The sequence below is a fragment of the Streptomyces sp. DSM 41931 genome, from assembly GCF_050271085.1.
GTDB lineage: Bacteria > Actinomycetota > Actinomycetes > Streptomycetales > Streptomycetaceae > Streptomyces > Streptomyces albogriseolus.
On record NZ_CP189902.1, the window covers coordinates 1,380,001 to 1,604,110 of the forward strand.

Sequence of the window (224,110 nt, forward strand, 5' to 3'; positions counted from 1 at the left end):
CCTCGAGGACGGGCCGGTCGAAGAACTCTCTCGGCAGGGGCGTACGGTCGGGGCTCGCGATCATGCCGTCCGAGGGTACTGGAGGCGGGTGGACCACGGGCTGGTCACGCCGGCGCCGCGGTGGCCAGGGTGAGGGGCACACGGAACCGGCCGCGGCCGGATCGCGTTGTTAGGGATCGGAGTCCGGCGCACGAGGTGCTGCGGGCCGGTGGATCAGGTGTGGCCCGCTGGGGTCGCCTGGAGAGGGAGAGACATGGCGTTCAAGAAGCTGCTGGCGAGTCTGGGGGCCGGCGGGGCCTCGGTCGAGACGGTGCTGCACGAGGTCAACGTCGTTCCTGGGGGCGTGGTCCAGGGCGAGGTGCGGATCCAGGGCGGGTCCGTGAACCAGCAGATCGAGGGGCTGTCGGTCGGTCTTCAGGCCAAGGTCGAGGTCGAGAGCGGCGACCAGGAGTACAAGCAGAACATCGAGTTCACCAAGCAGCAGCTGGGGGGCGCCTTCGAACTGCAGGCGGGCGCGGTGCACGCCGTGCAGTTCGGGCTGGAGATCCCATGGGAGACGCCGATCACGATGATCGACGGTCAGCCGCTGCGCGGGATGGACATCGGTGTGACCACCGAGCTGGCGATCGCGCGGGCCGTGGACTCCGGTGACCTCGACCCGGTGAACGTGCACCCGCTGCCGGCGCAGAAGGCGATCCTGGACGCGTTCATCCAGCTCGGCTTCCGCTTCAAGAACGCGGACATGGAGCGGGGCCAGATCCGGGGTACGCGGCAGAGGCTGCCGTTCTACCAGGAGATCGAGTTCTTCCCGCCGTCTCAGTACCGCGGGCTGCACCAGGTGGAGCTGAGCTTCGTCGCCGACGCGCAGGCGATGGACGTCGTGCTGGAGATGGACAAGAAGCCGGGTCTGTTCAGCGAGGGCAGCGACACGTTCCGCTCCTTCCAGGTGGGGCTGAACGACTACCAGGGGACCGACTGGGCGGCGTACCTGAACCAGTGGCTGTCGGAGGTCGGCTCCAAGCGCAACTGGTTCTAGGCTCGTCCGCGACTGAACGTCATCGATCAGGAGGTACCGAGGTGACCGAGCACAAGCGGCGGCCGCTCCCCCATGACTTCCATCCGCCCGTTCCGTCGTTCACGGTGACGAGCGACGATGTGACGGAGGGGGCGGCGCTCAAGGACGCTCAGGTCCACGCGGCGGGCAACACGTCGCCGCATCTGCGGTGGGAGGGTTTCCCGCCGGAGACCAAGAGCTTCGCCGTGACCTGCTACGACCCGGACGCCCCGACGGGCAGCGGGTTCTGGCACTGGGTGGTGTTCGACATCCCGGCCTCGGTGACCGAGCTGCCGGCCGGCGCCGGCAGCGGCTCGTTCGAGGGGCTTCCGGCGGGCGCCGTCCACGCGCGGAACGACTACGGCACCAAGGAGTTCGGCGGTGCCGCGCCGCCGCCCGGGGACGGTCCGCACCGGTACGTGTTCACGGTGTACGCGGTGGACCAGGAGAAGCTGGGTCCGGACGCGGACGCCTCTCCCGCCGTGGTCGGTTTCAACCTGCGGTTCCACACGCTCGCGCGGGCGCAGCTGATCGGTGAGTACGAGGTGCCCGCGGAGTCCTGAGTCCTCCGCGTGACGCCGGACGTTCCCGGAACGTTTGCCCGCCCCTGGTCCTGGAATTGATCAGGGGCGGGCATTTTTTCCGCCGGGGTCCCCCGGGAGGCGTCTTCCGGGGGAGCAGCGGATATTGCGTTGTCCCTCCCGGCGCGCCCGGCCAGAGTTGTTCCAGCTCGCCGAGGGGCGGGCCGGTGCGCACGGGAGGTGGGCTGGTATGCGGGACACGCTGGTGCTGAACGCGAGCTTCGAGCCGTTGTCGACGGTGACGCTGAACCGAGCTGTCGTTCTGGTGCTGCAGGACAAGGCCGTCGTCGAGCAGGCCCATCCCGAACTGCGGATGCGGGGAGCCGCGGTCGACATACCGGCGCCCCGGGTGATCAGGCTCTGCCGGTATGTGCGGGTGCCGTTCCGCAGACGTGCGCCGTGGTCGAGGCGGGGTGTGCTGGTGAGAGACCGGCACCGGTGCGCGTACTGCGGCCGGAGGGCGACGACGGTCGACCATGTGGTGCCGCGGTCGCTCGGCGGGCAGGACACCTGGCTGAACACGGTGGCGTCGTGCGCCGAGGACAACCACCGCAAGGCCGACCGGACACCGGAGCAGGCGGGGATGCCGCTGCTGCGTGAGCCGTACGAGCCGACGCCGGCGGACGCGATGCTGTTGGCTCTCGCCCGGGATGACTTCGAGGCGCTGCCGGAGTGGCTGGCGTTGGACGCCGCGTGACGGCTCGCCGTAGGGGCTGAGTTGACCGCCCCCCTGCGGGTTGTTCGTGGTTGATCGCGCAGTTCCCCGCGCCCCTTCAGGGGGTGCGGGGAACGCGTGTTTTCTGGGCGCTCTCAGTCGATCGAGGGGTTCTCGCGGCGTTCCTGGGCGGGGACGTTCGCCGTGGTGCCGTTGCCACCCAGGCTGGAGCCGAAGTTGCCGACGGCGCCGGAGAGGCCCTTGAGGGCGTCGCCGATCTCGCTGGGGACGATCCACAGCTTGTTGGCGTCGCCCTCGGCGATCTTCGGGAGCATCTGGAGGTACTGGTAGGAGAGCAGCTTCTGGTCCGGGTCGCCGGCGTGGATGGCCTCGAAGACCGTGCGGACGGCCTGGGCCTCGCCCTCGGCGCGCAGCGCGGCGGCCTTGGCCTCACCTTCGGCGCGCAAGATCTGGGACTGCTTCTCGCCCTCGGCGCGCAGGATCTCGGACTGCCGGACGCCCTCGGCCTGGAGGATGGCGGCGCGCTTGTCGCGGTCGGCGCGCATCTGCTTCTCCATCGAGTCCTGGATGGAGGTGGGCGGTTCGATGGCCTTGAGCTCGACGCGGTTGACGCGGATGCCCCACTTGCCGGTGGCTTCGTCGAGGACGCCGCGCAGGGCCGCGTTGATCTCCTCGCGGGAGGTGAGGGTGCGCTCGAGGTCCATGCCGCCGATGATGTTGCGCAGGGTGGTGACGGTGAGCTGCTCGATGGCCTGGATGTAGCTGGCGACCTCGTAGGTCGCGGCCCGGGCGTCGGTCACCTGGTAGTAGATGACGGTGTCGATGTTGACGACCAGGTTGTCCTGGGTGATCACCGGCTGCGGCGGGAAGGGGACGACCTGCTCGCGGAGGTCGATGCGGTTGCGGATGGTGTCGATGAACGGGACGACGATGTTGAGGCCCGCGTTGAGCGTCCGCGTGTAGCGGCCGAAGCGCTCGACGATGGCGGCGCTGGCCTGTGGGATGACTTGGATCGTCTTGATCAGGGCGATGAAGACCAACACCACCAGGATGATCAGGACGATGATGACCGGTTCCATCGTCGGTTCCCCGAACCCTTCTTAGCCTCGGCGCCTACGGCAGGTCGTGTGTGCCTGTGCACGGTCGTGCGGTTGTAGATCTTGCTGGTCGAGTCTGTCAGACCGCGGGCCCAACCGGGGGCGTGTTCGCGCCGGTTGTTCGCACGGGAGGTGCGGGATCACATGATGATCGCGGTGGCCCCCTCGATGTCCACGACGTCGACCTCCTGGCCGGCCTCGTAGGAGCGGCCGGTGTCGAGGGCGCGGGCCGACCAGACCTCGCCCGCCAGTTTGATGCGGCCACCGCTGCCGTCGACGCGTTCGAGGACGACGGCCTGCTTCCCCTTCAGGGCGTCGACGCCGGTGGCGAGTTCGGGCCTCTGGGAGCGGTGTCTGCGGGCGATGGGGCGGACGACGGCGATCAGCGCGGTCGAGACGACGGCGAAGACCGCGACCTGGGCGACGGCTCCGCCGCCGAAGATGCCGGAGACCACTGCGGCGGCGACGGCGCCCACCGCGAGCATGCCGAGTTCGGGCATCGCGGTGATCACCAGCCCGATGCCGAGTGCCGTCGCCCCGATCAGCCACCACAGCCATGCGTCGATGTCCACACGGGTCATGGTAGAACCGCGCACCCGGTCACGGACAGGGCGCGGTCGGTCGAACGGGCCCCGTGGTGCCGGGTGTTGTGCGGGGGGGTGGTGCGGCGTCAGCTCATCGGGAGGCCCTGCGCGGTCCAGCGGTCGCCGACCTGCTCCACGACGAGCGGGAGGCCGAAGCACAGGGACAGGTTGCGGCTGGTGAGTTCGAGCTCGAGCGGGCCGGCGGCGAGGACCTTGCCCTGACGGATCATCAGGACGTGGGTGAAGCCGGGGGCGATCTCCTCCACGTGGTGGGTGACCATGATCATGGAGGGGGCGATCGGGTCGCGCGCGAGGCGGCCGAGGCGGCGCACCAGGTCCTCGCGGCCGCCGAGGTCGAGGCCGGCGGCGGGCTCGTCGAGGAGGAGCAGCTCGGGGTCGGTCATCAGGGCGCGGGCGATGAGGGTGCGCTTGCGCTCGCCCTCGGAGAGGGTGCCGAACTTGCGGTCCAGGTACTCGGACATGCCCAGACGGTCGAGGAAGGCACGGGCGCGCTGCTCGTCGATGTCCTCGTACTCCTCCTGCCAGCCGGCGGTCATGCCGTAGGCGGCGGTGAGCACGGTCTGCAGGACGGTCTGCTTCTTGGGCAGCTTGTCGGCGAGGGCGATGCCGGCCACGCCGATGCGGGGGCGCAGTTCGAAGACGTCGGTGCCGGGGCGGCCGAGCGTCTCGCCGAGGATGGTGGCGGTGCCCTTGCTCGGGTAGAGGTAGCTGGACGCGATGTTCAGCAGGGTGGTCTTGCCGGCGCCGTTGGGGCCGAGGATGACCCAGCGTTCGCCCTCCTTGACCGACCAGGAGACCTGCTCCACCAGAGCCCGGCCCTCGCGGACCACGGATACGTCCTGAAGTTCCAGAACATCGCTCATGAGCGCCTTGTCTCCCCTTGCAGTGTGGCCGGTCTCGGCTGTCGCGTACGCCTTGTGGGTCGGTCCGCCGCACCCGTGGGCGGGAGCCCCTCATGAAATCTACGCCACCGGCCGACCCGGACATTCCATCGGTCCGGCTTCCGGGCGCTGTCTAGGGTGTACGCATGCTTTCGGAACCACGCTCCGGTCGTCTCGCCGCTTGGGGCAATGCCCTTCTTGCCGGACTTGTCTCTCCCGACGAGGCGGTGCTCGCCGTGGTCGGGGAGGACGCGGTGCACCGTGTGGAGGGGGTGCCCGGGGAGTCCGCGCCGGTGGGGCTGACGCTGGCCCTGGGGCGGCTGCGGGGGCTCGGGGTGTCGGGGCTGCGGGTGGCGCTGCCGGCGCCGGGGCATCCGCTGGGGCTGAGCGGCCCGCCGGAGTTCAACGCGCGGGCGCTGGAGGCCGAGGAGGCCGTGGTGTGCCAGGGGGCGGCGCTGGGGCTGGTGCCGGAGGTGACGGAGGCCGGGCCCGAGGGCGATGTGCATGTGGAGGTCCTCTGGCACTGTCTGCCGGTGCGGGAGGCGCCGCCGGCGGACGTGCCGTCGCTGGGTGAGGCGGAGCGGGAGCTGGCGGAGGCGCTGCGGGAGGCGACGGAGGCGCTGACCCGGCTGGACGTGGCCGGGTCGGGTCCGGTCGCGGAGGCGGCGATCGACGCGTACCGGGCGCGGGCCACGGCGTCGCGCGGGCGGGACGTGCTGGCGCCGGGGTATCCGCCGCGTGCCGTGCGGGTGCTGGAGCTGGCGCAGCGGGTGGGCGCGCTGGTGTCGCTGGCGACGGCGCACGGGCACGGTGGCGCGGTGAGCGCGTCGGAGATGTCGGCGCGGGCGCTGGCGCTGCGGCCGGTGGAGCGGACGGCCCGGCGGGCGCAGGTGGCCGCGTACAACGCGTTCGTGGAGGAGCGCGGGGCGCGCTGAACACGGCCCCGGGCCTCAAAGGCAGGGACGAGCCCCGGCGCCGGGTGGGGGCGGGCGGCCGGGGCTTGTCGTCTGGTGCCGTCGGTCGTCAGTCGTTGACGGCGACGTTGCCGAAGGCGGGGTTCAGCACGCCGATGACGTTGATGCTGTTGCCCGACACGTTGACCGGGACGTCGACCGGGACCTGGACGAGGTTGCCGGAGACGACGCCCGGGGAGCCCACGGCCTCGCCGTGCGCGTGGCTGCCCTCGGTGGCGGAGGCCATGCCCGCACCGGCGGCGAGCAGACCGCCCGCCACCATCGTCACGGCGGCTGCCTTCTTCAGGTTCTTCACTTTCCGTTCCCCTCCTTGCGACGACCGCGGCGAGCGCCGCGGTCCGCACTGGGCAACGCACGGCACGGGCCGGGGATACGGAACCCGGGGGCCATTCCCCCTACGGTATGAATCTCGCACCGGAGGGGAACCTTCCGGGTGATGGCGCAGCGGCGGTCAGCCGCTGATCCCGTGCCGTACGGCCCACAGCGCGGCCTGGGTGCGGTCCGCCAGGTCGAGCTTCATCAGGATGTTCGACACGTGTGTCTTCACCGTCTTCTCGGAGAGCACCAGGGCGCGGGCGATCTCCCGGTTGGCGCGGCCGTCCGCGATCAGCCCGAGCACCTCGCGCTCCCGCTCGGTGAGGGAGCCCGCGCGTCCCGCGCCGGAACCGCTCTCCTCCTGGGACAGCAGCGCGCCCGCCACCTCCGGCTGCAGCAGCACGTGCCCGGCGTGCACGGAGCGGATGGCGCCGGCCAGCGCGTCGGGGTCGATGTCCTTGTACACGTAGCCGGCGGCGCCCGCGCGGAGGGCGGGGATCACCGTGCGCTGCTCGGTGAAGCTGGTGACGACCAGCACCCGGGCGCGGTGGTCCAGCTCGCGCAGCCGGCGCAGCGCCTCCACGCCGTCCATGCCGGGCATCTTGATGTCCATGAGGACGACGTCGGGCTGGAGCTCGCCGGCCAGGGCGACCCCCTCCGCGCCGTCCGCGGCCTCGCCGACGACCTCGATGTCGTCCTGCACCTCCAGGAAGGTGCGCAGACCACGCCGGACCACCTGGTGGTCGTCGACCAGCAGCACCTTGATCGCGTCAGCCACCGGGGACCTCCATCTCGATGGTGGTGCCCTTGCCGGGCGCCGATTCCACGGTCAGCCTGCCGCCGACCCCGCTCGCCCGGTCCCGCATGGAGACCAGGCCCAGATGGCGGCCCGCCCGGCGGACGGTGTGCGGGTCGAAGCCGCGTCCGTCGTCGCCCACCCGCAGCACCGCGCCGTTGCCGCGCCGCTCCAGGGACACGTCGACGTGTGTCCCGCCGGAGTGGCGCAGGGCGTTGTGCAGCGCCTCCTGGGCGACCCGCAGCACCGCCTCCTCCTGGGCCGCGGGCAGGGCCCGCACACCGTGGCCGGTGAAGGTGACGCGCGCGCTGTGGGCGCGGTCGAGCACCTGCACCTGGGTGCGCAGGGTGGCGGCCAGCCCGTCCTCGTCGAGGGCGGCGGGGCGCAGTTCGACGACCGCCGCGCGCAGTTCGTCGGCGGCCTCGGCGGCCAGCTCCGCCACCTGCTGAAGCTCGCCCTTGGCGCGGGCCGGGTCGCGGTCCACGAGACGGGCGGCGGCCTGGGCGGTGAGGCGCAGGGAGAACAGCTTCTGGCTGACGGCGTCGTGCAGTTCGTGGGCCAGGCGGGAGCGCTCCTCGGCGATGGTCAGCTCGCGGCTGCGTTCGTAGAGGCGGGCGTTGGTCAGGGCGATGGCGGCATGCTGGGCCAGGATGCCGAGCAGTTCCTCGTCGTCCTCGGTGAAGCCGCAGGCGCCGTCCGGCTTCGGGCAGTTCTTGTTCGCGAGGAACAGGGCGCCGAGCACCTCGTCGCCGTCGCGGATGGGCAGGCCCAGGAAGTCGACGAGGTCGGGGTGGGCGCTGGGCCAGCCCTCGAAGCGGGGGTCGCGGCGCACGTCGGCGAGGCGCTGCGGGGCGGCGTCGTCGAGCATCGCGGCGAGGATGCCGTGCCGGCGCGGCAGAGGGCCGATGGCCTTCCACTGCTCGTCGCTGACGCCGTCCACCACGAACTGGGCGAAGCCTCCGTGGTCGTCGGGCACGCCGAGGGCGGCGTACTGGGCGTCGAGGAGTTCGCGGGCGGAGACGACGATCGTCTTGAGGACGTCGCGCACCTCGAGATGCCTGCTCATGGCCAGCAACGCGGAACTCACCGCGGCGAGGCCGGACCGGGGGCCGTGGCTCATGCCGTCACGGTACCGGCGGGACGCGGGCCCGCGGATCGGACCGCTGTCCGCCCCTGTCCCCCGTCGCTGGTCCTAGGTCCCGGGCCCGGGTCCGGCCGTCGCGGCCTAGGGCGCGGGGCGGGGGCGTCCCGGCGTAGGCCGAAGGGACCCGGGCGGCTGCGTCCCGCGCCCGAGGCGGCGTCCCGGCCCGGCTTCCTACGTTGATCACACGCCGACAGGGCGGGACGACACGACGGACGAGGGGACGGTTGTCATGCCGGTTGCGATCATCACGGGAGCCTCGAAGGGGCTCGGACGGGCACTGGCCGTGGGGCTGGCGGAGCGGGGCTGGGATCTGGTGCTCGACGCGCGGGGCGCGGACCGCCTGGCCGAGACGGTGGTGCTGGCGTCGGCGCACGGCACGCGCGTGACGGCGGTGCCCGGGGACGTCACGAACCCCGCGCACCGGGCGGAGCTGGTGGCGGCGGCCTGGCGTCTTGGCGGGGTGGACCTGCTGGTGCACAACGCGAGCGCGCTGGGCTCCGAGCCGCTGGTGCGGCTGGCGGAGCTGCCGCTGGAGGGGCTGCGGCGGGCGCTGGAGGTGAACCTGGTGGCGGCGCTGGGTCTGGTGCAGGAGGCGCTGCCGCTGCTGCGGGCCGCCGAGGCGGGCGCGGTGCTGGTGGTGAGCTCGGACGCCGCCGCGGAGGCGTACCCGACGTGGGGCGGCTACGGCGCGTCCAAGGCGGGCCTCGACCGGCTGGCTGCGGTGCTGGCGGAGGAGGAGCCGGGGCTGCGGGTGTGGTCGGTCGACCCCGGGGACATGGCGACGGAGCTGTACGCGGCGGCCGTGCCGGACGACGACGATCCGCGGCCGGAGCCCGAGACGGTGGTGCCGGGGTTCCTGCGGCTGCTGGAGGAGCGGCCGGCCAGTGGCCGCTACGGCGCCCCGGCGCTGCTGGAGGGACGGCGGTGACGGTCACCTTCCAGGTGCCGGCGGAGCTGTCGGCGCGGGTGCCGGCGGAGCTGCGGGCGCCCGGCCGGGACCGGGACGCGGTACGGCTGCTGGTGTCGCGGGGCGCCGAGGTGTCCCACCACGCCTTCGCGGAGCTGCCGCTGCTGCTGCGCGCGGGCGACCTCCTGGTGGTGAACACCTCGCCCACGCTGGCGGCTGCCGTCGACGGCCGGATCGGCGACGCGCGCGTGGTGGTGCACTTCTCCACCCGCGGCGACGACGGCCGCTGGGCGGTCGAGCTGCGTGATCCGGACGGGCGCGGCACCACGCGCGTGCGCGCGGGCACGCGTGCGGGTACAGGGGTGCGGCTGTCCGGGGGTGCGCGGCTGAGGGTCGAGGAGCCGCTGAGCGCGGGGGCGTCACGACTGTGGTGGGCGCGGGTGTCGCGGGACGTGCCCGGGCTGCTGCGGGAGCACGGGCGGCCGATCCGGTACGCGTACACGGAGCGGGACCAGCCGCTGTCGGCGTACCAGACGGTGTTCGCGCTGCCGTCGCGGGACGGCTCGGGGAGCGCGGAGATGCCGAGCGCGGGGCGTCCGTTCACCGCGCGGACGGTGACGGAGCTGGTGAGCCGCGGGGTGCAGTTCGCGCCGGTGCGGCTGGACACGGGGGTGGCGTCGGCGGAGGCGCACGAGCCGCCGTACCCGGAGCGGTTCGCGGTGCCGGAGGCGTCGGCGCGGCTGATCGGCGCGGTGCGGGCGGGCGGCGGCCGGGTGATCGCGGTGGGGACGACGGCGGTACGGGCGCTGGAGTCGGCGGCCGGTCCCGACGGGGCGGTGCGGGCCCGTGCGGGGTGGACGGACCTGGTGGTGACCCCGGAGCGGGGGGTGCGGGTGGTGGACGGGCTGCTGACCGGGCTGCACGAGCCGGAGGCGTCGCACCTGCTGATGCTGGAGGCGGTCGCGGGGCGGGAGGCGGTCGCGCGGGGCTACGAGGAGGCGCTGCGCGGGCGTTACCTGTGGCACGAGTTCGGGGACGTGCACCTGCTGCTGCCGCCCTGACCGAGGACGCGGAACTCCTCACCCAGCGCGTTGCGCCAGCAACACGCGGTAAGGAGGGCGGGGGTCCGGTGTGAGGCCGGGCATAGGGCGCACATCACGTACGAAGCGGAGTAGGAGACACATAACCTCCCATACGAGCGGGGCGAACAGTCCGATCTGCCCGGTTTCCCACCCCCCTGATCCACTATCCGGCTTCGTAGGTCACATCTTTGCCGAGCGATTTTGCGGCCGCTAACAATGGCTGCGTCGCTCAGCGCCGTGGGCTTTCCGCCCGCGGCGTTCGCGTGCCGAAGAAGCACCGGTCCCCCCGGACATCGAGCGACCTCCGCGCTATTCGAAGAGGTCCGTTTCGCATGCCCAAGCACATCCTCACCCGTGGTCATGGTCGAGCCCTGAGTCGTCACCACAAGGTCGCCGCCGCGGGCGTCGCCGCTCTCGGCGCCGCCGCCATCGGCCTCTCGGCGGTCCCGAGCAACGCCTCGACGACGACCACGGCCGAGGCTCCCGCCGAGACGGCGAAGGTGGCCTACAGCACCCAGCAGATCCAGGGCGTCGAGCCCGACGTCAACAGCCAGTTCGCCGCCGCCGGCCTGAAGGTCGAGCAGATCGCGGCGAAGAAGCAGGCCGCCGCAGAGGCCGCCGCGAAGAAGCAGGCAGCCGCGGAGAAGAAGGCGGCCGCCGAGGCCAAGGCCGCGAAGGCCCGCCAGGCCGCTGAGTCGGCGAGCCGTTCCGCCGAGCGCGCCGAGGTGAAGAAGGCCGCTCCGAAGAAGTACGGCGACAACCTCGACGGCTGGATCCGCGAGGCCATGTCCATCATGAAGAAGCACGGGATCCCCGGCTCCTACGAGGGCATCCACCGCAACATCATGCGCGAGTCCTCCGGCAACCCGCAGGCGATCAACCTCTGGGACATCAACGCCCAGAACGGCATCCCCTCCAAGGGTCTGCTCCAGGTGATCCCGCCGACCTTCGAGGCGTACCACGTCAAGGGCACCCCGAAGGACATCTACGACCCGGTCGCCAACATCGTCGCCGCCTGCAACTACGCGGCCGACAAGTACGGCACCATGGACAACGTCGACAGCGCGTACTGAGAGGTCGGCGCGGACCTCTCCTGCCGCACACAGACGCCGAAGGGCGGCACCCTCCTGACGGGGTGCCGCCCTTCGGGATCGTACGGCGGTACTACTTGCGCATGACCTCGGGCTCGTGGCGGCGCAGGAAGCGTGCCACGAAGAAGCCGCAGACCACGCCGAGCGCGAGCAGCGCGCCCATGTCCGTCGCCCACGCGGCGGCCGTGTGCTCCCACAGCGGGTCGGCGCTGTCGCCCTTGGCCGGCGGGCTGATGTTGTTGAAGTCCAGCGTCGCGCCCGCGGCGGCGACCGCCCAGCGCGACGGCATCAGGTACGACAGCTCGTTCACGCCGACCGAGTTGGCCAGCGGGAACAGGCAGCCGGTGAAGACGACCTGGACGATCGCGAACATCACCAGCAGCGGCATCGTCTTCTCGGCGGTCTTCACCAGGGCCGAGATGATCAGGCCGAACATCATCGCGGTGAAGCCCAGCGCCATGATCGGGATGCACAGTTCCAGCAGGATCTGGCCGCCGAGGACGAGGCCCTCGTCGGGCACCGTGCGGCTGGAGAAGCCGATCACGCCGATCATCAGGCCCTGGATCATGGTGATCAGGCCGAGCACGAAGACCTTCGACATCAGGTACGCCGAGCGGGACAGGCCGGTGGCGCGCTCCCGCTCGTAGATCACGCGTTCCTTGATCAGCTCACGGACGGAGTTGGCGGCGCCGGCGAAGCACGCGCCCACCGCGAGGATGAGCAGCACCGTGAGCGCGGTGCCGTTGGCGACGGGCCGGCCCGTTCTCGGGTTGATCTCCGTGTTGACCAGCAGGTCCTTCCCCTGGTCGATGAGCAGGCTGACCGAGCCGAGGACCAGCGGCAGGATGATCGACAGGGCGAGGAAGCCCTTGTCGGAGGCGATCACCGACACGTACCGGCGCACCAGGGTGGAGAACTGCGACGCCCAGCCCTGCGGCTTCGGCGGCTTCATCGCCTGCATCGCGGGGACCTGGACGGACTGCGGGGCGACGGCGTCGATGTCCGCGGCGTACATCTGGTAGTGCTGCGAGCCCTTCCAGCGGCCCGCCCAGTCGTAGTCGCGGTAGTTCTCGAAGGCGGAGAAGACGTCGGCCCAGGTGTCGTAGCCGAAGAAGTTCAGCGCCTCCTCGGGCGGGCCGAAGTAGGCGACGGAACCGCCCGGCGCCATCACCAGCAGCTTGTCGCAGATCGCCAGCTCGGCCACCGAGTGGGTGACGACGAGGACGGTGCGGCCGTCGTCGGCGAGGCCGCGCAGCAGCTGCATGACGTCCCGGTCCATGCCCGGGTCGAGGCCGGAGGTCGGCTCGTCCAGGAAGATCAGCGACGGCTTGGTGAGCAGCTCCAGCGCCACCGACACGCGCTTGCGCTGGCCGCCGGACAGGGACGTGACCTTCTTGTCCTTGTGGATGTCCAGCTTCAGCTCGCGCAGCACCTCGTCGATGCGGGCCTCGCGCTCGGCCGCCGTGGTGTCGGCGGGGAAGCGCAGCTTGGCCGCGTACTTCAGGGCCCGCTTGACGGTCAGCTCCTTGTGCAGGATGTCGTCCTGCGGGACCAGACCGATGCGCTGGCGCAGCTCGGCGAACTGCTTGTACAGATTGCGGTTGTCGTACAGCACCTCGCCCTGGTTGGCGGGCCGGTAGCCGGTGAGCGCCTTGAGCAGCGTCGACTTGCCGGAGCCGGACGGGCCGATGACCGCGATCAGGGACTTCTCCGGGACGCCGAAGGAGACGTCCTTCAGGATCTGCTTGCCGCCGTCGACCGTGACGGTGAGGTGGCGGGCGGAGAAGGACACCTCACCGGTGTCGACGAACTCCTCGAGCCGGTCGCCGACGATCCGGAACGTCGAGTGACCGACGCCCACGATGTCGGTGGGGCCGAGCAGTTGCGAGCCGCCCTTGGGGATCGGCTGGCCGTTGACGTACGTGCCGTTGTGCGAACCCAGGTCGCGGATCTCCATGCGCCCGTCGGGCGTCGAGTGGAACTCCGCGTGGTTGCGGGACACCTGGAGGTCGGAGACCACCAGGTCGTTCTCCAGGGCACGGCCGATGCGCATCACGCGGCCGAGCGAGAACTGGTGGAACGTCGTGGGACTGCGGTCGCCGTAGACCGGCGGCGCCCCCGCGCCACCACCGGGTCCCTGCTGCTGGGGGATGTGCGGCGCGTTCTGCTGCGCGACGCCCTGCTGCTGCGGCTGCTGCCAGCCCTGCTGGGCGGGCGGCTGCTGCTGAGCGGGCGGCTGCTGCGCCCAGCCGGCGCCCGCGCCCTGGGCGGCGTACGGCTGCTGCGGCTGGGCCTGCGGCACGGCGGCGCCGACACCGGACAGCGTGACGCGCGGCCCGTCGTTCGCGTTGCCCAGGTTGAGCACCGTGTCGGCGGTGAACTCCAGGTGGTGGATCCGCTGCCCCTGCACGAAGGTGCCGTTGGTGCTGCCGTGGTCCTCGATCACCCAACCGCGGCCGTTGAAGCTGACCGTGGCGTGACGCCAGGACACCCTGGCGTCGTCGAGGACGACGTCGCCCTGCGGGTCACGTCCCAGGGTGTAGGACCTGGACGGATCGAGCGTCCAGGTACGTCCGTTTGATTCCAGTACGAGTTCCGGCACTCCATGCCCCACTGAGTTGTTCCCCCGAATTTCCCCCGTCGCAGGGAGTCTAGGGATGTCGAACATCGGGGGGAACTATTTCAGGCCCGGCCCTCCGACCGAAAGTCGGCCCTGTCACGACCCCGCGACAAGACGTCTACGGCTCTGCCCGGACGGGGGTTGAAATCCCCTCGGAGAGTGGTAAACCCCGCGAGGGGGACATGTGCGGCCTGCCGGGCCGCTCCGCGGATCGGGGGGTCTGCCATGAGTACTGCCACAGGCTCCGCAGGGCCGGGACGCGACGCCGGTGTGCCGTGGGCGGACGTGGTGATGTCCGCGGTCGCCGCGGTGAGCTGGGCGCTGATCGGGATGGCGGGGACGGCGGCGCTGGGACTGCATCTGCTGGACGCGGACACGGCGGGGTCGTTGGCGCCGATGACCGCCGCGGTGGTGGCGCTGGCGGTGGGCGGTTCGGTCACGCCGACGGGAGACGTGTCGGCGTTCGGGCTGTCCGGGGCCGAGGCGGATACGGCGGTCGGCGTGATGCCGCTCGGCGTGGGGCTGGTGGGGGCGCTGCTGCTCTCCCTCATCTTCCTGAAGTCCTCACGGGCGGCGGGAGTTGTGGTGTCCGGCCGTGAACTCGCCGCGCGGGCGGGCGCGGTGGTCGCGCTGTCCGTGGCGACGGCGGGCGGGCTGGTGTGGGCGGGCCACGACGTGATCACCGTCGACGTGGCCGCGCTCGATGTGGACGGTCTGCCCGGCTCGGACGGCGGCGGGGGGCTGGTCGTCCCGGGGCTGGGCGACATCGGGGAGCTGCTGCCGGACCGGGTGGGGGACCTGGCCGGCGCGGAGGTGACGGTGGGGTTCACCGTCGACACGGCGCCGACGCTGCTGGCCGGCCTCGGCTGGCCGGCGGGCGTGCTGCTGATCGCCCTGCTGGCGTCCCGCCGCACTCCCCTGCCGCGCGGCTGGGACGCCCTGCACCGGGTGGTGCGGCCGGCGGTCTCGTCGCTCGTCGCGGTGCTGCTGGTCGCGGTGGCGGCGGGGTTCGCCGCCGCGGGGTACGCGGCCATCGGCGACGACCACCCCCGGCGGATCGCCGGGGCCGCGCTGCTGGGAGCGCCGAACGGTGTGTGGCTGGGGGTGTCGGCCGGGCTGTTCGTCCCGTGGGACGCCCAGGGGAACGGGGCGCTCCTGGGGGCCTTGCCCCATCCCCTGGACGATCTGCTGCGGAGGGGGACGGAGGAGCCGGTCACTCTGGGTGCGCTGGCCGGGTTGGACGGGCGGGTGTGGCTGCTGGGGGTGGCCGCGGCGACGGCGATGCTGCTGGTGGGCGTGGAGACGGGGGTGCGGACGCCGGTGGTGGGGAGTACGCCGGGGGCGGGTGGTTTCGCGGGGCGGTGTGCGGTGCGGCTGAGCGCCGCCGCGGCGGTGACACTGCCGGTGCTGGTGTGGCTCACCGAGGTGTCCGTGGGCGGCTCGCTGTCCGTGCTGGGGTACGACGTCTTCGACGCGGGGCTGGACCTGCGCGGGCGCCTCGGCGCAGCGGCGCTGCTCGGCGCGGTGTGGGGCGCGGGGGCGGGCGCGGCGGGGGCTCTACTGGCGTGGGCGTGCGGGGTGGCGGGGACGCGGGTGGCGGTACTGGCACGGGGTGCCGAAGGCTTGCCGACGTCGGCGCCCTCGGGGCCCTACCGGCCGGGGACGCCGTACCGCCCGCCCCACCCGGAGACCAATCCGTACCTACGGCTGCCGGGGGCGCGGACGGAACGGGCCTCCCCCGAGGACGCGGTGCCGGGACGGGGCACGCCTGCGGGGTCCGCCCGCTCGCCGGCACCGGGGAACGGGGCGGACGACGTGGCCGCGGCCCCCACGGTCATCAGCCCCACCCCGCCACCACGCCCACCCCGCCCGGACCGCCGACGCCTGTGGCCGGACAAGGTCCCACCGCCTCCCCCGCCTCCTCCTCCCGCGCCCCGCCCCTCGGGTGTACGCGAGCCCGAGCGACGAGACCCGGACGGCAGGGAGCCGCGCGGGAGGAACGGGGAGGGGGACGGCCGGGGGCCGGTAGGACGGTAGGGGCGGGCCGAGCCCGGACCCGGCGGCGGCGCCGGGGCGGCGCCCAGAGCGGCCGGGCGGGCCGGGGCAGGCGCGCCGTCACCGGAGCCGGTGCGGGCGGCGCCGTGCAGCCGTGCGCAAACGGCGGGGTGGCACTCGGGCCGCAGGCCGGGAGCAGGCCGGCACGCCCGACGCCGGGTCGGGGGCCGGAGCATCGGGGATCCGCAGGGCTGGGGCCCGGTTCACGTGTCCTCGGCTGCGCCGGGGGATCCGCTGTGCGCCAAGCCGGCATCGGACCTGGCCGATGCCCGCCGGGTAGGCACGCAGGGTGCGTGGGCCGACCGGGCCGGTCGGATCCGGGCGCCCGACGCCGGGTCGGGGCCGGGGCCTCGGGGATCCGCGAGGCTGGGCCCCGTTCGCGTGTCCTCGGCTGCGCCGGGGAACCCGCTGTGCGCCAAGCCGGCATCGGACCTGGCCGGTGCCCGCTGGGTGGGCACGCAGGGTGCGTGGGCCGACCGGGCCGGTCGGATCCGGGCGCCCGTCGCCGGACCCGGGCACGGTCCGTGTGTTCACGGCTGGGGCGAGACGGGGGCGCGGCCCCGGACGGGGTGGTGGGGGTGTCCGGAGGGCGGACCGCGCGGGCGCGGGGCACTGGGTGCCGGATACGGTGGGAACACCATGAGCGCATCGCAGACCTCCGACGTTCCCACCCTCCTGGTCAAGATCTTCGGCAAGGACAGGCCGGGCATCACGGCCGGCCTCTTCGACACCCTCGCCGCCTACTCCGTCGACGTGGTCGACATCGAGCAGGTCGTCACCCGTGGTCGCATCGTGCTGTGCGCGCTCGTGACCCAGCCCCCGGCGGGGATGGAGGGCGACCTGCGGGCCACCGTCCACAGCTGGGCGGATTCGATCAAGCTGCAGGCGGAGATCATTTCGGGCAAGGGCGACAACCGCCCCCGCGGTCTCGGCAGGTCCCTGGTGACCGTGCTGGGCCACCCCCTCACCTCGGAGGCGACGGCGGCGGTCGCCGCGCGGATAACCAAGGCCGGCGGCAACATCGACCGTATCTTCCGGCTCGCCAAGTACCCGGTGACCGCCGTGGAGTTCGCGGTGTCCGGCGTGGAGACGGAGGTGCTGCGCACCGCGCTGGTGACGGACGCGGCCCGGTTCCGGGTCGACATCGCGGTGGTCGCGGCGGGGCTGTACCGCAGGGCGCAGCGCCTGGTGGTGATGGACGTGGACTCCACGCTCATCCAGGACGAGGTGATCGAGCTCTTCGCGGCACACGCCGGCTGTGAGGACCAGGTCGCCGAGGTGACGGCGGCGGCGATGCGCGGGGAGCTGGACTTCGAGCAGTCGCTGCACGCGCGGGTGGCGCTGCTGGAGGGGCTCGACGCCTCCGTGATCGACAAGGTGCGCAGCGAGGTGCGTCTGACGCCGGGCGCCCGCACCCTGATCCGTACGCTCAAGCGGCTCGGCTACCAGGTGGGCGTGGTGTCGGGCGGCTTCACCCAGGTCACCGACGATCTGAAGGAGCGCCTCGGTCTGGACTTCGCCCAGGCGAACACGCTGGAGATCGTCGACGGCAAGCTGACCGGCCGGGTGACCGGCGAGATCGTGGACCGGGCGGGCAAGGCCCGGCTGCTGCGCCGGTTCGCGGCCGAGGCGGGGGTGCCGCTGTCGCAGACGGTGGCGATCGGTGACGGCGCGAACGACCTGGACATGCTGAACGCGGCGGGTCTCGGTGTCGCCTTCAACGCCAAGCCGGTGGTGCGCGAGGCGGCCCACACGGCCGTGAACGTCCCCTTCCTGGACACCGTCCTCTACCTGTTGGGCATCACGCGGGAAGAGGTCGAGGCCGCGGACACGCTCGCGGGCGACTGAGCCGCGCGGACCGGCCGTGACGACGGACGGGCCCGGCGCCGACAGGGTCGGTGCCGGGCCCCTGGCGTGCCGGGCGGGTCAGTCAGCCGGGGGTCACTCGGTGGGCGCCCAGTAGTCGGCCAGGGTGGCGGTGCCGGGCTCCAGGGACTTCCAGGGGCCGCTGAAGGTCAGGACCGCGAAGGCGGCGGCCGGGAAGCCGCGCCGCGTCATACGCTCGCGGGCGTCGCCCTCGGACGCGCCGGCCAGGATGTCGGCCAGCCCCTGCACGCCCGGGTTGTGTCCGATCAGCAGGACGTTCTGCGCGTCGTCGGGGGTCTCGTTGAGCAGGGCGATCAGCTCGCCGGGCGAGGCCTCGTAGATCCGCTCCTCGTAGACGGTCTTCGGCCGCTTCGGGAACTCGTGGACCGCGAGCTTCCAGGTCTCGCGGGTGCGGACCGCCGTGGAGCACAGGGCCAGGCCGAAGGCGACGCCGGTGTCGGCCAGCTTGCGGCCGGCGGCCGCGGCGTCCAGGCGGCCTCGCTCGGCGAGGGGCCGCTCGTGGTCGGACACCGGAGGCCAGTCGGCTTTCGCATGCCGGAAAAGGACAATCCTGCGGGGTTCTGCGACGCTCATGGCACCCAGCTTCGCATGAAACAGGCCACAGGGCGCAGGGAGTTGACCGGCGCCTCGGACGCGTTCAGCGGGCTATGAGCTGCTGCGCCCGCTCGACGAGGAGGGTGAGCGCGGGCTCACCGGCGGTCGCGTGCGCGTCGGAGGGGTTGAGGACGAGGGCGAGCAGGGCCACGAAGGCGAGGGCGGGGAGGGCCAGGGCCCACCACGGCAGCCGGGTGGCGGCACCGCCCCGGGGGGCCGGGACGGGCCGGGAGTGCGTGCGCGCCGACATGGGGCCTCCGCTCTTCGAGTGCTCCGTGCCCGCCGCTCGCGGCCACATCTCGAAGGTACGGATCGGCGGGGCGCCAACCCATCCGGTGATCCACCCACTTGACCCTGAGCCTGGCCCCCTAGGGGACAGGGGTGCCAGCACCACCCTCAGGGCACGGAACCGGCCACCGCGCTCAGGGCGCGAGCACCGTCGCGATGACGCCGATGACGATGAAGATCGCGAAGAACGCGCCGAAGACGAGCAGCATCTTCTTCTGGCCGTTCTGCGGGTTCGGGTCGAGGACTGGCATGGGGAAAGTGTCGCACCCTTCCCGCCCGGCACCGGCCACGGGGTGCCCGGCGGGCGCGGCGTCACCCCGGACCGTACGCCTCAGCGCGCCGCCTCGTCCTCCACCGTGCGGTCCCGCCCGGCCACCACCCCGACGATCATCTGCGGGACCATCAGCCCCGCCATCAGCGCGATCGGCAGCCCCCAGCCCCCGCTGTGCTGGTACAGCACGCCCACCAGCAGAGGCCCGGGGATGGAGATCAGATAGCCGGTGCTCTGTGCGAACGCGGACAGCTGGGCCACGCCCGCGCCCGTCCGCGCCCGCATGCCGACCATGGTGAGCGCGAGCGGGAAGGCGCAGTTGGCGATGCCCACCAGCACCGCCCAGGCCCACGCGCCGGCGGCCGGGGCGAAGTAGAGGCCCGCGTATCCGAGCAGGCCGCTGACGCCCAGCACGAGCACGATCGGGCCCTGGCGGGGCAGCCGGGCGGCGAGGCGCGGGATGACGAACGCCAGGGGGACGCCCATCACCATGGTGACGGCGAGCAGCAGTCCGGCCCGGCCCGCGGGGACGCCCGCGTCACGGAAGATCTGCGCCATCCAGCCCATGCTGATGTAGGCGGCGGTGGCCTGGAGACCGAAGAACACGGCCAGCGCCCACGCCGTGCGACTGCGGGTGATGCGCAGCACCGGCGCCTGCCCGGCGGGCCGCTCCTCCGGCCGCCCGCCGCCCTGCCGCGACGCCGGCGCGCCCTCCCCCGGGGCCGAGGCGCCGCGGTCCCGTACGAAGGCGAGCCAGGGCAGGACGGCGGCCGCGGCGAGGGCCGCCCAGACGGCGAGCCCCGCCTGCCAGTCGCCGCCGAGCGCGTCGGTCACCGGGACGGTCACGGCCGCCGCCGAGGCGGTGCCCAGGGCCAGGGCCATCGAGTACAGGCCGGTCATGGAGCCGACCCGGTCGGGGAACCAGCGCTTGACGATGACGGGCATCAGCACGTTGCTGACGGCTATGCCGCCGAGCGCGAGGCCGCTGGCGAGGAGGAAGGCGGCCGTGCTGCCGACGAAGGGCCGGACGAGCAGGCCGGTGGCGATGGCGGCCATGCCGGCGCACACCACGGCGCCGGGGCCGAAGCGGCGGGCCAGGCGGGGCGCGGTGACGCCGAGGACGGCGAAACACAGCGCGGGCAGGGAGGTGAGCAGCCCGGCCACGCTGCCGCTCATGCCGAGCCCGTCGCGCACCTCTTCGAGCAGGGCGCCGAAGCTGGTGATGGCGGGGCGCAGGTTCAGGGCGGCCAGCACGATGCCGACGACGAGCAGCCGTGTCCGCCACGCGCGCGTGGAGGCACCGGGGCGTTCCGGGCGCGCGGTCGTGGCGGGCGTACGGGCGGCGGCGGACGCGGTCGTCCGGGTCTCGTCACCAGTCATACGAGTCATGTGACCCATCATAGAATCATGGGATGATTGGCTGTCCATGTTGTCCATGTCATTGGCGCTGGCGTTGGCGTCACCGGCGCCGTACGCGGCCTCTGCCGTGCGAAGGTGAAGCATGCCTCTGAGCCATCCGCGCCGATCCGCGCTGTCCGAACAGGTCATCGCCGCCCTGCGGGCCCAGATCGCCTCCGGCGAGTGGCCGGTCGGCTCACGCATCCCCACCGAGCCGGAGCTGGTGGAGCAGCTGGGGGTGGCGCGCAACACGGTCCGTGAGGCGGTGCGCGCGCTGGCGCACAACGGGCTGCTCGACATCCGCCAGGGCTCGGGCACCTATGTGGTCGCCACCAGCGAGCTGGCGGGCGTGATGCACCGCCGCTTCGCCGGCGCCGACCCCCGGCACATCGCCGAGCTGCGCTCCTCCCTGGAGTCCTGGGCGGCGCGGCTGGCGGCGCAGCGGCGTACGGAGAAGGACCTCAAGCAGCTCGACGCGCTGCTGCTGCGCCGCGAGGAGGCCTGGGAGTCGCGCGACGCGGAGGCGTTCGTGACGGCGGACGCGACGTTCCACATGGCGGTCGTGGCGGCCTCGCACAACGACGTGATGACCGCGCTGTACGCGGACCTGGGCGAGGTGCTGCGGGACTGGCTGCGCGACGACGTGGGCGGGGACATGTCGCCGGAGACGCACATGGACCACAGCCGGCTGGTGGACGCGATCCGCGCGGGCGACGAGGCGACGGCGGCCGAGGAGGCCGCCGCCTACCCCCTGGCGTGCAAGCCGGGGCGGTTCACGGCCTCCGCGGGCGACTGAGCGCCCTTCCGGATACGCGAGGGCCCGCGTCCCCTGGGGGACGCGGGCCCTCGTGAGGCGTACGGTCAGGCGCCGACGGCGTGCAGACCGCCGTCCACGTGGACGATCTCGCCCGTGGTCTTCGGGAACCAGTCGCTCAGCAGGGCGACGACACCGCGGCCGGCCGGCTCCGGGTCCTTCAGGTCCCACTCCAGCGGGGCGCGGTTGTCCCACACCGAGGCCAGCTCGGCGAAGCCGGGGATGGACTTGGCGGCCATCGAGCCGATGGGACCGGCCGAGATCAGGTTGCAGCGGATGTTCTGCTTGCCCAGGTCGCGCGCCATGTAGCGGCTGGTCGCCTCCAGGGCGGCCTTCGCCGGGCCCATCCAGTCGTACTGCGGCCAGGCGTACTGCGCGTCGAAGGTGAGTCCGACGACGGAGCCGCCGTTCTGCATCAGAGGCAGGCAGGCCATGGTCAGCGACTTCAGCGAGAACGCCGAGACGTGCATGGCCGTGGCGACCGACTCGAACGGCGTGTTGAGGAAGTTGCCGCCGAGGGCGTCCTGCGGCGCGAAGCCGATGGAGTGCACGACGCCGTCCAGGCCGCCGAGCTCCTCGCCGACGACGTCGGCCAGGCGGCCCAGGTGCTCGTCGTTGGTGACGTCGAGCTCGATGACCTTGGTGGGCTTGGGCAGCTTCTTGGCGATGCGCTCGGTCAGGGTGGGCCGCGGGAACGCGGTCAGGATGATCTCGGCACCCTGCTCCTGGGCCAGCTTCGCGGTGTGGAAGGCGATGGAGGACTCCATCAGCACACCGGTGATCAGGACGCGCTTGCCCTCGAGAATTCCGCTCATGTGTGTCAGTGACCCATTCCCAGTCCGCCGTCAACGGGAATGACGGCTCCAGTGATGTACGAGGCGTCGTCCGAGGCGAGGAAGCGCACCGCGGCGGCGATCTCCTCGGTCTTCGCGTACCGGGCGAGCGGCACCTGGGCGAGGATCTTCGCCTGCTGCTCCTCGGTGAGCTCCCGGGTCATGTCGGTGTCGACGAATCCGGGCGCGACGACGTTGAAGGTGATGTTGCGCGAGCCCAGCTCGCGGGCGAGGGACCGCGCGAAGCCCACCAGGCCGGCCTTGGAGGCGGCGTAGTTGGCCTGCCCCGCGGAGCCGAGCAGCCCGACGACCGAGGAGATCAGCACGACGCGTCCCTTGCGGGCGCGCAGCATGCCGCGGTTGGCGCGCTTGACGACGCGGAAGGTGCCGGTGAGGTTGGTCTCGAGGACGGACGTGAAGTCCTCCTCGGACATGCGCATCAGGAGCTGGTCCCGGGTGATCCCGGCGTTGGCCACGAGCACCTCGACGGGACCGTGCGCCTCCTCGATCTCCTTGTAGGCCTGCTCCACCTGCTCGGCGTCGGTGATGTCGCACCGGACGGCGAGGAAACCGGCCGGGGGCTCCCCCGAGCGGTACGTGATGGCGACCTTGTCGCCGGCGTCGGCGAACGCGCGGGCGATGGCGAGGCCGATGCCCCGGTTGCCTCCGGTGACGAGAACCGAGCGGCTCAACGGATCACCCCTTCGATAGCGGTCTGGTCCACCCGCCCGGACACCGTGACGACAGGCGGCTGCACCGAAAACCTATCGGTCCCGGTCCGCCTCGGGACATCGGGGCACCGACAGTGGCCGGGGAGCGGCTCTGTCGGGTCCCTACAGAAAGAACCCGGCCGGGCGACGGCGGTCACCTGCCCGGTGACGCGAATACGGCGAGGCTCGCCGCAAAGGTGTGGTCCCGGTCCGGCCCGGCGCGACATGATGCGCCGCAGCGCCGACTCGACGCAGCGACAACCGAACGATTCGAACCCGACAGGAAGAGACGTAGGTGTCTCATAGCATTGACGAAGCCTTCACAGCCCTGCCGCTACGCCCCCTCGCCGATGCCGCGCTCGCCCGGGCGCGGGCGCTCGGGGCGGAGCACGCGGACTTCCGTCTGGAGCGGGTGCGCAGCGCCTCCTGGCGGCTGAGGGACGCCAGGCCCGCCGGTTCGTCGGACACCACCGACCTGGGGTACGCGGTCCGGGTGGTGCACGGCGGCGCCTGGGGCTTCGCGTCCGGGGTGGACCTCACCCTCGACGCCGCCGCGAAGGTCGCCTCCCAGGCGGTGGCGATGGCGAAGCTGTCCGCGCAGGTGATCAAGGCGGCCGGCAGCCAGGAGCGTGTGGAGCTGGCCGACGAGCCGGTGCACGCCGAGAAGACCTGGGTGTCGTCGTACGGGATCGACCCGTTCACCGTGCCCGACGAGGAGAAGGCCGGGCTGCTGGCCGAGTGGAGCGGGCGGCTCCTCGCGGCGAACGGCGTGGACCACGTGGACGCCTCACTGCTCACCGTGCACGAGAACAAGTTCTACGCGGACACCGCCGGGACCGTGACCACGCAGCAGCGCGTCCGGCTGCACCCGGTGCTGACGGCGGTGTCCGTCGACGATTCCAGCGGCGAGTTCGACTCGATGCGCACCCTCGCACCGCCGGCCGGCCGCGGCTGGGAGTATCTGACGGGCACCGGCTGGGACTGGGACGACGAGCTGGCGCGGATCCCCGAGCTGCTTGCCGAGAAGATGCGCGCGCCGAGCGTCGAGCCGGGGCTGTACGACCTGGTGGTGGACCCGTCCAACCTGTGGCTCACCATCCACGAGTCGATCGGGCACGCCACCGAGCTGGACCGCGCCCTCGGCTACGAGGCCGCCTACGCGGGCACCTCGTTCGCCACCTTCGACCAGCTCGGCAAGCTGCGGTACGGCTCCGAGCTGATGAACGTCACCGGTGACCGCACCGCCGAGCACGGCCTCGCGACCGTCGGCTACGACGACGAGGGTGTCGAGGCGCAGTCCTGGGACCTGGTGAAGGACGGGACGCTGGTCGGCTACCAGCTGGACCGGCGGATCGCGAAGCTCACCGGGTTCGAGCGGTCCAACGGGTGCGCGTTCGCCGACTCCCCCGGGCATGTGCCGGTGCAGCGCATGGCCAACGTGTCGCTGCGGCCGGATCCGGCGGGGATGTCCACGGAGGACCTGATCGGGGGCGTCGACCGGGGCATCTACGTGGTCGGCGACCGTTCGTGGAGCATCGACATGCAGCGCTACAACTTCCAGTTCACCGGCCAGCGGTTCTACCGCATCGAGAACGGGCGGCTCGCCGGACAGCTCCGGGACGTCGCCTACCAGGCGACGACCACCGACTTCTGGGGCTCCATGGCCGCCGTAGGCGGTCCGCAGACGTACGTCCTGGGCGGCGCCTTCAACTGCGGCAAGGCCCAGCCGGGCCAGGTCGCGGCGGTCTCCCACGGCTGCCCGTCCGCCCTGTTCAAGGGAGTCAACATCCTCAACACCACGCAGGAGGCCGGGCGATGAGCGCGCGCACCACCAAGCCGCACGAGATCGTCGAGCGGGCGCTGGAGCTGTCCCGGTCCGACGGCTGTGTCGTGATCGCCGACGAGCACTCCTCCGCCAACCTCCGCTGGGCGGGCAACGCGCTCACCACGAACGGGGTCACCCGGGGGCGCACCCTCACCGTGATCGCCACGGTGGACGGCGCCCAGGGCACGGCGTCCGGGGTGGTGTCCCGGTCCGCGGTGACCCTGGACGAGCTGGAGCCGCTGGTGCGGGCCGCCGAGGCCGCCGCGCGCGGCGCCGGGCCGGCCGAGGACGCGCAGCCGCTGGTCACGGGGGTGGACCCGTCGCCCGAGTTCACCGAGGCGCCCGCCGAGACGACCTCCGCGGTGTTCGCCGACTTCGCCCCGGCGCTGGGCGAGGCGTTCGCCCGGGCACGGGCCGGCGGCCGGGAGCTGTACGGCTTCGCGAACCACGAGATGGTGTCCACGTACCTGGGCACGTCGACGGGGCTGCGGCTGCGGCACGACCAGCCCAACGGCACGCTGGAGATCAACGCCAAGTCCCCGGACCGCACCCGGTCGGCGTGGGCGGGCCGCTCGACCCGCGACTTCAAGGACGTCGACCCGGGCGCGCTGGACTCCGAGCTGGCGGTGCGGCTGGGCTGGGCGGAACGCCGCCTCGACCTGCCGGCGGGCCGCTACGAGACGCTGCTGCCGCCCACCGCGGTGGCGGACCTGCTGATCTACCAGCTCTGGTCGGCGTCCGGGCGGGACGCGGCGGAGGGCCGCACGGTGTTCTCCGAGCCGGGCGGCGGCACCCGCGTCGGCGAGCGGCTGACCGAGCTGCCGCTGACGCTGCGCAGCGACCCGAACGAGCCGGGTCTCGAGTCGGCGCCGTTCGTGATCGCGCACTCCTCCGGCGGCGACCAGTCGGTGTTCGACAACGGGCTGCCGCTGTCGGCGACGGACTGGGTGCGCGAGGGCGAGCTGCACCGGCTGACCACCAGCCGGCACAGCGCGGGCCTGACCGGCCTGCCGACCGCGCCCGCCGTCGACAACCTGATCCTGGACGGCGGCGAGGACCGCTCGCTGGAGGAGATGGTCGCGGCCACGGACCATCGCGGGCCCTGCCTGCTGCTGACCTGCCTGTGGTACATCCGCGAGGTGGACCCGGCGACGCTGCTGCTCACCGGGCTGACCCGGGACGGCGTCTACCTGGTGGAGAACGGCGAGGTGACGGGTGAGGTGAACAACTTCCGGTTCAACGAGTCGCCGGTGGACCTGCTGGGCCGGGCAACCGAGGCGGGCCGTACGGAGAAGACGCTGCCCCGGGAGTGGAGCGACTGGTTCACCCGGGCCGCGATGCCCGCGCTGCGCATCCCCGATTTCCATATGAGCTCGGTCAGCCGGGGCGTATAACCTCGTAGACGTTCGCAGCAGGCCGTCGCCCGTACGGCCGAGGATCACCGAGGAGACACGAGAACCGTGACGGACATCGTCGACGAGCTGAAGTGGCGCGGGCTGTTCGCCCAGTCCACTGACGAGGACGCTTTGCGCAAGGCGCTCGCGGACGGTCCCGTCACGTTCTATTGCGGCTTCGACCCGACAGCGCCGTCGCTGCACGTGGGGCATCTGGTGCAGGTGCTCACCGTGCGCCGGCTCCAGCAGGCCGGTCACCGGCCGCTGGCGCTGGTCGGCGGCGCGACCGGGCAGATCGGCGACCCCCGGCCGACGGCCGAGCGCACGCTGAACTCGCCGGAGACGGTCGCGGGCTGGGTGGAGCGGCTGCGCGGCCAGATCGAGCCGTTCCTGTCCTTCGAGGGCGAGAACGCGGCCGTCATGGTCAACAACCTCGACTGGACGGCGAACCTGTCCGCGATCGAGTTCCTGCGGGACATCGGCAAGCACTTCCGGGTCAACAAGATGCTGACGAAGGACTCCGTCGCCCGGCGTCTGGAGTCCTCCGAGGGCATCAGCTACACGGAGTTCAGCTACCAGCTGCTCCAGGCGATGGACTTCCTCCAGCTGTACCGCCGCTACGGCTGCGTCCTGCAGCAGGGCGGCAGCGACCAGTGGGGCAACCTCACGGCCGGACTCGACCTGATCCACCGGCTGGAGCCGGACGCCGAGGTCCACGCCTACGCGACGCCGCTGATGACGAAGGCGGACGGCACCAAGTTCGGCAAGACCGAGGGCGGGGCCGTCTGGCTGGACCCGGAGATGACCACGCCGTACGCGTTCTACCAGTTCTGGCTGAACGTGGACGACCGGGACATCTCGGGGTACATGCGGATCCTGTCCTTCAGGTCCCGTGAGGAGCTGGAGGAGCTGGAGCGGCAGACGGCGGAGCGTCCGCAGGCCCGGGCGGCGCAGCGGGCGCTGGCGGAGGAGCTGACGACGCTGGTGCACGGCGCCGGCCAGACGGCCGCCGTGATCGCCGCGTCGAAGGCCCTGTTCGGCCAGGGCGAGCTGGGTGAGCTGGACGAGCGCACGCTGGCGGCGGCGCTCTCCGAGGTGCCGCACGTGAAGGTGACCGAGCTCGGTCCGGTGGTGGACCTGTTCGCCGAGGTCGGCCTGGCGCCCAGCAAGTCGGCCGCACGGCGCACGGTGAAGGAGGGCGGCGCCTACGTGAACAACGTCAAGGTCGCCGCCGAGGACGCCGTCCCCGCGAAGGAGGACCTGCTGCACGGGCGCTGGCTGGTGCTGCGCCGCGGCAAGAAGAACCTGGCGGCCGTGGAGGTCGCGGCCGGCTGAGCCGGCGGCGTGTGAGGGGCGGGGCCCGGCCGCGGACCGGGAACCGCCCCTTCGCCGTCCCCGGGGCCGGGTCAGACCCGTCGGCGCTCGGACTTCCCGCGCTTCAAGGAGGTGTAGATCATCTCCCCGAGCAGGACGATGACGATGGCCGCGCCCAGCTGGAAGATGTGCCGCCCCCAGTCGAAACCCGGGGTTTCCTCGATCCCGAAACCCGCCGCCATGGCGTTGCCGATCACGGCGCCGATCATGCCGCAGATGGTGGCCAGCCAGAGCGGGAGGTGCTGCTTGCCGGGGATCAACGCCTTGGCGAGCAGGCCGAGCACGAATCCCACGATGATCGCCCACAACCAGCCCATGGCTGCCTCCTCGTACTACTTGGCGCGAGCATTACGGCAAGTGTCGGCCCGGCCGCGGTACGCCGCATGTCGGACATGCCGTACGCGGGGCGGCGCGGCCGGGCCGGCCCGGAGCGGGGTGACCTGCTCTCGTGACCGTGCGGGTCGCGGCGTACCGTTGGCGTTGTCCGGACCAGACGCCGCAGAGCGGGACACTGGTCGCCGGGTAAGGGAAAAGGTCCGATGCGGGCGGATGGTGGAATGTGATGCGGAAGCAGCGTGGCGGCGGCGCTCAGGTGTTCCGGATCACGGGCGCCCGGGCGAGCCTGCAGGATGACGTGCGGGGGCGGCAGCGCCGGTATGTGATCTCGATGACCGTTCGCACGATCTCGGTCATCCTGGCGGCCACCCTGTGGAACGTGGAGCGGCATGTCGCGATCGTGGCGCTGGTGCTCGGGGCGGTCCTGCCGTACATCGCCGTGGTGATCGCCAACGCGGGACGGGAGAACGCGCCGTCCTTGCCGTCGACCTTCGTCACGACCCCGATGAAACAGATGATCGCACCGCCGCGGACGAACGACGGTCCCGCGGAACCGGATGCGGAAGAAGTGCCGTCGCAGACGGCGCCGGGCGCACGATCCGAGGATCCGGGGCGCTCCTGAGCAGCGGAGGATGAGCGCGGGACGCCGGGAGGGGAAGTCACTTCCCGGCCAAGCTCAAAGAAACCTCAGATCAATCCTGTTCTTTCGGTGCCGGGGGCGGGGTGACCCGTGACATACTTCGTACGCGCTCCGCATCCCCCGTCGGAGCGACGGACCGACGCCGGGCAGCTCCCCCCGTGGCTGCTCGGCGTCGCCTTTTCCCGTGGCGGAACGGCCCTTCGGGGACGGGTTAGGGTCGGACGGTGATCAACCCTGACCCCGAGACGCCCATCTGCTCCGCGAAGGGCTGCCGCGCCCCCGCCGAGTGGGTGCTGGCCTGGAACAACCCCAAGATCCATACGCCGGAGCGGCGCAAGACATGGCTGGCCTGCGAGGAGCACCGGGAGCACCTGGCGCAGTTCCTCGGGGTGCGCGGCTTCCTGAAGGACGTGGTGCGCTTCGAGGAGTGGCAGGCCCCGGAGGGGGCCTGAGCCCGCGGCCGGAATCTCTCCCGGCCGGCCGTCCGCTCAGCCGCCGATGGCGGACATCGGGCGGTCCGGCTGGACGAAGGACGGGTCGTCCAGGCCCGCGCCCGCCTTCTTGCCCCACATGGCGAGCTTCCAGATGCGGGCGATCTCCTCGTCGTCCGCGCCGGAGCGCAGGGCCGCCCGCAGGTCGGTCTCCTCGGTGGCGAACAGACAGGTGCGGACCTGTCCGTCGGCGGTGAGGCGGGTGCGGTCGCAGGCGGCGCAGAAGGGCCGGGTGACGGAGGCGATGACGCCGACCCGGTGCGGGCCGCCGTCGACCAGCCAGCGCTCGGCGGGGGCGGAGCCGCGCTTCTCCTCGCCCTCGGGGGTCAGCTCGAACCGGGTGCGCAGGGAGGCGAGGATGTCCCCCGCGGTGATCATGCCGTCGCGCTTCCAGCCGTGCTGGGCGTCCAGCGGCATCTGCTCGATGAACCGCAGCTCGTAGTCGTGCTCCACGGCCCAGGCGAGCAGGTCGGGGGCCTCGTCGTCGTTGAGCCCCGGCATCAGGACCGAGTTGACCTTCACGGGCGTCAGGCCGGCCTCGTGGGCCGCGTCCAGGCCGTCCAGGACGTCCTGGTGGCGGTCGCGGCGGGTGAGGGTCTTGAAGACGTCGGGGCGGAGCGTGTCGAGGGAGACGTTGACCCGGTCCAGGCCGGCCGCCTTCAGGGCGCTCGCCGTACGGCGCAGCCCGATGCCGTTGGTGGTGAGGGACATCTGGGGGCGGGGCTCGAGGGCGGCGACCCGCTCGACGATGCCGACCAGTCCGGGGCGGAGCAGGGGCTCGCCGCCGGTGAAGCGCACCTCCTCGATGCCCAGGGAGGTGACCGCGATGCCGATGAGCCGGACGATCTCGTCGTCGGTGAGCAGATCGGGCTTGGCCAGCCACTGCAGCCCTTCCTCGGGCATGCAGTACGTGCAGCGCAGGTTGCACCGGTCGGTCAGCGAGACCCGCAGGTCGGTCGCCACCCGGCCGTAGGTGTCGATGAGCACGTAGGGCCCTCCCTGTACGCCGATCACTGTGTCCGGTACTTGCGAGCGTACGTGACGCCGCCGACATCACCCAGCGACGTGATGTGACGATATGCCGACGGCCGCGTCGTAGGGACCTACGAGGGTCCCCACGGCGCGGCCGTCGCGCGGGGGTCGCGTCAGTGGGCGCCGGTGCCGGTGAGGGACCGGACCTCCAGCTCCGCGTACTTCTTGGTGTCGGGCTCCTCCTTCGACAGGACGGTGCCCAGCCAGCCCATCAGGAAGCCGAACGGAATGGAGATGATGCCCGGGTTCTTCAGCGGGAACCAGGCGAAGTCGACGTCCGGGAACATCGCCTTCGGGTCGCCGGAGACGACCGGCGAGAACAGCACCAGGCCGACGGCGACGATCAGACCGCCGTAGATCGACCACAGCGCGCCCTGGGTGGTGAACCGCTTCCAGAACAGGCTGTAGAGGATGGTCGGCAGGTTGGCCGAGGCGGCGACCGCGAAGGCCAGGGCGACCAGGCCGGCCACGTTCAGGTCGCGGGCGAGGGCGCCGAGCGCGATGGAGACGATGCCGATGAGGACGGTCGCCCAGCGGGCCGCCTTCATCTCCTCCTTCTCGGTGGCGTTCCCCTTGCGGATGACGTTGGCGTAGATGTCGTGCGCGAAGGAGGACGACGAGGCCAGGGTGAGTCCGGCGACCACGGCGAGGATGGTGGCGAACGCGACCGCCGAGATGGTGGCGAGGAGGATCGCGCCCCAGGCCGAGTCGACGCCGCCGATGTGCAGGGCGAGCAGCGGCGCGGCCGTGTTGCCCGACGGGTTGGACGCGATGATCTCGTCCTGCGAGATGAGTGCCGCCGCGCCGAAGCCCAGCGCGATGGTCATCAGGTAGAAGCCGCCGATGATGCCGATGGCCCAGTTCACGGACTTACGGGCGGCCTTGGCGTTCGGCACCGTGTAGAAGCGGATCAGGATGTGCGGCAGGCCGGCGGTGCCGAGCACCAGGGCGATGCCCAGGGAGAGGAAGTCCAGCTTGGTGAGGTTGTCGGCGCCGTACTGGAGGCCGGGCTCCAGGAAGGCGTCGCCCTTGCCGCTGTTCTCGGCGGCCTTGCCCAGCAGGTCGGAGATGTTGAAGTTGAACTTCAGCAGCACCAGGAAGGTGATGAGGATCGTGCCGCCGATGAGCAGCACGGCCTTCACCATCTGGACCCAGGTGGTGCCCTTCATGCCGCCGATCGAGACGTACACGATCATCAGGAGGCCGACGAGGGCGACGATGAGGATCTTGCCGGCGTCGGAGGTGATGCCGAGCAGCAGCGACACCAGGACGCCCGCGCCGGCCATCTGGGCCAGCAGGTAGAAGATCGACACGACGATCGTGGAGGTGCCGGCGGCGGTGCGGACCGGGCGCTGGCGCATGCGGTAGGCGAGGACGTCGCCCATCGTGTAACGGCCGGAGTTGCGCAGCGGCTCGGCGACGAGCAGCAGGGCGACGAGCCAGGCGACCAGGAAGCCGATGGAGTAGAGGAAGCCGTCGTAACCGAAGAGGGCGATGGCGCCGGCGATGCCGAGGAAGGACGCGGCGGACATGTAGTCGCCGGAGACGGCGAGTCCGTTCTGGAAGGCGCTGAACTGCCGTCCGCCCGCGTAGAAGTCGGCGGCGTCCTTGGTCTGCCGGCCGGCCCAGACGGTGATGCCGAGGGTGGCGACCACGAACAGCGCGAACAGCGTGATGATCAGCGGCCGGTGTTCGCTGGCCTCGTTGGCGGCAAGGGTGATGTGAGTGATCGCGGGGCTCATGCGCCGCCCTCCATACGGGTCTTGATGGCCTCGGCCTTGGGGTCGAGCTTGGCGGCGGCGTGCTTGGAGTACCACCAGGCGATGAGGAAGGTGCTGACGAACTGCAGCACGCCGAAGACGAAGGCGACGTTGATGTTGCCGACCACCTTGGCGCCCATGAAGCCGCCCGCGTAGTTGGACAGCAGCACGTACAGCAGGTACCAGACGATGAAGCCGATGGTCAGCGGGAAGGCGAATGAGCGGTAGGAGCGGCGTAGTTCACCGAACTCAGCGCTCTCCTGAACCTCGGTGAACTCCTCCGGCGTGGGGAGTTGGGCTTTCTCTGTCGAGGGGGGCGGTGCTTCGGCGGCCACGGGGTCTCCTCGCGGTGCGGGTCGGTTCTTGCGTCGGCGAAAGGCGAGTGTCCTCGCGCTTCCTGCCCAAGGGCACGGCGCCACGCGAGGACCGGTTCAACTCGGCACGGTTCTTTTCCGTGGACGTTTTCCGAAGACGTTGCCCGCAAATCATTGCTGGCCAGCGGACGGGCGGGATAGCTTCACCCTGCACCACCCGTCATGTACCTGCCCGGGCAGCCACCCCTGTCTCGGGCCGGTTTCGTTTCCGGATGATGTGGAGACCCCATGGCTCATCTGCGTTCCAGACGCCGGCTCGCCCTCGCCGTGCCCGTCGTGCTGTCACTGACCGCCTCGCTCGGCTTCCTGCCCGCGGCGGCCTCGGCCGCGCCGGCCACGGCCACGGCCACGGCCACGGAGGAGCAGGCGGCGGACGCGCCCGTCCTCATGTACGTCGTCAACACCAAGGCGGACCACCGGACGATCGCCAAGGTGAAGCGGGCGATCGCCGCGGCGGACGGCGAGGTCGTCATCGCGTACGAGAAGATCGGCGTCATCGTCGTCCGCTCCGCGAACGGCGACTTCGCGAAGACCCTCCGCGAGGTGCCCGGCGTGCAGTCGGCCGGCGCCACCCGCACCGCCCCGCTGGCCCCGGCCGGGACGACGGACGCGGGCTCCGCCGAGTACCTGACGGCCGCCGACGCCGCGAAGCTGAAGGCCGCGTCGGCGGAGACGCCGGGCAGCGAGCCGCTCGAGGCCGACCAGTGGGACCTGCGCGCCATCGGCGCCGACAAGGCCGCGAAGATCAACCCGGGCAGCGGGAACGTCACGGTCGCCGTCATCGACACCGGCGTCGACGACACCCACCCGGACCTCGCCCCGAACTTCTCGGCGTCCCAGTCCGCCAACTGCTTCGGCGGCACCCCGGACACCACCCCGGGCGCCTGGCGGCCGTACACCGCGGGCGACTACCACGGCACGCACGTGGCCGGTGAGATCGCCGCCGCCCGCAACGGCGTCGGCGTCGCCGGCGTCGCGCCCGGTGTGAAGGTCTCGGCGATCAACGTCACCGACCCCGCCAGCGGGCTGTTCTACGCGGAGGCCGTCGTCTGCGCGTTCGTGTTCGCCGCCGACCACGGCGTGGAGATCACGAACAACAGCTACTACGTCGACCCGTGGATGTACAACTGCATGGACGACCCGGACCAGCGGGCCATCGTCGACGCGGTCAACCGGGCCCAGCTGTACGCCCAGCGCAAGGGCACCCTGCACCTCGCCTCGGCGGGCAACTCCAACCACGACCTGGCGTCCGACGCCATCGAGGACGCGTCCAGCCCGAACGACACCACTCCGGTGCCGCGCACCATCGACCCGAGCGAGTGCTTCGACCTGCCCACGCAGCTCCCCGGCGTCGTCACGGTCAGCGCGACGGGCTCCGAGAACCTCAAGTCGTACTACTCCTCGTACGGCCAGGGCGTCGTCGACGTGGCCGCGCCGGGCGGCGACCGCCGCTACCAGCTGCCGGACACCCCGTCGAAGGACGGCCGCATCCTGTCCACGATGCCCAACGGCGAGTACGCCTGGCTGCAGGGCACCTCGATGGCCTCGCCGCACGCGGCCGGCGTCGCGGCGCTGCTGAAGTCCAAGCACCCGTGGCTGCCCCCGGCGGCCCTGCAGGCGCTGCTCAAGGCGCAGGCGAACAACCCGGGCTGCCCCGCGTCGTACGACCAGAACGGTGACGGAACGCAGGACGCGACATGCGAGGGCGGCCGGCTGGTCAACGGCTTCTACGGTCACGGCATCGTCGACGCGCTGCGCGCCGTCAAGTGAGCCGGGGACCCGCACATCCGCCGTACCGTCCGCACGTCGAAGTGAACGAACTGGAGACTTCATGACAGCGTCTCACCCGCGCCACCGCCGGGCGCTGGTCGTCCCGGCCGGCATGGCCCTGGCGACCGCGCTCGCGTTCCTGCCGAACACGGCCGCCACGGCCGCCCCCGCCCACCAGGGGGCCGCCTCCGCGGACGCCGCCTCGCTGAGCTACGTGGTCAACGTGCAGGGCGGGCACGGCGCGCCGGCACATGTGAAGAAGGCGATCGCCACGGCCGGCGGGACGATCGTGACGTCGTACGAGAAGATCGGCGTGATCGTCGTCCACTCGTCGAACGCCGACTTCGCGCAGACGATCCGCACGGTGCCGGGGGTGCAGTCGGCCGGCGCCACCCGCAACGCGCCGCTGCCGTCGGCGGTCACGACGGACCTGGGCTCCCCGAAGGTGCTCAGCGCCGCCGAGGTCGCCGAGGCGGCGGAGGAGGCCGCCGCGGACCAGGACCCGCTGCAGAACCTCCAGTGGGACCTGCCCGCCATCAAGGCGGACAAGGCGCACGAGACGTCGCTGGGCAGCTCCGAGGTGACCGTCGCCGTCATCGACACGGGCGTCGACGACACCCACCCCGACATCGCGCCCAACTTCGACCGGGCCGCGTCGGTGAACTGCGTGGCGGGCAAGCCCGACACCAGCGAGGGCGCGTGGCGTCCGGGCGCGGCCGAGAGCCCGCACGGCACGCACGTCGCCGGTGAGATCGCCGCCGCGAAGAACGGCGTCGGCATGACCGGTGTCGCTCCCGGGGTGAAGGTCTCCGGCATCAAGGTGTCCAACCCGGACGGCTACTTCTACACCGAGGCCGTGGTGTGCGGCTTCATGTGGGCGGCCGAGCACGGGGTCGACGTCACCAACAACAGCTATTACACCGACCCCTGGTACTTCAACTGCACGGACGACCCGGACCAGAAGGCGCTCGTCGAGGCGGTCTCCCGGGCCACGCGGTACGCGGAGCGCAAGGGCGCGGTCAACGTGGCCGCGGCCGGCAACGAGAACTACGACCTCGCCGCCGACGAGATCACCGACCCGGTCTCCCCCAACGACGGCACCCCGTCGGACCGTGTGATCGACCCGGCCGAGTGCCTCGACATCCCGACCCAGCTGCCGGGTGTGGTGACGGTCGCGTCGACCGGCGCCAAGGGGCTGAAGTCGTCGTTCTCCAACTACGGCCGGGGCGTCATCGACATCGCCGCGCCCGGTGGGGACTCGACGGCCTATCAGACGCCCGCGCCGCCCGCCACCAGCGGTCTGATCCTGGGCACGCTGCCCGGCGGCCGCTGGGGCTACATGGCCGGTACGTCGATGGCGTCCCCGCACGTCGCGGGCGTCGCCGCGCTGATCAAGTCGCAGCACCCGTACGCGCCGCCGGCGCTGGTGAAGGCCCTGCTGTACACGCAGGCCGACGCCACCGCCTGCACCAAGCCGTACGACATCGACAACGACGGCAAGGCCGACGCGGTGTGCGAGGGCCCGAAGAACCGCAACGGCTTCTACGGCTGGGGCATGGCCGACGCGCTGGACGCGGTGACGCGGTAGTCGTCGTCGCTCCGTAGGGCGTTCCAAGGAGGGGCCGGGCGCATGCGCCCGGCCCCTCCCGTCTGTCCGGCCGGACGATGCCGCACAGTAGGGCCATGACTCCTCTCGCGTCCTTCTGGTCAGGTCTCGGCGGGGATCCCGCCCTTCTGTCGCGGGTGTCCGCCGTCGAGCGGCCCGGCGTGCTGCCGTCGCGGCTGCCGGTGCGGGAGTTCGCGGGGGCGTGCGTCGGCGTGTGCGCGCTGGCCGCCGCCGAGCTCGCGGCACGGCGCACGGGCGGCGGCGTGGTCCCGGCCGTGCGGGTGGACGACGGGGCGGTGGCCACCGCGTTCGTGAGCGAGCGTCACCTGCGGACCGACGGGCGGGCCGCCGAGAGCTTCGCCCCGCTGTCCCGGTTCTGGCGCACGGCGGACGGCTGGGTGCGCACCCACGCCAACTATCCGCACCACCGGGCGCGGCTCCTCACCGCGCTCGGCGCGCCGGAGGACCCGGACGCGGTGGCCGCGGTGCTCGCGCGGAGGTCCGCGCGGGAGGTGGAGGAGACGGTCACCGCGGCCGGCGGTCTGGCCGTCGCCCTGCGCACGCCCGAGGAGTGGGCGGCGCACGGGCAGGCGGCGGCGGCGCGGCTGCCGCTGGTGGAGCGGGTACGGCTGGACGCCGCGCCCGCGCGGGAGTTCACGGCGGCGGGCGGGGATCCGCTGCTGCCCGCCGCGGGGCTGCGGGTGCTGGACCTCACCCGGGTCATCGCCGGGCCGGTCGCCACCCGCACGCTCGCCCTGCTCGGCGCGGACGTGCTGCGGCTGGACCCGCCGGGCCTGCCCGAACTGCCCGACCAGCACACCGACACCGGCTTCGGGAAACGGTCGGCGCTGGTGGATCTGGCCTCCGGGCGGGAGGTGTTCGAGGAGCTGCTGGCGCGGGCGGACGTGGTCGTCACCGGGTACCGTCCCGGCTCTCTGGACCGCTTCGGGCTGAGCGCGGAGGCTCTGGCCGGGCGACGGCCGGGGGTCGTCGTGGCACAGCTGTCGGCGTGGGGCGCCGCCGGGCCGTGGGCGGCACGGCGCGGCTTCGACAGCCTGGTCCAGGTGGCGACGGGCATCGCCCACATCGAGGGAGACCACGGCCGCCCCGGCGCGCTGCCCGCCCAGGCCCTGGACCACGGCACGGGGTACCTGCTCGCGGCGGGGGTGCTGCGGGCCCTGTCGGACCAGGCGGACGCGGGTGGCGGCAGGCTCGTGCGGGTGGCTCTGGCCCGCACGGCGGCCGAGGTGCGGGCGGGGGCGAACGGTTCCGCCGCCCACGGCGGCGAGGTGCCCGCCACGCCGTGGCTCGCGGAACGGAACAGCCCACTGGGGCGGTTGCGGTACGCCCTGCCCCCGGTGGACTTCGAGGGCGGGCCACGTGACTGGGCGCGGCCACCGGGGGCGTGGGGGGCGGACGCGGCGCGGTGGGAGTGAGCGGCACGCCCGCCTCCGCGAAGAGGGAGGGGACAAAGTCCGCATACCGTCCCGCACTTGCCCCGCTCTGTGCGATCTTGTGAAGATCCTGGGGTGACTCTGACGAAATCCAGGGACCGGGCGCCCCGTACGCGCGGCGGCCGGCGGCGGGCCGTGGCCGTGCTCGTCCTGGTGGCCCTCGGTGCGCTGATACCCCTGCTCGGGCCGTCGCCCGCGCTGCACGGCACCGGGGAGGCGGACGCGCCCGGGACCGGGGGCATAGCCCTGCTGCGCACGGTGCTGTTCGCCGCGCTGGCCGTGCCCGTGGGCGAGCTGTTCGCCGTGCGGCTGGCGCGTGGACTCCCCGGCGCCCCGTCCGCCCTGCCGCGCAGTTGGTCGACCGTCGCCAACTCCGTCGGTTTCGTGGCCGCCCTCGGACTCGCCTCCGTGGTGGCGACCGGCAACCTCCTGCCCGCGAGCCCCGCCGACATGGACCTGGGCGGCCTCTACGAGACACGGGACGGCAAGCTCGCCCTGCTGGAGGTCAACGGCTTCCTCGCGGCGGCCCTCTGCTCCGCGTCCCGCCGTCCCGTCACCCAGGTGCTGCCGCTGGCGGCGGTCGTCGTCGCCGAGGCGCTGCGCGCGCACCCGACGACGGAGTACGGCCCGCTCGTCGGCTCGGGGCTGACGCTGGTGCACCTGACGTGCGCGTCGCTGTGGGTGGGCGGCCTGCCGCACGTCCTGCGCACGCTGCGGCTGTGGGGGCACGCCGAGGCGGGCGCGGCGCTGCTGGGCCGCTACGCGCGCGTGGCGCTCGTCCTGCTCGCCGCCATCACCGCGACGGGGGTGTGCAGTTCACTGCGCCGGATGCCGTCCGGGACGATCCTGACGCAGCTGACGGACACCGCGTACGGGAGGGTGCTGCTCGCCAAGGTGGTCCTCATGGCCGGTGCCTCCGCGCTCGCCCTGTGGGCGCGGGTGCGGCTGGCGCGCGCGGCCGACCCGCTGACCGCGCGTTCACCCGCGCGGGCGGAGGTGTGCCTACTCGCCCTGGTGGTCGCGGTGTCGGGACTGCTGACCGCGCTGCCGGTGCCGATCCGCTGGTGACCGCCCCGCGCGCCGTCACGCGCGCGTCGTGAACGGACGCGCCGCAGGGGGCACCTGACGGACAGGCCTGTCGGTAGCGGCCCGTATCCTCATGAACCATGCTCGAAGACCTCACCGCCGCAGCCGCCTCCCCCACCGCGTGGCCGGCCGCGTATCCGCAGGGATACGCGGTCGTCGACGTGGAGACGACGGGGCTGGCCCGGGACGACCGCATCATCTCCGCGGCCGTCTACCGGCTGGACGCGCGCGGCGAGGTCGAGGACCACTGGTACACGGTGGTCAATCCGGAGCGCGACCCGGGCCCGGTGTGGATACACGGGCTGACGAGCGAGATGCTCGAGGGCGCGCCCCTCTTCGCGGACGTCGCGGCGGAGTTCGCGGCGCGCCTGGAGGACCGCGTCCTGGTGGCGCACAACGCGGTGTTCGACTGGCAGATGATCGCCCGCGAGTACGCCCGCGCGCGCAGCGAGGCCCCGGTGAGGCAACGGCTGTGCACCATCGCCCTGTCCAAGGAGCTGGGGCTGCCGCTGCCCAACCACAAGCTGGAGTCGCTCGCGGCGCACTTCGGCGTGGTGCAGCGCCGGGCGCACCACGCGCTGGACGACGCGCGTGTGCTGGCGGAGGCGTTCCGGCCCAGTCTGCGGGCCGCGGCGGCGGGCGGCGTACGGCTGCCGCTGCACGAGTGCCGGCCGCTCACCGAGTGGTCGGACCGGCCGCGCATCGGGCAGCAGGCGTCCTACGGCGGGCGGACGCCCTCCAGTTGGCGCCCCTCCCGCAAAAGACCCGCATGCCCCTATCCCAACCCGGGCCGGTACGAACCGGGCAAACGTCTCAAGCAGGGCATGCGGGTGGCGTTCTCCGGGGACACGTCCACCGAGCGTGACCTCCTGGAGGACCGGGCGACCGAGGCGGGACTGCACGTGGCGACGAGCCTGTCCCGGCTCACCAGCCTCCTGGTGACCAACGACCCGGACTCGGGCACGTCGAAGACGGTCAAGGCCCGCCAGTACGGCACGCCGGTGGTCGACGAGGCCGCCTTCGGCCAGCTCCTCGCCGACGTGGAGCCCGCCTCGGAGGCCTGACCGCCCTCCCGGGCGCGGGAGGACGCGCGGGGACGTACCCGGCGCGGAGCACCTCGCGCCCGGGTTGTACCTTCATGGGGTGTACCGCTTCCTGCTGTCCCGGCAATGGGTGACCCTCACGCTGGTCGCCCTGCTTCTCGTCCCCACGATGATCGCGCTGGGCATCTGGCAGATGAACCGCTACGAGGAGCGCTCGGCGCGTAACCAGCTGGTGACCGACGCGCTGACCGCCGACCCGGTGCCGGTGGAGCGGCTCGCGGCTCCGGGCCACGCGGTGACCCGCGCCGAGCGGTACCGCACGGTGACCGCCACGGGCCGCTTCGACACGGACGCCGAGGTCGTGGTGCGCCGCCGCACCAACGCCGACGAGGAGATCGGCTTCCACGTCCTGACCCCCTTCGTCCTGGACGACGGCAAGGTGCTGCTGGTCAACCGCGGCTGGATCCCCGCCGACGGCCCGAGCCAGACCGAGTTCCCGAAGGTGCCCGCGCCGCCGCGCGGCGAGACCACGATCACCGGCCGGCTGATGCCGGACGAGACGACCGAGGCCAGCGGCATCAAGGACCTCGAAGGCCTGCCGGACCGGCAGATCATGCTGATCAACAGCGAGCGGGAGGCGGAGCGGCTGGACGCCGACGTGCTCGGCGGCTACGTGGCGCAGACCGCGCCCGAGCCCGCGAGCGGCCTCCCCCAGCAGCTCGGCAACCCGGGCAAGGAGAACGCGGCGCTGAACTACGCGTACGCGGTCCAGTGGTGGCTGTTCGCCGCCGCCGTCCCGGTCGGCTGGGCCGTGCTGGCCCGCCGCGAGGCGCGCGAGCGGGCGGCGAAGGCGGGCGAGGGCACGGACGCCGGGGCGCCCGGCGGCGCCCGCTCCGAGTCCGCGGCCGTCTGACCGCACTCCTCCGCCTCCCCCTTCTCCCCGTTCGCCGGCTTCTGTGCGAGAGTGGCGCACCGGTCGGGCGTGTTGCCGAGGTGTTCCGGACACGGAACTGGCCGGTTTCCGTCATCCGGACGGGCCGTCCGCGCAACTCTTCCCCGAGGGCACAGCACACCAAGGGCGGTGATCCATGGCCGGCGCAGCCATGACCACGACGTTCCTCGCCGTGATCGGCGGGGCGTCGCTGCTCGCCGTCACCGCGCGCCGGCTGCGCCCGAGCGACCGGCTGCCGTCCCTGGAGGGATGGGCGCTGGCCGACCGCAGCCTCGGCGCCGGCTGGACCTGGCTGCTGCTCGGCGGGACGATCTACACCGCGTACACCTTCACCGCCGTGCCGGGCCTGGCGTACGGCAACGGCGCGTCCGCCTTCTTCGCGGTGCCGTACACGGTGATCGTCTGCCCACTGGCGTTCGTGCTGCTCAGCCGGCTCTGGGACGTGGCCCGGCGGCACGGCTACGTCACGGCCGCCGACTTCGTGCGCGGCCGCTACGGCTCGGCCCCGCTGGCCCTGGTCGTCGCGCTGACCGGCATCCTCGCGACGATGCCGTACCTGGCGCTCCAGCTGCTCGGCATCCGCGCGGTGCTCACCGCGGGCGGGCTGTACCCGCCGGGCGCCGCCGGCGATCTGGCGATGGTCGCGGTGTTCGCGGGGCTGGCGGTGGCCACCTACCGGCACGGACTGCGCGCCCCCACGGTGATCGCCGCGCTGAAGGCGGTGGCGGTGTTCGTGTCGCTGACCGCGGTCTGCTGGCTGGTCCTGGACCGGTTCGGCGGGCCCGGCGGGGTCTTCGACGGGGCCGCCCGCGCCCTCGGCGGCACCGACCCGGCGCACTCGCCGCTGGTGCTCACGCCCGGGCAGCAGCCCGCGTACGCGACGCTCGCGCTCGGCTCCGCGCTGGCGCTGCTGATGTACCCGCACGTGCTGACCGCCGGCTTCGCCGCCGACGGGACGCGCACCCTGCGCAAGGTGTCGGCGGGGCTGCCCGCCTGGACGGCGCTGCTCGCGCTGTTCGGCTTCCTCGGCATCGCGGCCCTCGCAGCCGGGGTGCGGGCGCCCGCGGGCGGCGCGGAGTCGGCGGTGCCGATGCTGGTCGACCGGCTGATGCCGGGCCCGCTCGCCGGGCTGGTGTTCGGCTCGATCGTGGTCGGCGCGCTGGTCCCGGCGGCGGTGATGTCCATCGCCGCGGCCACCAGCTTCGTCCGCAACGTGTACGTGGAGTACGTCCATCCGACGGCCACGCCGAAACGGCAGGTACGGGTCGCCAAGGCGGTGTCGCTGACCGCGAAGCTCGGCGCGGTGGCGTTCGTGTTCGGGCTGCGCGACCAGGACGCGATCAACCTCCAGCTGCTCGGCGGGGTGTGGATCCTCCAGGTCTTCCCGGCGGTCGCCGTCGGGCTGTACACGCGGTGGCTGCACCCGCGGGCGCTGCTCGCCGGCTGGGCCGTGGGCATGGTCTCCGGGACGTACCTGGTGGTGCGCGAGGGCTTCTCCTCGATCGTGCCGCTCGTCGCCGGCTCGCCCGAGATCTACGCCGGGGTCGCCGCGCTGCTGCTGAACCTGGCCGTCGCGGTGGCCGTCACGCCCGTCCTCGCCCGCCTCGGCGTCCCGCGCGGCCCGGACGCCACCGACCTGCCGTCCCGCCCGCACGCCGGGCGACGTCCCCCGACGGGAGCGAACAACGCGTGAGACCCCGACACCGTCCTCCGGTCACCCTGCCCCCGGCCCCGGCGGCCCCGCCGCCCGAGCCGCCGGGCCCGCCCGCCCTTCTCGCCGCCCCGGTCGCCGGCCCCGCGGACCTGGAGCGGGAGGCCGGTGTGGCCCGCCTCTTCGAGCTGCACTACTCCTCGATGCTGCGGCTCGCCGTGCTGCTCGGCGCGGACGACCCGGAGAACGTGGTCGCCGAGGCGTACTACCAGATCTACCGCCGGTGGCGGCGGCTGAAGGACGTGGCCGCGGCGGAGGCCTATCTGCGCTCCACGGTCTGCAACCTGACCCGCATGCGGATACGCCACCTCCAGGTCGCCCGCCGGCACGAGGAGCAGCCGGCCTCCCCGCCCGAGCCCACCGTGGCGTCCGCCGAGAGCACCGCCTTGCTGCGGGAGGACCAGCGGGTGCTGATCGACGCGCTGCAGCAGCTCCCCGCCCGGCAGCGGGAGGCGCTGGTGCTGCGCCACTGGCTCGGGCTGAAGGAGGCCGAGATCGCCGCCGCGATGGGCATCTCCCGCGGCTCCGTCAAAACGCACACCTCACGCGGCATCGCCGCGCTGACCCAGGCCATGGAGGCCCGGCGATGAAGCATCACGATGCGACTCCGTCGCGTGGCACCAGCCAGGACCGCACCGGCCACGAGCGGTCCGAGCCGCCCCGGCCGCCCGACGCGGAGCGCACCGAACGGGAGCTGGCCGACGCCCTGCACGCCCTGGCCGGCGGGGTGCTGCCCGACCCGGACGCCTACCGCACCGCGCGCGGCGAGTGGCTGCGCCGGGAGCGCCGCCGCCGGCTGGTGCTCACCGTGCTGGTCGCCGTCGTCTTCGCGCTGGCCACGCTGATCGGGCTGTGGGTGCTCAACCAGGCGCCCGCCGAACCCGGCGTGATCTTCTCCGGCGACGGCGCCGCCGCGGCCGACGGACCGTCACTCCCCCGGCTTCGGGGCTGATTACGGCACCCGGCGGCCGGGAACCCGCACCCCGTGCTTCGTATCGAGGACTACGCGCTCATCGGCGACGAGCAGACCGCTGCCCTGGTGGGCACCGACGGTTCGGTCGACTGGCTCTGCCTGCCTCGCTTCGACTCGGCGGCCTGCTTCGCCCGGCTGCTCGGCGACGAGAGCAACGGGCACTGGCGCATCGCCCCGCCCGGCCAGGAGCGGTGCGCGCGCCGCGCCTACCGCGAGGACTCGCTGATCCTGGACACCGTGTGGGAGACGCCCGACGGCGCAGTGCAGGTCACCGATCTGATGCCGCAGCGGCACACGGCGCCGGACCTGGTGCGGATCGTGCAGGGGCTGAGCGGTGAGGTGACCGTGCGCAGCACGCTGCGGCTGCGCTTCGACTACGGCTCGGTCGTGCCGTGGGTGCGCAGGGAGGACGGGCACCGGGTGGCGGTGGCCGGGCCCGACTCGGCGTGGCTGCGCAGCGTGCCGGAGGTGCACACCTGGGGCGAGGACCTGGGCACGCACTCGGAGTTCACGGTGAAGAAGGGAGAGCGGGTCGCCTTCGTGCTCACCTGGCACCCCTCGCACGAGCCGCGGCCCGCGCTGATCGACCCGTACGCCTCGCTGCGGCACAGTCTGAAGGACTGGCAGGCATGGGCGTCCCGCTGCCGCTACCGGGGACCGCACCGGGACATGGTGATACGGTCCCTGATCACGCTGAAGGCCCTCACCTACCGTCCCACCGGCGGGATCGTCGCCGCCCCCACCACCTCCCTGCCGGAGGAGCCGGGCGGCGTACGGAACTGGGACTACCGCTTCTGCTGGCTGCGCGACTCCACGCTCACCCTGACGGCGCTGCTCGCCGCCGGTTACGTGGAGGAGGCCGAGGCCTGGCGCAACTGGCTGCTCCGCGCGGTCGCCGGCGACCCGGCCGACCTGCAGATCATGTACGGGCTCGCGGGCGAGCGGCGGCTGCCGGAGTTCGAACTGCCGTGGCTGGCGGGCTTCAACGGCGCCACCCCCGTCCGGGTCGGCAACGACGCCGTGAAGCAGCTCCAGCTCGACGTGTACGGGGAGGTCGTGGACTCCCTCGCGCTGGCCCGGCGCGCGGGGCTTTCGGCGCAGCCGGACGTGTGGGCGCTGCAGTCGGTGCTGCTGGACTTCCTGCGCACCGCGTGGCGGCAGCCGGACGAGGGCCTGTGGGAGGTGCGCGGCGGACGGCGCCACTTCGTGCACTCCAAGGTGATGGTGTGGGTGGCCGTCGACCGTCTGGTGCGCGCGCTGGAGGAGTACCCGGAGCTGGACGGCGACCTGGACGGGTGGCGGGAGCTGCGCGACGAGGTGCACCGGGAGGTGTGCGAGAAGGGCTACGACCCGGAGCGCAACACGTTCACGCAGTCCTACGGTTCGCGTGAGCTGGACGCGGCGCTGCTGCTGATCCCCCGGGTCGGTTTCCTGCCGCCGGACGACCCCCGGGTGCTCGGCACCATCGACGCGATCCGGACGGAACTGGGCCAGGACGGTCTCGTACGCCGCTACACCGCGGACGCCGCCGAGCTGGACGGGCTGCCCGGGCAGGAGGGCGCGTTCCTCGCGTGCGCGTTCTGGCTCGTGGACGCGCTGCACATGACGGGCCGGACCCAGGAGGCCCGCGAGCTGTTCGAACGGCTGCTGGGCCTGGCGAACGACGTGGGGCTGCTGGCGGAGGAGTACGACACGGTGAACGGCCGGCTGCTGGGCAACTTCCCGCAGGCGTTCAGCCACATCGGCCTGGTGAACAGCGCCCTCGCCCTGTTCGGCGACGAGGAGGCAGGATAGGGCCATGGATCTTGGACTGAAGGACCGGGTGTACGTCGTCACCGGAGCCACCCGCGGGCTGGGCCACGCCTCCGCGCGGGCGCTCGCCGCCGAGGGCGCGAAGGTGGTCGTCACGGGGCGGAAGGAGGACGCGGTCGCGGAGGCCGTGTCCGCGCTGGGGCCGGACGCGGCGGCCGGGGTGGCCGTGGACAACGCCGACCCCGCGGCCGCCGGGCGGCTGATCGCCACCGCGCGCGAGCGGTTCGGCCGCTTCGACGGTGTCCTCGTCAGCGTGGGCGGGCCTCCGCCGGGTTTCGTCGCCGACACCACCGACGAGCAGTGGCAGGCGGCGTTCGAGTCGGTGTTCCTCGGCGCGGTGCGGCTGGCCCGCGCGGCCGCCGCGGAGCTGGGCGAGGGAGGTGTCATCGGCTTCGTGCTGTCCGGCTCGGTGCACGAGCCGATCCCCGGCCTGACCATCTCCAACGGGCTGCGCCCGGGGCTGGCCGGCTTCGCCAAGTCCCTCGCCGACGAACTGGGCCCGCGCGGCATCCGCGTCGTGGGCCTGCTGCCCGGCCGCGTCGACACCGACCGGGTCCGCGAACTGGACTCCCTGTCCGCCGACCCGGAGGCCACCCGCCAGGCGGCCGAGTCCCGTATCCCCCTCCGCCGCTACGGCACCCCCGAGGAGTTCGGCCGCACGGCGGCGTTCCTCCTCTCCCCGGCGGCGTCGTACGTCACGGGCGTGATGCTGCCGGTGGACGGCGGGTCGCGGCACGGGTTCTGAACCCGGACTCCGTGGTCAGGTGACGCGTTCCGGGCGGTGTTTCACCGCCCGGAGACGGACCTCCGACGGGAGGGCCGGGAGGGCCGCGGCGTCGCGGGCGTGGCTCAGAGGGCCCGCGGTGAACGTGTCGAGGGCCGTGCCGGGGTCCACATGGGGCTCCAGGAGCAGCACGACGCGGGTCCGCGGCGTGCCGCGGCGGCCGGTGAGGAGGACGCGGGCATCGGCGACGCCGTCCTGGCGGTCCGCCTCCTCGGCGAGAGCGTGCTCCAGGGCGCGGCCCCGCAGCGCCGCCCCCTCCCCGTCGCCGGTGGGGACGAGGATCTCGGACATGCGCCGCCTGCGGAGCACGGAGACCAGCCACCACAGGCAGAGCAGGACCACCACGGCGAGCCCGGCGATCACCACCGGCCACCACCAGCCCTCGTCCCGCCACCGGGTCCGCTCGGCGTCGTCCAGCAGCACGTCGTTCCGGCCGTCGTGCAGCCACCAGGAGGGCGCGGGCGCGCCAAGGCCGATCGCCAGCACCGAGCCGCCCAGCACGAACAGCACCAGCCCGGCGAGGGCGAGCAGCACACGGTTGACGGTCGTGTTCACGGTCACCGTCCCTTCCGGCCGGGCCGCCGCACGTGCAGCGACAGCGGGGACGGCCGCGCCAGGCCCAGCCCCCGGATCGCCGCTTCCAGCACGGCGGTCAGGTCGTCCCGTACGTCGTCCAGGTCGCGGAAGTGCGACACCGCCCGCACGTCCGTCTTCTTCCGCTTCACCGCCACCCGCACCGACTGCACACCGGCCACCTCGAGCGCCCGGTCCCGCAGCACCGTGGCGGCCGCGTCCCGGTCGAGGCCGGCACGGACGTCGGGGTGGGCGCGGCGCATCGTCAGCACGGACCGCAGTCCCGGGGTGAGGGCCAGCACCAGCAGCCACAGGCCCAGCGCGGCGGCGACGGCCGCGCCGGTCAGCACCCACACGTCGTCGAGCTGCCGCTCGTCCAGTTGCCGGGCGAGGCCGTGCCGCCAGCTCATCCCCGGCCGGTGGGCGCGTACCGCCGCGATGTCGTACAGGAACAGGCCCGCGATCGCCAGGATCACCAGCGCCAGCAGGCCGGCCGGGACGCGGCGCGCCGACCAGAAGCGCCGGCGTCCGCCGCTCGCGCCGCCCATGGTCGCGCCGCCGTCCGCAGTCGGCACCGCCGGGCCGGCCGTCGTGTCCGGCGTCCCGCTCATGGCGTCCTCCCGCCCACCGTGTCGGGGTGGGCGGCCAGATGCAGCCGCTCCACCTGCACGACGACCTCCGGTACGGACATCCCCGCGAGGTCGCGCACCCGGTCGACGACCCGCTTCCGCACCCGCGCGCAGCGGCCGCCGATGTCGCCCGGGTAGTCGAGTTCCACGTGCACCCGCACGCGCGCGCTGCCGTGCCGGACGACGACGCTCGCGTGCGGCGGCTCGGCGTCCGGCGGCAGCGCGCCGAGGGCCTCACGGGCCGCCTGGGACGCGATCTTCGCGACCACACGGTCGGCGACCGTGGTCTCCCCGCGCTCCGCCGGAGGGACGGTCCGCGGGACTCCGCCGAGCTCCACGGCCCCCGTGCCCACCCCGTCACCGCCGCCGTTCGTCACGGGGGCGGAAGAAGTCGCCGAGGTCCAGGTCGCCCTCGACCAGCCGGCCGATCACGAAACCCACCGCGCCCAGGGCCGCCACCAGCAGGAAAGCCCCGAATCCGCCGAAGTATCCGGCGAAGCCCAACGCCATGCCGGCGATCATGCCGACGACGGCCATCCTCATGCCTCGCTCCTCCGCTCAGCGTGTCTCACTGCAGCCGGGTCTCGGTCTCGTCCTCCTCCTCGTCGGGCAGCTTCACGTCGCTGACCGCGATGTTGACCTCGACGACCTCGAGGCCGGTCATCCGCTCGACGGCCGCGATGACGTTCTCCCGCACGTCCCTGGCGACGTCGGCGATGGACACGCCGTAGTCGACGACGATCTCCAGGTCCAGCGCGGTCTGCACCTCGCCGACCTCGGCCTTCACCCCGCGCGTCGGCGACTTCGACCCGCCGGGCACCCGTTCGCGCATGGCGCCGAAGGTGCGGGAGATACCGCTGCCCATGGCGTGCACGCCCACCACGTCCCGCGTGGCCATACCGGCGATCTTCTCGACCACGCCGTCGGCGATGGTGGTCCGCCCCCGGTCGGCGGGGGCGCCGCCGCCGCGTCGCGTGCCCTGGCCCCGGCGGGCGCCGGAGTCGCCGAGCGTCTTGTCGGTGTCAGGAGCCCGTACCGAGCCGCCTTCGGTCATGTCGGTCATTGCCCTACGTCCCTTCGGTCGTCCTCCTTCGACCACCGTATGCGCGTTTGCCCCGATCCGCTCCGGTGATACGGCAGGCTGGAGGAATGATGGCGGACCGATGGACGCGGATGGTGCGGCAACAGGTGGGGCTGGGCAGATTCCTGCCGCTGGGCGGGCCGTACGACGGGGCGTGGATCGCGGAACGGGCGGCGAGCGGGGTGCTGCGCGGCGCGGCGGAACGGGAGGTGCCGGAGGTGCGCCTGGGCGGGGTCCGCATCGGGCTCGCCGACCCCGGCGAGGCCGCCGAGCCGGCGGTGCCGGCCCCGCCCAGCGCCCTGCCCCCGGGCCCCCTGCGGCTCACCGCGGAGTTCGCGGCCACGGCGGCGTGGCCCCTCCCGGAAACGGCCTCCCGCCTGCGCACGGCCCTGGCGGTCACCGCGACGGAACGGATCGGCCTGGACCTGACGGAGGTCGACCTCCGGGTCACGGAACTCCTGGACACCGAGCCGCCGGCGTCCCGGCCCGGTACGCCGGAGACACGCGGAGGTACGGACACGTCCGGGGGCGCGGGTATGCCCGGGGCGGCGGACACGTCCGGGGCGGGCACGCCCGGGGATGCGGACACGCCCCGAGCGGCACGGATGCCCGGGGTCGCGGACACGTCCGGGGCGGCAGATACGACCAGGGGTGCAGGCACACCCGAATCGGCGGGCACACCCGGGGGTGCGGGCGCGTCCGGGGATGCGGGCACGCCCGGGGATGCGGGCATGCCCAGGAGCGCGGGCGCCTACGGAGCGGTGGAGCCGGAAGCGGCGCGGGCACCCGGCTCGGCGGGTGGCTTCGGCGCGGCGGGGGTGGCGGGTGCCGTCGGGGGTGGCCCGGAGGCCGAGCGGGTCGCCGCCGTGGTGCTGCGGGTGCCCGGTGTGAGCCGGCTGACGGGCGTGTGGGGGCTGCCGGTGCGGCTCGGCGAGCAGGCGCCGGCATCCGGCGACGCCCTGCCGCGCCGCCACGCGCGCGTGGACCTGGCCGTCGCGGCGGGGTTCCGCCCGCTGGAGGTCGCACGGGCCGTGCGGGCCGCCGTGGCGGAGGCGTTGCCGGACCGGCCGACGGTGGCCGTCCTGGTCACCGACCTGGACTGAGCCGGCGCCGTCGGCCGGTCACGGCCGGCCGCCCCTACTCGCCGAGGCCTGCCAGATCGCGCAGGCGGCGAGCCTGAGCCGCCCGCTCGGCGCCGCGCTGCTCGTCGTAGGTGCGGCCCTGGGCGCCGCGCAGCAGCGCCTTGGTCTCGATCACGGCGTCGCGCGGCGCGGCCAGCAGCGCCGCGGCGAGGTCCTGGACCGCCCCGTCGAGCTCGGCGGCGGGCACGGCGAGGTTGGCCAGGCCGATGTTCACCGACTCCTCGGCCGTGACGAAGCGCCCGGTCGCGCAGATCTCCAGCGCGCGGGCGTAGCCGACGAGGCCGACGAGGGGGTGCGTGCCGGTCAGGTCGGGCACCAGGCCGAGGCTGGTCTCGCGCATGGCGAACTGCACGTCGTCCGCGACGACGCGCAGGTCACAGGCGAGGGCCAGCTGGAACCCGGCCCCGATGGCGTGTCCCTGCACGGCGGCGATGGACACGATGTCGTTGCGCCGCCACCAGGTGAACGCGTCCTGGTAGCCGGCGATGGCGGCGTCCAGCGCGGCGTCGTCACTGCGCGCGAGGTCGACGAACGACGGCTCGCCGGGGATTCCCTCGGGCGAGAGCATCTGCCGGTCGAGCCCGGCGGAGAAGGACTTGCCCTCCCCGCGCAGCACCACGACCCGGACGGATCCGGGCAGCAGCTGCCCCGCCTCGGTCAGCGCCCGCCACAGAGCGGGGCTCTGCGCGTTGCGCTTGGCCGGGTTGGTCAGCGTCACCGTGGCGATCGCGTCGTCGACGGTGAGCCGTACGCCGTCCTTGTCGAGAACCGGACCGAGGTCCTGGGGGGACGAAGCCATGGGGCGCCTCCGATGGGTGCGGTCGTCTAAGTGACTGCACAGTAACCACCCAGCCGGTCGGACGGCCGACCGGGTGGCCACCATCGGGTCTGCGGGGCTCCCGGGATCAGGCCGACGGAGACTTCTTGCCCCGTGTCGCCCCGCCACGCCCTCGGAGCGTGACGCCCGACTCACTCAGCATGCGGTGCACGAATCCGTAGGAGCGGCCGGTCTCCTCGGCCAACGCCCGGATGCTCGCACCGGCGTCGTACTTCTTCTTCAGGTCTGCCGCGAGCTTGTCGCGCGCGGCGCCGGTCACCCGGCTGCCCTTCTTCAGAGTCTCGGCCACCCGTGCCTCCTCATGGGAAGTGCGCTCTGGTCTCCTCATGATCACCCCTCCCGGGCCCGATGGCCACCCATTCGGCAAGGTCGATAAGACAACCTTGTGACGACGGGAGCGTGTCCCCACATCCGGAATGAGGAATTCCAAGCAGCTTCGGCGCGACCGCCGAACGGGTTTCTCCGGGAATCCGCAGGTCAGAAAGGAGCGACGGCCGGACCCTCGTTCCGGGAGGGTCCGGCCGCGAAATCCGTGTAGGACACACCTCGGGATGAGGAGATCTCACACGATTGATGGATCACCGATGGGCCGAATGATCCATACGCAGTGGATCACGTATTCGATCAAACACCGCTGACCCGCCGCAGGTCTGCGGAGGTCAGGCGAGCGCGACCAGATCCGCGTAGTCGGAGCCCCACAGGTCCTCGACGCCATCCGGCAGCAGGATGATCCGCTCCGGCTGGAGCGCCTCGACGGCGCCCTCGTCGTGGGTGACGAGGACGACCGCGCCCTTGTAGGTGCGCAGCGCGCCGAGGATCTCCTCACGGCTGGCCGGGTCGAGGTTGTTGGTGGGCTCGTCGAGCAGCAGGACGTTCGCCGAGGAGACGACGAGGGTCGCGAGCGCGAGACGGGTCTTCTCGCCGCCGGAGAGGACCCCGGCGGGCTTGTCGACGTCGTCGCCGGAGAACAGGAACGAGCCGAGCACCTTGCGGACCTCCACGAGGTCCATGTCGGGCGCGGCCGAGCGCATGTTCTCCAGGACCGTGCGGTCCGGGTCGAGGGTCTCGTGCTCCTGCGCGTAGTAGCCGAGCTTGAGGCCGTGGCCGGGGACGACGGCGCCCGTGTCGGGCTGCTCGACGCCGCCCAGGAGTCGCAGCAGGGTCGTCTTGCCGGCGCCGTTGAGACCGAGGATGACGACCCGGGAGCCCTTGTCGATGGCCAGGCTGACGTCGGTGAAGATCTCCAGGGAGCCGTACGACTTCGACAGGCCCTCCGCCATCAGCGGGGTCTTGCCGCAGGGCGCGGGCTCGGGGAAGCGCAGCTTGGCGACCTTGTCGGACTGGCGCACCTCCTCCAGGCCGGACAGCAGCTTCTCCGCGCGGCGGGCCATGTTCTGCGCGGCGACCGTCTTCGTCGCCTTGGCGCGCATCTTGTCGGCCTGGGCGTTGAGCGCGGCGGCCTTCTTCTCGGCGTTCTGCCGCTCGCGGCGGCGGCGCTTCTCGTCGGCCTCGCGCTGCTGCTGGTAGAGCTTCCAGCCCATGTTGTAGACGTCGATCGTGGCGCGGTTGGCGTCCAGGTAGAACACCTTGTTGACGACCGTCTCGACCAGGTCGACGTCGTGGGAGATCACGATGAAGCCGCCGCGGTAGGTCTTCAGGTAGTCCCGCAGCCAGACGATGGAGTCGGCGTCGAGGTGGTTCGTCGGCTCGTCGAGCAGGAGGGTGTCGGCGTCCGAGAACAGGATGCGGGCGAGCTCCACGCGGCGGCGCTGACCGCCGGAGAGGGTGTGCAGCGGCTGGCCGAGCACCCGGTCGGGGAGGTTCAGCGCGGCGGCGATCGTGGCGGCCTCGGCCTCGGCGGCGTACCCGCCCTTGGTGAGGAACTCGGTCTCCTGGCGCTCGTACTGCCTCAGTGCCTTCTCACGGGTGGCGCCCTGGCCGCTCGCGATGCGCTGCTCGTTCTCGCGCATCTTGCGGATCAGTACGTCGAGGCCGCGGGCGGAGAGGATGCGGTCGCGGGCGAGGACGTCGAGGTCGCCGGTGCGGGGGTCCTGGGGCAGGTAGCCGACCTCGCCGGAGCGGGTGACCGTGCCGGCGGCGGGCAGGCCCTGGCCGGCGAGGACCTTGGTGAGGGTGGTCTTCCCCGCGCCGTTACGGCCGACCAGGCCGATGCGGTCGCCCTTGGCGACGCGGAAGGTGGCGCTTTCGATGAGGACGCGGGCACCGGCGCGCAGCTCGATACCGGAGGCGGAGATCACGGACAGACTCCAGGGCAGTGGGAAGTGGCGGTGGGCGGCTGAGGGCGTTCCCGCCGTCTAATGCGCGAGGAGAATGGCCATGCGAGCCATTCTAACGGGGCGGGGCAAGCGCTTTTCCGCGTGCGGTTTCCTCCCGGCGGTTGTCGGTGGCCGGTGTCACACTGGCCTGTGACCAGACATCCCGGTGCACTCCGGACACGAGGAAGTGATCACCATGGCAGGCACGGGCAGTGGCAGCTCGCGGCCGGGCGTCGTCCCGGCGCTGTTGTACGCGGACGCGAAGGCGGCGATCCGTCAGCTGACGGAGGGCCTCGGCTTCACGGAGGTGTCGGTCTACGAGGGGGAGGACGGCACCGTGGAGCATGCCGAACTGGCCCAGGGCAACGGGGTGGTGATGCTGGGGTCCAAGGGGCGTGGAGGGGTCTTCGACACGGCGATGAAGGATGCGGGGCCGGCGGGGGTGTACGTCGTCGTGGACGACGTGGACGCGCATCACCGGCGGGCGGTGGAGCAGGGGGTGGAGGTGCTGATGCCTCCGACGGACCAGGACTACGGGTCGCGGGACTACATGGTGCGGGATGTCGAGGGCAACGTGTGGACCTTCGGCACGTACGCGCCGGAGGTCGGCGCCTGATCCGACGCGGCCGGTGCGGCGCCTGGGCACGGTGTCGGATCCGCCGCGTCCTGCGAGGCGCCGTCGCGCCCACCCGTGCCGCCCCTGCGGCACGACTGCCCGCGACGGCGGCGGGATCTCGCGCGACGGCGCCCCGCCCCGCGGGGCGCCGTGGTCAGCCGCCCGTGTGGACCTGGAAGGCCGCTCTTCGGACCGCCTTGGCGAAGGCCGGGTCCGGGTGGGCCGCCGCCAGGGCCACCAGGACCTGGACCGTGCGGGGGTGCCCCACCGCGCGGACCTCGTCCAGGAGGGCCGGCACCGTGGGCTGGACCGCCGTCTCGAGATGACGGAGGAGCAGCGGCGCCTCGCCGTGGTCCGCGACCGCCGCCGCCGTGTCCACCCACAGCCAGGTCGCCTCCTCCCGGGTGAGCACCTCGTGCGCGTCCTCGGGGTCCACCCCGTCGTGCTCGGCCAGCCACAGCAGGGCGTACGGCCGCAGCGTGGGCTCGTCGAGGGCGGCGCGCACCTCCGGCTCGGCGGGGCCGCCGACCACCCGCAGCGCCTCGAAGGCGAGGCCCCGCAGCAGGGCGTCCTCGCCGCGGGCGGCGGCGATCAGCTCGGTGACGGCGCTGCCGACCGGCCGGGCGGCGAGCCAGGCACGGTACTCGGCGCGGGCCGCGGCCGGACGGAGCCGCGCGCACCCGCGCAGCATGTCCTCCGCGCCCTGCTCGATGTTGCCCGCCGGGCTCTGCGCGGCGACGCAGATCTGCTCCAGCTTGACCCACACCGCCCAGCTGCCGAGCGGGGTGAGGGTGGCCTGGCCGTCGCCGTAGGTGAGCGCGCCGACGGAGGCGAGGGCGCGCAGCGCCCAGTCGAGAAGAGGCCGCAGCGGAGCGTCCACGGCGGGCGCGGGGCGCGGCTCCGGGGCGACGGCGGGCGTGTCGGGCCGCGGCCCGTAGTCCACCTCGCAGCGCTCCGTGCGCAGTTCGGTGACCCGCTGCTCGAGCAGGTCGAGCAGCTGGGGCACGGGCACCGGCCCGGCGGACAGCTGGAGGAAGGACAGCACCTGCGGCATGGCCGTCACGACCTCGGCCACGGCGGCGGGCTCGTAGTCCTCGGGTTCGGGGCAGGCGAGCGACCAGGCGTCGCAGAGGGCGACCCAGCCGCGCAGCACGGCGCTGTCGTCGCGGTCCCAGGCGCGCAGCCGCCAGCCGGGGCGGGCGCTGTCGCCGTGCACCTCGATGAGGCCGGCCAGCCGGGCGGTGTCCCAGTCGGCACAGACCTGATCGACGGTCAGGCCGAGGGCGTCGGCGGCCCTGCGGGCGGTCGCGTCGGACAGGGTGGCCTTGCCGTCGGCGGTGGCGCTGTCGCCGCCGGGGCCGAGGGCGCGGTCGGCCCAGCGGGCCACGCGGGCGGCCGCGGCCAGGACGGAGCGTGCCATTCCGGCCAGCTCGGCAGGTGCGGGCGTGCCCTCCGGGGGGCGTGGCGCGGGGCGGCGCACACGCCGCTGCTCGATCGCGGCGGGGGCGGCGGCCAGGGGTCGCGGGCGGACGAGTCGAAGCCTGGAGTCGCGCGGGATACGGGACGTCACGGGTGCAGTCTTCCGGTTGACGGTCCGAAAACCCAAACGGAATGCCGGGGGACGCCTCGGCGGCCGTCGCCGTCCCGGCCCGGACGGTGCCGGAGGGGCCTGATCAAGCCAGCGGTCCGACCGTAAACGGAATCCTCTGCACCGCCCGCCGCTCCCCTCCTCGGACGGGCCCGCCGACGTGGCCGGCGCGCGGCGCGCGCCCGCTCACATCAGCGGCACGAGGAACCGTCGCAGCGACTCCTCGTACCTGGCCGGGTCGGCGTTCCACATCGCGGCGTGCGGGGCGCCCCTGACGGTCTGCAGGGTGACCGTGTCGGGGTGGGCGGCGGCGAGGCGGCGGGAGAACCGCCAGGGGGCCACCGTGTCGTCGGGGCCGTGGAAGATCTGCGTCGGGATCGCGACGTTGTCGAGGCGCACCGCGCCGGGCCGGTGGTCGCCGTACAGGCCGGTGCGGCCCTGGGCGGCGCGGACGGCGAGCGGCAGGAGCACACCGGGGGTGCGGCGGGCGCCGGCGAGGGCGCGCAGGGTGGACTCCCAGTCGAGCACCGGGGAGTCCAGGAGCAGCCCGGCGACGCGTTCGCGCAGCTCCGAGCGGGCGGCGGCGCGCAGCGCCATGGTCGCGCCGGTGGACCAGCCGTAGAGCACCACCTTGCGGGCGCCGGAGTCGACGGCGTGCCGCAGCACGGCGTCGAGGTCGCGCCACTCGGTCTCGCCGAGGTGGTTGAGCCCGTCCGGGGACCGGGGCGCCTCCGGGTCGCCCCGGTAGGCGGGGACCAGGACCGGGAACTGGTTGCGGCGCAGGGCGTCGAGGACGTTGAGGACGTGTTCGCGGGTGGCGCCGAGGCCGTGCACGGCGATCACCCAGGTGTCCCGGGCGCCGGGCACGAACCAGGCGGGCAGCGGCCCGAGTTCGCCCGGTACGTCGAGGACGGTGTGGTCGACGCCGAGCGCGGTGCCCGGGTCGCCGACATGGACGTTCGGGGTGAAGCGGGCCCGGTCGCCGGGTTCGGGCGTCCCGTAGGTGACGCGTTCGAGGCGGCGTACGACGGTGTCGGCGGAGTGCGCCGTACCGGCCAGGACGGGTCCCACGACCGCGTGGAAGCGCTCGCCGACGAGGCCGTAGCGGCCGGGCCGCAGGGCGGCGAGGTCACGGGTGAGGGTGACCTGGCCGGCGGCGGTGGCGTGGACGGTGAGCCCGGGCTCGGTGGGCAGGGGCCGGCCCGGGGGGATCCTCAGGGCGGCGTCGCTGGCGAACCGGCCGACGGCCACCGCGGCGGCGCCGGCCCCGATCACGGCGGTGACGGCTGCTGCCGTCGCAGTCACAGTGCGCACGCCTCCCAGTGTCGGGTCCGGACGCGGACCCGGCCAGTGGACGCGTGGCCCGGGACCGTCCGGACGCGGTCGGCCTCACGGCCGCGTCAGCGGTGGGCCGGGCGCTTCACCCGGCCTCCGGAAGGGTTCCCCGTGAGCCGCTCATGACACCCGGCGGCCGGACTCGGCGGCCGCCGGGCCGATGAAGGGTCACCCCCGCTGCCCGTACCCCCGCAGCCGCTCCCCCGCCTCCGCGAGCTGGTCCGGGGTGAGCAGGGCCGGGGTCAGGCCCGGTACCGAGGAGGCCGTGAGCCAGACGCGGCACATCCACTCCAGCTGGGCCGTGCGGTCGTACGCCTGGGCGAGGGTGGCGCCGTGGGTGAGGGTGCCGTGGTTGCGCATCAGGCAGCCGGTGCGGCCGTCGAGGGCGTGCAGAGTGCTCTCGGCCAGTTCCGGCGTGCCGTAGGTGGCGTAGCGGGCCACGCGGACGGGGCCGCCCAGGGCCGCGGTCATGTAGTGGATCGCCGGGAGCTCGTCGACGAGCGTGGAGACCGCGGTGGCGTGCACGGCGTGCGTGTGGACGACGGCGCGCGCGCCGGTCGTGCGGTACACGGCCAGGTGGAGGGGCAGCTCGCTGGTCGGGACCAGCGTGCCGATCACCTGCCGGCCCGTGAGGTCCACCCCCGTCACGTCGGCCGGGGCGAGCCGGTCGTACGGGACGCCCGAGGGTGTCACGAGGACGGTGTCGCCGACCCGTACGGAGACGTTGCCGGAGGTGCCGACGACGAGGCCGTCGGCGACGGTGCGGCGGGCCGTCGCGACGAGCTCCGCCCAGGCGTCCGCCACCTCCTCGCCCGGCCCCGCGGAGCCCTCACCGCGCGTGCCCGGGACGCCACGCACAGCGCCCTCCGCTTCCTGTCCGGTCCGGTACTGGTCGGTCATGTGGAGATCCTGCCAGGAGCCCCGGCCGTGTGGGCTGGACGGCGGAGCGCACACCCCCTCTTCCGGTCACCGCGATGCCCGTTCCAGTTCATCTTCCGTTCACCCTGGTTACCTACGTTCGACCAGCCAATGACCTCGAACGATTGCCTGGGTAAATGGAAAGCTTCTCGCTGATCCTCGCGATTGTGGTGGTAACCGCACTCGCGTTCGATTTCACGAACGGTTTCCACGACACCGCGAACGCGATGGCAACGACCATTTCGACCGGTGCGCTGAGGCCCAAGGTCGCGGTGGCCATGTCCGCCGTGCTGAACCTTGTCGGCGCTTTTCTCTCGGTGGAGGTCGCCAACACGATCTCCAAAGGCCTCGTCGACGAGGCCGGTATCCGTCCCGAGGTCATCTTCGCCGCGTTGGTCGGCGCGATCCTCTGGAACCTCCTGACCTGGCTGGTCGGCCTGCCGTCCAGCTCCTCGCACGCCCTCATGGGCGGTCTGATCGGCGCCACGGTCGCCTCCGCCGGCTTCGGCGCGGTCCACGGCGACGTCCTGGTCACCAAGGTCCTGATCCCCGCGATCGCCGCCCCGCTGGTGGCCGGCCTCGCCGCGATGTTCGCGACCCGGCTCACCTACCGCATGGGCCGCAACGCCGACGCCAAGGCCTCCGAGAAGGGCTACCGCGCCGGGCAGATCGCCTCGGCCGGCCTGGTCTCCCTGGCGCACGGCACCAACGACGCCCAGAAGACGATGGGCATCATCACCCTCGCCCTGGTGGCCGGCGGCACCCTCGCTCCCGACTCGGACCCGCCCATGTGGGTCATCCTCTCGGCGGGCATCGCCATCGCGCTCGGCACCTACCTCGGCGGCTGGCGCATCATCCGCACCATGGGCAAGGGCCTGACCGACCTCCAGCCGCAGCAGGGCTTCGCCGCCCAGACCAGCGCCGCGACGGTCATCCTGGCCTCCTCCCACCTCGGCTTCTCCCTCTCCACGACGCACTCCGTCTCCGGTTCCGTCATGGGCGCCGGCCTCGGCCGCAAGGGCGGTGTCGTCCGCTGGTCGACCGCCACCCGGATGTTCGTCGCCTGGGGTCTGACCCTGCCGGCCGCCGCCCTGGTCGCGGCGATCGCCGAGTGGGTGTGCGGCTTCGGGAACTGGGGCACCGCCGTCGTGGCCGTCTTCCTGATCGCGTCCAGCGCGGCCATCTGGAAGATCTCCCGGCGCGAGGTCGTCGACCACACCAACGTCAACGACCACGAGGCCCCCGGCGCGGAGCCGGCCGGCGTGGTGACGCAGGCGATGGCCGCGGTGACCCCGCCCCCGGCGGGCACCGTGAGCGACGAACTCGCGGCCACGATCCCGGCCCCCAACGACCCGGCCTCACCGGCCAGGACCTCCGTCTGACCGCGACGGCCCGGAACGAAGGAAGAAGAGCACCATGAAGATCGACTGGGCGGCCCTCGGTTCCGTCTTCGGCGTCAGCCTCGTGGTCACCGTCGCCCTGGTGGCCCTGTTCACCCTCGGCATCACCGGCCTGTCCCGCCGCGAGAGGGCCGCGGCCCAGGGCCAGTCCGCGGCCCTGGCGGTCACCGGCGCCTACGCATGCTTCGCCGCGTGCGCGGCGGCGGTGGGCTACGGGATCTACCTGATCATGGCCTGACCGCAGATCGTCCCCGTCCGGCGGGCGGTGCGGGAGTCCCGGCTCCCGCACCGCCCGCCGACGTGTGCGCGCCGTCCACCGGCCGTTCACGGCGTTCACCCACGTGAGCCCCTCTGTGGGCCTCGGCACACTTCAGCCCCGCAGGTCAACGGCAAGTTGACGGCCCTTCCAGGGGCATGGTGGACTGCCTCCGCCAATACGGCGGCAGGAGAGGAAGCCGGTGCGAATCCGGCGCGGTCCCGCCACTGTCACCGGGGTGTCCACCCCGGGAGCCAGGAACTCTCGCCGCCGGTCTCGTCGAACCAGGGCGCGGACACCCTGAGTGAGGACATATCGCCATGCGCGGCAGCCTGCCGAGGTCGACCAGCGACACCCCACCCCCCTTCGGGGCCGTAACCTCCGGATCCGTCACCGGCTGAACCCATGGGTGCCGATCGCGTGTTCGCGTACGGCGCCGCCGCCGGCCTCCTCGGCGACCTGCTGCTCGGCGATCCCCGCCGTGGGCATCCGGTCGCCGCGTTCGGGCGGGCCGCGGCTGCCGTGGAGCGGGTGCTGTGGCGGGACGACCGGGGCCGCGGGGCCGTGCACACCGCCGTGTGCGTCGGCGGCGCCGTCGCCCTCGGAAGCCTGGCCGCCCGCGCCGTACGCCGTTCCCCCGCCGCTTCCGTCGCCCTGACCGGCGTCGCCACCTGGGCCGTCGTCGGCGGGACCTCGCTGGCCCGGGAGGCGCGTGCCATCGCCCAGGCCTTGGAGGCCGGTGACGTCCAGGCCGCCCGGGAGCGGTTGCCGCACCTGTGCGGACGTGACCCGCAGGCCCTGGACGCCGACGGCATCGCCCGCGCCGTCGTGGAGTCCGTCGCCGAGAACACCTCCGACGCCGTGGTGGGCGCCCTGGTGTGGGGCGCGGTCGCCGGGGTGCCGGGTCTGGTGGGCTTCCGGGCCGTCAACACCCTGGACGCGATGGTGGGGCACAAGTCGCCCCGTCACCGCCGCTACGGCTGGGCGTCCGCCCGTCTCGACGACGTCGCCGGCTGGCCGGGCGCGCGTCTGACGGCCGTCCTGGCCGCGCTCACCGGGCCGGACCCGCGCGGTGCGGTACGGGCCTGGCGCGCGGACGCGGGCAAGCACCCCAGCCCCAACGCCGGTCCCGTGGAGGCGTCCTTCGCGGGCGCGCTCGGCGTGCGGCTCGGCGGGACCCTCTCCTACGGCGGGCGGGTCGAGCACCGGCCCGTCCTCAACGGCGGCGGACGCCCCGTCGCCGTCACCGACATCGACCGGGCGGTGCGCCTGTCGCGGCGCGTCGGCTGGCTGGCGCTGGCGGCCGGTGTGGCCGCGCGGCGCGTGCTGAAGGGACGTGCCACGTGAGCGGTGGCGGACTGCTGGTCGCCGGGACCACCTCGGACGCCGGCAAGAGCGTGGTCACCGCCGGGATCTGCCGGTGGCTGGTGCGCCAGGGGGTGAAGGCCGCGCCGTTCAAGGCGCAGAACATGTCGCTGAACTCGTTCGTCACCCGCGAGGGCGCCGAGATCGGCCGCGCCCAGGCCATGCAGGCGCAGGCGTGCCGGGTGGAGCCGACGGCGCTGATGAACCCGGTGCTGCTGAAGCCGGGCGGCGAACGGTCCAGCCAGGTGGTGCTGATGGGCCGCCCGGTCGGCGAGATGAGCGCCCGCGGCTATCACGGGGGCCGTCAGGAACGGCTCCTCGGCACCGTCCTGGACTGCCTGGAGCAGCTGCGGAACCAGTACGACGCGGTGATCTGCGAGGGCGCCGGGAGCCCGGCGGAGATCAACCTGCGCCGCACCGACATCGTGAACATGGGCGTCGCCCGCAACGCCGGTCTGCCGGTGCTCGTCGTCGGCGACATCGACCGGGGCGGCGTCTTCGCCTCCTTCTTCGGCACGGTCGCCCTGCTCTCCCCCGAGGACCAGGAGCTGGTCGCCGGGTTCCTGGTGAACAAGTTCCGCGGGGACGTCTCGCTGCTGGAACCGGGCCTGGAGATGCTGCACGGACTGACCGGGCGGCGCACCTACGGCGTGCTGCCCTTCCAGCACGGGCTGGGCATCGACGAGGAGGACGGTCTCAGGGTGTCGCTGCGGGGCGCCGTGCGGGAGTCCGCGGTGGCCGCGCCGGCCGGCGAGGAGCTGCTGCGGGTCGCGGTGTGCGCGGTGCCGCTGATGTCCAACTTCACCGACGTGGACGCGCTGGCCGCCGAGCCGGGTGTCGTGGTGCGGTTCGTGGACCGGCCGGACGAACTCGCCGACGCCGACCTGGTGGTCGTGCCGGGCACCCGCGGGACCATACGCGCGCTGCGCTGGCTGCGCGAACGCGGACTGGCGGACGCGCTGGTGCGGCGGGCCGCCGAGGGCCGGCCGCTGCTGGGCGTCTGCGGCGGCTTCCAGCTCCTCGGCGAGCACATCGAGGACGACGTGGAGAGCCGCGCGGGCCGCGTGGACGGGCTCGGCGTGCTGCCCGTACGGGTGCGGTTCGCGCGTGAGAAGACCCTGGCCCGCCCGGCCGGCGAGGCCCTGGGTGAGCGCGTCGAGGGGTACGAGATCCATCACGGGGTCGCCGAAGTGCTCGGCGGGGAAGCCTTCCTGGACGGCTGCCGGGTCGGCTCCACCTGGGGCACGCACTGGCACGGCGCGCTGGAGTCGGACGGGTTCCGGCGGGCGTTCCTGCGCGCGGTCGCCGAACGCGCGGGACGCCGTTTCGTGCCGGCCCCCGACACCTCCTTCGCCGCGCTGCGCGAGGAGCAGCTCGACCGGCTCGGCGACCTGATCGAACAGCACGCGGACACGGACGCGCTGTGGCGGCTCATCGAGTCCGGCGCGCCACCAGGACTGCCCTTCATTCCACCGGGAGCGCCCGCATGAGCACTGTGTTGTTGTTGTCGACCGCCGACACGGACCTGCTGGCGGCCCGGGCCTCCGGCGCCGCCTACCGCATCGGCAATCCCACCCGCGTCGACGTCGCGGAGGAACTGCCCGCGCTGCTGGACGGCGCGGACCTGGCCGTGGTGCGGCTGCTGGGCGGCAGGCGCGCCTGGGAGGACGGACTGGCCGCGCTGAAGACCTCCGGCATCCCCACGGTGCTGCTCGGCGGGGAGAGCGTGCCGGACGCGGAGCTGATGGCCGAGTCGAGCGTCCCGGCGGGCGTGGTGGCCGAGGCGCTGCGCTATCTCGTCGAGGGCGGCCCGGAGAACCTCGCCGAGCTGGCGCGCTTCCTGTCGGACACGGTGCTGCTGACCGGCGAGGGCTTCGAACAGCCCCGCAGGATGCCGGAGTTCGGCGTGCACGGGGAGCGTCCCGTCGTACCGGGCCGTCCGACGGTCGGCGTGCTCTTCTACCGCGCCCACGAACTCAGCGGCAACACCGCGTTCGTGGACACCCTGTGCGACGCGATCGAGGCGCGCGGCGCCAACGCGCTCGCCGTGTACTGCGGTTCGCTGCGCGGCGCCGACCCGGAGCTGTACGAGCTGCTGGGGCGGGCCGACACGCTGGTCGCCACCGTGCTCGCGGCCGGCGGCAGCCACGCCTCGCAGGCGTCGGCGGGCGGCGAGGAGGAGGCCTGGGACGTCGGCGCGCTCGCCGAGCTGAACGTGCCGGTGCTGCAAGGTCTGTGCCTGACGACCTCGCGGGCGGCCTGGGAGGAGTCCGACGCGGCCCTCTCCCCCATGGACGCGGCCATGCAGGTCGCCATCCCCGAGTTCGACGGCCGGCTGATCACCGTCCCGTTCTCCTTCAAGGAGCAGGGACCGGACGGCGTGCCGGTGTACGTCGCCGACCCCGGGCGGGCGGCGCGGGTCGCCGGAATCGCCGTACGGCACGCGGCGCTGCGGCACAAGCCGAACGCCGAGAAGAAGCTGGCGCTGGTCTTCACCGCGTACCCGACGAAGCACTCGCGCGTCGGCAACGCGGTCGGGCTGGACACGCCCGCGTCGGCGGTGCGCGTGCTCGACGCGCTGCGGGACGCCGGGTACGCGGTCGACGGCCACCCGGCCGAGGGCGACGAGCTGATCCACCGGCTGATCGAGGCGGGCGGGCACGACGTCGAGTGGCTGACGGAGGACCAGCTGGCCGCCGCGCCCGCGCGGGTGCCGCTGGCCGACTACCGGGCCTGGTTCGCCACGCTGGACCCGGGGCTGAGGGAGGCGATGACCGAGGCGTGGGGCGAGCCGCCGGGCTCGCTGTACGTCGACGGGGACGACATCGTGCTGGCGTCCCTCCAGTTCGGGAACGTCGTCGTGATGATCCAGCCGCCGCGCGGCTTCGGGGAGAACCCCATCGCGATCTACCACGACCCGGACATGCCGCCCTCGCACCACTACCTGGCCGCCTACCGCTGGCTGGAGAACAGTTTCGGCGCCGACGCGATCGTCCACATGGGCAAGCACGGCACGATGGAGTGGCTGCCCGGCAAGGGCCTCGGCCTGAGCGCCGGATGCGCCCCGGACGCGGTGCTGGGCGACCTGCCGCTGGTCTACCCGTTCATCGTCAACGACCCCGGCGAGGGCACCCAGGCCAAGCGGCGCGGGCACGCCACGGTCGTCGACCACCTGGTGCCGCCGATGGCCCGCGCCGACACCTACGGCGACCTGGCCAAGCTGGAGCAGCTGCTCGACGAGTACGCGCTGGTCAGCGATCTGGACCCGGCGAAGGCGCCGGCGGTGCGGGCGCAGATCTGGACGCTGGTGAAGGCCGCCGAGCTGCATCACGACCTGCATGTGGACGACCAGCCGGACGACGACGCGTTCGACGAGTTCGTCATGCACATCGACGGCTACCTGTGCGAGATCAAGGACGTGCAGATCCGCGACGGTCTGCACATCCTCGGCGGCAGGCCGGCCGGCGAGCCGCGCGTCAACCTGGTGCTGGCGGTGCTGCGCGCCGCGCAGGTGTGGGGCGGGCGGGCGAACGCGCTGCCGGGGCTGCGGGCCTGCCTCGCCGCGCACTTCGGGCTGGTGGAGAAGGAGCTGCTGGCCGAGCCGGGCGCGCCGGTGAAGGCGCCGGTGGAGCTGACGGACCTGGTCGAGGGCCCGTCCCGTACCGCCGCCGACGCGATCGACCTTCTGGAGCAGCTGTGCCGGCGGCTCGCGGAGGGCATGGAGCAGCGCGGCTGGGCGACGGACGCGGTGACGGGTCTGGTGCGAGAGGTGCTGGGCACCGAACTCCCGGACGCCGTGGCCGTGTTGCGGTTCGCGTGCGAGGAGGTCGTGCCCCGGCTCGACCGGACGACGGACGAGATCGGGCACATCCTGCGGGCGCTGGACGGCGGGTACGTCCCGGCGGGCCCGTCCGGATCGCCGACGCGCGGACTGGTCAACGTGCTGCCGACCGGGCGGAACTTCTACTCGGTCGACCCCAAGGCGATTCCGTCACGGCTGAGCTGGGAGGTCGGGCAGTCGCTGGCGGACTCGCTGGTGCAGCGGTATCTGCGGGACACGGGAGCGTATCCGCAGTCCGTCGGCCTGACGGTGTGGGGCACGTCCGCGATGCGCACCCAGGGCGACGACATCGCCGAGATCCTCGCGCTGCTGGGCTGCCGTCCGGTGTGGGACGACGCGTCGCGGCGCGTGACCGGCTTCGAGGTGGTGCCCCTGGAGGAGCTGGGCCGGCCCCGCATCGACGTCACGGTGCGCATCTCCGGCTTCTTCCGGGACGCGTTCCCGCACGTGGTGGGGCTGATCGACGACGCGGTACGGGCGGTGGCCGAGCTGGACGAGCCCGCCGAGGCCAACTACGTACGGGCGCACGTGGAGGAGGACGCGGCCGGGCACGGCGACCGGCGGCGGGCCACCGCGCGCATCTTCGGCTCCAAGCCGGGGGCGTACGGGGCGGGGCTGCTGCCGCTGATCGACGCCCGGAACTGGCGCTCCGACGCGGACCTCGCCGAGGTGTACGCGGTGTGGGGCGGCTACGCCTACGGGCGCGGGCTCGACGGGCGCGCGGCGCGCGGCGACATGGAGACGGCGTTCCGGCGGATCGCGGTGGCGGCGAAGAACGTGGACACGAGAGAGCATGACATCGCGGATGCCGATGACTATTTCCAGTACCACGGCGGCATGGTCGCCATGGTCCGGCACCTGACGGGGGCCTCCCCCGAGGCGTACGTCGGCGACTCGGCGACACCGGACCAGGTGAAGACGCGCACGCTGGGCGAGGAGACGCACCGGGTGTTCCGGGCGCGGGTGGTGAACCCGCGCTGGATGGCGGCGATGCGCCGGCACGGCTACAAGGGCGCTTTCGAGATGGCGGCCACCGTGGACTACCTGTTCGGGTACGACGCCACGGCCGGGGTCGTGGACGACTGGATGTACGAGAAGCTCAGTGCGGAGTACGTGTTCGCGCCGGAGAACCGCGACTTCATGAAGAAGTCCAACCCCTGGGCGCTGCGCGGCATCACGGAACGGCTGCTGGAGGCGGCGGACCGGGGGCTGTGGGCGGAGCCGGACCAAGAGACCCTGGACCGGCTCCGGGCGACCTACCTCGAGCTTGAAGGAGATCTGGAGGGAGACGGGTGATCTTCCCCGATACCCCCGCCAGTGCGGGGAGCAGTCGACCAGCTCGTGATCCCGAGTGTCGACGTTCGGAACACCCCCGCGTCGGCGGGGAGCACGTGTCCACCATGCCGGACTTGCGGGTCGGACGCGCAGCGCGCCGCCTCACGTCAACTGAAGGAGTGATCGTCGCGTGAGCACGCCCTACCCGTTCACCGCCGTCGTGGGCCAGGACGACCTGCGGCTCGCGCTGCTGCTGAACGCGGTGTCACCGTCCGTCGGCGGTGTCCTGGTGCGCGGCGAGAAGGGCACCGCGAAGAGCACCGCCGTGCGTGCGCTGACCTCGCTGCTGCCCGAGGTCGCGGTGGTGCCGGGGTGCCGGTTCTCCTGCGACCCGGCCTCGCCCGCCCCGGGGTGCCCTGACGGACCGCACGAGGGCGGGGGCGGCGGTACGTCCCGTCCCGCGCGGATGGTGGAGCTGCCCGTAGGCGCCTCCGAGGACCGGCTGGTCGGCGCACTCGACATCGAACGGGCGCTGGCCGAGGGCGTGAAGGCGTTCGAGCCGGGACTGCTGGCCGCCGCGCACCGGGGAATCCTCTACGTCGACGAAGTCAACTTGTTGCACGACCACTTGGTCGACCTGTTGCTCGACGCTGCCGCCATGGGCGCCTCGTACGTCGAGCGCGAGGGTGTCTCCGTACGGCATGCCGCCCGCTTTCTGCTCGTCGGGACCATGAATCCCGAGGAAGGCGAACTGCGGCCCCAGTTGCTAGACCGGTTCGGGCTGACCGTCGAGGTGGCCGCCTCCCGCGAGCCCGACCAGCGGGTGGAGGTCGTCCGACGGCGTCTGGCGTACGACGACGATCCGGCTGCCTTCGCCGCCTCTTGGGGCGACGAGGAGACCGCCGTACGGCAACGGATCGTCGCCGCACGCACGTTGTTGCCGCGGGTGCGCCTCGGTGACTCTGCGCTGCGGCAGATCGCTACGGTGTGCAGTGCATTTGAGGTCGACGGGATGCGGGCCGACATCGTGATGGCGCGTACGGCGACCGCGCTGGCGGCCTGGGCGGGGCGGACGGACGTACTCGCCGAGGATGTGCGGCAGGCGGCGCTGCTGGCCCTCCCCCACCGGCGGCGGCGCAATCCCTTCGACGCGCCGGGGCTAGACGAGGACAAGCTGGACGAGATGCTGGAGGAGTCCGGAGGCGACGACGATCCCGGCACCGACCCGGACGGGCCGGACGGGGGCGGCGGGCAGCCGCCCGAGGGCGGTCCGGAGGGCGGTGGTGACGCGGGGGCGCCGGCCGAGGCCGAGGAGTCCGGGGAGCCGCAGCCCGCCGGGGCCGGCTCCGGCGAGCGGGCACCGGTGGGTGCCGCCGATCCGTTCCGGACGAGGGTGCTGAGCGTCCCCGGCATCGGTGAGGGGGCCGCCGGGCGGCGGTCGCGGGCCCGGACCGAGCACGGGCGGACGACGGGCGCGCGCCGCCCGGAGGGTGCGCTGACCAAGCTGCATCTCGCGGCGACCGTGCGGGCCGCGGCTCCGCATCAGCGGGCGCGAGGACGCTCGGGGCGTGGGCTCGTCGTGCGCCGGGACGATCTGCGGCAGGCGACCAGGGAGGGCCGCGAGGGCAACCTCGTGCTGTTCGTCGTGGACGCCTCCGGGTCCATGGCCGCGCGGCAGCGGATGAGCGCCGTGAAGGGCGCCGTGCTGTCGCTGCTGCTCGACGCCTACCAACGGCGGGACAAGGTGGGACTCGTGACCTTCCGGGGGTCGGCGGCCGAGGTCGCGCTGCCGCCCACCTCGTCGGTGGACGCGGCGGCGGCCCGGCTGGAGTCGCTGCCGACGGGCGGGCGGACGCCGCTGGCGGCGGGGCTGCTCAAGGCGCACGACGTCCTGCGCGTGGAGCGGCTGCGGGACCCCGCGCGGCGGGCGCTGGTCGTGGTGGTGACGGACGGGCGGGCCACGGGTGGTCCCGAGCCGGTCGCGCTGGCGTCGCGTGCGGCGCGGCTGTTCGCGGCGGAGGGGATCGCCTCGGTGGTCGTGGACTGCGAGTCGGGGCCGGTGCGGCTGGGGCTTGCCGGGCAGCTCGCCGGTGAGCTGGGCGGGACCGCCGTGACGCTGGACGAGCTGCGGGCCGACTCGATCGCCGGACTGGTGAAGGACGTGCAGAGGAGGGCCGCGTAATGCCGAAGGGACAGCCGAGTGTCGTGCCGGACGATGGCTTGACGACCCGTCAGCGTCGTAATCGGCCGCTGGTGGTGGTGCACACCGGGGTCGGCAAGGGCAAGTCGACGGCCGCGTTCGGGCTGGCGTTGCGCGCCTGGAACCAGGGGTGGCCGATCGGGGTGTTCCAGTTCGTCAAGTCGGCGAAGTGGAAGGTCGGCGAGGAGCGGGCGCTGCGCGTGCTCGGTGACTCCGGAGAGGGCGGGTCCGTCGCCTGGCACAAGATGGGCGAGGGCTGGTCCTGGGTGCAGCGCGAACTGCAGGGGGACAACCTCAGCAACGAGGAGAAGGCCCGTGAGGGCTGGGAGCAGGTCAAGCGGGACCTGGCCGCCGAGACGTACCGGCTGTACGTGCTGGACGAGTTCGCCTACCCGATGCACTGGGGGTGGGTGGACACCGCCGAGGTGGTGTCCGTGCTGCGGGACCGGCCGGGGACGCAGCATGTGGTGATCACGGGGCGTAACGCGCCCGCGGAGCTGGTGGACTTCGCCGATCTGGTCACCGACATGTCCAAGGTGAAGCATCCGATGGACGTCGGTCAGAAGGGCCAGAGGGGGATCGAGTGGTGACGGGGACCGCCGTCGGCTCCGTTCCCCGGCTGGTCATCGCCGCGCCCTCGTCGGGGAGCGGGAAGACCACCGTGGCCACGGGGTTGATGGCCGCGCTGTCCGCGCGCGGGATGGCCGTGTCGCCGCACAAGGTGGGGCCTGACTACATCGATCCCGGGTATCACGCGCTCGCCACGGGGCGGGTGGGGCGCAACCTCGACGCGTACCTGTGCGGGGCCGAGCTGGTGGCTCCGTTGTTCGCGCACGGCGCGCGGGGGTGTGACATCGCCGTGGTCGAGGGCGTGATGGGGCTGTTCGACGGGGCGGCCGGGGAGGGGGAGCTGGCGTCCACCGCGCAGGTGGCGAAGTTGCTGCGGGCGCCGGTGGTGCTGGTGGTCGACGCGTCGGCGCAGGCTCGGTCGGTGGCGGCGTTGGTGCATGGGTTTGTGAGCTTCGACCCTGAGGTCCGGGTCGGGGGGGTGATTCTCAACAAGGTGGGGTCGGAGCGGCATGAGGGGTTGCTGCGGGAGGCGTTGGAGGCGACCGGGGTTCCTGTGATGGGGGTGTTGCGGCGGGCCGCGCGGGTGGAGACTCCGTCTCGGCATCTGGGGTTGGTGCCTGTGGCTGAGCGGGCGGCTGACGCCGTTGCCGCCGTGGATGCGATGGGCGCGCAGGTCGCTGAGGGATGTGACCTCGGTGGTCTTGTCGCCCTCGCGTGCAGTGCGGGGCCCCTGGCGGGTGCGGCCTGGGATCCGGGGGACGCCCTCCTTTCTTCGCCCCCGCCGCCCCTTCCCTTCCCGTCCCTGGGGGCTGCGCCCCCAGACCCCCCTGTCGGCCCTGGCGGGCCTCGTCCTCAAGCGCCGGACGGGCCGGCCGTGCCGGTCGTCGCCCTTGCCGGTGGGGCCGCGTTCACCTTTTCCTATGCCGAGCATGCCGAACTGCTGACCGCTGCCGGCGCCGATGTCGTCACCTTCGATCCCCTCCGCGACGAGGAGTTGCCCGAGGGGGCTTCGGGGGTCGTCATCGGGGGTGGGTTCCCCGAGGTGTACGCCTCCGAACTGTCCGCCAACGAGGCTCTGCGGAAGCAGATCGCCGAACTCGCCGCGCGCGGGGCGCCCGTCGCCGCCGAGTGTGCCGGGCTGCTGTATCTGTGCCGGGAGCTGGACGGGATGCCCATGTGCGGCGTGCTGGACGCCTCCGCCCGGATGTCGGAGCGGCTGACGCTCGGGTACCGGGACGCCGTGGCCGTCGGCGACAGCGTGCTGGCCGCCGCCGGGACGCGGATGCGGGGGCACGAGTTCCATCGGACGGTCGTCGAGCCGGGGGCCGGGGCCTCTCCCGCGTGGGGGGTGCGCGTGCCCGAGCGGCGGGTCGAGGGGTTCGTCGAAGGCGGCGTGCACGCCAGTTATCTGCACACCCACTGGGCGTCGGCGCCCGGTGTCGCCCGTCGGTTCGTGGAGAGGTGCCGGACGTCATGAGCAGCAGGCTGGTCGGGGTGGGCGTCGGGCCCGGGGACCCTGAGCTGGTGACCGTCAAGGGGGTCAACGCGCTGCGGGCCGCCGATGTCGTCGTCGTGCCCGTGATGGACACGGGTGAGCGCGGGCGGGCCGAGGCGACCGTGCTGCACTACGTGGCCGCCGAGAAGGTGGTCCGGGTGGTGTTCGCGCTGAACGAGCGGACCGACCGGGCGCGGCGGGAAGCCGCCTGGGACGCGGCCGGTGAGCGGGTCGCCGGGATGCTGCGGGAGCGCCGCTCCGTGGCGTTCGCGACCATCGGGGATCCCAACGTCTATTCGACCTTCACCTATCTCGCGCAGACCGTCGGCGAGCTGGTGCCGGGCGTGGTCGTGGAGACCGTGCCCGGGATCACCGCCATGCAGGATCTCGCGGCCCGGTCGGGGGCCGTGCTGACCGAGGGGACCGAGCCGTTGACGCTGGTTCCGGTCACCGCGGGGAGTGCCGTGCTGAAGGAGGCGCTGGCCGGGCCGGGCACCGTCGTCGCGTACAAGTTCGGGCGGCAGGCCGGTGAGGTCGCCGAGGCGCTGCGGGAGACCGGGCGGCTCGACGACGCGGTGTGGGGGTCGGCGCTGGGGCTGCCGGAGGAGTCCGTGCGGTCGGCGGCGGAGATGGACGGGCGGCCGTTGCCGTATCTGTCGACGCTCATCGCGCCGCCCCGGCGCGGGGGCGGGCGGGGCGGGAAGCTGTGAGGCGGACCGGCGGGCGGTCAGTGGGCGGCGCCCACGACCAGCCAGATGAACAGCACCCCGGCGACCGTGCACACCAGGGTGGAGCGGGCCGGGTGGGCGTGATGGGCCTCGGGCAGGATCTCGGCCGCCGCGAGGTACAGCAGCGCGCCGCCGAACAGACCGAGGTAGCCGCCGAGCAGCGGCTCCGGGATCGTGAAGAACAGCGTGGAGGCGGCGCCCGCGACCGGCGCCACGGCGTCCGCCCACAGCATCGCGAGGGCGCGGCGGCGGGCGTTGCCGTAGGCGTGGGCGAGCGTGTACGTGTTGAAGCCGTCCGCGAAGTCGTGGGCGATCACGGCGACCGCGACGGCGGCGCCCATGCCGCCGCCGACCTGGAAGGCGGCGCCGATCGCCACGCCGTCCATCGCGCTGTGCCCGACCATCGCCGCCGCCGCGGTGAGACCCACCTCGGGGGTGCGGCCGTGGTTCTCGCCCGCGCCGTGCGCGGCCTGCCGGTGGGCGAGCAGGCGTTCCACCAGGTGGGCCAGCAGGAAGCCGGTGACGAAGAGGAGCAGCGCCACCGGCACGCCGTACAGCTCGGTGCCGACGGCCTCCAGGGACTCCGGGAGGAGTTCCAGGCCGACCGCGCCCAGCATCAGTCCGCCGGCCAGGCCCAGCACCAGGTGGCGGCGGTCGGTCACACGGTGCGCCGACCAGCCGCCGGCCAGCGTCATCAGGAACGCGCCCAGCGCGACGAGGACCGCCATGTGCTCTTCGTATCCGATCAGCGGTCGCTCGCGCACGCGTGACAGCCGCTCAGCCCTCTTCGACTTCCGATCGCATCCAGAAAAGGACCTGTTTCCATGGCCGACGCCTCCACCGGCAAGGTGACCTTCGTCGGGGCCGGTCCCGGCGCCGCCGATCTGCTGACGTTCCGCGGCGCGCGGGCCATCGCCGAGGCGGACGTGGTGATCTGGGCCGCCAGCCTGGTCCAGGCCGAGGTCCTGGAGCACGCGCGGGAGGACGCGGAGATCCTCGACTCGGCGACGATGTCGCTGGAGGACGTGGTGTCCGTCTACGCGAGGGCCCGTGACGAAGGGCTGAAGGTCGCGCGGATCCACTCGGGTGACCCCGCGCTGTGGGGCGGCACCCAGGAGCAGTTCGACCGGTGCACGGAGCTGGGCATCGCCACGGAAATCGTGCCGGGGGTGTCGTCCTTCTCGGCGGTGGCGGCGCTCGCGGGGCGGGAGCTGACGATCCCCGAGGTGGCGCAGTCGGTGATCCTCACCCGGCTGGGCGGCGGGAAGACGCCGATGCCGCCCGGTGAGGAGGTCCGGGAGTTCGCGCGGCACGGCACCACGATGGCGGTGTTCCTGTCGGCGGCGCGCAGCGGGCAGCTGGTGCGGGAGCTGCTGGAGGGCGGCTATCCGACGTCCACGCCGGTCGTGGTGGCGTACCAGGCGACCTGGCCGGAGGAGCTGGTGGTGCGGTGCACGATCGGCACGCTGGAGGAGACGGTCAAGGAGCACAAGCTGTGGAAGCACACGCTGTTCCTGGTCGGTCCCGCCCTCGACGCCCGGGGGACCCGCTCGCACCTGTACCACCCGGGGCACTTCCACGGCTTCCGCAAGGCCGACCCGCGGGCCCGCAGGGAGCTGCGGGAGCGGGGGGCCAGCACATGATCACCGTGGTCGGGACGGGCACGGGTGCGCCGGTCGACGCGCAGGTGGCCGAGGGGGCCGCGCTCGTGGTCGGGGGGCGGCGGCATCTGGACGCCGTGAAGCTGCCGGAGGGGGCCGAGCGGGTCGTGCTGGGGCCGCTGGCGCCCGCCCTCGACACCGTCGCCTCGTATGTGGCCGAGGAGCGGCCGGTGGTGGTGCTGGCGTCGGGCGATCCCGGGTTCTTCGGGATCGTGCGGGCGCTGGCCGAGCGGTTCGGCGCCGACCGGCTCGATGTGCGGCCGGGGGTGTCGTCCGTCGCCGCCGCGTTCGCGCGGGCCGGGCTGCCGTGGGACGACGCCGTGGTGGTCAGCGCGCACGGCCGGGACGCGCGCACGGCGGTGAACATGTGCCGGGCGCATCCGAAGGTCGCCGTGCTGACCGGGCCCGGCGCCGGGCCGGCCGAGCTGGGGGCGGCGCTGCGCGGTGAGCGGCGGGTGCTGGTCGTCGCGTCCGCACTGGGGGCGGCCGGGGAGTCGGTGGAGCGGGTGACGCCCGAGGAGGCGGCCGGCCGGGACTGGGGGCCTGCGGTGAGCGTGGTGCTGTGCCTGGACGAGGAGCGGGCGCTGGGGCCGGTGCGTACGGTCGCGGGGCTCGGGGAGCGCCCGGCCGGATGGGCGCTTCCGGAGGCGGAGTTCGCGCACCGGGACTCGATGATCACCAAGTTCGAGGTGCGGGCGCTGGCGCTGGCCCGGCTGGGTCCGCGCCCCGGCGACCTGGTGTGGGACGTCGGCGCGGGGTCCGGGTCGGTGGCCGTGGAGTGCGCGCGGCTCGGCGCGGCCGCCGTGGCCGTGGAGCGTGACGCGGACGGTGTGGAGCGGGTGCGCGCCAACGCCGCCGCGCACGGTGTCGGCGTACGGGTGGTGCACGGGGAGGCGCCGGGGGCGCTGGACGGGCTGGGCGACGATCCGGACGCCGTGTTCGTCGGCGGCGGGGGCCGGGAGCTGCCGGCGGTCGTCGGCGCGTGCGCGCGCCGGGCGCGGCGGACGGTCGTCGTCGCGATGGCCGCGCTCGACCGCGTTCCGGCCGCGCGGGCGGCGCTGACCGGCGCGGGCCTGGTCTGTGACGGTGTGCTGTTGCAGTCGTCGCGGCTGGCGCCGCTGCCGGGGGACGTGACCCGGCTCGCGGCCACCAATCCGGTTTTCCTGCTGTGGGGCGTCCGGCCCCCGGCGCACAGTGAAGGAGTCTGCGAGTGATCGGCCTCATCTCCGCCACGGCGGCGGGCGCGGCGGCGCGGGACCGGCTGGCCGCCGCCTGGCCGGACCGCACGCGCGTGTACGGCGGTCCGGTGGCGGACGCGGTACGGGCCGCGTTCGCCGAGTGCGACCGGCTGGTGTGTTTCCTCGCCACCGGGGCGGTGGTGCGGCTGGTGGCGCCGCTGCTCGCGGGCAAGACCGACGATCCGGGCGTGGTGTGCGTGGACGAGGCCGGCCGGTTCGCGGTGTCGCTGCTCGGCGGGCACGGCGGCGGCGCGAACGAGCTCGCCCGCGAGGTCGGCGAGGTGCTGGGCGCCGAGCCGGTGGTGACGACCGCGACGGACGCGGTGGGGCTGCCGGGGCTCGACACGCTGGGCCTGCCGGTGGAGGGCGATGTCGCGGCCGTGTCGCGGGCGCTGCTGGACGGGGAGGCGGTGGCGCTGCGCGCCGAGGTGGCCTGGCCGTTGCCGCCGCTGCCGGTCGCCGGCGAGGGCGCGTACACGGTCCGGGTGACGGACCGGCTGCTCGAACCGGCCGACGGGGAGGCGGTGTTGCGGCCGCCGACGCTCGTCGTCGGGGTGGGCGCGTCGAAGGGCGCCCCCGTCGAGGAGGTGCTCGGGCTCGTCGAGGACGCGCTGCGGGAGGCGGGGCTGTCGGTGGCGTCCGTGGCCGAGCTGGCCACCGTGGACGCCAAGGCCGGAGAGCCGGGGATCGTGGAGGCCGCCCGGCGGCTCGGCGTGCCGCTGGTGACGCACGCGGCCGAGGCGCTGGCGCGGGTCGCGGTGCCCAACCCGTCGGACGCTCCGCTCGCCGCCGTCGGCACGCCGTCCGTGGCGGAGGCGGCCGCGCTCGTCGGCGGGGGTGAACTCCTCGTGCCCAAGCGGAAGTCGGCGGGCTCCCCCGCCATGGCGACGTGCGCCGTCGTGCGGCGTCCGGGCCGGGGGCGGCTCGCGGTGGTCGGGCTCGGGCCCGGCGCGCGGGACCTGCTCACCGAGCGGGCGCGGGACGAACTGCGCCGCGCGTCCGTGCTGGTGGGTCTGGACCAGTACGTCGACCAGATCCGCGACCTGCTGCGGCCCGGCACCCGTGTGCTGGAGTCGGGGCTCGGCGCGGAGGAGGAACGGGCGCGTACGGCCGTCGCGGAGGCCCGGCGCGGGCAGGCGGTCGCGCTGATCGGCAGCGGTGACGCGGGGGTGTACGCGATGGCGTCCCCGGCGCTCGCGGAGGCGTCCGACGACATCGACGTGGTCGGCGTGCCGGGGGTGACGGCGGCGCTCGCCGCGGGCGCGCTGCTCGGGGCTCCGCTGGGCCACGACCACGTGTCGATCAGCCTGTCCGACCTGCACACGCCGTGGGAGGTCATCGAGCGGCGGGTGCGGGCGGCGGCCGAGGCGGACCTGGTGGTGACGTTCTACAACCCGCGCAGCCGGGGCCGCGACTGGCAGCTGCCGAAGGCGCTCGCCGTGCTCGCCGGGCACCGCGCGCCCGCCACCCCCGTCGGGGTCGTGCGGAACGCGTCCCGCGCGGACGAGTCGGTGCGGCTGACCACGCTGGCCGCGCTGGACCCGGCGACGGTCGACATGATGACGGTCGTGACCGTGGGCAACACGGCGACCCGGGAGATCGCGGGGCGCATGGTCACCCCGCGCGGCTACCGCTGGCAGGAGGAGACCCGGTGAACCGTGTGGTCCACCCCATCGAGCAGGAGTCGTTCCGGCGGCTGCGCGCCCGCCTCGACACGTCCCGTTTCCCGCCGCTGACCCGGGCGGTGGTGGAGCGCGTCGTGCACTCCTCCGCCGATCTGGAGTACGCCACGGACCTCGTCATGGACGAGGCCGAGCTGGGGCGGGCGCACGCCGCGCTGCACGCGGGCGCGCCCGTCGTCGCGGACGTGGAGATGGTCGCGGCCGGCATCACCCGCCGCGAGACCGTGTGCCGGCTGCGCGACGCGCGGTCCGGGCCGGGACTCACCCGGTCCGCGCACGCCGTGCGGCTCGCGTACGAGGAGGTCGGGCCCGGCGCCGTGTGGGTGATCGGGTGCGCGCCCACCGCGCTGGAGGAGCTGCTGACCCTGGACGCCTCCCCCGCGCTCGTGATCGGTTTGCCCGTCGGGTTCGTCGGCGCCGCCGAGTCCAAGGCGGCGCTGCGGGAGAGCGGACTGCCCGCTGTGAGCAACGTGTCCGAGAAGGGCGGGTCGGCGGTCGCCGCTGCCGCGCTCAACGCCCTGCTGTATCACCCCCTTTCGACCGAGGAGACCCTGTGACCACCCCGCCCGCCCTGCTCATCGCCGGCCACGGCACCCGGGACGACGCCGGAGCGGAGGCGTTCCGTGCCTTCGTGCGGGAGCTGGGCCGCCGCCGGCCCGACCTGCCCGTCGCGGGCGGCTTCATCGAGCTGTCCCCGCCGCCGCTGGGCGAGGCCGTCGCCGAGCTGGTGGAGCGGGGCGTGCGGCGGTTCGCGGCCGTGCCGCTGATGCTGGTGTCCGCCGGGCACGCCAAGGGCGACATCCCGGCCGCCCTGGCCCGCGAGAAGGAACGCCACCCCGGGGTCTCGTACACGTACGGCCGGCCGCTGGGCCCGCACCCCGCGCTGTTGCGGGTGCTGGAGCGGCGGCTCGCGGAGGCGGTGGACCCGTCCTGGGACCCCGCCGGGGTGACGGTGTTGCTGGTGGGGCGCGGGTCGACGGACCCGGACGCCAACGCCGAGGTGTTCAAGGCGGCCCGGCTGCTGTGGGAGGGGCGCGGATACGCGGGAGTGGAGACGGCGTTCGTGTCGCTGGCGAAGCCGGACGTGCCGGGCGGCCTCGACCGGTGCGCCCGGCTGGGGGCGCGGCGGATCGTCGTGCTGCCGTACTTCCTGTTCACGGGGATCCTGCCGGACCGGGTGCGGACGCAGACGGAGGAGTGGGCGGCGGCGCACCCGGACGCCGAGGTGCGGTCGGCGGACGTCATCGGCCCCGAGCCGGAGCTGCTGGACCTCGTCCTCGAGCGGTACGAGGAGGCCGTGAAGGGTGATCTGCGGATGAACTGCGACTCCTGCGTCTACCGGATCGCGCTGCCCGGTTTCGAGGACAAGGTGGGGCTGCCGCAGCAGCCGCATTTCCATCCGGACGACGACGGGCACCATCATCACGGGCATGGTCACGCGCATTCCCACAGTCATGCCCACTGAGCCGGGCTCCGGTCACGACCTGCGCCATCACGGCGACGCCGAGGTCCGCGACGACGGCGGCGCGCTCGTCGACCTCGCGGTGAACGTCCGCGCGGACACGCCCCCGGCGTGGCTGCGGGAGCGCGTCGCGGCGTCGCTGGCGGGGCTCGCCGCCTACCCGGACGGGCGGGCCGCGCGGGCCGCGGTGGCGGCGCGGCACGGGCTGCCCGTGGAGCGGGTGCTGCTGACAGCGGGCGCGGCGGAGGCGTTCGTGCTGCTGGCGCGGGCGCTGAAGGTGTCCCGGCCGGTGGTGGTGCACCCGCAGTTCACCGAGCCGGAGGCGGCGCTGCGGGACGCGGGGCACACGGTGGACCGGGTGCTGCTGCGGGAGGCCGACGGCTTCCGCCTCGACCCGGCGGCGGTCCCGGAGGACGCGGACCTGGTGGTGATCGGCAACCCGACCAACCCGACGTCGGTGCTGCACCCGGCGGAGGCACTGGCGCGGCTGGCCCGTCCGGGCCGCACGCTCGTGGTCGACGAGGCGTTCATGGACGCGGTGCCGGGCGAGCGGGAGGCCCTGGCCGGGCGGACGGACGTCCCGGGGCTCGTGGTGCTGCGCAGCCTGACCAAGACATGGGGCCTGGCGGGCCTGCGCATCGGGTACGTGCTGGCAGACTCGGAGACCGTCGCCCGGCTGGAGCGGGCGCAGCCGCTGTGGCCGGTGTCGACGCCGGCGCTGGCGGCGGCGGAGGCGTGCGTGTCGCCTGCGGCGCTCGCGGAGGCGGAGGAGGCGGCGCGCGGCATCGCGGCGGACCGCGCGTACGTGATCGCAGGCCTGCGGGGCTTCGCGTCCCACGGTCTGCGGGTGGTGGAACCGGCCGAGGCCCCCTTCGTCCTGGTCCGCGTCCCGGCCGCGGCGGACGTGCGGGAGCGGTTGCGCTCCCTCGGCTACGCAACCCGCCGAGGCGACACGTTCCCGGGCCTCGACGAGGAGTGGCTCCGCCTGGCGGTACGGGACAGGGCGACGACGCAGGGCTTCCTGCGGGCGCTGGGCCAGGCACTGGGCGCCTGACCACCGAACGGGCGCCCGCCGCCGCGCCGGGTACGGGCGGTCCGTGACCGGTCGCGCAGTTCCCCGCGCCCCTGAAGGGGCGCCCCGCCCCCGCCGCCTGCGGGCAGCCGCACTCAGCCTGCGGGCAGTCGTGCCGCTGGGGCGGCACGGGTGGGCGCAGGCGGCACCTTGCAGCCTGCCTCGATGGGACCCGCGCCGCCGCCTGCGGCCCGTCGCGGGCCGGTCGCGCAGTTCCCCGCGCCCCTGAAGGGGCGCCCCGCCCCCGCCGCCTGCGGGGGCCTCCCCCGTACCCCCGCTCAGGTCAGTTCCGGCGCCCCCGCCGCGACAGCAACACCGCTCCCCCACCAGCCGCCAGCAGCGCCACCGCGCCCGCCGCCACGTATGGCGTAGCCGAATCCCCGCCCGTTTCGGCGAGGTCGGCCTGTGCGGCGCGGGCGCCCTGGGGTTCGACGGCGGGTTCCGCCTTCTCGGGGGCCTCGGGGGCGGCGGCCTCCGACGGCTCCTCCTCGGCCGCCGCCGGCGTCTCGCACCGCGACGTCGCCAGCGTGAGGCGCCCCTCCACCTCGGCCACGTTCAGCTTCGCCGGGTTGACGGACACCTCCAGCGTCAGGGCGGTGGCGGCGGCCGTGGACGACGTCGTCCCGGTCGTGGACAGGTCGAGCCGGACCGAGCCCACCCCCGGCACCTCGACGTTCGTCGGGCCGCCGGCGCTCAGGGAGACCCGCTTGCCGAGGACGGTGACCGCGGCGGGCAGGGTGACCGAGGCATGCGGGGTCTCGCCGGCCTCGCAGACCGCCTTGGAACCGACCGCCTCGAGCTCGACGACCGACAGCAGCGGCAGTCCGGGGACGTGCAGGCGGACGTCGGCGAGGGTGGTGGACGCCTCCGCCCGCTCCCCCTCGACGGTCGCGACCGCGTCGGCCACCTCGGCGCGCAGCACGCTGAACGGCTTGCCCCCCTCGACGCCGTCGAGGGTGGCGGTGAGGGCCGTCTTCCGCGCGGTCCGCGGCGCCTCGACCTCGTTGAGGGAGACGGTGAGCGGGACCTGCACCGACTTGTTGAGCAGGGACACGTTGAGATCGGTGCGCAGCACGGAGGCGCTCGCGCTGCCGTGGCCCTCGGTGGCGTGCGCCGGCCCCGCGCCGGCGAGGGCGACGGGTCCCGCGGTGAGCGCACAGGCCACGGCGGCAGCGGACCAACGGCGGGCAGGCGTACGGACGTTGATGGTGTACAAGGTGGTGGGACCCCCATGAGACTTTACTGGGACCCGGAAAGAATGTCCGCGCCCGCGCCGCCCCGTCAGCGATCCGAAGACTCTTCACCCCTTCGGGGAAGACCGGAGAGCGTTTTCGATTTAAGGGGTACGGCTGTTCCCCTCCGTCACCCTCCGGGGTCCCACCGGCGGGCGCGTCCCTACGCGACGACGCGCCCGTCGAGCACCACCCGGCGCGGATCGGTGAGCACCCGGAGGTCCGCGCGCGGGTCGGCGTCGTAGACCACCAGATCGGCGGGGGCGCCCTCCTCCAGGCCGGGGCGGCCGAGCCACTCCCTGGCCTTCCAGGTGCCGGCGGCCAGGGCCTCGACGGGCGGAAGGCCGGCCTTGGCCAGTTCCGCCACCTCCTCGGCGGCGAGCCCGTGCGGGAGGGTGCCGCCGGCGTCGGTGCCGACGAAGACGGGGATGCCGGCGTCGTACGCGGAGCGGACGGTGTCGTAGCGGCGCTCGTGGAGCCGGCGCATATGGGCGGACCAGCGCGGGAACTTGCTCTCGCCGCCGTCCGCGAGCGCGGGGAAGGTGGCGATGTTGACCAGGGTGGGGACGATCGCGACGCCCCGCTCGGCGAACAGCGGGATGGTCTCGTCGGTGAGCCCGGTGGCGTGCTCGACGCAGTCGATGCCGGCTTCGACCAGGTCGCGCAGGGAGTCCTCGGCGAAGCAGTGGGCGGTGACGCGGGCGCCCAGCCGGTGCGCCTCGGCGATGGCCGCCTCCACCGCGCCGCGCGGCCAGCAGGCCGACAGATCGCCCAGGTCGCGGTCGATCCAGTCGCCGACGAGCTTCACCCAGCCGTCGCCGCGCCGGGCCTCCTGGGCGACGTACGCGACGAGGTCGTCCGGCTCGACCTCCCAGGCATAGTTGCGGATGTAGCGGCGGGTGCGGGCGATGTGCCGCCCGGCCCTGATGATCTTCGGGAGGTCCTCGCGGTCGTCGATCCAGCGGGTGTCCGAGGGCGAGCCGGCGTCCCGCAGCAGCAGCGCGCCGGCGTCCCGGTCGGTGAGCGCCTGCTTCTCCGCGACGTCCTCGGGGACGGCGCCGTGCCGGTCGAGACCCACATGGCAGTGGGCGTCGACCAGCCCGGGCAGCACCCAGCCCTCGACGGTCCGGACGTCACGGGCGGCGGACGGACGGTCGTACGAGATCCGCCCGCCGACCACCCACAGTTCGTCCCGGACCTCGTCCGGCCCGGCGAGGATCCGTCCCTTCACGTGCAGCACCGCGCGTTCGCTCATGCACCGCACCCTAGTTGTGCCTCAGCCGGACTTCCCCACCTGGTCCGACGTCTCCTCCTCGACCTCGGCCATGGCCGGGTCGAGGAGCCGCGACAGGAAGTGGCGGGTGCGTTCGTGCCGGGGCGCGCCGATGACCCGCTCGGGGGTGCCGTCCTCGACGACCACGCCGCCGTCCATGAAGACGACACGGTCGGCGACCTCACGGGCGAAGGTCATCTCGTGGGTGACGACCATCATCGTCATGCCCTCGTCGGCGAGCATCCGCATCACCGCGAGCACGTCGCCGACCAGTTCGGGGTCGAGCGCCGAGGTGGGCTCGTCGAACAGCATCACCTCGGGGCCCATGGCGAGCGCCCGGGCGATGGCGACGCGCTGCTGCTGGCCGCCGGAGAGGGAGGAGGGGTAGGCGTCCGCCTTCTCGGCGAGGCCGACCCGCTCCAGATTCCGCGCGGCGACCTCCGCGGCCTCCGCCTTGCCGCGCCGCAGCACGCGGCGCTGCGGCAGCGTGAGGTTCTCGGTGACGGTCAGGTGCGGGAACAGGTTGAACTGCTGGAACACCATGCCGATACGGCGACGTACGGCGTCGATGTCGACGTCCGGGTCGGTCAGCTCGGTGCCGCCGACGAAGACCTGGCCCTCGCTGGGCTCCTCCAGGAGGTTCACGCAGCGCAGGAGGGTGGACTTGCCGGACCCGGACGGGCCGATGACGCAGACCACCTCGCCCTGGCCGATCTCCAGGTCGATGCCGCGCAGCACGTGGTTGTCGCCGAACGACTTGTGCAGTCCGCTGACGCGGATCTCGGGGCGGCTCATCTGACGGCCTCCTGGGCCTTGGCCTCCATGCGGCGCACGACGAAGCCGAGCGGGACGGTGATCAGCAGGTAGCACAGGCCGGCCACCAGGATGGGCGTGGAGTTGGCGGTCTGGCTGGCCAGGTCGCGGCCGTACTTGGACAGCTCGCGCTCCTCCAGGGTGACGCCCAGGAACAGCACCAGCGAGGAGTCCTTGAACAGCAGGACCAGCTCGTTGGTGAGCGGCGGCAGGATGATCCGGAAGGCCTGCGGGATGATGATCGACACCATGGCGCGGCCGGGCGAGAAGCCCAGCGAGCGGGCCGCCTCCATCTGTCCCTTGGGCACGGCCTGGATGCCGGCCCGGATGGTCTCCGCCATGTAGGCGGCGGCCACCAGACCGAGCGCGAGGGCGACCTTGCCGTACGTCCCGCCGATGATCTCCGTGCCGGGGAAGGCGAGCGGGACGGCGACGCCGATGAAGATGAAGATCAGCAGGGCGGGCAGGCCGCGGAAGATCTCGATGTAGACGCCGGCCAGCCAGCGGTAGGGGCCGACGGACGACAGCCGCATCAGGGCGAGGACCATGCCGAGCGCCAGCCCGACGCCGAAGCCGGTCACCGTGTAGAGGACGGTGTTCTTCAGCGCGAGCGTGATGACCTCGGGGAACATCCGCTCGGCGATCTCGGCCTGCGCGAACTGGTTCTGCAGCCGTCCCCAGTCGGCCGTGACGCCGAAGGCGGTCACGGCCGCGACGAACACGGCGTACTGGATGCCGCGCGACAGGCTGCGCTTCTGCCGCCGGGTCATGCCCTTCCGCCTGGGCTGGAGGGGCGTCTTCTCCGTGTCGGCCATGAGGTCAGGAGGCGGCCGGCGAGGCGGCGGACTCGTCGTACGGGCCGATCCACTGCTCGTACAGCTTCTTGTACGTGCCGTCGGCCTTGGCGTCCGCGAGCGCCTTGTTCACGGCCTCGCGCAGGGCGGTGTTGCCCTTCTTGACCGTGAAGCCGTACTGCTCGCCCGTGTCGATCTGCTCGGCGACCTCGAAGGCGTCGGCGTTGGCCTTGTCCTTCAGCCAGCCCTGGACGACGGGGTAGTCGATGACGACGGCCTTGACCTGGCCGGTGCGCAGGCCGTTGAGGACGGCGTCGGAGGACTCGAAGGAGACCGGGTCGAAGCCCTCGCCCTTGACGTAGTCCTCGCCGGTGGTCTGCGCCTGGGCGCCCAGCTTGACGTTCTTCGCCTTCACGTCGGCGAGGGAGCCGACGCCGCTGTCCCTGTCGACGAGGACGGCCTGCGTGGCGTTGAAGTACGGGTCGGAGAAGTCGACGTTCTTCTTACGCTCCTCGGTGATGGTCATACCGGCCGCGGCCAGGTCGCACTCGCCGGAGTTGAGGAAGGCGCCGGTCTTGAAGTTCTCGAACGGCGTGTCGACGATCTGCTGCTTCACACCGAGGTCGTCGGCGACCAGGTCGATCAGGGCGACGTCGAAGCCCTGCACCTTGCCGTCGATCTCCGACTGGAACGGCGGGTAGGGCAGGTGGGTGCAGGTGGTGAGCTGCCCCGCCTTGACGAGTTCGACCCCGCCGGCGGTCGTGGACCCGCCGCCTCCGTCGTCGGTGGACGTGCAGGCGGCGAGGAGCGTCATCCCGGCCGTCGCGGTGGCGGCAACCAGGACCCGGGTCCTGCGGCCGAGAAACGTGTGCACGAGGGGCCTCCTGTGAGCGAACGAGAAGTTCCGATTATAAGGAGACGTTTGAGGACCTCAAACCAATCGGAGGAGGATTACGCCGTTCGGCCTCCGATCGTCCGCCCGCGCGCCGGCCGCTCCTCCGCCCGGACGCCGACGGCCCGGACCGCGGCAAGCGGTCCGGGCCGTCGGACGGCGGGGTGCGCGGAAGGCCGTGCGCCTACCTGTTGGCGAAGGCGTCCCGCAGCCGCATCTCGTTGAACTGGTTCCCGTCGTAGTCGTCCGAGTACGTGAGGGACAGCCGGCCGCCGGGCGCCAGGGTGACCGCGGGGCCACCCTGTCCGCCGCCCGAGACGACGTTCATCCGCAGCGCCGGGAGACGTCCGGTGGTGCTGCCGTCGGCGTTGTGGCCGCGGGCCCACACGTCGTCGAGGCCGTCGACGAAGGCCTCCTTCCACGCCACCACGAAGTCACCGGCGTCGGAGACGGCCACGTCCGGGTCGGTCTGGGGGCCGATCGGCCGGTCGCCCGGCACCTCCGTCGAGTCCGGCGTGGTGCGCGCCTCGGCGCCGCCGGGTGCGCCGGCCGCCGAGAAGGTCCGGTGGTACACCCGCTCCTGGCGGACCACCGTGCCGCTGCCGGTGGTGTACTCGTCCGCCCACGCGGCCACGATCCGGCCGTCGCCGGTCACCGCGACCGCGGGCCGGGTCTGCTGGCCGTCGGTGAGCGTGTTGGCGACCTTGCGGGCCACCGCGAAGCCGCCCGAGGTGTTCAGCGTGGCCAGGCCGATGTTGAGCCCGCCGTTGCCGTCGGCGTCCTCCTCCCACACGACCGTCGCCCGGCCGGAGTCGTCGACGGCCACGTCCGGGCGGCGGTTGGAGCCGGCGGCGCCGGCGTTGATGGTGCTGACCTGCACGTCCTGGTAGCGCAGGGCGCCGGTCCCGGACCAGCTCGCGGCGTGCACCTGGTTGAGGGTGGACCCGTCGGCCGTGGACTCCCACGCCACCGCGTAGGAGCCGTCCGGGGCGACGGCGACGGTCGGGCGGAGCTGGTCGCCGTCGCCCGAGGCGTGCGGACGCGGCAGCGTGGTCACGGTTCCGTCCGGGGCGACCTTGCGCACGGCGATGTCACCGTACTTGTTGCCGTCCTCGTCGGCGGTCCACACGACGACCGCGTTGCCGTTCGCGTCGACGCCCACGTCGGGCTTCTGGTGGGACCAGGTGGCGTTGGTGCCGCTGGTGCTGAGCTTCTTCTCGCTCCACAGCGGCACGCCGTCCTTGTACATGCGGAGGTACACGTCGGTGCCGAGCTCGGAGTCCGAGGAGTCGTGGCGGTCGCCCTCCTCGTAGACCACCGCGGTCCAGGTGGCCGAGGCGGTGCCGCCGGAGGCGACCGCGCTGTAGTGCTGGTCCCCCTCGGCCTTGGTGTTGACCCGCGAGTAGTGCTGGGCGGTGGAGCCGTAGACGGTGGCGTCGATGTCGTACGTGCCCTGGCGCACCGCGTTGAAGTTGTCGACGTACGCCTGGTAGATCCCCGGGTCGTCGATCCTCAGCAGCGTCTCGTCGTTGCGCTGGAGCGCGCCCTTGGTCCAGTTGTGCGAGCCGGTGAAGACATGCCGGACCTGGGTGCCGTCGGCCTTCTGCCACTCGGTGAGCAGGTACTTGGAGTGGGTGGTGCCGCGGTTGCAGGTGATGGCCGAGTAGCGGCAGCCGCCGGGGCGGTTGGCGTACACGGGGATGTCCAGGCCGGTGAGCTCGTTGACCCCGGCGTTGTCGCCGTCGCCGTTGGGGTCGCTCAGGTCCCGGCCGTTGATCTCGACGGCGCACCCGGCCGCCCTCTTGGCCGCCAGCGCGGTGTAGATCGCGGGCCGCGAGCTGCGCTCGTCGAGCTCGGCCGCGGAGATCCGGATGCGGCCGTCGCGGGCGCAGTCGACGTCGTCGATGAAGGAGGCGACGATGTCGGCGTTGCCGTAGTGCGAGGCGTCGGACGAGGTGTCGCGCGGGAAGAAGAACGCCTCCACCGGGGCGTCCGGGTCGCTCGTCGTGTGGTCGTACGTGGTGTGCAGGCTGTCGCCGGCGTGCTTGACCTGGTCCTGGAAGTGCGCGATGTACCGCGCGGCGAGCGTCGCGTTGCCGGAGACCACCAGCGCGTTGTTCAGTTCGCCGGACTGGGAGAGGGCGATGTTCTGCGAGCTCTGCCAGACCACGTTCTTCCGCCCGTCGTCCAGGGCGGTGAAGACGAAGTACTTGTCGTGGTTGATGGCGTTGACGTCGTCGGGGCCGTTGCCGAGACAGCTGTTGGTGCACCACGTCCAGGTGGAGCCGTTCTTCAGCTCGGCGGCGGTGAACGGGGTGCTGCTGGGCTCGTTGCGCTTCTCCGAGACCATGCGGAGGGTGACCCCGCGGTCCTGCGCCTCGAGCATCTTGGCCTTCAGCTCGGCGAGCCCGAACCAGTACATCCCCATGTAGACGGTGGAGCCCGGTGCCGCCCGGTCGACCAGACCGGCGAGGTCGTTGAGGATCGAGTGGTCGAGCGTGGTGCTGCCCGGCTTGGTGTAGTTGAACACCGCCTTGTAGTCGCCGGACGTGACGTCCGCGGCCTGGGCGGTGGTGGGGGCCAGCAGGGAGAGGCCCAGCAGGGCGGGCAGGGCGAGGGAGCCGGCGAGCCGTATTCGTCTTCGCACGTGAGCGCTTTCTCGAGATCGATGTCCTGGAGCTGGGGCGTCAGGCTAGTCATCCGGCGTCCAAGATCAAAGCGGTCCCTCGGACATCCTGCGGGGCGGTCCTCCCGGGCGGTCCCTCCCGTGCGGTCCGGAGGGAGGGGTTAGGCTCGCTGGCGCCGTACCGCGATCCTGAGCGAAAGAGCACCACCGTGACGAACCTCCTCCTGGACCTGCCCCCGCTGAGCGCCGCGCGCTTCGCCTCGATCGAGGACCGGGTGGCACGGCTGCTGGGCACCGGGCAGGACGTGGTGATCACCCAGGGCGAGGCGCTGCTGCCGCTGGAGGGCGCGATCCGTGCGACGGCCGGGCCCGGGACGACCGCGCTGAACGTCATCACCGGCCCCTACGGGCAGACCTTCGGCGACTGGCTGCGGGACTGCGGCGCCACCGTCGTCGACCTGACGGTGCCGTTCCACACGGCGGTGACCGCCGAGCAGGTGCGGGAGGCCTTCGCCGAGCACCCGGAGATCGACTTCGTGTCGCTGGTGCACGCCGAGGCGGCCACCGGCAACACCAACCCGGTCGCCGCGATCGGCGAGGTCGTGCGGGAGCACGGGGCGCTGTTCTACCTGGACGCGGTCGCCTCGGTGGGCGCGGAGCCCGTGCTGCCGGACGCCTGGGGTGTGGACCTGTGCGTGATCGGGGCGCAGAAGGCGATGGGCGGGCCCGCCGGGGTGTCGGCGGTCTCGGTGAGCGAGCGCGCCTGGGCCCGCATGGCGGCGAACCCGAACGCGCCGCGCCGCTCCTACCTCTCCCTTCTGGACTGGAAGGAGCGCTGGATCGACGGCGGCCGCACGACGCTGCTGCACGCCCCGGCGCAGCTGGAGATGCTCGCGCTGGAGGCCTGCGTGGAGCGGATCGAGACGGAGGGCCTGGAGTCGGTGATGGCGCGGCACGCCTCGGCGGCCGCCGCGACCCGGGCGGGTGCGTCGGCGCTCGGCGGCGGGATCGCGCCGTACGTGCACGACGCGGCGGACGCGGCGCCGGTCGCCACGACCCTGCGGGCGCCGTCCGGCACGAACGCCTCGGAGCTGGTCGCCCGCGCCCTGGCCGCCGACCCGGACCTCCCGCTCGCGGCGGGCGGCGGCGCCCTGGCCCGCGAGATGATCCGCGTCAACCACTACGGCCCTGACGCCACCCGCGGCACGGTCCGCGCCTGCCTGACGGCGCTGGCGACGGCCCTGAAGGACGCGGGCCTCTCCGTCGACCTCCCCGCGGCCCTGACGGCGGCGGAGCAGGCCTGGCGATAGTCAGGGACTCGCGCCCCGCACCCCCTGAGGGACGGCGGGCGGTTCGCCGGCCCTCAGGGGGTGCGGTCCGCCGGCCGGCCCCGGCTCCCGCGGGTCCGCGACACCCTGACGGCCCCCGAGGCCCGGGCCTGCGGGGTCCCGCGGCAGGCGCATCCGGGCGCGCGGCCCGCTGTCCGTCGGAGCCACGGCCGCCGTCTCGACGCGTTCCAGCTCCGCGTCGCCGGAACACGTTCGCCGCCCCGCGAAGGGCGCTCGTCGCCCGGGTCCGCCCGCTGACGGCCGCGACCGACCGGCAGGACCCCGCCGCGCGGCTCACCCCGGCCGGAACCGAGCGGTGGGCCCCGATACGGGGCCGGCCTCGTGTCATCCTGCCCCCATGCCCGCCGACGCCTCCTCGCCCCGGCCCGACACCGACACCCTTCGCCTCCCCGACGGGCGGCCCGTCCCCCTGTTCGCCGGGGACGAGCGGGCCATGCTCGAGAGCTGGCTGGACTACCACCGCGCCACGCTCGCGCTGAAGTGCGCGGGGCTGGACGACGCGCAGGTGCGCACCGCGGCGGCCGAGCCGTCGGCGCTGACCCTGCTGGGTCTTGTGCAGCACATGGCCGAGGTGGAGCGGAACTGGTTCCAGCGGATCGCCGCCGGCCTGGACGTGCCGCCGGTGTACGAGGACGGGACCGGGTTCGCGCTCGACCCGGCGCGCGGGATGGACGAGGCGCTCGCCGTGTGGCGGCGGGAGACCGCCCGGGGGCGGGAGCTGTGCGCCGGGCGCCCTCTGGACGGCGCCGGAAGGATCGCCGACGGTCCGCTGGCGGGCACGGAGGTCAGCCTGCGCTGGGTGCTGATCCATCTGATCGAGGAGTACGCCCGCCACAACGGTCACGCCGATCTCCTGCGGGAGCGCATCGACGGGGCGACCGGCGCGTAAATTCCGGGGGATTATCGAAATCCCTCGCACAGATACTCCCGCGACATTCTCCGGCTTATTTCCCTATTACTCTGCAGAGCAGCTTCCCGTCCTCTTCTGCCCGCTCTCCCGGACCCTAAACACCCCAATCCGAGAAGCGGTCACCGGGCGATTCCCGGCGCGGTCACGGGAGTTACACAGATGTGACCGGTTCCACATCACGCCCGATTCATCCCGTTCCGTCCCGCACGAAACGGAACATTCCGCCGACAGCTCGCGCGGACCTACCCGCACGCGCGATAACACATGACACGCTCGTACGTAACCCCGCAGGACGATGCAATTTTGAATTTACCTCGGTAAGTTCAATTCGCATGACTGCCGCACAAGCAGACCTGCAAATCGACCGCCCGACCGTGGCGGACGGAGCCGTGCTGTGGCGGATAGCCAGGGACTCGAAGGTCCTCGACCTGAACTCGTCGTACAGCTATCTGCTGTGGTGCCGTGACTTCGCCGCCACCTCGGCCGTCGCCCGCGACGAGCGCGGAGAGCCCGTCGGCTTCATCACCGGCTACCTCCGCCCGGACAGCCCGCGCACCCTGCTGGTCTGGCAGGTCGCCGTAGACGAGGCGTACCGCGGCCGGGGCCTGGCCGCCGCCATGCTCGACGGACTGGCCGCCCGGACCGCCGCGGAGCACGGCGTGGACACCGTGGAGACCACCGTCGCTCCCGGCAACACCGCCTCCGAGCGCCTGTTCACCGCGTTCGCGGAGCGCCACGGCGCCCTGCTGGAGCGCGAGGTGCTCTTCGGCACCGGAGACTTCCCCGACGGACCGCACGAGCCCGAGGTCCTCCACCGCATCGGGCCGCTCGCCCTCTGACGGGCCGGCCCGTCCCCCCGATCTTCCGACTCCCTCTGACTTCCCACGCCACCGAGGAGCGATTCGTCGTGACCATCACCCAGCCCGACCTCAGCGTCTTCGAGACCCTCGAGTCCGAGGTGCGCAGCTACTGCCGCGGCTGGCCCACCGTCTTCGACCGTGCGCACGGCAGCCGCATGTACGACGAGGACGGCCATGAGTACCTCGACTTCTTCGCCGGAGCCGGTTCACTCAACTACGGCCACAACAACCCCGTCCTGAAACGCGCCCTGATCGACTACCTGGAGCGGGACGGCGTCACCCACGGCCTCGACATGTCGACGACGGCCAAGCGCGCGTTCCTGGAGACCTTCCAGAACGCGATCCTGCGCCCCCGCGACCTGCCGTACAAGGTCATGTTCCCGGGCCCGACGGGCACCAACGCCGTGGAGTCCGCGCTGAAGCTGGCGCGGAAGGTGAAGGGCCGCGAGTCCGTGGTGTCGTTCACCAACGCCTTCCACGGCATGTCGCTGGGCTCGCTCGCCGTGACCGGCAACGCCTTCAAGCGGGCCGGCGCGGGCGTCCCGCTGGTGCACGGCACGCCGATGCCGTTCGACAACTACTTCGACGGCCAGGTCCCGGACTTCCTGTGGTTCGAGCGCATCCTGGAGGACCAGGGCTCGGGCCTCAACAAGCCGGCGGCCGTGATCGTCGAGACCGTGCAGGGCGAGGGCGGCATCAACGTGGCCCGGCCCGAGTGGCTGCGCGCCCTGGCCGAGCTGTGCGAGCGCCAGGACATGCTGCTCATCGTCGACGACATCCAGATGGGCTGCGGCCGCACCGGCGCGTTCTTCTCCTTCGAGGAGGCGGGCATCACGCCGGACATCGTCACCGTCTCCAAGTCGATCAGCGGCTACGGGCTGCCCATGGCGCTCACCCTGTTCAAGCCGGAGCTGGACGTCTGGGAGCCGGGCGAGCACAACGGCACGTTCCGCGGCAACAACCCCGCGTTCGTGACGGCCACCGCCGCCCTGGAGGCGTACTGGGCGGACGGCTCCGCGATGGAGAAGCAGACCCGTCAGCGCGGCGAGCAGGTGGAGCAGGCGATGATCGCCATCACCGAGGAGAACCTCGCCGACGTCAAGGAGTACCGCGGCCGCGGCCTGGTGTGGGGTCTGGAGTTCCACGACAAGGAGCGCGCCGGCCGGGTCGCCAAGCGCGCCTTCGAGCTCGGTCTGCTGATCGAGACGTCCGGCCCGGAGAGCGAGGTCGTCAAGCTGCTCCCCGCCCTGACCATCACCCCGGACGAGCTGGACGAGGGCCTCAGGGTCCTCGCCCGCGCCGTCCGTGAGACCGCCTGAAGCACACACCCCAGCCGAGGAGGCATCGCAACACCGTGATCGTCCGTTCGTTCAAGGAGATCGAAGGCACCGACCGGCACGTGAAATCGGCGTCCGGCACGTGGGAGAGCAAGCGCATCGTCCTCGCCAAGGAGAAGGTCGGCTTCTCCGTGCACGAGACGATCCTGTACGCGGGCACGGAGACGGACATGTGGTACGCGAACCACATCGAGGCCGTCGTCTGCACCAAGGGCGACGCCGAGCTGACCGACCGCGAGACCGGCAAGACGTACCACATCACGCCCGGCACCATGTACCTCCTCGACGGCCATGAGCGGCACACGCTCAAGGTCAAGGAGGACTTCCACTGCATCTGTGTCTTCAACCCGCCCGTGACCGGACGGGAGGACCACGACGAGAACGGCGTCTACCCGCTGCTCACCGAGGAGGTGTGAGTCACCGTGACCACGACCACGCACGTCACCGATCTCTACCCGACCCGCGGTGCCACCGAGGTGGTCACCCCGCGCCAGGACCCGGTCGTCTGGGGCTCCCCGGACACGCCCGGTCCTGTCTCGGCGGGTGACCTCCAGGCGCTGGACCGCGACGGCTTCCTGACCGTCGACCAGCTGATCGGCCCGGACGAGGTCGAGGTCTACAAGCGCGAGCTGGACCGGCTGGTCGGCGACCCGGCGATCCGCGCGGACGAGCGCTCGATCGTCGAGCCGAAGTCCCAGGAGATCCGCTCGGTCTTCGAGGTGCACAAGATCAGCGAGGTGTTCGCCCGGCTCGTGCGCGACGAGCGGGTCGTCGGGCGGGCCCGGCAGATCCTCGGCTCGGACGTGTACGTCCACCAGTCGCGGATCAACGTCAAGCCCGGCTTCGGCGCGAGCGGCTTCTACTGGCACTCGGACTTCGAGACCTGGCACGCCGAGGACGGCCTGCCGAACATGCGCACCATCTCGGTCTCGATCGCGCTCACCGAGAACTACGACACCAACGGCGGTCTGATGATTATGCCGGGGTCGCACAAGACGTTCCTCGGCTGCGCGGGCGCCACCCCGAAGGACAACTACAAGAAGTCCCTGCAGATGCAGGACGCGGGGACGCCGTCCGACGAGGCGCTGACCAAGATGGCGTCGGAGTACGGCATCAAGCTGTTCACCGGCAAGGCGGGCTCGGCGACCTGGTTCGACTGCAACTGCATGCACGGCTCCGGCGACAACATCACGCCGTATCCGCGCAGCAACGTGTTCATCGTGTTCAACAGCGTCGAGAACGCGGCGGTCGACCCCTTCGCCGCCCCGATCCGCCGCCCCGAGTTCATCGGGGCGCGGGACTTCACTCCCGTCCGATGAGTCCCTCCCCCCTGCCGGGGGTCCGGGGGTCGTCCCCCGGAGGACACAGCATCGGGGCGCGGGACTTCACTCCCGTCCGATGAGTCCCTCCCCCTGCCGGGGGTCCGGGGGTCGTCCCCCGGAGGACACAGCATCGGGGCGCGGGACTTCACGCCGGTGAAGTAGGGACACGCACGGCGGTGACGTGAGCGCACCGCCTCACCGACTGCGGGCCGGGCCTCCTCGTGTGGGACAAGGAGGCGCCGGCCCGCTGCCGTGCGCTCAGCCGGACAGCGCGTCGAGCAGCCGGTCCACGTCGGCGGCCGTGTTGTAGAGGTGGAACGACGCCCGCAGGTTGCCGGCGCGGTTCGACACCTCGACGCCCGCCCGCGACAGCTCCGGCTGCATCCGCCCCAGCCCCGGCACGGACACGATGGGCGAGCCGGGCGCGGGCACGGGCTCGTGGCCCAGCGCGGCGAGCCCCGCGCGGAAGCGGTCGGCGAGGGCGAGGTCGTGGGCGCGGACGGCGTCCACGCCGATCTCCTCGAGCAGGGTGAGCGACGCCCGCAGGCCCGCGTAGCTGAACAGCGCGGGGGTGGTGTCGAACCGCCGTGCGCTGTGGGCGAGTTCGGCGACCGGGCCGTAGCAGCTGCCCCACGGGTCCTCCCCCGCGGTCCAGCCGGCCTGCACCGGGACCAGGTCGCCGAAGTCCTCGGGGACGGTGAGGAAGGCGGCGCCGTGCACGCCCAGCAGCCACTTGAAGGTGATGGCGACGCCGTAGTCGTACGCGCCGGCCTCCACCGGCAGCCAGCCCGCCGCCTGGGAGAAGTCGACGTAGGTGCGCGCCCCGTGGGAGCGGGCCGCCTCGCGCAGCGCGGGCAGGTCGGCGATCCGGCCGTCGGCGGACTGCGCGGCGCTGACCGCGACCAGGGCGGTGCCCGGCCGCACGGCGTCGGCCAGCCCCTCCAGCGGCGCGGACCGCACCTTGAGGTCGCCGCGCGCGTGGAAGGGGTTGAGCACGGAGGTGAAGTCGTCCTCGGCGGTGAGGACGTCGGCGCCCGGCGGCAGGGACGCGGCGACCAGCGAGGAGTACAGGGCGACGGTCGCCCCGGCCGCCACCCGCTCGACGGGCACGCCGGCCAGCCGGGCGTACGCGGCGCGGCACGCCTCGACGTCGGCGAACAGCGGGTCGAGCGGGCGCCCCTCCGCGCGCAGCCGGACGGCCGCGTCGAGCGCGGCCACGGTCCGGGCGGGCAGCAGGGCGCTGCTCGCGGTGTTCAGATAGGTGTTCTTCGGGGTGAACTCGGCGCGGACGAGGCTCTCGAAGGTCTCCATGGGACCACTCTGCGACCCCGTCGCGCCCCCGTCCATCGCAGATTTCTGCGCGGTACCGCCAAGGGTTACTTATACGTCCGCGCCGGCCTGCGTGTTCTCCCGCGGGGGCACCGCGCACCCGTCGGGTCCGCAGGCGTCGGCGTCCGCGGCGCCGTCGACGAGGGTCAGCGGCGCGCGCTCGCCCCAGGCCTGGGTGAGCGCGCGGGTGAAGACCTCGGCGGGCTGGGCGCCGGAGACGCCGTACTTCCGGTCGAGCACGAAGAACGGCACCCCGCGCGCGCCGAGCCGCGCGGCGTCCTGCTCGTCGGCGCGGACCTCGGCGGCGTACGCCTCCGGGTCGGCCAGCACCGCGCGGGCCGCCTCGGTGTCGAGGCCGGCCGCGCCGGCGAGCTCGACGAGCCGCTCGTCGTCGCCGAACAGGGAGCGTTCCTCGGCGAAGTTGGCCCGGTAGAGGAGGTCGAGCAGCCGCTCCTGGCGGCCGTGCTCGCGGGCGAAGTGCAGCAGGCGGTGCATGTCGAAGGTGCCGCCGTGGTCGCGGCCCCGGGTGCGGTAGGGCAGGCCCTCGGCGGCGGCCTGGGCGCCCAGGTTGTCCTCGCCGGCCTCGGCCTGCGCCTGGCTCATGCCGTACTTCTTGGTGAGCATCGTGAGCACGGGCTCGACGTCGTCCTTGGCGCGGCCCGGGTCGAGCTCGAAGGAGCGGTGGACCACCTCGACCCCGTCACGGTGCGGGAAGGAGGCCAGCGCCTTCTCGAAGCGGGCTTTTCCGACATAGCACCAGGGGCAGGCGATGTCGCTCCAGATCTCGACGCGCATGGGCGGGCTCTCTCCAGGGTTTCGGCACGGCTGCGGAGACGTCCCCCGCGACCGGATGAACGTTCAAGCAACCGCCGGCATTCCCCGGTCGTGGCACGGTCCTCGCTCAGCTGCCGTCGCGCAGGTCCGGCGGCCAGTGCAGCCGGTACTCGATGTGGTCGAAGGTCACCACGCACCCCTCCCCCATCGGCGACTGGGTCGCGAACCCGACCAGGGCCGCCCCCGTCTCCTTCTCGTCGCCGAGGGTGAACAGCCGGACGAAGGTCCACTGCTTGCCGTCGCGGGAGGCGTGGAAGGCGAAGGCGCGCCCGGTGCGGCTCACCCGCAGCCAGACCGTCTTGCCGTCCACGGTGAAGGAGTTGGCGTCGTCGGAGTGGCCCCGGGTGACGACCGTGCAGACGGTGGGCACGTCCGGGGAGTACTCCAGGCAGAGCTTGGCCCAGGCGCGCTCCCCGACGTGGACGTACAGCACCCCGGCGTCGAAGGAGCCGGCGAAGCCCACCGTGACCCGGGCGATCAGCTGGAAGTCGCCCTCGGGGGCGCCGAGCAGCCGGGGCGCGTCAGCGGCGGACTCCAGGGACTCGCCGGTGGGCGGCACGAAGCGGTCCTGCCGTGGTCCGGCCCATCCGGTGAGGACGCCGTCCTCGTAGGACCAGGAGCCGTCGGGGCCGTAGGTCCGCAGCCGGAAGGGGAGTTCGGGTATGTCCAGGTCCATGGCGGGATTCTCCCAGGAGCGGCCCCGTCGCGCGCACCCGGTCCCGGTCAGCGGCCCTGGAAGGTGTCCAGGGCGACCGCCTGGGCGACGGCGAGCCGCAGGTCGAGGCCGGGGGCGGTCACCTCGACCAGGTAGCGGTCGCGCAGGCCGGTCTTCCTGTCGACGGTCATCACGGGCTTGCCGTCCGTCCCGAAGTCGAAGTGGTACGGCCAGGCGAACGGCACCAGCTCCAGCGGCAGCCAGTTCCAGGCCCGGCGCAGCACGGCCACGAACCGGTTGCGCTCGCGCCCCACGGCGTCGGGTGCGCCCGGCTGCTCCAGCACCCATGTGGAGCGGACCAGGGAGGTGAAGAACCGCTCGTGGAAGGCGCCGATGGGCTTGCCCTCCGCGTCCAGCACGTCGAAGCCCTCGCCGGGGTCCAGCAGGGTGCGTTCCCTGACGGTGAACGCGACCTGGCTCCTGGAGGCGTCGGTGTGGAAGGTCAGTCCCTCCCTGAGGGAGAACCGCCTCTGCTCGGCGTAGGCGAGGACCCGGCCGTCGGAGCCGTCCGGCGCGGTCTCGGTGACGAGGTACCGGTCGGTCGTGAGGGTGGCCTTCTGCGTGACGGTGAAGCGTCGGCCCGCCCAGGGTCCCGTTGCGTCCACTGCTGCGCTCCCGGTGTCGGTGGAGGGTGTGCCGCCGGCGGAGGTCCGCGCCGGCGCCGCCATCGTCGCCGGGCGGGCCGTGCGGACGCAGTCTCCGGAAGTCGCGGTCCGCAACGACCAAAGGGAACACGGACGTCGACGGCCGCCGTTCACTTTCGTCGTTCGGGGCCGCTACGGACGGAGGATGCCGGCGCCCCGGTGCGGGCCCCTAGGGTCGGGCGCGTGGACATCGCGCAGACCTCTCGCCCCGCCCGTCCCCTGCTGTCCCGGCCGGCCGCCGCCTCGCCCTGGTCCCGCGGCCGGATCGCCGGGGAGACCGTGCTGCTCCTGGTGCTCGCGGGCATCGCGGGAGCGGCGTACGCCACGGAGAGTGGATCGGCCGCCAAGGGCTGGGCGGTGGCCCTGCTCGTCGGGCTGCTCTCGCTGGTCCGGCGGTCGCTGCCCGCCACCGTGCTCGTCGTCTCCTCCGCCCTGGCCGGCTCGGTTCTCGGCGCCGGCCCGCTGCTGATCTACGCGAGCTGGTCGGCGGGCAGCCGCATCAAACGCCCCTGGCGCGCGGTCGGCGCGTACGCCGCCGGGCTGGTGCTGTACGTCGCCGGCGGTCTGCTCGGCGACGGGGGCGAGGAGGCGCTGGAGCTGTCGCTGATGCTGGCGGCGGCGCTGGGCGCGGGCCCCTACCTGGTGCTGGCGGTCGTGCCGGGGCTCGCCTCCCGGTACCGCGCCCAGCGCCGTGACCTGCTGGACGCGCTGCGCCGGCACAACGCCCAGCTGGTGCGCGAGCAGGCGATGGTGGCGCGGCAGGCGCGGCTGCTGGAGCGGCAGCGGATCGCCCAGGACATGCACGACAGCCTCGGCCACCAGCTCGCCCTGATCGCGGTGCACGCGGGGGCGCTGGAGGTGGATCCGGAGCTGAGGGACCGCCAGCGGGAGGGGGTGGGCATCCTCCGGGAGGCCGCCAGGTCGGCGATGCGGGAGCTGCGTGAGGCCGTCGGCATCCTCCGGGACGACGCCGAGGAGCCGTCCGCGCCCGCTCCCGGCCCCGGACCGGAGGCGGCCGGGGCGCCGCCCGCCCGGGGCGCGGCCGGGGTGGACGCGCTGGTCGCGTCGTCGCGGAGCGCGGGCGCTCCGGTGGAGCTGCGCCGCTCGGGCGAGAAGCGGCCGCTCGCCCCGGCCGCGGACCACGCGGTGTACCGCATCGTCCAGGAGGGCCTGACCAACGCGCACAAGCACGCGCCGGGTTCCCCGATCACCGTGGAGCTGCGCTACGAGCCGGACAGCCTGGTGGTGGAGGTGGCCAACGCGCCGGTCCCGGACGGGGCGCCCCCGGCGCCGCCCGCGATCAGCGGGGGCCAGGGCCTGGCGGGGCTGCGGGAACGGGCCCGGCTGGTCGGCGGCATGGTGCACAGCGGCCCCTCCCCCGACGGCGGCTTCCGCCTCGCCGGTGTGCTGCCGTACGGCGACGGCGCCTCACCCGTCGGACGCGAGGACGCGACGTCCGTCGCCGCGGGCCGCGACTTTCGGGGGCAGATCCCGGCGGGCGGCGCGGGCGACGGTGGAGCGGACATCGAACGCTCCGACCCGAAGGAGTACGCCGCCATCATGAGCAGCAAGAAGAACGTCGCCCTGGGGTGCGCCCTCGTCTCCGTCGCCCTCGTCGCCGGCACCGTCGCCCTGCTGGTGTGGGGGGTGGGCAAGCTGATCGACGAGGTGGAGAAGGGCGTCATACCGGCGAGCGTGTACGAGGACGCGCGCATCGGCGACGCGGAGGCGGACCTGCGTGAGAAGTTCCCGGAGGGCGGCTCGCTCCTCACCGACGGCGTGGAGAAGCAGGGCCCGCCGCTGCCCGAGGACGCGGTGTGCGAGCACTTCGTGGACGACGAGAAGGACATCGTGTACCGGTTCTGCTTCCGCGACGGGAAGCTGACCGCCAAGGAGTCCTACCCGCACGTGGTCTGACGGCCGGCCGGCTCCGGTCCCGCGGGGCATCGGGCATGATGGCATGGCTCCGCCATCCGCCCGTCCCACCGCACCGCGCAGGAGGCCGCGTGATCCGGGTCCTGGTCGCCGACGACGAGCCGCTCATCCGGGCCGGCATCAGGATGATCCTCACCTCGGCCGACGACATCGACGTCGTCGCCGAGGCGCGCGACGGCCGTGAGGCGGTGGAGACCGCCCGCTCCACCGCCGTCGACGTGGCGCTGCTGGACATCCAGATGCCGGAGCTGGACGGGCTGACCGCGCTGGCCGAGATCGGCCGGGTCGCGCCCCGGGTGCGGGTGCTGATCCTGACCACGTTCGGGGAGCGGGAGAACGTGCTGCGGGCGCTGGGCCACGGCGGCGCCGGGTTCCTGCTGAAGGACTCCGCGCCGCAGGAGCTGATCCACGCGGTCCGCGCGGCGGCGGCGGGCGACGCCTATCTGTCCCCGGCCGCCACCCGGCACGTGGTGGACACCCTGGCCTCGCCCGCCGCGACCGCGCGCGGCGAGGAGGCGCGCCGCCGGCTGTCCGCGCTCACCGAGCGGGAGCTGCGGGTGCTGGCGCTCCTCGGGGAGGGCCTGTCCAACGCGGACGCCGGGGCCCGGCTGCACATGAGCGAGGCCACGGTGAAGACGTACGTCAGCCGGATCCTGACCAAGCTGGACTGCGACAACCGGGTGCAGGCCGCGCTCCTGGCCCGGGACGCGGGCCTGGAGCCGGCCGGCGGGTGAACAGGGGTCAGTGCTCCAGGCGGCCGTTGAAGCGGCGGGGCAGCCCGAGCGGGTTGTCGTCCTTCAGCTCCGGCGGCAGCAGCGCCTCCGGGGCGCCCTGGTAGACCACGGGCCGCAGCCAGCGCTCGATCGCCGTGCCGCCCACGGACGTGGACGTGGAGGTGGTCGCCGGGTAGGGGCCGCCGTGGTGCTGGGCGGGGGCGACGGCGACACCGGTCGGCCAGCCGTTCACCAGCACGCGGCCCGCCAACGGCGTGAGCTCCCGCACGAGTTCGGCCCCGCGGCCCTGTCCGGCCGCCTCCTCGGAGGACAGGTGCACGGTCGCGGTGAGGTTGCCGGGGAGCCGGGACAGCACCGCCCGCACCTCCGCCTCGTCCGTGTAGCGGGCCACCACGGTGACCGGTCCGAAGCACTCCTCCAGCAGCAGGTCGTGCGCGCCCTCGCGGGTCAGCCGCTCCGCCGGGACGGTGAGGAAGCCGGCGCTGACGGTGTGCTCGCCGCCCGCGCCCGCGGTCACCGGGGACTCCACCTCCGGGAGCCGGGTGCGTTCGGTGACCCCGGCGAGGAAGTTGTCGCGCATGCGGTGGTCGAGCAGGACACCGGGGTCGGTGTCGCTGACCGCGTCCGTCAGGGACTTCAGCAGCGCGTCGCCGGCCGCGGAGGCCGGGGCGAGCACCAGGCCCGGCTTCACGCAGAACTGGCCGACGCCCAGCGTCATCGAGCCGGCCAGTCCGGCGCCGATCGCCTCGCCGCGCTCGGCGGCGGCGGCCTCGGTGACCAGGACCGGGTTGAGGGAGCCGAGTTCGCCGTGGAACGGGATGGGGACGGGCCGGGCGGCGGCCTCGTCGAACAGGGCGCGGCCGCCGCGGACCGAGCCGGTGAAACCGGCCGCCGCGACCATCGGGTGCCGGATCAGCTCGATGCCGGCGTCGAAGCCGTGCACCAGGCCGAGCACGCCGTCGGGGACCTGGTGCCGGGCTGCGGCCCGCCGGATCACCTTGGCGACCAGCTCCGACAGGGCGGGGTGGTCGGGGTGGGCCTTGACGACGACGGGGCAGCCGGCCGCCAGGGCGCTCGCGGTGTCGCCGCCGGCCACGGAGAAGGCGAACGGGAAGTTGGACGCCGAGTACACGGCGACCACGCCCAGCGGGATCTTGTAGCGGCGCAGGTCGGGGACGGGCGGGGTGGCGGTGTCGTCGGGGTGGTCGATGACGACGTCGAGGAAGGCGCCCTCCTCGACGATGCCGGCGAAGGCGCGCAGCTGGTAGCAGGTGCGGGCGAGTTCGCCGGTGAGGCGGACCGGGCCGAGCGCGGTCTCGGCGTCGGCGGCCTCGACGAGCCGGTCGCGGGCGGCTTCCAGTTCGTCGGCGGCGGACCGCAGGAAGGCGGCGCGGACGGTGCGGTCGGTCAGCGCCTCGCGTGCGGCGTGGGCTGCCCGGACGGCGGCGTCCACCTCCTGGGCTGTGGCCTCCACCGCAACCTGTTCACGCTGCTTCCCGGTTCGGGGGTCGACACTCCAGACTGGTGATGCTGCCACCGCGGGTCCCTCCACTTGAATGCCGCATGCAATGCCGCAGTATGTACGTCACCCACGGCGGTGTTCGATATACTGAACACTGTCTCTGTGGGTGAATGCGCTTCGGAGACTATTTCCCGGCGAACGAAGGGGTCAAGGGCGATGTCGGCTGGCGAGACGGGCGGCGGGGCGCAGGTCAAGTCCGCGGTACGGACCGTTGAACTGCTCGAATACTTCGCCGGACGCCCCGGGATGCACTCCCTGGCCGCGGTCCAGGAGGCCGTCGGCTACCCCAAGTCCAGCCTGTACATGCTGCTGCGCACGCTCGTCGACCTCGGTTGGGTGGAGACGGACGCGACGGGCACGCGGTACGGCATCGGCGTGCGGGCGCTGCTGGTGGGCACCTCGTACATCGACGGGGACGAGGTCGTCGCGGCCGCCCGGCCCACGCTGGACCGGCTCTCCGACGACACCACCGAGACGATCCACCTGGCGCGTCTCGACGGCACCAACGTCGTCTACCTCGCGACCCGTCAGTCCCAGCACTACCTGCGCCCCTTCACCCGCGTCGGGCGCCGGCTGCCCGCGCACTCCACGTCGCTGGGCAAGGCGCTGCTCAGCACGTACACGGACGAGCAGGTGCGCAAGATGCTCCCCGAGACGCTGCCCGCGCTCACCGAGAACACCATCACCGACCGGGAGAAGCTCATCGAGGAGCTGCACCAGGTGCGGGAGCAGGGCTTCGCCGTGGACCGCGAGGAGAACACCCTGGGCCTGCGCTGCTTCGGCGTGGCGATCCCCTACCGCACGCCCGCCCGGGACGCCATCAGCTGCTCGGTGCCGGTGGCCCGGCTCACCCCCGCCCACGAACAGATGGTGAAGGACGCCCTGTTCGACGCCCGCGACCGGCTGACCCTGGCCACCCGGAGGCTCTGACCCGTGGACATCGCCCTGCGCCCGGTGCACGACAGCGACCTGGCCGTCTTCTTCCGGCAGACGAACGACCCGGAGTCGGTGCGGATGGCCGCCTTCACGCCCGAGAACCCGGCCGACCGTGACCGCTTCGAGGCGAAGTGGGCGCACATCCGCAGCTCCCCGGAGATCGTGGCGCGCACGGTGCTCGCGGACGGCGACGTGGTGGGCTCCGCGTCCGTCTACGGCGAGGCGGGCGAGCGCGAGGTGACGTACTGGATCGACCGGGCCTACTGGGGCAAGGGCATCGCCACGGCCGCGCTGCGCGCCCTGCTGACGGAGGTGACCGAGCGCCCGCTGTACGCGCGCGTGGCCGCCGACAACGCGGGCTCGCTGCGGGTGCTGCGCACGTGCGGCTTCGAGGTCACCGGCACGGCGAGGGCGTACGCGCCGGGCCGGGGCGAGGAGACCGACGAACTGGTGCTGGCGCTGGAAAACTGACCTGTCCCTCCCCCTGGGCCGACTCGTCCCTCCCCCGGGCGGCGGAGGCGGATCGTCGCCGCGCACGATGTGAGGGCGGGCGCCCGCGCGGGAGCGTGGACGCATGCCCCAGACACCGACCACGCCCTTTCCTCCCCGCTCCCGCAGGCTGCTGCGTGCCGTCGCCGTGGCGGCCTGCCTGCCGTACCTCGGCCTCAAGACCGCCTGGGTGGCGGGAAGTCACCTCGGCATCCCGGCCGGCAGCCCGCTGCTGGACGACCGTGTCGCGCTGGCCGCAGCCAACGCGCTGACGATCCTGATGGACGGCGCGGTGATCGTGCTCGTGCTGCTGCTGACCCGGCCGTGGGGCCGCGCGGTGCCCGCCTGGCTGCTCGCGGCGCCGATGTGGGTGGCGACGGGCCTGCTGGCGCCGATCATGGCCGGCTATCCCCTCCAGCTCCTGGTGGGCGCCCTCGACGGCGGCGCCGGGAGCGGCGGGGGTGACGGCCGGCCCTTCCTGGAGGGCTGGGTGTTCGCCGTCGTGTACGGCGGCTTCATCGTGCAGGGCCTCGCACTGGGCGCCCTGTTCGTGCTGTACGCCCGGGACCGCTGGGGGCACCTGTGGCGCGGCCGCACGGCGGGCCTGTGCGCCGGTGCGACGGGGCGGCCCGGGCAGCGGGCCCTGGCGGCCGCGGCCTTGGTCCTGGTCCTGTTCCCGCTGACGCTGCGGGCGGTGTGGGCCTGCGGCGGCACCGTCGGGCTCACCGCGGACGCCGCCGCGGACCGGGGCGCCGACGCCCAGGTGCTGGAGGGCGTGTACGTCGTCTTCCTGCTGGCCGCGGTCGCCGGGGCGTGGGCGCTCGTCCCCCGGCGGGCTCCCGGGCCGCCGGTGCGGGTGCCGCTGGCCGCCGCGCTCGTCGGGTCCGCCGCCGTGGCCTGCTGGGGCGGCTGGATGACGGCCGCCGCCCTGCTCGCGCCGGGAGATCCCGCCGACCGCCCGACGGACCTGATGCTGCTGACCTACGCTGGCCAGATGACCGTCGGGCTGCTCGTCGCCGCCGTCTGCGTCCGCTTCCTCGCGGGGCGGTCGGCGCGGCTCCCGGCGGCATGACGGCCCTGCTGCGGCCGCTGTTCGGGCGGCAGGCACGGCTGCGCTGGGTCCATCTGGTGCTGGGCGGCGCACTCGCCATGCCGTACGTCCTGGTCGGCACGGTGGTCGTCGGCCCGGTGGCCGGTTCGACGGACGGTCAGGTCTTCACCTCGCTCACGATGCAGCTCGCCTCGTTCGCCGTGGGGCTGCCCCTCGCCGTCGCCACCTCCCTGTTCCCGCTGACCCGGCCGCTGGAGGGGGCGGCGGTGCGCTGGCTGTGCGGGGTGCCCGCGGACCGGCTCGCCGAGGGGCCCGCCCGCGGCCGGGCGGCCAAGGGCCGTACGGCGCTGTGGTTCGCACTGCATCTGACGTCCGGCGCGGTCGTCGCCGGCATGTCGCTGGCGCTGCCGCCGTTCGCCGCCGTGCTGATCGCCCTGCCGTTCGTCCCGGCCTGGCGGGACCCCCGGCTGGGGCTGCCGGAGATCCTCGGCCACGGGTGGGGTCAGGCGCTCGCCCCCGTCGCGGGCGTGGTGTCGCTGTTGGCGCTGGCGGGCTGCGCGGCGGGGGCGGGCGCGCTGCTCGCCCGCTGGGCGCCGGCGCTGCTGGGCCCGTCCCCCGAGGAGCGGCTCGCCGCCGCCGAGGCCCGGGCCGCCGATCTCGCCCTGCGCAACCGCCTGGCGCGTGAACTGCACGACTCGGTGGGGCACGCGCTGAGCGCGGTGACCCTGCAGGCGAGCGCCGCCCGCCGGGTCCTCGGCAGCGACCAGGAGTTCGTGCGCGAGGCGCTCGCGGCGATCGAGGAGACCACCCGGCGCACGGTCGGCGAACTCGACACGGTGCTCGGCGTGCTGCGCGACGGCGACACCCCCGACGCGGCCCCGGCGCCCACGCTCGCCGCCGACCTGGACGGCCTGCTGCGCCGCACCCGGGCCGCCGGGCAGCCGGTGACGGCCACGGTGGACGCGCCGCTGAAGGCCCTCCCTCCGGTGCTGTCCCGCGAGGCGTACCGCATCGTCCAGGAGGGGCTGACCAACGCGCTGCGGCACGCCGGCGCCGGGGTCACGGTGGCCGTGCGCGTCGTCCTGCGCGACGGGCACCTGGAGATCGGCGTCGACAACCCCCTCGCGGCCTCCGCCGCCACCCGCGGCGGCGGCGGGCACGGCCTGGACGGCATCCGGTCCCGCTCCCGTCTGCTGGGCGGCACGGCGCGGGCCGGCCCGGTCGACGGCCTCTGGCGTCTTCGCGTACGGCTGCCCGTCCCCCGCCCGCCCGCCTCCCCCTGACGAGGAACCCTCATGACCGTTCCCGCCCCGATCCGTGTCGTCCTCGCCGACGACGAACGCATGGTCCGCTCCGCCCTGCGAGCCATCCTGTCCGCCGAGCCGGATCTCGAGGTGGCCGGCGAGGCCGCCACGGGGGCGGAGGCGGTGGCCGTGGTGCGGGAACTGCGGCCGGACGTGGTGCTGATGGACGTGCGGATGCCGGGGACCGACGGCATCCGCGCCACCGAGACGATCCTCGCCGGTCCGGGCGAGCCGCCGCGGATCGTCGTCGTCACCACCTTCGAGAACGACGCCTACGTGTACGACGCGCTGCGGGCGGGCGCCGCAGGGTTCCTCCTGAAGCGGGCGGAGGCCGACGCGCTGGTCGGGGCGGTGCGGCTGGTGGCGCGCAGCGACACGCTGCTGTTCCCGGAGGCGGTGCGGGCCCTCGCCGCCGAGCACGCGCGCGCCCGTCCCGCGCCGCCCGCGTGGGTGGGACGGCTGACGGGGCGCGAGCGCGAGGTGCTGCGGCACATGGCGGGCGGGCTGACCAACGCGGAGATCGCCGGGCGTCTGGGCGTGGGCGCCGCGACCGTGAAGACGCACGTGGCGTCGGTGCTGGCCAAGACGGGCGCCCGGGACCGCACGCAGGCCGTGGTCGCCGCCTACGAGGCGGGCTTCCTCGGCGGCAGGTGAGCGGGTTCACGCCGATCGGGGGCCTGTATGAACACACGATGAGAATCCGGGCGGACGGGAACGTCCCGCACCCTTCGGCTCGTCTGTCCTCACGCGATGAACAGGACGATCAGGCGTGCCTCCGTCTTCACGCTGCTCCTGGTGTTCGCCCTGCTGGTGCGGGCGACCTGGGTGCAGTTCTACGAGGGCCGGGCACTGGCGGACGACAGCGACAACCGGCGCAACGCGATCGAGACGTACGCGGAGCCGCTGGGGAACATCGTCGTGGCCGGTGAGTCCATCACCGGCTCGGCGCGGACGAAGGGGAGCGACCTCGCCTACAAGCGCACCTACACGGACGGTCCGCTGTACGCGGCGGTGACCGGTTACGCCTCACAGGCCTACGCGCCGACCCAGCTCGAAGGCATCTACGCCGACGTGCTCAACGGCACGGACCCCCGTCTGAAGACGGTGACGGACACGGTCACGGGCGGGAGGGCCGCCCCGGGGAACGTGGTGACGACCATCGACCCGGCCGTGCAGAAGGCGGCGTACCGGGCGCTCGGCGACAAGAAGGGCGCCGCGGTCGCCATCGACCCGGAGACCGGCCGGATCCTCGCCGCCGTGTCGACCCCGTCGTACGACCCGACGGCGCTGACCGGCGCCAACACCGCCGGCGAGGCGTGGACGCGGCTGAACGGGGACCCGGACAAGCCGCTGACCAACCGGGCGCTGCGCCAGCCGCTGCCGCCCGGCTCGACGTTCAAGCTGGTGGTGGCGGCCGCCGCGCTGGAGGACGGGCTGTACTCCTCGGTGGACGAACGGACCGACAGCCCCGACCCCTACCCGCTGCCGGGTTCGTCGAAGGACCTCACCAACGAGAACCCGTCCGCGCCGTGCGAGAACGCCTCGATCCGGGTGGCGCTCCAGTACTCCTGCAACAACGTCTTCGGCAAGATGGCCGTCGACCTGGGGCAGGACAAGGTGCGTGACATGGCGGAGGAGTTCGGCTTCAACGACGACGAGCAGGACGTCCCGGTGCGCGCCTACGCCAGCGTGTACCCCTCGGACATGGACCCGGCGCAGACCGCGCTGAGCGGCATCGGCCAGTTCGACGTGACGGCGACGCCGCTGCAGATCGCGATGGTGTCGGCGGCGATCGCGAACGACGGCGAGCTGGTGTCGCCGCACATGGTGTCCCGGGTGACCGACAGCGGCGGCGACGTGCTGGAGGACCACGACGAGGACGCCTCGGCCCGGCGGATCGTCAGCTCCTCGACCGCCGAGCAGCTGCGGTCGGCGATGCGGACGGTGGTGGACGAGGGCACGGGCAGCAACGCGCAGCTGTCCGGCGCCACGGTGGGCGGCAAGACCGGCACGGCGCAGCACGGCGAGAACAACAGCAAGACGCCGTACGCCTGGTTCACCTCGTACGCCGAGTCCGGCTCGAACGGCAAGAAGGTCGCCGTGGCGGTGCTGGTGGAGCAGTCGGACGCGGCCCGCTCGGAGGTCAGCGGCAACGGGCTGGCCGCCCCGATCGCGCGGGAGACCATGAAGGCCGCGCTCCAGGACTGACGTCGCGGGACACACACGCACGGGCCGCCCCCGGTGCTCGAAGGGGGCGGCCCGCGGTGCTGTGAGCGGTCAGACGCCGAGCAGCTGCTCGATCGGGTCGATCGCGAAGTAGACCAGGAACAGCGCCGAGGTGCCCCACAGCAGCCAGTGGACCTCCTTGGCGCGGCCCAGCACCGTCTTGATGAGGACGTAGGCGAGGAAGCCGGCGCCGATGCCGTTGGTGATGGAGTAGGTGAACGGCATCACGGCGATGGTGAGGAACGCCGGGATGGCGATCTCGTAGCGGTCCCACTCGATGTGCCTGACCTGGGTCATCATCAGGAAGCCGACGGCGACCAGGGCGGGGGCGGCGGCCTGGAGCGGGACGATGGTGAGCAGCGGGGTGAGGAACAGCGCGAGCCCGAACAGCGAGCCGGTGACCAGGTTGGCGAAGCCGGTGCGGGCGCCCTCGCCGACGCCGGCCGCCGACTCGATGTAGGAGGTCGCCGAGGAGGCGGAGGCGGCGCCGCCCGCCACGGCCGCGGCGCCGTCGATCAGCAGCACCTTGCCGAGCCCGGGCACCTTGCCGTCCACGTCCAGCAGGCCCGCCTCGGCGCTGACGCCGACGACGGTGCCCATGGTGTCGAAGAAGTCGGACAGGACCAGGGTGAACACCAGCAGCACGACGGTGACCACGCCGACCTGGCCGAACGCGCCGAACAGGCTGAACTGGCCGAGGAGACCGAAGTCGGGGGTGTCCACGATCCGGTCTGGCCACTCGGGGGTGGTCAGGCCCCACGTCTTGACGTCGGCGAGCGCGTTGATGACGAGCGCGACGACGGTCATGGCGACGATGCTGATGAGGATGGCGCCGCGCACCTTGCGGGCGAGCAGACCGATGGTGAGGAGCACGCCGACGCAGAACACCAGCATCGGCCAGCCGGCGAGGGTGCCGGTGCTGCCGAGCTGGACCGGCACGGTGGTGTTCGCGGCGTCCGGGATGCGGGTGACGAAGCCGGCGTCGACGAAGCCGATCAGCGCGATGAACAGGCCGATGCCGACGCTGATGGCCTGCTTCAGCGGTTGCGGGATGGCGTGCATGACCGCCTCGCGCAGCCCGGTCACCACCAGGACGCAGATGAGCAGGCCCTCCAGCACGATCAGGCCCATCGCGTCGTCCCAGCTCATCAGCGGGGCGAGCTGGAAGGCGACGACCGCGTTGAGGCCCAGTCCGGCGGCCAGGGCGAGGGGCAGGTTGCCGCCGACGCCCATGATGATCGTCATCACGGCGGCCACCAGGGCGGTGGCGGTGGTGAGCTGCACCGGGTCGAGTTGCTCACCGAACTTGTCCTTCGCGCTGCCCAGGATGAGCGGGTTGAGCACGAGGATGTAGGCCATCGTGAAGAAGGTGGCGAAGCCGCCGCGTATCTCACGGCCGAACGTCGAGCCCCGTTCGGTGATCCGGAAGAACCGGTCGACACCCGTCACCGTGGACGGCCCGGCGTCCTGCCGGCCGGCCGTCTTCTGTGCCTCGGACATGCAACTGCTCCTCGATGAGCGGGAGGTGATGATCTGCTGAACGCTGGCTGGATTGTGCCCGTGCTGTACGTCGTTCCGGTGTGCTTCGTGTGACGGATTGGCATACCGGCGGGCCGGACACCGTCCGGTCCCTCGCACAGAGGTTCAGGCGCGGAGCACGGTGTCCAGCCAGGCGTACGTCTCGTCCTGCATCGGGGAGGCGAAGGTGTGCCCGCGTCCGGGCCACACCTCCAGCCGCAACCGTTCCTCGGCGTCCCAGGCCCGCCAGACCGTGCGGAGCCGGTCGTAGGCGGCCCGTACGCCATCGGCGGGGAAGTGGGGGTCGCGTCCGCCGTGGAGGAACAGCATCGGCTTGGGCGCGGCGACGCTCGCCACGTCGGGAAGGTCGAGGTGGCGGGCGAGTCCGGGGTGCAGCATGTGGAACGCCGACTGGCCGCGCAGCGTGTTGTTGCCCGGCACCAGTAGCTGCTTCAGCCCGGACATCCAGCAGACGCTCGCGGCGGCGGTGACGTGGTCGCTGAGCGCGGCGGTCTGCCAGGCGCGGTAGCCGCCCATGGACCAGCCGGCGGCGGCGACCCTGCGCGCGTCGACCCGGTCGAGCCCGGCGAGGAAGGCGGCGGCGCGCTGGTCCTCGCGGGCGTGCAGTCCGGCGAGGGAGGAGCCCGCCTGGTAGAGGGTGCTCGCGAGCGCCTGCTGCTCTTCGTATACGAGCGGGCCGCGTTCGCCCCAGCCGAGGGCGTCGAGACACAGCACGACATGGCCGCGGCGGGCGAGTTCGTCGCCGGGGAAGCGGCCGTCGAAGTGACGCGCGGCCCACTCCTCGGCGGAGGCGAGCCGGGTGTCGTCGTACCAGGGGCGGACGCACTTCTCCTTGCCGATGTCGAAGCGGCTGCCGTGGTCGTGCAGCAGCAGCACGGCCGGGAAGGGTCCGGTGCCGTGCGGGGTGAGCAGGACGCCGCGGGCCCGGGTACGGCGGGTGAGCGTGACGGCCACCGACTCCCGTGCGTATCCGTCCCCTTCGGGCCCGGGGGCGTGCACGGGGTCGTAGGGCAGGGCGGGTTCGGCGGGGACGAGGAGCGCGTCCTCCACCGCGGCCCGGGCCGCCCGGCGCCAGCGCGTGAGGTCACGGACGGGTGAGGTCCCCCAGGCGAGCGGGAACGTCAGGTCGTCCTTGAGCGCGTCGAGCAGGCCGGGCGGTCCGGGCAGGGAGGTCATGCCTGGGGCCGCCAGTCGCCGAGCCAGGCCTGGCGGGTGTGCGTGGCGGCCTGAGCGGGGGTGAGCTGGGGCCGGTTGGCGGGGACGGTGATGACCGCGCCGGGGCCGGTGTTGCGGTACTCGGCGAACCGCTGGTCCTGCCACGGGTGCCCGCTCGCCATGTTCGTGTAGGGCGCGACGGCGTCGATGCCCGGGCCGAGGTGGGTGTCGCGGACGGTGAGCATGGGCCGTGCGGTCGGGTCGGAGCTGGGCACCCAGGGGCGGGCCAGTTTGTAGTAGCCGTCGGGCGCCTCGCTGCTGATGCGGCTGCGGGTGACCAGGAAGCCGTGCGGGTTCGCGACGGCGGTGGAGGGCGCGAAGACGAAGCCGAAGGGGGCGGACGTCAGGTCGGGGCGGATCAGCGTGCGGAAGTCGCAGTCCTCGAACACCGCTGTCGCGCGGCCGAAGACGAAGTCGACGTCGCCCTCGGCGTAGCAGCGCGCGAAGTACTGGCGGGCCACGGTGTCCAGGGACGCCGAGTCGGCGTACAGGGTGTCCTGGTGGCCGAGGAACCGGCAGTCGAAGAAGGCGCTGCGGTCGCCCGTGACCTTGACGGCGACGGCCTGGGTGCCGCTGACGCCGGGGTGGTCGGCGCGCAGCCAGTCGTTGGCGAAGGTGATCCGGCGGGCGGTGAAGCCGTCGGGCCGCAGGGTGGTGGTGGCCGACCCGGAGGTGCCGTAGGTGCCGGAGCCGTCGGGTTTGGGGGTGCCGGCCGCGTTGTCGAAGACGACGACCACGTCACGGGGGTCCTCGGAGGCGCCGATCCAGGTCATGCCGGTGCGGTCCGCGGGAACGGAGACGGTCTCGCGGTAGACGCCGGGGGCGATGACGAGGGTGCGTCCGGTGCCGGTGGCGGCGTCGACCGCCGCCTGGAGGCCGGTGAAGTCGCCGGCGCCGCGCGGGTGCACGTACAGGGTGGTGGAGGTGAGCCGCGCGGACGGCGAGCCGTAGCGGCCGAAGGGGCGGCGCGGGCGGCCGTGGGCATGGGCGGGAGCGGCGGACAGGGCGAGGGCGGAGCCGGCCGCGGCGCCGGCCAGCAGGACGTTCCTCCGGGACAGGTGCGAGGGCATGCGGGTGCTCCTTGAGGGAGGGCGGATGGGGGCCGGTGCGGGCCGCAGTGGGGGCGGTCCGCACCGGCGGCTCGGACGACGCGGGTCAGCGGAGGCGGCCGGCGCCCGCGCCGAGTCCGACCAGGGCGGGCACGGCCCATGCGGGGTGCACGGCCTTGCGCAGGGCGGGCGTCCAGCCGGCGCCGGAGCGCAGGGTCTCCTCGGGGATCTCCGCGTTGTGCACGGCGATCAGGTCGACCGGCCTGCCGTTGACCAGGTTGTGCCGGGCGGTGAGCGGCGCGTCGTTCCAGCGCTTGAGGACCTTCGCCGGGCTGATGCCCCGGGGCAGGGTGAACGCGTTGTGCTCGGCGACGAGCTGGGACTCCTTGCCGACGCCGAAGCTGTAGCCGTACCCGGAGCCGGCGACGAAGTGGTTGTTGTAGACGTCGACCTGACCGAACCGGACGCGCGGGGTGCGCTCGGTGAGGTCCTCGAACAGGTTGTGATGGAAGGTCGCCTTCAGCTTGCCCCGGTCGCCCACGGCGGTGGACTCGCTGTCGCTGTTGCCGATGAGGATCGTCTTGTCGTGCTCGGTGAAGACGTTCCAGGAGGCGGTGACGTAGTCGGCGCCCTTGACGATGTCCAGCTCGCCGTCGTGCTGCTGGTAGAGCATGCCGAAGTGGGTGGGGGCCTCGCTGTCGGGGTGCGCGCCGTCGGTGAACGTGTTGTGGTCCAGCCACACATGGGTCGAGCCGTGCACGACGACGGTGTCGTACTCGCTGTTCCAGTTGCCGCGGTCGCCGTCGGTGGGGTCCCACTGCGGGAAGCAGTCGACGGGGCTCTCCAGGGTGAGGTTGCGGACGATGACGTTGTCCGCCCCCTTGATCTGGAGGCTCGCTCCCTTGATCGCGGCGTCGCGTCCCACGCCGATGATCGTGGTGTGGGAGGGGACGTTCACCTTGATCACCGCGTCCTGGTGGGCGGCGGAGGCGCGGCGCAGCCCCTCGGGGCTGTCGTCGGGCTCGTCGGTGAGGTCCCGCTCCAGGCCCCAGGTCTCGGGGGCGTACGTCTCCAGGTAGGCGTCGAAGTCGTAGCCGGGGACGGCGAACGCGTCGCAGCCGTCGGCGACGGCGTCGATGACGCCCTTCACCTTGATGATCCTCGGGGCGTCCCCGCCCTCTTCCAGGGCGGCGGTGAACTGGGCCCAGTCGGTCACGGTGCGGACGTGCGCGGCGTCGGCCGCGGCGCCTCCGGTGGTGCCCGTGCCGTACGAGGCCCAGCCGTCGCCCGCGGGCAGCGTCTGCCGGGCGGGGTCGTGGTGCGCGGGGGTGCGGGCCTGCGCGGCGGTACCGGTCAGGGTCAGCACGAGGGCGGTGCAGCCGGCCAGCACGCCGACTCTTCTGGCATGCCCATGCCATACATGAACGTTCATGGTGCGGCTCTCCTGTTCGTGGTCCGGGGGGTGTTACGCGGCGGCCTCCGGCCAGGTGATCCACGACGGCGGGATCTCCTCGTCCAGCCGCCGCACGTCGTGCGGCGCGAGCACCCGGGTGCGCAGCAGCTCCCGGGCGACCAGCCGTGTCACGGCGATCGCGCCCGTCGGGGAGAAATGGGTGTTGTCCTGCTTGGTGCCGGTCCAGTTGAAGTACGTCCGCGTCGCCTCGGGGCCGAGCTCCTGCCACAGCGCCAGGGACAGCGCCTGGACGTCGAGCAGCGCGACCCGCTCCTGCCGGGCCAGCGCCCGCATCGCCTCCGGGTACTCCCCGTGGCTGGGCACGGCCCGCCCCTCCGCGTCGAACCGGCGCCGCTCCACCGGGGTGGCCAGCACCGGCCGCGCTCCCCGCGCCCGGGCGCCGTCCAGGTACAGACGCAGGTACTGCTGATAGGTGGTCCAGGGCTCGGTGTACCGGCTGGGGTCGTCCGCCTTCTCGTCGTTGTGCGCGAACTGCACGACGAGCAGGTCGCCCGGGCGGACACCGGCGAGCATCGCGTCAAGCCGCCCCTCGTCGACGAAGCTCTTGGAACTCCGCCCGTTGACGGCATGGTTGGCGACGCCGAGCCCTCGCCGGAGCAGAAAGGGCAACGCCATCCCCCACCCGGTCTCGGGAGCGGCGGGGGCGTACTTCTGGGCGGCGGTGGAATCCCCGGCGATCCAGACGGTCCGCGACCGCCGTGGCCCGGCATGCGCCGTACCGCCCACACTCACGGCAGCTCCGACCCCGGCGACGACGACATGCCTACGCGAAAGAGACACAACCTGTGCCTTTCGAAGAAGGGGGAGGTGAAGCGCCCCACCAGGGGCGCGGGGAACTGCGCGCCCAGCCGGGGACGACCCGCAGCCGCGAAACCACAGGCCGCCCCCGACCGAGAAGGCGTCACCCCATCTGCTCGTCCCACTCGGCCTGAGCCGCGTTCAACTGCTCGGCGATCCCGTCCAGGAAGTCCTTCGCGCTCATGTCCCCGAGCAGCACCTTCTGGAAGTTCGGCTCGTTGTCCGCCTTGGAGATCGTGTTCCAGTCAGGCAGGTAGTACGGCAGCTGCACAATGGTCGTGGACCCGTCACTCAGCGCGTCGGCGGCCAGCTTCGTCGGCTCCGCCTTGGCGATCCACGCGTCCTTCGCGGCGTCCGCGTGGGCCGGCACCTGTCCCGCCGACTCGTTGAACTTCGAGTTCGACTGCGCCGACGCGGCGAACTCGATGAACTTCCAGGCGGCGTCCTTGTTCTTGGAGCTCTTGAACAGGCCGATGCCGTCGACCGGGTTGGAGACCTGCACCCGCTTGCCGTCGGGGCCGACCGGCTGCGGGATGCCCCGGAACTTCTCCACGCCCAGCGCCTTCACGTGGTCCTGGTAGGAGCCCAGGTTATGGTTCAGCATCCCGATCTCGCCGGAGTCCCACTGGGCGACCATCTTGGTGAAGTCGTTGTTGAGGTCGGCGGCGGGGGTCACCTTCTTGAACAGGGCCGCGTACTTCTCCAGCGCCTTGACGTTCTTCGGGTCGTTGACCGTGGTCTTCTTGCCGGTGGAGTCCCAGAACGAGGTGATGCCGGACTGCCCGTACATCGCGTCGAGGGCCTGGGCGATGGAGCCGGCGCCGCCGCGGATGGTGTAGCCGAAGCGGTTGCTGCCCTTGTCGGTGAGCTTCTCCGCGGCTTCGAAGAAGCGGTCCCAGGTGGTCGGCTCCTCCAGGCCCGCCTTCTCGAACATGTCGGTGCGGTAGTACAGGACGCCGTTGTTGGCGGAGGTCGGCACGGAGTACAGCTGGTCGTCCCCGCCGCCGGCCGCCCGCAGCGACTCGATCATGTCCTTGTTGAGCTTGCCGTTCAGGGACGAGCCCTCAAGACGCTCGTCCAGCGGCTCCAGCGCGCCCTGCGCGGCGAAGCCCGCGAGCATCGAGGCGCTGATGCCGCCCACGTCCGGCAGGCCGCCGCCCTGGATGGCGGTGTCGACCTTGGACTGGTACTCGGTGGACGCGATGCCGACGTACTGGACGTCGATGTCCGGGTTCGCCTTCTCGAAGTCGGCGATGACCTCCTTCCAGATGTCGGTGCGGACACCGCCGTTGTTGTCCCAGAAGACGATCTTCCCCGTGCCGCTGCCCTCGGCGCCCTCGCCCGAGCCGCTGCCGTCGTCCCCGCAGGCGGTGGCGGTCAGCGCCAGGACCGCTCCCAGGGCGACGGCCGCCGACGTCCTGCCGCGGCGCCCTCTGCCCGTGTTTCTTCCGAGAATGCTGATCTTCATCGGTCGGCTCTCTTCTCCTGGATACGGATCCTGAACTGCGTGAACGTGGCGGTACCGGCGTGTCCCTGACCGGTGGGCGCCAGGGCGACCAGGCCGAGCAGAGCACCGACCCAGCGCCAGGGAGTCGCGGCGAAGACCTGGCCGGAGGGGCGGAAGCCGCCCTGCCCGGCGCCGTCTCCGGTGTCCGCGGTGTTTGCGGTGTCTCCTGTGTCTCCTGTGTCGTACGAGAAGCGGCAGCGCGCGCCGGCGTCGATGTCGACGCGCAGCCGGGCCCGGCCGCCGGGTGCGGGCCGCGCGGGTGCGGCGTCCCGTTCCTGGTCGGCGACCGTCTCGGCGAACCGGTGCACGAGCCGCACCGTGCCGTCCGGGCCGCGCTGGAGTCCGATCCAGCTGTAGGCGTCCCCGAGGACCGCGAGCCCGGCGCGCGCCCCGGGTTCGCCGTCGTCGAGCCGGAGGTCCACCTCGACGGTGCACGGGGTGCCGGGCAGCCGCTGGGTGAGGACGTTGGGCAGGGCGCGCAGGTCGTGCGCGTCGGGGGTGCGGACGCAGGTGAGGCGCAGCCCGTCGGCGGAGTGGTGGGTGGCCCAGCCGTCCCGGGGGTTGGCGGTCCACTGCCACTGGCGGCCGGGGCGTCCGCCGGGGAAGTCGTCGTCGGTGGCGGGCGCGGCGGGCGGCTGCGGCGGCAGGTCCGGGCGGCGGTGCTCGGCGACGGGGGCGCCGTCGTCCCCGATCACCGGCCATCCTCCCCCACTGCCCCACCTCATCGGCTGGAGGTGGACGACCCGGCCGTAGGCGCCGCGCTGCTGGAAGTGCAGGAACCAGTCCTCGCCGGACGGGGTGCGCACCCAGCCGCCCTGGTGCGGGCCGTTGACGTCGGTGTCCTTCTGCTCCAGGACCACCTTCTCCTCGTAGGGGCCGAAGAAGGCGCGGGAGCGGAAGGCGCCCTGCCAGCCGGTCTCCACTCCCCCGGCGGGGGCGAAGATCCAGAACCAGCCGTCGTGCCGGTAGAGCTTGGGGCCTTCGAGGGTGAACCAGCCGGGGATGCGGTCGCCGTCGACGATCACCTTGCCCTCGTCGAGGAGTTCGGTGCCGTGCGGGTGCATCCGGTGACCGGTGAGACGGTTCTTGACGCCGGAGCGGGACTTGGCCCAGGCGTGCACGAGGTACGCCTCGCCGGTTTCGTCGTCCCACAGCGGGCAGGGGTCGATCAGTCCCTTGCCGGCCTTGACCAGGTGCGGGCGGGTCCAGGGGCCGCGGATCTCGGGGGCGTTGACCTGGAAGACGCCCCGGTCGGGGTCGCCCCAGAAGATCCAGAAGCGGCCGTCGTGGTGGCGCAGGGACGGCGCCCACACCCCGCAGTCGTGCCGGGGCGCCGCGAACTCGCTCTCGGGTTCCAGGCGTTGCAGGGCGTGGCCGACGAGGGTCCAGTTGACCAGGTCGCGGGAGTGCAGCAGGGGCAGTCCGGGGACGCGGCCGAAGCTGGACGCGGTGAGGTAGAAGTCGTCGCCGACGCGGATCACGTCGGGGTCGGACCAGTCGGCGTCGAGGACCGGGTTGCGGTAGACGGGCTCGGCCGGGGCGGCGCTCACGGGCTCACCGCCTTCGCGACCAGGGCGGCAGCCTCCTCGCGGCCGAGCCGGCCGTCGGCGACGACGGTGACGACCCGGCGCTCCGCCGTCTCCCCCGGCGGGAGCGGCAGTCGTGCGTCGTACGCGAGGGAGGAGCCGACCCCGGGGTACTCCTCGGTGCGCACGAACCAGGGGTCGCGGCGGGTCGCCTCGCCGGCCGCGGCGAAGACGAGGGTCCAGGCGGAGCCGGCCAGGGCGACCCAGTCGGCGGTCCGTCCGTGCACCGCGTCCGTGCCCTCGGCCGCCGCGGTGAACACGTCGGGCGCCGCGTCCTCCTTGCGGGCCCGCCAGAAGAAGCCCCCGTAGGCGGCGCCGGGGCGGCCGTTGGTGGCGGGGCTGCCGAGGGACAGCGGGCGTCCGGAGACGTTGGTGAGGGCGAAGGCGAGGTCGAGCGCCCACGCGCCGTCGGTGAGGGCGGTCGCGGTGACCGTGCGCCGCTCGCGGAGCAGTTCGCCGGGCGCGGCGATCCAGCGCAGTTCCTCGGTGAAGCCGTCGGCCTCGCGCCGGTGGTAGGCGGTGTGCCGCTGGGAGCCGTGGTTGTCCAGCTCGGTGGGGCCGCGGTCGCGGACGTAGGTGCGCCCGCCCCAGAAGTTGAACCCCTCGACGTCGGGAACGGCGACACCGACGCCGAGGTGGTGTGCGTGGTCGGCGGGGCTCAGTTCGGTGACCGCCGTGCCGGCCAGGGTGGTGACGGGGTGCAGATAGGGCCGCGGGGAGAGCCGGGCCGGCAGTTCCGGCCGGGTGACGTACCGGCCGACGGGCCGGCCGGCGACGCGCAGCACCACGGAGTCGTTGCCGGTCATCGGGTGCTCACCTCTTTCGGCAGACGGTGGTGGGCGGGCCGGGCCCAGGGGGCGCCCAGCTCGGAGAAGAGGGACAGACGGTCCGCGGCGGCCGCGACCAGGGCGTCGACGCCGGGCACCACCCGGCGGTCCTCGCCGGGGACGCGGCGCCAGGCCTCGTCGGGCAGCGGCTCCGGGTCGGGGGCGGTGCGGATCGCCTCGACGACCTGCATGAAGGCGCCGGTGTCGGCGGGGGTGACCAGCAGCTCGGCGCCGTCCTGGAGGTGGGCGGCGAGATTCTCCAGCAGGTCGGTGCGGTCGAAGTGGAGTTCCTCGGGGCCGTGGTCCGCGCGCTGGAGCAGGACGCGGTCCTGCTTGTACCAGAAGGTGATCCGGCCGCTGGTGCCGTGCACCACCACGTACGGCTCGTCGGCCCGTTCGGCGCACAGCGTGGCGGCGACCGTCACCGAACCGCCCTGGACGGTGGTGACGCGGACGCACGAGGTGTCGTCGGACTCGATGTCGTTGGCGCGCAGCAGCTCGGTCTCGATGCCGGCGACGTCCTCGGCGCGGGTGCTCCCGGCGAGCGCGAGGGCGGTGGCGACGGCGTGCGCGAGGGGGTTGGTGAGCGCCCCGTCGACGACGTCGACGCCGTCGAGCCGCCGGCGGCCCGCCCAGGGAGCGCGGCGGAAGTACGCCTCGGGGCGCACCCAGGCGCCGGCCCCGCCGATCCCCGTCACCCGGCCGACGGCGCCCTCGGCGATCAGGTCGCGGATGGCCGGCACGGCGTGCGAACCCAGCGACTGGAAGCCGATCTGGCAGGCCACCCCAGCCGCGGCGACCCCGTCGGCCATCCGGCGGAACTCGGCGTACGAGGGCGCCGGGGGCTTCTCCAGCAGCAGGTGCACGCCCCGCTCGGCGGCGGTGAGCGCGAGGGCGGTGTGGGTGGGGATGGGGGTGCAGATCACCGCGGCGCGGGCGCCGGTGGAGTCGAGGAGCGCCCCGAAGTCGGCGGACTGCTCGGGAAGTTCGCCGCCGAACTCGTCCTCGGTGAGCGGGGTGAGCTCGCAGACGCCGACGAGCCGGACCAGGCCCTTCGCCTGGAGGCGGCGGATGTTCTCCACGTGCCACCGGCCGTGGCCGCGGGCGCCGGCCAGGACGACCGGGAGCGGGGCGCCGGGGGCGGCGGACGAGGCGGTCATCCCTTCACCGCCCCCGCGCTGAAACCGGTGATCAGCCACTTCTGGATGAAGGCGAACACGATCACGACGGGGACGGCCGCGATGATGCCGCCCGCGGCGAGCGCGCCGAGGTCGACGCTGTCCGCGCTCATCAGGGTGTTGAGGCCGACCGGGACGGTCTGCTTCTCCTGGTTGTTGAGGAACATCAGGGCGAACAGGAAGTGGTTCCAGGAGTGCACGAAGGCGAAGGAGCCGACGGCGATCAGGCCGGGCCGCAGCAGCGGCAGGACGACCACCCGGAACGCCCGGAACCGGTTGCAGCCGTCGACCCAGGCGGCCTCCTCCAGCGAGTAGGGCACGTTCTTGATGAAGTTGCTGAGCAGGATCATCGACAGCGGCAGCTGGAACACCGTCTCGGCGATGATGACGCTGCCCAGGGAGTTGATCATCTGCAGCTCGGCGAAGATCTCGAACAGCGGGACGAGCAGCAGCGCGCCGGGCACGAACTGCGAGCAGAGCAGCGCCAGCATGAACCCGCGCTTGATCCGGAAGTCGAACCGGGCGAGCGCGTAGCCACCGGCCAGGGCGACCAGGGTGGTCATGAACAGGGTGGCGACGCCGACGAGCACGCTGTTCTGGAAGAAGGTCCCGAAGCCGCGGTCGGTCCACACCTTCTCGAAGTGCGCGGTGGTCATCGGCCAGGGCACGAGCGAGGTGGAGCCGGCCGGGCGGAGCGCGAACAGCAGGATCCAGTAGAAGGGGATGAGGGTGAAGACGAGATAGATGCCGAGGGGCAGGTAGATCTGCCAGCGGGGCGCCTCGTCCCAGGCCCGGCGCCGTTGCACGGGCCGGGGCGGCTCGGGGACGGCCGGCGCGGGGGCGGGGGCGGCCGCGGTGGCCTCCTTGGTGATCACTTCTCGCCTCCGAACTTGCTCAGCCGCAGGTAGACCATCGAGCAGAAGAGCAGGATCACGAACGCCACCGTGGTCAGGGCCGACGCGTAGCCGAAGTCATGGGCGTCGACGGAGGTGTTGGCGATGTACAGCGGCAGCGTGGTGGTCGCGCCTGCGGGTCCTCCGCCGGTCAGCGTGTAGAGCAGGTCGACGTTGTTGAACTCCCACACGGCGCGCAGCAGCGTGGAGAGGATGATGGCGTCCTTGAGATGCGGCAGCGTGATGTGCCAGAACTGCTTGAAGCGGCTGGCGCCGTCCACCTCGGCGGCCTCGTACAGGTCCTTGGAGACGGACTGGAGGTCGGCGAGGATGAGGATCGCGAAGAAGGGCACCCCGCGCCACAGGTCGGCGACGATCGCGGCGGGGAACACCGTGGAGGTGTCCGACAGCCAGCTCACGCCGTACTCGCCGATGCCCATGTCCGCGAGGTAACGGGTGATGCCCGTCTGGGAGTTGTAGAGCAGCACCCAGATCGCGGAGGTGAGCACGCCGGAGACGGCCCACGGGGAGAAGACCAGCGCGCGGCCGAGGGCACGGCCGACGAAGGTCTGGTTGACGATGAGGGCGAGGGCGAGTCCGAACATCAGTTGCAGGCCGACCTCGACGAACACCCACTTGGCGCTGAAGACGAGGGTGTCCAGGAAGAGGGGGTCCTCGGTGAAGATGCGGGTGAAGTTGTCGAATCCCGCGAAGCCGTTCCGCCAGGGCTTGGTGGGGTTGTAGTCCTGAAGGCTGTAGTAGAAGACGCTGAGCACCGGGTAGGCGATGAACCCCAGCATGAGCAGGGCGGCCGGCGCGATCAGCAGGTAGGGCAGTCGGCGGGGTGTGGCGGAGGCACGGCGCCGCCTCGGTGGCGCGGGCGGTTTCGCCACGGCTGCGGCTTGGGCCATGACTGTTCTCCGTTTCTCGGTACGTCGTGCTGTGCGGGGGTGCCTGCGCGGGGCCGGCGGTGCGGGACGGGTCGGACAGGAAGCGCTTTCTGCACGGGTGTGCGGGGGCCGGTCCGCCCGGGCGGGCGGGCGGGTCAGCCCGCGTACGGGTCCTGGACGGAGCCCGGCCGGGCGAGGAACTCGAAGTCGCAGCCGGTGTCGGCCTGGGTGATCTGGTCGTTGTAGAGCGCGCCGTAGCCCCGCTCGTAGCGCGCGGGCGGCGGTGACCACTCCGCGCGGCGGCGGCGCAGCTCCTCGTCGTCCACGTCGAGGGTGAGGGTGCGGTTCTCGACGTCGAGGGTGATCGGGTCGCCGGTGCGCACCAGCGCGAGCGGCCCGCCGACGTACGACTCGGGGGCGATGTGGAGCACGCAGGCGCCGTAACTGGTGCCGCTCATGCGGGCGTCGGAGATCCGCACCATGTCCCGCACGCCCTGCTTGAGCAGGTGGTCGGGGAGCGGCAGCATGCCGTACTCGGGCATGCCCGGGCCGCCCTTGGGTCCTGCGTTGCGCAGCACCAGCACGCTGTCCGCGGTGATGTTCAGCGCCGGGTCGTTGATGGTCCGCTGCATCTCCTTGTAGTCGTCGAAGACGACGGCGGGACCGGTGTGCTTCAGCAGGTGCGGCTCGGCGGCGATGTGCTTGATGACGGCGCCGTCCGGGCAGAGGTTGCCGCGCAGCACGGCGACCCCGCCCTCGGCCGCGACCGGGTTGTCACGGGTACGGATCACGTCGTCGTCGTGCACCTGTGCGCCGGCGAGCTGCGCGCGCAGGGTGTCGTGGCAGACGGTGGGACGGTCCAGGTGGAGCAGGTCCGGGATCCGGGAGAGGAACCCGGGCAGCCCGCCCGCGAAGTGGAAGTCCTCCATCAGGTACGTCCGTCCGCCGGGCCGTACGTTGGCCAGCACCGGGACGGTGCGGGCGATGCGGTCGAAGTCGTCGAGGGTGAGCTTCACCCCCGCGCGTCCGGCCATCGCGATCAGATGGATGACGGCGTTGGTGGAGCCGCCGAGCCCGAGGACGGTCGTCACGGCGTCCTCGAAGGCGTCCGCGGTGAGGATGTCGCCGATCCCGCGGCCCTTGTGGATCAGGTCGACGATCGTCATGCCCGCCTTCGCGGCCATCCGGTCGTGCCCGGAGTCGACGGCCGGGATGCTGGACGCGCCCGGCACGGTGACGCCGAGCGCCTCGGCCGCGGCGGTCAGCGTGGACGCGGTGCCCATGGTCATGCAGTGGCCGGGCGAGCGGGCCAGGCCGCTCTCCAGTTCCTGCATCTCGCAGTCGCCGATGACGCCGGCCCGCTTGTCGTCCCAGTACTTCCACATGTCGGTGCCGGAACCGAGGGTCTCGCCGCGCCAGTGCCCGGGCAGCATCGGCCCGGCGGGCACGAACACGGCGGGCAGTCCGGCGCTGGCGGCGCCCATCAGCAGGGCGGGCGTGGACTTGTCGCAGCCGCCCATCAGCACGGCCCCGTCGACCGGGTACGAGCGCAGCAGTTCCTCGGTCTCCATGGCGAGGAGGTTGCGGTAGAGCATGGGGGTCGGCTTCTGGAAGGTCTCGCTGAGCGTGGAGACCGGGAACTCCAGCGGGAAGCCTCCCGCCTGCCACACGCCCCGCTTGACGGCCTGTGCGCGGTCGCGGAGGTGCACATGGCAGGGGTTGATGTCGGACCAGGTGTTGAGGATTGCGACGACCGGCTTGCCCAGGTGCTCCTCGGGCAGGTAGCCGAGCTGGCGGGTGCGGGCACGGTGGCTGAAGGAGCGCAGTCCGTCCGTGCCGTACCACTGGTGGCTGCGGAGTTCCTCGGGTGACTTCATATCGACCATCCGGCGGCGATGGCGGCGACCTCGGCGCGCTCGCTCTCGGGCAGCGGCCTGCTGGGCGGGCGGACCTCGCGGCGGCACAGCCCGAGAGAGGCGAGGGCCTCCTTGACGACGGTGACGTTGTTGGCGGAGCCGTTGGCGGCGCGCAGTTCCTCGAAGCGGCGGATCTGCTCCCACACCTTCATGGCGGTCGGGTAGTCACCGGAGCGCAGCGCGTCCAGCATGGTCAGCGACACGGACGGGGCGACGTTGACCAGGCCCGAGGTGAAGCCGGTCGCCCCGGCCGAGAAGTAGGAGGGGGCGTACGGCTCGGCGAGCCCCGCCACCCACACGAAGCGTTCCAGGCCCGCGTCCCGGGCGAACGCGGCGAACCGGGCCGCGTCCGGGACCGCGTACTTCACGCCGATCACATTGGGGCAGGCGTCGGCGAGTTCGGCGAGCCGCGCGCCGGTGAGCTGCGCGTTGCGGAGGTAGGGGACGACGCCCAGCTCGGGCACCGACTCGGCGATGGCCCGGTGGTAGTCGACCCAGCCGCTCTGCGAGACGTAGGGGTGGACGGGCTGGTGCACCATCACCATCTGCGCGCCGAGGTCACGGGCGTGCCGCGCGGAGGCGACGGCGGTGGGCACGTCGTGGCCCACCCCGACGAGGATCGCGGCGCGGTCGCCTGCCTCCTCGACGGTCAGCTCGGTGACGAGCCGCCGCTCGGAGGGGGTGAGGGCGTAGAACTCGCCGGTGTTGCCGTTGGGGGTGAGGGTGGTGATGCCTCCGTCGAGGAGGCGGCGCAGCAGGGCGCGGTAGGTGTCCGGGTCGACCGAGCCGTCCTCGGCGAACGGGGTGACCGGGATCGCCACCACGCCGGCCAGGGCCGCCCGCTCGGCGTCGAACGTCCGGGCGGCCCCTGCCGCCTGGGGTGCGCTCGCCTGGGTGGGAGACGTCGTCGTCATGCCTGACCGTCCTTCCGGTGATCCCGCTCCGTGCGTTCCGCCTCGAACTCCGCCTCGGGGAAGGCGCGTCGCAGGAAGGACGCGATGTGCGCGTGCAGGGCGCGCGCGGCGCCGTCCGCGTCCCCGGCGAGGGCCAGGTCGAGGATCACGCGGTGCTCGTCGGCCTCGTGCTCCCAGGACGGGTCGGCGGCCCAGGCGACCGCGGAGACCAGGGCGGCCTGGTCGCGGACCTCGTCGAGCATCCGGCCGAGCAGCGGGTTGCCGCAGGGCAGGTAGAGGGCGCGGTGGAACTCGCGGTTGGCCAGGGAGCGTTCGGCGGTGTCGGTGGCCCCGTCGGCGCGGGTCAGCGCCTCGCGGGCGTCGTCCAGGGAGGCGCCGCGGCGCACGGCCCGCCTGAGCGCCTCCGGTTCGAGCAGCAGCCGCACGTCGTAGACCTCGCGCGCCATGTCCGCGTCGACCATGCGCACCGTGACGCCCTTGTACTGGCTCATCACCACCAGGCCGGTGCCGGCCAGGGTCTTGAGCGCCTCCCGCACCGGGGTCTTGGACACCCCGAACTGCGCGGCGAGGTCGGTCTCGACCAGGGCCTGGCCGGGGGTGAGCCGGCCGGTGAGGATGCGGCGTTTGATCTCCTCCAGCACGTACTGCGTGCGGGAGGGGATCGGCGTGGGCACAGAGGTCATGCGCGCCTCTCGGATCTCGCGTCGGATCGCGTATCGGATCTCGCGTATCGCGTCTCATATATGACGTACGAAGTACGACGCGGACGACCGTAGGAGCGGCACGGGGTTTCGTCAATGCTTCTGGCAAAGGAAGGTGAGGTTGCTTCTCAGGTGAGGTTGTTTCTCACGGTGCACGACGGGCCCCGGCCGCGCTCCCCCTCCGCGCGGACGGGGCCCGTTCTCACGCGGGCCTGACCCAGCCCGGGTCACGGCCGCTGAGGCCGATCGTCCGGTCCAGCAGCGGGGCGTCGGCCGGGACGGGGACGACGGGTCCGAAGATGCCCTCGCCCCGGTCGCCCTCCTCGGCGGCGGCCCGGAGGAAAGCGTGCGCGGTCTCCAGGGCGGCGGGGTCGGGCGTGTACGGCTGCCCGGTCGCGCGCGCCAGGTCCCAGCCGTGGACCACCAGTTCGTCGAGGGCGACCGCGGCGGCGACCTCGCCCGGCATGTCGAAGCCCCCGGCGCGCGTCATGCCGGTCCAGGCCGCCGGGTCCCGCCAGGCCTCGGCGAGTTCGTCGAGCGCCTTGGGCAGTTCGGCGCGCCAGGCGGGTCCGACGTCCGGCAGGGCGGCCTGCGGATCGGTGTCCGTGGTGGCTCCCAGATCCTTGCGGCCGGCGTCCCGGAAGGCGACGGCCAGTCCGAGGAGGTGGCCCAGGACATGGCGTACGGCGTACCGCGGGCACGGCGTACCGTCCGCGAGCTGCGCGTCGGTCACCCCCTCGGCCAGGCGGGCGACGATCCTGGTCTGCGGTCCGAAGTCGAGCGGAGTGTCGGTCATGGCTGCTCCCGGTGGACGGTGGCGTACGAAGGGGAGACCGGCCGCGGCCGCGGAACTCATCGGCGAGGAGGCTCGGCCCTCACGGGTGCCGTGGTGTTCCTGGTCCGGCCGGCCCCCGCCAGGTGACGGGTGACGTACCGGCCGCGCTCACCCCCGCCCCGCCCCTAAGGCATCCTCCCGATCCGCGCGGGCGGGCCTTAGTCGCAGGATGACCAGGCATGACGACGAGATGGACGACGGTCCGCGTGCTGCGCGACCGCACCGCGGGCCGGTGTCTGGCGGCGGTGGTGGTCTCCGGGTTCGGCACCTCCGCGCTGTGGCTGGCGTCGGGGGTGTGGGTCAAGGACCTCACGGGCTCGGACGGGCTGGCGGCGCTGTGCATGCTCGCGATGTGGGCGCCCACCCTGGCCGGTCCGCTCCTGGGCACGCTCGCCGACCGCCACCGGCGCCGGCCGCTGCTGGTCGCGCTGAGCCTGTTCATGGCGGTGCTGCTGCTCACGCTGTGCGCCGTGGACGGGCCGGAGGAGCTGTGGCTGCTCTACGCGGTGCTGTTCGTGTACGGCGCGGTCGGCACGGTGCACGACGCGGCGGAGTCGGCGCTGGTCGCGGGCGCCGTGGACCGCTCCCTGCTCGGGGACTTCAACGGGCTGCGGATGATGGCCAACGAGGGCATGAAGCTGCTCGCCCCGCTGGCCGGCGCGGGTCTCTACACGGCGTACGGCGGGCCCGGCGTCGCCGTTCTGGACGCGGCGAGCTTCCTGGCGGCGGCGCTGGTGTACCTGTCGCTGCGGGTGCGGGAGGAGCGGCCGGCGCCGGCGCGGGAGGGCGGCCGGAGCGCGACCGCCGAGGGCGTCCGGCACCTGTGGGGGGACGCCGGGCTGCGCCCGCTGGTGCTGGCGGGCGGGGTCACGATGCTGTGCGCGGGCGTGAGCGGGGCGCTGACGTACGCCGTGGTCGAGGACCTCGGCCACTCCCCGGCGTACGCCGGTGTGCTGTACGCCGTGCAGGGGGCGGGGTCGGTGACGGTCGGGCTGCTCTCGGGCCCGGCCCTGCGGCGGCTGGGCGCACGGCGGTTCGCCGCGTACGGCATCTCCCTCCTGGCCGTCGCGGTGGCGCTGCGCGCGGTGCCGTACGACCCGGCGGCGTGGGCGTGTGCCGCGGCGGTCGGCGTGGGGCTGCCCGCCGCGCTGATCGCGGTGCTCACGGGCGTGCAGCAGCGCACCCCCGGCCCGCTGCTGGGCCGGGTCACCGCCACCGCCGGCACCCTGGTGCACACCCCGAACGTGATCGGCCTCGCGGCGGGCGCGGTGCTGGTCGAACTCCTGGGCCACCGTGCGCAGTTGGTCGCCCTCGGGGTGGTGCTGGGGGTGACGGCGGCGGTGCTCCTCGGTCAGAGCCCTGCCAGTGCCGACCGTACGGCGGCGAGGTCCGCGTCCGACGCCAGTCCGGCGTGATACAGCCGCAGTTCGGTCGCGCCCAGGCGGCGCGCCCCGTCGGCGTCGGCCGCGAGGGTGCCGGGGCTGCCGCCCATGCCGGAGACGACGGTGAAGTTGGCGGCGAGCACGGCGCCCTCCCTGCCCTCGCGGGCGAACGGGGTGATCAGGCCGGGGTCCGAGGTGCAGGGGACGACCACGCCGTCGGCGACGGAGAGGATGTGCGCGGGGTCGACGCCCGCGTTGGCGCCGCAGTGGTAGGACACCGGGTCGGCGTGCAGCAGCACCTGGAAGCCCTCGGGAGCGGCCCGGCGCACGGCCGCGACGGCCTCCTCCTGGAGGGTGCGGGCCGTGCGGTCGCGCCACGCGCGCGTGGCGTTCGCCCGGGTGTCGCCGAGCAGGTGCGCGACACCCGTCCAGCCGCCCCCGGAGGGCCTCTCCCCCCGCCACACGGGGTCCAGCGCGTCCCGTACGGCGGCGGCGAGTTCGTCCGCGTCCAGGCCCTCGGCGCCGTAGCCGTCCCGGCAGGCGGGGCAGAAGCACAGGGACATCAGGTAGTGCCCGGCGTCCCCGAGCGGGACCCCGGCGGTCTTGTCGTGGGCGTGCAGATGGGCCAGGCCGTACCAGCCGAGCGACTCCAGCTCGGTACCGTGCGCCCCGGGACGCACGGCCGCCTCGGCGGCGAGGTCCGTCAGGTAGGCGCGGGTGTCCGGCTGGGCGATGCACGGCGCCCACGGGTAGCGGTCGCCGTAGGCGTTGACCACGGAGGTGTCCGGATGCTCCGCGCCGAGGCGGGAGTTGTGGGCGAGCACCACCCACGTGTGCACCTCGAGGCCCGCTCCCGTGAGCGCGGCGGCGGCCTCGCCGAAGGCGTCCCCCGGCGCCCAGTCGCCCGCCGGGTGGGGCCGCGGGGCGCGGCCGGACCAGCGGGACTCCTCGGCCGGGTACAGCACGGCCGCGTACTCGGCGGTGACCACGCGGTGCCGGGGGTGGCGGGGGGTCAGCGCGCGGGTGGAGTGGTAGGCGGAGGCGAGGGTCACCTGTGCGGTGCCCAGCTCCGCGAGCCGCGCGGGCGCCCCGGGGTCCCCGTTGACGTCCCAGGGGTAGACGAACGCCGATGCCTTCACATGCCCTCCTCGAGCAGCGCCTGTCCCCGCTCGATCAGCTGAGCGAGCTGCTTGAGATGATCCCCGGCCGGCTCGTGCAGCGGGGGACGGACCTCCCCCACGTCCAGCCCGCGCAGCCGCACCCCCGCCTTGACCAGCGAGACGGCGTAACCCTGGCCCTTGTCGCGCAGTTCGACGAAGGGCCGGTAGAAGCCGTCGATCAGGCGGCGCACGGTGGCCTCGTCGCCGGTGCGCAGCGCGGTGTGGCAGGCGAGGGCGATCTCCGGCGCGAAGCAGAACACCGCGGACGAGTACAGGGTGACTCCGAGGCCGCGGTAGGCGGGCTGGGTCAGCTCGGCGGTGGGCAGCCCGTTGAAGTACAGGAAGTCCTCGACTCCGGCCGCGCGCACGGCGCTGACCGTGCGCTGCATCAGGTCGAGGTCGCCGTAGCCGTCCTTGAGGCCGACGACGCCCTCGGTGCGGGCGAGTTCCACGACGGTGGCGGGGGTGAGGACGGCGTTGTCCCGCTGGTAGACGATCACCGGCAGGGAGGTGGCGGCGGCCAGCTCGCGGTAGTGCCGCAGCAGCCCCTCCTGCCCGGCCTTGACCAGGTACGGCGGCATGGCGAGCAGCCCCTCCGCGCCGGCGGCCTCGGCCAGCCGGGCGTAGCGGACGGCGAGGGCGGTGCCGTAGCCGGCGCCCGCGACGACCGGGACGCGCCCCTCGGCGGCCTCCACCGCCGCGCGCACGCAGGTCTCGAACTCCTCGGGCGTCAGCGCGTGGAACTCGCCGGTGCCGCAGCAGGCGAAGACGGCGGCGGCCCCGGCCTCGACGCCGCGCCGCACATGGAGCCGGTAGGCGGCGAGGTCCACGGCGCCGTCGGGTCCGTAGGCGGTGACCGGGAAGAACAGCGGCCCGCTGGGGATACTCAGTCGCGCGGCGAGAGGGGCTGACGTCACAAGCTCTCCCTGGTCCTGGGTCCACATTCTTGATTGTCGTCCATATTTCTGAACGGGACCACGCTAAGGCGGGGCAGGGAGGCGGGTCAAGCGGATCGCCGCGCACGACTGACGCCGCCGTGGCGGGTCGGGGATACTTGACGCGCCGCGTCCGGGCTCCTTAGCGTGTCCACGCACATGAACGCCGTGCGTCCACCTGCACGTTCGCTCTGTCTCGCCCTGTCTGTTCCGGCCGGCGCCGCAAGGAGACCCGCAGATGCCCGCTCCCCGCACCGTCCTGCTCACCGGCGCCGCCGGCGGTCTCGGCACGCTGATGCGGGAGCTGCTTCCCTCGTACGGCTACGAGCTGCGGCTGTTCGACATGCGGCCCATCGACGGCGAACCCGACGCGGTCGTCGGGGACCTGAGCGACCAGGACGCCGTGCGGGAGGCGGTGCGGGGGGTCGACGCGGTCGTGCACCTGGCGGGCATCTCGCTGGAGGCGCCCTTCGACAAGATCCTCAAGGCCAACATCGAGGGGACGTACCACCTGTACGAGGCCGCGCGTGAGGAAGGCGTGCGCCGGATCGTCTTCGCCTCCTCCAACCACGCCGTCGGCTGCACCCCGCGGCCGCGGGGCGACGACCCGTTGATCCCCGTCGACACCCCGCGCCGGCCGGACACCTTCTACGGGCTGTCCAAGTGCTTCGGCGAGGATCTGGCCCAGCTGTACTGGGACAAGCACGGGGTGGAGACGGTCTCCGTGCGGATCGGGTCGTGCTTCCCGGAGCCGACGAGCGTGCGGATGCTGTCGGTGTGGATGAGTCCGGCGGACGGGGCGCGGCTGTTCCACGCGGCGCTGACGGCGGAGGGGGTGGGGCACACGGTGGTGTACGGCTCGTCCGCCAACACGCGGCTGTGGTGGGATCTCACGTCCGCGCGGGCGCTGGGGTACGAGCCGCAGGACGACTCGGAGGTCTTCGCGGAGAAGCTGATCGCGGAACAGGGCGAGCTGGATCCGGCGGATCCGGCGCAGGCCTGCCTGGGCGGCCACTTCGTGACAGATCCCCCGATCTGGCCCTACTGACGGCAACCGTCTGCCCGCATCCGCCGTCCACCGGCTGCGGCCCGTCGAGGGCTGATCGCGCAGTTCCCCGCGCCCCTGAGCCGTACTGACGGCAATCCGTCCGCCCGCGGCCCGTCGCGGGCCGGTCGCGCAGTTCCCCGCGCCCCTGAAGGGGCGCATCCCTGCCCCCCGTCGCCTGCGGGCAGTCGTGCCGCTTGGGGCGATGGGGGTACCTCCCGCTCGAGCGAAGCCGAGAGTGGGGGAGGGTGGGCGCAGGTGGCGCCCTCGCAGGACGCCTCGCCGTGAGTCGCCCCCACCGGCCGCGGCGTGAAACGCACCCCCGCCCCGGCCCACGGGCGGAAAACGGGCGCCCCCGGCACCACAAACGGGCCCCCGCCCTGCCCGCTCCCACCCCCTACCCAGGTCCGAGCCGGGCACCCGCCCGCCCACCCGGGCACAACCGGGCACCAACGAACCCGCAACAGACCTGGTCAGCACCCCGCCCCCGCTGTACAACTTCCTGCAGAGGCCCGAACGGGCACGCACGCACCACCAGCACCACAGCGCCAGCGCAGAAAGCAGGGGTCCGGCCATGGCCAACAGAACGGCCGAGGAGCGCCAACGCGAGATCGTGCGGGTGGCCCGAGCCACCGGCTCGGTCGACGTGACCGTGCTCGCCGCCGAGCTGGGCGTGGCCAAGGAGACCGTCCGCCGCGACCTCCGCGCCTTGGAGGACCACGGCCTGGTCCGCCGTACCCACGGCGGCGCCTACCCGGTGGAGAGCGCCGGTTTTGAGACGACGCTCGCCTTCCGCGCCACCAGCCACGTCCCCGAGAAGCGCAGGGTCGCGGCCGCCGCGGCCGACCTGCTCGGGGACGCCGAGACGGTCTTCGTCGACGAGGGCTTCACCCCGCAGCTCATCGCCGAGGCCCTGCCCGCCGACCGGCCGCTCACCGTGGTCACCGCCTCCCTGCCGGTCGCGGGCGCGCTCGCGCAGAAGGGCGACGCGTCCGTCCTGCTGCTCGGCGGCCGCGTCCGCTCCGGGACGCTCGCCACCGTGGACCACTGGACGACGAAGATGCTCTCCGGCTTCGTCATCGACCTGGCGTTCATCGGCGCCAACGGGATCTCCCGCGAACACGGACTGACCACGCCCGACCCGGCGGTCAGCGAGGTCAAGGCGCAGGCGGTGCGGGCCGCCCGCCGCGTGGTGTTCGCGGGCGTCCACACCAAGTTCGGAGCGGTCAGCTTCTGCCGGTTCGCCGAGGTCGGCGCGCTGGAGGCGATCGTGACGAGCACCCTGCTCCCGGCCTCCGAGGCCCATCGCTACTCCCTGCTCGGGCCGCAGGTCATCAGGGTCTGACCGCCGGCCCCCCGCACAGAACCGCACACCGTTTCCACGTCCCCACGGGGCCGAACCATGCCAGGTGACGCCCGATGTCTCCCTATACGTCCAGGAGCGATCCATGCGAACCCAGAGCCGACGGAGGCCACGAGGCGTACTCGCCACGGCCGCCGCAGGGACGCTGATCGCCCCGCTGCTCTCCGGCTGCTGGGTCGGAGCGGGCGGGGCCGGATCCGGCGGCGACGCCATCAACGTCCTGATGGTGAACAACTCGCAGATGGTCGAGTTGCAGAAGCTGACCGCCGCCCACTTCACCAAGGAGACCGGCATCAAGGTGAACTTCACCGTGCTGCCGGAGAACGACGTCCGCGACAAGATCAGCCAGGACTTCGCCAACCAGGCAGGCCAGTACGACGTGGCCACCCTGTCCAACTACGAGATACCCATCTACGCCAAGAACGGCTGGCTGAAGGAGATGGACCCCTACGTCGCCGAGGACACGGCGTACGACCAGCGGGACATCCTCGAGCCGATGCGGCAGTCCCTCACCGGCGAGGACGGCAAGCTGTACGGCCAGCCGTTCTACGGCGAGTCGTCGTTCCTGATGTACCGCAAGGACGTCTTCGCGGAGAAGGGCCTGACGATGCCCGCCCGGCCCACCTGGCAGCAGGTCGCCGACCTGGCCGCGAAGGCAGACGGGGCCCGGCCCGGCATGAAGGGCATCTGCCTGCGCGGACTGCCCGGCTGGGGCGAGGTCATGGCGCCCCTGACCACCGTGGTCAACACCTTCGGCGGCACCTGGTTCGACAAGGACTGGAAGGCGCGGCTCGACTCCCCCGAGTGGAACAAGGCCGTCAACTTCTATGTGGACCTGGTGCGTGAGCACGGCGAGTCCGGCGCGCCCCAGGCCGGCTTCGCCGAGTGCCTGAACAACCTGACCCAGGGCAAGGTCGCCATGTGGTACGACGCCACGTCCGCGGCCGGCTCCCTGGAGGCCGACGGCTCCCCCGTCGCCGGGAAGATCGGCTACGCGCCGGCGCCGGTGGAGAGGACGGAGTCGTCGGGCTGGCTCTACACCTGGGCGTGGGGCATCCAGAACGCCTCCCGCAACCCGGACAACGCCTGGAAGTTCGTCTCCTGGGCGTCCGGCAAGGAGTACGAGCAGCTGGTCGGCGAGGAGTTCGGCTGGTCCAACGTCCCCGCGGGCAAGCGCGCCTCCACCTACGCCCACCCCGACTACCGGGCGGAGGCCGCCGCCTTCCAGGACATGACCAAGCGGGCCATCGAGCAGGCCCGCCCCGACGACCCCGGCGTCCAGCCCCGTCCGGCGCCCGGCATCCAGTTCGTCGGCATCCCGGAGTTCACCGATCTCGGCACCAAGGTCTCCCAGGAGATCAGCGCGGCCATCGCCGGGCGCCAGTCCGTCGAGGAGGCCCTGAGGAAGTCCCAGCAGCTCGCAGAAGAGATCGCCGAGGAGTACGAGGGACGATGACCGCCACGACCACGGCCCCCGCGGCCGCACCACAGACGTCCGCCGCACCGCACCGGCCCTCCGCCCGGCTGCGCGCCTGGGCCACCCGCGCCCCGCTGCTGCCCGCCCTGATCTTCATGATCGTGGTCACCCAGCTGCCGTTCGTGGCGACCCTGGTGATCTCCTTCTTCGACTGGAACTCCCTCTACCCCGACGCCCGCCACTTCGCCGGTCTCGCCAACTACCAGGAGGTGCTGACCGACCCGGCACTGCGCAAGTCCGTCTGGACGACCGTCCTGCTCACCGTGGGCGTCGTCCTGGCCAGCCTGGTGATCGGGCTGCTGCTCGCGCTGCTGCTGGACCGGAGGTTCCGGGGGCGGGCCGTCGTGCGCACCCTGCTCATCGCGCCGTTCCTGGTGGTGCCGGTCGCCGCCGCCCTGCTCTGGAAGCACGTCCTCTACAACCCGGAGTACGGCCTGCTCAACGGCCTGCTGCACTATGTCGGCGGCCCCCAGCCCGACTGGATCTCCGGCACCCCGCTGCTCGCCGTGCAGGCGGCGCTGGTGTGGCAGTGGACGCCGTTCATGATGCTCATCCTGCTGGCCGGGCTGCAGAGCCGGGACCAGCAGCAGCTCGAGGCGGCCCGCGTCGACGGCGCGAGCGACTGGCAGGTCTTCGTGCACATCACGCTGCCGCACCTGCGCCGCTACCTCGAACTGGGCGCCCTGCTCGGCTCGATCTACATCGTGCAGAACTTCGACGCGGTGTTCACCCTCACGTCCGGCGGTCTCGGCACCGCCAACCTGCCCTACACCGTCTACCAGACCTTCTACCAGGCGCACGAGAACGGCCTCGCCTCGGCGGCCGGCGTCTTGGTCGTCATCGGCTCCATCGTCATCGCGACCTTCGCCCTGCGCGTGGTCTCGTCCCTGTTCCGCGAGGAGGTGTCCCGCGCATGAGCAGCACCGCCGTACGCACCCGCGGCCGGTTCCGCGGCGGAGCGGGTCTCGGCCTGGTCGCCTGGCTGGCCGGCATCGTGTTCTTCCTGCCCATCGCCTGGATGGCCCTGACGTCCTTCCACTCCGAGACGGACGCGGCCACCAACCCGCCCTCGTGGGGCGCCGCCCTCACCCTGGACGGCTACCGCGAGTTCTTCGGCGCGGGCGGCGGCGCCAGCCCCTGGCCCGCCCTGATCAACTCGACGGTCGCGTCCGTGACCTCGACGCTGCTGGTCCTCGTGCTGGCCCTGCCCGCCGCGTACGCCCTGTCCATCCGCCCGGTGAAGAAGTGGACGGACGTCCTGTTCTTCTTCCTCTCCACCAAGATGCTGCCCGTGGTGGCCGGCCTGCTGCCGATCTACCTGTTCGCCAAGAACGCCGGGATGCTCGACAACATCTGGCTGCTCGTCATCCTCTACACCTCGATGAATCTGCCGATCGCGGTGTGGATGATGCAGTCCTTCCTCTCCGAGATCCCGGTCGCGGTCGTCGAGGCCGCCCAGATCGACGGCGCCCGCCTGCCGACGGTGCTGACCCGGGTGGTCGCCCCGATCGCCCTCCCGGGCATCGCGGCGACGGCGCTGATCTGCTTCATCTTCAGCTGGAACGAGCTGCTGTTCGCCCGGGTCCTGACGGGCGTGGTCGCCGAGACCGCCCCCGTCTTCCTGACCGGCTTCATCACCAGCCAGGGCCTGTTCCTGGCCAAGGTGTGCGCCGCGTCGCTCGTCATCTCCCTGCCGGTGCTCGCCGCGGGGTTCGCCGCCCAGGACAAACTCGTCCAGGGCCTGTCGTTGGGAGCCGTGAAATGAAGGCCGCCGTCATCGAGTCCGTGGGCAGGGCCGTCGTCACCGAGGTCCCGGACCCGACGCCGGGCCCGAGGGACGTCGTCGTCGAGGTCGCCGCGTGCGGGCTGTGCGGGACCGATCTGCACATCCTCCAGGGCGAGTTCGCGCCCAAGCTGCCGATCGTGCCGGGGCACGAGTTCGCCGGCGAGGTGGTCGGCGTCGGCTCCCAGGTCACCGAGGTGGCGCTCGGCGACCGGGTCGCCGTCGACCCCTCCCTGTACTGCTACGAGTGCCGCTACTGCCGTACCGGCCACAACAACCTGTGCGAGCGCTGGGCGGCGATCGGCGTCACCGCGGCGGGCGGCGCCGCGCAGTACGCGGTGGCGCCGGTGGCGAACTGCGTGAAGCTCCCGGAGCACGTCCGCACCCAGGACGCGGCCCTCATCGAGCCGCTGTCCTGCGCGGTGCGCGGCTACGACGTGCTCCGGTCGCGGCTCGGCGCGCATGTGCTGATCTACGGCTCCGGGACCATGGGCCTGATGATGCTGGAGCTGGCCAAGCGGACCGGCGCGGCCAGCGTCGACATGGTCGACCTGAACCCGGCGCGCCTGGAGACGGCCCGCACGCTGGGGGTCTCCGCGACCGCGGCCACCCCGGACGAGCTGGACCGACCGCAGGGCTGGGACCTGGTCATCGACGCGACGGGCAACGCGGCGGCGATCCAGGACGGGCTCGGGCGGGTCGCGAAGGCGGGCACGTTCCTCCAGTTCGGCGTCGCCGACTACGCGACCCGGGTGGAGATCGACCCGTACCGGATCTACAACCAGGAGATCACCATCACCGGCTCGATGGCCGTGCTCCACAGCTACGAGCGCGCGGCGGAACTCTTCGCGAACGGCGTCCTCGACCCGGACGTCTTCATCAGCGACCGTCTCCCCCTGGACCAGTACCCCGAGGCCCTGGACCAGTTCGCGGCGGGCGTGGGCCGCAAGATCGTGGTGGTGCCGTAGGCGTCGCGCGGGCACTCCGCTCCCCGGGTGCCCGCCCGGCGGCCCTCTGCGGGGAGGGCGGGCGGCCGGCCCCTGTTCACCCGGCCGCCGCCCGGCGTGCACCCTGACGGCATGAGCGGCCGCCACCCTGGGCGGTCCGGTCCGAGGGGGGAGCCGCATGAACGACCGTGTGGTCACGTGCCGCTGCGGGCACCTGTGGACACTCCACGAGGAGGGCCACTGCGGAGGCGACGGCGATTCCTGCCGTTGCCGGGGCTTCGTGCCCGACTACTGGCGCCCCAACACCACCGGCAGGTGCCGCGGATGCGGCCACGACAGGTCCGAGCACAGCGGCGTCAGCTGCCGGGCCGTGGTCGCCCGGGACACCGTGACCGAACGGCACCACGGCTTCGAGGGCGACACATGGACCACGAAGCAGGAGATCGAGGTCCGCTGCACCTGCCAGAGCTTCTGGTGAGCCCGGCCCCGTGCGCCCTCCCACCTCACGCGCCCGGGCGAAATCCCGTGGTCGCCCCCGGCCCCGCCCCCTGGCATCCCCGGCATGCCCCCACCGAACGGCTTCACCTACGAGGCGCACACCGACGGAACCGTCCACATCACCCACCACGGCCGCCGCGCCACCGTCCTGCGGGGCGACCGGGCCGCCCGCTTCCTCGGCGAGGTCACCGGCGCCGCCGACCCGCAGCTCGTCATGGCCCGCTGGACCGGCGACTACAGGCGCGGCAACGAGCGCACCGCCCGCGCCCACCCGCGCAACCGGGGCTGACCCGAGCCGGAGGCGACGACTGCGCCGAACGGACGACAGGTAAGGGAACGGTAAAACGGCCTCGCTCGTTCACCCGGCATGACAGCTATGACCCCCGGCTCGAACATCCCTCTTCCCACCGCCCGCGTGACGGTGGACGTCGCCGCGCCCGTGCGGCTCGACGTATCGGGCCTGCTGCTCACCGCCGACGGCAAGGTGCGCTCCGACGACGACTTCATCTTCTACAACCAGCCCACGGGCCCGGGCGTGACCTACCGCTCCGGCGGGGGCACGGCCCCTGACGCCGTCACGGTCGACACCGCGGCCGTACCCCCCGGCATCGAGAAGATCGTCGTGACCGCGAGCCCCGACGCGGCGGGCCAGACCTTCCAGGGCATCGAGCCCACCGCGACCGTCCGCGACGCGGACACCGGCGCCGTCCTGGCGACCTTCACACCCCCGCAGCTCGGCTCGGAGACGGCCCTGGTGGTCGTCGAGATCTACCTGCGCAACGGCGCCTGGAAGGCCCGCGCGGTCGGCCAGGGCTACGCCGACGGGCTGGCCGGCATCGCCAAGGACTTCGGCGTCTCGGTCGAGGAGCCGGCCGCCCCGGCCCAGCCGGTGACCCCGCCGGCCCCGCAGGCCGCGCCGCCCGCCCCCCCGGCCGCCGCCCCGCAGGCGCCGCCCGCCCCGGCGGCTTCCCCGGCCCCGCCCGCCGCCGCGCCCGGCACCGGCAAGATCAACCTGGACAAGGGCCGGGTCAGCCTCCAGAAGAACCAGACGGTCTCCCTGATGAAGGGCGGCCGGCCGCTGCTGTCCCGGGTGAAGATGGGCCTCGGCTGGGAGCCCGCCTACCGCGGCAAGGACATCGACCTGGACGCGTCGGTCATCGCCTTCGGCCCGCAGCGCAACCACATCGACAGCTGCTACTTCGGCAAGCTGCAGATCCTCGGCGGCGCCGTCCAGCACTCCGGTGACAACCTCACGGGCGAGGGCGCCGGCGACGACGAGGTCATCACCGTCGACCTCGGCCGCCTCCCCATGGAGGTCTCGGGCCTGGTCTTCACGGTGAACTCCTTCTCCGGCCAGAAGTTCACGGAGGTCGCCAAGGCGTACTGCCGCCTGATGGACGCGGCCACCGGCGAGGAGCTGGTCCGCTTCGACCTCACGAGCGCCGAGCCGCAGACGGGCGTGATGATGGCGAAGCTGATCCGGCAGTACTCGGGCGAGTGGGACATGACCGCGATGGGCGAGTTCGTGAAGGGCCGCACGGTCCGGGGCATGATCAAGCCCGCCGCGAAGGCTCTCTGACCGCCTCTCCCCAGCGGCCGGCGCCCGTCCCGACGGGCGCCGGCCGCGCGTCTAACCCCCCTGCTGCGACCGCGCCTTGAACGCAGCCTTCCGCGCTTCCTTCGCGATCTTCTTGTCCGAGTGAAGGCGTCCCATCGCCTCCAGGACGTCCGCCGTGGCCGGGTGGTCCACCCGCCACGCCGTGTCGAAGAAGCCGCTGTGCTGGCGGGCCAGCCCCTCCACCAGGGCGCGCAGCTCCTCGGAGTTGCCCTCGGCGGCGAGCTGCGCGGCCACCGTGTCGACGGTGAGCCAGAAGATCATCGCCTCGGACGGCGGCGGAACGTCCGAGGCCCCGTGCTCGGCAAGCCACACCCGGGCCAGACCGCCGAGTTCGGCGTCGTCCAGCACCTCCCGCAGCGCGGGCTCCGCGGCGCCGCCGACCAGCGACAGCGCCTGCTGGCAGCGCAGCCGCCGCAGCGGCGCCCCCTCGTCCGAGCCACGCGCCGCGGCCAGCAGCTCCCGCGCCGCCTCCAGCGGCCGGCGCCGCTCCAGCCAGTGCTCGGTCTCGGCATGGGCGGCGGCCGGCGGGTACGCGGCCGTGCCGTCGAGCAGCGCGTCGGCGCCCTTGTCCGCGAGGTCGCCGACCGCGGGCGCCTCGAAGCCCGCCTCCAGCAGCCGGGCGCGCAGCCCGTACAGCCCGAGCGGGGTGAGCCGTACCAGCCCGTAGCGGGCGACGTCCGTGTCGTCGACCGGGGCGGCGGGCTCCTCGTCGGCGTCGGCCATCAGCGCCTCGTCGACCGGCTGGTACTCCACGAGCCCGACCGGCTCCAGCATGCGGAACTGGTCGTCCAGCCGCATCATCGCGTCGGACACCTGCTCCAGGACGTCGTTGCTGGGCTCCGCCATGCCGTCGGGCACGATGACGGAGGCGGCCAGCGCGGGCAGCGGCACCGGCGCGTCGCCGGCCTTGTCCTCGCCGACGGTCAGCAGGTACAGGTTGCCGAGCACCCCGTCGAGGAACTCCGCCTCGGCCTCCGGGTTCCAGTCCAGCGCGTCGAGGTCCAGCTCCCCCGACCCCTCGCCCCCGGCGATGGCGTCGACGAGACCGCCCAGGTCGGGCACGCTCGCGTCGCCCAGCACGGTCTCCAGGGCGCCGAGCCACACGCTCAGCACGTCCTGCGGCGATCCCCCGGTGAGCCGCGACAGCTCGTCTCCCGCGCGGACGGTGCCCTCCTCCTCGTCGACCACCTCGACGAGACCGGTGTCCACGGCGACCCGCCACGCCTCACTGGCGTCGGCCGCGGCGTCCTCCCCGCTCAGGCCCAACTCCGCCGCCGCCTCCGGGAGCTGTTCGTCCACCAGTCCGCCGCCGGCGTCCACGCGGGTCGCGGGGCCGGCCCAGCGGGCGAGGCGGGCGGCCCGGGACAGCACCGGAGTGGACAGGGCGTCGCGCGCCAGCTCCGCTTCGGGGCGCAACCGCGCCGGCGGCAGGATGGAGCTGTCTGACATCGGCTGTTTCTCCTAGTGCCCTCTACGTCTCAGCCGCTCAGCCTAGACGGATTTCCACCCATGCCGCCCACTTCCCCTTCGCTTCATGCGGCGTACATGGCCGAAACCTTGACAAGTGGCTTGGCCAGGCTGGACATTGACGCGCGTAGACAGGGTGTGTCCCGCACCGCACCCGCCCACCCTCGTTCCGGTCCCCGGAGGGAATCCGTTGCCGAGCAAGCCGTCCGCGCGCCTCGCCGCGCTCACCGTCGCCGCCGTGTGTTCCGCGGCGTCGACCGTCGTCCTCACGACGCCCGCGCACGCCGAGTCCGTGCGCATCCACGACATCCAGGGCGACACGCGTGTGTCGCCGTTCGCCGGCAAGCAGGTCACCGACGTGACCGGCATCGTCACCGGCATCCGTACCTACGGTTCGTCCCGCGGCTTCTGGATCCAGGACCCCGCCCCCGACGCCGACCCGGCCACCAGTGAGGGCGTGTTCGTCTTCACCAGCTCCACCCCGCGGGGTGTCGCGGTGGGCGACGAGGTCTCCGTCTCCGGCACGGTCACGGAGTACGTCCCCGGCGGGACCTCCTCCGGCAACCAGTCGGTCACCGAGATCACCCGGCCCACCGTCACGGTCGTCTCGCGCGGCAACCCGGTCCCGGCCCCGGCGGCCCTCGACGCGCGCACGGTCCCGGCCGCGTACGCGCCGCAGGGCGACCCGGCGGCCGGCGGCTCGGTCAACGCCCTCACGCTGCGCCCGGGCGGATACGCCCTCGACCTGTACGAGTCGCTGGAGGGCATGAACGTCCGGGTCGCCGACGCCCGTGTGGTCGGCGCGACCGACCCGTACACGGAGCTGTGGGTCACGGTGAAGCCCCACGAGAACCGGAACAGGCGCGGCGGCACGGTGTACGGCTCGTACGACGCCCAGAACACCGGCCGGCTGCAGATCCAGTCGCTGGGCACGGCCGCCGACTTCCCCGACGCCCATGTCGGCGACGTCCTCACGGGCGCCACCACGGGCCCGCTGGACTACAACCAGTACGGCGGCTACACCCTGGTCGCCAGCGAGCTCGGCACGCTGGAGTCCGGCGGCACGCAGCGGGAGACGACCCGCGCGCAGCACCGCTCCGAGCTCGCGATAGCCACCTACAACGTCGAGAACCTCGACCCGTCGGACGACACCTTCGCCGCGCACGCCGAGGCGATCGTGCACAACCTCTCCTCGCCCGACATCGTGTCGCTGGAGGAGATCCAGGACAACAACGGCGCCACGGACGACGGCACGGTCGCCGCCGACGTCACGCTGAGGAAGCTGATCGACGCCATCGAGGCGGCCGGCGGCCCGCGCTACGACTGGCGCGCCGTCGACCCGGCCGACAAGCAGGACGGCGGTCAGCCGGGCGGCAACATCCGCCAGGCCTTCCTGTTCAACCCGGCCCGCGTGTCCTTCACCGACCGGCCCGGCGGCGACGCCACCACGGCGACCGACGTGGTCACGGTCCGCGGCAGGGCCGCCCTGACCCTGTCCCCCGGCCGGATCGCCCCGGACTCGGCGGCGTTCGAGGACAGCCGCAAGCCGCTGGCCGGCGAGTTCGTCTTCCGCGGCCGCACGGTCGTCGTCATCGCCAACCACTTCTCCTCCAAGGGCGGCGACCAGGGCCTCACCTCGCAGTACCAGCCGCCGGTGCGCGGCTCGGAGACGCAGCGCCACCTCCAGGCGCAGGAGATCCACGACTTCACCGCGAAGATCCTCAAGGCGCAGAAGAACGCGGCGGTCGTGGCGCTCGGCGACATCAACGACTTCGAGTTCTCCCGCACCACCCGCATCATGGAGGGCGACGGCGTCCTGTGGTCGGCGATCAAGTCGCTGCCCGCGCCGGAGCGTTACTCGTACGTGTACCAGGGCAACAGCCAGGCGCTGGACCAGATCCTGATCAGCCCGTCGATCCGCCGCCAGTGCTCGTTCAGCTACGACAGCGTGCACATCAACGCGGAGTTCCACGACCAGATCAGCGACCACGACCCGCAGGTCCTGCGGTTCAAGCCGTGACCTCGCCGTAGCGACAGGCGGCGGGGGACGGAAGCGGACAGCCGCTTCCGTCCCCCGCCGTCCTCCGGCCCGCCCGCTCAGTGGTGGCGGCGCTGCACCATCACCACGGTGCCCACGGCCAGCATCACCAGCGCGCCCGCGGCGGCCATCAGCTGTGTGCGGTGCTGCTTGCCGACCTCGCCGGCGTGCGCGGCACTGCTGCGCATCTGCACCGTCATCGCGCCGGCCCGGTCCCTCAGTTCGTCGGCGCGCGCCCTGGCCCGTGCCTTGACGTCCATCTTCCCGGCCAGTTCCTCGACGGTGTCGCCGAGTTCGTGCCGGGTCCGTTCGATCTCCCGGCGCAGCTCGTCCGGGCCCTTGGCCCCGCGTGCCGCCTCACCGCCGGTGTCCACGTGGGCTCCCGACGGGGACGCCGAGCCCTTCACCTCGTGCGTCATCGGTGCGCCCTTTCCTTGATCTCCTCGACGTCGGCCTTCACGCTGCCCAGCGTCCGCTCCGGCTTGGGCGGCGTGGCCCGGCGCAGCTGTCCGCGTCCGGCCAGCGCCAGCACGCCGGCGATCACGAACAGCACGCCCGTGATGATCAGCGCCGCCGCCCACAGCGGCAGCACCAGGTCGAGGGCGACGATTCCCGTGGCGGCCAGCGCGAGCAGCCCCGCGTAACCGAACGCCCCCGCCGCTCCCAGCATCCCGCCGCCGACTCCGGCCCGGCGCCCCTTCTCCGCCAGTTCCTCCTTGGCGAGCGCCACTTCCTGCCGTGCGAGTCGCGAGATCTGTTCGGTGGCCTGCCCGACGAGCTCGCCGACGGTGTGCTCGTCACGGACGGGCCGTTGTTGGATGGTTCCGGCCACGGTGCGCCTCCTCTCGGTGGGGTCACCCGAGTACCCCCGCCCGCTCCGCCCTATCCCTAAAGCAACGCTTACCGATACTGATCAAAACCTGTAAGTGGACCTTCACCGTGCAGCGGCCGACACTACTCCCATGACGACCACCCCTCCCTCCCTCGGCCGCACGCTGTGCGCGATGATCACCCCGTTCACCCCTTCCGGCGCGCCGGACCTGGACGGCGCGCAGCGCCTGGCCGACCATCTGGTCACCGAGGGCTGCGACGGCCTGGTGCTGTCCGGCACGACCGGGGAGTCCCCGACGACGACGGACGCGGAGAAGCGGTCCCTGATCACGGCCGTACGGGAGGCCGTCGGCAGCCGCGCCACGCTGGTCGCCGGCGTCGGCACCCCTGACACCGCGCACACCGTCACCCTGGCCCGTGAGGCCGAGCAGGCGGGCGCCGACGCCCTCCTGCTGGTCGCCCCGTACTACAGCCGCCCGCCGCAGGACGCGATCGAGGCGTACGTCCGCGAGACCGCCGACGCGGCGGGCCTCCCCGTGGTCCTCTACGACATCCCGGCCCGCACCGGGGTCCGCGTCGAGCCGGACACCCTGCTGCGGCTGGCCGAGCACCCGCGCGTCGTGGCGGTGAAGGACTGCAGCAACGACTTCCTGGCGGCGCAGAAGGTGATGGCCCGCACGGACCTGGCGTACTACGCGGGCTGCGACGAGCACAACCTGGCGCTCCGCGCGGTGGGCGGCGCCGGGTGCGTCAGCACGGTGGCCAACGTGGCCCCGTCCGCGGTCCGTTCCGTCCTCGACGCCTTCGACCACGGCGACACGGCCGAGGCCGTCCGGCTCCAGCACCGCCTGACCCCGCTCATCGAGGCGATGACGGCGAGCGGCCTCCCCGGCACGGTGACGGCGAAGGCCCTGCTCCCCGCCCTGGGCCTCCCGGCGGGCCCGGTCCGCCCGCCCCTACGCCCGGCGGACCCCCGCACGACGGCCGCCCTGCGGGAGACCTACGACCGCCTGACCGCGGACGCCGATTCACGACGACCGGCCACCGCGTGACGGGTCACCGCCACCAGTCCCCGTCCCCGGCCAGCGCCCGCCGGAGATACTCCTGGAGCCCGCCGGCGACCCACACCCGGCTGTCGGTCTCGTGCTCCCACACGAAGACGTCGTCCCGCCCGGACGCGACGACGAGGGCGAACTGGTCACCCCCGCCGTTGTCCCCGAAGAACAGCAGCGAGTCGAAGGGCATGTAAAGCCCGGCGAACGCCTCCCCGGACCAGAACATCAGGTTCTGCTCGACGATCTGCGCGAGCGGCCACACGACATCGGTCCCGTACGCGTCGGCCACCCCGTCGGTCTCCCGCAGCAGGACGTCCAACTCCGCCGGCAGCGCACGCCCGAGCCGCCGCTCCGCCTCCCGCAACGCGGCCGCGTCCACGGGCGCGCGGCACTCGGCCGACGCTCCGCCGCAGATCTCACGCACGACGACAGGTCAGTCGCGCCCGGGCCAGACCGGCCCCTGGTCGGTCCAGACGACGCCCTTGTTGCGGCAGAGGCAGAAGGGATGGCCGACCGGGTCGGTGTAGATCCGCCACCCGTAGCCCTCGGGACCGATGAAGTCCTGCCGCAGCGTGGCCCCGAGCCCGAGCACACGCGCCTGCTCGGCCTCGATGTCGTCGACCTCGAAGTCGAGATGGAACTGCTTGGGATGCTCGGTGTCGGGCCACTGCGGAGCCCGGTAGTCGTCGACGCGGATGAACGCCAGCTCGATCTCTCCGAACCGGATTCCGGCCCAGTCCGCGGTACTACCCACCTTCACGGGCTGCCCCGTCACCTCGGAGTAGAAGCCCGCCAGCTTCATGGTGTCCGGACAGTCGATGATGAAATCGGTGAGTCGCAGCATCCCTTGATCGTGTCACACGGCCCCGGCCCCGGCCCCGTCTTCGTCAGAGCGGCCGGCCCGCGGACTCGGGCACGAATGTCGCGCCGAGGCCGTAGTGCGCGATGCCGAACGGCCGGAAGTCGGCATCGGCGAGGACGCGGTGGAGGAACTCGGCGGTGGACATGTCGTACCGGTACCAGGGCCCGGGATCATGGGACCGCGCGAGGACGGAACAGTGGCCCGGCCGCTCGGCGTCGATCAGCCAGCAGTACTGATCGGCCCACTCGGTGGAGCCCCACGTGACGACTCCCTTGCCGCCCGGCGTGTATGCGTCGTACGGCCCGGCCGCGGAAACGCTTCCGTACGTGCCGTCCCGGGCGGCCGACAGCGCGGCCCGCCACTGTGCGGGCAGGTCGAACGAGACGCTCGACCCGCAGCCCATGAAGGAGACGGACTCACTGAAGACACCACCGCCGAACGCCTCGGCGAGCTCCTTGTAGTCCGCCGGCAACGGCACCCCCAGCTCCTCCTCGACCGTCGCCCAGTCGACGGAGAGCCCGAGCGGCTCCCACCCGGTCAGATCGAGCACTCGCCGCACCCACGCACGAGCGTCGTCCGAGCCTGTGCCACGACGAGGTGGGACCACCCGGACCATCTCCTCCGGCGGTTCCTCCGACGGCGGTGCGTCTCGCTCCGCCACGAGCACCACCACCTGTGCGACGTCCCCGGCACGCACCGCACCGCAGCCGATCCACCGGTCGCCGCACGCCCACCCGCGCAGCTCGGCCAACTCCCCGCCGAACGGCGCGAGAAGCGGCAACCCGGTCTCCTCGGTCGCCCTGGGATCGGCGTAACCGCCCATGACAAGGTTCCGCAGCTGCCCGTACCGACGGCTGAACCGCGCGACGACAGTGGGCAGCTCGACCGCGCCGGAAACGGTCAGACACACATGCCCCACCCCATGCCCGACCCGCCCGCACACCAACCCGCGCCCACCCGGCCGGACCAAGGAGGCGACGGCCTCGAGCAGCTCCTGATCGTCCATGACCGGAGAGTGACACACATGCCGCACGAGCGACGAGGTCCCGGCCTGTCGTGTGCGCGGGGATGAGCGCCCTTCCGGGCCGCGGAAGGGCGCTCGAGGGCGGCCGCGGCCGACCGGCGGCCGACCGCGTCAGTTGTGGCTGTGCAGCACGTCGTTCAGCCCGCCCCACACCGCGTTGTTCGGGCGGGCCTCCACGCGGCCCGTCTCCGAGTTGCGGCGGAAGAGGATGTTGGAGGCGCCGGAGAGTTCGCGGGCCTTGACGACCTGGCCGTCGGGCATCGTCACCCGGGTGCCCGCGGTGACGTAGAGGCCCGCCTCGACCACGCACTCGTCGCCGAGAGCGATGCCCACGCCCGCCTCCGCGCCGACCAGGCAGCGCTCGCCGATGGAGATGCGGACGTTGCCGCCGCCCGACAGGGTGCCCATCGTGGACGCGCCGCCGCCGATGTCGGAGCCGTCGCCGACGACGACGCCCGCCGAGATGCGGCCCTCGACCATCGACGTGCCGAGCGTGCCGGCGTTGAAGTTGACGAAGCCCTCGTGCATCACGGTGGTGCCCTCGGAGAGGTGCGCGCCGAGGCGGACGCGGTCGGCGTCGGCGATGCGCACGCCCTTGGGGGCGACGTAGTCCGTCATGCGCGGGAACTTGTCCACGGACGTCACCTGGAGGTGCAGCCCCTCCGCGCGGGCGTTGAGCCGCACCTTCTCCAGCTCGTCCACGGCGACCGGCCCCAGCGAGGTCCAGGCGACGTTGGCGAGGTGGGCGAAGATGCCGTCCAGGTTCTGGCCGTGCGGCTTCACCAGGCGGTGGGAGAGCAGGTGCAGCCGCAGGTAGACGTCGTGCGCGTCGACCGGCTTGGCGTCCAGCGAGGAGATGACCGTGCGGACCGCGACGACCTCGACGCCCCGGCGCGGGTCCGGGCCGACCGCGGCGGTGGCGCCGCCGCCCAGCAGCTTCGCCGCCTGCTCGGCGGAGAGCCGCTCCGTGCCGGACGGGCCCGGCTCGGCGGCGAGCTCGGGGGCCGGGAACCAGGTGTCGAGGACGGTGCCGTCGGCGGCGATGGTGGCGAGGCCGGCGGCCACTGCGCCGGTGGTGCTCTGAGCAGTCGTGTCGGTCATGAGGGCAACCTAACCGGCCGGTGGCACCGGACGCGAACCGGTGCCGCCCGCATCTCAGGTGCCGGTCCCCGCGCGTCCGTTCCGGGGCAGCAGCCGCCCCAGCACCTCCCGCGCGTAGGCCTCGTCGTAGGGCGTGTCCGTCAGCAGCACCTGGAGGCAGATGCCGTCCATCAGGGCGACCAGGGCGCGCGCGGTCACCGGGTCCGTACGGCGGGACAGCGGCGCGGCGACGTCCTCGCACCACTCGGCGGCTACCGGGCGCAGGGCCGGGCGCCGCAGCGCGGCCAGATACAGCTCGTACTCCAGCTCCACTCCCGTCCGCTCGCCGCCCAGCCACTCCCCCATCAGCGCCGCCAGCTCGGCCGCCAGGTCGGTCCGCGGGTCCTCCAGGCCGCCGCGCGAGGCGATCACCTTGGCGAAGCCCTCGTTGGCCTGGCGCAGGGCAGCCACCATCAGCTCGTCGAGGGTCCTGAAGTGGTACGTGGTGGAGCCGAGCGGCACATCGGCTTCGGCGGCGACGCTGCGGTGGCTGAGACCGGCGATGCCGCTGCGGCCCACCACCCGGATCGCCGCGTCGATGATCCGCTGCCGCCGCTCGGGATCGTACCGGCGCCCCGCCATCAGTGCGCACCGCCCAGGTTCAGCACGACCACGCCGACGATGATCAGCCCGATGCCGACGGCCTTGGCCACCGTCATCCCCTCGCCCAGGAACACGATCCCGATGGTCGCGATGGCGGCGGTGCCCACGCCGGCCCAGATGGCGTAGGCGGTGCCGACGGCCACGGTGCGCAGGGTCTGCGCGAGGAGGGCGAAGGAGACGACATAGCCCAGCAGCGTCAGCAGGGAGGGCCAGAGCCTGCTGAAGCCGTCGCTGTACTTCATGGCGGTGGTGGCGCACACCTCGGCGGCGATGGCCCCGGCCAGCAGCAGGTATCCCATGTGTACGAGCGTACACAACGGCGCCATGGCAGAAGCACGAAAAAGCGACGCCCCCGGAGGGGGCGTCGCCATCGGTCCGTGTGCGGCGGGCTCAGACGTTGAAGCCCAGCGCGCGGAGCTGATCACGGCCGTCGTCCGTGATCTTGTCCGGGCCCCACGGCGGCATCCAGACCCAGTTGATCCGCAGCTCGCTGACCAGGCCGTCCGTGGCGGACTTCGCCTGGTCCTCGATGACGTCGGTCAGCGGGCAGGCCGCCGAGGTCAGCGTCATGTCGACGGTCGCCACGTTGGAGTCGTCCACGTGGATGCCGTAGATCAGGCCCAGGTTGACGACGTCGATGCCCAGCTCGGGGTCGACGACGTCCATCAGGGCCTCGCGGAGCTCCTCCTCCGAGGCCGGCTTCATCTCCACGGTCTCGCTCATGCCGTAGTCCTTTCGGCGTCGGCGCCCAGCGCCTGGGCCGTCGCGTCCTTCCACGCCATCCAGCTCAGGAGGGCGCACTTGACCCGCGCGGGGTACTTGGAGACGCCGGCGAACGCGACCGCGTCCTCCAGCACCTCCTCCATCGCGTCGTCGGGCTCGATCTTCCCCTTGGACTGCATCAGCTCCAGGAAGGTCCCCTGGATCTTCTGCGCCTCGGCGAGGTCCTTGCCGACCAGCAGGTCGTTCAGCACGGACGCGGACGCCTGGCTGATGGAACAGCCCTGGCCCTCGTAGCTGACGTCGCTGATGGTCGTGCCGTCGTACTTCACGCGCAGCGTGATCTCGTCGCCGCACGTCGGGTTGACGTGGTGCACCTCGGCGTCGCCGTCCCGGAGACCCCGCCCGTGCGGGTTCTTGTAGTGGTCCAGGATGACGTCCTGGTACATGGAGTCCAGCTTCACGCCTCAGCCCCTCATCCGAAGAAGTTCCGTACGTGCTCCAGACCGTCGACCAGCGCGTCGATGTCCGCCGACGTGGAGTACAGATAGAACGACGCCCGCGTGGTCGCAGGAATTCCGTACCGCAGGCAGACGGGGCGGGCGCAGTGGTGTCCGACCCGGACCGCGATGCCCTGCTCGTCGAGGACCTGGCCCACGTCGTGCGGGTGGATGTCCCCGAGGGTGAAGGAGATCGCGGCGCCGCGGTCCTCGGCGGTGGCCGGACCGATGATGCGCAGGTCCGGCACCTCGAGGAGCCGCTTGACGGCGTACTCGGTGATGGCGTGCTCGTGCGCGAGGATCTTGTCCATGCCGATGCCCGACAGGTAGTCGATCGCCGCGCCGAGCCCGACCGCCTGGGCGATCGGCGGGGTACCCGCCTCGAACTTGTGCGGGGCGGGCGCGTACGTCGACGAGCTCATCGACACGGTCTCGATCATCTCGCCGCCGCCGAGGAACGGAGGCAGGTCCTCCAGCAGCTCCTGGCGGCCCCACAGAACGCCGATGCCGGTCGGGCCGCACATCTTGTGGCCGGTGAAGGCCACGAAGTCGGCCTGGAGGGCCTGGACGTCCAGCGGCATGTGCGGCGCGGCCTGGGAGGCGTCGACGCACACCAGGGCGCCGACCTCCTGGGCGCGGCGCACGATGGCCTCGACCGGGTTGACCGTGCCCAGGATGTTGGAGACCAGCACGAAGGAGACGATCTTCGTCTTCTCGGTGATGATCTCGTCGATGTTCGACAGGTCGAGCCGGCCGTCGTCGGTGAGGCCGAACCACTTGAGCTTCGCGCCCGTGCGCTGCGCGAGCAGCTGCCACGGCACGATGTTGGAGTGGTGCTCCATCTCCGTGATGACGATCTCGGTCTCGTGGTCCACCCGGTAGGGCTCGTCGGCCCAGCCGAGCATGTTGGCCACGAGGTTGAGCGACTCGGAGGCGTTCTTGGTGAAGATCACCTCGTCGCGCGAGGGAGCGTTGACGAACTCCGCGACCTTGTCGCGCGCACCCTCGTACAGCGCCGTGGCCTCCTCGGCGAGCACATGCACACCGCGGTGGACGTTGGCGTTGTAGCGCTCGTAGTACTCGCCGAGGGCGTCCAGCACCTGGCGCGGCTTCTGGCTGGTCGCCGCGTTGTCCAGGTACACGAGCTTGCGCCCGTCGTGGACCTGCCGGTCCAGGATGGGGAAGTCCTTGCGGATCGCCTCGGTGTCGAGGAGGCCCGGCAGCTGTGTCACTCGGATGCGCCACCCTTCACGTACTTGTCGTAGCCCTCTGCCTCGAGCTGGTCGGCGAGCTCCGCGCCGCCGGACTCGGCGATCCGTCCGGCCGCGAAGACGTGGACGTGGTCGGGCTTGATGTAGCGCAGGATGCGCGTGTAATGCGTGATCAGCAGGGTGCCGACCTGGCCGGACTCGCGGACGCGGTTGACGCCCTCGGAGACGACGCGCAGGGCGTCGACGTCCAGGCCGGAGTCGGTCTCGTCGAGGATGGCGATCTTCGGCTTGAGCAGCTCCAGCTGAAGGATCTCGTGGCGCTTCTTCTCACCGCCGGAGAAGCCCTCGTTCACGTTGCGCTCGGCGAAGGCGGGGTCCATGTTGAGGCGCTCCATGGCCTCCTTGACCTCCTTCACCCAGGTGCGCAGCTTGGGGGCCTCGCCGCGGACGGCGGTGGCGGAGGTGCGCAGGAAGTTGGAGACGGAGACGCCGGGGACCTCGACCGGGTACTGCATGGCGAGGAACAGGCCGGCGCGGGCCCGCTCGTCGACGGACATCTCCAGGACGTCCTCGCCGTCGAGGGTGACGGTGCCCTGCGTGATCGTGTACTTGGGGTGACCCGCGAGCGAGTAGGCGAGGGTCGACTTGCCCGAGCCGTTGGGGCCCATGATGGCGTGCGTCTCGCCCTGCTTCACGGTGAGGTCGACGCCCTTGAGGATCTCCTTCGTGGCGTTGTCGGCCTCGACGGTGACGTGCAGGTCTCGGATTTCAAGCGTTGCCATGGGTGCCTCAGGACTCCTGGGTGAGGGAGACGAGCACATCGTCCCCTTCGATCTTTACGGGGTATACGGGGACGGGGCGCGTCGCCGGGAGGGCGTCGGGCTTGCCGGAACGGAGGTCGAAGCGCGAGCCGTGCAGCCAGCACTCGATGTGGCAGTCGTCGACTTCGCCCTCCGAGAGGGACACGTTCGCGTGGGAGCAGATGTCGTTGATCGCGAACACCTCTCCCTCGGTGCGCACGACGGAGACCGGCGTGCCGTCGAGTTCCACCCGCTTGGGGGTGTCCTCCTCCAGCTCGCTCAGTCCGCAGACGCGTACGAAGGTCATGCGACCGCGGCCTCCAGCTCCTCCTCGATCTTGGCGATCAGGCGCTCCTCGATGTCGGGCACGCCGATCTGCTGGACCAGCTCGGCGAAGAAGCCCCGGACCACCAGACGGCGGGCGTCCTTCTCGGGGATGCCGCGGGCCATCAGGTAGAAGAGCTGCTCGTCGTCGAAGCGGCCGGTCGCGGAGGCGTGGCCGGCGCCGACGATCTCGCCGGTCTCGATCTCCAGGTTCGGCACGGAGTCGACCCGCGCGCCGTCGGTGAGGACGAGGTTGCGGTTCATCTCGTAGGTGTCGGTGCCCTCGGCCTTGGCCTCGATCAGCACGTCGCCGATCCACACGGCGTGCGCGTCGTCGCCCTGGAGGGCGCCCTTGTAGACGACGTTCGACGTGCAGTGCGGGACGTTGTGGTCGACCAGGAGGCGGTGCTCCTGGTGCTGGCCGGCGTCCGTGAAGTACAGGCCGAACAGCTCGGCCTCGCCGCCGGTGCCCGCGTAGGTGACGCGCGGGTGCAGGCGGACGACGTCGCCGCCGAAGGTCACCACGACCGACTTGAAGGAGGCGTCGCGGCCGACGAGGGCGTTGTGCTGGGCGACGTGCACGGACGTGTCGTCCCAGTCCTGGACGGACACGACGGTGAGCTTGGCGCCGTCGCCGAGGACGTACTCGACGTTGGCGGCGAGCACCGCGTCGCCGGTGTGGTCGATGACCACGAGGGCCTCGGCGAAGGCGCCGAGCTCGATCACCTGGTGACCGTAGGCGGTGCCGCCCTCGCCGTGCACCGCGATGCGGATCGGCTCGGTGAGGACGGTCTCCTTCGGCACGGTCACGACCGACGCCTGGGTGAAGGCCGAGTACGCCTGGGCGGCGACGCGGTCCACCGGGGCTCCGGTGCGGCCGAGCCGGGCGTCGTCGCGGCCGACGGTCTCGACGGTGACGCCCTCGGGCGCCTCGACGGCGACCTTGACGCCCGCGTCGGTGGCGGCGGCGGTGCCGTCGTGCAGCCCGCGCAGCCTCTCCAGCGGGGTGAACCGCCACTCCTCCTCACGGCCGTGGGGGACGGGGAAGTCCGCCACGTCGAAGGAGGGGGGCGCGCTCATGCGGGTCGCGACGGTCGACTCCGCGGCGACCGCGATCGAACCGGCGGTGGTGGAGCCCACCGGGATGTTCTGAGCCTCAGCCATGGCTGTCGTAGTGCTCGCTTTCCTTACGTAAGGGGCTTGACGGAACGGCGGGGCGGCCGGTGGCCGCCCCTGGCCGGTGTCAGCCGACCGCGCCTTCCATCTGCAGCTCGATCAGCCGGTTGAGCTCCAGCGCGTACTCCATCGGCAGTTCCTTGGCGATCGGCTCGACGAAGCCGCGCACGATCATCGCCATCGCCTCGTCCTCGGACAGACCACGGCTCATCAGGTAGAAGAGCTGGTCCTCGGAGACCTTGGAGACGGTCGCCTCGTGGCCCATGGACACGTCGTCCTCGCGGACGTCCACGTAGGGGTAGGTGTCCGAGCGGGAGATGGTGTCCACCAGCAGCGCGTCGCACAGCACGTTGGACTTGGAGCCCGGGGCGCCCTCGCCGATCTCGATGAGACCGCGGTAGGAGGTCCGGCCGCCGCCGCGCGCCACCGACTTGGAGACGATGTTCGACGAGGTGTTGGGGGCCATGTGGACCATCTTGGCGCCGGCGTCCTGGTGCTGGCCCTCGCCCGCGAAGGCGATGGACAGGGTCTCGCCCTTGGCGTGCTCGCCCATCAGGTAGACGGCCGGGTACTTCATCGTCACCTTGGAGCCGATGTTGCCGTCGACCCACTCCATGGTGGCGCCCTCGTAGGCGACGGCGCGCTTGGTGACCAGGTTGTAGACGTTGTTCGACCAGTTCTGGATGGTCGTGTAGCGGCAGCGGGCGTTCTTCTTGACGATGATCTCGACGACCGCGGAGTGCAGCGAGTCCGACTTGTAGATCGGCGCGGTGCAGCCCTCGACGTAGTGCACGTAGGCGCCCTCGTCGACGATGATCAGGGTCCGCTCGAACTGGCCCATGTTCTCGGTGTTGATCCGGAAGTAGGCCTGGAGCGGGATCTCGACGTGCACGCCCGGCGGGACGTAGATGAAGGAGCCGCCGGACCACACCGCGGTGTTCAGCGCGGCGAACTTGTTGTCACCGGCGGGGATGACCGTGCCGAAGTACTCCTTGAAGAGCTCCGGGTGCTCCTTCAGGGCGGTGTCGGTGTCGAGGAAGATGACGCCCTGCTCCTCCAGGTCCTCGCGGATCTGGTGGTAGACGACCTCCGACTCGTACTGGGCGGCCACACCGGCGACGAGGCGCTTCTTCTCGGCCTCGGGGATGCCCAGCTTGTCGTAGGTGTTCTTGATGTCCTCGGGGAGGTCCTCCCAGGACTCCGCCTGCTTCTCCGTCGACCGCACGAAGTACTTGATGTTGTCGAAGTCGATGCCGGAGAGGTCGGAGCCCCAGTTCGGCATGGGCTTCTTCTCGAACAGGCGCAGGCCCTTGAGGCGGAGCTTCGTCATCCACTCCGGCTCGTCCTTCTTCGAGGAGATGTCCCGGACGACTTCCTCGTTCAGGCCGCGGCGCGCCGACGCACCGGCCTCGTCACGGTCGGCCCAGCCGTATTCGTAGGTGCCCAGACCCTCCAGCTCGGGGTGGGCAGTCTCCGTGGGGAGAGTCATGCGGGGTTCCTCCCGGACGTGCTTGCAGATGCGTTGTGGGAAATCTTGGGGATGAACGTCGTGCAGACGCCGTCGCCGTGCGCGATCGTCGCCAGCCGCTGTACGTGCGTACCGAGAAGCTCGGCGAAAAATTCCGTCTCGGCCTCGCACAGCTGTGGGAACTGTTCGGCGGCGTGGGCGACCGGGCAGTGGTGCTGGCAGAGCTGCTCGCCGACCGGTGCGCTGCGCGCGGTCGCAGCGTACCCGTCCGCGCTGAGCGCCTTGGCCAGTGCCTCCGTGCGCTGCTCCGGCGGTACGGCCTCGACGGCCTTGCGGTAGGCGCCCGCCTGGGCGGTGATCCGGGCCCGGGCGAACGCGGCGATGGCCTCGCTGCCGCCCTCCCGCTCGCCGATCCAGCGCAGCGCGTCCACCGCGAGCTTGTCGTAGGACTGGTCGAAGGCGTCCCGGCCGCAGTCGGTCAGGGCGAACACCTTGGCCGGACGTCCGCGCGAGCGCGTGCCGTAGACGCGACGGTCGCGGGCCTCCACGACGTTGTCCGCGGCCAGGGCGTCGAGGTGGCGGCGCACGGCCGCCTGGGTGAGCTTGAGCCGCCCGGCCAGTTCGGCGACGGTCGACGGGCCGTGGTCCAGGATGGAGCGGGCGACGCGGTTGCGGGTGGACCGCTCACCGGTTGCCAGATCCTCGTGGGACGCCTCGCCAACGTTTTTCACAACGCCATTGTTGCGTAATTCGTCGGAGCCCGGCAAGCCGTGCCCGGACGGCCCGCAGTGCCCTGCATCACTTAGGTGAACCTAATCTGACCTGCGGAAACGATCTTTGATCGATCGGACCGGGCCGCCCCTGAGCACCCCGTCGGCACCGCCCGCACCCCCTCCGACCGGCGCACTTGCCGTTCCGCAGCACACTCCGGACGGTCCGCGCAAGACCGCGTTTCCCGTCCGGCCGGCTTCCCGCACCCCCGGGCCCGGACCCCTCGGAGGCTCCCTAGACTCATGACCCATGCGAAGTGAGCCCGTGGTCCAGGTGCAGGCCCTGGTGAAGCGGTACGGCACGAAGACCGCGGTGGACGGCCTCGACCTGGCGGCCCGGCAGGGCGTGACCGCCGTGCTCGGCCCCAACGGAGCGGGCAAGACCACCACGGTCGAGATCTGCGAGGGGTACCGGCGGCCGGACTCCGGCACGGTGCGCGTCCTGGGTCTCGACCCGGTCCGCGAGTCGGCGGCGCTGCGGCCCCGTATCGGCGTGATGCTCCAGTCCGGCGGCGTGTACGCGGGGGCGCGGGCCGACGAGATGCTGCGGCACGTGGCGAAGCTGCACGCGCGCCCGCTGGACGTGGACGCGCTGATCGAACGCCTGGGTCTCGGCTCCTGCGGCCGTACGGCGTACCGGCGGCTGTCCGGCGGACAGCAGCAGCGGCTCGCGCTGGCGATGGCCGTGGTGGGCCGCCCGGAACTGGTGTTCCTGGACGAGCCGACCGCCGGCCTCGACCCGCAGGCCCGCCACGCCACCTGGGACCTGGTCCGCGACCTGCGCGACGACGGCGTCTCCGTCGTCCTCACCACGCACTACATGGACGAGGCCGAGCAGCTCGCCGACGACGTGGCGATCATCGACGCCGGCCGGGTCGTCGCCCAGGGTTCCCCCGAGGAGCTGTGCCGGGGCGGCGCCGAGAACACCCTGCGCTTCTCCGGGCGGCCCGGACTGGACGTGGCCTCCCTGCTGAAGGCGCTGCCCTCCGACGCGTCGGCCGCCGAGGCGACGCCGGGCTCGTACCGGGTCACCGGCAAGGTCGACCCGCAATTGCTCGCCACGGTGACGTCCTGGTGCGCGCAGCACGGCGTCCTGCCGGACCGCATCTCGGTGGAGCGCCACACCCTCGAAGACGTGTTTCTGGAGCTGACGGGCAAGGAGCTGCGTTCGTGATCACGCATCACCCCGAGACCGGCCGGGGGTCCGGGGGTTGGCCCCCGGGAAGGCACAGCCTGGAGCTGACGGGCAAGGAGCTGCGTTCGTGACGGCCACCGGGATCTACTCTCCGCAGCCGGGCGCGGCGCCGCCGGCCCGCATGATCGCCGCGCAGGCGGTGCTCGAGACGAAGATGCTGCTGCGCAACGGCGAGCAGCTGCTGCTCACCGTGATCATCCCCACCCTGCTGCTGGTGCTGTTCAGCACCGTGGACGTGGTGGACACCGGCGACGGCGCGGCGGTGGACTTCCTCGCGCCCGGCGTCCTCGCGCTCGCGGTGATGTCGACCGCGTTCACCGGGCAGGCCATCGCGACCGGCTTCGAACGCCGCTACGGCGTGCTGAAGCGGCTCGCCGCCTCCCCGCTGCCGCGCTGGGGGCTGATGACCGCCAAGACGCTTTCGGTGCTGGTCACCGAGGTGCTCCAGGTGGTGCTGCTGACCGTGATCGCGCTGCTGCTCGGCTGGGACCCGCGGGGCAGCGCCCTCGCGGTGGTCGCCCTGCTGGCGCTGGGCACGGCCGCCTTCTCCGGGCTCGGGCTCCTCATGGCCGGCACGCTCAAGGCGGAGGCCACCCTCGCCGCCGCCAACCTGGTCTTCCTGCTGCTGCTCGTCGGCGGCGGGGTGGTCGTGCCGCTGGACAAGTTCCCCGACGCGGCGCAGGACGTGCTGGGCCTGCTGCCCATCGCCGCGCTGTCGGAGGGCCTGCGGGACGTGCTCCAGCACGGCGCCGGAATGCCCTGGGCCGACCTGGGGATCCTCACCGCCTGGGCGGTCGCGGGGCTCGCGGCCGCCGGCGCGTTCTTCCGCTGGGAGTAGGTGTGCGATGACCGGAACCGACCCTCGTGAAAGCGTGCACAAGCGGACGCCTACGATGGGACGCGTGCCAAACGTGACCCGCGCCGACGCCCAGGCGGCCCTGCGCAACCCGCTCGCCTTCATCGCCGCCCGCTGGACCCCGGACCCCCGGACCGTCCGCCGCGCGGCCCTCGCCGCGCTCGTCATGTCGGTGGTCATCGTGGTCACCGGCGGCGCGGTCCGGCTGACCGGTTCCGGCCTGGGCTGCCCGACCTGGCCCAAGTGCACCGACGACTCGCTCACCACCACCAGCGAGATGGGCCTGCACGGCGTCATCGAGTTCGGCAACCGCCTGCTGACCTACGTGCTGTGCGCCGCCGTCGGCTGGGCGATCGTCGCCGCGCGCTCGCAGAAGCCGTACCGGCGCAGCCTCACCCGGCTGGGCTGGGCGCAGTTCTGGATCGTGATGGGCAACGCGGTGCTCGGCGGCATCGTGGTGCTGGTCGGTCTGAACCCGTACACGGTCGCGGCGCACTTCCTGCTGTCCTCGGCGCTGATCGCGGTCGCCACGGTGATGTGGCAGCGCGCCCGCGAGGGTGACGCCGAGCCGCGGCCGCTGGTCGGCAAGGCCGTGGTGCAGCTGGTGTGGTTCCTGGTGGCCGCGTCCGTGCTGCTGATCGCGGTCGGCACGGTGGTGACCGGCGCGGGCCCGCACGCGGGCGACTCCAGCGAGGTCCCGCGGATGCCGGTCGACTGGGAGGCGGTCACCAAGCTGCACGCCGTGCTGGCGTGGATCGTGGTGACGCTGACCTTCGCCCTGTGGTTCGTGCTGAAGGCCGTGGACGCCCCCGAGGGGCCGCCGGCCCGCACCCGTGAGCTGTTCCTGATCCTGCTGGCGCAGGGCGTGATCGGCTATGTGCAGTACTTCACCGACCTGCCCGAGGTCCTGGTGGGGGCGCACATGTTCGGCTCGTGCGTGATGTGGATCTGGGTGCTGCGCGTCCTGCTCTCCCTCCGCGAACGCCCGGAGGAGGCGGCCCCGGCGGCCACGCCCGTGCCGGCTCAGGAACCGGCCACCAGCGCGTCGATCGCCGGCCCCAGGTAACTCCGCACGAGCCCGGCACGCCGCTGCGGCCACGCCGCGTCGGCCGCGACCGGTCCGCCGTAGCGGCGTGCGCGGATGTCCTCGACGACCTCCTCGGGCGCGCCGAGGCCGGGCAGCACGTCCAGCGCCTCCCGCTTGCTGATCAGACGACCCTCCCGGAGGGTGACGGCGGCCCGCGCGTGGGTCAGCATCCCGAGGTCGACCCATACGTCCCGGGTCCAGAGATCGGTCCGGTCCGCATGCGGCCGCCAGTAGTCGCGCTGGTCCCGCAGCACGAACGCGGCGAGCTCACCGTCCGGCACCGGCGGCAGGACGTCGGCGGGCGGCGCCCCGCGCAGCACCCGGCCGAAGGTGTGCAGCTCCGTGCGGGTGACCGGGGTGACGGTGCGCCGGAACAGCCGCTCGTGCGCCCATGTGAGGTGGCGCCGCTCCGCGCCCGCGGCGGTCCCGGGGGTGAGATACGTGCAGTGGAGCCCGTCCGCGAGCGGTTCGGCGCGCAGCCGGGCGTGCAGGACGGCGAGCCGCCACACCGTGCGCGGGCCGGTCGGAGGCGGCAGGACCGCGATCAGGTCCAGGTCGCTGCGGCCCTCGACGTAGTCGCCCGCGGCCAGTGAGCCGTGCGCCCACACGGCGACCGGGGACAGGGGCGCGAGCCCGGTGAGGAAGCGGTCGAGCAGGGCGTCGGTCTGCTGCATCCGCCCAGTCTCCACCCGGGCACTCCCCCGGACGTCGTGTTCCGGGCAGGCCGTGGACCCGGCCCGCGCCTTCCGCGTCAGTCGAGGCCGTACACCCGTGCCGCGTTGCCGGAGGCGATCATCGTGGCGACGCGCCGGGCGTCGTCGAGGGACCAGGCGCCCTCGGAGACCCAGCCGCCGAGGACCCGGGCGAGGGCCTCGCGGAAGAGGTGGGCGCCGACAACGTGCAGCTCGGGCAGGCCGCGGGCGCCGCTTGAGAAGAGGATCTTGCCGAAGGGGGCGAGCTCCAGCACCTCCGCGAGGACGGTCGCCGCGCGGGCGCCGGTGCGGACCAGGGCGGCGCCGCAGTCGGCGTAGACGTGCGGGAAGACGCCCGTCAGATGGGCGGCGTGCCGGTGGTACGGGTAGCCGTGCAGCAGCACGAGATCGGTGCCGAGCCCGGCGGTGGCCCGGACGAAGTCGGTGAGCAGCACCGGGTCGGTGCGGTCGACGCGCGCGCCCGGGGCGCCCAGCCCGGCGTGCAGCTGGAGCGGCAGTCCCGAGGCCACGGCGATCCACAGCAGGTGGCGCAGCAGCACCGGGTCGGTCAGCCGGTCCCCGGCGCCGCGCGCGGCCAGCCAGCGTCCGGCCGCACCGCGCACCTCCCCCGCCTCGGGCGGCTCGGGGGCGAGCGCGAGACCGTGACGCAGTCCGGCGACGGAGGTGAAGGCGACCGCGTGCGCGGCGGCGGCGTGCACCGACTCGGCGAGGTTGGCGAGGAGGGACTCGACGGTGCCGGAGGTGTCGGCGACCTGTTCGGCGAGCTGCTCCAGGCGGACGATCTCGTGCGCCTCGGCCTGGCCGGCGCGGGCCAGCTCGTCGGGGCCGGTGAGGTCGCCGGGCAGGCCGGTGTCGACGAGGTAGGCGGTGATGCCGCTGCCCCGCAGCAGCCGGCGGCCCGCCTCGACCGTGCCGAGCTCACGGCGGCGTGCGAGATAGCGGGAGGGCGGACAGTGCGGTTCCAGACCGAGCAGCGGCGGGCACCAGCGGCGCACCGCGAACCCGGTCTGGGTGTCGAAGAGGGTGGTGCCGGGCGCCGGCGGTCCCTCGGTGCGGGCCAGCTGGGCCTCGAACGTGCCGAGGCCCAGCTCCGTGCGCAGTACGCCGTGGCAGTACTGGTCCACGAGGGACGGCGGGTCGATCATCTCCGGGCTCTCCCCGTGTGGACGCTGTCGCTGCCTACAGGTCCTAACGGGTGAACCGGTGAAGAGGTGTTGCCCGAGGGGCGGTCAGTCGTTGGAGGGGCCGCCGACCTGGATGCCCGCCATGCGGCTCCACTCGTACGGGCCGGTCCTCACCTTGGCGGCGAAGTCGCCGTCGAACTGCTCGTGGACGGTGATGCCCGCCTTCTCCACGGCCAGCCGGGCGATCTCCATGGAGGGCGCGTGGACGTCCCCCCAGGCGCCGTCCTCGCCGACGAGGACGATCCGGGCGCCGCGCTGTCCGAGGTACTCCACGTGCCCCTCGGCGCCGCCGTGCTCCTTGGCGTAGCCGCCGATCCGCTTGGCGAGCCGGGCCGCCTTCTGCCCGTCCTTCGGGTCCACCTGCTGCGTGTCTGCCATGAGCAGGATGCTACCGACGGGTAGATCGAACGGCGACGGGCGGGGTCCGTGGCCTTGGCCACGTGCCCCGCCCGTGGGCGTGCCGGAGGTGTCTCAGCGCAGGAACGGGTCCACCGCGATGGCGACGAAGAGCAGCGAGACGTAGGTGATGGACCAGTGGAAGAGGCGCATCTCCTTGAGCTTGGCGCCCGTCACCTCGGCCTTGGCGCGGTTCAGCAGCGCGTGCGCCTCCCACAGCCACCAGCCGCCGGCCGCCACGGCGACCGCGGTGTAGAACCAGCCGGTGTAGCCCATCGGGGTGAGCAGCAGCGACACGCCGACCATCACCCAGCTGTAGAGGACGATCTGCCGGGCGACCGCCTTGTTGCCGGCGACGACCGGCAGCATCGGCACGCCCACGCGCGCGTAGTCCTCCTTCACCTTCATGGACAGCGGCCAGTAGTGCGGCGGCGTCCAGAAGAAGATGACGAGGAAGAGGACGACCGGGGCCCAGGACATCGAGTTGGTGACGGCGGACCAGCCGATCAGCACCGGCATGCAGCCCGCGATGCCGCCCCACACGATGTTCTGCGCGGTGCGGCGCTTGAGGATCATCGTGTAGACGACGACGTAGAAGATGAGCGCGCCGAGGGACAGCCAGGCGGACAGCCAGTTGACGGTCAGGCCGAACAGCAGCGTGGAGACGACCGCCAAGGTGATGCCGAAGACCAGGGCCTCGCGCGGGCTGACCATGCCGGTCACCAGCGGGCGCTGCGAGGTGCGGTCCATCAGCGCGTCGATGTCGCGGTCGATGTACATGTTGAGCGCGTTGGCCCCGCCGGCCGACAGATAGCCGCCGACGCAGGTCAGCAGCACGAGCGTCAGGTCGGGCACGCCCTGCTGCGCCAGGAACATCACCGGGACGGTGGTGATGAGCAGCAGTTCGATGATCCGCGGCTTGGTGAGAGCCACGAATGCCGTCACACGGGCCCGGAACGGCCGGTGCGCAGGGCTCTGACTCGTCCCCAAAACCCCCGCCGGGCGGGATTCAACGGCCGTCACGCACACCCCTACAGAGACATCCCAGCGAGCCTTTCCCTGTGAAGTGCCGGTAAAGGCTCGCGCGTACCACGCCACTCTAGACGTTGCCCAGACCCCGGCATTCGCGGGGGTCCGGTCGTGTTGGCGGCCCCCTCTCCGAGGTGCGTCCCGAGGCTCGATTGAGCACGCGGATGAGCGGCTCCGTATTCATCTGCCGAATGCGGAAACTCACCGGTCAGGAAGCGGATCCCGGGGAGTGCCCGCACTCTGGAACGACCCGGAAAAAGGCACGTCCTACGGGGGTAGGCTCGACCACGCCGGTGGGCAGTCACCGGCATCCGACATGTGGAGAGGAGCCCTGACTCAGGGTGAGCACAAAGCCGACCACCACAGACCTCGAGTGGACCGAGCTGGACCAGCGGGCCGTCGACACCGCCCGCGTCCTGGCCGCCGATGCCGTACAGAAGGTCGGCAACGGCCATCCGGGTACGGCGATGAGCCTGGCGCCTGCCGCCTACACCCTCTTCCAGAAGGTGATGCGGCACGACCCGGCGGAGGCCGACTGGGTCGGGCGTGACCGCTTCGTGCTGTCCGCCGGCCACTCGTCCCTGACCCTCTACACCCAGCTCTACCTGGCCGGCTTCGGCCTGGAGCTGGACGACCTGAAGTCCTTCCGCACCTGGGGCTCGAAGACCCCGGGCCACCCGGAGTACGGGCACACCACGGGCGTGGAGACCACGACCGGCCCGCTCGGCCAGGGTGTCGCCAACGCGGTGGGCATGGCGATGGCCGCCCGCTACGAGCGCGGGCTGTTCGACCCGGACGCCCCCGCCGGGGAGTCCCCGTTCGACCACTACATCTACTGCATCGCCGGTGACGGCTGCCTCCAGGAGGGCATCTCCGCCGAGGCGTCCTCGCTGGCCGGGCACCAGAAGCTCGGCAACCTGATCCTGCTGTGGGACGACAACCACATCTCGATCGAGGGCGACACCGAGACGGCCGTCTCCGAGGACACGGTCAAGCGGTACGAGGCGTACGGCTGGCACGTGCAGCGCGTGGCCCCGAAGCCCGACGGCGACCTGGACCCGAACGCGATCTACGACGCGGTCCAGGAGGCGAAGAAGGTCACCGACCGGCCGTCCTTCATCGCGATGCGCTCGATCATCGCCTGGCCCGCGCCGAACGCGCAGAACACCGAGGCCGCGCACGGCTCGGCGCTCGGCGACGACGAGGTCGCGGCCACCAAGCGGGTCCTCGGCTTCGACCCGGAGCAGACCTTCGAGGTCGCCGACGAGGTCATCGCGCACACCCGCAAGGCGCTGGAGCGCGGCCAGGCCGCGCGCGCCGTGTGGGAGAAGTCCTTCCAGCAGTGGCGGGACAACAACCCCGAGCGCGCCGCCGAGTACGACCGCATCGCCGCGGGCGAGCTGCCCAAGGGCTGGCAGGACGCGCTGCCGGTGTTCGAGCCGGGCAAGGGCGTCGCCACCCGCGCCGCGTCCGGCAAGGTGCTGCAGGCGCTCGGCGCGGTGATCCCGGAGCTGTGGGGCGGCTCGGCCGACCTCGCCGGCTCCAACAACACCACGATCGACAAGACGTCGTCGTTCCTCCCGGCGGACAACCCGCTGCCGGAGGCGAACCCGTACGGCCGCACGATCCACTTCGGCATCCGCGAGCACTCCATGGCCGCGGAGATGAACGGCATCGCGCTGCACGGCAACACCCGCGTCTACGGCGGCACCTTCCTGGTGTTCTCGGACTACATGCGCAACGCCGTCCGTCTGTCGGCGCTGATGCACCTGCCGGTGACGTACGTGTGGACGCACGACTCCATCGGCCTCGGTGAGGACGGCCCGACCCACCAGCCGGTCGAGCACCTCGCGTCGCTGCGCGCCATCCCCGGCCTGAACGTGGTCCGCCCGGCCGACGCGAACGAGACCGCGATCGCCTGGCGCGAGATCCTCAAGCGCTGGACCAAGGAGTTCGGCAAGGGCGCGCCGCACGGTCTGGCGCTCACCCGCCAGGGTGTGCCGACGTACGAGCCCGACGAGAACGCGGCCCGCGGCGGTTATGTGCTGTTCGAGGCCGAGGGCGGCGAGCCCGAGGTGATCCTGATCGCCACCGGGTCCGAGGTGCACGTCGCCGTCGAGGCACGGGAGCGGCTCCAGGCCGACGGCGTGCCCACGCGCGTCGTGTCCATGCCGTCCGTGGAGTGGTTCGAGGAGCAGGACCAGGGGTACCGGGACAGCGTCCTGCCGCCGTCCGTGAAGGCGCGCGTGGCCGTCGAGGCGGGGATCGGCCTCACCTGGCACAAGTACGTGGGCGACGCCGGCCGCATCGTCTCGCTGGAGCACTTCGGCGCCTCCGCAGACGGCAAGGTGCTGTTCCAGGAGTACGGCTTCACCGCCGACAACGTGGCCGCCGTCGCGCGGGAATCGATCGCCGCCGCCCGGCGCTGACGCTCATACACGACACGTAGGAGATGGAATTTCCATGACAGACGCACTGAAGCGCCTTTCCGACGAAGGCGTCGCGATCTGGCTGGACGACCTGTCGCGCAAGCGGATCACGTCCGGCAACCTGGCGGAGCTGATCGACCAGCAGCACGTCGTGGGCGTCACCACCAACCCGACGATCTTCCAGAAGGCGATCTCCGAGGGCGACGGCTACGACACGCAGCTCACCGACCTCGCGGCCCGGAAGGTGACCGTCGAGGAGGCCATCCGGATGATCACCACGGCGGACGTCCGCGACGCCGCCGACATCCTCCGCCCCGTCTTCGACGCCACCGACGGCCAGGACGGCCGGGTGTCCATCGAGGTGGACCCGCGCCTGGCGCACGACACCCGGGCGACGGTCGCCGAGGCCAAGCAGCTCGCCTGGCTGGTGGACCGCCCGAACACCCTGATCAAGATTCCGGCGACCGAAGCCGGCATCCCGGCCATCACCGAGGTCATCGGCCTGGGCATCAGCGTCAACGTCACGCTGATCTTCTCCCTGGAGCGCTACCGCAAGGTGATGGACGCGTTCCTGGCCGGTCTGGAGAAGGCGAAGTCCCGCGGCCTGGACCTGTCGAAGATCCACTCCGTGGCGTCCTTCTTCGTGTCCCGCGTGGACACCGAGATCGACAAGCGGATCGACGCGCTCGGCACCGACGAGGCCAAGGCGCTGCGCGGCAAGGCCGCCGTCGCCAACGCGCGCCTGGCCTACCAGGCGTACGAGGAGGTCTTCTCCACCGACCGCTGGGCCGCGCTGGAGCGCGAGGGCGCCAACAAGCAGCGTCCGCTGTGGGCGTCCACCGGTGTGAAGGACAAGGCGTACAAGGCGACCATGTACGTCGACGAGCTGGTCGCGCCGAACACGGTGAACACCATGCCGGAGGCGACGCTGTTCGCCACCGAGGAGCAGGGCGACATCCGGGGCAACACGGTCGCCGGCACCTACGAGCAGGCGCGCGCCGACCTGGACGCGCTCGAGCGGCTCGGCATCTCTTACGACGAGGTGGTGCAGCTTCTGGAGGACGAGGGCGTCGACAAGTTCGAGGCGTCCTGGAACGACCTGCTGAAGTCGACCGAGGCGGAGCTCCAGCGCCTCGCCCCCTCGGAGGGCTGAGATCTTGTCGAGCAGCAATCCGCTGCGTGACCCCGCGGACCGACGGCTCCCGCGTATCGCGGGGCCGTCGGGCCTGGTCATCTTCGGCGTCACGGGTGACCTGTCGCGCAAGAAGCTGATGCCGGCCGTGTACGACCTCGCCAACCGGGGGCTGCTGCCGCCGGGCTTCTCGCTGGTGGGCTTCGCCCGCCGGGAGTGGGCGGACGAGGACTTCGCGCAGGAGGTCCACGACGCGGTCAAGGAGCACGCGCGGACCCCCTTCCGCGAGGAGGTCTGGCAGCAGCTCATCCAGGGCATGCGCTTCGTGCAGGGCACCTTCGACGACGACGAGTCCTTCGAGCGGCTGCGCGGCACGATCGAGGAACTGGACAAGGCGCAGGGCACGGGCGGCAACTTCGCCTTCTACCTGTCGGTGCCGCCGCGCTCCTTCCCCGTGGTCATCCAGCAGCTGAAGAAGCACGGGCTGGCGGACCAGACGGGCGGCTCCTGGCGGCGCGCGGTCATCGAGAAGCCGTTCGGGCACGACCTGAAGTCGGCGGAGGAACTGAACGCCCTCGTCCACGAGGTGTTCGCCCCGGAGCAGGTCTTCCGGATCGATCACTACCTGGGCAAGGAGACCGTCCAGAACATCCTGGCGCTGCGCTTCGCCAACACCATGTTCGAACCGATCTGGAACCGGTCCTTCGTGGACCATGTGCAGATCACCATGGCCGAGGACATCGGCATCGGCGGCCGGGCCGGCTACTACGACGGCATCGGCGCCGCCCGGGACGTCATCCAGAACCACCTGCTGCAGCTGCTCGCGCTGACCGCCATGGAGGAGCCCGCCTCCTTCGACGCGGACGCGCTGGCCGCGGAGAAGACCAAGGTGCTCGGCGCCGTGCGGCTGCCGAAGGACCTGGGCCGCGACACCGTGCGCGCGCAGTACTCGGCGGGCTGGCAGGGCGGCGCGAAGGTCATCGGTTATCTGGAGGAGGACGGCATCGACAAGTCCTCCAAGACCGACACCTACGCGGCGGTCAAGCTGGGCATCGACAACCGCCGCTGGGCGGGCGTCCCCTTCTATCTGCGCACCGGCAAGCGCCTGGGCCGCCGGGTGACCGAGATCGCGGTGGTCTTCCAGCGGGCGCCGCACTCCCCCTTCGACACGACGGCCACCGAGGAGCTCGGCCAGAACGCCATCGTGATCCGCGTCCAGCCGGACGAGGGCGTCACGGTGCGGTTCGGCTCCAAGGTGCCCGGCACGTCGATGGAGATCCGGGACGTGTCGATGGACTTCGCGTACGGCGAGTCCTTCACCGAGTCCAGCCCGGAGGCCTACGAACGGCTGATCCTCGACGTCCTGCTCGGCGACTCCAACCTCTTCCCGCGTACGGAGGAGGTCGAGCTGTCCTGGAAGATCCTCGACCCGATCGAGGAGTACTGGGACGCACACGGCAAGCCGGCCCAGTACCCGGCCGGCACCTGGGGACCCGTCGAGGCGGACGACATGCTCGAGCGAGACGGACGGAGCTGGCGCCGGCCATGAAGACAGACCTCACGGACACCACGGCCAGCAAGATCAACAAGGCGCTGGTGCAGGCCCGGCGGGCCATCGGCACGCCGGCCGTCGGCATGGTGCTGACCCTGGTCATCGTGACGGACGAGGAGAACGCCTACGACGCCCTGAAGGCGGCCGGCGACGCCTCCCGCGAGCACCCCTCGCGCACGCTGGTCGTCATCAAGCGGGTCTCCCGCTCGCCCCGGGACCGGACGCAGTCGCGGCTGGACGCCGAGGTGCGGGTCGGCGCGGACGCCGGCACCGGTGAGACGGTGGTGCTCCGGCTGTACGGCGAGGTCGTCGACCACGCCCAGTCGGTGGTGCTGCCGCTGCTGCTCCCCGACGCCCCGGTCGTGGTGTGGTGGCCGGTCAACGCCCCGCTGGACCCGGCGAACGACCCGCTGGGCGCGCTGGCCCAGCGCCGGGTGACCGACACCTACGCGTGCGAGCAGCCGGTGAAGGAGCTCGCCGCCCGCGCCGACGCCTACACCCCGGGCGACACGGACCTGTCGTGGACCCGCATCACGCCGTGGCGTTCGATGCTGGCCGCCGCGCTGGACCAGGTCGCCTGCCAGGTGCAGGGCGTCGAGGTGGAGGGCGAGGAGTTCAACCCGAGCTGCGAGCTGCTGGCGATGTGGCTCGCGGACCGGCTGGACGTCCCCGTCCGGCGCACCCGTTCCGCGGGGCCGGGTCTCACGGCGGTCCGCATGGACACCGACTGCGGCCCGATCGTGCTGGACCGCGCCGACGGCTCGCTGGCGACGCTGGCCATCCAGGGGCAGCCGAAGCGGGCGGTGGCGCTCAAGCGCCGGGAGACCTCGGAGCTGATCGCGGAGGAGCTGCGCCGGCTCGACCCGGACGACACCTACGCGTCGGCCCTGCGCTACGGCGTGGAGCGGCTGAAGCAGGGGGACGGCGGTGACGCGCCGGCCAAAGGAGAACGGCGGGCCGGGGAACGGGAAGGCGTCGCCGCTCCCGTCGAGTCGGCTGCGAAAGGTCCCGCGGCCGAAGCGACGGCGGAGGCACCGGTGAAGAGGGCGGCGGCGAAGTGAGTACGGCACCCCAGCTGGTCGTGCACCGGGACAAGGAGCTGATGGCGCAGGCCGCGGCGGCCCGGCTGATCACCAGGATCGTGGACGCGCAGTCCTCGCGGGGCGAGGCGTCGGTCGTGCTGACCGGCGGCCGCAACGGCAACGGCCTGCTGGCCGCGCTGGCCGCCGCCCCGGCCCGGGACGCGATCGACTGGTCGCGCCTGGACCTGTGGTGGGGCGACGAGCGGTTCCTGCCCGAGGGCGACCCGGACCGCAACGTCACCCAGGCCCGCGAGGCGCTGCTGGACGCGGTGCCGCTGGACCCGAAGCGCGTGCACGCCATGCCCGCGTCGGACGGCCCGCACGGCTCGGACGTGGAGACGGCGGCCGCCGCCTACGCGGCGGAACTGGCCGCGGCGGCGGGCCCGGAGGACCACGGTCCGGTGCCGGCCTTCGACGTCCTGATGCTGGGCGTGGGCCCGGACACCCATGTGGCGTCCCTGTTCCCCGAACTGCCCGCGGTCCGCGAGACGGAGCGCACGGTGGTCGGCGTCCACGGCGCCCCCAAGCCCCCGCCGACCCGGGTCACCCTCACCCTCCCCGCGATCCGCGCGGCCCGTGAGGTGTGGCTCCTGGCGGCGGGCGAGGACAAGGCGGAGGCGGCGGCCATCGCCCTCTCGGGCGCCGGCGAGATCCAGGCCCCGGCAGCGGGCGCGTACGGCCGCACCCGCACCCTGTGGCTCCTGGACGCGGCAGCGGCTTCTCAACTCCCGCGGACGCTGTATCCCCCGGCGACGGCGTAACCAGCTCGTCCGGCGCTTGAGGACGAGGCCCGAAGGGCCGACAGGGGGTCTGGGGCGCAGCCCCAGGAACGGGAAGGGAAAGGGCGGAGGGGGCAAAAAACCCCTCCGCCCGCCCCCTACTTCACGGACCCCGCCATGACCCCCTGCACGAAGTGCCGCTGGAACGCGAAGAACACCACCACCGGCACCACCAGCGACAGGAACGCCCCCGGCGCCAGCACATCCACGTTGCTGCCGAACTGCCGGATCTGCGACTGCAGCTCCACCGTCAGCGGCTGCGAGGAACTGTCCGCGAACAGCAGCGCCACCAGCATGTCGTTCCACACCCACAGGAACTGGAAGATGGCGAGGCTGGCGATCGCCGGCCGGCCCACCGGCAGCACCAGCCGGGTGAAGATCCGCCACTCGTTGCCGCCGTCCATCCGCGCGGCCTCCAGCATCTCCTTCGGCATCTCCGCGAAGTAGTTCCGCAGCAGGAACACCGCGAACGGCAGCCCGTACGCCACGTGGAACAGCACGACGCCCGGGATGGTGCCGAACAGCCCGAGCTGGCCGAAGAGTTTGGCGACGGGCAGCAGACCGATCTGCACCGGCACCACCAGCAGCGCCACCACGACCAGGAACACCGTGTCCCGCCCGGGGAACTCCAGCCAGGCGAAGGCGTATCCGGCGAGCGCGGCGACGACCACGACGAGCACGGTGGTCGGCACCGAGATCAGCACGGTGTTCCAGAACGCCTGCGTGATGCCGGAGTTCTCCAGCAGCGCCGAGTAGTTGTCGAAGGACAGCTGCCCGGGGCTGGTGAACACGGTCCACCAGCCGCCCTTCGCGGTGTCCTCCGCGGACCGCAGCGAGGACAGGAACAGACCGGCCAGCGGGGTCATCCAGACCAGCCCGATCACCACCAGGAAGGCCTGCACCACCGCGTTGCCCAGGCCGCGACGGATCACGTTCATCGCTGACTCCTCTTGAAGCGGCGGACGTTGAACACCATGGCCGGGATGACCAGGAGCAGCAGCAGGACGCCGAGCGCGCTGCCCAGCCCCTGGTTGTTGCCGCCGCCGAAGGACACCAGCCACATCTGGGTGGCGAGGACGGTCGCGTCCTCCTGCACGGGTCCCGGCGCGATGATGTAGACGAGGTCGAAGACCTTCATCACGTTGATCACCAGCGTCACGAACACCACGGTCAGGACCGGTGCGAGCAGCGGGACGGTGATCCTGCGGAAGATCTGCCACTCGCCCGCGCCGTCCATCCGCGCCGCCTCCAGGGCGTCCCGGGGCAGTGTGGACAGGCCGGCCCCGATCAGCACCATCGCGAACCCGGTCCAGATCCACAGGTACGCCCCGATGATCGCCGGGGTGACCAGCGCCGGGCCGAGCCAGGAGATCCCCTCGTAGGGCGGGGCGAAGTTGTCCGAGGGCAGCTTCAGCGCGTACGAGCCGTCGTCGAGGCCGGTGAAGCGGAAGGAGCCGTCGGACGCGGTGGTGGTGCTCGCGACCTTCTTCCCGTCGCGCACCGCCTCGACGGTCACGCCGGGCAGTCCGCTCTCCTCGCGGTCGACCACGCCCGGCTCCCCTCCTCCGCCGGGCGTGAAGTCGAGGTACACCACGCCGCGCACCTCGTCCGCGGCGGCCGTGTCCGACGCCGCCTTCGAGGCGGGTTCGGCCTCGCCGGGCAGGTCCTTGGGGGCGACGCCGACCAGGCCGAGCACCGCCGTGGAGCCGGGTGAGACGTCCGCCGGTGTGACGTAGGAGCCGTCGCGCTCCTTGGTCAGGCCCTCGCCGTCGCGGGCGCGGGCGGTCGGGTAGGAGGAGCTGCCCGTGAAGGCGTCGTGTACGGAGACGACGGCCGCGTTGAGGACGCCCTTGTCGGGGTCCTCGTCGTAGGCGAGCCGGAAGATGATGCCGGCGGCGAGGAAGGACACCGCCATCGGCATGAACAGCAGCAGTTTGAAGGCGGTGGCCCAGCGCACCTTCTCCACCAGCACGGCGAGGATCAGGCCGAGGCCGGTCAGCAGGGTCGGGGCCACGACGACCCAGACGGCCGTGTTGCGGATGGCCTTGAGGGTCGCCGGGTCGCGGAACATCTCGGCGTAGTTCTCGCCGCCGACGAACTCGGTGCCGGACGCGTCGAAGAAGCTGCGGCCGACGGAGAACAGCACCGGGTAGACGACCAGCGCGCCGAGCAGCAGCAGCGCGGGGAGCACGAACAGCAGGGCGACAATCCGGCCGCGCCGGCGCAGGCGCCGCCCGCGCGCGCCGTCGGGGCGCGCGGGGGCGGGCGGGGTCGCCTCCTTCAGGAGTGTGGCGGTCATGGCCGTCAGTTCCCGTAGGCCTTGGCGGCGGCCTTCTCGAGCTCGGCCGCGGTCTTCTTCGGGTCGGACGGGTCACGCAGGAAGTCCTGGAGGATCTTCCACTCGCCGGCGCCCTTGGTGCCGCCGAAGGCCGCGGGGGCCTGGTCGGACATGTCGAAGCGGACCGAGTCGCCGGCCGCGACCAGGGACTCGGCGGTGGCGCGGGTGACGTCGTCGCCGTAGGAGGACAGGTCGAGCTTCTTGTTCGGGGAGAGGAAGCCGCCGGCCTCGGCCCAGACGGCCGCGGCCTCGGGGCTCGCCAGGTACTCGACGAGCGCCATGCCGGCCTCGCTGTTCTTGCCGTCCTTGAGGACGACGGCCGCGTCGCCGCCGCTGACCACGGGCGCCTCACCGCCGCCGACCGGCGGGAACGGGAAGAAGTTCGCGTCGGTGCCGATGGTGCGGCCGAACTGGTCCTTGGCGACGCCGGCCACGAAGTCGCCCTCGTAGACCATGGCGGCCTCGGCCTTGGGCCCGAAGACCTTCTCCACCGAGCCGGGGAAGTCGGTGTTCAGGGCCCCCTTCTGGCCGCCCGCGATGAGCTGCTTGTCCTTGAACAGCTTGCCGAGGGTGGTGAGCGCGTCGACCACGGTCGGGTCGGTCCACTTGATCTCGTGCGCGGCCAGGGCGTCGTACTTCTCGGGTCCGGCCTGCGAGAGGTAGACGTTCTCGAACCAGTCGGTGAGGGTCCAGCCGTCCTGGCCGGCGACGGAGAAGGCGGCGAGCCCGGAGTCGGATATGGTCCGGCCGTTCTTCAGCATCTCGTCGTAGGTCTTGGGCTCGGCGACGCCGGCCTGCTCGAGCGCCTCGGGGCTGTACCAGACGGTCGACTTGTGGGCGGCCTTGAAGTACAGGCCGTACAGGGTGCCGTCGACGCTGCCGTAGTTCTGCCACACCTCGGCGAAGTTGGCGCCCACGGCCGACTGCACCTTCTTGTCCAGCGGCTTCAGCCAGCCCTGTCCGGCGAACTGCTTGAGCACGCCGACCTGCGGGACCATCACGACGTCGGGGGCGTTGCCGCCCTCGATCTTGCTGCCGACGACGGTGGAGACGTTGTCGCCGGTGGAGACGAACTGGGTCTTGGCGCCGGTCTTCTCGGTGAAGGCGTCGAGCACCTTCTGGAAGTTCTTCTGCTCGCTGCCGGACCAGACACCGGCCACGGTGACGGTCTGGCCGCCGAGCGCCTTGTCGCCGCCGCCGGCCGCGACGGGCTCGCCGCCTCCGCAGGCGGTCGCGCCGAGCGCGAGGACGAGGGCGGTGCATCCGGCGAGCAGGGTGGTACGTCGTCGCATCATCATCGATGTCCCTTCGGGGAAACAGGAGTGACCGGGCGTGCTGTCTCAGGAGCCGTCGATCCACCAGGCGGCGGTGGAGCCGGGGAGCTCCCCGGGCCGGCAGGGGCCGCTTGCGAGCAGCGGGGTGCCGGCGACCGGGGCGGGTACGGGGGCGGTGCCGAAGTTGACGGCGCAGACGAGGTCGTCGCCGCGGGCGAAGGCGAGGACGCCGGGCTGGGTGTCCAGCCAGCGCAGCGTGCCCTCGCCCAACTGGTGCAGGGCGGACCGCAGTTGCAGGCCGTCGCGGTACAGGTGCCAGGAGGAGCGGGTGTCGGCGAGGGCGCGGTGGGTGGCGTACTCGGCGAAGTACTCGGGCTGCGGCAGCCAGGGCTTGGCGCTCTCGGCGCCGGAGGTGAAGCCGAACGGCGAGGCCTGGCCGGACCAGGGCAGTGGCACCCGGCAGCCGTCGCGGATGCGGGCGCGGCTGCCGGTGCGGCGGAAGATCGGGTCGGTGAGCACGTCGTCGGGCAGGTCGACGACCTCCGGCAGGCCCAGCTCCTCGCCCTGGTAGATGTACGCGGCGCCGGGCAGTGCCAGCATCAGCAGCGCGGCGGCGCGGGCGCGGGCGGCGCCGAGTCCGCTGCCCTCGGGGGCGGGTTCGCCGTAGCGGGTGACCGTGCGCACCTGGTCGTGGTTGTTGAGCACCCAGGTGACGGTCGAGCCGGTGCCGGCGATGTCCTGCATGGCCTCGGAGATCACCTTGCGGAAGGCGTCGGCGTCCCAGGGCGCGCCGAGCAGGTCGAAGAAGAACGCCTGGTGGAGCTCGTCGGGGCGGACGTACTTGGCGTGCTCGCGGGCGGAGGGCACGGAGACCTCGCCGACCAGGAGGCGTTCGCGGCCGTCGCGGGCGGTGTACTCCTCGCACACCGCGCGCCAGTGCCGCCAGACGTCGTGCACCTCGGGCTGGTTCCAGGCGAGCGGGTTGACCGAGTCGCGGGTGCGGGCGTCGGCCTCGGGGTCCGGGGAGTCGGGCAGCTCGGGGTGCTTGAACAGTCCCGCGGCGACGTCGATGCGGAAGCCGTCGACGCCCCGGTCGAGCCAGAACCGCAGGACCTGGTCGAACTCGGCGGCGACCTCGGGGTTGCGCCAGTTCCAGTCGGGCTGCTCGGGCGTGAACATGTGCAGGTACCACTGGCCGGGGCGGCCGTCCGCCTCGGTGACACGGGTCCAGGCGGGGCCGCCGAACATGGCGTGCCAGTTGTTGGGCGGCTCGCTGCCGTCGGGACCGCGGCCGTCGGCGAAGTGGAAGCGGGCCCGCTCGGGGCTGCCGGGTGCGGCGGCCAGGGCCTCGCGGAACCACGGGTGCCCGCTGGAGCAGTGGTTGGGCACGATGTCGAGCAGGACCCGGATGCCGAGGCGGTGGGCCGCGGTCACCAGCCGGTCGAACTCGTCGAGGTCGCCGTAGACCGGGTCGACGTCGCGGTAGTCGGCCACGTCGTAGCCGTGGTCGTGCTGGGGCGAGGGGTAGAACGGGCTGAGCCATATCCCGTCCACGCCGAGCTTTCTCAGGTACGGCAGCCCCGCCCTGACCCCGGCGAGATCGCCGATGCCGTCCCCGGTGCTGTCCAGAAAGCTGCGGACGTACACCTGGTAGATCACCGCGTCACGCCACCAATGGTGCCTGTTCACCCCGATTGACCTGTCTGTGAGGAGCGCTGCTTGTTATGCATGCATGTTAGGTAGCGGTGAACAGCGGGTGTCAATGAACATGCGCAAGCTACCGGGAGGTTACGAGGTCCAGAACGGGGCGAATGGGGGCGATACCGGCGCGACTGAGATCCGCGCGTTACCTAACATGTAACTAGGAAGACGTCAGCGGGAGGAGACGGCGGCCAGCTCGGCCGCCAGCCGGCGCACCGCGGCCTCGGGCGTCTGCCGCCCGCTCATCGCGTCGTGCACCACCGCCTGCACCACCAGGCTCACCTGGTCGTAGCGCGGGCTCTTGGGCCGCGGCGCGGCGGCCAGCACGCTCTCGCGCAGGGTCGGCAGGTACGGGAAGCGGCGCACCAGTTCCGGGTCGTCGTACAGGCCGGCCCGTACGGGCGGCAGCGCGCCGCGGGTGAGCACCTGGCGCTGGACCCGCTCGCCGGTGAGGTACGCCAGCAGCCGGGCGGCGGAGTCGGGGTGCCTGGCGTGGCTGCTCACGGCCAGGTTGGACCCGCCGAGCACACTGGTTCCGGGGCCGTCCGGTCCCGGCAGGGGCACGGCGCCGACCTTCCCCGCGACCTTCGAGCCCGGCGCGGAGGCGGCGACGTACGCGTAGGGCCAGTTGCGCAGGAAGAGCAGCCGGCCGTCCTGGAAGGCCCGCTTGGACTCCTCCTCCTTGTACGCCAGCGCCTCCCGGGGGATCCAGCCCTCGCGGACCCCGCGGGCCAGGAACCCGATGCCCTTGCGGGCCGCCCGGGAGTCCACGGTGACGCGTTCGCCCTCGTCGCCGAGGATGGCGCCGCCCGCCGAGTAGACCGCCTCGGCCGCGTTCACGGTGAGCCCCTCGTAGGGCAGGAACTGGCCCGCGTAGCCGTCGAGTCCGCGTGCGGGGGCGAGGGTCTTCGCGGCCCGCTCCAGTTCGGCCCAGGTGCGCGGGGGCGGGACGCCGGCGTCGTCGAGGACGTCCTTGCGGTACAGCAGCAGCCCGGCGTTGGTCACGTACGGAACGGCGTACAGCCGGCCGTCGTAGGTGGCGGTGTCGACGACCGGGGGCAGGAACGTGTCCAGCGGGAACCGGTCGCGGGGCAGCGGGCGGATCCAGCCGGCGGCGGCGAACTCCGAGGTCCAGCTGACGTCGATGTTCAGCACGTCGAAGCGGCCGCCCTCGCCGGCCCGCAGGTCGGTGATCATCTGCGCGCGGGTCTCGTCGGCGGAGTCGGGCAGCTCGACGAGGGTGACCTCCTCGCCGGGGTGGGTGCGGTTCCAGCCGTCGAGGACGGAGCCGAGGTAGCCGGTGAGGTCCCCGGCGGTGGCCAGGGTGAGCGGTCCGCGCCCGTCCCCGGGACGCTCGCCGGCGCTCGCGCCGGAGGCGACGTAACCGGTCAGAACGACGATCAGGACGAGAAGGCCCCTACCCGCGGCATGGATCCACCGCATAGGTTCCTCCCTGTACACCGGCACCCGGGCACCCTTGCCGGGGTCAGAGGCCATGTATACCCGTTAGGTATGGGCGATACTAGGTCCCGCGGCACATTACCCAGGAGCGCGAGGAGGAGAGCACCAGTGCGGCTGCCCCTCCTGGCGCTGCTCGCCCGTGGCCCGGCGCACGGATACGAGCTCAAGCAGGACCTTGAGCAACTGCTGGGCGCCGCGTACCCTCAGCCGAACGTCGGCCAGATCTACGTCACCCTCGGCCGCCTCGAGAAGACGGGGCTGATCGAGGGCGAGGCCATCGAGCAGTCGAGCCGGCCGAACAAGAAGGTCTACCACCTCACCGAGGCCGGGCACGAGGCGCTGCGCGCCTGGTTCGAGGAGACGGCGGACGAGCCGCGGGTGCGGGACGAGTTCTTCATGAAGCTGGCCCTGGCCCCGCAGACCGGGCTGGCGGACCGGATCTCGCTGATCAACCGCCAGCGCCGCCAGTATCTGAACACCATGCGGCAGCTGTCGAAGCTGGCCGCCGCCGAGGACCGGGACAACCGCATCTCCCATCTGCTGATCGAGGGCGCGATGCTGCACCTGCAGGCCGATCTCGACTGGCTGGAGCGGTGTCAGGAAGAGCTGGAGGAGCTTCAGTGAGCGAGAGCGACGCTCCCCTGCTGCGCGCCGAAGGCCTGGTCAAGACCCATCACGGCGAGGGCGCCCCGGCGCACGCCGTGCGCGGCGTCGACCTGCGGGTGACCCGCGGCGAGTTCGTGGCGGTCACCGGCCCCTCGGGCGCGGGCAAGTCGACGCTGCTGCATCTGCTCGGCGGGCTCCAGCGGCCGGACGAGGGCGGCATCTGGCTGGACGGCGAGCGCGCCGACGGCTGGAGCGAGGCGCGCTGGGCGGTGGAGCGGCGGCGGCGCATCGGGATCGTGTTCCAGTTCTTCAACCTGGTCTCCGACCTGTCGGTGGCGGACAACGTGGAGCTGCCCGCGCTGCTCGCCGGCGTCCCGCCGAAGAAGGCCCGCGCCGGGCGCCGGGAGCTGCTGGCCGAGCTGGGCCTCGAGGGCAAGGAGCGGAGCATGCCGGGCGAGCTGTCCGGCGGTGAGCAGCAGCGGGTCGCCCTGGCCCGGGCCCTGGTCAACCATCCTCCGCTGCTGCTGGCCGACGAGCCCGCGGGCAGTCTGGACAGCAGGGGCACGCGCGAGGTGATGCGGCTGCTGTCCCGCTTCCACCGGCGCGGGCAGACGATCCTGCTGGTCACGCACGACGCCCGGATGGCGAGCGCCGCGGACCGGGTGATCTCGTTCTTCGACGGCCGGATAGCCGACGACGCCACCCTCGACGCGGGCCCGCCGCCGCGCGGGGCCGGCGCGTCCGGCGTGCTGGAGCTCAAGGACTGACATGCGCGTCACCCACCGACCCGCCGCGCGCACGCGTATACGCGTCCACGACCGGCCCGCAAGGGGCTGAGGCCGGTGCGAGCGACTCTGCGCTGGGCGCACTCCGATCTGCGCACGCACCGCGGCGAGGCACTGTTCCTGGTGCTCGCCACCGCGGGCATCGTGGTGTCCCTGCTGCTGGCCGCGGCCCTGTTCGGCTACGCCACCAACCCCTGGCAGCGGGTCTTCACCCAGGCGCACGGCGCGCACGTCACCCTGCACACCACCGCGTCCGCCGACGCGGACAGGCTGACCGGTCTGGACGGGGTGCGGTCGGTCGCCGGCCCCTACCCCACCTCCTCGCTCACCCTCGCCTCGCAGGGCGGCCGGGCCTCCGTCGAGGTGCGCGGCACCCGGGACCGGCCCGAGGTGGGCCGCCCGATCGTCACCTCGGGACACTGGCTCGACCCGGCGACGCCCGACGGCGTGGTGCTGGAGAGCGGCCTGGCCCGCGCCCTGCTCACCGCCCCCGGCGACACCCTCACCGTGCCCGGCACCGCACGGCGGTTCACCGTGGTCGGCGTCGCGGACAGCGCCGAGCCGCGGTTCCGGCCGGGCGAACGGGCCGGGCTGGTGTGGGCGCTGCCGTCCGCGGTGCATGCCCCGGACGGGCAGGTGATCGGGCTGCGGCTGACCGACCCGGGCGACACCGGGTACGCCGTGCAGCGGGCGGTGACCGAGCTGGGCGCCGGGGCGATCGGCGAGGTGGCGACCTGGCAGCAGGCGCGCGCCGAGGCACAGGGCGACAACCGGCTGCTGGGGCAGGTGCTGGGCCTGTTCGGGCTGGGCGCGCTGGCCGCCGCCGGGCTCGCCGTGCACGGTGCGATCACCACCCGGATCCGGGGGCACCTGCGGGACATCTCCGTCCTCAAGGCGATCGGCTTCACCCCCGGCCAGGTGGTGCGCGTCTTCCTGATCCAGCACCTCGGCTACGCCCTGCTCGGTGCGGTGGCCGCCGCCGCGCTCACCGAGGCGCTGGGCGGCGCGGTCCCGGGACGGCTCGGGGACGCGGTGGACGTGTGGCAGGGGCTGCCCGGGCACACCGCCGCGCTGTTCGTGGTGCCGGCGGCAGCGGTGCTGTTCATCGGCGCCACCACCGGGCTGGCCGCCTGGCGGGCGGGCCGGGTGCCCCCGGTGCCGGTGCCGCGTCCGGCCACGGCGCCGGCCGGGCGGCTGAGCGGGGCGGCGCGCCGGGCGCTGGGCGCGCGGGTGCCTCCGTCGCTGGTGCTGGGCTGGCACAAGGCGTTCACCCGCCGGCCGCGGTCGCTGGGCGCGGTGGCCAGGCTGGCGCTGCCGCTGCTGCTGATCGTGGTGGCGCTGAGCGCGTGGACGACGATCGACCGCTTCCACAGCGCGCCCGAGCGGATCGGGCTACCCGCGGCGCTCAGCGTGCGCGTCGACGCCTCGCTGGGCGACCGGGAGGCGCGGGACCTGCTGGAGAGCGACCCGCAGGTCGCCGCCGCCCATCCGGGCGTGGAGGTGGCCGCGCTGGTCCCCGGCCAGACCGCGACGATCGCGCTGCGCGGGTACGGCACCCACGAGGACCCGTACCCGTTCGCGCTGGCGGAGGGCAGGCCGGCGCACGGTCCGGACGAGGCGGTGGCCGGGCAGGGGCTGCTCGACCTGCTGCACGTCCGGGTGGGCGACTGGGTGCGGATGACCGTCGGCGGCCGCCCGCAGATCCTGCACATCGTGGGCCGCAGCATCGAGCCGGAGAACGCGGGGCGGGTCATCTCCACCTCGCTCGACACCCTCCGCGCCAACGACCCGGAGATGCGGCCCGGTCTCTACCAGCTCCGTCTCGAGCCGGGCGCGGACCCGGCTCGGGTGGCGGCCCGGCTCGCGGCGGAGGGCCGCGGCCACCTGGACGTGCACACCGTGGCCAACCCGGCGGACGGACTGTCCCCGCTGCGCGCGGTGGTCCTCGGGCTGGTCGCGGTGCTGGCGCTGATCGGTCTGGTGGAGCTGCTGACGGCGATCGGCGGCACTGTCCGCGAGGGCGAGCGCGACCTGCTGGCGCTTAAGGCCGTCGGCCTGTCGCCCCGGCAGATCACCGCGGTCACGGTCACCGCCACCGCCGGTACGGCTCTGGCGGCGGTGCTCCTCGCCACCGCGCTGGGGCTGCCGCTGGCGCACTGGCTGATCGACGCCCAGGGCAGATCGAGCGGCATCGGCTCAGGAATCGCCCGCCTGCCCTCCCCCGCGCTGCTGGTGCTGCTCGGCACGGCCGCCGTGCTGGGCGCCGCCGCCCTGGCCGCCGTCCCGGCCGCCCGCGCGGCCCGCCGCCGCCTCGCGGACACCCTGAGCGCGGTCGCCTGAGCGGCGGGGTCACGGCTTTCACGGGCCGTTGGGGGCCTGTGGGTCGCACGGAGACCGCGGGAAGCGGACGGCGTGCTGCCGTCCGCTTCCCTGGTGCTCAACTGCGGCCGCGCAGCTCCCGGTAGGCGGCGACCAGGGCCTTCGTCGAGGGGTCGAGGCCGGGGACGTCGGCGCCCTCGGTGAGGGCGGGCTCGACGCGCTTGGCGAGCACCTTGCCGAGTTCGACGCCCCACTGGTCAAAGGAGTCGATGTCCCAGATCGCGCCCTGCACGAACACCTTGTGCTCGTAGAGGGCGACCAGCTGGCCCAGCACGGACGGGGTGAGCGCCCGGGCGACGATCGTCGTGGTGGGGTGGTTGCCCTGGAAGGTCTTGTGCGGGACGAGCTCCTCGGGCACGCCCTCGGCGCGCACCTCGTCCGGGGTCTTGCCGAAGGCCAGCGCCTGCGTCTGGGCGAAGAAGTTGGCCATCAGCAGGTCGTGCTGGGCGGCGAGCCGGTCGCTCAGCTCCTCCACGGGCTCGGCGAAGCCGATGAAGTCGGCGGGGATGAGCTTGGTGCCCTGGTGGATCAGCTGGTAGTAGGCGTGCTGCCCGTTGGTGCCCGGGGTGCCCCACACCACGGGACCGGTCTGCCAGTCGACCTCGCGTCCGTCCCGGCCGACGTACTTGCCGTTGGACTCCATGTCGAGCTGCTGGAGGTAGGCGGTGAACTTCGACAGGTAGTGCGAGTACGGCAGCACGGCGTGCGACTGCGCATCGTGGAAGTTGTTGTACCAGACCCCCAACAGACCCATCAACAACGGCGCGTTGGCCTCCGGCGGGGCGGTGCGGAAGTGGTCGTCGACGATCCGGAACCCGTCCAGCATCTCCCGGAACCGGTCCGGACCGATCGCGATCATCAACGACAGTCCGATCGCCGAGTCGTACGAGTACCGCCCGCCGACCCAGTCCCAGAACTCGAACATGTTCGCCGTGTCGATCCCGAACCCGGCGACCTTCTCCGCGTTCGTCGACAACGCCACGAAGTGCCGCGCCACCGCCTTCTCGTCCCCGCCCAGGCCCTCCAGCAGCCAGGCGCGGGCGGACGTGGCGTTGGTGACCGTCTCGATCGTGGTGAACGTCTTCGACGCCACGACGAACAGCGTCTCCGCAGGATCCAGATCACGGACCGCCTCGTGCAGATCGGCGCCGTCGACGTTGGAGACGAACCGGAACGTCATGTCCCGCGCGGTGTAGGCGCGCAGCGCCTCGTAGGCCATCGCCGGGCCCAGGTCCGAACCACCGATGCCGATGTTGACGACGTTGCGGATCCGCCGGCCCGTGTGACCCGTCCACTCACCGGAACGCACCCGGCGGGCGAAGTCGGCCATCCGGTCCAGCACCGCGTGCACGGCCGGGACGACGTTCTCCCCGTCGACCTCGATCACCGCGTCCCTGGGCGCCCGCAGCGCGGTGTGCAGCACCGCCCGGTCCTCGGTGGTGTTGATCCGCTCCCCGCGGAACATCGCGTCCCGCAACCCGAACACGTCCATGGCCGCCGCCAGTTCACGCAGCAGCCGCAGCGTCTCGTCGGTGACCAGATGCTTGGAGTAGTCGACGTACAGGTCACCGACCCGGAGGGTGTAGCCGGTGCCGCGGTCCGGGTCGGCCTCGAACAGCTCGCGCAGCCGCACCTCGCCGAGCTCCTCACGGTGCTTGGCCAGTGCGGTCCACTCGGGCGTCTGGTTGAGCCTGCTACGGCCCTCTGCGTTCATCTCGGACTTCAGCCTTCTTCCTTGGATGTCCCCGCTGTGCCGACTGATCCCAACCTAATTGATCAGTCGTACGGAGGACGGAAGAGTCCGGAGAGCGAACCGGCGGGACGGCAGGCGGAGGGCGCCCGGTATGCGCCAGGGGTCAGATCTCGCCCCGCAGCTTGGCGAGCGCCTCGGCGAGGATCGCCTCGCCGTCCGCATCGCTGCGCCGCTCGCGCACATAGGCGAGGTGCGTCTTGTAGGGCTCGGTGCGCGGCGGGTCCGGCGGGTTGTCACGGTCCTGCCCGGCCGGGAATCCGCAGCGGGGGCAGTCCCAGGTGTCGGGCACCTGCGCGTCGCTCGCGAAGCTCGGCTGTGTCTCGTGCCCGTTGGAGCACCAGAAGGAGATGCGCAGCCGCGGCGCGGACTCGCCGCGCTCGGCCTCGCCCATCGGCCCCGCCCCGACCCGGCTTCCCCGGATCGCGTTGCCACTTGCCACGGTCGTAACTCCCTGCGTAATGGTGCCGCGAAGCGAGTCGGCGTACCGCTTCGCTGCGAGCGCCTCAGTCTACGTAAGGCCCAACGCGCGTCCAGTGATAGGAGTTACCTGTCTCCGCATCCAGACGCAAGCCCCATGATAGGCCGCGCTCAGCTGCGCGTACCGAACATGGGGCGTTACGTGGGGAATACGGGCGGATCGCGCCGCGTGGGTCAGTTGTTCATCTTCATCGTGATGCCGAGCACCACGATGCACGCGAACCAGAGCAGACCGACCACGACCGTGATCCGGTCGAGGTTGCGCTCGGCGACCGAGGAGCCGCCGACGGACGACTGCATGCCACCACCGAACATGTCGGAGAGGCCGCCGCCCTTCCCCTTGTGCATCAGCACCAGCAGCATCAGCAGCAGGCTGAAGACGATCAGGGCGATGGAGAACCCCAGAACCACGGCTGGACCAACTTCCTCGGAAACGGATGGACGACACGGGGTCCAGCACGGGACTGGACCCCGCAAGAGTACGACGGATCAGCCCTGCGGCCTACTCCCGCTCCGGGGGTGCGCCCGCGGGCGGGCGCACCCCCGGCCGCTCACTGGTCGCGGAAGCGGATGATCTTCACGAACTCGTCGGCGTCCAGCGAGGCGCCGCCGACCAGGGCGCCGTCGATGTCGGGCTGCGCCATGATCTCGGCGACGTTGCCGGACTTCACGGAGCCGCCGTACTGGATGCGGACCTTGTCGGCCAGCTCCTGGGAGTACAGCTCGGCGAGCTTGCCGCGGACGGCCGCGCAGACCTCCTGGGCGTCCTCGGCGCCGCAGACCTTGCCGGTGCCGATGGCCCACACCGGCTCGTAGGCGATCACGACGGACTCGGCCTGTTCGGCCGGGACGTCCTTGAGACCGCCCTCGACCTGGGCGAGGGTGTGGGAGACGTGGTTGCCCGCCTCACGGACCTCCAGCTCCTCGCCGACGCACAGGATCGGGGTGATGTCGTGCTTGAAGGCGGCCTTCACCTTGGCGTTCACGATCTCGTCGGTCTCGGCGTGGTACTGGCGGCGCTCGGAGTGGCCGACCGCCACGTAGGTGCACTTCAGCTTGGCCAGCATGGGTCCGGAGATCTCGCCGGTGTAGGCGCCGCCGTCATGGGCCGAGATGTCCTGGGCGCCGTACTTGATCTTCAGCTTGTCGCCGTCGACCAGGGTCTGCACGGAGCGCAGGTCGGTGAACGGCGGCAGGACGGCGACCTCGACGGCCTCGTAGTCCTTGTCGGCCAGGGCGAAGGCGAGCTTCTGGACGTGGGCGATGGCCTCGAGGTGGTTGAGGTTCATCTTCCAGTTGCCCGCCATCAGCGGCGTACGGGTGGTCATTGAGGGTCAGTCCTCCAGTGCTGCGAGGCCGGGGAGCGTCTTGCCCTCGAGGTATTCGAGGGAGGCGCCGCCGCCGGTCGAGATGTGGCCGAATGCCTGCTCGTCGAAGCCCAGGGTACGGACCGCGGCGGCGGAGTCCCCGCCGCCGACCACGGTGAAGCCCGGGGAGTCGAGGAGGGCCTGGGCGACCGCCTTGGTGCCTTCGGCGTAGTCGGGGTGCTCGAAGACGCCCATGGGGCCGTTCCAGAAGACGGTGGCGGCGTCGGCGAGCTTCGAGGCGTAGAGCTTGCGGGTCTCCGGACCGATGTCCAGGCCCATCTTCCCGGCCGGCATGGCGTCCGCGGCGACGGTGTCGGGGTTGCCCGGCGCCTTGGCCTTCATGTCGGGGAACTCGCCGGCGACCAGGGTGTCGACCGGCAGCACCAGCTCGACGCCGCTCTTCTCGGCGCGCTCCAGGTACTCCTGGACGGCCGGGATCTGGTCCTCCTGGAGCAGGGACGAGCCGACCTCGTACCCCTTGGCCTTGAGGAAGGTGTACGCCATGCCGCCGCCGATGAGGATGCGGTCGGCCTTGCCGAGCAGCTGGTCGATGACGGCCAGCTTGTCGGAGACCTTGGCGCCGCCGAGGGCGACCACGTAGGGGCGCTTGACGTCGTCGGTGAGCTTCTTCAGCACGCCGACCTCGGTGGCGATGAGGTACCCGGCGTAGTGCGGCAGGCGGGCCGGGAGGTCGAAGACCGAGGCGTGCTTGCGGTGCACCGCGCCGAAGCCGTCGCCGACGTAGACGTCGGCGAGGGCGGCCAGCCGGTCGGCGAAGGCGCCGCGCTCGGCGTCGTCCTTGCTGGTCTCGCCCGCGTTGAAGCGCAGGTTCTCGACGACCGCGACCTGGCCGTCGGCGAGGCCTGCGACGGTCGAGGAGGCGGACTCGCCGACCGTGTCGGTGGCGAACGCGACGTCCGCGCCGAGGAGTTCACCGAGGCGCGCGGCGGCGGGGCCGAGCGAGAAGGCGGGGTCCGGGGCGCCCTTGGGGCGGCCCAGGTGCGAGGCGACGACCACCCGCGCGCCCGCGGCGGCGAGCGCCTTGACGGTGGGCAGTACGGCGCGGATGCGGCCGTCGTCGGTGATGGCGGTGCCGTCCAGCGGCACGTTGAGGTCGGCGCGGACGAAGACCCGCTTGCCCGCGACGCCTTCGGAGAGGAGTTCGTCGATCGTCTTCATAGGGGGCTCCCTGTCAGAGCAACGTGTTCAGCGACCTGTTCGCTCATGATCGCTCGTGATCGAAAGAGGGCGACCGTTCCGATACGTGCGTCAGGGCTCGGACGGCGCGTCGCCGCGCCGTCCGAGCCCTGCACTCATATCAGGCCGTCCGCTCCACGATCAGAGCTGGTTGCCGATGAAGACCGTCAGGTCGACGAGGCGGTTGCTGTAACCCCACTCGTTGTCGTACCAGCCGATGACCTTCACGTTCTTGCCCTCCTGGACCATGGTCAGGGAGGAGTCGAAGGTGCAGGACGCCGGGGCGTTGACGATGTCGGAGGAGACGATCGCGTCCTCCGTGTACTCCAGGTAGCCCTTCAGCTCGCCCTCGGCGGCCTTCTGGAAGGCGGCGTTGACCTCTTCCTTGGTGACCTCGCGGGAGAGCTCGACCACCAGGTCCGTGACGGAGCCGGTCGGGACCGGGACGCGCATGGCCATGCCGTCCAGCTTGCCCTTGAGCTGCGGCAGCACCAGGGCGGTGGCCTTCGCGGCACCGGTGGTCGTCGGGATGATGTTCTCGGCGGCGGCACGGGCGCGGCGCAGGTCCTTGTGCGGGAAGTCCAGGATGCGCTGGTCGTTCGTGTACGCGTGCACCGTCGTCATCAGACCCTTGACGATGCCGAAGTTCTCGTCGAGCACCTTCGCCATGGGCGCCACACAGTTGGTGGTGCAGGAGGCGTTGGAGATGACGTGGTGGTTCGCCGAGTCGTACTGCTCGTGGTTCACGCCCATGACGAGGGTGATGTCCTCGTTCTTCGCCGGGGCGGAGATGATGACCTTCTTGGCGCCGCCGGCGATGTGCTTCTCGGCGTCTTCCTTCTTGGTGAAGATGCCGGTCGACTCGATGACGATGTCGACGCCCAGCTCGCCCCACGGGATGTCGGCGGGGTTGCGCTCGGAGAGGACCTTGACCGTCTTGCCGCCGACGGTGATGGTGTCCTCGGTGTGCGAGACCTCCTGCTTGAGACGGCCCAGGACGGTGTCGTACTTCAGCAGGTGCGCGGTGGTCGCCGTGTCGCCCAGGTCGTTGACGGCCACGATCTCGATGTCGGCGCCCTGCTCCAGCAGTGCGCGGAAGTAGTTCCGACCGATGCGGCCAAACCCGTTGATGCCTACGCGGATCGTCACGAACCGATCTCCTCGTTGGTACGCCGGCTCTGACGCCGGCGAGCTGTATTTGGGATGTCCCCGACCACTGCCGACCCTACCTCTCCAGGGCCCCGGCCGTGACATCGAGTTGTCCCATACCCGGCAGTGCGGCCCGTACCCGCCAGTAGGGTACGGACCGCCCCAGGGCGACGGTCTTCAGTCACCCCTTTTCGCCGTCCGTGACCGGTTTCGCCGGCGCCGGTGTCACCCGCGGACGGCGGCCAGCGCCTTCCTCAGCAGAGCCGCCCGGTCGGCCGCCGAGGTGAGGTGCTCCAGGCCGAAGCCCAGCAGCACGGTGTCCTCCGTGGTGACCGCCGCGTACGTCCGGAACAGCTCCCCGGTGCGGGTCCAGTCCTTCAGCACGGCCGGGCTGCCCGGGGGCGGTCCGGAGGCCCGCCAGGCGCCCAGGGACTCCTCGAAGCCCTCGGTCTCGGTCACGGTCCCTCCCACGACCAGCGAGGCCTCGTCGGCGAGGACGCCCCGGCCGCCGCTGCCCGGGTCGGTGACGTAGGCGACCGACACCTCGGCCGTCCGGCCCGCGTAGGCGCTCAGGTCGAACTCCACCTGCTGCCAGCCGCCGGAGGACCCGGTGAGGCTGTTCCAGGCGCCGGTGGTGCCGGTGGCCGCGCAGCCGTCGCCGCCGAGGGTCAGGTAGTGCTCCAGCCAGGGGTGCCCGGCGAGGTAGAACCCGGCCGCGCACTCGGACGGCACGGTGGTGCGGGTGGCGCCGCCCGCCTCGGGCAGCGTCGTCCAGTCGTCGCCGCCGGCCGTGCGCGCCTCGACGATCACGTTGTCGTAGCCCGGCTCGGTGTCCCACAGCAGACGGGTGCGCAGCGTGGGCCGCTCGGCGGCGGTGACACCGGTGAGGTCGACGGTGCGGGTGAGGCGCTTGTAGCCGTCGTCGGTGTGCACGGCGGCCGCCATGAAGGAACCCGCGTAGGGCCCGTACGGGTTGACCGTGCCGGTGAACGACCCGGCGCCGGCGCTCGCGAACTGCGGGTACGTGGCGGGCGGCAGCTCGTCGGAGGTCAGGGCGTAGCTGCCGGGCCGGTCGAGCGGGTTCCCGGGCGCGTCGCCGAGCGGCCCGCCGGTGCCGGAGAGGCGTCCGGCGCCGGTGAACGCGGTGGCGCCGGAGGTGGCGGTGCGGGAGTAGGCGCCCAGGTAGTACTGGCTGAAGTCGTCGGACAGGACGCCGTCGCCGAGGTCGACGCTGCCACCGGCCTGCTCGCCCGCCTCGATCAGCCGGCCGCCCTCGTTGAGGTGGGCCCGCAGCTGGAGCTGGGTGGCGACGCCCGGGACGGCCGCCCCGGTGTGGTGGACGACGGTGCGGAAGTGGCTCAGCACGCCGAGCGCGTCCGGCGCGCCCTTCTCGGCCACGTCCCAGACGGCGGCGCTGCGGCCGTTCGCCCGGAGCGCGTCGAGGTAGGTCTTCGTGCCCGTGGCCTTCGCGCCCTCCTCGGACACGAGGAGGACGTCCGCGCGGGGCCGCTCGGCCACGGTGTAGGCGAAGGGCTTGCTCGACACCTTCTTGCCGCCGCGGGCCTTGCCGGTGAACCACACCTCGACCCGGTCGCCGGGCTCCCCGTGCCGGACCTTGGCGCGGTACTCGTCGAAGTAGAGGTCGTCCTCGCCGCCGTAGCGCTCGCCGCCCCGCCAGGGCCGGAGATCCGCGCTGTGGGTGCGGCCGCCGTTGACCCGGTACCGCAGCTCCTTGTCGCGCACCGCCTTGCGGGCCACGACGGAGACCTCCTGGTCCTCACCGCGCGCGTAGGACGTCGTGAAGGCCGCCGGGGTGAAGTCCGCGGCCTCCAGGCCGACCGCGGAGGACGGCCGGTCGGGGTGCGCGGCGCTCTCGGCGACGGAGAGCGCGAACGGGACGTTCTTGGCGAACTCCTGCTGGATCAGCTTCTCGTCGTCCGGGAAGGTGAAGATCGAACGGCAGTCGCCGGCCTCCCAGGCGTCGTCGGGGTCGTACGCGGAGGCGGTCTGACAGGTCGACATCTCCGGGGTGAACATCGCCATGCCGTTGACGTTGGCCGCGTGCCCGTCGGCCTCGCCGTTGGTGGTGTACAGCTCGGAGGAGAGCTGCGGGTGGTAGCCGGGGATCGCCGAGTTGTCCGGCGTGCCCGCGAGCGCCTTGTACAGCACGTCGTCGGGGGTCGGCGTGGCCACCTGCCAGCCGACCCCGTAGAGGAGCAGCTCGGCCGCGGAGTGGTAGTTGATGCCGTAGGTGAAGCCGATGCGCCTCTGGAAGGCGTCGATCGCCTTGGTCTCGGGCTCGGAGCCCGGGGAGGCGCCCCGGTAGGTCTGGCTGGAGGGGCTGGGCGAGGAGCCCTCGTCGTCGTAGCCCCACTTGTAGGGGAAGTTCCGGTTGAGGTCGACACCGTCGCCGGAGCCGATCTTCCCGTCGCCGTTGACGTCCCGCAGGTTCTTGCGCCACAGGCGGTTCGCGTCGTCGGCGAACGTGTAGTCGTATCCGTCGGGGTTGGCGGAGAGGACGAACCACAGCTCGGTGGTGTCGACGATCCGCTTGATCCGCCTGTCGGTCCGGTAGCGGTCCAGGTAGTGGTGCATCAGCCGGCGGGTCATCTCCGGCGTGATCCACTCACGGGCGTGCTGGTTGGCCATGTAGAGGACGGCCGGCCGGGAGCCGTCCTTGCTGGTGCGGGCGTGCTTGGTGAGCTTCAGGGCGAGGATGTCCTTGCCCTGGATCGTCTTCCCGATGGAGACGACCTTGGTGAGGGAGGGGTTGCGCTGCGCGGTGCGCAGGATCTCCTCCTTGAGGCCGCCCGTGCCGCTGTACGGCCGGAACACGCCCTCGGCGGCGTCCGCCACGCGCTTCTCGGCCCGGGCGGGAAGCGTGTGCTCGGTGAGGTCGACGCCCTGTTGCTCCAGCTTCCGGGCCTGGCCCTCGGTGAGGTACACCTCGACGGCGGCCGTGCCCCGCTCGGGCACCCGCTCGCCGAGTTCGTGACCGTCCTGCCCCGCCGCCAGCAGCAGGGGTACCTGCTGCCGTGTGACGTCGGCGCGGTAGACCTTGACCTCGCCGGGATCACCGGGCGAGGGCGGTGCGGGCTGTGCCTGGGCGACAGGTGCGAAGCCGGCTCCGCCGAGCAGGAGCGTGCCGACAGCGAGGATCGATCTCGCTCTTCGTCTCATGAGCCCCCCTGAAAGAGGTCCGCCACGGCGGCGAACAGATGCCAGGCTCATGACACAACATGATCGAGTCAAGGGCGCCGCCACGACACAAAAAACCGGCGCCGGTCACCCAAGTGGGCGGCGGCGCCGGTGTTCTGATCGGGTGTCGGTGGACGGTCGCCCGGCCGGGTCAGACGCCGATCTTGTCGTCCAGTTCCTCGCTGAGGTTGGCCTCCGTGCCCGGGATGCCGAGGTCCTGGGCGCGCTTGTCGGCCATGGCCAGCAGCCGGCGGATGCGTCCGGCCACCGCGTCCTTGGTGAGCGGCGGGTCGGCGAGCGCGCCCAGCTCCTCCAGGGAGGCCTGCTTGTGCTCCATGCGCAGCCGGCCGGCCGCGGCGAGGTGCTCGGGCACGTCGTCGCCGAGGATCTCCAGCGCGCGCTGCACCCGGGCGCCGGCCGCGACGGCGGCGCGGGCGGAACGGCGCAGGTTGGCGTCATCGAAGTTGGCCAGCCGGTTCGCCGTGGCGCGCACCTCCCGGCGCATCCGGCGTTCCTCCCAGGCCAGCACCGACTCGTGCGCGCCCAGCCGGGTGAGCAGCGCGCCGATCGCGTCGCCGTCCCGGACGACCACACGGTCCACGCCGCGCACCTCGCGCGCCTTGGCGGCGATGTGCAGCCGGCGGGCGGCGCCGACCAGGGCGAGCGCGGCCTCAGGACCCGGGCAGGTCACCTCGAGGGAGGAGGAGCGGCCGGGCTCGGTGAGGGAGCCGTGCGCGAGGAACGCGCCCCGCCAGGCGGCCTCGGCGTCGCAGGTGGCCCCCGAGACCACCTGCGGGGGCAGGCCGCGGATCGGACGGCCCCGGCCGTCCACCAGACCGGTCTGACGGGCGAGCTGGTCACCGCCCGCGACCACGCGCACCACGTAGCGCGAGCCGCGGCGCAGTCCGCCCGGCGCCATCACGATCAGTTCGGAGCTGTGGCCGAAGATCTCCAGGATGTCCCGCTTGAGCCGCCGGGCGGCCATGGCGGTGTCCAGCTCCGCCTCGATCACAATGCGCCCGCTGACCAGGTGGAGGCCGCCGGCGAACCGCAGAATGGCGGAGACCTCCGCCTTCCTGCAGCAGGTACGGGTGACGGGGAGCCGGCTGATCTCGTCCTTCACCGCTGCCGTCATCGCCATGGGCCGATCCTTCCATGCATCCGAAAAATACGGTCGTACGCGGCGGCCAACAGCTCCGGGTCGTGCCGGGGGCTTCCGTCGGGCCGGGCCACGGGGGCCAGCTCGACCGCGGCGCCGAACCGCTTGGCGGCATCGGTCAGCAAGTCGCGGTCGGGCACGGCGGCCTCGTCGGCCAGCACCACGTCCAGGGCGAGTTTAGGGGCGTGTCGCCCCAAAACCTCCAAATGACGCTGCGGGGAGAAGCCCTCGGTTTCTCCCGGCTGCGGGGCGAGGTTCAGCGAGAGTACCCGGCGCGCCTTCGTCTCGACGAGGGCGTCCAGCAGCTCCGGGACCAGCAGGTGCGGGATCACCGAGGAGAACCAGGAGCCGGGTCCCAGCACCACCCAGTCGGCGTCGAGCACCGCCGCGACCGCCTCGGGCACGGCCGGCGGGTCGTTCGGCACGAGGTGCACCGACTGCACCTCGCCGGGGGTGAGCGCCACGGTGGCCTGGCCGCGGACGGTGTCGATGTCGTCGGGGCGCTCCGGGTCGTGTCCCTTGACCAGCGCCTGGAGCTCCAGCGGCACGGCGGACATGGGCAGCACCCGGCCGTGCGCGCCGAGCAGCCGCCCCACCAGGTCCAGCGCCTTGACGTGGTCGCCCAGCTGCTCCCAGAGGGCGACGATCAGCAGATTGCCGACCGCGTGCTCGTGCAGGTCGCCCTTGGACTGGAAGCGGTGCTGGATGACGCGCGCCCAGGTCTGACCCCAGTCGTCGTCCCCGCACAGCGCGGCGAGCGCTTTGCGCAGGTCGCCGGGGGGCAGCACGCCCAGTTCGTCACGCAGACGGCCGCTGGAGCCGCCGTCGTCGGCGACGGTGACCACGGCCGTGAGGTCGCCGGTGATCCGGCGCAGGGCGGCGAGCGAGGCGGACAGGCCCATGCCGCCGCCGAGGGCGACGACCTTGGGCTGGGCACCCCTGCGGCGCGGGCGCGCGCCACGCGTCTCGGCCGGCCGGCCGGCGCGGCCCTCGGGGACCGCTCTGCGCAGCCGGCTCAGCCGCGGAGTACGTCGTGTCATTCCCGTCCCATGTCCCGGTGGACGACCACCGTCTCCACACCCTCCGCGGCGAGCCGGGCGGCGAGCTTCTCCGACATGGCGACCGAGCGGTGCTTGCCGCCCGTGCAGCCGACCGCGATGGTCACGTAGCGCTTGCCCTCACGGCGGTAGCCCGCGGCGACCAGGCGCAGCAGCTCGGCGTACCGGTCGAGGAACTCCTTGGCGCCGGGCTGGTTGAAGACGTACGACGCCACCTCCTCGTTGAGGCCGGTGTAGGGGCGCAGCTCCGGGATCCAGTGCGGGTTGGGCAGGAACCGCATGTCCACGACCAGGTCGGCGTCGACCGGCAGGCCGTACTTGAAGCCGAAGGACATCACGGTGGCCCGCAGCTCGGGTTCCTCCTCGCCGGCGAACTGCGCGTGCATCTTCGCGCGCAGCTCGTGCACGTTGAGCCCGGAGGTGTCGATCACCAGGTCGGCGTCGCCGCGCAGCTCGCGCAGCAGCTCCCGCTCGGCGGCGATGCCGTCGACGATCCGGCCGTCGCCCTGGAGCGGGTGCGGACGGCGCACCGACTCGAAGCGGCGCACCAGAGCCTCGTCGGAGGACTCCAGGAAGACCGTGCGACGGGTGACCCCGCGCGCGTCGAGGTCGGCGAGGGACTCGCGCAGGTTGTCGAAGAAGCGCCGGCCGCGGACGTCGACGACGACCGCGATCCGCGCCACGTTGCCCTGGGAGCGCGCGCCGAGCTCCACCATGGTGGGGATCAGCGCCGGCGGCAGGTTGTCGACGACGAACCAGCCGAGGTCCTCCAGACACTTCGCGGCCGTCGACCGGCCGGCCCCGGACATCCCGGAGATGATCACCAGCTCGGGGATGCCCACCTCGGGCACCCCGCCGTTGTCCTTGCCCGTCTTCACCTGTGCTCCGTTGTCCTGCCGGACGCCGGCGCGGGCCGTGGCCCCGCCTGCCTGCTGTGCCGCCCGGTCCCCGGGCCCTGTCTCGTGCTCGGTCATCGCTCCTGCCCCCGTCGTTCGTCCGGGGCGCCCGTGGACACGGGCTCCCCCGGAGAACCCGTCTGCTGCCCGGGTTCTTCCGTGTCATCCATGATCTCGCCCGTCGCCGTGTTCACGGCGGGGCCGCCGGGTGCGGCCTGGGCGAGAGCCGCGACGACCGTCTCGGCCGTCTTACGGCCTATGCCCGGAACGTCACAGATCTGATCGATTGTCGCCGACCGCAGCCGCTTCAACGAACCGAAGTGCTTGATCAGCGCCTGCTTCCGGGTCTCGCCGAGGCCGGGCACCTCGTCCAGAGGGCTGGAGCGGAAGCGCTTGGCGCGCTTGGCGCGCTGATAGGTGATCGCGAAGCGGTGCGCCTCGTCCCGGATGCGCTGCAGCAGGTACAGGCCCTCGCTCGTCCGGGGCAGCACCACCGGGTCGTCGTCCCCGGGCAGCCACACCTCCTCCAGCCGCTTGGCGAGACCGCACACCGCGATGTCGTCGATGCCCAGCTCGTCCAGCGCCCGCTGGGCCGCCGCGACCTGCGGCGCGCCGCCGTCCACCACGACGAGCTGCGGCGGGTACGCGAACCGCTTGGGGCGCCCGTCGTCCTCGGTGAGGGTGCTCGCGGGCGGCTCGGCGAGACCCTCGCCGTCCGTCCCCGCCTCCGGCACGGCGCCCGGCTCCGCCACGGCGCCCGGCTCCTCGCCGTCGGTCCACTCCCCCGTGCGCTCCTTCTCCGCCAGGTAGCGGCGGAAGCGGCGGGTGATCACCTCGTGCATGGACCGCACGTCGTCCTGGCCGGCGAAGCCCTTGATCTGGAAGCGCCGGTACTCGCTCTTGCGGGCCAGCCCGTCCTCGAAGACGACCATGGAGGCCACGACGTCGTCGCCCTGGAGGTGCGAGATGTCGTAGCACTCGATCCGCAGCGGTGCGCTGTCCAGGTCCAGGGCGTCGCTGATCTCCTCCAGCGCGCGCGAGCGCGTGGTGAGGTCGGAGGCGCGCTTGGTCTTGTGCAGCACGAGCGCCTGCTGCGCGTTGCGCTGGACCGTCTCCATCAGGGCCTTCTTGTCGCCGCGCTGCGGAACGCGCAGGGAGACGCTCGAACCGCGCCGCCCGGTGAGCCACTCCTGCACCGGCTCCACCGGGTCCGGCAGGGCGGGGACCAGCACCTCGCGCGGCACGGCGTCGCCGGTCTCCTCGCCGTAGAGCTGCTGCAGTGCGTGCTCCACCAGGGCGCCGGTGGTGATCTCCTCGACCTTGTCCGTGACCCAGCCGCGCTGGCCGCGCACGCGCCCGCCGCGCACGTGGAAGATCTGGACGGCGGCCTCCAGCTCGTCCTCGGCGACCGCGATCAGGTCCGCGTCGGTGGCGTCCGCCAGCACCACCGCGTTCTTCTCCATGGCCTTCTTCAGCGCGCCGATGTCGTCGCGCAGGCGCGCGGCCCGCTCGTACTCCATCTCCTCGGCCGCCTCCGCCATCTGCCGCTCCAGACGGCGCAGATAGGTGCCGGTGCGGCCGGCCATGAAGTCGCAGAACTCCTCGGCCAGCTCCCGGTGGTCCTCTGCGGAGATCCGCTCCACGCAGGGCGCCGAGCACTTGCCGATGTAACCGAGCAGGCAGGGGCGGCCGGTGCGGGCGGCGTTCTTGAACACGCCCGCCGAGCACGTGCGCACCGGGAAGACGCGCAGCATCAGGTCCACGGTGTCGCGGATCGCCCACGCGTGCGCGTACGGGCCGAAGTAGCGCACGCCCTTCTTCTTGTGACCGCGCATCACCTGCACGCGCGGGTACTCCTCGTTCATCGTCACCGCGAGGTACGGGTAGCTCTTGTCGTCGCGGTACTTGACGTTGAACCGGGGGTCGAACTCCTTGATCCAGGAGTACTCCAGCTGCAGTGCCTCGACCTCGGTCGAGACCACCGTCCACTCCACGGACGCGGCCGTGGTCACCATCGACCGGGTGCGCGGGTGCAGCCCGGCCAGGTCCTGGAAGTAGTTCGCCAGGCGCTGGCGCAGGCTCTTCGCCTTCCCGACGTAGATCACCCGGCGGTGCTCGTCGCGGAACCGGTAGACCCCCGGCGAGTCGGGGATCTCACCTGGTCTGGGGCGGTAGCTGGAGGGGTCGGCCATGCAACACACCCTACTGGCGGACACCGACAGCACGGCGGGGGCCGGGGACGGCGGAGGTGGGGGTCCGGGGTGGTCGCGGAGGGCGCGGGAGGCGGTCCCGTGCAGCCCGGGAGGCGGGTCCGTCGGGACTGATACGGGCCGGATGGGTTACGGCGGCCGGTAAGCGGGAAGGTGGGGGGTCCGTGCTTCGGGCGATCACCGGGGCCGGCGGACGGGCCGCAGCGGCGGTCCGCCCGGCGGTCCGCACCGGCATTCCGGCCGGTGGTCCGAGGCGGTCGTGACAGCGGGCACCCACGTGGCCGCGAGTCGGGAGGTCGTATGCGACAGACGCGGATCGAGAAAGCACGACGGCCGGCCCGGTACCGCCGGTACACGGACGAGACGGCCGCCTTCCCCGAGTCCCTCGACCCGCGCGACCCCGACATCGTGCGCGCGAAGCGCCTCCGGGCCGCCGACTCGCGGCTCCGCGGCCGGAACCGCACCGACGGGGCCTGATCCCCGGACGCGCCCACGTCGCGCCCCGGACGAAGAACCACGAAGACGACGAAGACCGCGCACAACCGCCAAGAACCACGAAGAAGAACATCCCGTACGCGTCCCAGGGGGCCGTACCGGCCGCACGGCCGGTACGGCCCCCTCGCGTGTGCCGCTCTTGCCGCCAGACGGTTGTCGGGACTTGGTCAACACGCTTCAATGCGGAGGAACTCGGGGCGCTGAACGACGGCGTACGCATGTGAAGACCGCGCCGTGCCGACGGGGGCGGGCCCCCGGGATGCCCCTGCGAACGGTCTGACCAGCCGTTGTGACCTTCACAGAAAGGCCCCTGCATGCCGCACGCCACACCGCACGCGGACGCCGCCACCGCAGAACTGGACTCGGTCCTGCGCGGCGGCCCGTTCCACGTCGCCCTGCGCGCCGCGATCGCCGCGCGGGGACTGCCGTTGCAGCGGGTGCAGCACCACCTGTCGCGCCACGGCGTGAGGGTGGGCGTCACCAGCCTGAGCTACTGGCAGCAGGGCGCCCGCCGCCCGCAGCGCCCGGAGTCGCTGCGCGCCGTACGGGCGCTGGAGGAGATCCTTCAGCTGCCGGAGGAGTCACTGATCCGTCTGCTCGCCGAGACGGACGACCGGGCCGGGGACCGCCGCTCCGCCGGCCGCTCCTACCGCTCCCTCGTCGAGGCCTCGGGCGTCCTGGACAAGCTGCTGGCCGAGTTCGGCACCCCGCGCGACGGCGGGCTGCACACCCTGGGCCACCACGAGCGGGTGCGCATCGGCGCCCGCCGGGAACTGGCGCAGCGCGAGTCCCACCACATCGTGCGCGCGCACCGCGACGGCGTCGACCGCTACGTCGCCGTCCACCACGGCGGCCCGGGCGCCGACCCGGAGCGCATGCACGTCCGCGCCCTGGAGAACTGCCGCATCGGCCGCGTACGCCGGCACCACGACACCGGCGTCCTCGCGGCCGAGCTGCTCTTCGACCTCGGGCTGCGCGCCGGCGACACCTTCCTCTTCCGGTACACCGTGGAGGACGGCACGGCCGGCGTCTGCCGCGAGTACGTGCGGGGCGCGGACTCCCCCGGCGGCCAGTACGCGCTCCAGGTCTGCTTCGACACCGCCGCACTCCCGGTGCGGTGCCACCGCTTCACCCAGCACTCCGCCGCTGCCCCGCGCGGAGGCCGCCAGGAACTGCCCCTCAGCGCGCGGCACCGCTCGGTGCACCTGGTGGAACCGCGCCTGCGGGCGGGCTACGTGGGGATCGCCTGGGACTGGGAGTGATCCGGCCGAAACCCCGGTGACCCGGCCGCGCGTCAGTCGCGGGGCCTGGCGACCAGGGTGCCGTTCCTCACCTCGACGGCCAGCGGCTTCAGGGGCGCCACGGCCGGCTCACGCAGCACCTTCCCCGTGGTGACGTCGAACTCGCTGCCGTGACACGGGCAGACCAGCCTGGTCCCGTCCAGCTTGTTGATGGGGCACCCCGCGTGCGTGCACACGGTGTTGTACGCGGTGAGGGAACCGTCCTCGCCCCGGCTGACGACCACGTTGTGGTCCCGGTAGAGCTTCGCGCCACCCGCGGCCACCTCGCTCTCCGGGCCCAGCTCGACGGGCCCGGCCAGCGGGGCCGACCTGTCGTCGCCGCCGCCCCCGCACGCGGTGAGTCCCAGCCCTACGACGGGTGTGAGGGCCGCGCCTCGCAGGACGGTCCGGCGGGTCGCGGCGGGTCGGGCGGACATGCGGGCTCCCACGGTTCGTACGCGGTGGACGACTGTTCACCGGGACGATACCGGGGGCGGTGGGGCGGATCGCGGGTGGGTGGGGGTGTGCGCCGGGACGCGAAGGAGGTCCGCGTGGACCGCTCGCGTGAGCGTGTGAGTAAACGCTCGCGCAAGCGCTGACGTAAGCGATTGCGCGAGGCGGAGCGCAAAGGCTTGCGTAAGCGCTCGCGTAAGCGTTCGCGCAAACGCTCGCGTAAACGCTTACGCAAGCGTTTACGACCGCCACTCCCATGCGATACGGTCCCCACCCGAGCCCGCTCAGAGGCCCCGCACGAAGGAGAACGGACGACGATGGCGACCATGGCGGATGTGGCGCGCAGCGCCGGAGTCTCCATCGCGACCGTCTCGCATGTGCTGAACGGCACCCGCCCGGTGCTGCCCCACACCCGCCAGGCCGTCCTGGACGCCGTGGAGAAGCTCGGTTACACCCCCAACACCCTGGCCCGCTCGCTGGTCACGGCCCGCACCCGGTCGATCGGGCTCGCGGTGTCGACGATCAGCAACCCGTACTTCACGGAGATCCTCCAGGGCGTGGAGGCGGCTGCCCTGGAACGCGGGTACAGCCTCCTCATCGCCGATCCGCACGACGACCCGGCGCACGAGCGCAAGGTCGTCCAGCTGCTCCACGAGCGCCGGGTGGAGGGCATGATCGTGGCGCCCTCGCCCGAGCCCGGCGACCTCCTGGCCTACCTGAGGCGGCACCAGGTGCCGGCCGTGTTCCTGGACCGGCTGGTCGGCCCGCCCGCCGGGGACGAGCCGCCCCTCTTCGACCAGGTCTGCGCCGAGAGCACCGAGCCGACCGCCGGCCTGGTCACCCATCTCGCCGGTCTGGGTCACCGCCGAATCGGTCTGGTGGCCGGATTGCCCGGGCTCAGCACGACCGCCGAGCGGATCACCGGTTACCGGCACGGGCTGGCGGCTGCGGGGCTGCCGTTCGACGAGCGGATCCTGGTGCACGGCGACTCGGAGGCCGCGGGGGGCGAGCGCGCCACGGCCGAGCTGCTGCGCCTCGGTTCGCGCCCCACCGCGCTGATCACCGCCAACAACGCCATGACCATCGGCGCGCTGCGCGCCCTGCACACCCACGGCCTGTCCGTGCCCGGGGACATCGCCCTGTGCTGCTTCGACGACTTCGCCTGGGCCGACCTCTTCTCGCCCCGCCTCACGGCCGTGTCCCAGCCGAGCCGCGACATCGGCGCGCGGGCCGTCCGGATGCTGCTGGACCGTCTCGCCGACCCGGACCGGCCGACCCGTACCGAACGCCTCCCGTGCACCTTCGTGCACCGCACCTCCTGCGGCTGCCGGGAAGAAAGGAACCCCTCGTGATCGTCGTAGCCGGTGAGGCACTGATCGACCTGGTACCGCAGGGGGCGGGTGCGCTCGCCGCGCTGACGCCCGCGCTCGGCGGCGGTCCCTTCAACACGGCGGTGGCCCTCGGCCGCCTCGGCTCCCCCACCGCGTTCTGCTCCCGGGTGTCACGGGACGCGTTCGGGGAGGCGCTGCTGGAGCGGCTGCGGGAGACCGGTGTGGACGTGGCGCCGGTGCAGCGGGGTGACGAGCCGACGACGCTCGCCGTCGCCACGCTCGGCGCCGACGGCTCGGCGGCCTACTCGTTCTACGTGGAGGGCACGGCGGACCGGCTGTTCGGCAAGCCCGAGGCGCTGCCCGCCGGCACCCGCGCGGTGTCCTTCGGGACCTGCTCCCTCGTGCTGGAGCCGGGTGCGAGCGCGTACGAGGCGCTGCTGCGCGAGGCGTCGGCGCGGGGCGTGTTCACGGCGCTCGACCCCAACATCCGGGCGGGGCTGATCGCGGACGCCGACGCCTACCGGGCCCGGTTCAGGAGCTGGCTGCCGTCGGTGTCGCTGCTGAAGCTGTCCGCGGAGGACGCCGAGTGGCTCGGCGGGTCGCCGCGGGAGTGGCTGGCGGCGGGTCCCGCGGCGGTCGTGGTCACCCGGGGCGGGGACGGGCTGACGGCGTACACCCGTGACGGCGCCGAGTACGCGGTGCCGGGTGAGCGTGTCGTGGTGGTGGACACCATCGGCGCGGGCGACACGGTGAACGCGGCCCTGCTGCACGGGCTGTCCGAGCGGGACGCGCTGAGCGACGAGGGCGTGGCGGCGCTCGGCGCCGAAGGCTGGGAGAGACTGCTGCGTTTCGCGGCGCGCGCGGCGGCGGTCACCTGCTCCCGCGCCGGTGCGGAGCCTCCGTACGCCCACGAGCTGGAGGCGTGGAGAACCGCCTGACGCACGTGTGCCGTGCCGCGGAGGCTGTCCTCCGCGGCACGGCACACGGGTGAGCGGGCGGGCCGGTCAGGCCTTGGTGCCGCGCGTCGTCTTCTTCGCGACGGTCTTCCCGGCCGTCTTCTTGGCGGTGGTCGTGACCGTCTTGGTGGTGGTCTTCTTCGCCGTCGACCGGGCGGCGACCGTCTTCTTCGCCGCCTTGCGCGGGGCGCGCATCTGCGGGGCGTCGCTGATCCGCTCCGCGCCCAGGATCTCCCGCAGGAACTTGCCGGTGTGGCTGGCCGGCACCCCGGCGACCTGCTCGGGCGTGCCCTCCGCGACGACGAGGCCGCCGCCGGCGCCGCCCTCGGGGCCCATGTCGACGACCCAGTCGGCCGTCTTGATGACATCGAGGTTGTGCTCGATGACGATCACGGTGTTGCCCTTGTCGACCAGGCCGGACAGGACCGTCAGCAGCTTGCTGATGTCCTCGAAGTGCAGACCGGTCGTCGGCTCGTCGAGGACGTACACCGTGCGGCCGGTGGAGCGCTTCTGCAGCTCGCTGGCGAGCTTGACGCGCTGTGCCTCGCCGCCGGACAGGGTGGTCGCGGACTGGCCGAGCCGGACGTAGCCGAGGCCGACGTCGTTGAGCGTCCGCAGGTGGCGGGAGATCGCCGGGACCGCCTCGAAGAAGTGCATGGCCTCTTCGATCGGCATGTTCAGCACGTCGGCGATGGACTTGCCCTTGTAGTGGACCTCCAGCGTCTCCCGGTTGTAGCGGGCGCCGTGGCAGACCTCGCAGGGGACGTAGACGTCCGGCAGGAAGTTCATCTCGATCTTGATGGTGCCGTCGCCCGAGCAGTTCTCGCAGCGGCCGCCCTTGACGTTGAAGGAGAAGCGGCCCGGCATGTAGCCGCGGACCTTCGCCTCCGTCGTCTCCGCGAACAGCTTGCGGATGTGGTCGAAGACGCCCGTGTACGTCGCCGGGTTGGACCGGGGGGTGCGGCCGATGGGCGACTGGTCGACGTGGACGACCTTGTCGACGAGGTCGTCGCCCTCGACGCGCGTGTGCCGGCCGGGCACGCTGCGCGCGCCGTTCAGCTCGCGGGCGAGGTGCGTGTACAGGATGTCGTTGACCAGCGTGGACTTGCCGGAGCCGGACACGCCGGTGACCGCGGTGAACACGCCCAGCGGGAAGGACACGTCGATGTCCCGCAGGTTGTTCTCCCGGGCGCCGCGCACCGTGATGCGGCGCGACGGGTCGTGCGGGCGCCGGATGTCGGGCAGCGGGATCGCCTTCTTGCCCGACAGGTACTGGCCGGTCTGCGACTCGGCGTTGGCGAGCAGCTCCTTGAGGGAGCCGCTGTGCACGACCTTGCCGCCGTGCTCGCCGGCGCCGGGGCCGATGTCGACGATCCAGTCGGCGACCTTGATGGTGTCCTCGTCGTGCTCCACGACGATGAGCGTGTTGCCCATGTCGCGCAGCCGGACCAGGGTCTCGATCAGCCGGTGGTTGTCACGCTGGTGCAGACCGATGGACGGCTCGTCGAGCACGTAGAGCACGCCGACGAGGCCGCTGCCGATCTGGGTGGCCAGACGGATGCGCTGGGCCTCGCCGCCAGAGAGGGTGCCCGCTGCGCGGTTCAGCGAGAGGTAGTCCAGGCCGACGTCGACCAGGAAGCGCAGCCGCTCGTTGACCTCCTTGAGGACGCGCTCGGCGATCTTCTTGTCACGGGCGGTCAGCTTCAGCTCGCCCAGGAAGTCCGCGCAGTCGCTGATGGACATCGCGGAGACCTCGGCGATGGACTTGCCCATGACCGTGACGGCGAGGACGACCGGCTTGAGGCGCGTGCCCTCGCAGGAGGGGCAGGGCACCTCGCGCATGTAGCCCTCGAAGCGCTCGCGGCTGGCGTCGCTCTCGGCCTCGCTGTGCCGCCGCTTGACGAACGGCACCGCGCCCTCGAAGGCCGTGGTGTAGCGCCGCTCGCGCCCGTAGCGGTTGCGGTAGCGGACCTCGACCTGGGTCTTGTGGCCGTGCAGCAGGGCCTTCTTGGCGCGCTGCGGCAGGCCGGCCCACGGGATGTCCGTGCGGAAGCCCAGCGCGTCCGCGAGGGCGCCGATCAGGCGGTCGAAGTAGTCCTTGGTGTGGCCGTGGGACCACGGGTGGATGGCACCCTCGTCGAGGCTCTTGTCCGGGTCGGGGACGATCAGCTCGGGGTCGACCTCCATGCGCGTGCCGATGCCGGTGCACTCGGGGCAGGCGCCGAAGGGCGAGTTGAAGGAGAACGAGCGGGGCTCCAGCTCCTCGAACGACAGGTCGTCGTACGGGCAGTAGAGGTGCTCGGAGTACATGCGCTCGCGTTCGGGGTCGTCCTCGGGGAGGTCGACGAAGTCGAGCACGACCATGCCGCCGGACAGCCCGAGGGCGGTCTCCACGGAGTCGGTGAGACGGCGCTTGGCGCCGTCCTTGACGGTGAGGCGGTCCACGACCACCTCGATGGTGTGCTTCTCCTGCTTCTTCAGCGTGGGCGGGCTGGACAGCTGGACGGTCTCGCCGTCCACCCGCGCGCGGGAGTAGCCCTTGGTCTGGAGGTCGGAGAAGAGGTCGACGAACTCGCCCTTGCGCTCGCGCACCAGCGGGGAGAGCACCTGGAAGCGGCTGCCCTCCGGCAGCTCCAGGACCTTGTCGACGATGGCCTGCGGCGACTGGCGGGAGATCGGGCGGCCACACTCGGGACAGTGCGGCTTGCCGATGCGCGCGAAGAGCAGACGCAGGTAGTCGTAGACCTCGGTGATGGTGCCGACCGTGGAGCGCGGGTTGCGCGAGGTGGACTTCTGGTCGATGGAGACCGCCGGGGACAGGCCCTCGATGAAGTCGACGTCCGGCTTGTCCATCTGGCCGAGGAACTGCCGGGCGTAGGAGGAGAGCGACTCGACGTAGCGCCGCTGCCCCTCGGCGAAGATGGTGTCGAAGGCCAGCGAGGACTTGCCCGACCCCGACAGGCCCGTGAACACGATGAGCGAGTCGCGCGGGAGGTCGAGCGAGACGTTCTTGAGGTTGTGCTCGCGCGCTCCACGGACGATGAGACGGTCGGCCACGCCGGTCCGCACCTTTCTTGAGGGAAGTGACAGGGGCGGGGCCCCCGTCCTTTTCAGACTAGGGGGAGCCACTGACAACGCCGGTTCGGATTCACGGATAGTCAACAAACCCCGGCTCTCCAGCATGCCCGACGCCGCGTCCGACCTTATAGCACGTGCATTCGATTTTGCCGACCGGTTCACCTCCTTCACCCGAAGGTGTGACGCGGCTAGGGTCGGCGGCATGATTGATCACGCTGATGACCTGGCGTCTGTACACGCCGCTACCGAGCGGCTGCTCCACGCGGTCGGCGCACTGGACAACGCGGCTGTGACCCAGTCGTCACGCCTGCCCGGCTGGACCCGCGGTCATGTGCTGACCCACCTGGCCCGCAACGCTGACGCCCTGGTGAACGTCTTCGAGGGCCGCCCCATGTACGCCTCCGCCGAGGCCCGGGACGCCGACATCGAGGCGGGCGCCGCGCGCCCCCTGGACGAGCAGATCGCGGACGTGCGGGAGAGCGCGGAGCGCTTCCGCGCGGCGGCCGCGGTCCCGGCGGACTGGTCCCGCACCGTCGAACTGCGCAACGGCGTCACCGACCGCGCCGAGCGGGTGCCGTTCCGGCGCTGGATCGAGGTGGAGCTGCACCACGTCGACCTGGGGATCGGCTACGAGCTGGAGGACCTGCCGGCCGGCTTCACCGACCGGGAGATCGCGTTCCTCGCCGCGCGTTTCAGCGGCCACCCCGAGGTGCCCGCCACCACCCTGTCGGCCGCCGACGGCCGCACCTGGACGACCGGCGGCGGGGCGGACGGCGGCCCGGTCAGGGTCGAGGGGACGCCCGCCGGTCTGCTCGGCTGGCTCGCCGGACGCCGGGACGGCGGCGCCCTGACGGTGAAGGGCGGGGACCTCCCGAAGCTCCCGCCCCTGTGAGCACTGTCCGGCGCCGGATCCGGCGCTAGGCTGACGCTCATGACGTACAGCGGGCGGGTGTCGGTCGGCGGGGCGGCCGACGTGCACGAACTCAAGGACCTGATGATCACCAAGGTCGCGGTCGGCCCCATGGAGAACAACGCGTACCTGCTGCGCTGCCGGGCCACCGACGAGCAACTGCTGATCGACGCGGCGAACGACGCCGGCACGCTGCTGGGCATGATCGGTGACGACGGCATCGCGTCCGTCGTCACCACCCACCGGCACGCCGACCACTGGCAGGCGCTCGCGGAGGTCGTGGCCGCCACCGGCGCCCGCACCTACGCGGGCCGGTACGACGCCGAGGGCATCCCGGTGCCGACCGACACACCGGTCGACGACGGCGACGTCATCCGGGTCGGCCAGGTCGAGCTCACCGCCCGCCACCTCGTCGGCCACACCCCCGGCTCGATCGCCCTCGTCTACGACGACCCCCACGGGCATCCCCATGTGTTCACCGGGGACTGTCTGTTCCCAGGGGGTCCTGGTCGGACAACACGGCCGGAGGAGTTCAACTCCTTGATGGACGGCCTGGAGACCAAGGTGTTCGACGCCCTGCCCGACGAGACGTGGGTCTACCCCGGCCACGGCAATGACACCACCCTCGGCACTGAGCGGCCCCACCTCGCGGAGTGGCGCCGACGGGGCTGGTAACCGTGCGATGACCCCGGAGACACGCTCGGGGAGCCACGATTGCAGCGGGGCTCGGGACAGAAGGACTGGCTCCCCCGGAGGGGATCTCGGGCCGTGGTGTCACGATGCCGGGCGGTTGGGGGCCGTCATGCCTGGGCGGCCTCGACCTGCCGGTTCAAGGGACTGATCACGGCCGTTTGCTGCTGCTGACGACCCGGATGGTCAGTCCGGCGATCCTGCGCAGTGCGGACAGGTCGGGCGCGGTCCCGTCGAGGTGCTCGATGGTGAGCTCGGTGAGCGAGGGGAAGACCCGCGCGAGATCTTCGGTGGAGCCGCATCTGCGCACCCTCCTCAGGGTCAGATGGCGTATCCCCCGCAGAGTTTTGCGTTCCACGGGCTTGTCCGTGACGAGCAGCGGTTCGTCGAACTCCGGCAGGCCGAACGGGACCGGGAGCCTCAGCGAGTCGATGGCCAGGTCGAGGCTGTTCAGAGCCGGGGCGCGCGAGGCCGCCAGGAGCACCGAGAGGGCGTCGCAGTCGTCCTGCACGACGAGCTCGCGCAGGGCGGGCCATTCCGACAGGTCGTTGATCACGGTGGTCTTCTGGCTCGCCACCGTGAGCCTCTCGACCGTCGGGTGCCCGGAGGGCAGGGGGATGTTGCTGTCGAGGAGGGGGCCCGTCACCGACAGGGAGGTCAGCTGGTCGAGTCGCCGCAGATGGGCCAGCTCGGACTTCTCGATCTCGAAGAGCTCCAGGTCGAGCGAGTCGAGCGGCAGTCCCTCGAGTGCGGACAGCTTCCTGACCCGCGGGCAGCCCGACAGCGACAGGGAGGACAGCCCGGACAGCTTGCGGACGAAGGAGAGATCGTGCAGCAGGGAGTTGCCCAACACCTTGAGCTGCCGAATGCCGCTGTGCGGCAGAATCCTCGCGAGTTCGGCACTGCCGGCGTGCAGATCGAGGGCCACCAGGCCGGTGGGACCGCAGTGCCGCAACGCCGTCGCCATGGCGGTGGTGACCACGGTCACCATCTCGTTCTCCAGCGACATGTGCGCGAGGACCTCACGAGCGTAGTCCTCCTCCGGGTAGCGCGGCCACGCGTTGATCAGCAGGCGACGGACGGCGGGTGAGGGGTGCCGGGCGAACCGGCGCAGCAGTGGCAGAGAGGCCGCACCGCCGATGTCGCGGGCCAGCTGGACGACAGCCATGGCCTCGGTGTCGTCCAATTCCTCCGGGCCGGGCGCCAGATCGAGGACGTAGGAGCCGAGGGAGGCGAGCTTGGCGGCCGCGGTGGCGTCGGAGGGCGGGAGCAGTGAACGGATACGGTGCGCGATCCGCTCCCGCACCTCCTCCTCCAGCACCACCGCGCTCAGCGCGCACCGGGCCGCCAGCACATGGATGTCGCCCCGCTTCCGCGGGTCCACGGCGGTGTCGCCCCTGTCGATCAGCCCCTCGATGAGCCTGCGGATCTCGCCGCGGTTGCAGTGGCCCACGGCCAGCAGGGTGATGTCCTGCCATTCCTCCTTGTCCGCGTTCCGCAGCAGCTCGCCCAGGCCGTCGCTCTCCTGGATCTCCTTCGCCGCCAGATAGTCCTGAAACGTGCGGTGGATGAACTGCACGGCGCTCTCGCTGCGTTCTTGGAGCAGCCCGCTGCGGTTGAGCAGATGAGTCAGTACGGCCTCCGGGGAGCCCTGCTTGCGTACCCGCGGCATGCCGCGCATGGCGAGTTCGATCTGGTGCAGTGCCTGGGCGGGGCTGAACTCGGCGTATCCGCCTCGGGCCAGCCAGGCCGCGATCCGCTGGAGCAGTTGCTGGTGCTCCTCGACCCCAAGGACGATGCCCTCCGGTGCGCCGACCCTGCGCAGCGTGTCGCGGCTGCCCAGCAGCATGGTGAGCGAGGCGTTGTAGAGCGACCAGCGGGTCTCCGGCAGGAAGCCCCTCCGGCGCCGGTGCAGCGCGCAGACGACGGCTGCCAGCAGGGGGCTGCGGGAGAGGTGGAGCAGGGTCGGATTCTGGGCTAGCTCCTGTTCCAGACCGCGTTCCAGGTCGCGAAGGTTCTGGTCCTCCGTGGCGGCCCGGTGGGTGTCGCGGAAACCGGCGCACTCGAGGCGGGCGGCGGCATGCCAGGCACGGGAGAAGGCCAGGACGTCCTCGTCGCGCATGGGCAGCAGCCGCAGTTCCTCGAAGTTCTCGGCGCTGAGCCAGTCGGCGGCCACCGCGAGAGGGCGCACGGTGACCAGGCAGCGGTTGTGCGGGTACATCACCAGCAGGTCGGTCAGGCGGCGCCGGGCCTCCTCCCGGTCGGCCGGCGGAACCTCGTCCATGCCGTCGACGAGGAGAAGGGCCCGGCCCGCCTCCAGGACGCGACGGGCCCACCCTTCGGGGACCCCGTCGATCTGCAGCTCCGCGACCGTGGCGAGCTCATGGGGCTTGGGGAAGGCCATGCCCCGGGCCGGCAGGCTGCGCATGGGGACGACGAAGGGCACCAGGTGGTTCAGTTCGGCGAGCTCGTGACCGAGCGCACCGCAGGCGGCGTGCGAAGCGAGCCACCACACCAAGGTGGTCTTGCCGGCGCCGGCCTCGCCGCGCAGCACGGTCCGCGGGCGATCGGCGAGGAGTTCGTTGATCCGGCGCGGCGCGGCGACCGATCGGTTCACGGCGGCGTTCTCGCGTGCCCCCGGCGCGGAGATCGCCTCCAGGCTCAGATACGCCGTGTCGAGGTCCCAGTTGGTCTCCGTGGTGCCCAGTTCGTCGATGCCGAAGATCTCGATCTTGCGGTAGCGGGCGCGCAGGGCGTGTGCGTAATGACGTTCGAATTGCTCGTCGCGGCTGTGGTCGCCGGGTGTCACCGACTCCACGACCGGCGGGATGTGGCCCGGTTCGGCTCCCGCCACATGGTGAGGGAAGCCCGCTGCCCGGAGCACCTGCTCCACCGGGACCGCCTCGACGCGTCGGTGGCCGCGTCCCCGCGGTATCTGGGTGACCACTCCGATCAGCACCGCGCCGGCGAACACGGGCGCACCGGACAGCCCGGCCAGGGGTGACTCGCCGGGCGCGGGGTCGGCCACCGGCGCCCGGTCGAACTCGACGACGAGTGTGGATCTGATCCGTCCCGCCATGGGCAGCACGGTGCCCGTGAGCTGGTCGTACTCGAGATGACCTGTGGGGCCGAACCGCTGCACGGCGGGAAAGCCGACGACCTGGCAGCCCGGCAGCGGGTCGGGCGCGCCGAGGGCGCCCCAACGCAGCCTGGGCAGCTCCCACCGCTCGGGGTCCACCAGTTCCTCACCGGTCAGCAGCAGGGCCACGTCGCTGTCGTCGTCCCGCCACACGGTGCGCGCGGGCAAGGGCTGTTCGCTCTGCGGATGGACGGCGCGGATCCACTCCTGGCCCCACAGCACATGCGCACTGGTCAGGACGAGCCGGGGCGTCAGCATGACGCCGGTGCCCTGCGAGCCGGCCAGGATCGCGACGATCCGGTCAACCGCCGACCGCAGCATCACGGCGCGGAACGGGTGCCACGGCCGAAGGTGTCGGCGCTGCCCTCTGTCTCGTTGCGGATCTTCAGCGGTGCGCCGCTGCGGGCGTCCTGCGCCCGCAGGGTGAAGGAGACTTTGTGGGTACGAGTGTTGCCGTACGCAGCGTCCGCAGCCGCGTCGACGACCCAGGCCCGGACCTTCGACCCGGCCTTGGCCTCCTTGCGGATCTCGACGGTGAACTCCATCTGGATGTCCCCCACTTCGAAGACAACGTCCTGCCCCGTGGAGCGTCGTGCCGCGGTCAGCAGCTCGTCGCGGATGCTCTGCACGGCGTCCGCGAGCTCGATGTGGGGGTCGTCGTTCGAAGTGCCCATGAAGTTTCCCTCCCGTAACGCGTCAAGGGGCCGGTCCCCGAAGGTACCGGCCCCACGGGGGACGCGTCCGCCGTGTTGGCAGAGTTCTTACCGGCACCCCCAGTTCGTCCCCGACGCGCACCCGTACATCTCGCTCGGCCACAGGTCGTCACTCCTGCCCGAGCTGACCGGCTGTGACCCCCGCGGCTGGTGAGTGGGCGGCAGGCCCTGCGTCACGCCTCGGCCAGGCCCGGGCCGGCCAGCGCCGCGATCCGCTCCACCGCGAACACGTACCCCTGGACGCCGCATCCCGCGATGACGCCGTCGGCGCGCAGGGAGACGTAGGAGTGGTGCCGGAAGCTCTCCCGCCGGTGGATGTTGGAGATGTGGACCTCCATCACGGGCATGCCGTCGCAGGCGTTGAGGGCGTCGAGGATCGCGACGGAGGTGTGCGAGTAGGCGCCCGGGTTGATGACGATGCCGCAGTGGTTCAGCCGCGCCTCGTGGATCCAGTCGACCAGCTCGCCCTCGTGGTTGGACTGGCGCAGGTCCACCGTGCCGTTGTGCGCCGCTGCCGCGCGGGCGCACATCGCCTCGACGTCGGCCAGCGTGTCACGCCCGTAGATCTCCGGCTGGCGCTGCCCGAGCAGGTTCAGGTTGGGGCCGTTGAGGATCATGATCGGGGCGTCGGCCAGGTTGCGGGGCACGTTTCCTCCGGTCCTTCGGGGTGCGGCCCCTCGCCGGAACCGCTGGTCGCACCCGGTCTATCACGCCGTGGCGACGGCTCGTACGGCACTTCCGCCCGGCCGCGGCACCCGCTCGCCCCGGCGAAGCTCCCGGGGCCGCCCGGAGGTGCGGGCGGCCCCGGGGGCCGACGTCAGGGGTTGACCGCCAGTTCCAGATAAGCGGCGAGCAGCACCAGGTGCACGCCTCCCTGGAGCGGTGTGGCCCGGCCCGGGACCACCGTCAGGGCGCTGACCACCACGGTCAGGGCGAGCAGCACCATATGGGTGCTGCCGAGGCCCAGGACGAGCGCGCCGGGCAGCCAGAGCGACGCCAGCGCGACGGCGGGAATGGTCAGGCCGATGCTGGCCATCGCCGAGCCGAGGGCCAGGTTCATGCTGGTCTGCACATGGTTGCGGCGCGCGGCGCGCACGGCGGCGATGGTCTCGGGCAGCAGCACCAGCAGGGCGATGATCACACCGACCACACCGTGGCCGAGACCGGCCGCCTGCACCCCCGACTCGATCGTCGGGGAGACGCCTTTGGCAAGCCCAACGACACCGACCAGGGCCAGGAGCAGCAGCCCGGCGCTGATCAGCGCGGTGCGCGTGGAGGGCGCCTCGGCGTGCTCCTCCTCCGGTTTTGACGGCTCGCCCTGCTTCGCGACGGGCAGGAAGTAGTCGCGGTGTCGCACGGTCTGGGTCGCGACGAACAAACCGTAGAGACTCAACGAGGCGACCGCCGCGAAGGTGAGCTGGACGGTGGAGAACTCCGGTCCCGGCTTGCTGGTGGTGAAGGTCGGCAGCACGAGGCTGAGGGTCGCCAGCGTGGTCACGGTGGCGAGGGCGGCTCCGGTGCCCTCCGAGTTGAAGACCGCCGTTTTGTGGCGCAGCGAGCCGACGAGCAGGCTGATGCCGACGATGCCGTTGCAGGTGATCATCACGGCGGCGAACACGGTGTCCCGGGCGAGCGTCGCGCTCTTGTCCCCGCCGTCGAGCATCAGGGTCACGATCAGCGCGACCTCGATGACCGTGACGGCGACCGCCAGCACCAGGGAGCCGAACGGCTCACCGACCCGGTGGGCGACCACCTCGGCATGGTGCACGGCCGCCAGCACCGCTCCCGCCAGAACCAGGGTCACCACGACGACGATGCCGCCGGGCAGGTCCCTGCCCCAGGTCAGGACGAGCAGCACGACCGCGAGCACGGGAACGGCGACCGTCCATCGGGCCGCCATGGCCTTGATCCGGTCCGTCATGCGGCGATCGTCCCCGGCATGCGGGGGTGCCGCATCTCAAGGACTGTCGACCACCGGGCGACCGTCGAGGGCGTCGGAACTGCTGTCACCGCCGTGCGGCGACCCCTTCCGCTCCGCGATCCTGATCGTCTCGGGGTCATCATGGTCACGCATGCCCTCCTCGTACTGGTCGGTGGCAGTGGGCGCCGCCCGGGGGGGCGGTGTGGTGGAACGTGCGGGTCCGGGAGCGGGGGCCGGCGATGCGCCGCCCCCCGCTCCCGGTGCCCGTGTTCCTGGTGTCGACCGGGTCAGACGTCGATGTCGGTCTTCGCGGGGGTCTCGGCCGGCCCGGTGGCCGCCTCGGTCTGCGCCTGCTTACGGGACGCGCGGAGGCTGGTGATCGTGGTGACGATCAGCACCGAGCAGATCACGCCCAGGGAGACCGGAATGCTGATCTCGGGGACGTGCACCCCGGACTCGTGCAGCGCGTGCAGCACCAGCTTCACACCGATGAAGCCCAGGATGATCGACAGGCCGTAGGACAGGTGGACCAGCTTCCTCAGCAGTCCGCCGATGAGGAAGTACAGCTGCCGTAGACCCATCAGCGCGAACGCGTTCGCCGTGAACACGATGTACGGGTCCTGGGTCAGGCCGAAGATCGCGGGGATCGAGTCCAGCGCGAACAGGATGTCGGTGGAGCCGATCGCCAGCATCACGACGAGCATCGGGGTCATGACCCGCTTGCCGTTCTGCTGGATCCACAGCTTGGTGCCGTGGTAGCGGTCGGCCACGCCGAAGCGACGCTCGGCCGCCTTGAGTAGCTTGTTCTCCTCGAACTCCTCGTCCTCCTGGTCGGCCCTGGCCTCCTGGATGAGCTTCCAGGCGGTCCAGATCAGGAAGGCGCCGAAGATGTAGAACACCCAGGAGAAGCTGGCGATGATGGCGGCGCCCGCGGCGATGAATATCGCGCGCAGCACCAGCGCGATGAGCACTCCGACGAGGAGCACCCGCTGCTGGTACTGGGAGGGCACGGCGAACTTCGCCATGATCAGGACGAAGACGAAGAGGTTGTCGACGCTCAGCGACTTCTCGGTGATGTAGCCGGCGAAGAACTCGCCCGCCGGCTGGCCGCCTCCGAAGATCAGCAGACCGAGCCCGAAGAGCGCGGCCAGGACGATCCAGACGACCGTCCAGATCCCGGCCTCCTTGACGGACACGTCGTGCGGCTTGCGGCCGATGAAGAAATCGACGGCGATCAGGGCGCACAGGCCCACGATCGTCAGGACCCATAGGGTCAGGGAAACATCCACTGCGCCTCCGGCAGATACGTCACACGGCAAAAGTCAGCGTCGTCGCTGCCGGAGGTCTCTTCCACCCAGGCCTGGGGCGCGTGATGCGCCCGGACGGTCCTCGGGCCGACGCCCCGGGATCTGGCCTGATCCGTATTGACGGGGTCGCCGCACAGACAGGGAGTACTCCCCTCCGTGCCGCCAAGAGTACCCAACCACCAAGGATTGGTAAAGAGATCAGTAAAGAAAGACACAAAGACCCAGGTGGAGGGGCTTTACACGTCCTTGGTCAAAGCGGCCGGGCGGTCACCTGTTCCATGTCCGGCGGGCCTCGGCGACCTGAGTGAGGACCGTGCGGAGCACCTCGCTGCCGTGCGGCACCGCCGGCGGTTCGTATGTCCAGGCGTGACCCACCCACGGGTCGGCGAGATGGTCGTCGGGCACCGGGGTCAGCCGCAGCAGCGCACGCCACAGCGGGTCGAGCAGCGGGCCGTAGCCCGCGGACTCCTCGCGGTCGGCGACCATCATCAGGTGGACGCCGACCGACGGCCCCTCGTCGACGAGGTAGCGCAACTGGTTCACGGCCCGGTCGTCGAAGCCGTGCGGGAAGTCGTTGACGATCAGCAGCTGCTGTGAGGTGTCGAAGCCGGGCGGCAGCGCGTCCGGCGCTCCGCCGCGCAGCGCCATCTGCACCAGGTCGACCCGCTGGGTGAGCCGGGCCAGCATCTCCGTCACCCCCGCGGCGCCCTGTGCGGGCGGGCCGGCGAGGACACCGGTCTGGGTGAGCGGGGCCAGGGCCTGCGCGCCGGACCCGGCCGGATCGACGACGTGCACGGTGAACTCGCCGGCCGGGTAGACGGCGAGCAGCCGCGCGGCGTGCGCCACCGCGGTGTCCATGGCCAGGCGCCGCATGTCGTGGGAGTCGGTGAAGGACCCGTCCAGGGAGTCGGTGCGTCCGCTGTCGATCCACAGTCCGCGCTCCAGCGGCAGCCGGAGCAGCATCGGGATGCGGATCGACTCGGCCTCGGGCAGCCGGAGATCGCCCAGACGCAGCGCCATGGGTATCTCCATCGGCACCCGGTAGGCGTGCCAGCAGGGGTTGTCCCAGCGGGCGAACGCCGGGGGCAGGGCGGGCTCGACGACCTCGGACTCGGCGACGAGCTGGGCGACGTCCCGGTCGAGGGACGCCCGCGCCTGGTCGACGAGTTGCGTGTACCGCGCGCGGGCCGCCTCCCGGGCGGCGTCGCCCTGGCCGCCGATACGGCTGCGCGGGTCGGAGAGGGCCTGCTCCAGCTCCTTGTCCATACGCGACTCGGCGAAGTCGACGGCGCTGCGGTACGCGGCGGCGGTGCGGGCCAGGTCCTCGAACATGCCCCAGACCTGGTTGTAGAGCCGCTCCTCCATGGACCAGCCGGTGGCGTCGCCCGCCACGGGCCGCGTGGGCTGTCCGGGCTGGGCCGGGGGCGCCGCGGGCGGGGGCGGCGGCGGGGCGGAGGTCTGCCGCCGGGGGTGGCTGTAGTTGACCGGGCCGCCGCCGGCGGAGGCGTGGGGGCCGGTCGCGCCGCCGTAGGCGGGCTGCGGTCCGCCCTGTCCCTGGCCGTCGGCCGGCTGCCCGCCGTACGCCGGCGGCACGGGGCCGGGGACGCCCTGCGGCGCGGCGCCCTGGTCGGGGCCGACCGCGGGGGCCGCGGCCTGGCGGGAGCGGTCGCCCTCGGACGTGCGGGGCGGGGGCGCCTGGACGGAGCGGGCGAGGCCACGGGCGACGGCCTCGTCGATGCCGGCCGCGAGCTGCGCGGCCTCGGACAGTCCCTGGTCGGCGAAGAGTTCGGCCAGTCCGCCCGCGTAACCCTGGCCGACGGCGCGCACCTTCCAGGCGCCCTGCCGTCGGTACAGCTCCAGCGCGACGACGGCCGACTCCAGGTCCAGGCCGGTGATGGTGTAGCTGGCGACCTCGGTGCCGTCCAGACCGGTGACGGCGACGAAGGGGGCGGCCACGGCTCCGAAGCGTGCGGGGCCCGCGCCGCCGTTCGCGGCGGGCAGGGCGAGCAGCACGCTGACGCGGTGGACGGCTTCGGTCATGGCGTCCAGGTCCACCGCGAGACGGTGGTCGGCGGCCGCCTGGCGCGACACCTCCAGGCCGGGCTGCACGGGGGCGCCCGGGTGGGCCACCCACTCCGTGCCGTGGATCCGTCCGTTCTCGTCGCTCAGTGCGGCGGCGGCCGCGACCGGCGTGCCGGCCGAGATCCGGATCTCCAGACGGGACTGGGACAGCGGGTGGTTCTGCCCCCGCACCAGCTCGGCCGTCATCGCGTTGGTCCCCCTGTGTCGCGTCGGTGTGTCGGGTGCGCCGAACCGGCCCCGCGCGGGGGCCGGTTAACCGGCGGCTGCCTAGAGGACCGGCAGGATGGCCGGCATCAGGTCCTGGAAGGTGCGGCCGTTGGCCGGGTTGCCGATGGCCGTCATCGTCCAGCCCGAGCCGGAGCGGTGGACCTTGGCCATGATCTGAGCGGTGTAGGGGCCGCCGCCGGCCAGCGTGTAACGGGCGAGCTCCTGGCCGTTGGTCTCGTCGACCAGGCGGCAGAAGGCGTTCTGCACCTCCTGGAACGTCTGGCCCGTGAAGGAGTTCACGGTGAAGACGATCTGGTCGATGTGGACCGGGACGCGCGAGAGGTCGACGAGGATGGCCTCGTCGTCACCGCCCTGGCCGACACCGCCGACGAGGTTGTCACCGGTGTGGCGCACGGAGCCGTCGTCGCTCACCAGGTGGCGGAAGAAGACGACGTCGACCGGCTGCTTGTCGGCGAAGAGGACGGCGGAGGCGTCCAGGTCGATCTCCCGGGTGCGGGTGCCGAACAGGCCACGCCGGGGGGCCGCCTGCCAGCCGAGACCCATGCGCACCGCGGTCAGGCTGCCGCCGTCGTTCTTCTGCAGACTGATGGCCTGACCCTTGGTCATGTTGACGGTCACGCGCTGATTCCCCTCTCGGACGTCCCCTGTTGCCGCGAAACCGCGGTTGACCAGAACCCTACGCAGGTGCACTGACAGCGACGTACCCCGGTCCACACTTTGTGTCGGTCTTGCAACACATTCCGTGTGCGGAGGTCAGGACAGGCCCGCCTCCTGCATCTGCCTCAGTTCCTTCTTCATCTCGGACACCTCGTCGCGCAGCCGTGCCGCGATCTCGAACTGCAGGTCGGCGGCGGCTGCGCGCATGCGCGCGGTGAGCTCCTCGATCTGCTCGGCGAGTTCGGCCGCGGGGCGGTCGGTGGGCACGGTCTCGGCGGCCTTGCCCTTGGCGCCCTTGGTGGTCTTGGCGCTCTTCGCACCCTTGGCGGCCTTGCCGCCGAGGGCGGGCACGGGCGTCCTGGTGCCGCCGCCGTCCTTCTTGGCCTGGCGGTAGCCCGAGCCGAGCAGCTGCTCGGTGTCGATGTCCTCGCGGGCGATCTGCGCGACGATGTCGTTGATCTTCTTGCGCAGCGGCTGCGGGTCGATGCCGTTGGCCTGGTTGTACGCGACCTGCTTCTCGCGGCGGCGGTTGGTCTCCTCGATGGCCTTCTCCATCGCCGGCGTGATCTTGTCGGCGTACATGTGGACCTGGCCGGAGACGTTGCGCGCCGCGCGGCCGATGGTCTGGATCAGGGAGGTGCCCGACCGCAGGAAGCCCTCCTTGTCGGCGTCGAGGATCGCCACCAGGGAGACCTCGGGCAGGTCGAGGCCCTCACGCAGCAGGTTGATGCCGACCAGGACGTCGTACTCGCCGCTGCGCAGCTCCCGCAGCAGCTCCACCCGGCGCAGGGTGTCGACGTCGCTGTGCAGGTACCGCACCTGGATGCCGAGTTCGAGGAAGTAGTCCGTGAGGTCCTCGGCCATCTTCTTGGTGAGCGTGGTGACCAGGACGCGCTCGTCCTTCTCCACACGTGTGCGGATCTCGTGCACCAGGTCGTCGATCTGGCCCTCGGTGGGCTTGACGACGACCTCGGGGTCCACGAGTCCGGTCGGGCGGATGATCTGCTCGACGAAGCCGTCCGAGCGGGAGAGCTCGTACTGGCCGGGGGTGGCCGACAGGTACACCGCCTGGCCGACGCGCTCCTGGAACTCCTCCCACTTCAGCGGGCGGTTGTCCAGGGCCGAGGGCAGCCGGAAGCCGTGGTCGACGAGGGTGCGCTTACGGGAGGCGTCGCCCTCGTACATGGCGCCGATCTGCGGCACGGTGACGTGCGACTCGTCGATGACGAGGAGGAAGTCGTCCGGGAAGTAGTCCAGCAGCGTGTTGGGCGGCGAGCCCGGCGTACGGCCGTCGAAGTGCATCGAGTAGTTCTCCACGCCGGAACAGGTGCCGATCTGGCGGAGCATCTCGATGTCGTACGTGGTCCGCATGCGCAGCCGCTGGGCCTCCAGGAGCTTGCCCTGCTTCTCCAGCTCGGAGAGGCGCTCGCCGAGCTCCTTCTCGATGTCGTTGACCGCGCGCTCCAGCCGCTCGGGGCCGGCGACGTAGTGGGAGGCGGGGAAGACGTAGAGCTGCTGGTCGTCGCTGATGATCTCGCCGGTGAGCGGGTGCAGCGTGGACAGCGCCTCGATCTCGTCGCCGAACATCTCGATGCGGACGGCGAGCTCCTCGTAGACCGGGAAGATCTCGATGGTGTCGCCGCGGACGCGGAAGGTGCCGCGGGTGAAGGCCATGTCGTTGCGCGTGTACTGGATGTCCACGAAGCGGCGCAGCAGTTCGTCGCGGTCCATCTCGTCGCCGACGCGCAGGGGGACCATGCGGTCCACGTACTCCTGCGGGGTGCCCAGGCCGTAGATGCAGGAGACGGAGGCGACCACGACGACGTCGCGGCGGGTGAGCAGCGAGTTGGTCGCCGAGTGGCGCAGCCGCTCGACCTCCTCGTTGATCGAGGAGTCCTTCTCGATGTAGGTGTCCGACTGCGGGACGTACGCCTCGGGCTGGTAGTAGTCGTAGTACGAGACGAAGTACTCGACCGCGTTGTTCGGCAGGAGCTCGCGGAACTCGTTGGCAAGCTGGGCGGCCAGGGTCTTGTTCGGCGCCATGACCAGGGTGGGGCGCTGGAGCTTCTCGATCATCCACGCGGTGGTGGCGGACTTGCCGGTGCCGGTGGCGCCGAGCAGCACGACGTCCCGCTCACCGGCCTCGATGCGCCGGGCGAGCTCGGCGATGGCCGCGGGCTGGTCGCCGCTGGGCTGGTAGGGGCTGACGACCTCGAAGGGCGCCACCGTGCGTTCGATCTGGGAAACGGGCCGCATGTCATCCACGGTACGACCCCCCACTGACAACGGGTCCCGGTCAGCGGCGCTGGGGGGTGCGGGAGAGATGCTCGACGGGGCCGCGGGCGCGCAGCCGGGAGCGGACCGAGGGGTGGTGCGCCGGGGAGTGGGCGGGGATCCCGGGCAGGCGGTCGGCGGAGGGCGCCGGGGACCGGCCCATGACCACCAGCGGGTCGAAGATCACCACGATGCCGGCGAGGACGAGGACGGCGAGCGGGCCGACCATCATGGGGCCGAGCAGGGCGGTCGCGGACTCCCCCGTGGCGGGCTCGGCCGTGCCGTGCACGTGCACCTCGACGGCGGCCATGCCGATGTAGTGCATCCCGGTGACCGCGAGACCCATGACCAGGCTCGCGCCCACGCTCCACAGGAAGCCTCTGGCCTGTCCCGCCGCCCACAGGGCGGCGCTGGCGGCGGCCATGGCGACGGCGACCGAGGCGGCGACGGCGACCGTGTTGTACTCGATCCGTCCGTCGAGACTCATTCCGGCCATGCCGAGGTAGTGCATGGAGGCCATGCCGAGACCGGTGACGGTCCCCCCGGTGAACAGGGCCGTCCCGGTGGCGCCCCGGTAACCGACGATGAAGATGCCTATGCCCACCATGACGACGGCGACGGCGAGGCTCGCGAAGGTCATCCCGCGGTCGTAGTGGATCGGCGTCCCCTCGACGGTGAAGCCCATCATCGCGATGAAGTGCATCGTCCAGACGCCGGCGCCGATGGCGGCCGCTCCGAGGGCGAGCCAGCCGGGGCGCCAGGAGCGGGGCCCCAGCCCGGCCCGGGTGGTGCAGCGCAGCCCGAGCGCACCCCCGAGACAGGCCATGAGATAGGCCACCAGAGGTGTTACCAGCCCGTAACTGAATCCGTCGACCGTGCCCTGCATGCGCGGCTGCCCTTCCGCCCTGTACGTCCCGCGTTGCCCCGTTGTGCGCCCCCTCCCAGGACCGCGTCGGCGGCCAGGGTTTCGCAGAGAGTATGACCCCCACCGGAATGGTCGAACGACTATCCGGCAAAGAAACACGTCCTTGCCGCAGGTGTGTGGCACCGGTGTGCGGAGTTCAGGGGCCGGCGTTCAGTCCGTGGCCATCCCGCACCCGTCTCGCGTTGACCCTCTGCTGTCACAGTGGTTCTGACCGTGACCGTTCGACGCGAGGAGTACACATGCACGTACGCGCTGTTGCCGCCTCGACCACCGCGCTTGCGGGAGCCGCCGTCCTCCTGCTCCCGCTCGCCCCGGCCCGGGCCGCCGAGGGCGCCGCGCCCGCACCCGTGGTCGTCGCGCACCGGGGCGCCTCCGGGTACGCGCCGGAGAACACGCTCGCGGCCGTCGACAAGGCGGCCGCCCTGGGCACCGAGTGGGTGGAGAACGACGTCCAGCGCACCAAGGACGGCGAGCTCGTCGTCGTCCACGACGACAGCCTGCAGCGCACCACCGACGTCGAGGAGGTCTTCCCCGACCGTGCGCCGTGGAAGGTGAAGGACTTCACCGCCGCCGAGATAGCCCGCCTGGACGCGGGCAGCTGGTTCGACCCCGAGTACGCGGGCGCGCGCGTGCCGACGCTGGAGCAGTTCGTGCACCGGATCGACCAGCACCGGCAGAAGCTGCTGCTGGAGATCAAGAACCCGCAGCTGTACCCCGGCATCGAGCGGGACATCCTCAAGGTTCTCGCCGACGAGGGCTGGCTCGACGCCGCGCATGTGCGGCAGCGGCTGATCGTGCAGAGCTTCGGCGCGGACAGCGTGCGCACGGTCCACCAGCTGGCCCCCGCGGTGAAGACCGGCTTCCTGGGAACGCCGCCGGTCGCGGACCTGCCGGCGTACGCGGCCTTCACCGATCAGATCAACCCCTCGCACGCGTCGCTGACCGCCGACTACGTGACCGCGGTGCACGCCTTCAAGGGGGCGCACGGCAAGCGGCTGGAGACGTTCACCTGGACGGTGAACGACGCGGCCGCCGCCCGGCGGGTGGCCGGCTACGGGGTGGACGGGATCATCACCAACAACCCCGACGTGGTGCGTGACGCGGTGGGCGGCTGATCTCTCGGCCGCAGCCGTCCGGCCCCCTCCGCCGTTCCGCCGGGTGTTGTCGGTGGCGGGCCGTACGGTGGGGCGCATGGACAGCGATGGGCGGTACGAGCAGCGGGTCGTGTGGGCCGTCGTGGACACCGGCATTGGCCCGCTGCTGCTGGCCGCGACCAGGGAGGGCCTGGTCAACGTGGTGTTCCACGCCACCGACGAGGTGCGTGACAAGGCGCTGGAGCGGCTGGCGTCCCGGCTCGGATCCGAGCCCGTGGAGGACCCCGGCTCCCCCCTGCTGGCCGAGGCGATACGCCAGTTCGACGCCTACTTCGCGGGTGAGCGGCACTCCTTCGAGCTGCCGCTTGACTGGTCGCTGATCTCGGGCTTCAACCGCGAGGTGCTGCGCGAACTGGCCACCACCGTGCCGTTCGGCACGGTGGTGGGGTACGGCGACCTGGCGGGCCGGGTCGGTCAGCCGGGCGCCGCGCAGGCCGTGGGCATGGCCATGGGCGCCAACCCACTGCCGGTGGTCGTGCCCTGTCACCGGGTCGTGGAGAGCGGGGGCGGCATCGGCGGGTTCGGGGGCGGGCTGGAGACGAAGCGGCGGCTGCTCGCCCTGGAGGGTGTGCTGCCGGAGCCGCTGTTCTGACACCTCCGTTCCGTCACGACGGCAGGTGCGCCCACCGCCGTTCAGTCGTAGTGGCGCGCCTCGAAGAGGTTGCCGTCGGGGTCGCGGAAGTAGAAGCTTCGCTTGGCCGGGCCGCGTGCGCCGAAGGAGTCCTGGGCGATGTCCGACACCGGGACCGACTGCTCCTGAAGACGGTCGAGGAGGGCGTCGAAGGCGTCCGCGGACAGCGCCAGGCAGACGTGGTTGACGGGGTGGCCGGAGCTGTCGGCGGCCCCGGGAAGCATCGTCATGCAGTCCGCCTTGGAGCGCGGCATGAGGTCGAGGATCGTCTCCTCGCTGACGCGCACCGAGGGGAAGGGCGCCTCGCCGGCCGAGAACTCGGCGAGCCTCACCGGTTGCAGGCCGACGGCCTTCTCGTAGAAGTGCGCGGCGGCGATGGGGTCGCTCACCCAGAGGACGATGTGGTCGAGCCGGGTCGCGTGGTCTGTCATGGCCCCAGCCTCCGTGAGCCGTGTGACGCACCGCAAGGGTTTGGCCCGGCGTGCCGCCCGCCAGAGATGGAGAGAGGCGGCAGACGGGAGGCAACGCGTGGTGCTCATGGTGTCGGAAGAGGTACGGGACGCGATCGCGGCGGGGCGGCCGGTGGTGGCCCTGGAGTCCACGATCATCGCCCACGGCCTGCCCCGGCCGCGCAATCTCCAGGTGGCACGCGAACTGGAGGCAGCGGTGCGGCGGGAGGGCGCGGTACCGGCGACGATCGCGGTGCTGGACGGCACGCCGCGGGTCGGCCTGGACAAGGAGCAGCTGGAGCGGGTCGCGAACGAAGGCGGCATCCGCAAGCTGGGCCACCGTGACCTGCCGCTCGCGGTGGCCACGGGGGCGAGCGGCGCGACGACCGTCTCCGCGACCGCGCTGCTCGCGGCGCTCGCGGGCGTCCGGGTCTTCGCCACCGGCGGGCTCGGCGGTGTGCACCGCGAGTGGACCGTCACCCAGGACGAGTCGGCCGACCTGGGGCTGCTGGCGCGCACCCGGATCACCGTGGTGTGCGCGGGGGTGAAGTCGATCCTGGACGTGCCGGCGACCCTGCAGCGGCTGGAGACGCTGGGCGTGGCGGTCGCCGGGTACGGCACGGACCGCTTCCCCGGCTTCTACCTGTCGGACTCCGGGCATCCGGTGGACTGGCGGCTGGACACCCCGGAGGAGGTGGCCGGGGTGATGCGGGCGCAGGACGTGCTCGGCGGCCCGGAATCGGCGCTGATCGTCGCCAACCCGGTGCCGGAGGACGAGCAGCTGGATCCCGGGACGCACGCGCGGGTGCTCGACGAGGCGCTGCGGGCGTGCCGGGCGGCCGGGGTCACCGGTCAGGGCGTCACGCCGTTCCTGCTGGACCACCTGGTGAGGCACACCGACGGCGCCTCCCTCGAGGCCAATCTGGCGGCGGTGCGGGGCAACGTGGCGCTCGCGGCCCGGGTGGCGGCGGCCTGGGCCGCCGGGGAGTGACCGGGCCGGGCGGGGCGCTGCTGGTCGTCGGCGACGTGATCACGGACGTGGTCGCGCGCCATGCCGGCCCGCTCGCCCCGGGCACGGACACGGCGGCCGTGATCCGCACGGTGCCGGGCGGTGCGGGCGCGAACGTCGCCTGCTGGGCGGCGCGCCGGGGCGGGTGCCAGGTGCGGCTGCTGGGGCGGGTGGGCGCGGACGCGGCGGTCTGGCACGAACGGGAGCTGGCCGCCTGCGGGGTGCGTCCGCGGCTGGTCGTGGACGCCGACGTGCCGACGGGGACGGTCGTGTGCCTGGTCGACGAGGGTGCGGCGGCCGAGCGGACTTTCCTCACCGACAGCGGCGCGTCGCTGCGGCTCGGGCCCGAGGACTGGTCGGACGCCTTGCTGGACGGGGTGGGACGACTGCATCTGTCGGGTTATCTGCTGTTCAGCGGGAGCAGCCGGGCCCTGGTGGCGGTGGCGTCGAAGGCGGCGGAGGCGCGGGGCGTGCCGGTGAGTGTGGACCCGGCGTCGGCCGGCTTCCTGGCCGAGCTGGGTCCGGACCGCTTCCTGTCGCTCGTCGAGGGGGTGGACGTGCTGCTGCCGAGCCGCGACGAGGCGTGCCTGCTGACGGGGTGTGCGGACGTGGCGGAGGCGGCGGCGTCGCTGAGCCGGCGGGTGCCGCTGGTGGTGGTCAAGCTCGGCGCGGAGGGTGCGCTGCTGGCGCGGTCCGGCGAGGTGTGCGCCCGTGTTCCTGCGCTGCCGGTGACGCCACGGGACACGACCGGCGCGGGCGACGCCTTCACCGGCGCCTTCCTCGCGGCCCTGCTGGCCGGTGCGGACCCCGGTCGGGCCGCGGAGGACGGGTGCCGGGCGGGGGCCGCGGCGGTGGAGCGGGTGGGTGCACGGCCGCCGGCGCGGGGCTGAAGGGCGCCTTCCTCCTCAGGCGGGAACCAAACGGAACCCGGCGTTTCCACAGGCCCGCACGCGGCCGGCCGGTCGCTGGCAGACTGGCGCGGCAGGCCGACGAGATGGCGCGGCACGGGGGATCCACGCGAGGGGGAGCCGAATGTCCAGGGCAGTGAATCTGAGGAGGGTCACCGGTCTCGGCCGGGTGGGCAGGCTGCGCGGTCTGGCGCGCCGGCGTCCCCGGGTGGATCTGAGCCACCCCGCCCGGTCCCCGCTGGGCTCGTCGGTGGTCAACTGCGTGACGTACCGGGACGGGCGGCGCCTCTCCGTGCCCGGGGACGCGGCCGACGCCGTGAAGCGGGTCCGCGAGAGCGGGGAGGGGTTCGTGTGGCTGGGGCTGCACGAGCCGACGAGCCGGGAGTTCGCCGGCGTCGCCGAGCTGTTCGACCTGCATCCGCTGGCCGTGGAGGACGCCGTCGAGGCGCACCAGCGGCCGAAGCTGGAGCGGTACGGGGACACGCTGTTCGCGGTGTTGAAGACCGTCCGTTACGTCGAGCACGAGGAACTGACCGCGACCAGCGAGGTGGTGGACACCGGCGAGATCATGGTGTTCGTCGGCACGGACTTCGTGGTGACCGTGCGGCACGGCCGGCACGGTTCGCTCGGCCCGCTGCGCGAAGGGCTGGAGGCCGATCCCGCGCGGCTGGCGCAGGGCCCGTCCGCGGTGCTGCACGCCGTCGCGGACCAGGTCGTCGACGACTATCTGCGGGTGGTCGACTCGGTCCAGGGAGACATGGACCGGGTCGAGACGGAGGTGTTCGCGGAGCACGGTGCCCGGGTCGACCCGGGCCGCATCTACCAGCTCAAGCGTGAACTGCTGGAGCTGAAGCGGGCGGTGGTGCCGCTGGGCCGGCCGCTGGAGGAACTCGCCACCCGGCCGAGCCGGGTGGTCGCCCCCGACATACAGGCGTACTTCCGTGACGTCGCCGACCATCTGCAGCGGGCGACGGAGCAGACAGCGGCGTTCGACGATCTGATCAATTCGATCCTCCAGGCCCATCTGGCGCGGGTCACGGTCGCCCAGAACGAGGACATGCGCAAGATCACCGCCTGGGCGGCGATCGTCGCGGTGCCGACCATGGTGTGCGGGATGTACGGCATGAACTTCGACCACATGCCGGAGCTGCACTGGCGGTACGGCTACGGCATGGTCGTCGGGGTGATATCGGTGGCGTGTCTGGTGCTGTATCGGGCGTTCCGGCGCAGCGGCTGGCTGTGACGCCCGTCCGACCCGCTGGTCGCGGGCGTCGGTGTCAGCCGGAGGCGGACCGGGCGTAGACGCTCTCGGCGAAGGCGGCGATCTGTTCGCCCGTCAGATGCCGGGCCAGATCGGCTTCGCTGATCATGCCGACGAGACGCTTGTCGTCGATGACGGGCAGCCGGCGGATCTGGTGGGTGCGCATCTCGGTGAGGACGTCGTCGACGTCGGCGTCGGACTCGATCCAGCGCGGTGTGCCCTTGGCCATGTCGCCCGCGGTGACCTCGGCGGGGTCGTGGCCCATGGCGACGCAGCCGACGACGATGTCGCGGTCGGTGAGGATGCCGCAGAGCCGTTCGTTCTCGTCGCTGATGGGCAGCGCGCCGACGTTCAGTTCGCGCATCAACTGTGCCGCTCGGTCGAGGGTTTCGTGCGCGGGGATCCACTGGGCGCCGCGGTGCATGATGTCTCCGGCGGTGGTCATGAGGTACCTCCCGGTGCCGGACGGCCGGCGCGGCGCGGGGCGCGCCGCGAGTCCCGACGCCCTTCATTGTCTCCGGACCGCCCGCGGACGGCACCCGCAGCGGACGACGCCGCGTCCTCGGCCCCGACCGGACTCTTCGCCGTGCTCTCAGCCGCGCCAGGCCGGGTGGCGGGGGTCGTCGGCCCGTACGAGCACGTCGGCGGTGCCGGCCGGGTCGGTCTCGCGCTCGTAGCGCTCGAAGGCGGGCAGGGTCCAGTGCTCGGCCTCGGGGGTGCGGCGGCGCAGCGCACCGGGTGAGAGGAGGACGTGGACGGTCAGATCGAAGGGGAACCAGTGGTGCAGGAGGAGCGGACCGTGCAGCAACAGCACGCCGCCGGGCGGCAGTTCGACATACGGGCTGCGGGTGGCGCGGTCGGTGACCGGGTCCCGGAGGTCGGGCAGCACCCGCCCGCTGCCGCCGGGGCCGAGCGGGTCGAACACCTCGCGCCACAGGGCGCCGGTGTCGTACCAGCCGCTGTAGTAGGACTCCAGGTCCTGGTGGCCGTACTCCAGCCGGACCGAGGCGGGGCGCAGGAAGCCGTCCGTGCCGACGACCAGGCTGGGGCGGCCGCGGACGCGCAGCGCCTCGGCGACCCGTTCGGCGAGGTCTCCCGGGCGGGCGGCCGGGGCGCCGTCGAGGGCGACGCGAGGCCAGGGGGCGCCGTCGGCCGTGCCGAGGTCCAGCAGGCGTTCGGCGAGCAGGTCGACGAGCCGGTCCCAGGTGATCGCTTCGAGTCGCACACGGCCATGATGCGGCACGTCCCGGGCGGTACCGGAGGCGCCGGGGAGGGCAGGGCGGTGGACGTTCGCGTATGGGTGCGCGCCGCTCGGCCATGGTCCGGCGCGGCGGGGGCGCGTTCACTGGTGGTGCGGGCGGCCGGGGGAAGGGCCCGGGCCGGTAGGACGAGGGTGACGGGGGTGAGGACATGGGCGACGGGCCGTACGCCGTGCTGACGGCGCTGGGTGTGCTGGGGACCGGGCTGGTGGCGGGGGTGTTCTGCGCGTTCTCGACGTTCGTGATGAGAGGGCTGGCGGCGCTGCCGCCGGCGCGGGGCGTGGCCGCGATGCAGGCGGTCAACGTGGCGGCGGTGCGGCCGCCGTTCATGGCGGTGTTCCTCGGTACGACGGTGCTGAGCGCGGTGCTCACGGTGGTGACGCTCGTGACGTGGCCGGGCGAGGGGGCGGTCGCGTCGGTGGTGGGCGGCGCCTTGTACCTGGGCGGGTCGTTCGGGCCGACCGTGGCGGCGAACATACCCCGCAACGAGCGGCTGGCCCGGCTCGAAGCGGGCGGTGCCGAGGCGGCCGTGTACTGGCCGGAGTACGTGCGCGGGTGGACGCGGTGGAACCACGTCCGCGCCCTCGCCTCGGCCGGGGCCGCGCCGGCGTACCTGCTCGCCCTCACGGGCTGAGGCACCGCACGGAAGGCGCCGTACGGACGGTGTCCGGCACGCTGCGTGCCCGGGTGGGCGGACGTATCGTGTGCGCAGGAGTGCCGCCCGACGACGCACGGCCTGTCACCCGCGCACGCAAGGAAGACGGCCATGGCAGATCCCAAGGGTTTCCTCACCACGCCCCGCCGGGAGTGGCCGCGCCGGCCCGTGGAGGAGCGGGTCCGCGACTGGGACGAGGTGTACGTCCCCGGGGGACTGCTGCCGATCATCAGTACGCAGGCCGACCGGTGCATGGACTGCGGTGTGCCGTTCTGCCACGAGGCCTGTCCGCTGGGCAACCTCATCCCGGAGTGGAACGACCTGGTCTCCCGGGAGGACTGGCGGGCGGCGGCGGAGCGGCTGCACGCCACGAACAACTTCCCCGAGTTCACGGGGAGGCTGTGTCCCGCGCCGTGCGAGGCGGGCTGCGTGCTCGCCATCAACCAGCCGGCTGTCACCATCAAGAACGTCGAGTGCGCCATCGCCGACAAGGCGTGGGAGGAGGGGTTCGCCCAGGCGGCCCCGCCGGACCGGCTGTCCGGGCTGACGGTCGCGGTCATCGGCTCCGGCCCCACCGGGCTGGCAGCCGCGCAGCAGCTCACCCGGGCCGGGCACACGGTCGCCGTGTACGAGAGGGACGACCGGATCGGCGGGCTGATGCGGTACGGCATCCCCGAGTTCAAGATGGAGCGGCGCCATCTGGAGCGGCGCGTGGAGCAGATGCGGGCCGAGGGGACAAGGTTCCGCACGTCGACCACGGTCGGACGGGACGTGGACGCGGCGGAGCTGCGGAGCCGTTACGACGCGGTGGTGATCGCCACGGGGGCGACGGCGTGGCGGGAGCTGCCGGTGCCGGGGCGTGAACTCGCGGGCATCCACCAGGCGATGGAGTACCTGCCGCTGGCCAACCATGTGTGCGAGGGCGACCTGGAGAGGTCGCCGCTGTCGGCGGAGGGGCGGCACGTGGTCATCGTCGGGGGCGGTGACACGGGCGCCGACTGTCTGGGGACGGCGGTGCGGGAGCGGGCCGCGTCCGTCACCCAGCTGGACATCTACCGCAGGCCGGGCGCCGAGCGCGACGAGGAGAACGAGCCCTGGCCGACGTATCCGAAGCTGTACCGGCTGTCGCCGGCGCACGAGGAGGCGGGCGCGCTGCGGACGGCGCCGGCGGCGGACGCCGACGCTCGGCTGTTCGCCGCGTCGACGCTGCGCTTCGAGGGGGACGAGGAAGGGCGTGTGCGCGGGCTGCACCTGGTCGAGGTGGACGCGGCGCGGAAGCCCGTGCCGGGGACGCAGCGGACCCTGCCCGCCGACATGGTGCTGCTCGCGCTCGGCTTCTCGGGGCCGGACCAGGGCGACGGGAGCATCGCGCAGCTCGGTCTCGAGCTGGAGCCGCGCGGCACGATCGCGCGCGGGCCGGACTTCGCGACGAACGTCCCGGGCGTCTTCGCGGCGGGCGACGCCGCCCGGGGCCAGTCGCTGATCGTGTGGGCCATCGCGGAAGGGCGGGCGGTGGCGGCGGCCGTCGACCGCTTCCTGACGGGCGGCACGAGCCGTCTGCCGGCGCCGATCGGACCGTACGACCGCCCTATGAGCGTCTGACCCGGCCCGCACCCGCCCGCGTGCGCCAGGCCCGCACGTCGGTCTGCCGTCCGGCGCCGTGGCCGGAATCCGGCCCCGTGTCCGGCGGACGCCGGCCCGGCCGGGCCCCGGCGCACCGACGCCCCGGACCCGGCATCAGCCGGGCGCCCGGGGCGTCGAGGTCGGAACGCGGAACGGACCTCAAGGCTTGCGCGCCACCGCGCCGTAGCCGGGGATGACCCCGTCGTCCTGGCCCGGAACCGGGTCGCCCAGTTCGGGGCGCCACAGGTGCGGCACCTGGACGCCCGGTTCCACGAGGTCGAGGCCGTCGAAGAAGCGGGTGAACTCCTCGCGGCTGCGCAGCGCCAGGGTGACGCCCGCACCCCTGAGCTTCGCGGCGGCCTCCTCCGACTCCTCGGGAGTGAAGTCGGCCGTGGCGTGGCTGATGACCAGGTGGCTGCCCGAGGGCAGGGCGTCCACCAGCCGCTCCACCAGCTCGTGCGCGCCGTCCTCGTCAGGGACGAAGTGCAGCAGCGCGATGAGCGACAGCGCGATCGGCTCGTCGAAGTCGAGGACCTTGCGCGCGCCCTCCAGGATGGTGTCCGGGTCCCGGACGTCGGCCTGGAGGTAGTCGGTGACGCCCTCCTCCGTGCCGCGCAGCAGGGCCGCCGCGTGGGCCAGCACGATGGGGTCGTTGTCGCAGTACACGACGCGGGCGTCCGGCGCGATCCGCTGGGCGATCTGGTGCAGGTTCGGCTCGGTGGGGATGCCGGTGCCGATGTCGAGGAACTGGCGCACGCCCTGTCCGGCGAGCCAGCGCGTGGCGCGCTGCATGAACGCGCGGTTGACGCGCGCCATGACCGGCACCCTCGGCTCCAGGGCGAGCATCTGCCGACCCATGGCCTCGTCGACCGGGTAGTTGTCCTTGCCTCCGAGGTACCAGTCGTACATCCGCGCCGGATGCGGTCTGGTGGTGTCGATCTCCACGGGGTTCTGCCCGGTCATGACGGACTCCGTAACTGTCTGCAAGTGTTAGTGATCAATTCAGTGCCAAGGAAGAAGCAAAGGTAGTGCGGCAACCGGAGGTCAGGACAGCAGGAAATCCGCCTCTCCGGCCTTGGCCCCCTCGATGAAGGCCGTCATCTCGGCGGAGGTGTAGATGAGCGCCGGACCGTCCGGGTCGGTGGACTGGCGCACGGCGATCCGGCCGTCGTCCAGCTTCATCGCCTCCAGGCAGTTTCCGCCGTTGCCGCCGCTCCAGGGCTTGTGCCAGCCCTCGCTGCCCAGCTCCCGCGCGGGCATCCCGTTGTAGATCCTTCCGGCGTGCGCCCGCGCACGCGGCTGGGTCTTCGGGGGCTTGATGAGTTCCATTCACAGCTCCTTGCGGAGATCCCGGAGGATCTCCTTCGTGCGATGTGCCGTGGCGGCCTGCGCCGCCATGCGGTCCATGACCTCGAGGTGGGTCGCCACCTCGGTGCGCGCGTCCAGGTAGACGGCGCCGGTCAGGTACTCGCTGTAGACCATGTCCGGCAGTTCGGGCATGGCAAATCGGAACAGCACGAACGGCCCGTACGTGCCGGGATGGGGCCCGCTGTCGAAGGTGGCGATCTGCAGCGTCACATTGGGCAGCGCCGACGCCTCGAGCAGCTTGTCGATCTGCGCGCGCATCACCTCCGGGCCGCCGACCCGGCGGCGCAGCGCGGTCTCGTCCATCACGACCCACAGCCGGGGCGCGTCCTCGCGGGTGAGCAGCTCCTGCCGCCGCATGCGCAGGTCGACGTGGCGCTCTATGTCCTCGGGGCGGGTCTGCCCTATGGCGCCGGAGCGCAGCACGCCACGCGCGTAGTCCTCCGTCTGGAGCAGTCCGGGGACGAAGTGGGGCTCGTAGCTACGGATGAGGGAGGCAGCGCCCTCCAGGCTGACGTACATGGAGAACCAGCCGGGCAGGATGTCGTGGAAGCGCTGCCACCAGCCGGGCTTGTTGGCGTCCTCCGCGAGCTGGACGAAGGCCTCGGCCTCCTCGTCGGAGACGCCGTAGGCCTTCAGCAGCAGCTGGAGGTAGGGGATCTTGAGCGCCACCTCGGCCATCTCCATGCGGCGCACGGTGGCGGGGGCGACACGCAGGATCCGGGCGGCCTCCTCCCGCTTGAGACCCGCGCGCTCGCGCAGATCCAGCAGGCGGCGGCCGAGGACGACCTGCCCGACCGTCGGCGCGGACCGGGGTTCGCTCACGCTTCACCTCCCTCGAACAAATCCTGACCTCGAACAAATCCTGACAGCCCGGCGGCGCCGTCCGGTGATCTGGCACGGAGATCCATTGACCCGAACACATATTCGAATCGATTTCCGGCCACCCCAACTGGCGCTGCGCGAGGTGCTGTTGCGAGCAGTGTGCCACGCCCGTCCAGACCGTCACACAGCACTCTGCAATTTTCAAAGTGACACTTGCCAAGTGTTCACGGCGGGGCGATAGTGGCAAGCGTGATTCCGTCCGCGCCCTTAGGAACAGACGCCGCCGCGGCTTCCGTCGGCCTCGGCGCCGCCCCGGCCACCGCCCCCTCGGGGGTCACCGCCGAGCGCCGGTTCCGCTTCGAACTGGCCGCTCATCCTGGCTCCGCCGCGCAGGCGAGACGGCTGGCGCGGGCCCGGCTGACCGGCTGGTCGGTCTGCGAGGACACCTGCGACACGGCGGCCCTGGTCGTCTCCGAACTGGTCACCAACGCCATCGTGCACACCGCGAGCAGCCGTGTCGTCTGCGAGCTGCACGACGGCGACGACCTGCTGCGCATAGCCGTGCGGGACGAGGGCTGCGCGCCGGGCCGGCCACGGGCGAACACCCGGCAGCAGCCGGAGGAGGAGCACGGGAGGGGACTGCTCCTCGTCGACGCCCTGTGCCACGCGTGGGGCGCCCACGAACACGGTCCCGGCCTGCTGGTCTGGGCAGAACTCCCCCGCACCGCCGGCACCCCGGGCGACCCCGGCGAGCCCCGCGACGACCTCGGCTGGGGCGCCCGCCCCAAGCCCGGTCCGGCCGGCGGCTCCGAGGACGGCGCGGACGAGACCGGCGACGGGGACGCGGCCCACCCCGCCGAGCAGCGCCTGGGCACACCCGCCGGCCGGGACGGAGGACGGGCGTGACGGGCGCCGGCGGCACCCGCATGCTGAGCCTGGACTCGCTGGTCCGCATGCAGCGCGGACGGCAGACGCCGGACGCGCCGCGCAGGCTCCTCGTGCCGGACGGCATGACCGCCCCGATGGGCTGCGACGCGGTGGCCGTGCCGGCCCGCTTCGGCCCGCTGGTCCTGCCCCGGCTGCCCCGCGTGGGATGCGTGTACGCCGATGACGCGCACTGGTGGTGGCTGGTCCCGTCCGACTCGGACTACGCCCTGGAGTGGCCCGCCCCCGCGCACTACGCCGCCGGCGCGGTCCTCCCCGACGCCTCCGCCGACGCGGGCGCCGCGGGCCTGCCGGGCCTCATCCACCGCCCCGACGGCACGCTCCCCTACACGCCGCCGATACCGCTCTACCTGGCCCTGTGCCGGCTCACCGGGACGACCCCCGTCTGGTCACGCCCCGTCACCGCCTGACGGCCGCGCAACGCGCCGCGCGGCCCGGGTCACGCCACCGCGTCACCACCCGCGCTCTCGCCGCGGACGATCACGAGGAACATGTCGGTGGCCAGATCCATGACGACCTCGGCGGGCAGGCCCTCCAGGCGCCGCGCGTGCGCGAACTCCTCCGCGGGCCAGGAGCCACGCGGTCCACCTGCGGGAAAGCGTTCGAGCACGGTTCGCCCGTTCACCCTGCCACCTCCATGTAGCGCTGTACTCGTAGAGTTAAACGCCAACCATGGGGCGAACGCCTCGTCCGGTGACGGTACTGAGACGTAGTTGACACCCGTTCACTGCCAAGTGTGAGCGTGCTCTCAGCTTTCCGGAGTAATCCGTCACCGTCCGTGTCAGTCGTCGCACTCGTCGTGGTGGCGGTGACCGCTCACGCGCGTTCGCGTCGTTCAGGTGCCGTACTCCTGGATGCGCCGGCCGTGGCCGCGGTCGACCAGGGCGGGCAGGCGTTCGTCCAGCTCGCGGACGACCTCGGGGACGTCGATGGTGAGCAGGCGCCGGTCGCGCATGAGGATCCGGCCGTCCACGACGGTCGTGCGGACGTCGGCGGCGCGGGCGCTGTGCACCAGGGTCGCGGCGAGGTCGTGCACGGGCTGGGTGTGCGGGCCGGTCAGGTCGACCAGGACGAGGTCGGCGCGGTGACCGGGCGCGATGCGGCCGACGCTCCCCTCCAGGCCGACCGCGCGGGCGCTCTGCAGGGTGGCGTGATGCAGGGCCTGACGTGAGGTCAGCCAGCGTGGGTCGCCCTCCGTGGACTTCTGGATCAGCGAGGTGAGCGCCATGGACTCCCACACGTCGAGGGAGTTGTTGGACGCGGCGCCGTCCGTGGCGAGCCCGACCGGGACGCCGATGTCCCGCAGCGCCCGTACGGGTGTGGTGGTGGGCCAGGCGAACTTCAGGTAGCCGCGGGGCGCGGTCGCCACCGCCGTCCGCCCCCGCGCGTGCGCGAGCAGCGGCAGGTCGCTCTCGACGATGCCGGTGCCGTGGGCGATGAGCACGTCGGTGTCCAGGATGCCGGTGCGGTGCAGCACCTCGACGGGGGTGACGCCGTGCCGGGCGAGGGACGCCTCGGTCTGGTCGCGGTTCTCGGCGGCGTGCAGATGGACGGGCAGGTCGTGCGCGCGCGCCAGGTCGGCGGTGGCGGCGAGGTCGGCGTCGTTCACCGTGTAGGGGGCGTGCGGGGCGAGCGCGGTGGTGATGCGCCCGCCGGCCGTGCCCCGGTGGCGCAGCGCGAACTCCAGGGACTTCTCCCGCCCCTGAGGGCCCTGGGAGGAGAAGTACGCCTCCCCCAGCAGGGCGCGCATGCCGCACGCGGCGACCACCTCGGCGACCGCGTCCATGGCGAAGTAGTGGTCGGCGAAGCAGGTGACGCCGGCCCGGATCATCTCCGCGCAGGCGAGCAGCGCGCCGAGGGTGACGTCCCGCCCGGTGAGGTTGGACTCCACCGGCCAGACGACGTCGTTGAACCACGCCTCGGTGGGCAGGTCCTCGGCGAGCCCGCGCAGGGCGGCCATGGGGGCGTGAGTGTGACAGTTGATCAGACCGGGCAGCGCGACCTGCCCGCGGGCGTCGATCCACTCGTCGGCCGCACGCCCGGCGACAGCCTCGGCGTCGGTCACCTCCTCGACGACCCCGTCGCGGACGACGACGGCGGCGTCCTCCAGGAAGACGGCCTCTTCTTGATCGTCGTGCGTGAGGACGGTGCATCCGGTGATGATGAGG

General features: G+C 72.5%; 209 protein-coding genes and 1 riboswitch (2 of these 210 running past the window's edge). Of the genes, 95 read left to right on the top strand and 114 right to left on the bottom strand.

Features of this window, described 5'->3' with window-relative positions; all coding sequences use genetic code 11:
- Positions 1-64, bottom strand: the 5' end (the start) of a protein-coding gene (locus ACP7TJ_RS06595; RefSeq protein WP_093767684.1) for a DNA-3-methyladenine glycosylase. The gene continues 578 nt to the left of window position 1, outside the view; 64 of the gene's 642 nt are visible here — the first part of the coding sequence; its start codon is at positions 62-64; its stop codon lies off the left edge, out of view.
- Between the two features lie 189 nt (positions 65-253).
- Between ACP7TJ_RS06595 and ACP7TJ_RS06600 the strand changes: the two genes are divergently transcribed.
- The 3 genes from ACP7TJ_RS06600 to ACP7TJ_RS06610 all read left to right on the top strand — a co-directional run bounded on the left by ACP7TJ_RS06600 (position 254) and on the right by ACP7TJ_RS06610 (position 2,332).
- A complete protein-coding gene (locus tag ACP7TJ_RS06600) occupies positions 254-1,036 on the top strand; it encodes a sporulation protein (RefSeq protein WP_093767683.1) in 783 nt (260 codons plus the stop codon).
- Between the two features lie 41 nt (positions 1,037-1,077).
- Positions 1,078-1,617, top strand: a complete 540-nt coding sequence (locus tag ACP7TJ_RS06605; RefSeq protein ID WP_093767682.1) for a YbhB/YbcL family Raf kinase inhibitor-like protein — start codon at positions 1,078-1,080, stop codon at positions 1,615-1,617.
- A 208-nt stretch (positions 1,618-1,825) separates the two neighbouring features.
- A complete protein-coding gene (locus ACP7TJ_RS06610; RefSeq protein ID WP_093767681.1) occupies positions 1,826-2,332 on the top strand; it encodes an HNH endonuclease in 507 nt (168 codons plus the stop codon).
- A 113-nt stretch (positions 2,333-2,445) separates the two neighbouring features.
- On the opposite strand, the gene ACP7TJ_RS06615 is transcribed toward ACP7TJ_RS06610, so the two are convergent.
- The 3 genes from ACP7TJ_RS06615 to ACP7TJ_RS06625 all read right to left on the bottom strand — a co-directional run bounded on the left by ACP7TJ_RS06615 (position 2,446) and on the right by ACP7TJ_RS06625 (position 4,876).
- Complete coding sequence (locus tag ACP7TJ_RS06615; RefSeq protein WP_048458542.1) at positions 2,446-3,390, bottom strand: SPFH domain-containing protein; 945 nt, start codon at positions 3,388-3,390, stop codon at positions 2,446-2,448.
- Between the two features lie 158 nt (positions 3,391-3,548).
- On the bottom strand, positions 3,549-3,989 hold the full coding sequence (locus ACP7TJ_RS06620; RefSeq protein WP_093767680.1) for an NfeD family protein: 441 nt from the start codon (positions 3,987-3,989) through the stop codon (positions 3,549-3,551).
- An 89-nt stretch (positions 3,990-4,078) separates the two neighbouring features.
- Entirely contained in the window at positions 4,079-4,876 is a 798-nt protein-coding gene (locus ACP7TJ_RS06625) for an ABC transporter ATP-binding protein (protein WP_024887131.1), read from the bottom strand.
- Between the two features lie 164 nt (positions 4,877-5,040).
- Between ACP7TJ_RS06625 and ACP7TJ_RS06630 the strand changes: the two genes are divergently transcribed.
- Positions 5,041-5,829 carry a hypothetical protein gene (locus ACP7TJ_RS06630; protein WP_093767679.1) on the top strand — a complete coding sequence of 263 codons (789 nt, stop codon included), beginning with the start codon at positions 5,041-5,043 and terminating at the stop codon, positions 5,827-5,829.
- Positions 5,830-5,917: 88 nt separating this feature from the next.
- On the opposite strand, the gene ACP7TJ_RS06635 is transcribed toward ACP7TJ_RS06630, so the two are convergent.
- From ACP7TJ_RS06635 to ACP7TJ_RS06645, 3 genes are all read right to left on the bottom strand, one after another.
- Positions 5,918-6,163 (bottom strand): chaplin, encoded by a 246-nt coding sequence (locus tag ACP7TJ_RS06635; RefSeq protein ID WP_093767678.1) that lies wholly within the window; start codon positions 6,161-6,163, stop codon positions 5,918-5,920.
- 156 nt (positions 6,164-6,319) lie between these two features.
- Entirely contained in the window at positions 6,320-6,961 is a 642-nt protein-coding gene (locus ACP7TJ_RS06640) for a response regulator (protein ID WP_093767677.1), read from the bottom strand.
- Positions 6,954-8,099 carry a GAF domain-containing sensor histidine kinase gene (locus ACP7TJ_RS06645; protein WP_093767676.1) on the bottom strand — a complete coding sequence of 382 codons (1,146 nt, stop codon included), beginning with the start codon at positions 8,097-8,099 and terminating at the stop codon, positions 6,954-6,956. Before ACP7TJ_RS06645 ends, ACP7TJ_RS06640 begins: the two co-directional genes overlap by 8 nt.
- A 253-nt stretch (positions 8,100-8,352) precedes the next feature.
- Here ACP7TJ_RS06645 and ACP7TJ_RS06650 point away from each other — a divergent pair, with 253 nt between their 5' ends.
- The 3 genes from ACP7TJ_RS06650 to ACP7TJ_RS06660 all read left to right on the top strand — a co-directional run bounded on the left by ACP7TJ_RS06650 (position 8,353) and on the right by ACP7TJ_RS06660 (position 11,185).
- Complete coding sequence (locus ACP7TJ_RS06650; RefSeq protein WP_427762437.1) at positions 8,353-9,051, top strand: SDR family NAD(P)-dependent oxidoreductase; 699 nt, start codon at positions 8,353-8,355, stop codon at positions 9,049-9,051.
- The gene (locus ACP7TJ_RS06655; protein ID WP_093767674.1) at positions 9,048-10,091 is read left to right on the top strand and encodes an S-adenosylmethionine:tRNA ribosyltransferase-isomerase; all 1,044 of its coding nucleotides are present in this window, start codon (positions 9,048-9,050) and stop codon (positions 10,089-10,091) included. The genes ACP7TJ_RS06650 and ACP7TJ_RS06655 overlap by 4 nt, the downstream gene beginning before the upstream one ends.
- A 353-nt stretch (positions 10,092-10,444) precedes the next feature.
- Positions 10,445-11,185 carry a transglycosylase SLT domain-containing protein gene (locus tag ACP7TJ_RS06660; RefSeq protein WP_093767673.1) on the top strand — a complete coding sequence of 247 codons (741 nt, stop codon included), beginning with the start codon at positions 10,445-10,447 and terminating at the stop codon, positions 11,183-11,185.
- A gap of 91 nt (positions 11,186-11,276) precedes the next feature.
- Here ACP7TJ_RS06660 and ACP7TJ_RS06665 read toward each other — a convergent pair whose 3' ends face one another.
- A complete protein-coding gene (locus tag ACP7TJ_RS06665) occupies positions 11,277-13,805 on the bottom strand; it encodes an FHA domain-containing protein (RefSeq protein ID WP_246532151.1) in 2,529 nt (842 codons plus the stop codon).
- 243 nt (positions 13,806-14,048) lie between these two features.
- Here ACP7TJ_RS06665 and ACP7TJ_RS06670 point away from each other — a divergent pair, with 243 nt between their 5' ends.
- Both ACP7TJ_RS06670 and serB read left to right on the top strand, forming a co-directional pair.
- Positions 14,049-15,860: a streptophobe family protein gene (locus ACP7TJ_RS06670; protein WP_427762440.1), complete on the top strand. Its 1,812-nt coding sequence runs from the start codon at positions 14,049-14,051 to the stop codon at positions 15,858-15,860.
- Between the two features lie 657 nt (positions 15,861-16,517).
- Positions 16,518-17,726 carry a phosphoserine phosphatase SerB gene (serB, locus tag ACP7TJ_RS06675; protein ID WP_093767671.1) on the top strand — a complete coding sequence of 403 codons (1,209 nt, stop codon included), beginning with the start codon at positions 16,518-16,520 and terminating at the stop codon, positions 17,724-17,726.
- A 93-nt stretch (positions 17,727-17,819) separates the two neighbouring features.
- Here the strand turns inward: serB and ACP7TJ_RS06680 are convergent, their stop codons facing one another.
- The 4 genes from ACP7TJ_RS06680 to ACP7TJ_RS06695 form a co-directional block, all read right to left on the bottom strand.
- Complete coding sequence (locus ACP7TJ_RS06680) at positions 17,820-18,338, bottom strand: SixA phosphatase family protein (RefSeq protein WP_093767670.1); 519 nt, start codon at positions 18,336-18,338, stop codon at positions 17,820-17,822.
- 64 nt (positions 18,339-18,402) lie between these two features.
- Positions 18,403-18,609 (bottom strand): hypothetical protein, encoded by a 207-nt coding sequence (locus ACP7TJ_RS06685; protein WP_093767669.1) that lies wholly within the window; start codon positions 18,607-18,609, stop codon positions 18,403-18,405.
- 172 nt (positions 18,610-18,781) lie between these two features.
- Positions 18,782-18,898, bottom strand: a complete 117-nt coding sequence (locus ACP7TJ_RS06690; RefSeq protein ID WP_006132620.1) for an SGM_5486 family transporter-associated protein — start codon at positions 18,896-18,898, stop codon at positions 18,782-18,784.
- A gap of 80 nt (positions 18,899-18,978) precedes the next feature.
- Positions 18,979-20,298 (bottom strand): CynX/NimT family MFS transporter, encoded by a 1,320-nt coding sequence (locus ACP7TJ_RS06695; RefSeq protein WP_167744984.1) that lies wholly within the window; start codon positions 20,296-20,298, stop codon positions 18,979-18,981.
- A 121-nt stretch (positions 20,299-20,419) separates the two neighbouring features.
- Here ACP7TJ_RS06695 and ACP7TJ_RS06700 point away from each other — a divergent pair, with 121 nt between their 5' ends.
- Positions 20,420-21,112, top strand: a complete 693-nt coding sequence (locus tag ACP7TJ_RS06700) for a FadR/GntR family transcriptional regulator (protein WP_093767667.1) — start codon at positions 20,420-20,422, stop codon at positions 21,110-21,112.
- Between the two features lie 65 nt (positions 21,113-21,177).
- Here the strand turns inward: ACP7TJ_RS06700 and fabI are convergent, their stop codons facing one another.
- A complete protein-coding gene (gene fabI / locus ACP7TJ_RS06705) occupies positions 21,178-21,945 on the bottom strand; it encodes an enoyl-ACP reductase FabI (protein WP_167744903.1) in 768 nt (255 codons plus the stop codon).
- A gap of 5 nt (positions 21,946-21,950) precedes the next feature.
- Positions 21,951-22,655 (bottom strand): 3-oxoacyl-[acyl-carrier-protein] reductase, encoded by a 705-nt coding sequence (gene fabG / locus ACP7TJ_RS06710; RefSeq protein WP_024887148.1) that lies wholly within the window; start codon positions 22,653-22,655, stop codon positions 21,951-21,953.
- 313 nt (positions 22,656-22,968) lie between these two features.
- Here fabG and ACP7TJ_RS06715 point away from each other — a divergent pair, with 313 nt between their 5' ends.
- From ACP7TJ_RS06715 to tyrS, 3 genes are all read left to right on the top strand, one after another.
- On the top strand, positions 22,969-24,492 hold the full coding sequence (locus ACP7TJ_RS06715) for a TldD/PmbA family protein (protein WP_427762445.1): 1,524 nt from the start codon (positions 22,969-22,971) through the stop codon (positions 24,490-24,492).
- Complete coding sequence (locus ACP7TJ_RS06720; RefSeq protein WP_266396049.1) at positions 24,489-25,892, top strand: metallopeptidase TldD-related protein; 1,404 nt, start codon at positions 24,489-24,491, stop codon at positions 25,890-25,892. The genes ACP7TJ_RS06715 and ACP7TJ_RS06720 overlap by 4 nt, the downstream gene beginning before the upstream one ends.
- Positions 25,893-25,958: 66 nt before the next feature.
- Positions 25,959-27,227: a tyrosine--tRNA ligase gene (gene tyrS, locus ACP7TJ_RS06725; RefSeq protein ID WP_167744906.1), complete on the top strand. Its 1,269-nt coding sequence runs from the start codon at positions 25,959-25,961 to the stop codon at positions 27,225-27,227.
- A gap of 71 nt (positions 27,228-27,298) precedes the next feature.
- Here tyrS and ACP7TJ_RS06730 read toward each other — a convergent pair whose 3' ends face one another.
- A complete protein-coding gene (locus ACP7TJ_RS06730) occupies positions 27,299-27,583 on the bottom strand; it encodes a GlsB/YeaQ/YmgE family stress response membrane protein (protein WP_093767662.1) in 285 nt (94 codons plus the stop codon).
- A 245-nt stretch (positions 27,584-27,828) separates the two neighbouring features.
- Between ACP7TJ_RS06730 and ACP7TJ_RS06735 the strand changes: the two genes are divergently transcribed.
- Complete coding sequence (locus ACP7TJ_RS06735; RefSeq protein WP_093767661.1) at positions 27,829-28,224, top strand: DUF3099 domain-containing protein; 396 nt, start codon at positions 27,829-27,831, stop codon at positions 28,222-28,224.
- A gap of 242 nt (positions 28,225-28,466) precedes the next feature.
- Positions 28,467-28,694 carry a hypothetical protein gene (locus tag ACP7TJ_RS06740; protein ID WP_093767660.1) on the top strand — a complete coding sequence of 76 codons (228 nt, stop codon included), beginning with the start codon at positions 28,467-28,469 and terminating at the stop codon, positions 28,692-28,694.
- A 36-nt stretch (positions 28,695-28,730) separates the two neighbouring features.
- Here the strand turns inward: ACP7TJ_RS06740 and moaA are convergent, their stop codons facing one another.
- From moaA to ACP7TJ_RS06755, 3 genes are all read right to left on the bottom strand, one after another.
- On the bottom strand, positions 28,731-29,720 hold the full coding sequence (gene moaA, locus ACP7TJ_RS06745; RefSeq protein WP_093767659.1) for a GTP 3',8-cyclase MoaA: 990 nt from the start codon (positions 29,718-29,720) through the stop codon (positions 28,731-28,733).
- 158 nt (positions 29,721-29,878) lie between these two features.
- Complete coding sequence (locus ACP7TJ_RS06750) at positions 29,879-31,507, bottom strand: solute symporter family protein (RefSeq protein WP_093767658.1); 1,629 nt, start codon at positions 31,505-31,507, stop codon at positions 29,879-29,881.
- Positions 31,504-31,860, bottom strand: a complete 357-nt coding sequence (locus ACP7TJ_RS06755; RefSeq protein WP_093767657.1) for a DUF485 domain-containing protein — start codon at positions 31,858-31,860, stop codon at positions 31,504-31,506. The genes ACP7TJ_RS06750 and ACP7TJ_RS06755 overlap by 4 nt, the downstream gene beginning before the upstream one ends.
- A 267-nt stretch (positions 31,861-32,127) precedes the next feature.
- Here ACP7TJ_RS06755 and ACP7TJ_RS06760 point away from each other — a divergent pair, with 267 nt between their 5' ends.
- The 11 genes from ACP7TJ_RS06760 to ACP7TJ_RS06810 all read left to right on the top strand — a co-directional run bounded on the left by ACP7TJ_RS06760 (position 32,128) and on the right by ACP7TJ_RS06810 (position 45,051).
- Positions 32,128-33,669: a S8 family peptidase gene (locus ACP7TJ_RS06760; RefSeq protein WP_266396056.1), complete on the top strand. Its 1,542-nt coding sequence runs from the start codon at positions 32,128-32,130 to the stop codon at positions 33,667-33,669.
- 61 nt (positions 33,670-33,730) lie between these two features.
- A complete protein-coding gene (locus ACP7TJ_RS06765; RefSeq protein ID WP_093767655.1) occupies positions 33,731-35,257 on the top strand; it encodes a S8 family peptidase in 1,527 nt (508 codons plus the stop codon).
- 95 nt (positions 35,258-35,352) lie between these two features.
- A complete protein-coding gene (locus ACP7TJ_RS06770; protein WP_427762451.1) occupies positions 35,353-36,711 on the top strand; it encodes a CoA transferase in 1,359 nt (452 codons plus the stop codon).
- 99 nt (positions 36,712-36,810) lie between these two features.
- On the top strand, positions 36,811-37,797 hold the full coding sequence (locus tag ACP7TJ_RS06775) for a copper resistance D family protein (protein ID WP_266404112.1): 987 nt from the start codon (positions 36,811-36,813) through the stop codon (positions 37,795-37,797).
- 98 nt (positions 37,798-37,895) lie between these two features.
- Positions 37,896-38,879, top strand: a complete 984-nt coding sequence (locus ACP7TJ_RS06780; protein WP_093767653.1) for a DEDDh family exonuclease — start codon at positions 37,896-37,898, stop codon at positions 38,877-38,879.
- Between the two features lie 79 nt (positions 38,880-38,958).
- Entirely contained in the window at positions 38,959-39,771 is an 813-nt protein-coding gene (locus ACP7TJ_RS06785; protein WP_427762454.1) for an SURF1 family protein, read from the top strand.
- A gap of 175 nt (positions 39,772-39,946) precedes the next feature.
- Complete coding sequence (locus ACP7TJ_RS06790) at positions 39,947-41,503, top strand: sodium:solute symporter family protein (RefSeq protein ID WP_093767651.1); 1,557 nt, start codon at positions 39,947-39,949, stop codon at positions 41,501-41,503.
- Positions 41,500-42,111: an RNA polymerase sigma factor gene (locus ACP7TJ_RS06795; RefSeq protein ID WP_427762456.1), complete on the top strand. Its 612-nt coding sequence runs from the start codon at positions 41,500-41,502 to the stop codon at positions 42,109-42,111. Before ACP7TJ_RS06790 ends, ACP7TJ_RS06795 begins: the two co-directional genes overlap by 4 nt.
- A complete protein-coding gene (locus ACP7TJ_RS06800) occupies positions 42,108-42,473 on the top strand; it encodes a hypothetical protein (RefSeq protein WP_176710861.1) in 366 nt (121 codons plus the stop codon). The genes ACP7TJ_RS06795 and ACP7TJ_RS06800 overlap by 4 nt, the downstream gene beginning before the upstream one ends.
- A 33-nt stretch (positions 42,474-42,506) precedes the next feature.
- Positions 42,507-44,288 carry a glycoside hydrolase family 15 protein gene (locus ACP7TJ_RS06805; protein ID WP_093767649.1) on the top strand — a complete coding sequence of 594 codons (1,782 nt, stop codon included), beginning with the start codon at positions 42,507-42,509 and terminating at the stop codon, positions 44,286-44,288.
- Positions 44,289-44,292: 4 nt separating this feature from the next.
- Positions 44,293-45,051 (top strand): SDR family oxidoreductase, encoded by a 759-nt coding sequence (locus ACP7TJ_RS06810; protein ID WP_093767648.1) that lies wholly within the window; start codon positions 44,293-44,295, stop codon positions 45,049-45,051.
- Positions 45,052-45,066: 15 nt separating this feature from the next.
- On the opposite strand, the gene amaP is transcribed toward ACP7TJ_RS06810, so the two are convergent.
- From amaP to ACP7TJ_RS06835, 5 genes are read right to left on the bottom strand one after another with little or no spacing between them, the layout of a single operon-like run.
- Positions 45,067-45,651 carry an alkaline shock response membrane anchor protein AmaP gene (amaP, locus tag ACP7TJ_RS06815; RefSeq protein ID WP_376724914.1) on the bottom strand — a complete coding sequence of 195 codons (585 nt, stop codon included), beginning with the start codon at positions 45,649-45,651 and terminating at the stop codon, positions 45,067-45,069.
- Positions 45,648-46,274, bottom strand: coding sequence for a DUF6286 domain-containing protein (locus tag ACP7TJ_RS06820; RefSeq protein WP_167744912.1), 627 nt, complete (start codon positions 46,272-46,274; stop codon positions 45,648-45,650). Before ACP7TJ_RS06820 ends, amaP begins: the two co-directional genes overlap by 4 nt.
- Complete coding sequence (locus tag ACP7TJ_RS06825) at positions 46,271-46,669, bottom strand: hypothetical protein (RefSeq protein WP_394854443.1); 399 nt, start codon at positions 46,667-46,669, stop codon at positions 46,271-46,273. The genes ACP7TJ_RS06820 and ACP7TJ_RS06825 overlap by 4 nt, the downstream gene beginning before the upstream one ends.
- Complete coding sequence (locus ACP7TJ_RS06830; protein WP_093767645.1) at positions 46,650-46,835, bottom strand: hypothetical protein; 186 nt, start codon at positions 46,833-46,835, stop codon at positions 46,650-46,652. Before ACP7TJ_RS06830 ends, ACP7TJ_RS06825 begins: the two co-directional genes overlap by 20 nt.
- A 25-nt stretch (positions 46,836-46,860) precedes the next feature.
- A complete protein-coding gene (locus tag ACP7TJ_RS06835; RefSeq protein WP_093767644.1) occupies positions 46,861-47,355 on the bottom strand; it encodes an Asp23/Gls24 family envelope stress response protein in 495 nt (164 codons plus the stop codon).
- A gap of 86 nt (positions 47,356-47,441) precedes the next feature.
- Here ACP7TJ_RS06835 and ACP7TJ_RS06840 point away from each other — a divergent pair, with 86 nt between their 5' ends.
- A complete protein-coding gene (locus tag ACP7TJ_RS06840; RefSeq protein WP_427762461.1) occupies positions 47,442-48,476 on the top strand; it encodes a hypothetical protein in 1,035 nt (344 codons plus the stop codon).
- Positions 48,477-48,510: 34 nt separating this feature from the next.
- On the opposite strand, the gene ACP7TJ_RS06845 is transcribed toward ACP7TJ_RS06840, so the two are convergent.
- The 3 genes from ACP7TJ_RS06845 to ACP7TJ_RS06855 all read right to left on the bottom strand — a co-directional run bounded on the left by ACP7TJ_RS06845 (position 48,511) and on the right by ACP7TJ_RS06855 (position 51,611).
- Positions 48,511-49,314: an enoyl-CoA hydratase/isomerase family protein gene (locus ACP7TJ_RS06845; RefSeq protein WP_093767642.1), complete on the bottom strand. Its 804-nt coding sequence runs from the start codon at positions 49,312-49,314 to the stop codon at positions 48,511-48,513.
- 106 nt (positions 49,315-49,420) lie between these two features.
- Positions 49,421-49,642, bottom strand: coding sequence for a helix-turn-helix domain-containing protein (locus tag ACP7TJ_RS06850; protein ID WP_006132657.1), 222 nt, complete (start codon positions 49,640-49,642; stop codon positions 49,421-49,423).
- Positions 49,643-50,012: 370 nt separating this feature from the next.
- On the bottom strand, positions 50,013-51,611 hold the full coding sequence (locus ACP7TJ_RS06855; protein ID WP_093767641.1) for an ABC-F family ATP-binding cassette domain-containing protein: 1,599 nt from the start codon (positions 51,609-51,611) through the stop codon (positions 50,013-50,015).
- A gap of 214 nt (positions 51,612-51,825) precedes the next feature.
- On the opposite strand from ACP7TJ_RS06855, the gene ACP7TJ_RS06860 reads away from it, so the two are divergent.
- Positions 51,826-52,245, top strand: a complete 420-nt coding sequence (locus ACP7TJ_RS06860; RefSeq protein WP_093767640.1) for a VOC family protein — start codon at positions 51,826-51,828, stop codon at positions 52,243-52,245.
- Positions 52,246-52,399: 154 nt separating this feature from the next.
- Here the strand turns inward: ACP7TJ_RS06860 and ACP7TJ_RS06865 are convergent, their stop codons facing one another.
- From ACP7TJ_RS06865 to ACP7TJ_RS06875, 3 genes are all read right to left on the bottom strand, one after another.
- Positions 52,400-53,815 (bottom strand): hypothetical protein, encoded by a 1,416-nt coding sequence (locus ACP7TJ_RS06865; protein WP_176710860.1) that lies wholly within the window; start codon positions 53,813-53,815, stop codon positions 52,400-52,402.
- 204 nt (positions 53,816-54,019) lie between these two features.
- Positions 54,020-55,147 (bottom strand): alpha/beta hydrolase, encoded by a 1,128-nt coding sequence (locus tag ACP7TJ_RS06870; protein ID WP_167744914.1) that lies wholly within the window; start codon positions 55,145-55,147, stop codon positions 54,020-54,022.
- A gap of 189 nt (positions 55,148-55,336) precedes the next feature.
- Positions 55,337-56,068 carry a class II aldolase/adducin family protein gene (locus ACP7TJ_RS06875; RefSeq protein ID WP_176710859.1) on the bottom strand — a complete coding sequence of 244 codons (732 nt, stop codon included), beginning with the start codon at positions 56,066-56,068 and terminating at the stop codon, positions 55,337-55,339.
- 155 nt (positions 56,069-56,223) lie between these two features.
- On the opposite strand from ACP7TJ_RS06875, the gene ACP7TJ_RS06880 reads away from it, so the two are divergent.
- The 9 genes from ACP7TJ_RS06880 (at position 56,224) to cobI (ending at position 69,198) form a co-directional block, all read left to right on the top strand.
- Positions 56,224-57,468 carry an inorganic phosphate transporter gene (locus ACP7TJ_RS06880; protein WP_167744915.1) on the top strand — a complete coding sequence of 415 codons (1,245 nt, stop codon included), beginning with the start codon at positions 56,224-56,226 and terminating at the stop codon, positions 57,466-57,468.
- A gap of 34 nt (positions 57,469-57,502) precedes the next feature.
- Positions 57,503-57,724 carry a hypothetical protein gene (locus tag ACP7TJ_RS06885; RefSeq protein ID WP_037938007.1) on the top strand — a complete coding sequence of 74 codons (222 nt, stop codon included), beginning with the start codon at positions 57,503-57,505 and terminating at the stop codon, positions 57,722-57,724.
- A 163-nt stretch (positions 57,725-57,887) separates the two neighbouring features.
- Positions 57,888-58,028, top strand: a riboswitch (cobalamin riboswitch).
- Positions 58,029-58,147: 119 nt separating this feature from the next.
- Positions 58,148-59,089: a cobalamin biosynthesis protein gene (locus tag ACP7TJ_RS06890; protein WP_427762466.1), complete on the top strand. Its 942-nt coding sequence runs from the start codon at positions 58,148-58,150 to the stop codon at positions 59,087-59,089.
- Positions 59,086-60,597, top strand: a complete 1,512-nt coding sequence (locus ACP7TJ_RS06895) for a cobyric acid synthase (protein WP_427762468.1) — start codon at positions 59,086-59,088, stop codon at positions 60,595-60,597. The genes ACP7TJ_RS06890 and ACP7TJ_RS06895 overlap by 4 nt, the downstream gene beginning before the upstream one ends.
- Complete coding sequence (cobN, locus tag ACP7TJ_RS06900; RefSeq protein WP_427762470.1) at positions 60,594-64,244, top strand: cobaltochelatase subunit CobN; 3,651 nt, start codon at positions 60,594-60,596, stop codon at positions 64,242-64,244. The genes ACP7TJ_RS06895 and cobN overlap by 4 nt, the downstream gene beginning before the upstream one ends.
- Positions 64,245-64,413: 169 nt before the next feature.
- A complete protein-coding gene (locus ACP7TJ_RS06905) occupies positions 64,414-66,405 on the top strand; it encodes a putative cobaltochelatase (protein ID WP_427762472.1) in 1,992 nt (663 codons plus the stop codon).
- Complete coding sequence (gene cobO, locus ACP7TJ_RS06910; protein ID WP_093767633.1) at positions 66,405-67,013, top strand: cob(I)yrinic acid a,c-diamide adenosyltransferase; 609 nt, start codon at positions 66,405-66,407, stop codon at positions 67,011-67,013. Before ACP7TJ_RS06905 ends, cobO begins: the two co-directional genes overlap by 1 nt.
- On the top strand, positions 67,007-68,470 hold the full coding sequence (locus ACP7TJ_RS06915) for a cobyrinate a,c-diamide synthase (RefSeq protein ID WP_370163312.1): 1,464 nt from the start codon (positions 67,007-67,009) through the stop codon (positions 68,468-68,470). The genes cobO and ACP7TJ_RS06915 overlap by 7 nt, the downstream gene beginning before the upstream one ends.
- Positions 68,467-69,198, top strand: a complete 732-nt coding sequence (cobI, locus tag ACP7TJ_RS06920; RefSeq protein WP_093767687.1) for a precorrin-2 C(20)-methyltransferase — start codon at positions 68,467-68,469, stop codon at positions 69,196-69,198. The genes ACP7TJ_RS06915 and cobI overlap by 4 nt, the downstream gene beginning before the upstream one ends.
- A gap of 17 nt (positions 69,199-69,215) precedes the next feature.
- Here the strand turns inward: cobI and ACP7TJ_RS06925 are convergent, their stop codons facing one another.
- On the bottom strand, positions 69,216-69,944 hold the full coding sequence (locus ACP7TJ_RS06925) for a ZIP family metal transporter (RefSeq protein WP_093767686.1): 729 nt from the start codon (positions 69,942-69,944) through the stop codon (positions 69,216-69,218).
- A 96-nt stretch (positions 69,945-70,040) separates the two neighbouring features.
- Between ACP7TJ_RS06925 and cobM the strand changes: the two genes are divergently transcribed.
- The 6 genes from cobM to cobC are packed head-to-tail and all read left to right on the top strand — an operon-like array spanning position 70,041 to position 76,313.
- Positions 70,041-70,859: a precorrin-4 C(11)-methyltransferase gene (gene cobM, locus ACP7TJ_RS06930; RefSeq protein WP_093767632.1), complete on the top strand. Its 819-nt coding sequence runs from the start codon at positions 70,041-70,043 to the stop codon at positions 70,857-70,859.
- Positions 70,856-72,091: a precorrin-6y C5,15-methyltransferase (decarboxylating) subunit CbiE gene (gene cbiE, locus ACP7TJ_RS06935; RefSeq protein ID WP_367496028.1), complete on the top strand. Its 1,236-nt coding sequence runs from the start codon at positions 70,856-70,858 to the stop codon at positions 72,089-72,091. The genes cobM and cbiE overlap by 4 nt, the downstream gene beginning before the upstream one ends.
- Positions 72,088-73,770 (top strand): precorrin-3B C(17)-methyltransferase, encoded by a 1,683-nt coding sequence (cobJ, locus tag ACP7TJ_RS06940; RefSeq protein ID WP_189911629.1) that lies wholly within the window; start codon positions 72,088-72,090, stop codon positions 73,768-73,770. Before cbiE ends, cobJ begins: the two co-directional genes overlap by 4 nt.
- Complete coding sequence (locus ACP7TJ_RS06945) at positions 73,767-74,354, top strand: precorrin-8X methylmutase (RefSeq protein ID WP_404715158.1); 588 nt, start codon at positions 73,767-73,769, stop codon at positions 74,352-74,354. Before cobJ ends, ACP7TJ_RS06945 begins: the two co-directional genes overlap by 4 nt.
- Positions 74,351-75,262, top strand: coding sequence for a sirohydrochlorin chelatase (locus ACP7TJ_RS06950; protein ID WP_266545208.1), 912 nt, complete (start codon positions 74,351-74,353; stop codon positions 75,260-75,262). Before ACP7TJ_RS06945 ends, ACP7TJ_RS06950 begins: the two co-directional genes overlap by 4 nt.
- Positions 75,252-76,313 carry an Rv2231c family pyridoxal phosphate-dependent protein CobC gene (cobC, locus tag ACP7TJ_RS06955; protein WP_193459978.1) on the top strand — a complete coding sequence of 354 codons (1,062 nt, stop codon included), beginning with the start codon at positions 75,252-75,254 and terminating at the stop codon, positions 76,311-76,313. The genes ACP7TJ_RS06950 and cobC overlap by 11 nt, the downstream gene beginning before the upstream one ends.
- 301 nt (positions 76,314-76,614) lie before the next feature.
- Here the strand turns inward: cobC and ACP7TJ_RS06960 are convergent, their stop codons facing one another.
- The 6 genes from ACP7TJ_RS06960 to ACP7TJ_RS06985 all read right to left on the bottom strand — a co-directional run bounded on the left by ACP7TJ_RS06960 (position 76,615) and on the right by ACP7TJ_RS06985 (position 83,982).
- Positions 76,615-77,547, bottom strand: a complete 933-nt coding sequence (locus ACP7TJ_RS06960; RefSeq protein ID WP_427762478.1) for an SCO1860 family LAETG-anchored protein — start codon at positions 77,545-77,547, stop codon at positions 76,615-76,617.
- A 179-nt stretch (positions 77,548-77,726) separates the two neighbouring features.
- Entirely contained in the window at positions 77,727-78,818 is a 1,092-nt protein-coding gene (locus ACP7TJ_RS06965; RefSeq protein ID WP_093767625.1) for an amidohydrolase family protein, read from the bottom strand.
- 21 nt (positions 78,819-78,839) lie between these two features.
- Positions 78,840-79,631 carry an amino acid ABC transporter ATP-binding protein gene (locus ACP7TJ_RS06970; RefSeq protein ID WP_266396093.1) on the bottom strand — a complete coding sequence of 264 codons (792 nt, stop codon included), beginning with the start codon at positions 79,629-79,631 and terminating at the stop codon, positions 78,840-78,842.
- Positions 79,628-80,464 (bottom strand): amino acid ABC transporter permease, encoded by an 837-nt coding sequence (locus ACP7TJ_RS06975; protein ID WP_193459981.1) that lies wholly within the window; start codon positions 80,462-80,464, stop codon positions 79,628-79,630. The genes ACP7TJ_RS06970 and ACP7TJ_RS06975 overlap by 4 nt, the downstream gene beginning before the upstream one ends.
- 4 nt (positions 80,465-80,468) lie before the next feature.
- Positions 80,469-81,317: an ABC transporter substrate-binding protein gene (locus ACP7TJ_RS06980; protein WP_093767622.1), complete on the bottom strand. Its 849-nt coding sequence runs from the start codon at positions 81,315-81,317 to the stop codon at positions 80,469-80,471.
- 202 nt (positions 81,318-81,519) lie between these two features.
- A complete protein-coding gene (locus ACP7TJ_RS06985; RefSeq protein ID WP_367491446.1) occupies positions 81,520-83,982 on the bottom strand; it encodes a phospholipase D-like domain-containing protein in 2,463 nt (820 codons plus the stop codon).
- 188 nt (positions 83,983-84,170) lie between these two features.
- Here ACP7TJ_RS06985 and ACP7TJ_RS06990 point away from each other — a divergent pair, with 188 nt between their 5' ends.
- The 6 genes from ACP7TJ_RS06990 (at position 84,171) to thpD (ending at position 89,736) form a co-directional block, all read left to right on the top strand.
- Complete coding sequence (locus tag ACP7TJ_RS06990; protein ID WP_093767620.1) at positions 84,171-85,271, top strand: pyridoxal-phosphate-dependent aminotransferase family protein; 1,101 nt, start codon at positions 84,171-84,173, stop codon at positions 85,269-85,271.
- Positions 85,272-85,647: 376 nt separating this feature from the next.
- Positions 85,648-86,199, top strand: coding sequence for a DinB family protein (locus ACP7TJ_RS06995; protein ID WP_167744930.1), 552 nt, complete (start codon positions 85,648-85,650; stop codon positions 86,197-86,199).
- 353 nt (positions 86,200-86,552) lie between these two features.
- Positions 86,553-87,059: a diaminobutyrate acetyltransferase gene (ectA, locus tag ACP7TJ_RS07000; RefSeq protein WP_093767618.1), complete on the top strand. Its 507-nt coding sequence runs from the start codon at positions 86,553-86,555 to the stop codon at positions 87,057-87,059.
- Positions 87,060-87,127: 68 nt separating this feature from the next.
- A complete protein-coding gene (gene ectB / locus ACP7TJ_RS07005; RefSeq protein WP_093767617.1) occupies positions 87,128-88,399 on the top strand; it encodes a diaminobutyrate--2-oxoglutarate transaminase in 1,272 nt (423 codons plus the stop codon).
- 35 nt (positions 88,400-88,434) lie between these two features.
- Positions 88,435-88,833 (top strand): ectoine synthase, encoded by a 399-nt coding sequence (locus ACP7TJ_RS07010; protein WP_004932953.1) that lies wholly within the window; start codon positions 88,435-88,437, stop codon positions 88,831-88,833.
- A gap of 6 nt (positions 88,834-88,839) precedes the next feature.
- Complete coding sequence (thpD, locus tag ACP7TJ_RS07015; RefSeq protein WP_093767616.1) at positions 88,840-89,736, top strand: ectoine hydroxylase; 897 nt, start codon at positions 88,840-88,842, stop codon at positions 89,734-89,736.
- A 261-nt stretch (positions 89,737-89,997) separates the two neighbouring features.
- Here thpD and ACP7TJ_RS07020 read toward each other — a convergent pair whose 3' ends face one another.
- From ACP7TJ_RS07020 to ACP7TJ_RS07035, 4 genes are all read right to left on the bottom strand, one after another.
- The gene (locus ACP7TJ_RS07020) at positions 89,998-91,050 is read right to left on the bottom strand and encodes an aminotransferase class V-fold PLP-dependent enzyme (RefSeq protein ID WP_367425331.1); all 1,053 of its coding nucleotides are present in this window, start codon (positions 91,048-91,050) and stop codon (positions 89,998-90,000) included.
- A 69-nt stretch (positions 91,051-91,119) separates the two neighbouring features.
- Positions 91,120-91,863 (bottom strand): DsbA family oxidoreductase, encoded by a 744-nt coding sequence (locus tag ACP7TJ_RS07025; RefSeq protein ID WP_189911637.1) that lies wholly within the window; start codon positions 91,861-91,863, stop codon positions 91,120-91,122.
- A gap of 106 nt (positions 91,864-91,969) precedes the next feature.
- On the bottom strand, positions 91,970-92,578 hold the full coding sequence (locus ACP7TJ_RS07030; protein WP_093767613.1) for a DUF1349 domain-containing protein: 609 nt from the start codon (positions 92,576-92,578) through the stop codon (positions 91,970-91,972).
- Between the two features lie 47 nt (positions 92,579-92,625).
- Positions 92,626-93,222, bottom strand: coding sequence for a hypothetical protein (locus ACP7TJ_RS07035; protein WP_427762482.1), 597 nt, complete (start codon positions 93,220-93,222; stop codon positions 92,626-92,628).
- Between the two features lie 222 nt (positions 93,223-93,444).
- Between ACP7TJ_RS07035 and ACP7TJ_RS07040 the strand changes: the two genes are divergently transcribed.
- Together ACP7TJ_RS07040 and ACP7TJ_RS07045 are read left to right on the top strand one after the other, a co-directional pair.
- A complete protein-coding gene (locus tag ACP7TJ_RS07040; RefSeq protein ID WP_427762484.1) occupies positions 93,445-95,178 on the top strand; it encodes a sensor histidine kinase in 1,734 nt (577 codons plus the stop codon).
- Positions 95,179-95,267: 89 nt separating this feature from the next.
- On the top strand, positions 95,268-95,930 hold the full coding sequence (locus ACP7TJ_RS07045; protein WP_093767610.1) for a response regulator transcription factor: 663 nt from the start codon (positions 95,268-95,270) through the stop codon (positions 95,928-95,930).
- 7 nt (positions 95,931-95,937) lie between these two features.
- Here ACP7TJ_RS07045 and ACP7TJ_RS07050 read toward each other — a convergent pair whose 3' ends face one another.
- Positions 95,938-97,467, bottom strand: a complete 1,530-nt coding sequence (locus ACP7TJ_RS07050) for an aldehyde dehydrogenase (NADP(+)) (RefSeq protein ID WP_093767609.1) — start codon at positions 97,465-97,467, stop codon at positions 95,938-95,940.
- Between the two features lie 141 nt (positions 97,468-97,608).
- Here ACP7TJ_RS07050 and ACP7TJ_RS07055 point away from each other — a divergent pair, with 141 nt between their 5' ends.
- The 6 genes from ACP7TJ_RS07055 to ACP7TJ_RS07080 all read left to right on the top strand — a co-directional run bounded on the left by ACP7TJ_RS07055 (position 97,609) and on the right by ACP7TJ_RS07080 (position 103,440).
- On the top strand, positions 97,609-98,382 hold the full coding sequence (locus tag ACP7TJ_RS07055; protein WP_004989734.1) for an IclR family transcriptional regulator: 774 nt from the start codon (positions 97,609-97,611) through the stop codon (positions 98,380-98,382).
- Positions 98,383-98,385: 3 nt separating this feature from the next.
- Positions 98,386-98,859: a GNAT family N-acetyltransferase gene (locus ACP7TJ_RS07060; protein WP_387618149.1), complete on the top strand. Its 474-nt coding sequence runs from the start codon at positions 98,386-98,388 to the stop codon at positions 98,857-98,859.
- Positions 98,860-98,962: 103 nt separating this feature from the next.
- Positions 98,963-99,949, top strand: a complete 987-nt coding sequence (locus ACP7TJ_RS07065) for a hypothetical protein (RefSeq protein WP_401626002.1) — start codon at positions 98,963-98,965, stop codon at positions 99,947-99,949.
- Positions 99,946-101,211 (top strand): sensor histidine kinase, encoded by a 1,266-nt coding sequence (locus tag ACP7TJ_RS07070; RefSeq protein ID WP_427762488.1) that lies wholly within the window; start codon positions 99,946-99,948, stop codon positions 101,209-101,211. Before ACP7TJ_RS07065 ends, ACP7TJ_RS07070 begins: the two co-directional genes overlap by 4 nt.
- 12 nt (positions 101,212-101,223) lie before the next feature.
- The gene (locus ACP7TJ_RS07075; RefSeq protein ID WP_093767605.1) at positions 101,224-101,886 is read left to right on the top strand and encodes a response regulator; all 663 of its coding nucleotides are present in this window, start codon (positions 101,224-101,226) and stop codon (positions 101,884-101,886) included.
- A 96-nt stretch (positions 101,887-101,982) separates the two neighbouring features.
- Complete coding sequence (locus ACP7TJ_RS07080; protein WP_093767604.1) at positions 101,983-103,440, top strand: peptidoglycan D,D-transpeptidase FtsI family protein; 1,458 nt, start codon at positions 101,983-101,985, stop codon at positions 103,438-103,440.
- Positions 103,441-103,509: 69 nt separating this feature from the next.
- Here the strand turns inward: ACP7TJ_RS07080 and ACP7TJ_RS07085 are convergent, their stop codons facing one another.
- The 15 genes from ACP7TJ_RS07085 to ACP7TJ_RS07155 all read right to left on the bottom strand — a co-directional run bounded on the left by ACP7TJ_RS07085 (position 103,510) and on the right by ACP7TJ_RS07155 (position 120,741).
- The gene (locus ACP7TJ_RS07085) at positions 103,510-104,958 is read right to left on the bottom strand and encodes an NCS2 family permease (protein WP_427762491.1); all 1,449 of its coding nucleotides are present in this window, start codon (positions 104,956-104,958) and stop codon (positions 103,510-103,512) included.
- 144 nt (positions 104,959-105,102) lie between these two features.
- On the bottom strand, positions 105,103-106,173 hold the full coding sequence (locus tag ACP7TJ_RS07090) for a dienelactone hydrolase family protein (RefSeq protein ID WP_427762493.1): 1,071 nt from the start codon (positions 106,171-106,173) through the stop codon (positions 105,103-105,105).
- A complete protein-coding gene (locus ACP7TJ_RS07095; protein ID WP_427762495.1) occupies positions 106,170-107,282 on the bottom strand; it encodes a pectinesterase family protein in 1,113 nt (370 codons plus the stop codon). Before ACP7TJ_RS07095 ends, ACP7TJ_RS07090 begins: the two co-directional genes overlap by 4 nt.
- Before the next feature lie 85 nt (positions 107,283-107,367).
- The gene (locus ACP7TJ_RS07100; RefSeq protein WP_167744944.1) at positions 107,368-108,693 is read right to left on the bottom strand and encodes a pectate lyase family protein; all 1,326 of its coding nucleotides are present in this window, start codon (positions 108,691-108,693) and stop codon (positions 107,368-107,370) included.
- Between the two features lie 33 nt (positions 108,694-108,726).
- On the bottom strand, positions 108,727-109,515 hold the full coding sequence (locus ACP7TJ_RS07105; protein WP_367547147.1) for a rhamnogalacturonan acetylesterase: 789 nt from the start codon (positions 109,513-109,515) through the stop codon (positions 108,727-108,729).
- 121 nt (positions 109,516-109,636) lie between these two features.
- Positions 109,637-111,001, bottom strand: a complete 1,365-nt coding sequence (locus tag ACP7TJ_RS07110) for an ABC transporter substrate-binding protein (RefSeq protein WP_093767598.1) — start codon at positions 110,999-111,001, stop codon at positions 109,637-109,639.
- Positions 110,998-112,590 (bottom strand): family 43 glycosylhydrolase, encoded by a 1,593-nt coding sequence (locus tag ACP7TJ_RS07115; RefSeq protein WP_427762498.1) that lies wholly within the window; start codon positions 112,588-112,590, stop codon positions 110,998-111,000. Before ACP7TJ_RS07115 ends, ACP7TJ_RS07110 begins: the two co-directional genes overlap by 4 nt.
- Positions 112,587-113,432, bottom strand: a complete 846-nt coding sequence (locus ACP7TJ_RS07120) for a PmoA family protein (protein WP_387618171.1) — start codon at positions 113,430-113,432, stop codon at positions 112,587-112,589. Before ACP7TJ_RS07120 ends, ACP7TJ_RS07115 begins: the two co-directional genes overlap by 4 nt.
- A complete protein-coding gene (locus tag ACP7TJ_RS07125) occupies positions 113,429-114,613 on the bottom strand; it encodes a Gfo/Idh/MocA family protein (protein ID WP_167744948.1) in 1,185 nt (394 codons plus the stop codon). Before ACP7TJ_RS07125 ends, ACP7TJ_RS07120 begins: the two co-directional genes overlap by 4 nt.
- On the bottom strand, positions 114,610-115,506 hold the full coding sequence (locus tag ACP7TJ_RS07130) for a carbohydrate ABC transporter permease (protein WP_266545260.1): 897 nt from the start codon (positions 115,504-115,506) through the stop codon (positions 114,610-114,612). Before ACP7TJ_RS07130 ends, ACP7TJ_RS07125 begins: the two co-directional genes overlap by 4 nt.
- The gene (locus ACP7TJ_RS07135; protein ID WP_093767593.1) at positions 115,503-116,435 is read right to left on the bottom strand and encodes a carbohydrate ABC transporter permease; all 933 of its coding nucleotides are present in this window, start codon (positions 116,433-116,435) and stop codon (positions 115,503-115,505) included. Before ACP7TJ_RS07135 ends, ACP7TJ_RS07130 begins: the two co-directional genes overlap by 4 nt.
- A gap of 134 nt (positions 116,436-116,569) precedes the next feature.
- On the bottom strand, positions 116,570-118,300 hold the full coding sequence (gene araD, locus ACP7TJ_RS07140) for an L-arabinonate dehydratase (protein WP_189911655.1): 1,731 nt from the start codon (positions 118,298-118,300) through the stop codon (positions 116,570-116,572).
- On the bottom strand, positions 118,288-119,244 hold the full coding sequence (locus ACP7TJ_RS07145; RefSeq protein ID WP_367450005.1) for a dihydrodipicolinate synthase family protein: 957 nt from the start codon (positions 119,242-119,244) through the stop codon (positions 118,288-118,290). The genes araD and ACP7TJ_RS07145 overlap by 13 nt, the downstream gene beginning before the upstream one ends.
- Positions 119,241-119,927 carry a GntR family transcriptional regulator gene (locus ACP7TJ_RS07150; protein ID WP_093767590.1) on the bottom strand — a complete coding sequence of 229 codons (687 nt, stop codon included), beginning with the start codon at positions 119,925-119,927 and terminating at the stop codon, positions 119,241-119,243. The genes ACP7TJ_RS07145 and ACP7TJ_RS07150 overlap by 4 nt, the downstream gene beginning before the upstream one ends.
- A 220-nt stretch (positions 119,928-120,147) precedes the next feature.
- Positions 120,148-120,741, bottom strand: a complete 594-nt coding sequence (locus ACP7TJ_RS07155) for a TIGR03086 family metal-binding protein (RefSeq protein WP_093767589.1) — start codon at positions 120,739-120,741, stop codon at positions 120,148-120,150.
- A gap of 218 nt (positions 120,742-120,959) precedes the next feature.
- Between ACP7TJ_RS07155 and ACP7TJ_RS07160 the strand changes: the two genes are divergently transcribed.
- Entirely contained in the window at positions 120,960-122,195 is a 1,236-nt protein-coding gene (locus ACP7TJ_RS07160) for an MFS transporter (protein ID WP_427762503.1), read from the top strand.
- On the opposite strand, the gene ACP7TJ_RS07165 is transcribed toward ACP7TJ_RS07160, so the two are convergent.
- Both ACP7TJ_RS07165 and ACP7TJ_RS07170 read right to left on the bottom strand, forming a co-directional pair.
- Positions 122,132-123,301: a hypothetical protein gene (locus ACP7TJ_RS07165; protein ID WP_266396135.1), complete on the bottom strand. Its 1,170-nt coding sequence runs from the start codon at positions 123,299-123,301 to the stop codon at positions 122,132-122,134. The genes ACP7TJ_RS07160 and ACP7TJ_RS07165 overlap by 64 nt on opposite strands.
- Positions 123,298-124,239, bottom strand: a complete 942-nt coding sequence (locus ACP7TJ_RS07170; protein WP_427762506.1) for a 5-dehydro-4-deoxyglucarate dehydratase — start codon at positions 124,237-124,239, stop codon at positions 123,298-123,300. The genes ACP7TJ_RS07165 and ACP7TJ_RS07170 overlap by 4 nt, the downstream gene beginning before the upstream one ends.
- A 256-nt stretch (positions 124,240-124,495) precedes the next feature.
- Here ACP7TJ_RS07170 and ACP7TJ_RS07175 point away from each other — a divergent pair, with 256 nt between their 5' ends.
- The 9 genes from ACP7TJ_RS07175 to ACP7TJ_RS07215 all read left to right on the top strand — a co-directional run bounded on the left by ACP7TJ_RS07175 (position 124,496) and on the right by ACP7TJ_RS07215 (position 132,949).
- Entirely contained in the window at positions 124,496-125,305 is an 810-nt protein-coding gene (locus tag ACP7TJ_RS07175) for an NAD-dependent epimerase/dehydratase family protein (RefSeq protein WP_427762508.1), read from the top strand.
- 571 nt (positions 125,306-125,876) lie between these two features.
- Positions 125,877-126,647, top strand: coding sequence for a DeoR/GlpR family DNA-binding transcription regulator (locus ACP7TJ_RS07180; protein WP_093767584.1), 771 nt, complete (start codon positions 125,877-125,879; stop codon positions 126,645-126,647).
- 103 nt (positions 126,648-126,750) lie between these two features.
- Positions 126,751-128,121, top strand: a complete 1,371-nt coding sequence (locus ACP7TJ_RS07185) for an ABC transporter substrate-binding protein (protein WP_193459998.1) — start codon at positions 126,751-126,753, stop codon at positions 128,119-128,121.
- On the top strand, positions 128,118-129,059 hold the full coding sequence (locus ACP7TJ_RS07190) for a carbohydrate ABC transporter permease (protein WP_189911662.1): 942 nt from the start codon (positions 128,118-128,120) through the stop codon (positions 129,057-129,059). The genes ACP7TJ_RS07185 and ACP7TJ_RS07190 overlap by 4 nt, the downstream gene beginning before the upstream one ends.
- Positions 129,056-129,907 carry a carbohydrate ABC transporter permease gene (locus ACP7TJ_RS07195; protein WP_093767581.1) on the top strand — a complete coding sequence of 284 codons (852 nt, stop codon included), beginning with the start codon at positions 129,056-129,058 and terminating at the stop codon, positions 129,905-129,907. Before ACP7TJ_RS07190 ends, ACP7TJ_RS07195 begins: the two co-directional genes overlap by 4 nt.
- Positions 129,904-130,893, top strand: a complete 990-nt coding sequence (locus ACP7TJ_RS07200) for a zinc-dependent alcohol dehydrogenase family protein (RefSeq protein ID WP_093767580.1) — start codon at positions 129,904-129,906, stop codon at positions 130,891-130,893. Before ACP7TJ_RS07195 ends, ACP7TJ_RS07200 begins: the two co-directional genes overlap by 4 nt.
- Positions 130,894-131,050: 157 nt before the next feature.
- Positions 131,051-131,350 carry a hypothetical protein gene (locus ACP7TJ_RS07205; protein ID WP_427762511.1) on the top strand — a complete coding sequence of 100 codons (300 nt, stop codon included), beginning with the start codon at positions 131,051-131,053 and terminating at the stop codon, positions 131,348-131,350.
- Positions 131,351-131,434: 84 nt separating this feature from the next.
- Positions 131,435-131,659, top strand: a complete 225-nt coding sequence (locus ACP7TJ_RS07210; protein WP_167744960.1) for a hypothetical protein — start codon at positions 131,435-131,437, stop codon at positions 131,657-131,659.
- An 87-nt stretch (positions 131,660-131,746) separates the two neighbouring features.
- Positions 131,747-132,949, top strand: a complete 1,203-nt coding sequence (locus ACP7TJ_RS07215; protein ID WP_266551449.1) for a TerD family protein — start codon at positions 131,747-131,749, stop codon at positions 132,947-132,949.
- Between the two features lie 51 nt (positions 132,950-133,000).
- On the opposite strand, the gene ACP7TJ_RS07220 is transcribed toward ACP7TJ_RS07215, so the two are convergent.
- Positions 133,001-134,437: a hypothetical protein gene (locus ACP7TJ_RS07220; RefSeq protein WP_427762513.1), complete on the bottom strand. Its 1,437-nt coding sequence runs from the start codon at positions 134,435-134,437 to the stop codon at positions 133,001-133,003.
- Positions 134,438-134,645: 208 nt separating this feature from the next.
- On the opposite strand from ACP7TJ_RS07220, the gene ACP7TJ_RS07225 reads away from it, so the two are divergent.
- Complete coding sequence (locus tag ACP7TJ_RS07225) at positions 134,646-136,475, top strand: endonuclease/exonuclease/phosphatase family protein (RefSeq protein ID WP_427762515.1); 1,830 nt, start codon at positions 134,646-134,648, stop codon at positions 136,473-136,475.
- 77 nt (positions 136,476-136,552) lie between these two features.
- On the opposite strand, the gene ACP7TJ_RS07230 is transcribed toward ACP7TJ_RS07225, so the two are convergent.
- Positions 136,553-136,912 (bottom strand): DUF3618 domain-containing protein, encoded by a 360-nt coding sequence (locus ACP7TJ_RS07230; RefSeq protein ID WP_093767574.1) that lies wholly within the window; start codon positions 136,910-136,912, stop codon positions 136,553-136,555.
- On the bottom strand, positions 136,909-137,325 hold the full coding sequence (locus ACP7TJ_RS07235; RefSeq protein ID WP_093767573.1) for a phage holin family protein: 417 nt from the start codon (positions 137,323-137,325) through the stop codon (positions 136,909-136,911). Before ACP7TJ_RS07235 ends, ACP7TJ_RS07230 begins: the two co-directional genes overlap by 4 nt.
- A gap of 130 nt (positions 137,326-137,455) precedes the next feature.
- Between ACP7TJ_RS07235 and dapA the strand changes: the two genes are divergently transcribed.
- Complete coding sequence (gene dapA / locus ACP7TJ_RS07240) at positions 137,456-138,376, top strand: 4-hydroxy-tetrahydrodipicolinate synthase (RefSeq protein ID WP_387789202.1); 921 nt, start codon at positions 137,456-137,458, stop codon at positions 138,374-138,376.
- Between the two features lie 4 nt (positions 138,377-138,380).
- On the opposite strand, the gene ACP7TJ_RS07245 is transcribed toward dapA, so the two are convergent.
- From ACP7TJ_RS07245 to ACP7TJ_RS07310, 14 genes are all read right to left on the bottom strand, one after another.
- Positions 138,381-138,803, bottom strand: coding sequence for an SMI1/KNR4 family protein (locus tag ACP7TJ_RS07245; protein ID WP_367496056.1), 423 nt, complete (start codon positions 138,801-138,803; stop codon positions 138,381-138,383).
- A gap of 9 nt (positions 138,804-138,812) precedes the next feature.
- Positions 138,813-139,223 carry a VOC family protein gene (locus ACP7TJ_RS07250; RefSeq protein WP_266545294.1) on the bottom strand — a complete coding sequence of 137 codons (411 nt, stop codon included), beginning with the start codon at positions 139,221-139,223 and terminating at the stop codon, positions 138,813-138,815.
- Between the two features lie 43 nt (positions 139,224-139,266).
- A complete protein-coding gene (locus tag ACP7TJ_RS07255; RefSeq protein WP_427762519.1) occupies positions 139,267-140,247 on the bottom strand; it encodes an SMI1/KNR4 family protein in 981 nt (326 codons plus the stop codon).
- Between the two features lie 129 nt (positions 140,248-140,376).
- Entirely contained in the window at positions 140,377-141,366 is a 990-nt protein-coding gene (gene dapD / locus ACP7TJ_RS07260) for a 2,3,4,5-tetrahydropyridine-2,6-dicarboxylate N-succinyltransferase (protein ID WP_167744969.1), read from the bottom strand.
- A gap of 54 nt (positions 141,367-141,420) precedes the next feature.
- Positions 141,421-141,987, bottom strand: a complete 567-nt coding sequence (locus ACP7TJ_RS07265) for a TetR/AcrR family transcriptional regulator (RefSeq protein ID WP_093767568.1) — start codon at positions 141,985-141,987, stop codon at positions 141,421-141,423.
- On the bottom strand, positions 141,987-142,307 hold the full coding sequence (locus ACP7TJ_RS07270) for a DMT family transporter (RefSeq protein ID WP_048458430.1): 321 nt from the start codon (positions 142,305-142,307) through the stop codon (positions 141,987-141,989). The genes ACP7TJ_RS07265 and ACP7TJ_RS07270 overlap by 1 nt, the downstream gene beginning before the upstream one ends.
- A gap of 91 nt (positions 142,308-142,398) precedes the next feature.
- Complete coding sequence (locus ACP7TJ_RS07275; protein ID WP_093546390.1) at positions 142,399-142,731, bottom strand: metal-sulfur cluster assembly factor; 333 nt, start codon at positions 142,729-142,731, stop codon at positions 142,399-142,401.
- Positions 142,728-143,192: a Fe-S cluster assembly sulfur transfer protein SufU gene (gene sufU / locus ACP7TJ_RS07280; protein ID WP_093546387.1), complete on the bottom strand. Its 465-nt coding sequence runs from the start codon at positions 143,190-143,192 to the stop codon at positions 142,728-142,730. Before sufU ends, ACP7TJ_RS07275 begins: the two co-directional genes overlap by 4 nt.
- Before the next feature lie 11 nt (positions 143,193-143,203).
- Entirely contained in the window at positions 143,204-144,460 is a 1,257-nt protein-coding gene (locus ACP7TJ_RS07285; protein ID WP_266545348.1) for a cysteine desulfurase, read from the bottom strand.
- Positions 144,457-145,221 (bottom strand): Fe-S cluster assembly ATPase SufC, encoded by a 765-nt coding sequence (gene sufC / locus ACP7TJ_RS07290; protein ID WP_048458428.1) that lies wholly within the window; start codon positions 145,219-145,221, stop codon positions 144,457-144,459. The genes ACP7TJ_RS07285 and sufC overlap by 4 nt, the downstream gene beginning before the upstream one ends.
- A gap of 7 nt (positions 145,222-145,228) precedes the next feature.
- Entirely contained in the window at positions 145,229-145,546 is a 318-nt protein-coding gene (locus ACP7TJ_RS07295; protein ID WP_093767567.1) for a non-heme iron oxygenase ferredoxin subunit, read from the bottom strand.
- On the bottom strand, positions 145,543-146,727 hold the full coding sequence (gene sufD, locus ACP7TJ_RS07300; RefSeq protein ID WP_093767566.1) for a Fe-S cluster assembly protein SufD: 1,185 nt from the start codon (positions 146,725-146,727) through the stop codon (positions 145,543-145,545). The genes ACP7TJ_RS07295 and sufD overlap by 4 nt, the downstream gene beginning before the upstream one ends.
- Positions 146,728-146,806: 79 nt before the next feature.
- Positions 146,807-148,228, bottom strand: coding sequence for a Fe-S cluster assembly protein SufB (gene sufB, locus ACP7TJ_RS07305; protein WP_093767565.1), 1,422 nt, complete (start codon positions 148,226-148,228; stop codon positions 146,807-146,809).
- Positions 148,225-148,938, bottom strand: a complete 714-nt coding sequence (locus ACP7TJ_RS07310) for a helix-turn-helix transcriptional regulator (RefSeq protein ID WP_093767564.1) — start codon at positions 148,936-148,938, stop codon at positions 148,225-148,227. The genes sufB and ACP7TJ_RS07310 overlap by 4 nt, the downstream gene beginning before the upstream one ends.
- Positions 148,939-149,227: 289 nt before the next feature.
- Here ACP7TJ_RS07310 and ACP7TJ_RS07315 point away from each other — a divergent pair, with 289 nt between their 5' ends.
- The 3 genes from ACP7TJ_RS07315 (at position 149,228) to ACP7TJ_RS07325 (ending at position 152,094) form a co-directional block, all read left to right on the top strand.
- Positions 149,228-150,151 (top strand): ABC transporter ATP-binding protein, encoded by a 924-nt coding sequence (locus tag ACP7TJ_RS07315; RefSeq protein WP_093767563.1) that lies wholly within the window; start codon positions 149,228-149,230, stop codon positions 150,149-150,151.
- Positions 150,152-150,239: 88 nt separating this feature from the next.
- A complete protein-coding gene (locus tag ACP7TJ_RS07320) occupies positions 150,240-151,010 on the top strand; it encodes an ABC transporter permease (RefSeq protein WP_193460499.1) in 771 nt (256 codons plus the stop codon).
- 55 nt (positions 151,011-151,065) lie between these two features.
- Positions 151,066-152,094, top strand: a complete 1,029-nt coding sequence (locus tag ACP7TJ_RS07325) for a COX15/CtaA family protein (protein ID WP_376724936.1) — start codon at positions 151,066-151,068, stop codon at positions 152,092-152,094.
- Here ACP7TJ_RS07325 and ACP7TJ_RS07330 read toward each other — a convergent pair.
- The 4 genes from ACP7TJ_RS07330 to ACP7TJ_RS07345 all read right to left on the bottom strand — a co-directional run bounded on the left by ACP7TJ_RS07330 (position 152,052) and on the right by ACP7TJ_RS07345 (position 155,437).
- The gene (locus ACP7TJ_RS07330) at positions 152,052-152,789 is read right to left on the bottom strand and encodes a nucleotidyltransferase domain-containing protein (RefSeq protein WP_266396171.1); all 738 of its coding nucleotides are present in this window, start codon (positions 152,787-152,789) and stop codon (positions 152,052-152,054) included. The two genes, ACP7TJ_RS07325 and ACP7TJ_RS07330, sit on opposite strands and share 43 nt — an antisense overlap.
- A 77-nt stretch (positions 152,790-152,866) precedes the next feature.
- Positions 152,867-153,973, bottom strand: coding sequence for an amidohydrolase family protein (locus tag ACP7TJ_RS07335; RefSeq protein ID WP_427762526.1), 1,107 nt, complete (start codon positions 153,971-153,973; stop codon positions 152,867-152,869).
- Positions 153,974-154,057: 84 nt separating this feature from the next.
- A complete protein-coding gene (locus tag ACP7TJ_RS07340; RefSeq protein ID WP_033275712.1) occupies positions 154,058-154,390 on the bottom strand; it encodes a hypothetical protein in 333 nt (110 codons plus the stop codon).
- Between the two features lie 93 nt (positions 154,391-154,483).
- Complete coding sequence (locus ACP7TJ_RS07345; protein WP_427762528.1) at positions 154,484-155,437, bottom strand: heme o synthase; 954 nt, start codon at positions 155,435-155,437, stop codon at positions 154,484-154,486.
- 341 nt (positions 155,438-155,778) lie between these two features.
- On the opposite strand from ACP7TJ_RS07345, the gene tkt reads away from it, so the two are divergent.
- From tkt to pgl, 5 genes are read left to right on the top strand one after another with little or no spacing between them, the layout of a single operon-like run.
- A complete protein-coding gene (gene tkt / locus ACP7TJ_RS07350) occupies positions 155,779-157,866 on the top strand; it encodes a transketolase (protein ID WP_376724938.1) in 2,088 nt (695 codons plus the stop codon).
- A gap of 34 nt (positions 157,867-157,900) precedes the next feature.
- Positions 157,901-159,019 (top strand): transaldolase, encoded by a 1,119-nt coding sequence (gene tal, locus ACP7TJ_RS07355; RefSeq protein ID WP_093767555.1) that lies wholly within the window; start codon positions 157,901-157,903, stop codon positions 159,017-159,019.
- Positions 159,020-159,023: 4 nt separating this feature from the next.
- Positions 159,024-160,547, top strand: a complete 1,524-nt coding sequence (gene zwf / locus ACP7TJ_RS07360; protein ID WP_093767554.1) for a glucose-6-phosphate dehydrogenase — start codon at positions 159,024-159,026, stop codon at positions 160,545-160,547.
- The gene (gene opcA, locus ACP7TJ_RS07365; RefSeq protein ID WP_167744977.1) at positions 160,544-161,611 is read left to right on the top strand and encodes a glucose-6-phosphate dehydrogenase assembly protein OpcA; all 1,068 of its coding nucleotides are present in this window, start codon (positions 160,544-160,546) and stop codon (positions 161,609-161,611) included. The genes zwf and opcA overlap by 4 nt, the downstream gene beginning before the upstream one ends.
- The gene (pgl, locus tag ACP7TJ_RS07370; protein ID WP_093767552.1) at positions 161,608-162,393 is read left to right on the top strand and encodes a 6-phosphogluconolactonase; all 786 of its coding nucleotides are present in this window, start codon (positions 161,608-161,610) and stop codon (positions 162,391-162,393) included. Before opcA ends, pgl begins: the two co-directional genes overlap by 4 nt.
- Positions 162,394-162,509: 116 nt before the next feature.
- Here the strand turns inward: pgl and ACP7TJ_RS07375 are convergent, their stop codons facing one another.
- The 5 genes from ACP7TJ_RS07375 to ACP7TJ_RS07395 all read right to left on the bottom strand — a co-directional run bounded on the left by ACP7TJ_RS07375 (position 162,510) and on the right by ACP7TJ_RS07395 (position 169,167).
- Positions 162,510-163,349 carry a carbohydrate ABC transporter permease gene (locus ACP7TJ_RS07375; protein ID WP_093767551.1) on the bottom strand — a complete coding sequence of 280 codons (840 nt, stop codon included), beginning with the start codon at positions 163,347-163,349 and terminating at the stop codon, positions 162,510-162,512.
- Positions 163,346-164,710: an ABC transporter permease subunit gene (locus ACP7TJ_RS07380; protein ID WP_266396181.1), complete on the bottom strand. Its 1,365-nt coding sequence runs from the start codon at positions 164,708-164,710 to the stop codon at positions 163,346-163,348. The genes ACP7TJ_RS07375 and ACP7TJ_RS07380 overlap by 4 nt, the downstream gene beginning before the upstream one ends.
- A 5-nt stretch (positions 164,711-164,715) precedes the next feature.
- Entirely contained in the window at positions 164,716-166,044 is a 1,329-nt protein-coding gene (locus ACP7TJ_RS07385) for an ABC transporter substrate-binding protein (protein ID WP_093767685.1), read from the bottom strand.
- Positions 166,045-166,089: 45 nt separating this feature from the next.
- Positions 166,090-167,712: a glycoside hydrolase family 13 protein gene (locus tag ACP7TJ_RS07390; RefSeq protein WP_093767549.1), complete on the bottom strand. Its 1,623-nt coding sequence runs from the start codon at positions 167,710-167,712 to the stop codon at positions 166,090-166,092.
- A gap of 183 nt (positions 167,713-167,895) precedes the next feature.
- On the bottom strand, positions 167,896-169,167 hold the full coding sequence (locus ACP7TJ_RS07395) for an ABC transporter substrate-binding protein (RefSeq protein ID WP_167744981.1): 1,272 nt from the start codon (positions 169,165-169,167) through the stop codon (positions 167,896-167,898).
- Positions 169,168-169,293: 126 nt separating this feature from the next.
- On the opposite strand from ACP7TJ_RS07395, the gene ACP7TJ_RS07400 reads away from it, so the two are divergent.
- The 3 genes from ACP7TJ_RS07400 to ACP7TJ_RS07410 all read left to right on the top strand — a co-directional run bounded on the left by ACP7TJ_RS07400 (position 169,294) and on the right by ACP7TJ_RS07410 (position 172,916).
- Positions 169,294-169,809: a PadR family transcriptional regulator gene (locus ACP7TJ_RS07400; RefSeq protein ID WP_093767547.1), complete on the top strand. Its 516-nt coding sequence runs from the start codon at positions 169,294-169,296 to the stop codon at positions 169,807-169,809.
- A complete protein-coding gene (locus tag ACP7TJ_RS07405; RefSeq protein ID WP_427762534.1) occupies positions 169,806-170,558 on the top strand; it encodes an ABC transporter ATP-binding protein in 753 nt (250 codons plus the stop codon). Before ACP7TJ_RS07400 ends, ACP7TJ_RS07405 begins: the two co-directional genes overlap by 4 nt.
- Before the next feature lie 75 nt (positions 170,559-170,633).
- Positions 170,634-172,916 carry an ABC transporter permease gene (locus ACP7TJ_RS07410; RefSeq protein ID WP_427762536.1) on the top strand — a complete coding sequence of 761 codons (2,283 nt, stop codon included), beginning with the start codon at positions 170,634-170,636 and terminating at the stop codon, positions 172,914-172,916.
- A 97-nt stretch (positions 172,917-173,013) separates the two neighbouring features.
- Here ACP7TJ_RS07410 and pgi read toward each other — a convergent pair whose 3' ends face one another.
- From pgi to uvrC, 11 genes are all read right to left on the bottom strand, one after another.
- The gene (gene pgi, locus ACP7TJ_RS07415; RefSeq protein ID WP_266545366.1) at positions 173,014-174,669 is read right to left on the bottom strand and encodes a glucose-6-phosphate isomerase; all 1,656 of its coding nucleotides are present in this window, start codon (positions 174,667-174,669) and stop codon (positions 173,014-173,016) included.
- A 142-nt stretch (positions 174,670-174,811) separates the two neighbouring features.
- Positions 174,812-175,147: an RNA polymerase-binding protein RbpA gene (locus ACP7TJ_RS07420; RefSeq protein ID WP_003957010.1), complete on the bottom strand. Its 336-nt coding sequence runs from the start codon at positions 175,145-175,147 to the stop codon at positions 174,812-174,814.
- Between the two features lie 212 nt (positions 175,148-175,359).
- Entirely contained in the window at positions 175,360-175,590 is a 231-nt protein-coding gene (secG, locus tag ACP7TJ_RS07425) for a preprotein translocase subunit SecG (RefSeq protein WP_030858697.1), read from the bottom strand.
- A gap of 146 nt (positions 175,591-175,736) precedes the next feature.
- Positions 175,737-176,513 (bottom strand): triose-phosphate isomerase, encoded by a 777-nt coding sequence (gene tpiA, locus ACP7TJ_RS07430; protein ID WP_266545369.1) that lies wholly within the window; start codon positions 176,511-176,513, stop codon positions 175,737-175,739.
- 6 nt (positions 176,514-176,519) lie between these two features.
- Positions 176,520-177,731: a phosphoglycerate kinase gene (locus tag ACP7TJ_RS07435; RefSeq protein WP_093766742.1), complete on the bottom strand. Its 1,212-nt coding sequence runs from the start codon at positions 177,729-177,731 to the stop codon at positions 176,520-176,522.
- Between the two features lie 159 nt (positions 177,732-177,890).
- On the bottom strand, positions 177,891-178,898 hold the full coding sequence (gene gap, locus ACP7TJ_RS07440) for a type I glyceraldehyde-3-phosphate dehydrogenase (protein WP_093766741.1): 1,008 nt from the start codon (positions 178,896-178,898) through the stop codon (positions 177,891-177,893).
- Between the two features lie 225 nt (positions 178,899-179,123).
- On the bottom strand, positions 179,124-182,078 hold the full coding sequence (locus ACP7TJ_RS07445) for a M14 family zinc carboxypeptidase (protein ID WP_427762540.1): 2,955 nt from the start codon (positions 182,076-182,078) through the stop codon (positions 179,124-179,126).
- A gap of 169 nt (positions 182,079-182,247) precedes the next feature.
- Positions 182,248-183,237, bottom strand: a complete 990-nt coding sequence (gene whiA, locus ACP7TJ_RS07450) for a DNA-binding protein WhiA (protein ID WP_006135276.1) — start codon at positions 183,235-183,237, stop codon at positions 182,248-182,250.
- The gene (locus tag ACP7TJ_RS07455; RefSeq protein ID WP_093766739.1) at positions 183,228-184,295 is read right to left on the bottom strand and encodes a gluconeogenesis factor YvcK family protein; all 1,068 of its coding nucleotides are present in this window, start codon (positions 184,293-184,295) and stop codon (positions 183,228-183,230) included. Before ACP7TJ_RS07455 ends, whiA begins: the two co-directional genes overlap by 10 nt.
- The gene (gene rapZ, locus ACP7TJ_RS07460; protein ID WP_093766738.1) at positions 184,292-185,287 is read right to left on the bottom strand and encodes an RNase adapter RapZ; all 996 of its coding nucleotides are present in this window, start codon (positions 185,285-185,287) and stop codon (positions 184,292-184,294) included. The genes ACP7TJ_RS07455 and rapZ overlap by 4 nt, the downstream gene beginning before the upstream one ends.
- Positions 185,284-187,401, bottom strand: a complete 2,118-nt coding sequence (gene uvrC, locus ACP7TJ_RS07465) for an excinuclease ABC subunit UvrC (protein WP_403449261.1) — start codon at positions 187,399-187,401, stop codon at positions 185,284-185,286. Before uvrC ends, rapZ begins: the two co-directional genes overlap by 4 nt.
- Before the next feature lie 318 nt (positions 187,402-187,719).
- On the opposite strand from uvrC, the gene ACP7TJ_RS07470 reads away from it, so the two are divergent.
- Both ACP7TJ_RS07470 and ACP7TJ_RS07475 read left to right on the top strand, forming a co-directional pair.
- Positions 187,720-187,896 (top strand): hypothetical protein, encoded by a 177-nt coding sequence (locus tag ACP7TJ_RS07470; protein ID WP_167742732.1) that lies wholly within the window; start codon positions 187,720-187,722, stop codon positions 187,894-187,896.
- Positions 187,897-188,228: 332 nt separating this feature from the next.
- Complete coding sequence (locus tag ACP7TJ_RS07475; protein ID WP_167742733.1) at positions 188,229-189,176, top strand: hypothetical protein; 948 nt, start codon at positions 188,229-188,231, stop codon at positions 189,174-189,176.
- Between the two features lie 32 nt (positions 189,177-189,208).
- Here ACP7TJ_RS07475 and ACP7TJ_RS07480 read toward each other — a convergent pair whose 3' ends face one another.
- Entirely contained in the window at positions 189,209-189,631 is a 423-nt protein-coding gene (locus ACP7TJ_RS07480) for a Rieske (2Fe-2S) protein (protein ID WP_093766735.1), read from the bottom strand.
- Positions 189,632-189,964: 333 nt separating this feature from the next.
- Here ACP7TJ_RS07480 and ACP7TJ_RS07485 point away from each other — a divergent pair, with 333 nt between their 5' ends.
- Together ACP7TJ_RS07485 and ACP7TJ_RS07490 are read left to right on the top strand one after the other, a co-directional pair.
- Positions 189,965-190,999 (top strand): LacI family DNA-binding transcriptional regulator, encoded by a 1,035-nt coding sequence (locus ACP7TJ_RS07485; protein WP_189912760.1) that lies wholly within the window; start codon positions 189,965-189,967, stop codon positions 190,997-190,999.
- Positions 190,996-191,916 carry a carbohydrate kinase family protein gene (locus ACP7TJ_RS07490; protein ID WP_167742735.1) on the top strand — a complete coding sequence of 307 codons (921 nt, stop codon included), beginning with the start codon at positions 190,996-190,998 and terminating at the stop codon, positions 191,914-191,916. Before ACP7TJ_RS07485 ends, ACP7TJ_RS07490 begins: the two co-directional genes overlap by 4 nt.
- 66 nt (positions 191,917-191,982) lie before the next feature.
- Here the strand turns inward: ACP7TJ_RS07490 and uvrA are convergent, their stop codons facing one another.
- Positions 191,983-194,991 carry an excinuclease ABC subunit UvrA gene (uvrA, locus tag ACP7TJ_RS07495; protein ID WP_427762544.1) on the bottom strand — a complete coding sequence of 1,003 codons (3,009 nt, stop codon included), beginning with the start codon at positions 194,989-194,991 and terminating at the stop codon, positions 191,983-191,985.
- A 223-nt stretch (positions 194,992-195,214) separates the two neighbouring features.
- Here uvrA and ACP7TJ_RS07500 point away from each other — a divergent pair, with 223 nt between their 5' ends.
- The gene (locus ACP7TJ_RS07500) at positions 195,215-195,904 is read left to right on the top strand and encodes a maleylpyruvate isomerase family mycothiol-dependent enzyme (RefSeq protein WP_167742737.1); all 690 of its coding nucleotides are present in this window, start codon (positions 195,215-195,217) and stop codon (positions 195,902-195,904) included.
- Positions 195,905-195,943: 39 nt separating this feature from the next.
- Positions 195,944-196,597 (top strand): MBL fold metallo-hydrolase, encoded by a 654-nt coding sequence (locus ACP7TJ_RS07505; RefSeq protein ID WP_093766731.1) that lies wholly within the window; start codon positions 195,944-195,946, stop codon positions 196,595-196,597.
- 166 nt (positions 196,598-196,763) lie between these two features.
- On the opposite strand, the gene ACP7TJ_RS07510 is transcribed toward ACP7TJ_RS07505, so the two are convergent.
- The 9 genes from ACP7TJ_RS07510 to ACP7TJ_RS07550 form a co-directional block, all read right to left on the bottom strand.
- Positions 196,764-200,072: an NACHT domain-containing protein gene (locus tag ACP7TJ_RS07510; protein WP_427762547.1), complete on the bottom strand. Its 3,309-nt coding sequence runs from the start codon at positions 200,070-200,072 to the stop codon at positions 196,764-196,766.
- Positions 200,072-200,425: a trypco2 family protein gene (locus tag ACP7TJ_RS07515; RefSeq protein ID WP_427762549.1), complete on the bottom strand. Its 354-nt coding sequence runs from the start codon at positions 200,423-200,425 to the stop codon at positions 200,072-200,074. The genes ACP7TJ_RS07510 and ACP7TJ_RS07515 overlap by 1 nt, the downstream gene beginning before the upstream one ends.
- 212 nt (positions 200,426-200,637) lie before the next feature.
- A complete protein-coding gene (aroQ, locus tag ACP7TJ_RS07520; protein ID WP_093766728.1) occupies positions 200,638-201,111 on the bottom strand; it encodes a type II 3-dehydroquinate dehydratase in 474 nt (157 codons plus the stop codon).
- A 170-nt stretch (positions 201,112-201,281) separates the two neighbouring features.
- Positions 201,282-202,385, bottom strand: coding sequence for a calcium:proton antiporter (locus ACP7TJ_RS07525; protein WP_427762551.1), 1,104 nt, complete (start codon positions 202,383-202,385; stop codon positions 201,282-201,284).
- Positions 202,386-202,672: 287 nt separating this feature from the next.
- A complete protein-coding gene (locus tag ACP7TJ_RS07530; protein WP_093766726.1) occupies positions 202,673-203,674 on the bottom strand; it encodes a TerC family protein in 1,002 nt (333 codons plus the stop codon).
- Between the two features lie 285 nt (positions 203,675-203,959).
- Complete coding sequence (locus tag ACP7TJ_RS07535; RefSeq protein WP_404715141.1) at positions 203,960-205,960, bottom strand: TerD family protein; 2,001 nt, start codon at positions 205,958-205,960, stop codon at positions 203,960-203,962.
- Positions 205,961-206,041: 81 nt separating this feature from the next.
- Positions 206,042-206,620 carry a TerD family protein gene (locus ACP7TJ_RS07540; protein ID WP_093766724.1) on the bottom strand — a complete coding sequence of 193 codons (579 nt, stop codon included), beginning with the start codon at positions 206,618-206,620 and terminating at the stop codon, positions 206,042-206,044.
- Positions 206,621-206,755: 135 nt separating this feature from the next.
- Positions 206,756-208,915 (bottom strand): excinuclease ABC subunit UvrB, encoded by a 2,160-nt coding sequence (gene uvrB / locus ACP7TJ_RS07545; RefSeq protein WP_167742743.1) that lies wholly within the window; start codon positions 208,913-208,915, stop codon positions 206,756-206,758.
- Positions 208,916-208,955: 40 nt separating this feature from the next.
- Positions 208,956-209,819 carry an MHYT domain-containing protein gene (locus ACP7TJ_RS07550; protein WP_093766722.1) on the bottom strand — a complete coding sequence of 288 codons (864 nt, stop codon included), beginning with the start codon at positions 209,817-209,819 and terminating at the stop codon, positions 208,956-208,958.
- Positions 209,820-210,097: 278 nt separating this feature from the next.
- Between ACP7TJ_RS07550 and ACP7TJ_RS07555 the strand changes: the two genes are divergently transcribed.
- Both ACP7TJ_RS07555 and ACP7TJ_RS07560 read left to right on the top strand, forming a co-directional pair.
- On the top strand, positions 210,098-210,973 hold the full coding sequence (locus ACP7TJ_RS07555; RefSeq protein WP_093766721.1) for a glycerophosphodiester phosphodiesterase: 876 nt from the start codon (positions 210,098-210,100) through the stop codon (positions 210,971-210,973).
- A 76-nt stretch (positions 210,974-211,049) separates the two neighbouring features.
- Positions 211,050-211,604, top strand: coding sequence for a methylated-DNA--[protein]-cysteine S-methyltransferase (locus ACP7TJ_RS07560; RefSeq protein WP_193457415.1), 555 nt, complete (start codon positions 211,050-211,052; stop codon positions 211,602-211,604).
- Positions 211,605-211,645: 41 nt separating this feature from the next.
- On the opposite strand, the gene ACP7TJ_RS07565 is transcribed toward ACP7TJ_RS07560, so the two are convergent.
- On the bottom strand, positions 211,646-212,074 hold the full coding sequence (locus ACP7TJ_RS07565; RefSeq protein ID WP_367547104.1) for a VOC family protein: 429 nt from the start codon (positions 212,072-212,074) through the stop codon (positions 211,646-211,648).
- A gap of 97 nt (positions 212,075-212,171) precedes the next feature.
- Here ACP7TJ_RS07565 and ACP7TJ_RS07570 point away from each other — a divergent pair, with 97 nt between their 5' ends.
- From ACP7TJ_RS07570 to ACP7TJ_RS07580, 3 genes are all read left to right on the top strand, one after another.
- A complete protein-coding gene (locus tag ACP7TJ_RS07570) occupies positions 212,172-213,083 on the top strand; it encodes a pseudouridine-5'-phosphate glycosidase (protein ID WP_093766718.1) in 912 nt (303 codons plus the stop codon).
- Positions 213,080-213,991 carry a carbohydrate kinase family protein gene (locus ACP7TJ_RS07575; protein WP_367547100.1) on the top strand — a complete coding sequence of 304 codons (912 nt, stop codon included), beginning with the start codon at positions 213,080-213,082 and terminating at the stop codon, positions 213,989-213,991. The genes ACP7TJ_RS07570 and ACP7TJ_RS07575 overlap by 4 nt, the downstream gene beginning before the upstream one ends.
- A 142-nt stretch (positions 213,992-214,133) precedes the next feature.
- Positions 214,134-215,252 (top strand): magnesium and cobalt transport protein CorA, encoded by a 1,119-nt coding sequence (locus tag ACP7TJ_RS07580; RefSeq protein ID WP_266545407.1) that lies wholly within the window; start codon positions 214,134-214,136, stop codon positions 215,250-215,252.
- 34 nt (positions 215,253-215,286) lie between these two features.
- On the opposite strand, the gene ACP7TJ_RS07585 is transcribed toward ACP7TJ_RS07580, so the two are convergent.
- Positions 215,287-215,715: a CBS domain-containing protein gene (locus ACP7TJ_RS07585; protein ID WP_093766715.1), complete on the bottom strand. Its 429-nt coding sequence runs from the start codon at positions 215,713-215,715 to the stop codon at positions 215,287-215,289.
- 147 nt (positions 215,716-215,862) lie between these two features.
- Positions 215,863-216,495 (bottom strand): uridine kinase, encoded by a 633-nt coding sequence (locus ACP7TJ_RS07590; RefSeq protein WP_266545410.1) that lies wholly within the window; start codon positions 216,493-216,495, stop codon positions 215,863-215,865.
- Positions 216,496-216,680: 185 nt separating this feature from the next.
- On the opposite strand from ACP7TJ_RS07590, the gene ACP7TJ_RS07595 reads away from it, so the two are divergent.
- Both ACP7TJ_RS07595 and ACP7TJ_RS07600 read left to right on the top strand, forming a co-directional pair.
- On the top strand, positions 216,681-217,163 hold the full coding sequence (locus ACP7TJ_RS07595; protein WP_427762558.1) for a DUF1772 domain-containing protein: 483 nt from the start codon (positions 216,681-216,683) through the stop codon (positions 217,161-217,163).
- A gap of 132 nt (positions 217,164-217,295) precedes the next feature.
- Positions 217,296-218,786: a glutamate synthase subunit beta gene (locus ACP7TJ_RS07600; protein WP_167742749.1), complete on the top strand. Its 1,491-nt coding sequence runs from the start codon at positions 217,296-217,298 to the stop codon at positions 218,784-218,786.
- A 180-nt stretch (positions 218,787-218,966) separates the two neighbouring features.
- Here the strand turns inward: ACP7TJ_RS07600 and ACP7TJ_RS07605 are convergent, their stop codons facing one another.
- The 3 genes from ACP7TJ_RS07605 to ACP7TJ_RS07615 all read right to left on the bottom strand — a co-directional run bounded on the left by ACP7TJ_RS07605 (position 218,967) and on the right by ACP7TJ_RS07615 (position 220,997).
- On the bottom strand, positions 218,967-219,770 hold the full coding sequence (locus ACP7TJ_RS07605) for an SAM-dependent methyltransferase (protein ID WP_093766711.1): 804 nt from the start codon (positions 219,768-219,770) through the stop codon (positions 218,967-218,969).
- Between the two features lie 81 nt (positions 219,771-219,851).
- Complete coding sequence (locus ACP7TJ_RS07610) at positions 219,852-220,136, bottom strand: DUF397 domain-containing protein (RefSeq protein ID WP_093766710.1); 285 nt, start codon at positions 220,134-220,136, stop codon at positions 219,852-219,854.
- Positions 220,137-220,997: a helix-turn-helix domain-containing protein gene (locus ACP7TJ_RS07615; protein ID WP_093766709.1), complete on the bottom strand. Its 861-nt coding sequence runs from the start codon at positions 220,995-220,997 to the stop codon at positions 220,137-220,139.
- A 240-nt stretch (positions 220,998-221,237) separates the two neighbouring features.
- On the opposite strand from ACP7TJ_RS07615, the gene ACP7TJ_RS07620 reads away from it, so the two are divergent.
- Both ACP7TJ_RS07620 and ACP7TJ_RS07625 read left to right on the top strand, forming a co-directional pair.
- The gene (locus ACP7TJ_RS07620) at positions 221,238-221,903 is read left to right on the top strand and encodes an ATP-binding protein (protein ID WP_093766708.1); all 666 of its coding nucleotides are present in this window, start codon (positions 221,238-221,240) and stop codon (positions 221,901-221,903) included.
- A gap of 20 nt (positions 221,904-221,923) precedes the next feature.
- Positions 221,924-222,352, top strand: coding sequence for a hypothetical protein (locus ACP7TJ_RS07625; protein WP_380875065.1), 429 nt, complete (start codon positions 221,924-221,926; stop codon positions 222,350-222,352).
- 29 nt (positions 222,353-222,381) lie between these two features.
- Here the strand turns inward: ACP7TJ_RS07625 and ACP7TJ_RS07630 are convergent, their stop codons facing one another.
- Positions 222,382-222,567 (bottom strand): hypothetical protein, encoded by a 186-nt coding sequence (locus ACP7TJ_RS07630; protein ID WP_167742752.1) that lies wholly within the window; start codon positions 222,565-222,567, stop codon positions 222,382-222,384.
- 210 nt (positions 222,568-222,777) lie between these two features.
- On the bottom strand, positions 222,778-224,110 hold the 3' portion of the coding sequence (locus ACP7TJ_RS07635; protein ID WP_266545419.1) for an amidohydrolase. 32 nt of this gene lie beyond the right edge of the window; 1,333 of the gene's 1,365 nt are visible here — the last part of the coding sequence; its start codon lies off the right edge, out of view; the stop codon is at positions 222,778-222,780.

Excerpts from the sequence above, each read along its gene's own strand:
- ACP7TJ_RS06600 (WP_093767683.1), top strand. The coding sequence starts at position 254 with ATGGCGTTCAAGAAGCTGCTGGCGAGTCTGGGGGCCGGCGGGGCCTCG.
- ACP7TJ_RS06610 (WP_093767681.1), top strand. The coding sequence starts at position 1,826 with ATGCGGGACACGCTGGTGCTGAACGCGAGCTTCGAGCCGTTGTCGACG.
- ACP7TJ_RS06615 (WP_048458542.1), bottom strand. The coding sequence starts at position 3,390 with ATGGAACCGGTCATCATCGTCCTGATCATCCTGGTGGTGTTGGTCTTC.
- ACP7TJ_RS06620 (WP_093767680.1), bottom strand. The coding sequence starts at position 3,989 with ATGACCCGTGTGGACATCGACGCATGGCTGTGGTGGCTGATCGGGGCG.
- ACP7TJ_RS06625 (WP_024887131.1), bottom strand. The coding sequence starts at position 4,876 with ATGAGCGATGTTCTGGAACTTCAGGACGTATCCGTGGTCCGCGAGGGC.
- ACP7TJ_RS06630 (WP_093767679.1), top strand. The coding sequence starts at position 5,041 with ATGCTTTCGGAACCACGCTCCGGTCGTCTCGCCGCTTGGGGCAATGCC.
- ACP7TJ_RS06645 (WP_093767676.1), bottom strand. The coding sequence starts at position 8,099 with ATGAGCCACGGCCCCCGGTCCGGCCTCGCCGCGGTGAGTTCCGCGTTG.
- ACP7TJ_RS06650 (WP_427762437.1), top strand. The coding sequence starts at position 8,353 with ATGCCGGTTGCGATCATCACGGGAGCCTCGAAGGGGCTCGGACGGGCA.
- ACP7TJ_RS06660 (WP_093767673.1), top strand. The coding sequence starts at position 10,445 with ATGCCCAAGCACATCCTCACCCGTGGTCATGGTCGAGCCCTGAGTCGT.
- ACP7TJ_RS06670 (WP_427762440.1), top strand. The coding sequence starts at position 14,049 with ATGAGTACTGCCACAGGCTCCGCAGGGCCGGGACGCGACGCCGGTGTG.
- serB (WP_093767671.1), top strand. The coding sequence starts at position 16,518 with ATGAGCGCATCGCAGACCTCCGACGTTCCCACCCTCCTGGTCAAGATC.
- ACP7TJ_RS06680 (WP_093767670.1), bottom strand. The coding sequence starts at position 18,338 with ATGAGCGTCGCAGAACCCCGCAGGATTGTCCTTTTCCGGCATGCGAAA.
- ACP7TJ_RS06685 (WP_093767669.1), bottom strand. The coding sequence starts at position 18,609 with ATGTCGGCGCGCACGCACTCCCGGCCCGTCCCGGCCCCCCGGGGCGGT.
- ACP7TJ_RS06690 (WP_006132620.1), bottom strand. The coding sequence starts at position 18,898 with ATGCCAGTCCTCGACCCGAACCCGCAGAACGGCCAGAAGAAGATGCTG.
- ACP7TJ_RS06695 (WP_167744984.1), bottom strand. The coding sequence starts at position 20,298 with ATGACTGGTGACGAGACCCGGACGACCGCGTCCGCCGCCGCCCGTACG.
- ACP7TJ_RS06700 (WP_093767667.1), top strand. The coding sequence starts at position 20,420 with ATGCCTCTGAGCCATCCGCGCCGATCCGCGCTGTCCGAACAGGTCATC.
- fabI (WP_167744903.1), bottom strand. The coding sequence starts at position 21,945 with ATGAGCGGAATTCTCGAGGGCAAGCGCGTCCTGATCACCGGTGTGCTG.
- ACP7TJ_RS06720 (WP_266396049.1), top strand. The coding sequence starts at position 24,489 with ATGAGCGCGCGCACCACCAAGCCGCACGAGATCGTCGAGCGGGCGCTG.
- ACP7TJ_RS06730 (WP_093767662.1), bottom strand. The coding sequence starts at position 27,583 with ATGGGCTGGTTGTGGGCGATCATCGTGGGATTCGTGCTCGGCCTGCTC.
- ACP7TJ_RS06735 (WP_093767661.1), top strand. The coding sequence starts at position 27,829 with ATGCGGAAGCAGCGTGGCGGCGGCGCTCAGGTGTTCCGGATCACGGGC.
- ACP7TJ_RS06750 (WP_093767658.1), bottom strand. The coding sequence starts at position 31,507 with ATGAGCCCCGCGATCACTCACATCACCCTTGCCGCCAACGAGGCCAGC.
- ACP7TJ_RS06760 (WP_266396056.1), top strand. The coding sequence starts at position 32,128 with ATGGCTCATCTGCGTTCCAGACGCCGGCTCGCCCTCGCCGTGCCCGTC.
- ACP7TJ_RS06765 (WP_093767655.1), top strand. The coding sequence starts at position 33,731 with ATGACAGCGTCTCACCCGCGCCACCGCCGGGCGCTGGTCGTCCCGGCC.
- ACP7TJ_RS06770 (WP_427762451.1), top strand. The coding sequence starts at position 35,353 with ATGACTCCTCTCGCGTCCTTCTGGTCAGGTCTCGGCGGGGATCCCGCC.
- ACP7TJ_RS06780 (WP_093767653.1), top strand. The coding sequence starts at position 37,896 with ATGCTCGAAGACCTCACCGCCGCAGCCGCCTCCCCCACCGCGTGGCCG.
- ACP7TJ_RS06790 (WP_093767651.1), top strand. The coding sequence starts at position 39,947 with ATGGCCGGCGCAGCCATGACCACGACGTTCCTCGCCGTGATCGGCGGG.
- ACP7TJ_RS06800 (WP_176710861.1), top strand. The coding sequence starts at position 42,108 with ATGAAGCATCACGATGCGACTCCGTCGCGTGGCACCAGCCAGGACCGC.
- ACP7TJ_RS06810 (WP_093767648.1), top strand. The coding sequence starts at position 44,293 with ATGGATCTTGGACTGAAGGACCGGGTGTACGTCGTCACCGGAGCCACC.
- ACP7TJ_RS06820 (WP_167744912.1), bottom strand. The coding sequence starts at position 46,274 with ATGAGCGGGACGCCGGACACGACGGCCGGCCCGGCGGTGCCGACTGCG.
- ACP7TJ_RS06830 (WP_093767645.1), bottom strand. The coding sequence starts at position 46,835 with ATGAGGATGGCCGTCGTCGGCATGATCGCCGGCATGGCGTTGGGCTTC.
- ACP7TJ_RS06835 (WP_093767644.1), bottom strand. The coding sequence starts at position 47,355 with ATGACCGACATGACCGAAGGCGGCTCGGTACGGGCTCCTGACACCGAC.
- ACP7TJ_RS06840 (WP_427762461.1), top strand. The coding sequence starts at position 47,442 with ATGATGGCGGACCGATGGACGCGGATGGTGCGGCAACAGGTGGGGCTG.
- ACP7TJ_RS06845 (WP_093767642.1), bottom strand. The coding sequence starts at position 49,314 with ATGGCTTCGTCCCCCCAGGACCTCGGTCCGGTTCTCGACAAGGACGGC.
- ACP7TJ_RS06860 (WP_093767640.1), top strand. The coding sequence starts at position 51,826 with ATGGCAGGCACGGGCAGTGGCAGCTCGCGGCCGGGCGTCGTCCCGGCG.
- ACP7TJ_RS06875 (WP_176710859.1), bottom strand. The coding sequence starts at position 56,068 with ATGACCGACCAGTACCGGACCGGACAGGAAGCGGAGGGCGCTGTGCGT.
- ACP7TJ_RS06880 (WP_167744915.1), top strand. The coding sequence starts at position 56,224 with ATGGAAAGCTTCTCGCTGATCCTCGCGATTGTGGTGGTAACCGCACTC.
- ACP7TJ_RS06885 (WP_037938007.1), top strand. The coding sequence starts at position 57,503 with ATGAAGATCGACTGGGCGGCCCTCGGTTCCGTCTTCGGCGTCAGCCTC.
- ACP7TJ_RS06890 (WP_427762466.1), top strand. The coding sequence starts at position 58,148 with ATGGGTGCCGATCGCGTGTTCGCGTACGGCGCCGCCGCCGGCCTCCTC.
- cobN (WP_427762470.1), top strand. The coding sequence starts at position 60,594 with ATGAGCACTGTGTTGTTGTTGTCGACCGCCGACACGGACCTGCTGGCG.
- cobO (WP_093767633.1), top strand. The coding sequence starts at position 66,405 with ATGCCGAAGGGACAGCCGAGTGTCGTGCCGGACGATGGCTTGACGACC.
- cobI (WP_093767687.1), top strand. The coding sequence starts at position 68,467 with ATGAGCAGCAGGCTGGTCGGGGTGGGCGTCGGGCCCGGGGACCCTGAG.
- ACP7TJ_RS06925 (WP_093767686.1), bottom strand. The coding sequence starts at position 69,944 with ATGGCGGTCCTCGTCGCGCTGGGCGCGTTCCTGATGACGCTGGCCGGC.
- cobM (WP_093767632.1), top strand. The coding sequence starts at position 70,041 with ATGGCCGACGCCTCCACCGGCAAGGTGACCTTCGTCGGGGCCGGTCCC.
- cbiE (WP_367496028.1), top strand. The coding sequence starts at position 70,856 with ATGATCACCGTGGTCGGGACGGGCACGGGTGCGCCGGTCGACGCGCAG.
- cobC (WP_193459978.1), top strand. The coding sequence starts at position 75,252 with ATGCCCACTGAGCCGGGCTCCGGTCACGACCTGCGCCATCACGGCGAC.
- ACP7TJ_RS06965 (WP_093767625.1), bottom strand. The coding sequence starts at position 78,818 with ATGAGCGAACGCGCGGTGCTGCACGTGAAGGGACGGATCCTCGCCGGG.
- ACP7TJ_RS06970 (WP_266396093.1), bottom strand. The coding sequence starts at position 79,631 with ATGAGCCGCCCCGAGATCCGCGTCAGCGGACTGCACAAGTCGTTCGGC.
- ACP7TJ_RS06975 (WP_193459981.1), bottom strand. The coding sequence starts at position 80,464 with ATGGCCGACACGGAGAAGACGCCCCTCCAGCCCAGGCGGAAGGGCATG.
- ACP7TJ_RS06995 (WP_167744930.1), top strand. The coding sequence starts at position 85,648 with ATGCCCGCCGACGCCTCCTCGCCCCGGCCCGACACCGACACCCTTCGC.
- ectA (WP_093767618.1), top strand. The coding sequence starts at position 86,553 with ATGACTGCCGCACAAGCAGACCTGCAAATCGACCGCCCGACCGTGGCG.
- ACP7TJ_RS07020 (WP_367425331.1), bottom strand. The coding sequence starts at position 91,050 with ATGGAGACCTTCGAGAGCCTCGTCCGCGCCGAGTTCACCCCGAAGAAC.
- ACP7TJ_RS07025 (WP_189911637.1), bottom strand. The coding sequence starts at position 91,863 with ATGCGCGTCGAGATCTGGAGCGACATCGCCTGCCCCTGGTGCTATGTC.
- ACP7TJ_RS07030 (WP_093767613.1), bottom strand. The coding sequence starts at position 92,578 with ATGGACCTGGACATACCCGAACTCCCCTTCCGGCTGCGGACCTACGGC.
- ACP7TJ_RS07055 (WP_004989734.1), top strand. The coding sequence starts at position 97,609 with ATGTCGGCTGGCGAGACGGGCGGCGGGGCGCAGGTCAAGTCCGCGGTA.
- ACP7TJ_RS07065 (WP_401626002.1), top strand. The coding sequence starts at position 98,963 with ATGCCCCAGACACCGACCACGCCCTTTCCTCCCCGCTCCCGCAGGCTG.
- ACP7TJ_RS07070 (WP_427762488.1), top strand. The coding sequence starts at position 99,946 with ATGACGGCCCTGCTGCGGCCGCTGTTCGGGCGGCAGGCACGGCTGCGC.
- ACP7TJ_RS07075 (WP_093767605.1), top strand. The coding sequence starts at position 101,224 with ATGACCGTTCCCGCCCCGATCCGTGTCGTCCTCGCCGACGACGAACGC.
- ACP7TJ_RS07080 (WP_093767604.1), top strand. The coding sequence starts at position 101,983 with ATGAACAGGACGATCAGGCGTGCCTCCGTCTTCACGCTGCTCCTGGTG.
- ACP7TJ_RS07085 (WP_427762491.1), bottom strand. The coding sequence starts at position 104,958 with ATGTCCGAGGCACAGAAGACGGCCGGCCGGCAGGACGCCGGGCCGTCC.
- ACP7TJ_RS07090 (WP_427762493.1), bottom strand. The coding sequence starts at position 106,173 with ATGACCTCCCTGCCCGGACCGCCCGGCCTGCTCGACGCGCTCAAGGAC.
- ACP7TJ_RS07095 (WP_427762495.1), bottom strand. The coding sequence starts at position 107,282 with ATGCCCTCGCACCTGTCCCGGAGGAACGTCCTGCTGGCCGGCGCCGCG.
- ACP7TJ_RS07100 (WP_167744944.1), bottom strand. The coding sequence starts at position 108,693 with ATGAACGTTCATGTATGGCATGGGCATGCCAGAAGAGTCGGCGTGCTG.
- ACP7TJ_RS07110 (WP_093767598.1), bottom strand. The coding sequence starts at position 111,001 with ATGAAGATCAGCATTCTCGGAAGAAACACGGGCAGAGGGCGCCGCGGC.
- ACP7TJ_RS07120 (WP_387618171.1), bottom strand. The coding sequence starts at position 113,432 with ATGACCGGCAACGACTCCGTGGTGCTGCGCGTCGCCGGCCGGCCCGTC.
- ACP7TJ_RS07125 (WP_167744948.1), bottom strand. The coding sequence starts at position 114,613 with ATGACCGCCTCGTCCGCCGCCCCCGGCGCCCCGCTCCCGGTCGTCCTG.
- ACP7TJ_RS07135 (WP_093767593.1), bottom strand. The coding sequence starts at position 116,435 with ATGGCCCAAGCCGCAGCCGTGGCGAAACCGCCCGCGCCACCGAGGCGG.
- araD (WP_189911655.1), bottom strand. The coding sequence starts at position 118,300 with ATGGTCGATATGAAGTCACCCGAGGAACTCCGCAGCCACCAGTGGTAC.
- ACP7TJ_RS07145 (WP_367450005.1), bottom strand. The coding sequence starts at position 119,244 with ATGACGACGACGTCTCCCACCCAGGCGAGCGCACCCCAGGCGGCAGGG.
- ACP7TJ_RS07150 (WP_093767590.1), bottom strand. The coding sequence starts at position 119,927 with ATGACCTCTGTGCCCACGCCGATCCCCTCCCGCACGCAGTACGTGCTG.
- ACP7TJ_RS07155 (WP_093767589.1), bottom strand. The coding sequence starts at position 120,741 with ATGACCGACACTCCGCTCGACTTCGGACCGCAGACCAGGATCGTCGCC.
- ACP7TJ_RS07160 (WP_427762503.1), top strand. The coding sequence starts at position 120,960 with ATGACGACGAGATGGACGACGGTCCGCGTGCTGCGCGACCGCACCGCG.
- ACP7TJ_RS07175 (WP_427762508.1), top strand. The coding sequence starts at position 124,496 with ATGCCCGCTCCCCGCACCGTCCTGCTCACCGGCGCCGCCGGCGGTCTC.
- ACP7TJ_RS07180 (WP_093767584.1), top strand. The coding sequence starts at position 125,877 with ATGGCCAACAGAACGGCCGAGGAGCGCCAACGCGAGATCGTGCGGGTG.
- ACP7TJ_RS07185 (WP_193459998.1), top strand. The coding sequence starts at position 126,751 with ATGCGAACCCAGAGCCGACGGAGGCCACGAGGCGTACTCGCCACGGCC.
- ACP7TJ_RS07190 (WP_189911662.1), top strand. The coding sequence starts at position 128,118 with ATGACCGCCACGACCACGGCCCCCGCGGCCGCACCACAGACGTCCGCC.
- ACP7TJ_RS07195 (WP_093767581.1), top strand. The coding sequence starts at position 129,056 with ATGAGCAGCACCGCCGTACGCACCCGCGGCCGGTTCCGCGGCGGAGCG.
- ACP7TJ_RS07200 (WP_093767580.1), top strand. The coding sequence starts at position 129,904 with ATGAAGGCCGCCGTCATCGAGTCCGTGGGCAGGGCCGTCGTCACCGAG.
- ACP7TJ_RS07205 (WP_427762511.1), top strand. The coding sequence starts at position 131,051 with ATGAACGACCGTGTGGTCACGTGCCGCTGCGGGCACCTGTGGACACTC.
- ACP7TJ_RS07210 (WP_167744960.1), top strand. The coding sequence starts at position 131,435 with ATGCCCCCACCGAACGGCTTCACCTACGAGGCGCACACCGACGGAACC.
- ACP7TJ_RS07215 (WP_266551449.1), top strand. The coding sequence starts at position 131,747 with ATGACCCCCGGCTCGAACATCCCTCTTCCCACCGCCCGCGTGACGGTG.
- ACP7TJ_RS07220 (WP_427762513.1), bottom strand. The coding sequence starts at position 134,437 with ATGTCAGACAGCTCCATCCTGCCGCCGGCGCGGTTGCGCCCCGAAGCG.
- ACP7TJ_RS07230 (WP_093767574.1), bottom strand. The coding sequence starts at position 136,912 with ATGACGCACGAGGTGAAGGGCTCGGCGTCCCCGTCGGGAGCCCACGTG.
- dapA (WP_387789202.1), top strand. The coding sequence starts at position 137,456 with ATGACGACCACCCCTCCCTCCCTCGGCCGCACGCTGTGCGCGATGATC.
- ACP7TJ_RS07250 (WP_266545294.1), bottom strand. The coding sequence starts at position 139,223 with ATGCTGCGACTCACCGATTTCATCATCGACTGTCCGGACACCATGAAG.
- ACP7TJ_RS07255 (WP_427762519.1), bottom strand. The coding sequence starts at position 140,247 with ATGGACGATCAGGAGCTGCTCGAGGCCGTCGCCTCCTTGGTCCGGCCG.
- dapD (WP_167744969.1), bottom strand. The coding sequence starts at position 141,366 with ATGACCGACACGACTGCTCAGAGCACCACCGGCGCAGTGGCCGCCGGC.
- ACP7TJ_RS07265 (WP_093767568.1), bottom strand. The coding sequence starts at position 141,987 with ATGGCGGGGCGCCGGTACGATCCCGAGCGGCGGCAGCGGATCATCGAC.
- ACP7TJ_RS07270 (WP_048458430.1), bottom strand. The coding sequence starts at position 142,307 with ATGGGATACCTGCTGCTGGCCGGGGCCATCGCCGCCGAGGTGTGCGCC.
- ACP7TJ_RS07275 (WP_093546390.1), bottom strand. The coding sequence starts at position 142,731 with ATGAGCGAGACCGTGGAGATGAAGCCGGCCTCGGAGGAGGAGCTCCGC.
- sufC (WP_048458428.1), bottom strand. The coding sequence starts at position 145,221 with ATGGCAACGCTTGAAATCCGAGACCTGCACGTCACCGTCGAGGCCGAC.
- ACP7TJ_RS07295 (WP_093767567.1), bottom strand. The coding sequence starts at position 145,546 with ATGACCTTCGTACGCGTCTGCGGACTGAGCGAGCTGGAGGAGGACACC.
- sufD (WP_093767566.1), bottom strand. The coding sequence starts at position 146,727 with ATGGCTGAGGCTCAGAACATCCCGGTGGGCTCCACCACCGCCGGTTCG.
- sufB (WP_093767565.1), bottom strand. The coding sequence starts at position 148,228 with ATGACTCTCCCCACGGAGACTGCCCACCCCGAGCTGGAGGGTCTGGGC.
- ACP7TJ_RS07315 (WP_093767563.1), top strand. The coding sequence starts at position 149,228 with ATGCGAAGTGAGCCCGTGGTCCAGGTGCAGGCCCTGGTGAAGCGGTAC.
- ACP7TJ_RS07325 (WP_376724936.1), top strand. The coding sequence starts at position 151,066 with ATGGGACGCGTGCCAAACGTGACCCGCGCCGACGCCCAGGCGGCCCTG.
- ACP7TJ_RS07330 (WP_266396171.1), bottom strand. The coding sequence starts at position 152,789 with ATGCAGCAGACCGACGCCCTGCTCGACCGCTTCCTCACCGGGCTCGCG.
- ACP7TJ_RS07335 (WP_427762526.1), bottom strand. The coding sequence starts at position 153,973 with ATGATCGACCCGCCGTCCCTCGTGGACCAGTACTGCCACGGCGTACTG.
- ACP7TJ_RS07340 (WP_033275712.1), bottom strand. The coding sequence starts at position 154,390 with ATGGCAGACACGCAGCAGGTGGACCCGAAGGACGGGCAGAAGGCGGCC.
- tal (WP_093767555.1), top strand. The coding sequence starts at position 157,901 with ATGACAGACGCACTGAAGCGCCTTTCCGACGAAGGCGTCGCGATCTGG.
- opcA (WP_167744977.1), top strand. The coding sequence starts at position 160,544 with ATGAAGACAGACCTCACGGACACCACGGCCAGCAAGATCAACAAGGCG.
- ACP7TJ_RS07375 (WP_093767551.1), bottom strand. The coding sequence starts at position 163,349 with ATGAACGTGATCCGTCGCGGCCTGGGCAACGCGGTGGTGCAGGCCTTC.
- ACP7TJ_RS07380 (WP_266396181.1), bottom strand. The coding sequence starts at position 164,710 with ATGACCGCCACACTCCTGAAGGAGGCGACCCCGCCCGCCCCCGCGCGC.
- ACP7TJ_RS07385 (WP_093767685.1), bottom strand. The coding sequence starts at position 166,044 with ATGATGCGACGACGTACCACCCTGCTCGCCGGATGCACCGCCCTCGTC.
- ACP7TJ_RS07395 (WP_167744981.1), bottom strand. The coding sequence starts at position 169,167 with ATGCGGTGGATCCATGCCGCGGGTAGGGGCCTTCTCGTCCTGATCGTC.
- pgi (WP_266545366.1), bottom strand. The coding sequence starts at position 174,669 with ATGAACGCAGAGGGCCGTAGCAGGCTCAACCAGACGCCCGAGTGGACC.
- tpiA (WP_266545369.1), bottom strand. The coding sequence starts at position 176,513 with ATGACCACCCGTACGCCGCTGATGGCGGGCAACTGGAAGATGAACCTC.
- ACP7TJ_RS07435 (WP_093766742.1), bottom strand. The coding sequence starts at position 177,731 with ATGAAGACGATCGACGAACTCCTCTCCGAAGGCGTCGCGGGCAAGCGG.
- ACP7TJ_RS07445 (WP_427762540.1), bottom strand. The coding sequence starts at position 182,078 with ATGAGACGAAGAGCGAGATCGATCCTCGCTGTCGGCACGCTCCTGCTC.
- whiA (WP_006135276.1), bottom strand. The coding sequence starts at position 183,237 with ATGGCGATGACGGCAGCGGTGAAGGACGAGATCAGCCGGCTCCCCGTC.
- ACP7TJ_RS07455 (WP_093766739.1), bottom strand. The coding sequence starts at position 184,295 with ATGACACGACGTACTCCGCGGCTGAGCCGGCTGCGCAGAGCGGTCCCC.
- rapZ (WP_093766738.1), bottom strand. The coding sequence starts at position 185,287 with ATGACCGAGCACGAGACAGGGCCCGGGGACCGGGCGGCACAGCAGGCA.
- uvrC (WP_403449261.1), bottom strand. The coding sequence starts at position 187,401 with ATGGCCGACCCCTCCAGCTACCGCCCCAGACCAGGTGAGATCCCCGAC.
- ACP7TJ_RS07470 (WP_167742732.1), top strand. The coding sequence starts at position 187,720 with ATGCGACAGACGCGGATCGAGAAAGCACGACGGCCGGCCCGGTACCGC.
- ACP7TJ_RS07475 (WP_167742733.1), top strand. The coding sequence starts at position 188,229 with ATGCCGCACGCCACACCGCACGCGGACGCCGCCACCGCAGAACTGGAC.
- ACP7TJ_RS07480 (WP_093766735.1), bottom strand. The coding sequence starts at position 189,631 with ATGTCCGCCCGACCCGCCGCGACCCGCCGGACCGTCCTGCGAGGCGCG.
- ACP7TJ_RS07485 (WP_189912760.1), top strand. The coding sequence starts at position 189,965 with ATGGCGACCATGGCGGATGTGGCGCGCAGCGCCGGAGTCTCCATCGCG.
- ACP7TJ_RS07500 (WP_167742737.1), top strand. The coding sequence starts at position 195,215 with ATGATTGATCACGCTGATGACCTGGCGTCTGTACACGCCGCTACCGAG.
- ACP7TJ_RS07505 (WP_093766731.1), top strand. The coding sequence starts at position 195,944 with ATGACGTACAGCGGGCGGGTGTCGGTCGGCGGGGCGGCCGACGTGCAC.
- ACP7TJ_RS07510 (WP_427762547.1), bottom strand. The coding sequence starts at position 200,072 with ATGCTGCGGTCGGCGGTTGACCGGATCGTCGCGATCCTGGCCGGCTCG.
- ACP7TJ_RS07515 (WP_427762549.1), bottom strand. The coding sequence starts at position 200,425 with ATGGGCACTTCGAACGACGACCCCCACATCGAGCTCGCGGACGCCGTG.
- ACP7TJ_RS07525 (WP_427762551.1), bottom strand. The coding sequence starts at position 202,385 with ATGACGGACCGGATCAAGGCCATGGCGGCCCGATGGACGGTCGCCGTT.
- ACP7TJ_RS07535 (WP_404715141.1), bottom strand. The coding sequence starts at position 205,960 with ATGACGGCCGAGCTGGTGCGGGGGCAGAACCACCCGCTGTCCCAGTCC.
- uvrB (WP_167742743.1), bottom strand. The coding sequence starts at position 208,915 with ATGCGGCCCGTTTCCCAGATCGAACGCACGGTGGCGCCCTTCGAGGTC.
- ACP7TJ_RS07550 (WP_093766722.1), bottom strand. The coding sequence starts at position 209,819 with ATGCAGGGCACGGTCGACGGATTCAGTTACGGGCTGGTAACACCTCTG.
- ACP7TJ_RS07555 (WP_093766721.1), top strand. The coding sequence starts at position 210,098 with ATGCACGTACGCGCTGTTGCCGCCTCGACCACCGCGCTTGCGGGAGCC.
- ACP7TJ_RS07560 (WP_193457415.1), top strand. The coding sequence starts at position 211,050 with ATGGACAGCGATGGGCGGTACGAGCAGCGGGTCGTGTGGGCCGTCGTG.
- ACP7TJ_RS07565 (WP_367547104.1), bottom strand. The coding sequence starts at position 212,074 with ATGACAGACCACGCGACCCGGCTCGACCACATCGTCCTCTGGGTGAGC.
- ACP7TJ_RS07580 (WP_266545407.1), top strand. The coding sequence starts at position 214,134 with ATGTCCAGGGCAGTGAATCTGAGGAGGGTCACCGGTCTCGGCCGGGTG.
- ACP7TJ_RS07585 (WP_093766715.1), bottom strand. The coding sequence starts at position 215,715 with ATGACCACCGCCGGAGACATCATGCACCGCGGCGCCCAGTGGATCCCC.
- ACP7TJ_RS07595 (WP_427762558.1), top strand. The coding sequence starts at position 216,681 with ATGGGCGACGGGCCGTACGCCGTGCTGACGGCGCTGGGTGTGCTGGGG.
- ACP7TJ_RS07600 (WP_167742749.1), top strand. The coding sequence starts at position 217,296 with ATGGCAGATCCCAAGGGTTTCCTCACCACGCCCCGCCGGGAGTGGCCG.
- ACP7TJ_RS07605 (WP_093766711.1), bottom strand. The coding sequence starts at position 219,770 with ATGACCGGGCAGAACCCCGTGGAGATCGACACCACCAGACCGCATCCG.
- ACP7TJ_RS07610 (WP_093766710.1), bottom strand. The coding sequence starts at position 220,136 with ATGGAACTCATCAAGCCCCCGAAGACCCAGCCGCGTGCGCGGGCGCAC.
- ACP7TJ_RS07625 (WP_380875065.1), top strand. The coding sequence starts at position 221,924 with ATGCTGAGCCTGGACTCGCTGGTCCGCATGCAGCGCGGACGGCAGACG.